Source organism: Sphingosinicella flava (assembly GCF_016025255.1).
Lineage (GTDB): Bacteria > Pseudomonadota > Alphaproteobacteria > Sphingomonadales > Sphingomonadaceae > Allosphingosinicella > Allosphingosinicella flava.
In genome coordinates this window covers 1,343,809-1,565,977 of the sequence record NZ_CP065592.1, presented here as the reverse complement: position 1 = coordinate 1,565,977, position 222,169 = coordinate 1,343,809, and the positions used below count along the sequence as shown (strand labels likewise).

At 63.7% G+C, this 222,169-nt stretch carries 217 protein-coding genes and 4 tRNA genes (1 of these 221 cut by a window edge); 110 read left to right on the top strand and 111 right to left on the bottom strand.

All coding sequences use genetic code 11. The features are described 5' to 3' along the window. Nucleotides 1-414: the 3' portion of a cation transporter gene (locus tag IC614_RS08090; protein ID WP_200970843.1), read on the top strand. 510 nt of this gene lie to the left of the window's left edge; only the last 414 of its 924 coding nucleotides appear in the window; its start codon lies beyond the left edge, outside the window; it ends in the stop codon at nucleotides 412-414. Here the strand turns inward: IC614_RS08090 and IC614_RS08085 are convergent. Beyond that, nucleotides 372-839: an MAPEG family protein gene (locus IC614_RS08085; protein WP_200970842.1), complete on the bottom strand. Its 468-nt coding sequence runs from the start codon at nucleotides 837-839 to the stop codon at nucleotides 372-374. The genes IC614_RS08090 and IC614_RS08085 overlap by 43 nt on opposite strands. A gap of 193 nt (nucleotides 840-1,032) precedes the next feature. On the opposite strand from IC614_RS08085, the gene rpmF reads away from it, so the two are divergent. The 6 genes from rpmF (at nucleotide 1,033) to IC614_RS08055 (ending at nucleotide 4,845) form a co-directional block, all read left to right on the top strand. Beyond that, entirely contained in the window at nucleotides 1,033-1,212 is a 180-nt protein-coding gene (gene rpmF, locus IC614_RS08080) for a 50S ribosomal protein L32 (RefSeq protein WP_106640257.1), read from the top strand. A 17-nt stretch (nucleotides 1,213-1,229) separates the two neighbouring features. Further along, nucleotides 1,230-2,279 (top strand): phosphate acyltransferase PlsX, encoded by a 1,050-nt coding sequence (plsX, locus tag IC614_RS08075; protein ID WP_200970841.1) that lies wholly within the window; start codon nucleotides 1,230-1,232, stop codon nucleotides 2,277-2,279. Continuing rightward, complete coding sequence (locus IC614_RS08070; RefSeq protein WP_200970840.1) at nucleotides 2,276-3,235, top strand: beta-ketoacyl-ACP synthase III; 960 nt, start codon at nucleotides 2,276-2,278, stop codon at nucleotides 3,233-3,235. The genes plsX and IC614_RS08070 overlap by 4 nt, the downstream gene beginning before the upstream one ends. 104 nt (nucleotides 3,236-3,339) lie before the next feature. Further along, on the top strand, nucleotides 3,340-3,645 hold the full coding sequence (locus tag IC614_RS08065) for an integration host factor subunit alpha (protein WP_200970839.1): 306 nt from the start codon (nucleotides 3,340-3,342) through the stop codon (nucleotides 3,643-3,645). A gap of 8 nt (nucleotides 3,646-3,653) precedes the next feature. Further along, nucleotides 3,654-4,037: a MerR family transcriptional regulator gene (locus IC614_RS08060; RefSeq protein WP_200970838.1), complete on the top strand. Its 384-nt coding sequence runs from the start codon at nucleotides 3,654-3,656 to the stop codon at nucleotides 4,035-4,037. Nucleotides 4,038-4,113: 76 nt separating this feature from the next. Then, on the top strand, nucleotides 4,114-4,845 hold the full coding sequence (locus tag IC614_RS08055) for an energy transducer TonB (RefSeq protein WP_200970837.1): 732 nt from the start codon (nucleotides 4,114-4,116) through the stop codon (nucleotides 4,843-4,845). A 16-nt stretch (nucleotides 4,846-4,861) separates the two neighbouring features. Here the strand turns inward: IC614_RS08055 and IC614_RS08050 are convergent, their stop codons facing one another. After that, on the bottom strand, nucleotides 4,862-5,401 hold the full coding sequence (locus tag IC614_RS08050; RefSeq protein WP_200970836.1) for a SixA phosphatase family protein: 540 nt from the start codon (nucleotides 5,399-5,401) through the stop codon (nucleotides 4,862-4,864). Beyond that, on the bottom strand, nucleotides 5,398-8,235 hold the full coding sequence (locus tag IC614_RS08045) for an ATP-dependent DNA helicase (protein ID WP_200970835.1): 2,838 nt from the start codon (nucleotides 8,233-8,235) through the stop codon (nucleotides 5,398-5,400). The genes IC614_RS08050 and IC614_RS08045 overlap by 4 nt, the downstream gene beginning before the upstream one ends. A gap of 37 nt (nucleotides 8,236-8,272) precedes the next feature. Between IC614_RS08045 and IC614_RS08040 the strand changes: the two genes are divergently transcribed. From IC614_RS08040 to IC614_RS08020, 5 genes are all read left to right on the top strand, one after another. Further along, the gene (locus IC614_RS08040; protein ID WP_200970834.1) at nucleotides 8,273-9,853 is read left to right on the top strand and encodes a lysine--tRNA ligase; all 1,581 of its coding nucleotides are present in this window, start codon (nucleotides 8,273-8,275) and stop codon (nucleotides 9,851-9,853) included. A gap of 424 nt (nucleotides 9,854-10,277) precedes the next feature. Further along, nucleotides 10,278-12,692, top strand: a complete 2,415-nt coding sequence (locus tag IC614_RS08035) for a glycosyl hydrolase family 18 protein (protein WP_226372768.1) — start codon at nucleotides 10,278-10,280, stop codon at nucleotides 12,690-12,692. Nucleotides 12,693-13,023: 331 nt separating this feature from the next. Further along, entirely contained in the window at nucleotides 13,024-14,532 is a 1,509-nt protein-coding gene (locus tag IC614_RS08030) for an aldehyde dehydrogenase family protein (RefSeq protein ID WP_318962242.1), read from the top strand. Between the two features lie 111 nt (nucleotides 14,533-14,643). After that, nucleotides 14,644-15,369 (top strand): hypothetical protein, encoded by a 726-nt coding sequence (locus IC614_RS08025; RefSeq protein ID WP_200970832.1) that lies wholly within the window; start codon nucleotides 14,644-14,646, stop codon nucleotides 15,367-15,369. Nucleotides 15,370-15,386: 17 nt separating this feature from the next. Further along, a complete protein-coding gene (locus tag IC614_RS08020) occupies nucleotides 15,387-16,832 on the top strand; it encodes a hypothetical protein (RefSeq protein WP_200970831.1) in 1,446 nt (481 codons plus the stop codon). Between the two features lie 16 nt (nucleotides 16,833-16,848). Here IC614_RS08020 and IC614_RS08015 read toward each other — a convergent pair whose 3' ends face one another. The 4 genes from IC614_RS08015 to IC614_RS08000 form a co-directional block, all read right to left on the bottom strand. Then, complete coding sequence (locus IC614_RS08015; RefSeq protein WP_226372605.1) at nucleotides 16,849-17,190, bottom strand: DUF1905 domain-containing protein; 342 nt, start codon at nucleotides 17,188-17,190, stop codon at nucleotides 16,849-16,851. After that, nucleotides 17,168-17,419, bottom strand: a complete 252-nt coding sequence (locus IC614_RS08010) for a hypothetical protein (RefSeq protein WP_200970830.1) — start codon at nucleotides 17,417-17,419, stop codon at nucleotides 17,168-17,170. Before IC614_RS08010 ends, IC614_RS08015 begins: the two co-directional genes overlap by 23 nt. Before the next feature lie 60 nt (nucleotides 17,420-17,479). Continuing rightward, a complete protein-coding gene (locus IC614_RS08005; RefSeq protein WP_200970829.1) occupies nucleotides 17,480-18,541 on the bottom strand; it encodes a hypothetical protein in 1,062 nt (353 codons plus the stop codon). Between the two features lie 508 nt (nucleotides 18,542-19,049). Next, complete coding sequence (locus tag IC614_RS08000) at nucleotides 19,050-19,562, bottom strand: MgtC/SapB family protein (protein WP_200970828.1); 513 nt, start codon at nucleotides 19,560-19,562, stop codon at nucleotides 19,050-19,052. 497 nt (nucleotides 19,563-20,059) lie between these two features. Here IC614_RS08000 and IC614_RS07995 point away from each other — a divergent pair, with 497 nt between their 5' ends. Next, a complete protein-coding gene (locus IC614_RS07995) occupies nucleotides 20,060-20,962 on the top strand; it encodes a peptidylprolyl isomerase (protein ID WP_226372604.1) in 903 nt (300 codons plus the stop codon). Nucleotides 20,963-21,098: 136 nt separating this feature from the next. On the opposite strand, the gene IC614_RS07990 is transcribed toward IC614_RS07995, so the two are convergent. Together IC614_RS07990 and IC614_RS07985 are read right to left on the bottom strand one after the other, a co-directional pair. Beyond that, nucleotides 21,099-21,368, bottom strand: coding sequence for a hypothetical protein (locus IC614_RS07990; RefSeq protein ID WP_200970827.1), 270 nt, complete (start codon nucleotides 21,366-21,368; stop codon nucleotides 21,099-21,101). A 241-nt stretch (nucleotides 21,369-21,609) separates the two neighbouring features. Then, complete coding sequence (locus IC614_RS07985; RefSeq protein ID WP_200970826.1) at nucleotides 21,610-22,191, bottom strand: hypothetical protein; 582 nt, start codon at nucleotides 22,189-22,191, stop codon at nucleotides 21,610-21,612. A gap of 527 nt (nucleotides 22,192-22,718) precedes the next feature. Between IC614_RS07985 and IC614_RS07980 the strand changes: the two genes are divergently transcribed. Then, nucleotides 22,719-23,246 (top strand): hypothetical protein, encoded by a 528-nt coding sequence (locus IC614_RS07980; RefSeq protein WP_200970825.1) that lies wholly within the window; start codon nucleotides 22,719-22,721, stop codon nucleotides 23,244-23,246. An 83-nt stretch (nucleotides 23,247-23,329) separates the two neighbouring features. On the opposite strand, the gene IC614_RS07975 is transcribed toward IC614_RS07980, so the two are convergent. After that, nucleotides 23,330-24,685 carry a chymotrypsin family serine protease gene (locus IC614_RS07975; protein ID WP_200970824.1) on the bottom strand — a complete coding sequence of 452 codons (1,356 nt, stop codon included), beginning with the start codon at nucleotides 24,683-24,685 and terminating at the stop codon, nucleotides 23,330-23,332. A gap of 65 nt (nucleotides 24,686-24,750) precedes the next feature. Then, nucleotides 24,751-25,005, bottom strand: a complete 255-nt coding sequence (locus IC614_RS07970) for a hypothetical protein (protein WP_200970823.1) — start codon at nucleotides 25,003-25,005, stop codon at nucleotides 24,751-24,753. 984 nt (nucleotides 25,006-25,989) lie between these two features. Between IC614_RS07970 and acnA the strand changes: the two genes are divergently transcribed. The 3 genes from acnA to IC614_RS07955 are packed head-to-tail and all read left to right on the top strand — an operon-like array spanning nucleotide 25,990 to nucleotide 29,569. Next, nucleotides 25,990-28,680, top strand: coding sequence for an aconitate hydratase AcnA (gene acnA / locus IC614_RS07965; protein WP_200970822.1), 2,691 nt, complete (start codon nucleotides 25,990-25,992; stop codon nucleotides 28,678-28,680). A 5-nt stretch (nucleotides 28,681-28,685) separates the two neighbouring features. Beyond that, nucleotides 28,686-28,949, top strand: coding sequence for a CBU_0592 family membrane protein (locus tag IC614_RS07960; RefSeq protein ID WP_200970821.1), 264 nt, complete (start codon nucleotides 28,686-28,688; stop codon nucleotides 28,947-28,949). Beyond that, on the top strand, nucleotides 28,904-29,569 hold the full coding sequence (locus IC614_RS07955; RefSeq protein WP_200970820.1) for a cyclase family protein: 666 nt from the start codon (nucleotides 28,904-28,906) through the stop codon (nucleotides 29,567-29,569). The genes IC614_RS07960 and IC614_RS07955 overlap by 46 nt, the downstream gene beginning before the upstream one ends. Here IC614_RS07955 and ygfZ read toward each other — a convergent pair. After that, nucleotides 29,562-30,272, bottom strand: coding sequence for a CAF17-like 4Fe-4S cluster assembly/insertion protein YgfZ (gene ygfZ / locus IC614_RS07950; protein WP_200970819.1), 711 nt, complete (start codon nucleotides 30,270-30,272; stop codon nucleotides 29,562-29,564). The two genes, IC614_RS07955 and ygfZ, sit on opposite strands and share 8 nt — an antisense overlap. A 439-nt stretch (nucleotides 30,273-30,711) precedes the next feature. Then, entirely contained in the window at nucleotides 30,712-31,506 is a 795-nt protein-coding gene (locus tag IC614_RS07945; RefSeq protein ID WP_200970818.1) for a DUF1134 domain-containing protein, read from the bottom strand. 60 nt (nucleotides 31,507-31,566) lie between these two features. Between IC614_RS07945 and IC614_RS07940 the strand changes: the two genes are divergently transcribed. The 5 genes from IC614_RS07940 to IC614_RS07925 all read left to right on the top strand — a co-directional run bounded on the left by IC614_RS07940 (nucleotide 31,567) and on the right by IC614_RS07925 (nucleotide 33,880). Beyond that, nucleotides 31,567-32,229 (top strand): helix-turn-helix domain-containing protein, encoded by a 663-nt coding sequence (locus IC614_RS07940; protein ID WP_200970817.1) that lies wholly within the window; start codon nucleotides 31,567-31,569, stop codon nucleotides 32,227-32,229. Nucleotides 32,230-32,284: 55 nt separating this feature from the next. Continuing rightward, entirely contained in the window at nucleotides 32,285-32,638 is a 354-nt protein-coding gene (locus IC614_RS07935) for a hypothetical protein (protein ID WP_200970816.1), read from the top strand. 48 nt (nucleotides 32,639-32,686) lie between these two features. After that, nucleotides 32,687-33,175: a hypothetical protein gene (locus tag IC614_RS12335; protein WP_226372603.1), complete on the top strand. Its 489-nt coding sequence runs from the start codon at nucleotides 32,687-32,689 to the stop codon at nucleotides 33,173-33,175. Further along, complete coding sequence (locus IC614_RS07930; protein ID WP_226372767.1) at nucleotides 33,115-33,699, top strand: JAB domain-containing protein; 585 nt, start codon at nucleotides 33,115-33,117, stop codon at nucleotides 33,697-33,699. Before IC614_RS12335 ends, IC614_RS07930 begins: the two co-directional genes overlap by 61 nt. A 91-nt stretch (nucleotides 33,700-33,790) precedes the next feature. Continuing rightward, nucleotides 33,791-33,880 (top strand) — tRNA-Ser (locus tag IC614_RS07925). An 870-nt stretch (nucleotides 33,881-34,750) separates the two neighbouring features. On the opposite strand, the gene IC614_RS07920 is transcribed toward IC614_RS07925, so the two are convergent. Next, entirely contained in the window at nucleotides 34,751-35,617 is an 867-nt protein-coding gene (locus tag IC614_RS07920; RefSeq protein ID WP_200970814.1) for a LysR substrate-binding domain-containing protein, read from the bottom strand. 246 nt (nucleotides 35,618-35,863) lie between these two features. Between IC614_RS07920 and IC614_RS07915 the strand changes: the two genes are divergently transcribed. The 6 genes from IC614_RS07915 (at nucleotide 35,864) to IC614_RS07890 (ending at nucleotide 42,845) form a co-directional block, all read left to right on the top strand. Beyond that, complete coding sequence (locus tag IC614_RS07915; RefSeq protein WP_200973153.1) at nucleotides 35,864-37,105, top strand: proton-conducting transporter transmembrane domain-containing protein; 1,242 nt, start codon at nucleotides 35,864-35,866, stop codon at nucleotides 37,103-37,105. Beyond that, nucleotides 37,102-39,654, top strand: a complete 2,553-nt coding sequence (locus IC614_RS07910; RefSeq protein ID WP_200970813.1) for a DUF2309 domain-containing protein — start codon at nucleotides 37,102-37,104, stop codon at nucleotides 39,652-39,654. Before IC614_RS07915 ends, IC614_RS07910 begins: the two co-directional genes overlap by 4 nt. A 32-nt stretch (nucleotides 39,655-39,686) precedes the next feature. Next, nucleotides 39,687-39,998 (top strand): P-II family nitrogen regulator, encoded by a 312-nt coding sequence (locus IC614_RS07905; protein ID WP_200970812.1) that lies wholly within the window; start codon nucleotides 39,687-39,689, stop codon nucleotides 39,996-39,998. Nucleotides 39,999-40,274: 276 nt separating this feature from the next. Further along, nucleotides 40,275-40,787, top strand: coding sequence for a hemerythrin domain-containing protein (locus IC614_RS07900; protein WP_200970811.1), 513 nt, complete (start codon nucleotides 40,275-40,277; stop codon nucleotides 40,785-40,787). 104 nt (nucleotides 40,788-40,891) lie between these two features. Beyond that, nucleotides 40,892-42,151 (top strand): serine--tRNA ligase, encoded by a 1,260-nt coding sequence (gene serS, locus IC614_RS07895; protein WP_200970810.1) that lies wholly within the window; start codon nucleotides 40,892-40,894, stop codon nucleotides 42,149-42,151. A gap of 16 nt (nucleotides 42,152-42,167) precedes the next feature. Beyond that, nucleotides 42,168-42,845, top strand: a complete 678-nt coding sequence (locus IC614_RS07890; RefSeq protein ID WP_200970809.1) for an alpha/beta fold hydrolase — start codon at nucleotides 42,168-42,170, stop codon at nucleotides 42,843-42,845. Here IC614_RS07890 and IC614_RS07885 read toward each other — a convergent pair. Together IC614_RS07885 and IC614_RS07880 are read right to left on the bottom strand one after the other, a co-directional pair. Next, entirely contained in the window at nucleotides 42,838-43,230 is a 393-nt protein-coding gene (locus IC614_RS07885) for an acyl-CoA thioesterase (protein ID WP_200970808.1), read from the bottom strand. The two genes, IC614_RS07890 and IC614_RS07885, sit on opposite strands and share 8 nt — an antisense overlap. Further along, nucleotides 43,227-45,290 carry a S9 family peptidase gene (locus tag IC614_RS07880; RefSeq protein WP_200973152.1) on the bottom strand — a complete coding sequence of 688 codons (2,064 nt, stop codon included), beginning with the start codon at nucleotides 45,288-45,290 and terminating at the stop codon, nucleotides 43,227-43,229. The genes IC614_RS07885 and IC614_RS07880 overlap by 4 nt, the downstream gene beginning before the upstream one ends. A 157-nt stretch (nucleotides 45,291-45,447) precedes the next feature. Here IC614_RS07880 and IC614_RS07875 point away from each other — a divergent pair, with 157 nt between their 5' ends. Then, nucleotides 45,448-47,241: an aminopeptidase P family protein gene (locus IC614_RS07875; protein ID WP_200970807.1), complete on the top strand. Its 1,794-nt coding sequence runs from the start codon at nucleotides 45,448-45,450 to the stop codon at nucleotides 47,239-47,241. A gap of 14 nt (nucleotides 47,242-47,255) precedes the next feature. On the opposite strand, the gene IC614_RS07870 is transcribed toward IC614_RS07875, so the two are convergent. Next, nucleotides 47,256-47,408, bottom strand: coding sequence for a hypothetical protein (locus IC614_RS07870; RefSeq protein WP_200970806.1), 153 nt, complete (start codon nucleotides 47,406-47,408; stop codon nucleotides 47,256-47,258). 91 nt (nucleotides 47,409-47,499) lie between these two features. Between IC614_RS07870 and IC614_RS07865 the strand changes: the two genes are divergently transcribed. From IC614_RS07865 to pepN, 5 genes are all read left to right on the top strand, one after another. Beyond that, a tRNA-Thr gene (locus IC614_RS07865) sits at nucleotides 47,500-47,574 on the top strand. Nucleotides 47,575-47,695: 121 nt separating this feature from the next. Then, on the top strand, nucleotides 47,696-48,457 hold the full coding sequence (locus tag IC614_RS07860) for an SMI1/KNR4 family protein (RefSeq protein WP_200970805.1): 762 nt from the start codon (nucleotides 47,696-47,698) through the stop codon (nucleotides 48,455-48,457). Nucleotides 48,458-48,503: 46 nt separating this feature from the next. After that, nucleotides 48,504-49,508, top strand: a complete 1,005-nt coding sequence (locus tag IC614_RS07855) for a threonine aldolase family protein (RefSeq protein WP_200970804.1) — start codon at nucleotides 48,504-48,506, stop codon at nucleotides 49,506-49,508. Beyond that, a complete protein-coding gene (locus IC614_RS07850; protein WP_200970803.1) occupies nucleotides 49,505-50,419 on the top strand; it encodes a DMT family transporter in 915 nt (304 codons plus the stop codon). Before IC614_RS07855 ends, IC614_RS07850 begins: the two co-directional genes overlap by 4 nt. Before the next feature lie 65 nt (nucleotides 50,420-50,484). Next, nucleotides 50,485-53,076: an aminopeptidase N gene (gene pepN / locus IC614_RS07845; RefSeq protein ID WP_200970802.1), complete on the top strand. Its 2,592-nt coding sequence runs from the start codon at nucleotides 50,485-50,487 to the stop codon at nucleotides 53,074-53,076. Here pepN and IC614_RS07840 read toward each other — a convergent pair whose 3' ends face one another. From IC614_RS07840 to IC614_RS07825, 4 genes are read right to left on the bottom strand one after another with little or no spacing between them, the layout of a single operon-like run. Further along, entirely contained in the window at nucleotides 53,077-53,667 is a 591-nt protein-coding gene (locus IC614_RS07840; protein ID WP_200970801.1) for an ABC-type transport auxiliary lipoprotein family protein, read from the bottom strand. A gap of 2 nt (nucleotides 53,668-53,669) precedes the next feature. After that, on the bottom strand, nucleotides 53,670-54,650 hold the full coding sequence (locus IC614_RS07835) for an MlaD family protein (RefSeq protein ID WP_200970800.1): 981 nt from the start codon (nucleotides 54,648-54,650) through the stop codon (nucleotides 53,670-53,672). Beyond that, a complete protein-coding gene (locus IC614_RS07830; protein WP_200970799.1) occupies nucleotides 54,650-55,447 on the bottom strand; it encodes an ABC transporter ATP-binding protein in 798 nt (265 codons plus the stop codon). The genes IC614_RS07835 and IC614_RS07830 overlap by 1 nt, the downstream gene beginning before the upstream one ends. After that, complete coding sequence (locus IC614_RS07825; protein ID WP_200970798.1) at nucleotides 55,444-56,553, bottom strand: ABC transporter permease; 1,110 nt, start codon at nucleotides 56,551-56,553, stop codon at nucleotides 55,444-55,446. The genes IC614_RS07830 and IC614_RS07825 overlap by 4 nt, the downstream gene beginning before the upstream one ends. A gap of 87 nt (nucleotides 56,554-56,640) precedes the next feature. On the opposite strand from IC614_RS07825, the gene IC614_RS07820 reads away from it, so the two are divergent. Continuing rightward, complete coding sequence (locus IC614_RS07820; protein WP_200970797.1) at nucleotides 56,641-57,330, top strand: HAD family hydrolase; 690 nt, start codon at nucleotides 56,641-56,643, stop codon at nucleotides 57,328-57,330. Between the two features lie 3 nt (nucleotides 57,331-57,333). Here the strand turns inward: IC614_RS07820 and IC614_RS07815 are convergent, their stop codons facing one another. The 3 genes from IC614_RS07815 to IC614_RS07805 form a co-directional block, all read right to left on the bottom strand. Continuing rightward, nucleotides 57,334-58,635: a cystathionine gamma-synthase family protein gene (locus tag IC614_RS07815; RefSeq protein WP_200970796.1), complete on the bottom strand. Its 1,302-nt coding sequence runs from the start codon at nucleotides 58,633-58,635 to the stop codon at nucleotides 57,334-57,336. 128 nt (nucleotides 58,636-58,763) lie between these two features. Next, nucleotides 58,764-60,167 carry an SLC13 family permease gene (locus IC614_RS07810; protein WP_200970795.1) on the bottom strand — a complete coding sequence of 468 codons (1,404 nt, stop codon included), beginning with the start codon at nucleotides 60,165-60,167 and terminating at the stop codon, nucleotides 58,764-58,766. Nucleotides 60,168-60,272: 105 nt separating this feature from the next. Next, nucleotides 60,273-61,835: a GNAT family N-acetyltransferase gene (locus IC614_RS07805; protein WP_200970794.1), complete on the bottom strand. Its 1,563-nt coding sequence runs from the start codon at nucleotides 61,833-61,835 to the stop codon at nucleotides 60,273-60,275. Nucleotides 61,836-61,969: 134 nt separating this feature from the next. On the opposite strand from IC614_RS07805, the gene IC614_RS07800 reads away from it, so the two are divergent. After that, a complete protein-coding gene (locus tag IC614_RS07800) occupies nucleotides 61,970-64,273 on the top strand; it encodes an AAA family ATPase (RefSeq protein ID WP_207791102.1) in 2,304 nt (767 codons plus the stop codon). A gap of 106 nt (nucleotides 64,274-64,379) precedes the next feature. Here the strand turns inward: IC614_RS07800 and uvrA are convergent, their stop codons facing one another. Continuing rightward, nucleotides 64,380-67,511, bottom strand: coding sequence for an excinuclease ABC subunit UvrA (gene uvrA, locus IC614_RS07795; protein WP_200970792.1), 3,132 nt, complete (start codon nucleotides 67,509-67,511; stop codon nucleotides 64,380-64,382). A 363-nt stretch (nucleotides 67,512-67,874) separates the two neighbouring features. On the opposite strand from uvrA, the gene IC614_RS07790 reads away from it, so the two are divergent. Together IC614_RS07790 and IC614_RS07785 are read left to right on the top strand one after the other, a co-directional pair. Continuing rightward, nucleotides 67,875-69,923, top strand: a complete 2,049-nt coding sequence (locus IC614_RS07790) for a PAS domain-containing sensor histidine kinase (protein ID WP_200970791.1) — start codon at nucleotides 67,875-67,877, stop codon at nucleotides 69,921-69,923. A gap of 120 nt (nucleotides 69,924-70,043) precedes the next feature. Next, nucleotides 70,044-70,598 carry a hypothetical protein gene (locus IC614_RS07785; protein ID WP_200970790.1) on the top strand — a complete coding sequence of 185 codons (555 nt, stop codon included), beginning with the start codon at nucleotides 70,044-70,046 and terminating at the stop codon, nucleotides 70,596-70,598. 93 nt (nucleotides 70,599-70,691) lie between these two features. Here IC614_RS07785 and IC614_RS07780 read toward each other — a convergent pair whose 3' ends face one another. From IC614_RS07780 to IC614_RS07770, 3 genes are all read right to left on the bottom strand, one after another. Further along, the gene (locus tag IC614_RS07780) at nucleotides 70,692-72,446 is read right to left on the bottom strand and encodes a DUF885 domain-containing protein (RefSeq protein ID WP_200970789.1); all 1,755 of its coding nucleotides are present in this window, start codon (nucleotides 72,444-72,446) and stop codon (nucleotides 70,692-70,694) included. A gap of 240 nt (nucleotides 72,447-72,686) precedes the next feature. Then, the gene (locus IC614_RS07775; protein WP_200970788.1) at nucleotides 72,687-73,673 is read right to left on the bottom strand and encodes a tetratricopeptide repeat protein; all 987 of its coding nucleotides are present in this window, start codon (nucleotides 73,671-73,673) and stop codon (nucleotides 72,687-72,689) included. Nucleotides 73,674-73,690: 17 nt separating this feature from the next. Further along, entirely contained in the window at nucleotides 73,691-73,978 is a 288-nt protein-coding gene (locus IC614_RS07770; RefSeq protein ID WP_200970787.1) for a hypothetical protein, read from the bottom strand. Nucleotides 73,979-74,081: 103 nt separating this feature from the next. Here IC614_RS07770 and IC614_RS07765 point away from each other — a divergent pair, with 103 nt between their 5' ends. The 3 genes from IC614_RS07765 (at nucleotide 74,082) to IC614_RS07755 (ending at nucleotide 77,741) form a co-directional block, all read left to right on the top strand. Continuing rightward, complete coding sequence (locus IC614_RS07765; RefSeq protein WP_200970786.1) at nucleotides 74,082-75,326, top strand: putative DNA modification/repair radical SAM protein; 1,245 nt, start codon at nucleotides 74,082-74,084, stop codon at nucleotides 75,324-75,326. A 60-nt stretch (nucleotides 75,327-75,386) separates the two neighbouring features. Then, nucleotides 75,387-76,217 (top strand): Cif family virulence factor, encoded by an 831-nt coding sequence (locus IC614_RS07760; RefSeq protein ID WP_200970785.1) that lies wholly within the window; start codon nucleotides 75,387-75,389, stop codon nucleotides 76,215-76,217. 72 nt (nucleotides 76,218-76,289) lie between these two features. Further along, nucleotides 76,290-77,741, top strand: coding sequence for a UdgX family uracil-DNA binding protein (locus IC614_RS07755; protein WP_200970784.1), 1,452 nt, complete (start codon nucleotides 76,290-76,292; stop codon nucleotides 77,739-77,741). Between the two features lie 133 nt (nucleotides 77,742-77,874). Here IC614_RS07755 and IC614_RS07750 read toward each other — a convergent pair whose 3' ends face one another. Together IC614_RS07750 and IC614_RS07745 are read right to left on the bottom strand one after the other, a co-directional pair. Then, nucleotides 77,875-78,867, bottom strand: a complete 993-nt coding sequence (locus IC614_RS07750; RefSeq protein WP_200970783.1) for an NADP-dependent oxidoreductase — start codon at nucleotides 78,865-78,867, stop codon at nucleotides 77,875-77,877. Between the two features lie 277 nt (nucleotides 78,868-79,144). Then, nucleotides 79,145-80,200 (bottom strand): DUF2171 domain-containing protein, encoded by a 1,056-nt coding sequence (locus tag IC614_RS07745; protein ID WP_226372601.1) that lies wholly within the window; start codon nucleotides 80,198-80,200, stop codon nucleotides 79,145-79,147. A 225-nt stretch (nucleotides 80,201-80,425) separates the two neighbouring features. Here IC614_RS07745 and IC614_RS07740 point away from each other — a divergent pair. Beyond that, nucleotides 80,426-80,501: transfer RNA gene (locus tag IC614_RS07740), tRNA-Ala, on the top strand. A gap of 12 nt (nucleotides 80,502-80,513) precedes the next feature. Here IC614_RS07740 and IC614_RS07735 read toward each other — a convergent pair. From IC614_RS07735 to IC614_RS07720, 4 genes are all read right to left on the bottom strand, one after another. Continuing rightward, nucleotides 80,514-81,893 (bottom strand): sensor histidine kinase, encoded by a 1,380-nt coding sequence (locus IC614_RS07735; RefSeq protein ID WP_200970782.1) that lies wholly within the window; start codon nucleotides 81,891-81,893, stop codon nucleotides 80,514-80,516. Further along, nucleotides 81,890-82,630: a response regulator gene (locus tag IC614_RS07730; RefSeq protein WP_200970781.1), complete on the bottom strand. Its 741-nt coding sequence runs from the start codon at nucleotides 82,628-82,630 to the stop codon at nucleotides 81,890-81,892. The genes IC614_RS07735 and IC614_RS07730 overlap by 4 nt, the downstream gene beginning before the upstream one ends. A 141-nt stretch (nucleotides 82,631-82,771) precedes the next feature. Then, nucleotides 82,772-83,290 carry an EF-hand domain-containing protein gene (locus tag IC614_RS07725; RefSeq protein WP_200970780.1) on the bottom strand — a complete coding sequence of 173 codons (519 nt, stop codon included), beginning with the start codon at nucleotides 83,288-83,290 and terminating at the stop codon, nucleotides 82,772-82,774. A 116-nt stretch (nucleotides 83,291-83,406) separates the two neighbouring features. Then, complete coding sequence (locus IC614_RS07720; RefSeq protein WP_200970779.1) at nucleotides 83,407-85,884, bottom strand: TonB-dependent receptor; 2,478 nt, start codon at nucleotides 85,882-85,884, stop codon at nucleotides 83,407-83,409. Between the two features lie 153 nt (nucleotides 85,885-86,037). Between IC614_RS07720 and IC614_RS07715 the strand changes: the two genes are divergently transcribed. Both IC614_RS07715 and IC614_RS07710 read left to right on the top strand, forming a co-directional pair. Beyond that, the gene (locus IC614_RS07715; protein ID WP_200970778.1) at nucleotides 86,038-86,799 is read left to right on the top strand and encodes an NUDIX hydrolase; all 762 of its coding nucleotides are present in this window, start codon (nucleotides 86,038-86,040) and stop codon (nucleotides 86,797-86,799) included. A gap of 17 nt (nucleotides 86,800-86,816) precedes the next feature. Next, on the top strand, nucleotides 86,817-87,536 hold the full coding sequence (locus IC614_RS07710; protein ID WP_200970777.1) for an extensin-like domain-containing protein: 720 nt from the start codon (nucleotides 86,817-86,819) through the stop codon (nucleotides 87,534-87,536). A gap of 169 nt (nucleotides 87,537-87,705) precedes the next feature. Here the strand turns inward: IC614_RS07710 and IC614_RS07705 are convergent, their stop codons facing one another. Together IC614_RS07705 and IC614_RS07700 are read right to left on the bottom strand one after the other, a co-directional pair. Continuing rightward, complete coding sequence (locus IC614_RS07705; RefSeq protein WP_200970776.1) at nucleotides 87,706-87,975, bottom strand: SWIB/MDM2 domain-containing protein; 270 nt, start codon at nucleotides 87,973-87,975, stop codon at nucleotides 87,706-87,708. Between the two features lie 98 nt (nucleotides 87,976-88,073). Then, nucleotides 88,074-88,889: an LD-carboxypeptidase gene (locus tag IC614_RS07700; protein ID WP_200970775.1), complete on the bottom strand. Its 816-nt coding sequence runs from the start codon at nucleotides 88,887-88,889 to the stop codon at nucleotides 88,074-88,076. A 49-nt stretch (nucleotides 88,890-88,938) separates the two neighbouring features. On the opposite strand from IC614_RS07700, the gene IC614_RS07695 reads away from it, so the two are divergent. The 3 genes from IC614_RS07695 to IC614_RS07685 all read left to right on the top strand — a co-directional run bounded on the left by IC614_RS07695 (nucleotide 88,939) and on the right by IC614_RS07685 (nucleotide 91,840). Next, on the top strand, nucleotides 88,939-90,336 hold the full coding sequence (locus IC614_RS07695) for a UDP-N-acetylmuramate--L-alanine ligase (protein ID WP_200970774.1): 1,398 nt from the start codon (nucleotides 88,939-88,941) through the stop codon (nucleotides 90,334-90,336). An 8-nt stretch (nucleotides 90,337-90,344) separates the two neighbouring features. Next, the gene (locus IC614_RS07690) at nucleotides 90,345-91,283 is read left to right on the top strand and encodes a methyltransferase (protein ID WP_200970773.1); all 939 of its coding nucleotides are present in this window, start codon (nucleotides 90,345-90,347) and stop codon (nucleotides 91,281-91,283) included. Between the two features lie 128 nt (nucleotides 91,284-91,411). After that, complete coding sequence (locus tag IC614_RS07685) at nucleotides 91,412-91,840, top strand: hypothetical protein (RefSeq protein ID WP_200970772.1); 429 nt, start codon at nucleotides 91,412-91,414, stop codon at nucleotides 91,838-91,840. A gap of 45 nt (nucleotides 91,841-91,885) precedes the next feature. Here IC614_RS07685 and IC614_RS07680 read toward each other — a convergent pair whose 3' ends face one another. From IC614_RS07680 to IC614_RS07670, 3 genes are read right to left on the bottom strand one after another with little or no spacing between them, the layout of a single operon-like run. After that, the gene (locus tag IC614_RS07680) at nucleotides 91,886-93,079 is read right to left on the bottom strand and encodes an 8-amino-7-oxononanoate synthase family protein (protein WP_200970771.1); all 1,194 of its coding nucleotides are present in this window, start codon (nucleotides 93,077-93,079) and stop codon (nucleotides 91,886-91,888) included. A 39-nt stretch (nucleotides 93,080-93,118) separates the two neighbouring features. Then, the gene (locus IC614_RS07675; RefSeq protein WP_200970770.1) at nucleotides 93,119-93,643 is read right to left on the bottom strand and encodes a MaoC family dehydratase; all 525 of its coding nucleotides are present in this window, start codon (nucleotides 93,641-93,643) and stop codon (nucleotides 93,119-93,121) included. After that, nucleotides 93,640-94,500, bottom strand: coding sequence for an HpcH/HpaI aldolase/citrate lyase family protein (locus tag IC614_RS07670; protein ID WP_207791101.1), 861 nt, complete (start codon nucleotides 94,498-94,500; stop codon nucleotides 93,640-93,642). The genes IC614_RS07675 and IC614_RS07670 overlap by 4 nt, the downstream gene beginning before the upstream one ends. 538 nt (nucleotides 94,501-95,038) lie before the next feature. Between IC614_RS07670 and IC614_RS07665 the strand changes: the two genes are divergently transcribed. After that, nucleotides 95,039-95,470: an ExbD/TolR family protein gene (locus tag IC614_RS07665; RefSeq protein ID WP_200970768.1), complete on the top strand. Its 432-nt coding sequence runs from the start codon at nucleotides 95,039-95,041 to the stop codon at nucleotides 95,468-95,470. A gap of 58 nt (nucleotides 95,471-95,528) precedes the next feature. On the opposite strand, the gene IC614_RS07660 is transcribed toward IC614_RS07665, so the two are convergent. From IC614_RS07660 to IC614_RS07635, 6 genes are all read right to left on the bottom strand, one after another. After that, nucleotides 95,529-96,026, bottom strand: a complete 498-nt coding sequence (locus IC614_RS07660; protein ID WP_200970767.1) for a hypothetical protein — start codon at nucleotides 96,024-96,026, stop codon at nucleotides 95,529-95,531. A 107-nt stretch (nucleotides 96,027-96,133) separates the two neighbouring features. Beyond that, nucleotides 96,134-96,328 (bottom strand): hypothetical protein, encoded by a 195-nt coding sequence (locus tag IC614_RS07655; protein ID WP_200970766.1) that lies wholly within the window; start codon nucleotides 96,326-96,328, stop codon nucleotides 96,134-96,136. Between the two features lie 32 nt (nucleotides 96,329-96,360). Next, the gene (locus IC614_RS07650) at nucleotides 96,361-96,594 is read right to left on the bottom strand and encodes a response regulator transcription factor (RefSeq protein WP_200970765.1); all 234 of its coding nucleotides are present in this window, start codon (nucleotides 96,592-96,594) and stop codon (nucleotides 96,361-96,363) included. After that, the gene (locus IC614_RS12275) at nucleotides 96,591-96,863 is read right to left on the bottom strand and encodes a hypothetical protein (protein ID WP_207791100.1); all 273 of its coding nucleotides are present in this window, start codon (nucleotides 96,861-96,863) and stop codon (nucleotides 96,591-96,593) included. Before IC614_RS12275 ends, IC614_RS07650 begins: the two co-directional genes overlap by 4 nt. Before the next feature lie 189 nt (nucleotides 96,864-97,052). After that, complete coding sequence (locus tag IC614_RS07640; protein ID WP_200970763.1) at nucleotides 97,053-97,445, bottom strand: hypothetical protein; 393 nt, start codon at nucleotides 97,443-97,445, stop codon at nucleotides 97,053-97,055. Nucleotides 97,446-97,601: 156 nt separating this feature from the next. Beyond that, on the bottom strand, nucleotides 97,602-98,093 hold the full coding sequence (locus tag IC614_RS07635) for a nuclear transport factor 2 family protein (RefSeq protein WP_200970762.1): 492 nt from the start codon (nucleotides 98,091-98,093) through the stop codon (nucleotides 97,602-97,604). 307 nt (nucleotides 98,094-98,400) lie between these two features. On the opposite strand from IC614_RS07635, the gene IC614_RS07630 reads away from it, so the two are divergent. After that, complete coding sequence (locus tag IC614_RS07630; RefSeq protein ID WP_200970761.1) at nucleotides 98,401-98,802, top strand: hypothetical protein; 402 nt, start codon at nucleotides 98,401-98,403, stop codon at nucleotides 98,800-98,802. A 121-nt stretch (nucleotides 98,803-98,923) separates the two neighbouring features. On the opposite strand, the gene IC614_RS07625 is transcribed toward IC614_RS07630, so the two are convergent. The 5 genes from IC614_RS07625 to IC614_RS07600 all read right to left on the bottom strand — a co-directional run bounded on the left by IC614_RS07625 (nucleotide 98,924) and on the right by IC614_RS07600 (nucleotide 102,629). Then, a complete protein-coding gene (locus tag IC614_RS07625) occupies nucleotides 98,924-99,142 on the bottom strand; it encodes a hypothetical protein (RefSeq protein WP_200970760.1) in 219 nt (72 codons plus the stop codon). Between the two features lie 8 nt (nucleotides 99,143-99,150). Continuing rightward, nucleotides 99,151-100,452, bottom strand: a complete 1,302-nt coding sequence (locus IC614_RS07620; RefSeq protein WP_200970759.1) for an AAA family ATPase — start codon at nucleotides 100,450-100,452, stop codon at nucleotides 99,151-99,153. 5 nt (nucleotides 100,453-100,457) lie between these two features. After that, the gene (locus IC614_RS07615; protein ID WP_200970758.1) at nucleotides 100,458-101,504 is read right to left on the bottom strand and encodes a ribonucleotide-diphosphate reductase subunit beta; all 1,047 of its coding nucleotides are present in this window, start codon (nucleotides 101,502-101,504) and stop codon (nucleotides 100,458-100,460) included. 5 nt (nucleotides 101,505-101,509) lie between these two features. After that, nucleotides 101,510-102,073 (bottom strand): endonuclease domain-containing protein, encoded by a 564-nt coding sequence (locus tag IC614_RS12435; protein ID WP_318963716.1) that lies wholly within the window; start codon nucleotides 102,071-102,073, stop codon nucleotides 101,510-101,512. Between the two features lie 289 nt (nucleotides 102,074-102,362). Further along, on the bottom strand, nucleotides 102,363-102,629 hold the full coding sequence (locus IC614_RS07600) for a hypothetical protein (protein ID WP_200970756.1): 267 nt from the start codon (nucleotides 102,627-102,629) through the stop codon (nucleotides 102,363-102,365). Nucleotides 102,630-102,816: 187 nt separating this feature from the next. Here IC614_RS07600 and IC614_RS07595 point away from each other — a divergent pair, with 187 nt between their 5' ends. Beyond that, the gene (locus tag IC614_RS07595) at nucleotides 102,817-103,068 is read left to right on the top strand and encodes a DUF2171 domain-containing protein (RefSeq protein ID WP_200970755.1); all 252 of its coding nucleotides are present in this window, start codon (nucleotides 102,817-102,819) and stop codon (nucleotides 103,066-103,068) included. Nucleotides 103,069-103,416: 348 nt separating this feature from the next. On the opposite strand, the gene IC614_RS07590 is transcribed toward IC614_RS07595, so the two are convergent. Beyond that, on the bottom strand, nucleotides 103,417-105,315 hold the full coding sequence (locus IC614_RS07590; RefSeq protein ID WP_200970754.1) for a ribonucleoside-diphosphate reductase subunit alpha: 1,899 nt from the start codon (nucleotides 105,313-105,315) through the stop codon (nucleotides 103,417-103,419). 448 nt (nucleotides 105,316-105,763) lie between these two features. Here IC614_RS07590 and IC614_RS07585 point away from each other — a divergent pair, with 448 nt between their 5' ends. After that, nucleotides 105,764-106,144, top strand: a complete 381-nt coding sequence (locus IC614_RS07585; RefSeq protein ID WP_200970753.1) for a hypothetical protein — start codon at nucleotides 105,764-105,766, stop codon at nucleotides 106,142-106,144. Between the two features lie 40 nt (nucleotides 106,145-106,184). Here IC614_RS07585 and IC614_RS07580 read toward each other — a convergent pair whose 3' ends face one another. Beyond that, nucleotides 106,185-106,883: a hypothetical protein gene (locus IC614_RS07580; protein ID WP_200970752.1), complete on the bottom strand. Its 699-nt coding sequence runs from the start codon at nucleotides 106,881-106,883 to the stop codon at nucleotides 106,185-106,187. A gap of 189 nt (nucleotides 106,884-107,072) precedes the next feature. Here IC614_RS07580 and IC614_RS07575 point away from each other — a divergent pair, with 189 nt between their 5' ends. Further along, a complete protein-coding gene (locus tag IC614_RS07575; protein WP_200970751.1) occupies nucleotides 107,073-108,590 on the top strand; it encodes a fumarate hydratase in 1,518 nt (505 codons plus the stop codon). Between the two features lie 164 nt (nucleotides 108,591-108,754). Here IC614_RS07575 and IC614_RS07570 read toward each other — a convergent pair whose 3' ends face one another. The 14 genes from IC614_RS07570 to IC614_RS07505 form a co-directional block, all read right to left on the bottom strand. Continuing rightward, nucleotides 108,755-110,065: an amidohydrolase family protein gene (locus tag IC614_RS07570; protein WP_200970750.1), complete on the bottom strand. Its 1,311-nt coding sequence runs from the start codon at nucleotides 110,063-110,065 to the stop codon at nucleotides 108,755-108,757. Between the two features lie 118 nt (nucleotides 110,066-110,183). Continuing rightward, nucleotides 110,184-112,478 carry a putative bifunctional diguanylate cyclase/phosphodiesterase gene (locus IC614_RS07565; protein WP_200970749.1) on the bottom strand — a complete coding sequence of 765 codons (2,295 nt, stop codon included), beginning with the start codon at nucleotides 112,476-112,478 and terminating at the stop codon, nucleotides 110,184-110,186. A 90-nt stretch (nucleotides 112,479-112,568) separates the two neighbouring features. Continuing rightward, nucleotides 112,569-114,464 (bottom strand): M1 family metallopeptidase, encoded by a 1,896-nt coding sequence (locus tag IC614_RS07560; protein WP_200973150.1) that lies wholly within the window; start codon nucleotides 114,462-114,464, stop codon nucleotides 112,569-112,571. 139 nt (nucleotides 114,465-114,603) lie between these two features. Continuing rightward, a complete protein-coding gene (locus IC614_RS07555; RefSeq protein WP_200970748.1) occupies nucleotides 114,604-114,744 on the bottom strand; it encodes a hypothetical protein in 141 nt (46 codons plus the stop codon). Then, nucleotides 114,741-114,935: a hypothetical protein gene (locus IC614_RS07550; RefSeq protein WP_200970747.1), complete on the bottom strand. Its 195-nt coding sequence runs from the start codon at nucleotides 114,933-114,935 to the stop codon at nucleotides 114,741-114,743. The genes IC614_RS07555 and IC614_RS07550 overlap by 4 nt, the downstream gene beginning before the upstream one ends. A 6-nt stretch (nucleotides 114,936-114,941) precedes the next feature. Continuing rightward, nucleotides 114,942-115,931, bottom strand: a complete 990-nt coding sequence (locus IC614_RS07545) for a YihY/virulence factor BrkB family protein (RefSeq protein WP_200970746.1) — start codon at nucleotides 115,929-115,931, stop codon at nucleotides 114,942-114,944. A 48-nt stretch (nucleotides 115,932-115,979) separates the two neighbouring features. Further along, nucleotides 115,980-116,576 carry a GNAT family N-acetyltransferase gene (locus IC614_RS07540; RefSeq protein ID WP_200970745.1) on the bottom strand — a complete coding sequence of 199 codons (597 nt, stop codon included), beginning with the start codon at nucleotides 116,574-116,576 and terminating at the stop codon, nucleotides 115,980-115,982. A gap of 207 nt (nucleotides 116,577-116,783) precedes the next feature. Further along, nucleotides 116,784-117,740 (bottom strand): restriction endonuclease subunit S, encoded by a 957-nt coding sequence (locus IC614_RS07535; RefSeq protein ID WP_200970744.1) that lies wholly within the window; start codon nucleotides 117,738-117,740, stop codon nucleotides 116,784-116,786. Next, a complete protein-coding gene (locus tag IC614_RS07530; protein ID WP_200970743.1) occupies nucleotides 117,737-119,653 on the bottom strand; it encodes an HsdM family class I SAM-dependent methyltransferase in 1,917 nt (638 codons plus the stop codon). The genes IC614_RS07535 and IC614_RS07530 overlap by 4 nt, the downstream gene beginning before the upstream one ends. After that, nucleotides 119,628-120,575 (bottom strand): IS1595 family transposase, encoded by a 948-nt coding sequence (locus IC614_RS07525; protein ID WP_200970742.1) that lies wholly within the window; start codon nucleotides 120,573-120,575, stop codon nucleotides 119,628-119,630. The genes IC614_RS07530 and IC614_RS07525 overlap by 26 nt, the downstream gene beginning before the upstream one ends. A gap of 95 nt (nucleotides 120,576-120,670) precedes the next feature. Further along, nucleotides 120,671-121,114, bottom strand: coding sequence for a hypothetical protein (locus tag IC614_RS07520; RefSeq protein ID WP_200970741.1), 444 nt, complete (start codon nucleotides 121,112-121,114; stop codon nucleotides 120,671-120,673). Next, the gene (locus IC614_RS07515) at nucleotides 121,111-121,614 is read right to left on the bottom strand and encodes a hypothetical protein (protein WP_200970740.1); all 504 of its coding nucleotides are present in this window, start codon (nucleotides 121,612-121,614) and stop codon (nucleotides 121,111-121,113) included. Before IC614_RS07515 ends, IC614_RS07520 begins: the two co-directional genes overlap by 4 nt. Before the next feature lie 120 nt (nucleotides 121,615-121,734). Beyond that, nucleotides 121,735-121,941, bottom strand: coding sequence for a hypervirulence associated TUDOR domain-containing protein (locus IC614_RS07510; RefSeq protein WP_200970739.1), 207 nt, complete (start codon nucleotides 121,939-121,941; stop codon nucleotides 121,735-121,737). 68 nt (nucleotides 121,942-122,009) lie between these two features. Further along, the gene (locus tag IC614_RS07505) at nucleotides 122,010-122,288 is read right to left on the bottom strand and encodes a hypothetical protein (RefSeq protein WP_200970738.1); all 279 of its coding nucleotides are present in this window, start codon (nucleotides 122,286-122,288) and stop codon (nucleotides 122,010-122,012) included. Between IC614_RS07505 and IC614_RS07500 the strand changes: the two genes are divergently transcribed. After that, complete coding sequence (locus IC614_RS07500) at nucleotides 122,287-122,523, top strand: hypothetical protein (RefSeq protein WP_200970737.1); 237 nt, start codon at nucleotides 122,287-122,289, stop codon at nucleotides 122,521-122,523. The two genes, IC614_RS07505 and IC614_RS07500, sit on opposite strands and share 2 nt — an antisense overlap. Nucleotides 122,524-122,545: 22 nt before the next feature. Here IC614_RS07500 and IC614_RS07495 read toward each other — a convergent pair whose 3' ends face one another. After that, complete coding sequence (locus tag IC614_RS07495; protein ID WP_200970736.1) at nucleotides 122,546-122,956, bottom strand: low affinity iron permease family protein; 411 nt, start codon at nucleotides 122,954-122,956, stop codon at nucleotides 122,546-122,548. A 152-nt stretch (nucleotides 122,957-123,108) separates the two neighbouring features. On the opposite strand from IC614_RS07495, the gene IC614_RS07490 reads away from it, so the two are divergent. Both IC614_RS07490 and IC614_RS07485 read left to right on the top strand, forming a co-directional pair. Continuing rightward, nucleotides 123,109-123,648, top strand: coding sequence for a hypothetical protein (locus tag IC614_RS07490; protein WP_200970735.1), 540 nt, complete (start codon nucleotides 123,109-123,111; stop codon nucleotides 123,646-123,648). 496 nt (nucleotides 123,649-124,144) lie between these two features. Continuing rightward, nucleotides 124,145-124,810, top strand: coding sequence for a hypothetical protein (locus IC614_RS07485; RefSeq protein WP_200970734.1), 666 nt, complete (start codon nucleotides 124,145-124,147; stop codon nucleotides 124,808-124,810). Between the two features lie 191 nt (nucleotides 124,811-125,001). Here the strand turns inward: IC614_RS07485 and IC614_RS07480 are convergent, their stop codons facing one another. The 3 genes from IC614_RS07480 to IC614_RS07470 form a co-directional block, all read right to left on the bottom strand. Further along, nucleotides 125,002-128,688 carry an RNA-directed DNA polymerase gene (locus IC614_RS07480; protein ID WP_200970733.1) on the bottom strand — a complete coding sequence of 1,229 codons (3,687 nt, stop codon included), beginning with the start codon at nucleotides 128,686-128,688 and terminating at the stop codon, nucleotides 125,002-125,004. Between the two features lie 233 nt (nucleotides 128,689-128,921). Continuing rightward, nucleotides 128,922-130,742 carry a translation elongation factor 4 gene (gene lepA, locus IC614_RS07475; RefSeq protein WP_200970732.1) on the bottom strand — a complete coding sequence of 607 codons (1,821 nt, stop codon included), beginning with the start codon at nucleotides 130,740-130,742 and terminating at the stop codon, nucleotides 128,922-128,924. Nucleotides 130,743-130,780: 38 nt separating this feature from the next. Further along, nucleotides 130,781-131,410: a D-Ala-D-Ala carboxypeptidase family metallohydrolase gene (locus IC614_RS07470; protein ID WP_200970731.1), complete on the bottom strand. Its 630-nt coding sequence runs from the start codon at nucleotides 131,408-131,410 to the stop codon at nucleotides 130,781-130,783. Between the two features lie 307 nt (nucleotides 131,411-131,717). On the opposite strand from IC614_RS07470, the gene IC614_RS07465 reads away from it, so the two are divergent. Both IC614_RS07465 and IC614_RS07460 read left to right on the top strand, forming a co-directional pair. Then, nucleotides 131,718-131,987, top strand: coding sequence for a hypothetical protein (locus IC614_RS07465; protein WP_200970730.1), 270 nt, complete (start codon nucleotides 131,718-131,720; stop codon nucleotides 131,985-131,987). 113 nt (nucleotides 131,988-132,100) lie between these two features. Further along, entirely contained in the window at nucleotides 132,101-132,262 is a 162-nt protein-coding gene (locus IC614_RS07460) for a hypothetical protein (RefSeq protein ID WP_200970729.1), read from the top strand. Between the two features lie 197 nt (nucleotides 132,263-132,459). Here the strand turns inward: IC614_RS07460 and IC614_RS07455 are convergent, their stop codons facing one another. The 3 genes from IC614_RS07455 to IC614_RS07445 all read right to left on the bottom strand — a co-directional run bounded on the left by IC614_RS07455 (nucleotide 132,460) and on the right by IC614_RS07445 (nucleotide 136,069). After that, nucleotides 132,460-133,980, bottom strand: a complete 1,521-nt coding sequence (locus IC614_RS07455) for a L,D-transpeptidase scaffold domain-containing protein (protein WP_226372600.1) — start codon at nucleotides 133,978-133,980, stop codon at nucleotides 132,460-132,462. A 119-nt stretch (nucleotides 133,981-134,099) separates the two neighbouring features. Further along, the gene (locus IC614_RS07450) at nucleotides 134,100-135,698 is read right to left on the bottom strand and encodes a M56 family metallopeptidase (protein ID WP_200970728.1); all 1,599 of its coding nucleotides are present in this window, start codon (nucleotides 135,696-135,698) and stop codon (nucleotides 134,100-134,102) included. Then, nucleotides 135,695-136,069, bottom strand: a complete 375-nt coding sequence (locus IC614_RS07445) for a BlaI/MecI/CopY family transcriptional regulator (RefSeq protein ID WP_200970727.1) — start codon at nucleotides 136,067-136,069, stop codon at nucleotides 135,695-135,697. Before IC614_RS07445 ends, IC614_RS07450 begins: the two co-directional genes overlap by 4 nt. Before the next feature lie 124 nt (nucleotides 136,070-136,193). Here IC614_RS07445 and IC614_RS07440 point away from each other — a divergent pair, with 124 nt between their 5' ends. Further along, nucleotides 136,194-137,084, top strand: a complete 891-nt coding sequence (locus IC614_RS07440; RefSeq protein WP_200970726.1) for a hypothetical protein — start codon at nucleotides 136,194-136,196, stop codon at nucleotides 137,082-137,084. Nucleotides 137,085-137,093: 9 nt separating this feature from the next. Here the strand turns inward: IC614_RS07440 and IC614_RS07435 are convergent, their stop codons facing one another. The 10 genes from IC614_RS07435 to IC614_RS07390 form a co-directional block, all read right to left on the bottom strand. Beyond that, entirely contained in the window at nucleotides 137,094-137,594 is a 501-nt protein-coding gene (locus IC614_RS07435; RefSeq protein WP_207791099.1) for a hypothetical protein, read from the bottom strand. A 3-nt stretch (nucleotides 137,595-137,597) separates the two neighbouring features. Further along, complete coding sequence (locus IC614_RS07430) at nucleotides 137,598-138,089, bottom strand: demethoxyubiquinone hydroxylase family protein (RefSeq protein WP_404829120.1); 492 nt, start codon at nucleotides 138,087-138,089, stop codon at nucleotides 137,598-137,600. A gap of 47 nt (nucleotides 138,090-138,136) precedes the next feature. After that, on the bottom strand, nucleotides 138,137-138,628 hold the full coding sequence (locus IC614_RS07425; RefSeq protein WP_200970724.1) for a disulfide bond formation protein B: 492 nt from the start codon (nucleotides 138,626-138,628) through the stop codon (nucleotides 138,137-138,139). Nucleotides 138,629-138,759: 131 nt separating this feature from the next. Further along, complete coding sequence (locus IC614_RS07420; protein ID WP_200970723.1) at nucleotides 138,760-140,106, bottom strand: S41 family peptidase; 1,347 nt, start codon at nucleotides 140,104-140,106, stop codon at nucleotides 138,760-138,762. 85 nt (nucleotides 140,107-140,191) lie between these two features. Next, nucleotides 140,192-141,367: a murein hydrolase activator EnvC family protein gene (locus IC614_RS07415; RefSeq protein ID WP_200970722.1), complete on the bottom strand. Its 1,176-nt coding sequence runs from the start codon at nucleotides 141,365-141,367 to the stop codon at nucleotides 140,192-140,194. Next, nucleotides 141,336-141,758: a 23S rRNA (pseudouridine(1915)-N(3))-methyltransferase RlmH gene (locus tag IC614_RS07410; protein WP_200970721.1), complete on the bottom strand. Its 423-nt coding sequence runs from the start codon at nucleotides 141,756-141,758 to the stop codon at nucleotides 141,336-141,338. Before IC614_RS07410 ends, IC614_RS07415 begins: the two co-directional genes overlap by 32 nt. Nucleotides 141,759-141,816: 58 nt before the next feature. Continuing rightward, nucleotides 141,817-142,215, bottom strand: coding sequence for a ribosome silencing factor (rsfS, locus tag IC614_RS07405; protein WP_226372599.1), 399 nt, complete (start codon nucleotides 142,213-142,215; stop codon nucleotides 141,817-141,819). A 9-nt stretch (nucleotides 142,216-142,224) separates the two neighbouring features. After that, on the bottom strand, nucleotides 142,225-142,866 hold the full coding sequence (locus IC614_RS07400; RefSeq protein WP_200970720.1) for a nicotinate-nucleotide adenylyltransferase: 642 nt from the start codon (nucleotides 142,864-142,866) through the stop codon (nucleotides 142,225-142,227). Beyond that, nucleotides 142,863-143,150 carry a type II toxin-antitoxin system RelE/ParE family toxin gene (locus tag IC614_RS07395; protein WP_200970719.1) on the bottom strand — a complete coding sequence of 96 codons (288 nt, stop codon included), beginning with the start codon at nucleotides 143,148-143,150 and terminating at the stop codon, nucleotides 142,863-142,865. The genes IC614_RS07400 and IC614_RS07395 overlap by 4 nt, the downstream gene beginning before the upstream one ends. Beyond that, nucleotides 143,150-143,398, bottom strand: a complete 249-nt coding sequence (locus IC614_RS07390) for a CopG family ribbon-helix-helix protein (protein WP_200970718.1) — start codon at nucleotides 143,396-143,398, stop codon at nucleotides 143,150-143,152. The genes IC614_RS07395 and IC614_RS07390 overlap by 1 nt, the downstream gene beginning before the upstream one ends. Before the next feature lie 101 nt (nucleotides 143,399-143,499). Between IC614_RS07390 and IC614_RS07385 the strand changes: the two genes are divergently transcribed. Further along, on the top strand, nucleotides 143,500-144,537 hold the full coding sequence (locus IC614_RS07385; RefSeq protein WP_200970717.1) for a DUF3667 domain-containing protein: 1,038 nt from the start codon (nucleotides 143,500-143,502) through the stop codon (nucleotides 144,535-144,537). A 183-nt stretch (nucleotides 144,538-144,720) separates the two neighbouring features. Here IC614_RS07385 and IC614_RS07380 read toward each other — a convergent pair whose 3' ends face one another. The 4 genes from IC614_RS07380 to miaB are packed head-to-tail and all read right to left on the bottom strand — an operon-like array spanning nucleotide 144,721 to nucleotide 148,502. Next, nucleotides 144,721-145,614 (bottom strand): hemolysin family protein, encoded by an 894-nt coding sequence (locus IC614_RS07380; protein ID WP_200970716.1) that lies wholly within the window; start codon nucleotides 145,612-145,614, stop codon nucleotides 144,721-144,723. Nucleotides 145,615-145,619: 5 nt separating this feature from the next. Next, nucleotides 145,620-146,135: an rRNA maturation RNase YbeY gene (ybeY, locus tag IC614_RS07375; RefSeq protein WP_200970715.1), complete on the bottom strand. Its 516-nt coding sequence runs from the start codon at nucleotides 146,133-146,135 to the stop codon at nucleotides 145,620-145,622. 40 nt (nucleotides 146,136-146,175) lie between these two features. After that, nucleotides 146,176-147,165 carry a PhoH family protein gene (locus IC614_RS07370; RefSeq protein ID WP_200970714.1) on the bottom strand — a complete coding sequence of 330 codons (990 nt, stop codon included), beginning with the start codon at nucleotides 147,163-147,165 and terminating at the stop codon, nucleotides 146,176-146,178. After that, entirely contained in the window at nucleotides 147,165-148,502 is a 1,338-nt protein-coding gene (miaB, locus tag IC614_RS07365) for a tRNA (N6-isopentenyl adenosine(37)-C2)-methylthiotransferase MiaB (protein WP_200973146.1), read from the bottom strand. Before miaB ends, IC614_RS07370 begins: the two co-directional genes overlap by 1 nt. 95 nt (nucleotides 148,503-148,597) lie before the next feature. Here miaB and IC614_RS07360 point away from each other — a divergent pair, with 95 nt between their 5' ends. Next, the gene (locus tag IC614_RS07360) at nucleotides 148,598-149,332 is read left to right on the top strand and encodes a DUF6058 family natural product biosynthesis protein (protein WP_200970713.1); all 735 of its coding nucleotides are present in this window, start codon (nucleotides 148,598-148,600) and stop codon (nucleotides 149,330-149,332) included. Beyond that, complete coding sequence (locus tag IC614_RS07355) at nucleotides 149,329-150,027, top strand: ArsR/SmtB family transcription factor (protein ID WP_226372598.1); 699 nt, start codon at nucleotides 149,329-149,331, stop codon at nucleotides 150,025-150,027. The genes IC614_RS07360 and IC614_RS07355 overlap by 4 nt, the downstream gene beginning before the upstream one ends. On the opposite strand, the gene IC614_RS07350 is transcribed toward IC614_RS07355, so the two are convergent. From IC614_RS07350 to IC614_RS07295, 12 genes are all read right to left on the bottom strand, one after another. Next, nucleotides 149,976-150,575, bottom strand: coding sequence for a lysophospholipid acyltransferase family protein (locus IC614_RS07350; RefSeq protein WP_226372597.1), 600 nt, complete (start codon nucleotides 150,573-150,575; stop codon nucleotides 149,976-149,978). The two genes, IC614_RS07355 and IC614_RS07350, sit on opposite strands and share 52 nt — an antisense overlap. A gap of 153 nt (nucleotides 150,576-150,728) precedes the next feature. After that, on the bottom strand, nucleotides 150,729-151,151 hold the full coding sequence (locus tag IC614_RS07345; protein WP_200970711.1) for a Fur family transcriptional regulator: 423 nt from the start codon (nucleotides 151,149-151,151) through the stop codon (nucleotides 150,729-150,731). 70 nt (nucleotides 151,152-151,221) lie between these two features. Next, nucleotides 151,222-151,638, bottom strand: coding sequence for a MucR family transcriptional regulator (locus tag IC614_RS07340; protein WP_200970710.1), 417 nt, complete (start codon nucleotides 151,636-151,638; stop codon nucleotides 151,222-151,224). A 110-nt stretch (nucleotides 151,639-151,748) separates the two neighbouring features. After that, nucleotides 151,749-152,225, bottom strand: coding sequence for a ribosomal protein S18-alanine N-acetyltransferase (rimI, locus tag IC614_RS07335; RefSeq protein ID WP_200970709.1), 477 nt, complete (start codon nucleotides 152,223-152,225; stop codon nucleotides 151,749-151,751). After that, complete coding sequence (tsaB, locus tag IC614_RS07330) at nucleotides 152,222-152,821, bottom strand: tRNA (adenosine(37)-N6)-threonylcarbamoyltransferase complex dimerization subunit type 1 TsaB (protein WP_200970708.1); 600 nt, start codon at nucleotides 152,819-152,821, stop codon at nucleotides 152,222-152,224. The genes rimI and tsaB overlap by 4 nt, the downstream gene beginning before the upstream one ends. Further along, nucleotides 152,821-153,390 carry a NifU family protein gene (locus IC614_RS07325; protein WP_200970707.1) on the bottom strand — a complete coding sequence of 190 codons (570 nt, stop codon included), beginning with the start codon at nucleotides 153,388-153,390 and terminating at the stop codon, nucleotides 152,821-152,823. Before IC614_RS07325 ends, tsaB begins: the two co-directional genes overlap by 1 nt. 85 nt (nucleotides 153,391-153,475) lie before the next feature. Continuing rightward, nucleotides 153,476-153,937, bottom strand: coding sequence for a hypothetical protein (locus tag IC614_RS07320; RefSeq protein ID WP_200970706.1), 462 nt, complete (start codon nucleotides 153,935-153,937; stop codon nucleotides 153,476-153,478). Nucleotides 153,938-154,042: 105 nt separating this feature from the next. Beyond that, nucleotides 154,043-155,344 (bottom strand): ATP-dependent protease ATPase subunit HslU, encoded by a 1,302-nt coding sequence (gene hslU, locus IC614_RS07315; protein WP_200970705.1) that lies wholly within the window; start codon nucleotides 155,342-155,344, stop codon nucleotides 154,043-154,045. 80 nt (nucleotides 155,345-155,424) lie between these two features. Next, nucleotides 155,425-155,973, bottom strand: a complete 549-nt coding sequence (gene hslV, locus IC614_RS07310; RefSeq protein ID WP_200970704.1) for an ATP-dependent protease subunit HslV — start codon at nucleotides 155,971-155,973, stop codon at nucleotides 155,425-155,427. A 172-nt stretch (nucleotides 155,974-156,145) separates the two neighbouring features. After that, nucleotides 156,146-156,550: a holin family protein gene (locus IC614_RS07305; RefSeq protein WP_200970703.1), complete on the bottom strand. Its 405-nt coding sequence runs from the start codon at nucleotides 156,548-156,550 to the stop codon at nucleotides 156,146-156,148. Nucleotides 156,551-156,605: 55 nt separating this feature from the next. Next, complete coding sequence (locus IC614_RS07300) at nucleotides 156,606-157,145, bottom strand: glycoside hydrolase family 108 protein (RefSeq protein ID WP_200970702.1); 540 nt, start codon at nucleotides 157,143-157,145, stop codon at nucleotides 156,606-156,608. Between the two features lie 181 nt (nucleotides 157,146-157,326). Next, nucleotides 157,327-157,403 (bottom strand) — tRNA-Pro (locus IC614_RS07295). Nucleotides 157,404-157,512: 109 nt separating this feature from the next. Between IC614_RS07295 and IC614_RS07290 the strand changes: the two genes are divergently transcribed. From IC614_RS07290 to ligA, 9 genes are all read left to right on the top strand, one after another. After that, complete coding sequence (locus tag IC614_RS07290; protein WP_200970701.1) at nucleotides 157,513-157,986, top strand: PaaI family thioesterase; 474 nt, start codon at nucleotides 157,513-157,515, stop codon at nucleotides 157,984-157,986. A gap of 188 nt (nucleotides 157,987-158,174) precedes the next feature. Beyond that, the gene (gene yajC / locus IC614_RS07285; protein ID WP_200970700.1) at nucleotides 158,175-158,507 is read left to right on the top strand and encodes a preprotein translocase subunit YajC; all 333 of its coding nucleotides are present in this window, start codon (nucleotides 158,175-158,177) and stop codon (nucleotides 158,505-158,507) included. Then, nucleotides 158,507-160,105, top strand: coding sequence for a protein translocase subunit SecD (secD, locus tag IC614_RS07280; RefSeq protein WP_200970699.1), 1,599 nt, complete (start codon nucleotides 158,507-158,509; stop codon nucleotides 160,103-160,105). Before yajC ends, secD begins: the two co-directional genes overlap by 1 nt. 12 nt (nucleotides 160,106-160,117) lie before the next feature. Beyond that, nucleotides 160,118-161,080 (top strand): protein translocase subunit SecF, encoded by a 963-nt coding sequence (secF, locus tag IC614_RS07275; protein WP_200970698.1) that lies wholly within the window; start codon nucleotides 160,118-160,120, stop codon nucleotides 161,078-161,080. 6 nt (nucleotides 161,081-161,086) lie between these two features. Continuing rightward, nucleotides 161,087-161,461: an Mth938-like domain-containing protein gene (locus tag IC614_RS07270; protein WP_200970697.1), complete on the top strand. Its 375-nt coding sequence runs from the start codon at nucleotides 161,087-161,089 to the stop codon at nucleotides 161,459-161,461. 177 nt (nucleotides 161,462-161,638) lie between these two features. Further along, nucleotides 161,639-162,430, top strand: a complete 792-nt coding sequence (locus tag IC614_RS07265; RefSeq protein ID WP_200970696.1) for an outer membrane protein assembly factor BamD — start codon at nucleotides 161,639-161,641, stop codon at nucleotides 162,428-162,430. A 142-nt stretch (nucleotides 162,431-162,572) separates the two neighbouring features. Then, nucleotides 162,573-164,234 carry a DNA repair protein RecN gene (gene recN, locus IC614_RS07260; RefSeq protein WP_200970695.1) on the top strand — a complete coding sequence of 554 codons (1,662 nt, stop codon included), beginning with the start codon at nucleotides 162,573-162,575 and terminating at the stop codon, nucleotides 164,232-164,234. Nucleotides 164,235-164,254: 20 nt separating this feature from the next. Beyond that, nucleotides 164,255-164,941, top strand: coding sequence for a dienelactone hydrolase family protein (locus IC614_RS07255; RefSeq protein ID WP_226372596.1), 687 nt, complete (start codon nucleotides 164,255-164,257; stop codon nucleotides 164,939-164,941). Then, the gene (gene ligA / locus IC614_RS07250; protein ID WP_318962133.1) at nucleotides 164,899-167,469 is read left to right on the top strand and encodes an NAD-dependent DNA ligase LigA; all 2,571 of its coding nucleotides are present in this window, start codon (nucleotides 164,899-164,901) and stop codon (nucleotides 167,467-167,469) included. The genes IC614_RS07255 and ligA overlap by 43 nt, the downstream gene beginning before the upstream one ends. A gap of 78 nt (nucleotides 167,470-167,547) precedes the next feature. Here the strand turns inward: ligA and IC614_RS07245 are convergent, their stop codons facing one another. From IC614_RS07245 to IC614_RS07235, 3 genes are all read right to left on the bottom strand, one after another. Then, the gene (locus IC614_RS07245; RefSeq protein ID WP_226372595.1) at nucleotides 167,548-168,468 is read right to left on the bottom strand and encodes a 50S ribosomal protein L11 methyltransferase; all 921 of its coding nucleotides are present in this window, start codon (nucleotides 168,466-168,468) and stop codon (nucleotides 167,548-167,550) included. A gap of 81 nt (nucleotides 168,469-168,549) precedes the next feature. Continuing rightward, complete coding sequence (locus tag IC614_RS07240) at nucleotides 168,550-169,248, bottom strand: SDR family NAD(P)-dependent oxidoreductase (RefSeq protein ID WP_200970692.1); 699 nt, start codon at nucleotides 169,246-169,248, stop codon at nucleotides 168,550-168,552. Nucleotides 169,249-169,365: 117 nt separating this feature from the next. Beyond that, nucleotides 169,366-170,664 carry a methyl-accepting chemotaxis protein gene (locus tag IC614_RS07235; protein WP_200970691.1) on the bottom strand — a complete coding sequence of 433 codons (1,299 nt, stop codon included), beginning with the start codon at nucleotides 170,662-170,664 and terminating at the stop codon, nucleotides 169,366-169,368. Between the two features lie 200 nt (nucleotides 170,665-170,864). Between IC614_RS07235 and sdhC the strand changes: the two genes are divergently transcribed. Genes sdhC through sdhA form a run of 3 tightly spaced genes read left to right on the top strand, consistent with a single transcriptional unit; the run spans nucleotide 170,865 to nucleotide 173,444 of the window. Then, a complete protein-coding gene (gene sdhC / locus IC614_RS07230; RefSeq protein WP_200970690.1) occupies nucleotides 170,865-171,269 on the top strand; it encodes a succinate dehydrogenase, cytochrome b556 subunit in 405 nt (134 codons plus the stop codon). Beyond that, a complete protein-coding gene (sdhD, locus tag IC614_RS07225) occupies nucleotides 171,269-171,655 on the top strand; it encodes a succinate dehydrogenase, hydrophobic membrane anchor protein (protein ID WP_200970689.1) in 387 nt (128 codons plus the stop codon). Before sdhC ends, sdhD begins: the two co-directional genes overlap by 1 nt. 1 nt (nucleotide 171,656) lies before the next feature. Further along, a complete protein-coding gene (gene sdhA, locus IC614_RS07220; protein ID WP_200970688.1) occupies nucleotides 171,657-173,444 on the top strand; it encodes a succinate dehydrogenase flavoprotein subunit in 1,788 nt (595 codons plus the stop codon). Here sdhA and IC614_RS07215 read toward each other — a convergent pair. Next, nucleotides 173,438-174,793 carry a lipopolysaccharide biosynthesis protein gene (locus IC614_RS07215; protein WP_200970687.1) on the bottom strand — a complete coding sequence of 452 codons (1,356 nt, stop codon included), beginning with the start codon at nucleotides 174,791-174,793 and terminating at the stop codon, nucleotides 173,438-173,440. The two genes, sdhA and IC614_RS07215, sit on opposite strands and share 7 nt — an antisense overlap. 80 nt (nucleotides 174,794-174,873) lie before the next feature. Here IC614_RS07215 and IC614_RS07210 point away from each other — a divergent pair, with 80 nt between their 5' ends. From IC614_RS07210 to IC614_RS07155, 12 genes are all read left to right on the top strand, one after another. Continuing rightward, complete coding sequence (locus IC614_RS07210) at nucleotides 174,874-176,001, top strand: hypothetical protein (RefSeq protein ID WP_200970686.1); 1,128 nt, start codon at nucleotides 174,874-174,876, stop codon at nucleotides 175,999-176,001. Continuing rightward, on the top strand, nucleotides 175,998-177,164 hold the full coding sequence (locus tag IC614_RS07205; protein WP_200970685.1) for a CDP-glycerol glycerophosphotransferase family protein: 1,167 nt from the start codon (nucleotides 175,998-176,000) through the stop codon (nucleotides 177,162-177,164). Before IC614_RS07210 ends, IC614_RS07205 begins: the two co-directional genes overlap by 4 nt. 53 nt (nucleotides 177,165-177,217) lie before the next feature. Then, the gene (locus IC614_RS07200; RefSeq protein WP_200970684.1) at nucleotides 177,218-178,003 is read left to right on the top strand and encodes a succinate dehydrogenase iron-sulfur subunit; all 786 of its coding nucleotides are present in this window, start codon (nucleotides 177,218-177,220) and stop codon (nucleotides 178,001-178,003) included. A 61-nt stretch (nucleotides 178,004-178,064) separates the two neighbouring features. After that, complete coding sequence (locus IC614_RS07195) at nucleotides 178,065-178,928, top strand: hypothetical protein (RefSeq protein ID WP_200970683.1); 864 nt, start codon at nucleotides 178,065-178,067, stop codon at nucleotides 178,926-178,928. Nucleotides 178,929-179,059: 131 nt separating this feature from the next. Beyond that, complete coding sequence (zapE, locus tag IC614_RS07190; protein ID WP_200970682.1) at nucleotides 179,060-180,169, top strand: cell division protein ZapE; 1,110 nt, start codon at nucleotides 179,060-179,062, stop codon at nucleotides 180,167-180,169. Between the two features lie 200 nt (nucleotides 180,170-180,369). Continuing rightward, complete coding sequence (gene mdh, locus IC614_RS07185; RefSeq protein WP_200970681.1) at nucleotides 180,370-181,332, top strand: malate dehydrogenase; 963 nt, start codon at nucleotides 180,370-180,372, stop codon at nucleotides 181,330-181,332. A 40-nt stretch (nucleotides 181,333-181,372) separates the two neighbouring features. Then, nucleotides 181,373-181,942, top strand: coding sequence for a hypothetical protein (locus IC614_RS07180; RefSeq protein WP_200970680.1), 570 nt, complete (start codon nucleotides 181,373-181,375; stop codon nucleotides 181,940-181,942). Further along, on the top strand, nucleotides 181,942-182,826 hold the full coding sequence (sucD, locus tag IC614_RS07175; RefSeq protein WP_200970679.1) for a succinate--CoA ligase subunit alpha: 885 nt from the start codon (nucleotides 181,942-181,944) through the stop codon (nucleotides 182,824-182,826). The genes IC614_RS07180 and sucD overlap by 1 nt, the downstream gene beginning before the upstream one ends. A gap of 47 nt (nucleotides 182,827-182,873) precedes the next feature. Further along, entirely contained in the window at nucleotides 182,874-185,681 is a 2,808-nt protein-coding gene (locus IC614_RS07170) for a 2-oxoglutarate dehydrogenase E1 component (RefSeq protein WP_200973143.1), read from the top strand. A 143-nt stretch (nucleotides 185,682-185,824) separates the two neighbouring features. Then, nucleotides 185,825-187,093, top strand: a complete 1,269-nt coding sequence (gene odhB / locus IC614_RS07165) for a 2-oxoglutarate dehydrogenase complex dihydrolipoyllysine-residue succinyltransferase (protein ID WP_200970678.1) — start codon at nucleotides 185,825-185,827, stop codon at nucleotides 187,091-187,093. Nucleotides 187,094-187,312: 219 nt separating this feature from the next. Next, nucleotides 187,313-188,707: a dihydrolipoyl dehydrogenase gene (gene lpdA / locus IC614_RS07160; RefSeq protein WP_200970677.1), complete on the top strand. Its 1,395-nt coding sequence runs from the start codon at nucleotides 187,313-187,315 to the stop codon at nucleotides 188,705-188,707. A gap of 171 nt (nucleotides 188,708-188,878) precedes the next feature. Further along, nucleotides 188,879-189,502, top strand: a complete 624-nt coding sequence (locus IC614_RS07155; RefSeq protein WP_200970676.1) for a trimeric intracellular cation channel family protein — start codon at nucleotides 188,879-188,881, stop codon at nucleotides 189,500-189,502. A gap of 12 nt (nucleotides 189,503-189,514) precedes the next feature. Here IC614_RS07155 and sppA read toward each other — a convergent pair whose 3' ends face one another. After that, the gene (gene sppA, locus IC614_RS07150; protein WP_404829118.1) at nucleotides 189,515-191,383 is read right to left on the bottom strand and encodes a signal peptide peptidase SppA; all 1,869 of its coding nucleotides are present in this window, start codon (nucleotides 191,381-191,383) and stop codon (nucleotides 189,515-189,517) included. A gap of 222 nt (nucleotides 191,384-191,605) precedes the next feature. On the opposite strand from sppA, the gene groES reads away from it, so the two are divergent. Together groES and groL are read left to right on the top strand one after the other, a co-directional pair. Further along, nucleotides 191,606-191,893, top strand: a complete 288-nt coding sequence (gene groES / locus IC614_RS07145) for a co-chaperone GroES (protein ID WP_200970675.1) — start codon at nucleotides 191,606-191,608, stop codon at nucleotides 191,891-191,893. Nucleotides 191,894-191,991: 98 nt separating this feature from the next. After that, nucleotides 191,992-193,635 carry a chaperonin GroEL gene (gene groL, locus IC614_RS07140; protein WP_200970674.1) on the top strand — a complete coding sequence of 548 codons (1,644 nt, stop codon included), beginning with the start codon at nucleotides 191,992-191,994 and terminating at the stop codon, nucleotides 193,633-193,635. 76 nt (nucleotides 193,636-193,711) lie between these two features. On the opposite strand, the gene IC614_RS07135 is transcribed toward groL, so the two are convergent. Next, complete coding sequence (locus IC614_RS07135) at nucleotides 193,712-193,930, bottom strand: hypothetical protein (protein WP_200970673.1); 219 nt, start codon at nucleotides 193,928-193,930, stop codon at nucleotides 193,712-193,714. Between the two features lie 128 nt (nucleotides 193,931-194,058). Next, on the bottom strand, nucleotides 194,059-194,307 hold the full coding sequence (locus IC614_RS07130; RefSeq protein ID WP_404829117.1) for a hypothetical protein: 249 nt from the start codon (nucleotides 194,305-194,307) through the stop codon (nucleotides 194,059-194,061). 196 nt (nucleotides 194,308-194,503) lie between these two features. Between IC614_RS07130 and IC614_RS07125 the strand changes: the two genes are divergently transcribed. From IC614_RS07125 to IC614_RS07105, 5 genes are all read left to right on the top strand, one after another. Further along, nucleotides 194,504-195,457, top strand: a complete 954-nt coding sequence (locus IC614_RS07125; protein ID WP_200970671.1) for an ArsR/SmtB family transcription factor — start codon at nucleotides 194,504-194,506, stop codon at nucleotides 195,455-195,457. Then, on the top strand, nucleotides 195,454-196,371 hold the full coding sequence (gene metF / locus IC614_RS07120; RefSeq protein ID WP_200970670.1) for a methylenetetrahydrofolate reductase: 918 nt from the start codon (nucleotides 195,454-195,456) through the stop codon (nucleotides 196,369-196,371). Before IC614_RS07125 ends, metF begins: the two co-directional genes overlap by 4 nt. 139 nt (nucleotides 196,372-196,510) lie before the next feature. After that, nucleotides 196,511-197,557: a homocysteine S-methyltransferase family protein gene (locus IC614_RS07115; protein ID WP_200970669.1), complete on the top strand. Its 1,047-nt coding sequence runs from the start codon at nucleotides 196,511-196,513 to the stop codon at nucleotides 197,555-197,557. Nucleotides 197,558-197,599: 42 nt separating this feature from the next. Then, nucleotides 197,600-200,200: a methionine synthase gene (metH, locus tag IC614_RS07110; RefSeq protein ID WP_200970668.1), complete on the top strand. Its 2,601-nt coding sequence runs from the start codon at nucleotides 197,600-197,602 to the stop codon at nucleotides 200,198-200,200. 125 nt (nucleotides 200,201-200,325) lie between these two features. Beyond that, nucleotides 200,326-202,371, top strand: a complete 2,046-nt coding sequence (locus IC614_RS07105; protein ID WP_200970667.1) for a protein-disulfide reductase DsbD family protein — start codon at nucleotides 200,326-200,328, stop codon at nucleotides 202,369-202,371. 82 nt (nucleotides 202,372-202,453) lie between these two features. Here the strand turns inward: IC614_RS07105 and IC614_RS07100 are convergent, their stop codons facing one another. Next, nucleotides 202,454-204,097: an amidohydrolase gene (locus IC614_RS07100; protein ID WP_200970666.1), complete on the bottom strand. Its 1,644-nt coding sequence runs from the start codon at nucleotides 204,095-204,097 to the stop codon at nucleotides 202,454-202,456. Next, nucleotides 204,094-204,963 carry an NAD(P)-dependent oxidoreductase gene (locus tag IC614_RS07095; RefSeq protein ID WP_200970665.1) on the bottom strand — a complete coding sequence of 290 codons (870 nt, stop codon included), beginning with the start codon at nucleotides 204,961-204,963 and terminating at the stop codon, nucleotides 204,094-204,096. The genes IC614_RS07100 and IC614_RS07095 overlap by 4 nt, the downstream gene beginning before the upstream one ends. Before the next feature lie 56 nt (nucleotides 204,964-205,019). Here IC614_RS07095 and IC614_RS07090 point away from each other — a divergent pair, with 56 nt between their 5' ends. Together IC614_RS07090 and IC614_RS07085 are read left to right on the top strand one after the other, a co-directional pair. Continuing rightward, nucleotides 205,020-206,249 carry a threonine ammonia-lyase gene (locus tag IC614_RS07090; protein ID WP_200970664.1) on the top strand — a complete coding sequence of 410 codons (1,230 nt, stop codon included), beginning with the start codon at nucleotides 205,020-205,022 and terminating at the stop codon, nucleotides 206,247-206,249. A 140-nt stretch (nucleotides 206,250-206,389) separates the two neighbouring features. Next, nucleotides 206,390-207,148: an arginyltransferase gene (locus tag IC614_RS07085; protein ID WP_200970663.1), complete on the top strand. Its 759-nt coding sequence runs from the start codon at nucleotides 206,390-206,392 to the stop codon at nucleotides 207,146-207,148. A gap of 58 nt (nucleotides 207,149-207,206) precedes the next feature. On the opposite strand, the gene IC614_RS07080 is transcribed toward IC614_RS07085, so the two are convergent. Then, nucleotides 207,207-207,977 (bottom strand): peptidase, encoded by a 771-nt coding sequence (locus tag IC614_RS07080; protein ID WP_200970662.1) that lies wholly within the window; start codon nucleotides 207,975-207,977, stop codon nucleotides 207,207-207,209. Between the two features lie 78 nt (nucleotides 207,978-208,055). Then, nucleotides 208,056-208,766: a response regulator transcription factor CtrA gene (gene ctrA / locus IC614_RS07075; RefSeq protein WP_200970661.1), complete on the bottom strand. Its 711-nt coding sequence runs from the start codon at nucleotides 208,764-208,766 to the stop codon at nucleotides 208,056-208,058. Nucleotides 208,767-208,935: 169 nt separating this feature from the next. On the opposite strand from ctrA, the gene IC614_RS07070 reads away from it, so the two are divergent. The 3 genes from IC614_RS07070 to IC614_RS07060 are packed head-to-tail and all read left to right on the top strand — an operon-like array spanning nucleotide 208,936 to nucleotide 210,483. Then, the gene (locus IC614_RS07070; protein ID WP_404829116.1) at nucleotides 208,936-209,592 is read left to right on the top strand and encodes an RluA family pseudouridine synthase; all 657 of its coding nucleotides are present in this window, start codon (nucleotides 208,936-208,938) and stop codon (nucleotides 209,590-209,592) included. Beyond that, nucleotides 209,579-209,992, top strand: coding sequence for an alternative ribosome rescue aminoacyl-tRNA hydrolase ArfB (arfB, locus tag IC614_RS07065; protein WP_200970659.1), 414 nt, complete (start codon nucleotides 209,579-209,581; stop codon nucleotides 209,990-209,992). The genes IC614_RS07070 and arfB overlap by 14 nt, the downstream gene beginning before the upstream one ends. 8 nt (nucleotides 209,993-210,000) lie before the next feature. After that, a complete protein-coding gene (locus IC614_RS07060; RefSeq protein ID WP_200970658.1) occupies nucleotides 210,001-210,483 on the top strand; it encodes a GAF domain-containing protein in 483 nt (160 codons plus the stop codon). 80 nt (nucleotides 210,484-210,563) lie between these two features. Here IC614_RS07060 and IC614_RS07055 read toward each other — a convergent pair whose 3' ends face one another. Further along, nucleotides 210,564-211,013: a universal stress protein gene (locus IC614_RS07055; RefSeq protein WP_200970657.1), complete on the bottom strand. Its 450-nt coding sequence runs from the start codon at nucleotides 211,011-211,013 to the stop codon at nucleotides 210,564-210,566. Nucleotides 211,014-211,143: 130 nt separating this feature from the next. Between IC614_RS07055 and IC614_RS07050 the strand changes: the two genes are divergently transcribed. The 13 genes from IC614_RS07050 to rpsJ all read left to right on the top strand — a co-directional run bounded on the left by IC614_RS07050 (nucleotide 211,144) and on the right by rpsJ (nucleotide 222,010). Continuing rightward, complete coding sequence (locus IC614_RS07050; protein WP_200970656.1) at nucleotides 211,144-212,463, top strand: pyruvate dehydrogenase complex dihydrolipoamide acetyltransferase; 1,320 nt, start codon at nucleotides 211,144-211,146, stop codon at nucleotides 212,461-212,463. A 2-nt stretch (nucleotides 212,464-212,465) separates the two neighbouring features. Next, nucleotides 212,466-212,867, top strand: a complete 402-nt coding sequence (locus IC614_RS07045) for a hypothetical protein (RefSeq protein ID WP_207791098.1) — start codon at nucleotides 212,466-212,468, stop codon at nucleotides 212,865-212,867. Next, entirely contained in the window at nucleotides 212,860-213,270 is a 411-nt protein-coding gene (locus IC614_RS07040; protein WP_200970654.1) for an acyl-CoA thioesterase, read from the top strand. The genes IC614_RS07045 and IC614_RS07040 overlap by 8 nt, the downstream gene beginning before the upstream one ends. Further along, nucleotides 213,267-213,653, top strand: a complete 387-nt coding sequence (locus IC614_RS07035) for a hypothetical protein (RefSeq protein WP_200970653.1) — start codon at nucleotides 213,267-213,269, stop codon at nucleotides 213,651-213,653. Before IC614_RS07040 ends, IC614_RS07035 begins: the two co-directional genes overlap by 4 nt. A 26-nt stretch (nucleotides 213,654-213,679) precedes the next feature. After that, complete coding sequence (gene lpdA / locus IC614_RS07030; RefSeq protein ID WP_200970652.1) at nucleotides 213,680-215,077, top strand: dihydrolipoyl dehydrogenase; 1,398 nt, start codon at nucleotides 213,680-213,682, stop codon at nucleotides 215,075-215,077. Nucleotides 215,078-215,181: 104 nt separating this feature from the next. Then, nucleotides 215,182-215,799: a DUF4142 domain-containing protein gene (locus IC614_RS07025; RefSeq protein WP_200970651.1), complete on the top strand. Its 618-nt coding sequence runs from the start codon at nucleotides 215,182-215,184 to the stop codon at nucleotides 215,797-215,799. Nucleotides 215,800-215,962: 163 nt separating this feature from the next. Continuing rightward, nucleotides 215,963-216,364, top strand: a complete 402-nt coding sequence (locus IC614_RS07020) for a cupin domain-containing protein (RefSeq protein ID WP_200970650.1) — start codon at nucleotides 215,963-215,965, stop codon at nucleotides 216,362-216,364. A 16-nt stretch (nucleotides 216,365-216,380) separates the two neighbouring features. Beyond that, the gene (locus IC614_RS07015; protein WP_200970649.1) at nucleotides 216,381-216,989 is read left to right on the top strand and encodes a hypothetical protein; all 609 of its coding nucleotides are present in this window, start codon (nucleotides 216,381-216,383) and stop codon (nucleotides 216,987-216,989) included. Nucleotides 216,990-217,227: 238 nt separating this feature from the next. Continuing rightward, nucleotides 217,228-217,599, top strand: coding sequence for a 30S ribosomal protein S12 (rpsL, locus tag IC614_RS07010; RefSeq protein ID WP_106639566.1), 372 nt, complete (start codon nucleotides 217,228-217,230; stop codon nucleotides 217,597-217,599). 12 nt (nucleotides 217,600-217,611) lie between these two features. Continuing rightward, entirely contained in the window at nucleotides 217,612-218,082 is a 471-nt protein-coding gene (rpsG, locus tag IC614_RS07005) for a 30S ribosomal protein S7 (protein WP_200970648.1), read from the top strand. Nucleotides 218,083-218,145: 63 nt separating this feature from the next. After that, complete coding sequence (fusA, locus tag IC614_RS07000) at nucleotides 218,146-220,239, top strand: elongation factor G (protein ID WP_200970647.1); 2,094 nt, start codon at nucleotides 218,146-218,148, stop codon at nucleotides 220,237-220,239. Between the two features lie 123 nt (nucleotides 220,240-220,362). Next, complete coding sequence (gene tuf / locus IC614_RS06995; protein ID WP_200970646.1) at nucleotides 220,363-221,553, top strand: elongation factor Tu; 1,191 nt, start codon at nucleotides 220,363-220,365, stop codon at nucleotides 221,551-221,553. Nucleotides 221,554-221,698: 145 nt separating this feature from the next. Continuing rightward, on the top strand, nucleotides 221,699-222,010 hold the full coding sequence (gene rpsJ / locus IC614_RS06990; RefSeq protein WP_028969184.1) for a 30S ribosomal protein S10: 312 nt from the start codon (nucleotides 221,699-221,701) through the stop codon (nucleotides 222,008-222,010). The last annotated feature ends 159 nt before the right edge of the window (nucleotides 222,011-222,169 follow it).

The window sequence follows — 222,169 nt, the reverse complement described above, 5'->3', positions numbered from 1 at the left end:
CAGAAGGCGGATTGGATGACGGGGGTCGCGGGCGTCGGCGGCGTGGTCGGCCTGGGGCTGGGCCTGTGGTGGGCGGACGCGGCGGCGGCGATGCTCATCGCGTTGAGCATCCTGCGCGACGGCGTGAACGCGCTCCGCATCGCCACCGCCGAACTCGCCGACGGCGCCCCGCGCGCGCTCGACAGCGATGAGCTGGCGGAAGATGCGCAGGCGCTGATCGGCTTGCTGAGGCGCCATTATCCGGATGCGGATATCCGCCTGCGCGAAACCGGCCGCTTCATCCATGCGCAAGTGGTCTGCGCGGCGGCGGACGCGCCGCTCGACCTGAAGGGCGCCTGGCCCGCCGAGCCGGAGCGCGGCTGGCGCCTCGCTCAGTTGAGCTTCGTGCCGCCCGCGCTCGACGGCAGGGCCTGATCGCCACTCGGCACCAGCCGCATTTCGCCGCCCACAGGCTGCGCATAAGCCAGGGTGATGGCGTAGATGGCGAGCGCGAGGAGCGGCAGCATGGTGAGGATCATGCCCCCGATGCGCAGCCGGTTGAGCGTGCCTTTGTCCATGCCGAAGGCGTGGAGGATGCGGCCGAGGATGAAGAGAATGGAGACGATCCAGAGCCAGGTCGCCGATCCCGCGCCCATTTCCACGAGGCCGAGGAGGATGAGGTAGAAAGGCGCATATTCGACGAAATTGGCCTGCGCGCGCATGCGGGCGGTGAGCGCCTGGGCGCCGCCGTCGCCGATCAGCACCTTGTGGTGCCGCCGCATCTGGCCGACGCGCCACGACAGCCAGAAATTGAGGAGGGCCGCGGCGCCCGCGATAGTGAGTGTGATCGGCAGGATCATGATGCTGGTTCCCCCATGGTACCGCCGTCTGCTCGCACGAAGAGGCGGCGCTTGCAACAGCGGGGAAAATCGGTATAGGCCGCAACGCTCAAGAGCGAGCAGAGGGCCGCCAGGCCGTGGCCCGAACAGGCCGTGACCATTGGCCTCCCGCTTCGCCCGCATCAACACGAATCAGAAACGAACAGGTGCCAGCATGGCCGTCCCTAAGAGAAAAACTTCGCCTTCGAAGCGCAACATGCGCCGCAGCCACGACGCGCTGCGCGTCGAAGCGTTCCAGGAATGCCCGAATTGCGGCGAGCTTTACCGTCCGCACAATCTGTGCACGGCCTGCGGCCATTATAACGGACGCGAAGTCCTTCCTGTCGAAGCCTAAGGGCAGGGATTAACCGCATGGGCAGTTCGCCGCGAATCGCCCTCGATGCGATGGGTGGCGATGTCGGGCCGGCGGTTCTGGTGGCGGGCGCGGCTCTCGCCTTTCAGCGCCGCGACGATCTGCGCTTCCTGCTGTTCGGCGATGAAGGCGCGATTCGCGCCGAGCTCGCCGCGCACCCTGAGCTCGCGTCGGTTTGCGAAGTCGTCCATTGCGACGATGTGATCGCCGGCACCGAGAAGCCGAGCCAGGCGATCCGCCGCGCCAAGACCACTTCCATGGGCCAGGCGGTCGCCGCCGTGAAGGACGGCCGTGCCGACGCCGCCGTGTCGGGGGGCAATACCGGCGCGCTGATGGCGATGGCGAAGCTCGCCTTGCGCACCCTCCCCGGCATCGACCGCCCGGCGCTCGCCGCCTTGCTCCCGACGCTTGGCGACAACGACATCGTCATGCTCGATCTCGGCGCCAATACGGAGGCCGACACCCGCAACCTCATCCAGTTCGCGGTGATGGGCGCGGCCTATGCCCGCGTCATCCTGGAGCTGGAACGGCCGCGCGTGCAGCTCCTCAACATCGGCACGGAAGAGCTGAAGGGCACGGATGAGCTGAAGGACGCCGCCACGGCTCTCCGCGCCGCCACCGCCCTTCCCATGCAATTCGACGGCTTCGTCGAAGGCGACAAGATCGCCCGGGGCGATGTCGACGTGGTCGTCACCGACGGCTTTTCCGGCAACATCGCCCTGAAGACCGCCGAAGGCACGGCCCGCTTCGTCACCGACCTCCTGAAGCGCGCCTTCACCAGCTCCGTCCGCTCGAAGATCGGCTTCCTCATCTCGCGCCCGGCGACCGAGCTCTTGAAGCATCATCTCGATCCGAACAATCACAACGGCGCGGTCTTCCTCGGTTTGAACGGCCTGGTCGTGAAGAGCCACGGCAATGCCACCGCCAAGGGCGTCGCCAATGCGATCCGCGTCGCGGCGCGCATGGTGCGCGAAGAGCTGACTCGCAAGATCATGGACGATCTGGACCGCTTTCCCTCCGATCATATTAGGGGGAGCGGCGCGAAATGAGGCGTTCGACGATTATCGGCACCGGTTCCGCCTTGCCCGCGCGCTGCGTCACCAATGCCGATCTTGCGCAGCGCGTCGACACCAGCCACGAATGGATCGTCGAGCGCACCGGCATCGAGCAGCGCCACATCGCCGCCGACGGCGAGACGACCGCGACCCTCGCCACCGAAGCGGCAAGGAAAGCGCTCGAAGCGGCGGGCGTGCCCGCGGACAAGATCGGCCTCATCGTGCTCGCCACCGCCACCCCCGACCAGACCTTTCCGGCCAGCGCCACGAAGGTCCAGACCGCGCTCGGCATCGACGACTGCATCGCCTTCGACGTCGCCGCCGTCTGCACCGGCTTTCTCTACGCCCTCTCCGTCGCCGACAATATGGTGAAGGGCGGCATGGCCGATTATGCGCTCGTCATCGGCGCGGAAACCTTCAGCCGCATCCTCGATTGGGAGGATCGCGCCACCTGCGTCCTCTTCGGCGACGGCGCGGGCGCTTTGGTCCTGAAGGCGGAAGAAACGCAGGATCGCGGCATCCTCGCCACCCGCCTCCATGCCGACGGCCGCCACAACGAGCTTCTCTATGTCGATGGCGGCGTGTCGACGACTGGCACGGTCGGCAAGCTCCGCATGAAGGGCAAGGAAGTGTTCCGCCACGCGGTCGTGAACCTCGCCGATGTCCTGAACGAAGTGCTCGCCGCCGCCGGGCACGCGCCGGACGAGGTCGACTGGGTCGTCCCGCATCAGGCCAACAAGCGCATTCTCGATGCGACCGCCAAGAAGCTCGGCCTCGCGCCTGAAAAAGTGGTGGTCACGGTCGACCGGCATGCCAACACGTCGGCCGCCTCGGTGCCGCTCGCGCTCGACACGGCGGTGCGGGACGGACGAATCAAAAAGGGCGACCTCATCGTGATGGAGGCGATGGGCGGCGGCTTTACCTGGGGTGCCGCGATCGCTCGTTACTGAAATGAAACGACAAAGTGCGGATTGACTGTTGCGTCGCTGCGCTTAATGTCCCGGCGGGGAATTTTTTGGGGGAAAGGTTTTTTGTCATGGCGGACGCAGGAATAATGAGGGAGCCAAAGGCCGGCACGCTGACGCGCGCGGATCTCGCCGACGTCGTTCATGACGAAATCGGCCTGTCGCGCGCCGAATCCGCGAATGTCGTCGAACGCATCCTGCACCATATGTGCGCGGCGCTCGCCGATGGCGAGAATGTGAAGATTTCCGGCTTCGGCAGCTTCATCCTGCGCGACAAGGGCGAACGCATCGGCCGCAATCCCAAGACGGGCGTCGAAGTGCCGATCGCGCCGCGCCGCGTCCTCACCTTCCGCGCCAGCCAGCTGATGCGGGAGCGTATCGTCAGCGGCGGCTAAGAGACGGAATGGCGGATTCCAAGAGCGAGGGCGCGTTCCGCACGATCAGCGAAGTCGCCGCCGAGCTTGGAGTCCCGCAGCATATCCTGCGTTATTGGGAAACGCGTTTCCCGCAATTGAAGCCGCTGCAGCGCGCGGGCAACCGCCGTTATTACCGGCCCGACGATGTCGCGCTCGCCCGCCGCATCCACCAGCTTCTGGACCAGGAAGGCTATACGATCCGCGGCGTCCAGCAGATGCTGGCGGGGAAGGGGGCGGGGCCCTCCGCCCAGCCTGTTCAATCCGCGCCCGCTCCATCCATAGCGGCCGCCCCATCCGCGCCGCCCGCCATGCCGGTCGAGGCGCTCGCCGCCCTCCGCGCGCTGCTTCAGGACGCGCTCGACGAAGGCTGACCGGCGCCCGGCTGGATCGCCCCGCGCGCTGAATCGTTCAGGATCCTATCATTCTCGACCGGCTAGGCTTTCCGCGATGATCGAGACCGCGACGCAGGACAGGGTCAAATCGGCGCTCGTCGCCGGCGCCGTCCACGCATTGCTCGCTTATGCCTTCATCGCCGGGCTCGACCGGCATGCCGCGCCCGCGCTCGATCCTCCGCTGAAGCTGTTCGACATCAGCTTGCCGGTTCCGCCGCCGGTCGTCGAAACGGTCCAGCCCGAAAGCCGCCGGATGCCGGAACCCGAAGGCCGCGCCGCCCCGCCCGGGTTGAAGGCTGAGGCGTCTCCCATCGTGGCGCCCAAGCCGCGGGTGCGGCTCGATCCACCGCCGCCCGTCGTCGCCGCGCCGGTGCCCGGCATCGGCGCCTCGGTCTCGCAGGGCGCCTCCGACGTCCCGGGCCCCGGCACCGGCGCGGGCGGGACCGGCACGGGCACCGGGAGCGGCGGGGCGGGAAGCGGCACGGGCGGCGGCGGCGCGGCGGCGCGGGCACGGCAGATTGCGGGCCGGATCGTCAATGCCGATTATCCGCGCGCGGCGAAGCGGGCCGGGGTGGAAGGCGAAGTGCTCGTCCGCTTCACCGTCGAGCCCGATGGCCGCGTCGGCCGCTGCTCCGTCGTTCGCTCCAGCGGCAGCGACGCCCTCGATTCCACCACCTGCCGCCTCATCCAGCAACGCTACCGCTTCGCGCCCGCGCGCGACGCGTCGGGCCGTCCGGTCAGCGACGAAAAAGGCTGGGTCCAGCGCTGGTGGCTGGAACGGGACTAAGGGGCGCCTAACACGGTCAATAACTGTCCTCGTCCGGCCCCAGCTCGGGATCCAGATCGCGCGGCCGGATGAAACGGGCGATGGTGCCTTCGCCTTCCGCCACATCGGCCCAATGCGCCACGTCGAACCGGATTTCGGCAATCGTCGCGGTCGGATATTTGACCGCCGCTTCCTCGCGCAGCGCACCCGGCCCGGCCAGCATCAGCGCCAGCCGCTCGAGGCCCGGATTGTGGCCGACGATCATCAGCCGCTCGACGCCGTCATCCGTCTCCCGCACGATATCCAGCAACGTCTCCGCCGCGGCGAGATAGAGGCGCTGGTCGTAATCGGGCGACAAGGCGCGGCCATAACCGGTTTCGATATCGGCCAGGGTCTCGACGACGCGCAGGGCGGGCGATGCGCGCACCGCGTCGAAGATCAATTTCTCGGCCCGCATCGCGCGGCCCACCGTCTGCGCCGCCCGCCGCCCGCGCCGGTTCAAGGGCCGGTCGAAATCCCGCGCTACCGGATCGTCCCAGGTGGACTTGGCGTGGCGCAGCAAAGTCAGGATTTTCATTCCGCCCTTTCGGATGCCGTAACGTCCGGATCGCTTTCTTGCACCAAAAAGGCGGCGCTGGAAAGGCGCGCCCGCACCCGCGCCACCGCCTCGTCGAACGTCACCCGGCTGATCGCGACGCCGGGCGGAAAGGCGGTCATCAGCCGCGACGGCGCCGCCGCCGACAGAAGGACGAACAGCCCCCTGTCCTCCGCCCGCCGGATCAGCCGTCCGAACGCCTGCGCCATGCGCGCCCGCACGACGCGGTCGTCATAGGCGCTGCCCCCGCCCGCCGCCCGCCGCGCCGCGTGGAGCACGGTCGGGCGCGGCCACGGCACGCCCTCCATCACCACGAGCCGCAGCGAATGGCCCGGCACGTCGACCCCGTCGCGCAAGGCGTCGGTGCCGATGAGGGACGCGCGCGGATCGTCGCGGAAGATGTCGACCAGGGTGCCGGTGTCCATCGGATCGACATGCTGGGCGTAGAGCGGCAGCCCGGCCCGCGCCAGCCGGTCCGCGATCCGCGCATGGACCGCCTTCAGCCGCTGGATGGCGGTGAACAGCCCCAGCGTCCCGCCCTCCGCCGCCTCGATCAGCCGCGCATAGGCCCCGGCAAGCTGCGGAATATCGCCGCGCTTCAGGTCGGTGACGATCAGCACTTCGCTGTTCGCGCCATAATCGAACGGGCTCGGCGCTTCGAAGTGGAGCGGCGGGCGATCGAGGTGCCAGGCCCCGGTCCGCGCCTCCGCCGCGCCCCAATCCTCGCTCCCGCGCAGGGTCGCGGACGTAACGATCACGCCATGCGCGGGCTTCAGCACCGTCTCGGCGAGCGGCCGCGTCGGGTCGAGCCAGCGCCGGTGCAGCCCGATATCATATTCGCGCCCCTCCGCCCGCTCGACGCCGAGCCAGTCGACGAAATCGGGATCGGCCGGACCGCCAAGCCGCGACACGAGCGCGATCCACGCGCTGAGCGTCCCTGTCCGCCACGACAGCCCCGCAATCGCCCCCTCGATCCGCGCCCGCGCCTGCGCGTCGAGCCAGTCCGGCGCGTCCTCCAGCACCGCCTCCAGCCGTTTGGCGAGCGCCATCAAGGGCCGCATCAAGGCCTCCAGAGCCTCGGCGGCCGGCTGCGCCGCCGCGACGATATCGCCGTCGAGCTCGGCCATTTCGGTCTCGAGCCCATAACCCGCATCCTGCGCCGAGGCCCGCGCATAGACGGTGCCGCGTACTGCGCTCAGCAGCTTTTCCAGCGGCCCGAACGGCACTCCTTCCGCGATCCGCCCGATCCAGCCGTCGCCCGGCAGCAAACCCGCCGCCTGCACCGCCGCGTCGAGCGCCAGCGCCCCCTGCTCGTCATAGGACGCAACGTCGCTCAGCCGCGCCGACAGCCCGCGCCGCCGCCCGCGCGACTTGCCCTCCGGCCCGATCAGCCAGCGCCGCATCTCGATCGCTTCCTGCCCGCTGAGCGCCACGCCGAACGTCGAATCCGCCGCGTCGAACAGATGATGGCCCTCGTCGAAGATCAGGCGGGTGGGCGGATTGCCGCTCTCCCGCCCGCGCGCCGCGTTGACCATGACGAGCGCATGGTTGGCGATGACGATATCCGCATCCTGGCTCGCCCGCGCCGCCCGCTCGATGAAGCATTTCCGGTAATGCGGGCAGCCGGCATAGACGCATTCGCCGCGCCGGTCGGTCAGCGCCGTCGATCCCGCCCGCCGGAAGAGGGTGGGGAGCCAGCCCGGCAGGTCGCCGCCCACCATGTCCCCGTCTTTGGTATAGGCCGCCCAGCGCGCCACGAGTTGCGCCAGGATCGCCGCCCGGCCCGCAAAGCCGCCTTGCAGCGCGTCTTCCAAGTTCAGCAGGCACAGATAATTTTCCCGCCCCTTGCGGACGACCACCTTCTTCTTGCGCTCAATCGCATCGGGGAAAAGCCGCAATCCTTCCTTGTCGAGCTGGCGCTGCAGCGCCTTGGTATAGGTCGACACCCACACCGCCCCGTCCGCTTTCTCCGCCCACAGCGAAGCGGGCGCGAGATAGCCCAGGGTCTTGCCGATCCCCGTCCCGGCCTCGGCGAGCAGCATGTTGGGAAGGCCGTCGGCCACGCGCGGCCCGAACGCTCCGGCGGCGGCGGCGGCATAATCCTTCTGCCCCTCCCGCGCTTCCGCGCCCTGCCCGGTCAGCCGCGCCAGCCGTTCCACCGCGTCCTCCGGCGCCACCCGCACCGGCCGGGGCTGTCCGCGGGCACCGCCTTCCTCCCATTCCGGGAGCTTGGAAAACAGCCACCGCTCATCCCGCTCCGGCCGCTTCAATCTTTGCGCCACCGCCGCCGCCCACGGCCAGCGCAGCCGGTAAAGCGATTGCGCCGAAGCCCAGGCGCCCTCGCGCTCGGGCCAGGCGGGGTCTTCGAGGGTGGAGAGGAGTGTTTCGGCCGCTTCGAGCAGAAATGCAGCGGCGTATGCACCGTCAAAATCCTCCCCAGCATGGGGAGGGGGACCAGCCGAAGGCTGGTGGAGGGGCTGCCCCGAACCCTTTGCCAGCCCCTCCGTCAGCGCTACCGCGCTGCCACCTCCCCGTACCGGGGAGGATCTCAAAACTCCCGCCAGCCCTTTCGGCGTGGGCACCACGAATCTTGCCGGATGCACGAACGCGAACAGCTCCAGCAAATCCAGCCCCGACAAATCGGGATAGCCCAGCCGCTGTCCCACCAACGGCGCGTTCAGCATCACCATCGGCGTTTCGGCGGCGCGCGCGATCGCTTCGCCGCGCCCGACGCCGCGCACCCTGCCCTCAGGATCGGCGATCCAGATGCCGCCATGGGTTGCGTAGAGCGCCGGATAAGGCAAAGAGGCCGTCATCCGCTCCATTTGGGACAGCCGGAACGAAAGGGCAACAGTGACGATTCCGCAAGAGATCCGCGAAGCCGCAAAGGTTTCAAAGGCTTGGCCTTATGAAGAGGCGCGGAAGCTCTTGAAACGCTATCCGGACGGTCCGGGCGAAAAGGGCATCGTCTTCGAAACCGGCTACGGCCCATCGGGCCTGCCGCACCTCGGCACGTTCCAGGAGGTCGCCCGCACCCTGATGGTGCGCCATGCCCTCCACGAAATCGTCGATTGGCCGACCCGCCTCATCGCTTTCTCCGACGACATGGACGGCATGCGCAAGGTGCCGCCCGGCGTGCCGCATCAGGATATGATGCACGACCATCTCGATCAGCCTTTGTCCCGCGTGCCCGACCCGTTTGGCTGCGGCCACGCAAGCTATGCCGATCACAACAACAATCTCTTGAAGGCTTTTCTCGACCGCTTCGGCTTCGACTATGAATTCAGGGCCTCGTCGGACTGCTACGGCTCAGGCGCCTTCGACGATGCGCTGCGCCAGGTGTTGCGCCAATATGACGCAATCATGGGCGTCATGCTCCCGACTTTGCGCGAAGAGCGCCGCCAGACCTATTCGCCGGTCCTCCCGATCAGCCAGGTCAATGGCAAGGTGTTGCAGGTTCCGGTCGAGGTCGTGGACGCCGAAACCGGCCTCATCCGCTACACCGATCCCGCGACCGGCGAAGCGGTCGAACAGTCGATCCTGAAGGGCGGCGCGAAGCTGCAGTGGAAGGTCGACTGGGCGATGCGCTGGTATGCGCTCGGCGTCGATTATGAAATGGCGGGCAAGGATTTGATCGACAGCGTTACCCAAAGCTCGAAGATCGTCCGTATCCTTGGGAGCCGCCCGCCCGAAGGCTTCAATTACGAGCTCTTCCTCGACGAAAATGGCGAAAAGATTTCGAAGACCAAGGGCAACGGCGTCACCATCGACCAGTGGCTGACCTATGCGCCGCCGGAAAGCCTCAGCTTCTACCTCTATCGCGAACCGAAGCGGGCGAAGCAGCTCAGCTTCGGCATCATTCCACGGGCGGTGGACGAATATCAGCAATTCCTCGCCGCCTATCCGGCGCAGGAAGCGGACAAGAAGCTCGGCAATCCCGTCCACCACGTTCATGCGGGCAATCCGCCGGCGGCGCGGATGCCGCTCACCTTCGCGCTTCTCCTCAATCTGGTCGGCGTCGCGTCGAGCGACGACAAGGATCTGCTCTGGGCCTTCGTCAGGCGCTACGCGCCCGACGCCTCGCCGGAAACCCATCCCGAACTCGATGCCCTGATCGGCTATGCGGGCGCCTATTTCCGCGATTTCGTGAAGGACAGCCTCCATCGCCGCGCGCCCGATGAAAAGGAGGCCGCCGCGCTCCGCGACCTCGACGCCCAGCTCGGCGGAATGGCGGAGGATACCGACGCCGACACGATCCAGAACATGGTCTTCGAAGTCGGCAAGGCCCACAGTTTCGAAAACCTGCGCGATTGGTTCAAGGCGCTCTACGAAACCTTGCTCGGCACCAGCCAGGGGCCGCGCATGGGCAGTTTCATCGCCCTTTACGGCGTCGGGAACAGCCGCAAACTGATCGCCGAGGCGCTGGCCCGCTAAGGCGTCTGCCATCGCTCGGTCCGATTCGGATCGAATTCGATGCCGCCGCCGCGCCCGCGCCGCGCAATCCGGCCGATCTGCCATCACAAATGGACTCGCCGTCACGTTCGTCTACGAAATCTTAGGCCTTCGTCTACTAGGCGTGGATTGCTCTCCGGGCTGGAGCAATGACGCATCCAGGTTTTACGAGAGCGGAATTTGTGGGGCAAATGGTGGCTTTACGTAAAAACCTTGACGCGGTGTCGTTGCTCACCGCGTTTGGCGGCGAAGATGACAGCTCCTGGGGAGGGAGCGCCGAAGCCGGGACCACGACCCCGCCTTCACCCATCTTCGCCGCCCCATCCTTTTCTGTCGGGAAATTGGGCCGGACTGAGCTCGGTGCCGGTTTGCCCGCATGTGGCGTGATTAAGGGGGTATCGGCGTGATGGTACGAAATCTGACTTTGGGTTTGACGGCTTTGATGCTGGTCTCTTGCGGCGGCGATAAGGGTTCGTCGCCACCGCCACCGCCACCGCCCACTGTTGCCGTCGCCATTACCCCGGCAACGGCAAATGTCCTCACAAACGGCACCGCCCAATTCCAGTGCACTGTGACAGGCAGCACGAATACTGCTTGTAATTGGTCCGCCACCGGCGGCACGGTCAGCGCTGCCGGTCTCTACACCGCGCCCGCGAATGGCGGAACCTACACGGTTACCGCTGCCGCCGCCGCAGATGCGACGAAAACGGCCACCGCGACCGTCACGGTGGCCGCGCCAGTTTCTGTTACAATCAATCCTGTTACGGCCAATGTGGAAACTGGAACGACCAGGCAATTCACTTGCACGGTCGCCGGCAGCGCCAACCCCAATTGCAACTGGTCGACGAGCGGCGGCACAATCAGCGCGACGGGGCTCTACACCGCGCCGTCGACTCCTGGAACCTACACGGTCACGGCCGCTGCGGCTGCCGATACAACAAAGACGGCTACAGCGGCAGTGACGGTAATCCAGGGAGTTTCAGTCGCGATTACGCCTGCGACGGTCAACTTGGATGCGGATAGAACTCAGCAATTCCAGTGCACCGTCACCGGCAGCCCGAACACGGCCTGCACATGGTCTGTGCAGGAAGGCGCTATTGGCGGTACTGTTTCCACTTCGGGTTATTACAATCCGCCGACCCCGACGGAAACGGGTGGCACCTATCATGTCGTTGCCACCTCGGTTGCCGATCCGACCAAGACGGCCGTCGCGACGGTCAATGTCGGGCCTCGCCCAACATTGTCGATCTCTGCGACTGGGCAACCTGATGGCGTCTGGATTCGTCTCCAGCCTTCCGCCACGCAGCAGTTCACCTGTACGTTGAGGGGCGTCAGCAACGCCACCTGCAGCCTTTCGGTGCCCGCAGGGCAGGGGACGATTACGCCTTCAGGCGGCACCACGGGCTTGTACACGGCTCCGGCCACGCCCGGCCAATATTCGGTCATTGCAACCGCGAGCCACGATCCGAGCTTCCGTGCCATCGCAACGGTGATCGTGGATCCGGCGGCGCCGCGTCAGCCTTGGGTCAACGGCTATTATGCTGGTTATTTCTGGGACCAGATGTACCAGCCGCAGGAAGTCGACATGACCGCGATGACGCATATCGTCCTGGCGCGCGTCGCTCCTGGAGGGGGCTCCATTCCTGAGCCAGGCAAGGGTCCGGGCGATATCGTCCTGGCCGGGGGCACCTTCCATGATTCGACCAATCCTGGTTCGCCGCAGGCCGGCGTTTCCGTGGAGGATTGGCTGATCGCTCGAGCTCATGCGGCCGGAACGAAGGCAATTCTAATGTTCGGTGGTGATGGCCTGGACGGCATTGGCTTTAATCTCAGCTCGGCCGACAATTTGCGCCCGCGGTTCGTCAAGAACATCGTCGATTATCTTGTCCTGCATCGATATGATGGCATCGACGTCGATTGGGAAAACCGGCTGGCGGACGGTTGCAGCGCGCAAGATTGCGGAACCGCCATCCCCGGTACCGAATCTGTCCGGCGCCTAAAGGCCCTTATTCATGAAATCCGCGCGGAGGCGAATGCTCGTCCTTTCTATCAGGGCACGCCGATCCTCATCACGTTCTCGGCTTACACTGTCAAAAAGGGCCAGCAGCCCGACCAATATCAGGTCGACGTGGCCAACATGGTCGATCAGTATAACATGATGAGTTACGGCGTCGGCTCGACTTGGGTCGGTGGTGGCTGGGGGTCATGGCTCAACAGCCCCATCTTCGGCGCTTATTGGCGCACCGACCCAGGCAATACGCCTAAGACGAATGATGCTCCCGTTGATCTCAACAGCAGTATCGTCGCCTATGAATTGGCTGGCGTTGTCAATGCGCGCCAAAAGATAGGCATAGGCATGGGTTTTTACGGCACAGCTTATGGCTTGGGTTTGGTCGATGGCAATGGAAACCCTGGACGTACGCCGCGCCTCAACACCGAAAATGTGCAATATTATAACCCCCCTGAGCAGGGGTTTGAATATAATATGATGAAGGAATTGGGTTACATCGATAACGGCCAGATGGTCTTCGATGAAGAAGCTCAAGCGATCTACCGCACCTATCCTGCCGCTGAATTCCCCCAAGGCTATATTCCGCCGCCTTCAACGGGGATCCACCATAATCGCAGGGGCATAGCTTATGTCACTTACGAGAACGGCCGGTCCATCCAAGCGAAAGGCAATTGGGTACGTGGCGGAGGTGCTGGCGGTGTGATCATTTGGATGATCAACTACGGTGATACCGGCAACAGCAACACGCTGATGGCGGACGTGAAATGCAGCTTCCTGCAGCGCGCCTGCCCGGGTCCGATGACGCCATGATTTTGTGAATTTCGGAGCCTCGCTCCGATACAAGTCACCCCACTGGACCGTTCCTTCTCCGGAAGGAACGGTCCTTTTTTTTATCCCGATGCGGCGTGATGCGATTGGGGAGGAGCGCTTCCCTTGGACTCCGCTCCTCCCGTTCAGTCACCCCACTGAACCGTTCCGATCGCTCGGGCATCCATCATTCTCATTCTCTAAGAATTTGTAAAGCCTTGGCATTCCTGTCCCGCCGTGACGGTGGCGAGGCGGTGCCCCCAAGGTCATTGACTGGCTCGCGGCGCGGGACGATAGCGCCAGGCAAGCGCTCGCCGCCAAAGAGGACAAGTCCATGAACGACATGACCAGCATCGCCGCCCAGCCCGCTTATTCCGAAGGCGCCGCGCGGCTGCTGCAGCGGGCGCCCGCTTTGTTCGTGAACGGCGAATGGGTCGCCTCCTCCCACGACAAGACCCTGGCCGTCGTCGATCCCTCGACGGGCAAGGAAATCGCCCGCATCGCCGATGCTTCGGACGCCGATGTCGACCGCGCCGTCGCCGCCGCCCGCGCCGCCTTCGACGACGGCCGCTGGACCGGCCTTCCGCCTTATGCCCGCGCGCGCCTGATCGAAAGGCTCGCGGACCTCCTCGAAGCGCATAATGACGAATTGGCCGAGCTCGAATCGATCGACAACGGCAAGCCCATGGCGCTCTCCGGCGGCTACGATCTCCCCCGCTGCGTCGCGACCCTGCGCTACATGGCGGGCTGGGCGACCAAGCTCGCGGGCCAGACGATCGAGCCCGCCATGCACCCGACCGGCACCTTCCACTCCTATGTCCGCCGCGAGCCGGTCGGCGTCTGCGCGCAGATCGTGCCGTGGAACTACCCCCTCATGATGGCGGTGCAGAAGATCGCCGTCGCCCTCGCCGCGGGCTGCACCATCGTGCTGAAGCCCGCCGAACAGACCTCGCTTACCGCCCTCCGCCTCGGCGATCTCGTCGCGCAAAGCGGCATTCCGGCGGGCGTCCTCAACATCGTCACCGGGCTTGGCGAAACGGCGGGCGACCGCCTCGTCCGCCATCCGCAAGTCGACAAGATCGCCTTCACCGGCTCGACGGAGGTTGGCAAGATCATCAACCGCGCCGCCACCGACACGCTGAAGCGCGTCACCCTGGAGCTTGGCGGCAAGTCCCCGGTCATCGTCCTCCCCGACGTCGACATCGCGTCGACCGCCGCCGGCGCCGCCCGCTCGATCTTCGCCAATGCGGGCCAGGTCTGCATCGCGGGCTCGCGCCTCTACGCCCATCGCGACGTGTTCGACCGCCTGCTCGAAGCCGTCGCCGACAATGCCAGGGACTGGAAGGTCGGCCCCAGCCTCGCCCCCGATACAAGGATGGGCCCGCTCGTCTCCCAGGAACAGCATGAGCGCGTCCTCTCCTATATCGACGCGGGCAGGAAGGCGGGCGCCTCCGTCCTCACCGGCGGCGAAGCGCTCGGTGGAGACGGCTATTTCGTCAGCCCCACTGTGCTGGTCGACGTGAAGCCCGACATGACCGTGGTGAAGGAGGAAATCTTCGGCCCCGTCCTCGTCGCCCAGCGCTTCGACGATCTCGACGAGGTCGCCAGGGCCGCGAACGACACGCCCTACGGCCTCGCCGCCAGCGTCTGGACGCGCGACATCTCCGCGATGCATCGCCTCACCGCGAAGATCAAAGCCGGGATGGTGTGGGGCAATTGCCCGTCCGGCGCCGACATCGCCTTGCCCTTCGGCGGCTACAAGCAATCGGGCTTCGGCCGCGAAAATGGCAGTCAGGGCATCGAGGCTTATCTGGAAACCAAGACCGTCTCGATCCTGCTCTGACCCATTCGTCGCCCGGATTTTCCCCTTTCGTCGAAAGGGGATGGCCCTGCGCGCGGCGATTTCTAAAGCTTCCTCCGATACCGGCCTATTCCGGCCGGCAAGGAGCTTGTCGTGCGCAACGCGTTTTTCTCCCCGGCGGTCGCCGCCGCCCTCCTGCTTTCCGCGCCCTCGGCCGCGCAGGATACCAGCCGTCTCGATAGCCAGGCGAAAGCCTATGGCGATCTCGCGGACCGGGTTGTCGACCATTGGGCCGGGCGCGAACCGGAAGGGGAGCCGTCCATCGACCTTCCCGAGCTTCGGGTCAGCGAGCAATATGCCAATTCGGTGAGCGAGGCGGAGCGCGCGTTGATGCAGCGCCGCCTGGAGGCCATCACCGCCTTCCTCCTCGCCCAGCCCTCGCTGCAGAATTCGGACATCCAAGTCACGCCGCGCTGGATGTCGCTCTACCGGCTTAACATGAACGACGGCGCCTATCTCACGATGGGCGTGACTTACGAATTTCAGCTTGCCGGGGACATCGCGACGGTGAGCGTCACGACCAGCCCGGTGAAGGGGATGCCGGGCGAATGGCGCACGGTCGGCCGGACGGCGGGCGGATGCCGCCGGGAACAGAAGGCGAAGGGCTCCGGCACAGGGGGCGAGGTCTACCGCATCGGCACGGTCGGCGGTGCGAAAGGAACGGCGATCAAGGCCGTCGAGATCGAAGGCGGCGGCGGTCTCAACATCAATCCGCGCCTTGATGTGGACAGCCAGGCGGAATCGATCGTCGGCCGCGTCGTCGCGGCGGTCCAGACGCTGGACTGCAACAAGTTGCTCGCCTTGGCGAACGGCCAATGAAGCGGGACAGGCGCCGGATGCTGAAGGCGGTCCTCGCCGCCGGGTTGTGCGCGGCGGCCCTGCCGGGCGCCACCATCGCGCAGGATGTCCCCGATGTGCCGAAGGATGCCGACATCCTCCGCCTGGACGAAAAAACGCTGGTCGACATGGCGGCGGCGCGGGAAAAGGTGACGGTGGCGCTCGACCGCCATTGGCGGGCGAAGGGCGCCGCCGGCAGACCCCGGCTTTTCCAGCCTTCGGCCATCCCGCTTCATCCCCGCATCGGCGGCACGTTCAGCGATGCCGAACGGCGGCTGATGCTCTACCGGACGCAGACCCTGCTGTCTTACGTCGCGGCGCTGCCGTCCTTCGCCGATCCCGCCATCCAGCTCCAGGCCGAACCCGAAATGTACCGGGTGGAAGGGGAGGATGTCGTCCTCAACGTCAAGGTGACGGCCTCGCGCGGCAAGGAGGTCGGCGTAATGCACCTCCGCCTCAACCCGAGCGACGTGCGGTCCGGCAGGCCGCTGCGCAACGCGGGCGTCTCGCCCGGCGGATGCCGGCGCGAACAGGCGCCCGACGGCGCCTTTGCGGGCGACGAGAGCCTCGCCATCGGCACCCGCAAGGCGGGCACGGGCCTGGCCGTGCGCGGTCTCGTGCTCGACATCAACAATGGCAATTGGGCCGCTCTCGCGGACAAGAAGAGCATCGAAGCCGCGGCCGAAAGCCTCAACGGCCGCCTGCTCGCCGCCGCTTACGGCGCCGATTGCAACAGGCTGATGGCACTCGCCAACGCCCGCGCCGTCCCGGCCGGGGCCGAACTCGTCGCCAAGGCCGATGACGCGAAGCTCGCCCGCGCCGCCGCCCTTCGTCAGGATATCGCCGCCAAGGCGATCGCCGGATGGGCGCAGGGCAGCCGTCAGGGCCGCCCCGTCCTGGACGTGCCCGATGAGATTCCGTTCGACAATCAGGTGAAGTCCATCGCCCCGGCGGCGGTGAAGGACGGCCTGTATCGCGCCGCGGTCCGCATCCTCACCCACCTCGCCGGCCTGCCGCCGCTGGCGAGCGGCGAGATTTCGCTGCGCGCCGTTCCCACGGTCGTCACGCGGGACGGCGTGCACATGTTCAGGATGGACATATGGGCGGCGAAGGGCGGCGAGGAAGGCTATTTCAGCATCAACCTCAACGCTACCTCGAATGGCGAGCCGGAAAAGATCGCCGGCAACACCGCCGGCGGCTGCCGCCGGGAACAGATTACCGAAGGCGACGATGCGGGCGAAGAATTGCTGATCGTCGGCGACACGCGCAGCCGGGGCGGCCCGCTGGTGCGCAACGTCTTCTTCTACACCCATCCCGACGCCTGGCCCGCTTTCTCGCGCCACGCCTCCCCCGGGGCGCTGGCGAAAAGCCTCGACGGGCGCATCGTCGCGGCGCTCTATTCGGTGGATTGCAACGGGCTGCTCGCCATCGCCAACGGCCGTTAGGCGCCGGCGGCCGGGGTCAGACCCGCAATTCCGCGACCACTGCGCTGCCGGCGGCGACCACCTCCCGCCGCCGGACATCGGCCTTGACGGGCAGCAGGAAGCCGCCGCTTTCCTTGTGCGGGAACAGGGACGTCCGCCAGGTCGTGCCGCCGATCGTCGCGGCCACCTTGATCGCGCCGAAGCGGTTGGCGCGGCCCAGCGCGGCATAACGGATTTCCGCCGCGACCGGCCCGTCGACGGTCAGGAAATGCCAGCCGCCGCCCTGCGCCTCGGCCGCCTGCCAGAGCCACAGGGTACCGGTGACCGTAAAGCTCTCCACTTCCATCGCCGGGGCGTCAGTCCTTTTCGCAGCGTCCATAATCCGGCTCGCGCTTTTCCTTGCGCGCGCGCCGGTCCTCCTTGCCGATACATTCCTCATGGAGGCGGATTTCCCGCCCGCGCTTCTCGTCGGCTTCCGACTGGCTGGTGGTCAGCACGTCCACCGTCTTCGACGCCGCTTTGACGGGCAGGGTGACGACATCCACCGCCGTCTTGGCGATGCAGCCGGTGAGGGCGAGGGGAGAAATGATCAGGAAAATGGGGCGCATGAATAACTCCAGGCGCACCTTCTTACCTTTTCTCCGCCATTTTGAATATCGCAAATCCGCTCACTTGGGTGTGAGCGGCGCAATGACATCGTCTTCCTCCTCCGCCTTCATCTGCTCGCGCATTTGCTTCAATTTTTCCAATTGGCCCTGGTCCACAGCTTCATTCACCTCCGCATCGGTCGGCTCGGGCGCAAGCGGCGATTTTACGGCCTTTCCGTTGACCGCTTCATTGAAGCCGGCTTCCAATTCTCCCGTCGGCGTCACGACCTGCCCGGGGAAGGTGTTTTTGCCGTTCAAAGGCGGCAGTTGCGCCCGCGTGTCTCGAATGCGCTTGCCTTCCGCGACCAGCCTTTCGCCTTCCACCGTCAGCTGCCCGTCCACGATGATGCTGCCCTTGGCGGGAAAGGCGCTCACACCTGCATGGTTGGGCTTTTCGGACGCAAGCTGGACAAGTTCCATCGCGTCCGCTTCCTCGGCTGCCGTCATTCTTTTCACCGGCACCAACGGGGCGAGAAGATCTTCGTTCGCTTCCTTCTCATATTGGCTGCCAACCTGCGCCATCTGACGGCCGAAATCGGTCAGGCTGCCATCTTCGTTGAAGGCTTTCCCCTCTGGCACCTTCGCGCCGCGCCATTTGTACGTATTCAGGCCAAGCTGGACGAGGCGTGCTTCTTCCTTGCGATCGGCTTCGGCTTTCGCCGCCGTTTTGGCAGGCTTGATGTCCTTCACCATGGCGCCGGGTTTCTTCTTGGCCGTTCGTGTGCCCGCCATGCCGCTGCCGCCCGTGCCGCCGCCAGTTCCCATCGCAGCCGCCAGCGCGTCGTTCATCGACGATTGCCCGAGCGTGCCCAATCCGCCGCCGCCCTGCAGCGCGGTCAGCGCCGCGCCGTTCGCCGCCATCTTGGCGAGCAGGCCGTTGACCGCGCCCGAATTGCCGGCTGCCAGCGCCTCTGTATATTGCTGCATCAACTGCTCGTTTTCCGCCATCAGCTGCTGGGCCTGCGCCATCATATCGTTGGTCGTGACCTGCGCTTCGGCGCTGTCCTCCGCTGCTGCCCCTCCCTCACCCGCGTCGGCTGCATTTCCGGCCTGTTCCGCGCTTTCGGCTTCTTCCTCTTCCATGCCGGCGCTTCCGCCTTCGCGCCGCACCGTGCCCGGGACACAGTCTTCTTTACCTTCTATACGTCTCAAACAGGCGTCAAAATTTTCGCTGGCTTCCTCTCGGTTCCGATCGCTTTCCTCCGCGGCATTCCGGCCTATTTGACCTGCGGTCATGGGTGGGGTCTGCGCCTGGGCCGCCAGGGCGGTCACGGACAGGCCAGTCAACAAAGCGAGGCGAAGCGAAAGCGAAAGGGTCATGGACGGTCCTCCTTTGCGGCAGGATCACGCCAAAGCCTTGGAAAGGCAATCTTCCGCCGACGAAGCGGCCCGGTTTGATCGACGAGAGGAAAGGCATTCCCCCGCAGAAATCAAACCCTCTCCTCTTCCCCTCCCGCCGTCATGCTGGACTTGATCCAGCATCCATGAACACGGACCTCTCCGGATAAGCAGTGCCCTTCGAACCCCCGATCAAGCCTAGGGTAAGCGGCGGGCGGGTGGCCGGCCATGGCGCATGGCCGCCGGCAACGGTCTAGGAGTGGCCGCCCACCGTCGCATCCATGTCCTTTGCCTCCTCCGGATGCGCTTCGGGATCCCATTCCTCGGTGAACGGCCCCGACACGATCAGCAGGATCAGGATGATCGCCGTCATCGTCGCGGCCAGCAAGAGTTCTCCGAAGCCGCAGATGAGGCCGATCGCGCCCGCCGCCCAGATGGCGGAGGCGGAGCCCGCGCCCTGGACGAAGCCGCCGCGCCGGAACATCGCGCCCGCGCCCAGGAAGCCGATGCCGGTGATGACGCCTTCGAACACCCGCGACGGATCGATCGACGCCTGGGGATCGGCGGTTCCGGCCATTATCTCAAGCGCGCCGATGGCAAGGCCGCAGGCGCCGACCGCGATGATCACGAACGGGCGGAAATCGATCGGCTTGCGCCGCAGGAAGCGCTCCAGGCCGATCAGGAAGGGCAGCAGGGTCGCCGCGCCCATGCGCAGGGCGAATTCGCTGAGGGTGAGCGATTGGAGGGCGAAGGAATTCTCTGTCATCGGCGTGTAACGCAGGAAATGCGGCGCTCGTTGCGTGGCTGAACCGTTTCAGCGCCCCCACATTTTGGGGGCGATCCTATATCCAAAGATATAGAATTTTTAACCAGCGGATGAATGCCTCCGCCTGCCGCGCCGCGCTAGAAAGATGAAGGATGCGAAGGTTCGTGGGGTCCAGTCGCATCCACCTTGGTCCCGCCGTGTAGCTCCCTTCGCGGCGGGACCATCCGGGTGACGCCCGGACGAAGGATATGTGCCGTGCTGTCGTGGGGGCAGGTGCGGCTTGCCGTTTTCGTCCTCCTTGAAAACGGTGAAGGCCCGGCCAATGACGGATCGGCCGGGCCTTCAGAACCGGAAAACCGGCTCGTGGGGCCTTCCCTTTGTCATATTTGCCCGCCCGGATCAACGGGGGTGCGCCATTCGTCCCAAATCGTGTCAGACTTGATTTAATCCGCCGCCGCGCCACCATGCCGCCTCGGCACGGCAACAGGAGGGACGGCATGCGCATGGTTTGGATTCTGGCGAGTTTCGCCACGGCCGCGAGCGCGGCCATGTCGCAGGACGCCGCGAAGCCGCTTCAGACTCCGGCCGAGGTGGTCGCCGCCGCGCCCGCGTCCGAATGGCGGGCGATCGATCCGCAAGACCTGCTCGTCATCGATTTTTCCGGCGGCGGCCGCACCGTGATCCAGCTCGCCCCCGCCTTCGCGCCGGTCCACGTCGCCAACATCAAGGCGCTGGCCCGCGCCGGCTATTGGGCGACGGGCGCCGCCATCTACCGCGTGCAGGACAATTACGTCACCCAATGGGGCCTCAATGAAACGGAGCGCGCCTTGCCGCCCGGCGTCGTGAAGCTCCCGCCGCACGAATATTGGCTGGATCGGCAGCCGGGCGGGGCCGCGCCGCTCGCCCTCAAAGGCGCCGATGCCTACACGCCCGCCGCCGGGTTCCTCGGCAATTGGCCCGTGGCCTATGATGCCAAGGCCCTCTCCATCCCCCATTGCTACGGATATGTCGGCGTCGCCCGCGATCTCGCGCCCGACACCGGCACCGGCGGGGAGCTGTACGCCGTGATCGGCCACGCCCCGCGCCAGCTTGATCGCAACATCGCCATCGTCGGCCGCGTGGTGGCGGGGATGGAGCATCTCTCCGCCCGCCCGCGCGGGCAGGGCGCGCTCGGCATTTACGAGAATCGCGCGTCGGACATTCCGATCGCGTCCGTCCGCCTCGCCGCCGACCTGCCCGCCGCCGATCGTCCGGCCTTCGAAATGCTGGATCAGGCGAGCCCGTCCTTCGCCCGCTATCTCCACCTCCGCGCCAACCGCAAGGACGCTTTTTACGAACGGCCCGCGGGCGGCGTCGACATCTGCAACGCGCCCATCCCGGTCAGGAAAAAGGCGCCCTGAAAACAGGACGCCTTCTTCCTACGCTTACTTCACGCAGGTACAGGGGGCTCTCTTTTAAGCCCCTGAAGGGGTGCGCCGGCTGCTCGCTCTCAGGGCGGGCGGGGGAAAAGGAGGGCCGGCGCCCGAACGCGTCGCCTCAGGCCGCGAAGGCGTGCGCCGCGGAGCCGTAGATCGGCCGGCGGCACGTCCGCACCGTCTGTCCGCCCGCGATCATCGGCGCGTTTTCCAGCGGCAGGGCCGTCGCGCAGAACGCGCATTCGGCCATCGCCCGGCCGATATACCAATGGGTGCGCCCGCAACCGGGGCAATAATTGGTGTCATGCTCGCGATAGACGATATGATAGCCGCGCTCGCCAGCCTTGGGGACGATGCAGCCGCCGCGCGCTTCCAGAATGTTCGTCGCCATTACAAAGGCTCCTTTTCACTCGAACTTGGCATCATAACGAGCGACCGGGGCCGCCGGTTGCATTGCATTGACATGAACGAAGCCGCGATTAAGGTGCCTCCCCCTTCGGCAAAACGGCCCGGAATGGCGGAAATCCGCGCCGGATGAACGGTTTTTCCGGCACGACGAAGCGTTTGCCCTAGGACAAAAAAAGTCCTCCACCCCCTCTTAAAGCGCGAAATTGTTGCAACCGTGCAATAGTTTACTGGCCCGCCGTCCCGCTGTCTGCCCCCGCATCGCCATCGCGCCCGCCCTCCGCCGCCTCCCGCGCCGCCGCCCGCCTTTTCTTCAGCACGGCGAGCTTGGCGAGGATTGCCTCGGTCAATTCTTCCGGGGAGGCCTTGAGCCCCTTCCTCACCTCCGCCTCGATCTTCGGCCGCAACCGCGCCGCGACCTCCTTTTCATCCGCCGCCCGCGCCGTCCGGCCATATTTGTTCGGGTTCGCGCCCTGGAGGAGCAGGCGGAGCATGCTGTCCGAAGGCTTGCGCACAGTCGACACCACTTCGCCGCTCCGCACCGTCACCACTTCGGCGCCCTCGACGGCCCGCTTCCACGCGACCGCCTCCAGCTCGGTCGACGCCATGGCGAGCGCCGTCTCCCATTTCTCCTCGAACCCCGCGATCCGCGTCCGCGCGCGATAGGCGGCGGTCGAGCTCACCCCCGCCACCCGGCACGCGTCGCGCACGCATCCGGTCTTGCCCAGCGCCTCCAGAAACCGCCGCTGCCGCTCCGGCGTGAACCCGTCATGCCGCACCCGCGGCCCATCCTTCTTGCTTGCCATCATGCCACCTCCTGAAAGAGGAGATAACCTATATGGCACGCTGTAGGAAAGCTATTTTACCACATGTCGACCCTTAAAGCCCTTCCTCTCGATGAGAGCGCCGGGCGATCAGCGCCCCGCGCTGTTCAGGCCATGCTGGGAGCATAGCCGACCCGGCGCTGGTTGGGTGGGGGTGAGGCTTCCGGAAAGGCGGCGCTCTATGTCGTAGATCACCCCCACCCGGCCTCCCCCATCAAGGCGGAGCGGAGTCAGTCGCCGCCGCCCCCGACATAGATCACCCACCTACCCACCCGTCATTCCAGCGAAAGCTGGAATCCAAATGATGTGGGGCCGTGGTGGAAAAGCCGGTCGAGATTCCAGCTTCCGCTGGAATGACGGGAAGGGGGAATATGGGGCCCAACTTACTAGAGCAAAGCACGGTCGCGCTCCGCCAGCTTGGCACAAGGTTGCACTGCAAAGTCGAACAACCAACTGGATGATATATTGAGGAAACCTCAAATCGAGGCCATGCATGTTATGAAGGGAAGTATATGACCAAATGGCTTCTCATAACCTTGTCCATCGGAATGGCATGTGCCGGCTGTGACAGCAGAGGCGATGGCGCTAAGTCCCAATCAGCCCCGCCTCAAGGCTGGAAGAAAGTCGCAGCTCTTCCTGGAAGTGGCCGTTTGCCCGCAGTAACCGCCGCTCTTCCATCCGGAATGTCCGAAACAGATGAAAGCGGCATCGAGAATCCGCTGAAGTCTTTCAAGGGAGCTGGCCTGTTCGTCAGGTTCGACTATGGAGTGCTGGCTCATCCGGGTTGTAAAACATCGTCCTGCCAAATTTATTCTGTGAAGATCGGCGGACGTGATGCTCAAGCCTCCTTATCGATCCAACCTGCGAATGAGGATGGTTTCACCACAGTTCACGATTACTTCGTGCCCATCGTTCAGGATTTACATAATTCCAGCACATCCATGGCCGGCTCTGGCCTGCATATTACCGTGAGATGCGCCGAAAAACCCCGCTGCGCGGACGCAGATCAAATCGTTCAGACGATAAGATTCGGTCAGTAAGGCGTAACCGCCCGATCATGTAAAATTTCTGAAACCCGCGCGCAGCTGAAAGCTAAAGGGAGTCGGACTTTTTGGCCTCACCTTCAATAACCGCCTGGGTAAACTGTTCCTGACGGATATATAAAGAGTTGAGCAGGCGCGAAGTCATCGATCCGATCCGCTGGCATGTATGTCATCGTGCAGAAGTTGGCGGGATCGCGTTTACATTCCACAGTTGCATTTGGGTGGTTGAGATCCAGGCCTCCGCTTACTAGGCCAAGCGCCCAAATTGTGCTGTTGGCATCAGGCGTGGTAAATACTGGTCCACCACTATCGCCAGCCCCCACCAGATACCATTGGGGGCTATAGTAGGTCTCTATGAAGCCGGTAACGTTGGCATCCGAGTAATAGTCATTGAGGATGACGCTGCACGTAAGGCCCGTCATCACACCATATTTGCAGATGCTGAGTCCTTCCCCCTGGGCGGACTGCGGTTTCACGCCTGCAAGCTTGAGGTACCCTCCACTGAAGTTGCTGACTGTATTGACAAGACCGGCTTGGTAGGCGCCGGTCCGAACACCTACCAGTGCATATTCCCGCTCATACGGTTCGACATTGTTCTTGGTCCATACCCAACCACCCGATGCGGCGACCCCCTGCATGTTGAGATGTCCAACATCGAGCGCTGAGTCCGATCCGCCACTCCGATAGCCCTCTACAGGTAATGTCAGGTGGCGGTTGCTCGTATAGGTCTGCTGTTGGGCATAGGGGTCTGTCAGGCAGTGCCCTGCGGTAATTGCAATCGTATCGCCATAACTGTCACGGCCGGTAAAACCGATAGAGCAAATTCCCTTTACCACTCCCGATTTCGACCGATAAAGTTCCCAACCCCCATAGGTTTGATCGGAGGCTAGCACTCCTGTCGGTCGCGTGTACGCCTTTTGTTTATGCGAACCGCCCTTAGAAAAGCGCAGGTTCCGTTGCGCCTGATCCGGCAGGGATGCCCTCGCTTTAGCAGCGTCAGAAGGGTTCGCTAACCCGACGTCGAGACCATCACCGTCGAGGTCGTAACTGACCGAAAAGCTGATTCCTTGTCTACGAAGCGCCGTTGCAGCTTCGTTGACGAGGGCGTTGCGCTCCGGTCGGTTTAAAGCAACTCTCTTGATCTTTACTACCGAGCGCAGAGAGGGATTGACAAGACTAAGGATGTCAGGGGGGGCAATGTCTTTGGAGACGTAAACCTTCACTTCATAGTTCGGCACGTGGGAAACCGCCAAGCCCGAAAAGCTTTCTGGAAAAGCTTCCGCTATGCGGGTTATGGCGTCCCAGACAGCTGACTCGAGCGCGGCTCGCCTATTGGCTTCTTGTATATCAAGGCCGAACGCATCCTTCAGCGTAGTAGCCCGCACTTGCATCGGATCGACCTTTGCTGTTGTTGTTTCAGAAGGTGATGGAGGCATGTCTTGACCTTGAGCCGATCCCGCTATGCAACATACGCCTGCCAGAAGCGCCTTTACTGAGCATTTCACTGAACGCCTCCACCTACATTTTTGACAAACCGCCTAATCATCACGCCTTCTTCTCCACAAATTTCTGGCGTAATTTGGTCCGATACTGCGCGCACCTCATCAATTTTCACTATCTGACCGACGGCAGTCACCGCCTCACCTTCGCCAACGGTCTGCTGCCCTAATCGAATAGAAACCTTTCCGGGTGACAAGTTGATATTGGGCGTTCCGTAAAGAATGAACGGGCGAAAGACGCCGTCGCTACCCCGCAACCCTAGGCAGCCTCGCCTCAAGGTCATAGTGCCATCGATAGTGGTGGCTGCAACTTTGATACCTGCACTGGGAGAAAGTCTCGTATAGGGATAATTGGATTCCGCACTGGAGCAAGCGCCGAGTGTCTGTGATAACGCAGCAAGCGCTAGAGTGCGTCGCTTAAACAATCTAACACCTCATCGAATTGCATATCTAAACAAGACACTGAGCCAAGTGTTCCAAATATATTATATATACCGATGAATTTGATAGTCTGCTGTAAATATGCAGAAATATAATCTTAGATCTATCTTGAACCGCATCAATTATGCGTGACTTGCTTAATGAAAAAAAGATCTTGAGGACATCGCATTTGAAATGGCCGGACAGTTGCGATTTGGCCTGCTTCGTTTGAATTTTGGAGGGAGCCCGCAACGCGAAGGCGTTGCCCAAGAGCGTATCTTTCCAAGCGACCGGCAGTTGATCGAGACCAAACATACTGACCGTCAAAGACCGTATCCGGCGCCCAGACCGTCAACAGCGGCGCTGGGGCGCCTTCTGCAAAGAAAAGAAGGCAGCCGTTTTCATAACGCAGCCTTCCTAATCTCTCGATCTGAATGATACCGTCTGCAGGCGCCGTGGGGAGTGCGATCGACCGTCGCTCATTTGCCGGATTAGGCGGAGTTGCCGTTGAGCATGCGCCCAATAAGGTAAAGTATATGAGGGCGTGTAGTGAGAGCCTCATCATGCTTATCTCCAGCCCCACAGGAAGTATAACTTCAATAAGGCAGACGACGTTCCTTATAGGTTGGAAAATATTGCTCCAGAATGGTTCATCGCCTCCGCTCGCCGTTGCGCGTTTGACATCCACGTTTCCACTTCTCGGGCATGTGGAAGAGCCTGCTCTTTCCCCATCGCCCCACGCTTGCTAAGGCGCCCCCAAATTCCAACAGGACTCCGCGTCTCAACCCGGCGCGAAGTACCACTTCGCGACGAGGATCATCATGACTCAGGTCGGCAACAACAGCTTGAACACCCGTTCCACCCTCGATGTCGGCGGCAAGTCCTACGCTTATTATTCGCTGAAGAAGGCGGGTGAGGCGCTGGGCGATGTGTCGCGGCTCCCCTTCTCCATGAAGGTGCTGCTCGAAAACCTGCTCCGCTTCGAAGACGGCAAGACCGTCACCCGCGACGACATTCAGGCGATCGTCGATTGGCAGCAGGATAAGGGCGCGAACCCGCGCGAGATCCAGTATCGCCCGGCCCGCGTGCTGATGCAGGATTTTACCGGCGTTCCGGCCGTGGTCGATCTTGCCGCCATGCGCGACGCGATGAAATCGCTCGGCGGCAATCCGGAAAAGATCAATCCGCAGGTGCCCGTCCACCTCGTCATCGATCACTCGGTAATGGTCGACGAATTCGGCACGCCCAAGGCGTTCGAGCGCAACGTGGAGCTCGAATATCAGCGCAACATGGAACGCTATGAGTTCCTGAAATGGGGCAGCCAGGCCTTCGACAATTTCAAGGTCGTGCCGCCGGGCACCGGCATCTGCCACCAGGTGAACCTGGAGCATATCGCGCGCACAATCTGGTCTTCGAAGGATGCGAGCGGCGAGGAAGTGGCCTATCCCGACACGCTCGTCGGCACGGATAGCCACACGACGATGGTGAACGGCCTTGGCGTGCTCGGCTGGGGCGTCGGCGGGATCGAGGCGGAGGCCGCGATGCTCGGCCAGCCGGTCTCCATGCTGATCCCGGAAGTCGTCGGCTTCCACCTGACCGGCGCCTTGAAGGAAGGCATCACCGCCACCGATCTCGTCCTCACCGTCACGCAGATGCTGCGCAAGAAGGGCGTCGTCGGCCGCTTCGTCGAATTTTACGGCCCGGGCGTGTCGGCGCTTTCGCTCGCCGACCGCGCGACCATCGCCAACATGGCGCCGGAATATGGCGCGACCTGCGGCTTCTTCGGCATCGACGATAAGACGCTCGACTATCTCCGCCTCACCGGCCGGTCCGCCGATCAGGTCGCCCTGGTCGAGGCTTATGCCCGCGAGCAGGGCCTCTGGCTGGAGGCCGGGGCCGCGGACCCGATCTTCACCGACACGCTCGCCCTCGACATGGGCAGCGTGGAGCCCTCGCTCGCCGGGCCGAAGCGCCCGCAGGACAAGGTCTTGCTCTCGAAGCTCGACGAGGAATTCCGCGTCAATCTCGAAAAGGAATATGGACAGCCCGCCGCCGAGCTGGCCGACGTCTATCCGGTCGAGGGCACGGACCACGGCATCCGCCACGGCGACGTGGTGATCGCGGCCATCACGTCGTGCACCAACACCTCCAACCCTTCCGTCCTCGTCGCCGCGGGCCTTGTCGCGCGCAAGGCGCGGGAGAAGGGCCTCACCTCCAAGCCGTGGGTCAAGACCTCGCTCGCGCCCGGCTCCCAGGTCGTCACCGATTATCTGGAGGCGAGCGGGCTGCAGGACGATCTCGACGCCATCGGCTTCGATCTCGTCGGCTATGGCTGCACCACCTGCATCGGCAATTCGGGTCCGCTGCCCGAACCGATCTCCAAGGCGATCCACGCGAGCGACGTGGTCGCGGCGTCGGTGTTGTCGGGCAACCGCAATTTCGAGGGCCGCGTGTCGCCGGACGTGCGCGCCAACTATCTCGCCTCGCCGCCGCTCGTCGTCGCCTACGCGCTGAAGGGCACGGTGACGGACGACATGGTCACCTCGCCGATCGGCCAGGGCTCGGACGGCCAGGACGTGTACCTCAAGGACATCTGGCCGACCAACGAGGAGGTCCGCTCGCTCATCGATCGCTATGTGAATTCGGACATGTTCTCGACCCGCTATGCGGATGTGTACAATGGCGACGTTCAGTGGCGCGCTATCCCGGTGACGGGTGGCGATACCTATGCATGGTCGCCAACGTCCACCTACATCCAGAACCCGCCTTATTTCGAAGGCATGACGATGACGCCCAAGGGGGTGGAGGATATCGTCGGCGCCCGTCCGCTCGCCATCTTCGGCGACTCCATCACCACCGATCACATCAGCCCCGCGGGCGCGATCAAGGCGGACAGCCCGGCCGGAAAATTCCTTGCAGATCATGAGGTTATCCGCGCCGACTTCAACAGCTACGGCGCCCGCCGCGGCAACCACGAAGTCATGATGCGCGGCACCTTCGCCAACATCCGCATCAAGAACCAGATGACCCCCGGCATCGAGGGCGGCGTCACCCGCTACGTCCCCACCGGCGAAGTCCTCCCCATCTACGACGCCGCCATGCGCTACAAGGCGGAGGGCACCCCGCTGGTCATCCTGGCGGGCAAAGAGTACGGCACCGGCTCCTCCCGCGATTGGGCGGCGAAGGGCACCAATCTCCTCGGCGTCCGCGCCGTCATCGCCGAAACCTACGAGCGCATCCACCGCTCCAATCTCGTCGGCATGGGCGTCCTTCCGCTCCAGTTCCTCGGCGGCGAGAACCGCGAGAGCCTCGGCCTCACTGGCGACGAAACCTTCACCGTCACCGCCGTCGCCGGCCTCCAGCCGCGCCAGGACGTCGACGTTCAGGTCACCCGCGCCGACGGCTCGGCCTTCACCTTCAAGGCGCGCTGCCGGATCGATACGGTGAACGAGCTTGAATATTATCGCGGCGGCGGCATCCTCCACTACGTGCTCCGGAACCTCGCGACCTGAGCGGGGTGGAAATCCTTGTCGAAGCGGCGGGATGGGCAGGCGCTCTGCTCATTCTCGCCGCCTATTTCCTGCTGTCCATCGGCAGGGTCATGGCCCGATCTGCCCTCTATCAGTCCTTGAACGTGATCGGCGCTGCTGGTTTCATCGTCAACGGCTGGTACCACGGCGCATTGCCCTCGGCGGTGCTCAACGTGGTCTGGATGGCGATTGGATTGGGGACTTTATGGCGCATGAAGACGGCGGGAGGCTCATCGACCTCAGCCATGTGATCGAAGCGGGCATGACGACTTACAAGGGGCTGCCCGGCCCGCATATTTGCGACTTTTGGGATCGCGAGGCGTCGCGTGCCTTTTACGACGACGGATCGACCTTCCAAATGGGCCGGATCGACATGGTGGCGAATACCGGCACCTATCTCGACGCCCCGTTCCATCGCTTCGCCGACGGCGCCGATCTCGCCGCGATCGCACTGGAGCAGATGTCCGCCCTCGATGGCATCGTCGTGCGATCCCAGAGCCTCGCCGTGGATGAAACGGCATTCGAAGGCCTCGACGTGCGCGGCAAGGCTGTGCTCGTCCACACCGGCTGGGACCGCCACTGGCGCACCGATGCCTATTTCGAAAATCACCCCTTTCTGACCGAAGGTGCGGCGCGCCTGCTGATGGATCGCGGCGCGAAGCTGGTCGGCATCGATAGTCACAATATCGACGACACGCGCATAAAGGCACGGCCGGTGCACACCATCCTGCTCGGCGCGGGCATTCTCATCTGTGAGCATATGACCAATTTGGGTGCGCTTCCGGACAGCGGCTTCCAACTGACCGCCGTACCGCCGAAAATCGTTGGCATGGGCACCTTCCCGGTCCGCGCCTTCGCGCAGCTCAGCTGAGGGCCGCTTTCAGCCAATCCGGCAGAATGGCGTTGCCAAGGTCGTCGACGCGGCGGTGCTCTACCGCCAGGCCTAGGTCGGGATAATGAGCGCGCGTCCGCTCTCCGGCCGCACCGGCTGGCACCACCACCAGCCGCCGATTGACCTTGGACCGGTAGTTCATTCGCGCCGTATTCTCCTGGCCGACATAACAGCCCTTGGTGAAGCTGACGCCGTTCAGCTCGGCCGCGTTGCATTCCAGCCAAAGCGTCTTGTCCTGCCCCAGTTCCGCCGCGCCTTCGGTGACGCCGAGCGACAGGCGATGGGCGAGCCAGCCTTCCGCCGCTTCGCCCGGCGGCGCGATCCAGCGATGCCCGAGTTCCGGCAGGCGGGGGTCGGCCGCGCCGTCGCCGGTCAGCGACCAATGGACGGCAAGCGCGTCGTCCCGCGCGATCGCGATGGGACGGCGCAGGCGGTAAAGGGTGAGGCGCTTCACCAGCGCATCGGCTTGATCCGCTTCGCAATCGATCAGCACGTCTTCATCCTCGGCCCAAAGAATGAAGTCGAACAACGCCTTGCCCTGCGGCGTCAGCAACCCCGCCCACAGCGGCGTATCTTCAGTAAGCAAGCTCACGTCATTGGTGACGAGGCCCTGCAGGAAGCCGCGCACATCCTCGCCGGTCAGGCGGATGACGGCGCGGTCGATGAGGGTGGTTGGGGGCATGACGGTGAGTTAGGAACGGGCGGGCATTTTGAACAGAGAAGAATTGGTTGCTCCCGCATCTGACTTTAACTGAAGAGAGAGCCTCTCCTCCAAACCGTCATTCCAGGGAAAGCTGGAATCTTGCGGCTTCCCGAACAACACGAGAGAGATTCCAGCTTTCGCTGGAATGATGCAGCTGATGGAAATCGGGCGAAACTATTTTCCTACAGCCTAGCCGCCATGTTACTGTCCGGCCTTGCTCTTTCTTTCCGTGAACCTCTCCAAACCTCGGCAACATCCAAACAGGGCTGGAAACTGACAAAACTGACAGGAATCGCGTGTCAGCTGATCCATCTCGTCAGCTTTGAGGGATCAGGAAATGAGCGCTTCATGATCTTGGACAGTCGGGAAGGCAGACGGTGCGAACCCGGAACTATCGCTTCATGCTTCCCTTTGCCCCTTACAGCGGGAACCACTTGCTCTTTTCGGAGAATTTCATGTAGCCGGCATTGACGCCGAGGCGGACGCCGACGCCCATGCGGATCGGGATCAGCACCTTGTCGCCATGGCGGAGATAGGAGGCGTTGAAGCCGCCGACCACGAACGCATTGCCTTCGACCGCCCCAAAACGCTTCATCATATCCGCCTTGTCGTTGACGTTGTACACGAGGACGAAGACCTTGTTCGCGTCCGCCCCGAAATCGAAACCGACCGACGGTCCGGTCCAGTAAATGGGGCTGTCGCCCTGCACCTGATGATGGAGGGTGCCCGAGCCGTAGCGCAGGCCGACGACCACCGCGCCGCCCGCTTCGCGGCCGGTGATATAGGCGGTCGGCTCGCCCTGCTTCTTGAGGATGTTTTCGATAAGGCCCGCCAGGCCTTCGGCGCCGCGTCCGAACACTCCTTCTGCCGCGTCGAAGACATTGCTGCGCGGGACGGCGGTGCTGACCGCCGCGCTGGCGCGGGTCGCGGCATCGCCCTGTACGGGCTGCTGAGCCTGATAAGCGGGCGCCGCGCTTTCCTGCGGCCCCCCGTCGACCGGCACATAGTCCCCGGCCGGGGGCGGAGCCTGATCGGTGCCCGTGGTAGAGGAAGAGGGATAAGAAGAGGGCGTCGCGGGTTGCGGGCTTTGGCCGTCCACGGCGGGCTCATATTCCCCGGCATCGTTGGGATCGATGGTCGTAATCTGGGCCAAAGCGGGACTGGACAAAATCAGTCCGGCGGCGGCGACCAGCTTCAAAACGGATGACTTCATCGCAAACCTCCCCCGAACGAATAGTAACCCCACGTTAACCGCGTTTTGCCTTTCGCCGCAATGAATGAGGCGGCGATCCGAGTCGTTCTTGCGCCGGATCGACGATTTCCTTTCCGGCGAGGCAGGCCCGATCCGCAACTTCCATCTAGCCCTGCGCCAAACTCGGCTTATCATCGCCGCGTGACTGAAAGCGGACTCAAGCGGCTGACGGATGGACAGAAAGCATGCCTGCGCATGGTCTATCGGCATATGTCGTCAAAGGATATCGCCCGCTCCCTTGGCATCTCTCCCCATACCGTCGATCAGCGCCTCAGGATTGCCATGCACACGCTCGGCGTTTGCAGCCGGATCGAAGCTGCGCGCCTGCTCGCGCATCATGAAAACGGGGCATATCAGCCGATAATATATCAAGCGCCGGACATTGCCTCGTCCCTCTCCGCAGCGGAACCCGAACCCCTCGCCCGAAGCGAGCCGGAAGGGCAAGCGGACGGGCGGCATTTCAGGCAGGCGCAAGCCTTTTATTCGGCTGATCCGATGCCTGAACGCCGCCTTCCTTTGCCTCTCCGCAAAAGGGGAGGACGGCATAATGGATTAGGAACCAAGGACACGCTGATCTGGGTCGTGGCGATCCCGATCCTCGCCATGGTGGCGGTCGGCATGCTTGCCACCGGGCTCAACGTTCTCGCGACGCTGGTCGGATTTCCGCTCGCGAATTTTCAATAACGACGAAGTCGTCATGACGCGACCGACCCTTGCGCCGGCGCGCAAGGGGATAATCATGTCAGACGAAAAACTTCAGGCGGCACAAAGCGTCGCCCTCCTGCTCCGGAAATTCGAAGAAATCATCGACGAAGCCGTCTGTTGCGGCGCCGAGCTTGCGGCGCAGATGCCGCGGGCCCGCCAGGAAGCCAATCTGCCTGCCTTGGCCGGCCAACCGGCGCTCGACAATGTCGGCGAGGCCGTCACCGCTCTCATCGCCGCCCGCCGGCACACCGTCGCCGCGCACAAATATCTTGATCGCACGCGCGAGCAAATGGGTTTGCCGCCAATCAGCTTTGGCGACGAAAGCCCGAAGGAGGAATTCCTGGGCCCGATGACCGGCGAGGTCCGGCGCCTGCGCGACGTCGCCTGATGACGCGCCCTCTTGACCCGGCCGTGCCCGTCATGGTCGGGTCCGGACATGCTTCCGCTCATCCTCTTCAACACCGCCCTCGTCGCCACCGTCGCTTTCGCGCTTTGGAAGGGCGGCGCGCCGGAACGGATCGCCGCGGTCGCGTTCCTCGCCGCCGCGGGGGCTACCTGGCTCGTGCAGAAGGGCGCGTCGAACATGTTCCACGCTGTCGAATTGGACATATTGATCATCGACATCGTGCTGCTCGCGCTGCTGCTCGCGCTCGCCTTTCGCGCTGATCGGATCTGGCCGATATGGATGGTCGGTTTTCATGGACTCACCGTTGGCGTTCACGCCGCCAAGGCCTACGATCCCGGCATCGTGCCCTGGATCTACGGGCTGGCGGTGGGGAAGCTCGCTTATCCTATGCTGCTGCTTTTGATCGCAGCGACGGTCCGGCACCGCCGCCGCCTGACGCTTTACGGGACCGATCCCTCCTGGAAGCGCTCCTCCGCATCACTTGGCCGCTCGAGGCCGCGCGACGCGCCGAACATCTGATCGCGACCTTCGGCTCGATCGAGGCGCTGCTCGACGCCCACCCCGACGAACAAATGCCGCATTGCGGGGACTGGCGCACCGTCAGCCTCCTCCAAGCGGTGCGCGCGGTCGCGCTCGAAACGCGCCGCGCTCGCTTAACCGCGGGTCCGGTGCTTTCCGATTCCCACGCGCTCATCGATTATCTCAGCATTGCGATGGCACGCGATCATGCCGAACATCTGCGCGTCCTGTGCCTGGACAGCGACAACTGCCTGCTCGCGGAGGAGATTGTCGGCATCGGGACCGTTCAGGAAGTGGCCCTTCATCCCCGCGAGATCATCCGGCCAGCCCTCCGGGTGAACGCCACCGCCCTCATCCTCGTTCACAACCATCCATCGGGCAGCGCGGAACCGAGCAAGGCCGACATCCTCGCGACGCAGCGGCTGGCGGCGGCGGCGGGCCTGCTTGGCATCGCGGTCCACGACCATGTCATCATCGCACGATCGAGTTGGCGCAGCTTTCGCGCGCTGGGCCTCATCAAATGACAGCCGTTTTCAGAAAGATCGGGCCGCCACGCCGACATCGGTTGATCGTTCGAAAGTGTCTGGCTATAGCCCCCTCCGTCGGCGCTTTTCCGGAGACGTGGGTGAGTGGCTGAAACCAACGCTTTGCTAAAGCGTCATACGGGAAACTGTATCGAGGGTTCGAATCCCTCCGTCTCCGCCATCAACCCCCACAACTAGTCTCTTGAGAGCTTTGGGTCCCTGCAAGCCTCCGCAAATGCGGGCGAAATCTCACCTCATTCGAATCTGCCTCCCGTTCTCAGCAAGAGTTCAGGCCTCATTGGCGCGGGCTTTCGCGGTCAGTCTCCGGCGTTTCGATGGTTGGGTGAGTTTCCCTGCTCTGGCTCGATAAACAGGGAATAATCTCGATTTCAGGGATACGGATGTGGTCCGTTGCTTCGAGCAACGCAAAAATCCCACGAGAGATCAAGCTTTTGCGGTGCCACAAAGAACAAATTCCCTGCTCATGAGAACAGGGAATTTTCTGAGCTGATCAGGGAATTGAATCAGACGATCAGGCTCGCAAAGAGCTAGAACAAGGACGCGGAGGGAAGAGGGAGCTCAGGCCGGTTCGGGCGAGGCGAAAATCTCGCGCTGCCGTTGCCAGCTGACTGGAAAATCGTCCTGCATAAGGCGGGCAAGCGTCAGCCACGTAGGCTGACGGCCATCGAAGATCATCCGCTGTAAGTCAGGTGCAAGGTAAGCGAGTCTGACAATCCGCCGGAGGTAGGGAGTCGCGGGAGCGACTTCCATCGTGGGCGGGAAGTCTGTGCTGGTCCCAACCATCCTATGGGCACTTCGAAGCGCCTTGATCATCGGCATATCGTGGCGAACTGGAATCTGCCCTGTCTGAATCTTGGCGAGGGAAGGCGCCGCACGTCCCAACCTCCGCCGGAAAGCGGTGTCGCTTGTAAGATATCGACCTCATGAACTTGTCCCCGCTTCCCAAATCAGAGACAAGTTAGCATTAGACTGACAGCACCCCCGTACCCGCTGAGAATTGATCCCGGCTGGCGTCGAATATAGGCATCGGTCAGGCCCCGCGTTCAAGCGCCGTGACGATATGTTGGGCGAGACGGTGCGCCGTTTGGGAAAGCCCCGGAGCCTCGATAAGCGCTATTTCTGTATCGTAAAGCGGGGGCAGCTCGGGATCGTCGATAATCGGCGTCAGGTAGGTTGGCACCATCTCCCTTGGCAGCACGGTGATACCGAGGCCTGCGTTCACCGCCGACTGACTTCCCGCAAGGCTGGTCGAGGTATAAGCGACGCGCCATTTGCGGCCCATCGCTTGCAGGGCATCCATGGCGCGTTTGCGGTAGACGCAGGGCTCGGGCGAAACCACCAAAGGCACCGTTTCCAACCCGGTAGCCGCGAGTTGATCGCGGGCCACCCAGACCAGAGGCTCGCGCCATACCCTGACGCCTTCCAGCGGCGCTGAGGGCTCCCGCTTCACCAGGACGAGGTCGAACCCGCCGTCATGGAACTTATCCAAAAGATTGAGCGTGAGATCGCAAGTGACTTCAAGCTCGACCAAGGGATGCGCCTTGGCGAAGGCGGCGAGAACGACCGGCAGGTGCGCCGTCGCAAAATCCTCCGGCACGCCGATCCGGACCCTGCCGGTCATGTCGGGCTCGAACATCTCGGCAATGGCAGCGTCGTTCAAGCGCAGAAGCTGCCGCGCCGGTCCAAGCAGCTTTTCCCCTTCCGACGTCAGTGCGAGCGAACGCGGCGTCCGAATGAACACGGCGCGCCCGATTTGATCCTCCAGCCGCTTGACCTGCAAGCTGATGGTCGACTGGGTTCGACCGAGACGATCGCCCGCCCGCGTGAAGCTGCCGGTTTCGGCGATAGTGACGAAGCAGCGGAGCAGGTCGAGATCGAGGCATCGGGTTCCAGGCATGCCCGGCTTAAAAGGGCGATCCATTTGCCTTGTCAATGATTGATATTTCAACAACTCGTTTTCGTAATAGTATCCCAAGCTTCATAGGCCCTCTCGAAAGGGGTTCTCATGCAGTTCTCAAAAGTAAAGCTATCCACCGCGCCAGGCGCGCCGATCGCTCTTCTTCTGTGGCTTGGCCTTGGCCTATCCGCGTTATGGGCAGGAGTGCAGCATGCGTCCGCTCCCCGGTTGGACCTGTCGTCCGCCATGGCGATTTTGACGCTTTTCGTGGCTGCAGTGGTCGCGACCTTTTCACTGCACTACATGCGAGCGGATCGGCGATCCGCTCGCTTCTTTGCGTTATTCGGCCTGCTGACCGCCAGCATATTGGTCTTTCTCTTCACCGGAAATCTAATTGTCATGGCCGTTGGCTGGTGCGCCAGCGGCCAGTTGCTCGCCGCTTTGGTCGGCCACCGTTCCGGCTGGAACGAAGCGCGGATGTCCGAGCGCCGCATGAGGATGACCTTCATGGCGGGCGATGCGGCCTTGCTCGCAGGGCTCGGCATTCTCGCCCTGTGGGCCGGTTCTCCAGATATTGAAGCGGTACTCGTTGCAGCATCGGCGATGCCTGCTTCGCTAACAGGTGCGGCGGCTATGCTGCTTGTCGCTGCTGCGGCCGTCCGTTGCGCGCTGCCCCCTTTCTCCGGCTGGCTGCTCTCCTCCATGGCTGCGCCGACACCGGTCTCGGCCCTCATGCATGCAGGCCTCGTCAACGCCGGGGGATTTCTGCTGATCCGCTTTGCTCCCATCCTGGAAGCCGCTCCCGCTGCCCGTGCGGTGGCCGTCGCTGCTGGGTTGGGCGCGGCACTCTACGGCGCGGGCATCATGATGGTACGGCCCGATGTGAAGCGCGCGCTGGCCGGTTCCACCATTTCCCAGATGGGTTTCATGATCATGAGCTGCGGGCTTGGCGCCTATGCGGCAGCGCTCTGGCACATCATTGCCCACGGCCTGTTCAAAGCCGCGCTCTTTCTCGGCTCAGGCTCGGGGGTCGGCATCAAGTCCGGCGGTGCGGTGACGCCCGTCTCCAACCGGTCGGCATTGCTGACCATGACGGGAACGCTTGCTGCTGCCGTCCTTCTGGTCGGGTCCGGCCAGGGCGGCGCAAGCCTGATGCCTTTACTCCTCGGCATTGCGACGGCGCTGGTGACGCTGATCGCCTTTCTCGGCGGCAGATCCGCTGCAAGAGGCAAGCTGCCGCTGATCGCGGGATTGGCGGTTCTCATCATTTTTCACACCCTGGGGCTGACGCTTTCCCGAGCCGCAGCCGGTTCCGATGCACCGCCCCTGATGCCCGATTGGGCCCTTCTGCTCCTTCTCGCCGTCTTTTTTGGAAGCTGGGCCTGGCAGCAGCGGCGCCTGTCCAACGGCACCGCTTTGCCCATCCCGCTCTACGTCCGCTTGATCAATGCCGGCACCCTGACTGCTGGCAAAGGAGAACCGAAATGAACATGATGGCTCCCCTCACTGCCGTTGCGCCAGTCCTGACCCGGACCGAAGCGGCGAGCCTGGTGGCCTTGGCGGCACGCACGGTCTCCCCGTTATGGCCGCTCGAAAGCGCCATCGCCGTCAATCCCCTGTCCGGTTTCGAAGAGCTTCCCTTCGAGGAAGCCGTCACGGTCGCAGCGCGGCATTTCGGCGCGCGCGAAAGCCTGCCGCTCGCTTCGTGGCGCACGCTCCTCAAGGCCGGAAAGGTCCAGGAACGCGCTCTGCGCGATGCCGCGATCCAGAAGCTCGGCGGGCTAAATCGCGCTTTCGAGCTGATCGGGCCCGACGTGTCGCGATTGGACTTGCTGATGGCCCGTCTTCTCCATCTGCCCGGCGGAGATGAAATGGGGGTGTCTGCTCACTTGGCGCCCGATGCGGCCTTCATCGCCAAGTGGTGCGCGGCCTTCTTCGATCTGGCTCAGGCGGCAAGCCCGATGCCTTATCGCGACCTTGGCTTGTATCGGGCGGTGCTCGCCATCGCCGGACAGGATCCCGAATTTGGGAAACTGGCCGGCGAAGCTGGCCGGCAGTTGCTGCTGAGCGTGCCGCGCGACCCACTCGAGGCCATTGCCGAGGGGCTAGCGGCGCTCGGCGTTGCGCAAGGCGAGGAACAGGGCCGGCTTGCGGCCTATGTCGCCCGCCTTCCCGGCTGGGCCGGACATATCAGGTGGCGCAACGAATATGCGGACTCCGATATTAGCGAGGTCGCACCGGCTGGAATGGCCGATCTGCTTGCGCTGTGGATGCTGCTGGAAAGGGCAGGGGCCGTCTCGCCTATTCCGGAAGCGCGGAAAGCCGAAGACGTTTCCAAGGCATTGGCGGCACATTTCAACCTCACGTCCGACATGCTGGCGAGCCTGACCCAGGCAGGACGCGCCCGGTTCGACGAGATTGCGGGCATGGACGGGGGCGCGCTTGGAAGCATTTTCCTGACGGCTGCCGAATGGACCTATCGCAATGCCTTGATGCCGCAGCTGCAGTCGGCTGCAAGGGCGCCCGTCTCAGCCGAAGCGCCCGAGGCTCAGCTGGTATTCTGCATCGATGTGCGTTCGGAACCGTTCCGCAAGGCGCTGGAGGACCAGGGCCGTTATGAAACCTTTGGTTATGCCGGTTTCTTTGGTCTGCCGATCGCCCTTCATCCTCTCGGCGAAACGCGGCGCAAACGGCTTCTCCCTGTGCTTCTGTCCCCCCAACACGATGTGGCGGAAGGTGCCGTTCCAGGCCGCGAAAGGGACGCAGCAACGCTCGCGATGAAGAGCGAGCAGGCGAAGCAGACCGTTGGTTTGTTCGACACGGTGAAGCAAGGCACGGCAACGGCCTTCGCGACGGCGGAGGCCACCGGACCGGTGGCCGGCCTGCTAATGGCCGCCCGTACGATCGCACCGAATTTGGCCAAGCGCATCGCGGTGGCGCTGATGCCACCTAGGGCTGATGTCCTGGCTCCCACTCTCAGCCAATCCGGCTCCGATTTGCACTCGCCCTTCACGTTGGAGGACAAGATCGGCTACGCGCTCGCCTTGTTCAAACTCACGGGCCTTTCGCAAAAGACGGCACGGCTGGTGGCCCTGGTTGGCCATGGCGGCAGCGCGGTGAACAACCCCTATTCAGCCGCGCTCGATTGCGGCGCCTGCGGCGGTCATGCCGGGGGGCACAATGCTCGCATTCTGGCGGCCATTCTCAATGACCCAGAAGTGCGCTCCGGCATGGCCCGAAAAGGCGTGACGCTTCCGGAAAGCACCGTCTTTATCGCCGCCGAGCATAATACGACGACGGACGAAATTACCCTGTTCGATCAGGCGGACGTGCCGGACAGCCATGAAGGCGATTTGACGGCGCTGATGGACAGCCTTGCGAAGGCAGGCGCCGTCAACCGGGAGCGGCGCGCGCGCCTGCTCGACCGGTCTGCCGCCGAACTGCTCACCGGCGCTGTCCATTGGGGCGAGATCAGGCCGGAATGGGGCCTGTCCGGCAATGCGGCCTTCATCGTCGCCCCCCGTTCCCTCACCAGCCACATCGACCTTGGCGGTCGCGCCTTCCTGCACAGTTACGATTGGGAAGCCGACGGCGAAGGCACGGCACTTGCCACGATCCTCACCGCGCCGATGGTGGTGGCGCAGTGGATCAACTGCCAATATTTCTTCTCGACCGTCGACAATGAACGCTACGGATCGGGCGACAAGGTGACGCAGAATGTCGTCGGGGGCATTGGCGTCGTGCAAGGCAATGGCGGCGACCTCAGGATAGGGCTGCCCAGGCAATCCCTGTTCACCGACGATGGCGTGCCGTTCCATGTGCCCCAGCGATTGCTGACGATCGTCCTCGCCCCCTTTGATCGCGTCGAAGCCGTGGTCGCATCGAACGACATCCTCGCCCGCCTGTTCGGCAACGGATGGGTCACTTTGGTGGTCATCGATCCACATACCGGCAAGGCATTGCGGTGGCGCCGGGACAGCGAACTTGCCGGGATCAGCTTCTCAAAATCCGCCGACAATTTGGAGATCAACTCATGAACAACCCTACTCACATCCTCAAACTGCATCGCTTGAAGAAGATCGAGGTCGTCGTTCATGCAGGCGACCATCCTCTTGTCGAAGATCTGTTTAAAACCGCCTGTGTTGGAGGCTGGACCATGATCCGCGATGTCGCGGGCATGGGCCATGGCGGCTTCCATCAAGGCAAGACCATCTTCAACGATCAGAGCGGGCTCGTCATGTTCGTCGGTGTCGCCGATGACCAGGCGATCGCCGAGGTAGCGCAAGGCCTGGCTCGCTTGTTCGAGAAGCGGCCCGGCGTGACATTCCTCTCGGACGTAGAGGTGATGCGCTCCGATTATTTTGCGGCGGCGCACGGCTGATGCCAGCGGCGGCTTTCGACCTGGCCGGCAAAGCCGCCGTTATCGTCACCATGCATGTGGCGCCGACCTTGGCCTATGGCATGGATGAGATTGATTGCCGGAAAACTTAGGGCCAATCGGTAATCCCTATCGAACAGGCCCTTGTAACGAGGCGATTTCTAAACATCCGTCCCCGCATTTTCCCGAATCCCTATAAGAAATTCCGCGCATCCCGGGTGCTTACGGAACGATGCTGTTCGCTCCCCCGTTCTTGGGATGAAACGGTGGAGATGCCCGATGCCCAGCGACAAGAAGCCCGATGCCATTGCCCTTCTCAAAGAGGATCATCGGACGGTGGAGGCCCTGTTCAAGAAGTTTGAGGCTGCTTCGGGCGCCGCGGCCAAGCGGAAGATCGCGGCGCAAATCTGCCTGGAGCTGACGGTGCATGCTCAGATTGAGGAAGAGATTTTCTACCCGGCCTGTGAAGGCAAGGTGGAGGAGGATCTGATCAAGGAGGCCTATGTCGAACACGATGCCGCCAAGGTATTGATCGCCGAAATCGAGGCCGGCGGACCGGAAGATGATTTCCATGACGCGAAGGTCAAGGTGCTTTCCGAGATGATCGAACATCATGTCGAGGAAGAGGAGAAACGCCTGGAAGGCATGTTTTCCCAAGCGCGCAAAGCGAAACTCGATATGGACGCCCTTGGGGATACCTTGCGCGCACGCAAGGAAGAACTGACAGGCAGCTACAAGGCGTCGGGCTTGCCGATGCCCGAAACAGCCACTTTCGGCGAAGTGCGCCTATAATCGATGCGAGTACAGGATTAGCGACTTCGTGCTGGCCGCCCTTTCTTCGTCAGAGGGGTGCAACTGACTTGTCCAACGCGGCTTTGCTGCTTTAAGCGCGGATCATGCTCAGCCTTGCTTTCATCCGGGAGAATCGCGGCGTCGTCGATAAGGCGATTGCCGACAAGAATGTCGCCGTCGATCTGGACGCGCTGCTGGCGTTGGACGCTGAAGTGCGGGAGGCGAAGACGAAGGTCGACCGTTTGCGGGCCGAGCGCAATGCGATCAGCGACAGCTTCAAGTCGGCCGATCCGGCGGAGCGTCCGGCGCTCGGCGCCAAGGCCAAGGCGATCGGCGCGGAAATCGCGGAGATCGAAGGCGGCCTTTCTGAAAAAAGCGACGCGCTAAACGCCCTGCTGCTGCGTCTGCCGGGCATTCCGTGGGAGGGGGCGCCGGTCGGTCCGGACGAAAATTCCAACATCGTCGTTCGTCAGGAAGGCCGGGTGCCGCAGTTCGACTTCGAGCCGCGCGACCATGTCGCGCTGATCGAGATGAACGATTGGGCCGATCTCGGCCGCATCACCCAGGTTTCGGGATCTCGTCAATATTGCTTGAAGGGGCGGCTCGCGCTGCTCGAGCAGGCCCTGATGTTCTGGGCGCAACAGCGGCTGTCGGCCGAGGGTTTCACGATGATGACGGTGCCTGCGCTCGCGCGCCCGTCCGCATTCGTCGCGACGGGGCACTTCCCGGGGCATGAGGAAGAAGCCTACGAAATTCCGAAGGACGAGCTTTACCTCGCGGGGACGGGCGAGATTGCGCTCACCAGCCTTCACAGCGGCGAGATACTCGAAGCGCAGCAGCTGCCCATTCTCTATGCCGGTTACTCGCCCTGCTTCCGCCGCGAGGCGGGGAGCGCGGGCCGCGACGTGCGGGGCCTTCTGCGCGTCCACCAATTCTACAAGCTCGAGCAATATGTGATCTGCGAGGACGATCCGGAGGTGTCCGCCGGGTGGCACGCGAAGTTGCTCGCCAACGCCGAAATGCTGCTCAACGATCTTGAGATTCCCTATCAGGTGATCGAGGCGTCGACCGGCGACATGGGTCTCGGCAAATATCGCATGAACGATATCGAAAGCTGGGTGCCTTCTTTAAATAAGTATCGCGAGACGCACAGCTGCTCGACCCTGCACGACTGGCAAGCGCGCCGCGCGAATCTGCGCTGGCGGGACGGTGAGCGGAAGGTGCGCTTCGTGCACACACTCAACAATACGGCGCTTGCTTCCCCCCGCATCCTCGTGCCGCTGCTCGAAAATCATCAGACCGCCGATGGCCGGGTCCGCCTGCCCAAGGCGCTGCAGCCGCTGATGGGCGGCGAGTTCCTTTAGTTTCCGTTCTATAGACATGACCGACGACAAGGCCCCACCCAAGCGATTGCTGCTGAGAGAAGGCCTCAGCCTGATCAGCCGCTTCTGGCGCGGCTTCGGTCATGTCGGGGAGAGGGGGCCGGCGGACGGGCAGCCCGTCTTTATCATTCCCGGCTTTCTTGCCAACGACCGGACTACATTGGGTTTGCAACGCGCGTTCGCGAAGGCCGGTTACCGCGTCACCGGTTGGGGCATGGGCATGAATCGCGGCGCGCGCAACGATACGCTGGATATTCTCGTCGAACGGTTGGAGATTTTCGCCAAGGGACGGCCGGTTATTGTGATCGGCTGGAGCCTCGGCGGCATCTACGCCCGGGAGGTGGCAAAGAGGCGGCCCGACCTTATCGCCAAGGTCGTCACCTTGGGGTCGCCTTTTTCCGGCTCATTGCGCGCCAATAATGCATGGCGGATCTACGAACTGGTGGCAGGGCATCCGGTCGATGCACCACCGATCGATGCGGACATACCCGCGAAGCCGCCGGTGCCGACTCTCGCCCTCTGGTCACGCAGAGACGGCGTCGTCGCGCCGGCCTGTTCGCGGGGGCTTCCCCATGAAAGCGACCAGCAGGTCGAGATCGACTGCACGCATATGGGGTTTGGCGTGGACGGCAAGGCCTATCCCAAGATCGTCGAGGCGGTGCGAGACTTCACTTGAGGAACGGCGCCGCCACGTCCGGCGGCACGCGGATCGGGCGGCCGCTCGCCTTGTCGATGATCGCCCAGGTCGTTTTGGCGCGGACGCGCGGTTTTCCGTCCTCGCCGACAAATTCCACGTGCCGGTCGAAGCGCGCGCCCTTAGGCGCCTCACCAACCCAGGTGTGGCCCGTCACCGTTTCCCCGGGCAACACAGCGCGCAGATAATCGATCTCGTGCCGTGTCACGACCCAGACATAGGCGTCGACATGATCGGGATCGGCGACGGCGGTCCAATGCGCAGTCGCCATGTCCTGGATCCAGCGCACCCACACCGCATTGTTGACATGACCGAGCTCGTCGATGTCGTCCTGGGTCGCGGTGATCTTGCGCTCGAATGGCGTCATTCGGCTCCGCCCATCTGGGTCAGGACGAAGGCATAGGATTCGGCCACCTCGTGCAGGCGCTCCCAGCGTCCCGACTTGCCGCCATGGCCCGCGCCCATGTTGATCTTCATGAGCAAGACGTTGTCGTCGGTTTTGAGCTCGCGGAGTTTCGCCGTCCACTTGGCCGGTTCCCAATAGGTGACGCGCGGATCGTTGAGGCCCCCTGTGACCAGCATCGGCGGATAATTCTGCGCCTTCACCTGATCGTAGGGCGAATAGGAGCGGATATAGTCGAACGCCGCCTTGTCGGTGATCGGATTGCCCCATTCCGGCCATTCGCCCGGCGTCAGCGGCAGGCTTTCGTCCTGCATGGTGTTGAGGACGTCGACGAAGGGCACGTCGGCCACCACCGCGCCCCACAGGCCCGGATCGGTATTGGCGACAACGCCCATCAGCTCGCCGCCCGCCGATCCGCCGTTGATGGCGATATTGCCCGGTTTTGTGAACTTCGCGGCGATCAGCCCCTTCGCCACGTCGACGAAATCGTTGAACGTGTTGGTGCGCTTGGTGAGCTTGCCGTCCAGGAACCATTGATAGCCAAGGTCGTCGCCGCCCCGGATGTGGGCGATGGCATAGGCATAGCCGCGGTCGAGCAGGCTGAGGCGCTGCGTCCCGAAGCTCGGCGGCACCGCATAGCCATAGGCGCCGTAAGCATAGAGAAAGACCTTCCCCTCGCCATTCTTTTCGAAGCCCTTCTTGTAGACGATCGACACGGGAACCTTGGCACCGTCGCGCGCGGTGATCGTCAGGCGTTCCGTCGCATATTGGGTGGGATCGTAACCCGAGGGCACTTCCTGCACCTTCAGCGTTTCGAGCCGCTTGGTCTTCGGATTGAAATCGTAGACGGTCGCCGGCGTCACCATCGACGAATAGGACAAGCGATAGGCGTCTGGCGCATATTCGGGATTGCCCGAGAAAGAGGCGGTGTAGCTCGCCTCTGGGAAGGGCACGTGGAATTCCTTCCCGTCATATTGGCGCAGGCGCAGCTGGTCGAGGCCGTCCACGCGTTCGGTAATGGCGAGGTGATCGCGGAAGGAGGCGATGCCGCGCAGATAGACGCGGTCCGAGCCGGGGATCACCGTCTTCCATTCGCCGGGTTTCATCGTCGAGGCTTCGGCGATGCGGAAATTCACATGATCGTCATTGGTGAGGATCCACAGCTTTCCGTGCGCGGCGTCCACCGAATATTGGCGATTCTCCTTGCGCGGGGCGATGAGGACCGGCGGCGCTTCCGGTGCTGAAGCGGGCACGAAGCGGACTTCGCTCGTCGTGTTGTCGCCTGTCGCGATGAAGATCAGCCCTTCATCCTGCGATTTGGAAACTCCGACGGAGAAACCCTTATTCTCCGTTTCCTCATAAAGCGTTTTGTCTTCGGCCACCGGGCGGCCGAGCCAATGAAGACGCGCACGGTAGCTGCGCCAATTCTCATTCACTTCGGTGAAGACCACGCCCTTGCTGTCGGCGGTCCAGACCGGAGAACCGATCCCGACCTCCGATACAGTCTCGATATCCTTGCCGGTCGCGAGATCCCGAATCTTGAGCTTGAAGCGTTCGGACCCGTTATCGTCGACCAGGGTGGCGGCGAGCCTTCCATCCGGGCTCACCTGCATCGCGCCGAGGCGGAAATAGTCTTTCCCGGCTGCCTCCGCGACCTCGTCAAAGATCACTTGGTCGGCACCGCCGGAGACCGGCTTGCGATACCATGTGCGATATTGCGCGCCGGGCTTGAAAGCCCACCAGTAGAGCCAGTCGCCGTCCTTCAGCGGCACGGAGGAATCGTCTTCCTTCACGCGTCCCTTCATTTCCTGAAACAGGGTTTCGACGAGTGCCGCATGGGGCTTCATGTGCGCGTCGAAATAGGCGTTTTCGGCTTTCAGATAGGCGAGCACATCGGCATCATCGACCTTGGGATAGCCCTGGTCCTTCAGCCAGAAATAAGGATCCTCGATCGTATAGCCGTGGCGTTCGTAGGAATAAGCGCGTTTTTCGGCCCTGGGCGGTGTGGTGCTGGCTTCGGTCATCGTTTCTTTCGTGTCTTGAGCGATCGCCGCGGCAGACGCAGCGAGGAGAAGGAGAGAAAGCGCGAAACGCATGGATGTTGCCCCCTTGATACGGACCCGGTGGCGAAACGTGCCGGATCGGCCTATCTGAAGCGCAGTTTCAATCGGAAAGCCGCCCATGTCCAGCTATGAAGATCGCTTGAAGGCCCTCCGCGCCCAACTCGATGCCGACCGTCTCGACGGCTTCGTCGTGCCGCTGACCGACGAGCATATGAGCGAATATGTCGGAAGCTATGCCCAGCGCCTGGCCTGGCTGACCGGCTTCAAGGGCTCTGCGGGCGCGGCGGTCGTGCTGCCGCAGGAAGCGGCGATCTTCACGGACGGGCGCTATACCTTGCAGGTGCGCGATCAGGTGGACGGCAAATATTGGAGCTACCAATCGGTGCCGGAAACCAGCATCGCCGATTGGCTGAAGGCACATGCCCAAAATGGCGCGCGGATCGGCTACGATCCCTGGCTCCACACCAGCGACTGGGTGAAGAAGGCGCGGGCGGCGCTGGCGGACAAGGGCGCCCAACTGGTCGCGGTGCCGCGCAATCCCATCGATGCCGTCTGGGCCGACCGGCCTGAGCCGTCCAAGGCGCGGCTGATCGTCCATCCGGATGCGCTGGCGGGCAAATCCTCGGCGGCGAAGCGGCAGGACATGGCGGATTGGCTGAAAGGCGAAGGCGCCGATGCCGCCATTCTTTCAGCCCTCGATTCGATCGCCTGGACGTTCAACATAAGAGGGGTCGACGTCAGCCACACGCCCGTCGCTCTGTCCTTCGCCGTCGTGCATGACGATGGCACCGCCGATCTCTTCGTCGCGGGCGAGAAGGTGGGCGACGATGTGCGCCAGCATCTCGGCAACGGCGTGCGGCTGCATGAGCGGAGCAATTTCGAATCCTATCTCGGCACGCTCGGCGGCAAAGCCGTCGTCGCGGACCCCGAACGTGCGGTCGCGGCCATCTTCGAAGCGCTGGAGGGCGCGGGCGCCAAGGTGATGCGCCAGCGCGATCCCGCCGTCCTGCCCAAAGCAATTAAGAATGCGGCGGAAATATCCGGGCACAAAGCCGCCCAAGCGCGCGACGGCGCGGCGCTCGTCCGCTTTCTCCACTGGCTGTCACTCGAAGCGCCGAAAGGCGGCCTCAACGAGCTCACTGCGTCTGACAAGCTGGAGGATTTCCGGCGTCAGGGCGGCGACCTGCGCGACCTCAGCTTCGACACGATTTCAGGCGCGGGGCCGAACGGCGCCATCGTCCATTACAAGGCGAGCGAAGAGACGAACCGGAAGATCGAGGTGAACTCGCTCTATCTCGTCGATTCGGGCGGCCAGTATCCGGACGGCACGACCGACGTCACCCGCACCGTCGCGGTCGGCACGCCCAGCCAAGAAATGCGCGATCGCTATACCCGCGTGCTGAAAGGGCATATCGCGCTCGCCACCGCGGTCTTCCCGGCCGGCACGCGCGGGGTGCAGCTCGATACGCTGGCGCGGCAATATCTTTGGGCCGCAGGTCTCGATTACGCGCACGGCACCGGCCATGGCGTCGGCTCCTATCTCTCCGTTCACGAAGGGCCGCAGCGCATCACCCAGGCGGGCAGCAGCCAGGCGGGATCGGACGAACCGCTGCGCGCGGGCATGATGCTTTCGAACGAGCCCGGTTATTACAAGACGGGCGAATATGGCATCCGGATCGAAAATCTGGTGCTGGTCGTCCCCGCCGATGTTCCGGGCGCGGAAAAGAGCATGCTGACCTTCGAAACGCTCACCTTCGCGCCGCTCGATCCGGCGCTGATCGACGTTGCGCTGCTGAGTGAGGCCGAACGGGACTGGGTGAATGCCTATCACCGGAAGGTGCTGGACATCGTCGCTCCGCAACTGGACGGCGAACCGCTGGCCTGGCTCCGCGCCCAATGCGCGGCGCTGTGATGCGGCGGCGCGGCTTAACCCTCGCGGCCGCCGTCGCCATAGTCCTCGGCGTCGCGGTGGCCCTTGGCTGGATTTGAGGTGCCTCGCGCCTGCGCCTTGCGGCGGCGGAGGTTCTGGCGGAGCGCCTCGGCGAGACGGCGGGCCTTTTCGGGATCGTCCTTGCTCATGAGGGTTGGCTAGCCGCATGCCGCCCTTCGCCGCAAGCCGCCTTGACATATCGGGACACCCCCCGCATAGCGCCGCCTCGCCGATGGCGATGCTGCCGTAGCTCAGTGGTAGAGCGCATCCTTGGTAAGGCTGAGGTCGTGAGTTCAATCCTCACCGGCAGCACCATCGGACCCTTCCCGACTGATGAATGATTCCGGCAAGAGACCGCCGCAATATCCTATTAACTTCGTCTTCGTAACGAGGTTGAGGGGGATAAACGTGCCCCCAACAAAAAGGGGCAGTAATCATGACGGAATCCAATTATTTTTCCAAATGGCTGGGTTCTTTGAAGAAGATGAATTCTCTTCAGCCCGATCAGAAGGCGCTAATCGATTTTGCAGAAGGTTTTGCCGGAGCGCCGCTGGAAGGCGATATGCTGACGCCCGCGCAAATAGCCGGGATGTTCGGCGGTCATGCTATGGATTCGGGCGCTTCGGATGAGGTGCATGGCGAAGGCGCTGCGGCCGTCACGGAGCCCCAATGGCGTTCCCTGCTTCAGCGAATGTCCGATGCTGCGATCGCCGACGAGGATATCAGGGAAAGATTATCCCTCACTCAGATCAAAAAACGCTGGCTAGGAGAAGAGCCCGCCCCAGAAAGCGCGATCGCCGAAGCGGAGTCGCGGCTGGGCCTGCGCTTCCCGCCCTCTTTGCGGGCTTTTTACAAAGTATCGAATGGGTGGCGGAGTCCGGCTTGGTCGATTTCGTCAATCCTTCCAGTAGAAGAAATCGTCCCTTTCAAGCAGGAGCATGTGGAAGAAATCGCCGTGTGGTCCGAAGGCGGCGATCGCCACAGTCGCCAAATCGCGACAACCATCCAGCTTAGCCCTTACTATAAGTCGACTGAAGAAGACGATGCTGTTTTGTTGCTCAATCCGCTTGCAATGTCCTCGGACGATGAAATGGAGGTATGGTTTCATGCCAGTTGGGTGCCAGGCGCGGCATTCTACCGATCCTTCTGGCATCTCATGACATCCCTGCTCAAGCAATTAGAAGAAGGGGGGGCTTGAGCCGATCCCTCGTTGACCTTTGCGGCGACCCATTTATGGCGCGGCCATGCGCTTTTTTTCCGACAATGCCGCCTCCGCCTGCCCGGAAGTGATGGAGGCGCTTCACGCCGCCAATCATCATGACACCGCCTATGACGGGGATGCGTTGAGCCAGGCGCTCGACGCCGCTTTCTCCGATCTGTTCGAGACGAAGGTGAAAGCCTTGTGGGTATCGACGGGCACGGCCGCCAATTCGCTGGCGCTCGCCGCGCTCTGTCCGCCTTATGGCGGCATTCTCTGCCACCGCGACGCGCATATCCAGAATGACGAATGCGGCGCGCCCGAATTCTACACCAATGGCGCGAAGCTCATCCTGGGCGAAGGCGCTGGCGCGAAATTGTCGCCGGAGACGGTGGAGAGCATGCTGGAGCGGATGCCGGACGGCGTCCACTGGGTGCAGCCGCATGCCCTGTCGATCACCAACGCGACCGAATATGGCCTTGCCTACACGCCGGACGAGGTGGCGGCGCTGGGTGCGATCGCGAAGGCGAAGAAATTGGGCTTCCACATGGATGGCGCGCGTTTTGCCAATGCGGTCGCGACGCTTGATTGCACGCCCGCCGCGGTGACGTGGAAGGCGGGGGTCGATGTCCTCTCCTTCGGCTTTGTGAAGAATGGCGGCATGTCGGCCGAGGCGCTCATTTTCTTCGGCCATGAGGCGGAGGCGCGGGCGACGCTTTATCGCCGCAAGCGGGCCGGGCATTTGCTGTCCAAGGGCCGCTACATGGCCGCGCAGATCCTGGCGATGCTGAAGGACGATGTATGGCTTCGCAATGCCCGCGCGTCCAATTCGGGCGCCCAGCGCGTTGCCGGGGCGGCGGGCAAGAGGCTCGTGCATCCGGTCGAGGCGAACGAGCTGTTCCTGAAGGTTAGCCAAGAAGAAGCGGCGGGCCTGCGCGCGAAAGGTTTCGATTTCTACAATTGGGCGCCGGGCGAAATACGGCTGGTCGTGAGTTGGGACCAAAGGGAAGAGGATATCGACGCGCTCGCCGCCGCGATCGAGGCCTTGTGAGCGCCGGGGGCGGCAGCTTCCGCGACCCGAGGGTTTTCGCCCCCTTCATCGTCATCACCTTCATCTGGGGGTCGACCTGGCTGGTCATCCGCGACCAGTTGGGCGTCGTTCCCGCCATCTGGTCCGTCACCTACCGCTTCGTCATCGCCGCCGCGGCCATGTTCGCTTATGCGCGGCTCACCGGCGCCTCGCTGCGGATCGGACCGGAGGGGCACAAGCTCGCCCTCATGTTCGGAATTCCGCAATTCTTCCTCAATTTCAATTTCGTCTATGCGGCCGAGCATCATGTGACGTCGGGCCTCGTCGCGGTCGTCTTCGCGCTCTTGATGGTGCCTAATACGACGCTGGGCTGGCTGTTCCTGAAACATCGCATCACGCGAGGGTTCCTGATCGGATCGGCCATCGCGGTCGCGGGCATCGCCCTGCTTTTCGTGCAGGAAATGCGGACCAGCGCTGTCGCACCTTCCGAGATTTGGCTCGGCATCGGCCTCACCATCTGCGGCGTTCTCTCGGCCTCCGTTTCGAACGTGCTCCAGGCTTCGGAGCGGCTGCGCATGCGGCCGATGGCGAGCATGATCGCCTGGGGCATGTTCTACGGCGTCATCGCCGATGCCGCCCTTGCCCTCGCCACCCAAGGGCCTCCGGTCGTCGACTATCGCTTTTCCTATATTGCTGGCGTTCTTTATCTCGGCCTGTTCGCATCGGCTTTGGCCTTCCCCCTTTACTTCGGGATCATCCGGGCTGTGGGGCCCGCAAAAGCCGCCTATAACAGCCTGATCGTGCCGATCATCGCCATGGCGCTATCCACGATGTTCGAAGGCTATGTCTGGACCCCCCTCGCGCTGGCGGGCGGCGTCCTTGCGCTCTCCGGCTTGTTCATCGCCCTTCGCGAGCGCAATACTTCCGGCTGAGCCAGCCTTAAGGCTGTTTGCGCCCGATCATTGCGGGGGAACGGGGCAGGGCCTACATCGCCTGGATGCTCGACGTTCAGACCACCCAAGCCGCCGCGCCCGCCCCTACTCGCCGCGAGGATTATCGCCCGCCCGAATGGCTGGTGCCCTCGATCGACCTCGATTTCGATCTCGGCGCCGAGCGCACCCTCGTCCGTTCCCGGCTGACGGTCGAACGGAATGGAGCCGAAGGCGCCCCGCTTCGCCTCGACGGCGAGAATCTGACGCTGCTCGATGTGCGGGTGAATGGCGCCCCGGCCGATTATGCGCTGGATGGCGATATGCTGATCGTCGAGGGCGTCAACAGCGGCGACAGCGTCGAGACGACCGTCGCAATCCAGCCTGCCGCCAACACCCAGCTCATGGGCCTTTATGCCTCGGGCGGCATTCTTTGCACGCAATGCGAGGCGGAAGGATTCCGGCGCATCACCTTCTTCCCCGACCGGCCCGATGTCCTGAGCCGCTACACGGTGCGGATGAGCGCGGACAAGGCGCTTTACCCGGTGCTGCTCGCCAATGGCGACCCGGTCGGGTCGGGCGATCTGGAAGGCGGACGCCATTATGCGGAATGGAACGATCCTTACCCCAAGCCCTGCTATCTCTTCGCCCTGGTCGCGGGCGACCTACAGGCCAATCGCGACCGCTTCGTGACGCAGAGCGGGCGCACCGTCGATCTCGGCATTTGGGTGCGGCCCGAAGACCTGCCCAAGACTCATCATGCGATGGCCGCGCTGAAGGCGTCGATGGCCTGGGACGAGAAAGTCTATGGCCGCGAATATGATCTCGATGTGTTCAACATCGTCGCGGTCAGCGATTTCAACTTCGGCGCGATGGAGAATAAGGGCCTCAACATCTTCAATTCGCGTTACATCCTCGCCGATCCCGACACGGCGACGGATGCCGATTACGATGCCGTCGCGGGCGTCGTGGCGCACGAATATTTCCACAATTGGTCGGGCAACCGCGTCACCTGCCGCGACTGGTTTCAGCTGTCGTTGAAGGAAGGCTTCACCGTCTTTCGCGACCAGCAGTTCTCGGCCGATCAGGGCAGCGCGGCGGTGAAGCGGATCGAGGATGTCCGGGCCCTTCGCGCCATCCAGTTTCCCGAGGATGCCGGGCCGCTCGCCCACCCGATCCGCCCCGAATCCTATATCGAGATTTCGAATTTCTACACGGCGACCATCTACGATAAGGGCGCCGAGATCATCCGCATGATGCACACCATGCTGGGCGGCGAAGGCTTCCGGCGCGGCACCGACCTCTATTTCGAACGGCACGATGGGGAGGCGGCGACATGCGAGGATTTCGTGAAGGCGATGGAAGATGCCAACGGCGTCGATCTCTCGCGCTTCCGCCTTTGGTATGCGCAAGCCGGAACGCCGCGCATCACCGCCAGCTTGCGCCATGACGATGCCGCAGGACGCGCGCATCTCACCTTGGAGCAGGCCGTGCCGCCGACACCCGGTCAGGACAGCAAGCAGCCGATGCCGGTACCGCTCAAGGTCGCCTTGTTCGGCGACCTGACGGGCGAGAAATATGCCGACCGGCTGATCGTGTTGGAAGGCGTCGCGCAGGAAGTGATATTCGACGGCATCGGCGAACGCCCCATCCTGTCGATCAATCGCGATTTTTCCGCGCCGGTCATCGTCGAGGCGGACCGCAGCGCGGGCGATCTCGCATTCCTGTCGGCCAATGACGACAATCCTTTCGCCCGTTACGAAGCGATGCAGCAGTTGATGCTGGACACGCTGCTCGGCGCGATCCGGAACGGCGCGGCGGACTCAGGGCCGGTGACAGAGGCGGTGCGGCGCACCTTGTCCGATCCCAATCTCGACCCAGCCTTCATCGCCGAAGCGGTGCTGATGCCCAGCGAGGCCTTTATCGGCGATCAGATGGAGATGGTGGATCCCAATGCGATCCATATAGCGCGCGAAGCGCTCCGCGCCGATCTCGGCGCCGATCTCGAACGGCTGTGGCGCGATCTTTATGCCGCCACCACGGCCAATCGTTTCGAATATTCGCCTGCGGCCAAAGGCGCGCGGCGGCTGCGCACAGTCGCTTTATCCTATCTGATGGCGGGCGGAGCGGAGGATGCGGCCGCGTTGGCGCGGCAACAGTTCGACGCGGCCGACAACATGACCGATCGGCAGGGGGCGCTCGGCGTCCTCGTCAACAGCGATGCGCCGGAGCGGGAAGCCGCGCTGGCGGCCTTTTACGACCGCTATCGCGGCAATGCGCTGGTCATCGACAAATGGTTCAGCGTGCAGGCGCTTTCGACCCGCCCGGATACCGGGGCGGTCGTGAAGGCGCTGGCCGATCACCCGGACTTCACGCTTTCCAATCCCAACCGCCTGCGCGCCCTGATCGGCGGCTTCGCGGCGAACCAGTGCGCCTTGCACGTGGCGGACGGCAGCGGTTACCGCTTCCTGGCCGACATGATCCTGGCGGTCGACAAGCTCAACCCCCAAACGGCGGCGCGGCTCGTCCCGCCGCTGGGACGCTGGCGGCGGTTCGACGCTGACCGGGCGGACAAGATGAAGGCCGAACTCAGCCGCATTCTCGCCGCGGATGATCTTTCGAAAGACGTGTTCGAGCAGGTGTCGAAGAGCCTGGGCTGATCAGCCGCCGTTGAGCCAAGCCGCGACTTCACCCGCCACCTGGTTCGCAACCTGGTTGAGCGCGGGGCCGGCGGCCTCCACGTCGATTTCGGCAATTGGCGCGCGTGCTTCGAAACGGCGGGTACGGACGGTGCTGCCGGGGCCGGCAAGGGCGGCGTCATAAACGATCACCGCTTCGGTGCGATCCGCATCGATGCCGAAAGACTGAAGCTGGCCGGTCAGCACGATCCCGGGCTCGAACGTCGTTTGGCGCGCGTCGATGACCACCCGGCCGCTCGCCGCAATGGTTTCGGTCAGCAGGCGGCCGAACAGGGCATTGGGCTGCTCCACCCATTGCGCGTCCTTCAAATAGGCAAGCTCCGTCGCGCCGGTGCGCACGGGCACCCGGGTGACGCGCAATTCCTGCGGCACCGTGGGCAGGGATACGATGACGGTTTCGGACTGGGCCGCCGTTCGCGTCGTTCCTTCCGCCCGAACCTGCGCGGCGGTGAGAGTCAGCAGGGATTCAGGCGGCTTCGGCCCGAAGCTGATGCATCCCGAAAGGGATGCGAGCAAGGCGAGAGGCAGTGCGGAGCGGAACGGGAGGGTCATTCTCATCTCTTATAATCCGGCAATTTGGGTTCGCCCAGGATCGAAGCCGCGCCTTGCTGGTCGATCCGCGTGGTGATCGAGCGCAGCGCATCGCTGGTTTCGCGCAGGTCGCGGACCAGCTGGCCGATCTCCGGCAAGGTTTGCTTCGAGAAATTTTGCACGCCGGGGCGGGCGTCGTTGATCGTCGCCTCAAGCGTCCCAAGGCTCCGGTCGGCGGCCCGGATCGTGCTGCGCAGGTCGTTGATGAGCGGGCGGCCTTCCTCGTTGAGCAATTGATCGGCCGATCCGGCGACCCGGCCCCAGGCCTCGGCCGCTTCGCCCGCCTGGCGGATGGCGATGCGCGCTTCGGCGAGCGTCGCGGCGATTTCCGGCGAACGGTCGGCCAGCGCGCCGCTGATCGTCTCGACATTGTCGAGAATGGCGGAGAGCGACTGCTGATTGTCCTCATCCAGCAATTCGGTGACGCGCTCCGTCAGCGTCGACACGCGTTCCAGCAATTGGGGCGCGCTGTTGAGGAGGGCGCCGAGGCCCCCCGGCTTGGTCGGGATGACCGGCACGCCGAAGGGACATTGGGAGGCCGTGTTGCGCTCAGGGCAAGTGAGCGGAGGCGGCGTCCGGCTCGGTGTACCCCCTCCCTCCGGCGGTTCGAGCTGGATTTCGGACACGCCGGTGAAGCCGACGCCCTGGATGGTCGCGGTCGTGCCCCTGACGATCGGCGTATCGTTCTGAACCGAGATGCGGACCCGCACGAATTGCGGCGTCTTGGGCATCAGGCTGATCATCCGCACCTGACCGACGGGCACGCCGGAAAAGGTGACGCTGCTCCCCTTGTTCAGGCCGCTGACGCCCTGCTGGAAGAAGATGTCATATTCCTTCTCCGTGTCGCTGCCCGCATTGGCGATCCAGATGAGGAAGATGACGACGGCGACGACCAGCGCCATAACGACGCCGCCGACCAGAACGTGGTTGGATCTATTCTCCATCAGGCTTCAGCCCCTGCTTCCTCGGTCGCTCGGGCTGCGCGTCCGCGGGGCCCGTTGAAATATTCCTGAATCCATGCGTGGTCCAAAGCAAGTAATTCCGGAATCGTTCCAATCGCGACGACTTTCTGGTCCGCCAGCACCGCGACGCGGTCGCAAATGGCGTAGAGCGTGTCGAGATCGTGGGTGATGAGAAAGACGGTGAGGCCGAGATTCTTCTGCAGCTCCCGGACGATCGCGTCGAACGCCGCCGCGCCGATCGGATCGAGGCCGGCGGTCGGTTCATCGAGGAAAAGCAGCTCAGGGTCGAGCGCCAGGGCGCGGGCGATGCCGGCGCGCTTCTTCATGCCGCCCGACAGCTCGGACGGATATTTCATCGCCGCTTCGGGCGGCAGGCCGCTCATCGCGATCTTGTAAGTCGCGATCTCGTCGAGAAGCTGCGCGTCGATGCGGGGATAGAATTCGCGGATCGGCACTTGCACATTCTCGGCGACGGTGAGGGTCGAGAACAAGGCCGCGCCCTGGAACAGGACGCCCCAGCGGCGGCGAATGTTCTTCGCCTCTGTCTCGTCCTTGCCGATCATCGATTGGCCGAAGACGCTGATGTCGCCCTCGATCGGGGTTTGAAGGCCGATGATCGAGCGCATCAGGACCGACTTGCCGGTGCCCGATCCCCCGACCACGCCCAATATCTCGCCCCGGCGGACGTCGAGGTCGAGCCTGTCATGGACGATTTGGTCGCCAAAGCCGTTCTTGAGCCCGCGCACGCGGATGACGATGTCGTCGTCCTTCTCGCTCATACCCAGCCGACCTCCGAGAAGAAGACGGCGAAGAAGGCATCGAGCACGATGACGAGGAAGATCGCCTGTACGACGGCGGCCGTGGTGCGCAGGCCCACTTCCTCGTTATTGCCTTCGACCTGCATGCCCTGGAAACAGCCCGATATGCCGATGATCGCGCCGAAGACCGGCGCCTTGATGAGCGAGATCCAGACGTCGGTGATCGGCGTCACCTCGCGGATGCGCTGGATGAAGGTCGCTGGCGGAATGTCGAGCGACACCCAGCAGAGAAGGCCGCCGCCGACGATCGCGACGATGGAGGAATAGAAGCCCAAGAGCGGCATCAGCAGCACCGTCGCCATGACGCGCGGCAGAACGAGCGCCTCCATCGGCGAAACGCCGATGGTGCGCATCGCATCCACTTCCTCGGCGAGCTTCATCGATCCGATCTGCGCGGCGAAGGCGCTGCCCGACCGGCCGGCGACCATGATCGCCGTCATCAGCACGCCGAGCTCGCGGAAGGTGAGGCGGCCGACGAGGTTGATGGTGAAGACTTCCGCTCCGAATTGACGGAGCTGCACCGCGCCTTGCTGAGCGATGACGATGCCGATCAGGAAGCTCATGAGGCCGATGATGCCGAGCGCATGGACGCCGACCACTTCGAAACGCTGCACCGTCGCGTTGAAGCGGAAACGGCGCGGACGCTTGATGACCGTCCAGGTGGTGACGAGGAGGGCGCCGAAGAAACCGAGGAGGCCGAGAAGCGTCTTGCCCGCCATAGACGTCGCCGTACCCATCTGATCGAGGATCTGGACGACGGGCGGACGGCGATCGGGCCGGATCTTCGCGGGCTGGTCGGCGGCGGCGACATTTTCAAGGAGGAAGGACGTGCTTTCGTCGGCCCCACGCACATGGGCGTCGTGATCGCGCACCAGCCGGTGGACGAGCCAGGCGCCGACCGTGTCCATCCGCTCGACGCCGCTCACGTCGACGATCATGCCTTGCCCCTCAACCTCCTTCAGCCGGTCGGGCAGGCGGCCGAGGCGCGCGAGCGTGAGCGGACCGGCGAAGCGCAGCACCTTGCGGCCGTTCTCCTCCGTCTCGTCAAGCTGGGCGATATCGTTCATCGGGCGGGACACTGCGCCAATAACCGGAAACGGGCAAGGTCGTTCCGGGGGTGGACAAATCCCGGCTTTCCGTGCTCCTGCGGCCACATGAAGAGCGCGCTCGCCATTTACGACATGGACCGGACGATCACACGGCGAGCGACCTACACGCCGTTCCTGATCCATGCCGCGCGGCAGCTGGCGCCTTGGCGGCTGGTCCTCATGCCGTTCGTGATCCTGTCGATGCTGGCCTATGTCGCGAAATTGATCGACCGGGGACGGCTGAAGGAAATCAACTACACCTTGCTCATCGGCCGCAGCATCGCGCCCGAGCGGCTGGAGCCGGTGATCCAGAGCTTCGCCGACAAGCAGGTCGCGACCAACATCCTGCCCGGCGCGCGGGCGAGCATCGCGGCGGACCGCGCGGCGGGGCGGCGGGTGGTGATGGCGACGGCGTCCTACCGCCTCTACGCCGCCGCCATCGCCGAACGTCTCGGTATCCACGACGTTATCGCGACGGAAACGGGGCTGGATGCCGCAGGGCGGATCGTCGCGAAGATCGAAGGGCGAAACTGCTACGGCGACGAAAAGCTCGCGATGATCCAGGCGTGGCTGGAACGGGAAGGGCTGACCCGCGAGGCCGTCCATATCCGCTTCTATTCCGACCACGTCTCCGACGCGCCGGTCCACCATTGGTCCGACGAACCGGTCGCAACCAACGCGCACGACCGGCTTGTTCGGCTGGCGGAAGCGGAGGGCTGGGAAGTGCTCGACTGGAGCAAGCGTCCCCAGCCCTGATCGTCAGATCGCCGCCAAAGCCTGATCGAAGTCCGCGATCAGATCCTCCGCATCCTCGACACCGATGGAAATGCGGACGAGGTTGTCGGTGATCGCCATCGCTTTCTTGCGCTCGTCCGGAACGGAAAGGTGGGTCATCGCCGCGGGGGCGCTGGCCAGGGTTTCGGTGCCGCCGAGCGACACGGCGAGCTTGGCGATCTTCAGCGCGTCTAGGAAGGCGAAGGCTTCGCGCTCGCCGCCCTTCAGATAGAGCGAGAAGGTCGAGCCCGCGCCGGTGCAGTGGCGACGGTAGATATCCGCCTGGCGGCCATCGGTCAGAAAGCCGAGATAGCCGACGCTTTCGACCTTCGGATGGTCCTTCAGGAAGGCGCAGACCTTGGCGGCATTCTCGCCGGCGCGGCTCATGCGGAGTTCCAGCGTTTCGAGGCTGCGGAGCAGCATCCAGGCGGTGTTGGGATCGGTGATCGTGCCGATCGTGTTGCGCATCATGCGAATGGGCGTGATGAGCGCCTGCGATCCGACGACGCCGCCCGCGACGAGATCGCTGTGCCCGCCCGCATATTTGGTGAGCGAATAGACGCTAAGGTCCGCGCCGTGATCCAGGGGGCGCGACCAGAGCGGCCCAAGGAAAGTGTTGTCGATGGCGATGGGCGGTTTTTCATCGCCGCTGAACAGAGCGTCGCGCACGGCGCGCACGGCCTGTACGTCGACCAGTTGATTGGTCGGGTTGGCCGGGCTTTCGAGATAGATGAGCGAGACGCGGCCCAATTCTTTTGCCTTGGCGACGACAGCCTCGATTTCTTCCTTGGTCGCGCCCGCCGGGAAATCGAGCCACTGCACGCCGAACTTGCCGAGGATGCGGCCGATCAGCGTCTCGGTCGCCGCATAGAGCGGTCCGGAGTGGACGATGACGTCGCCCGGCTTCACGAAGGTCATGAGCAAGGTGGCGATGGCCGACATGCCCGAGGAGAAAGTGAGCGCGTCCTCCGCATCTTCCCAAACGGCGAGGCGGTCTTCCAAGATTTCCTGGTTGGGGCCATTGAAGCGCGAATAGACGAGGCCTTCGGCGCCGCCGGGGCGCTTGCCGGTGACGCCTTCGAAGTGGCGCTTGCCCGCCGCCGCATTTTCGAAAACGAAGGTGGAGGTGAGGAAGATGGGCGGCTTCAGCGCGCCTTCCGAGAGGGCCGGATCGAAGCCGTGGCCCATCATCAACGTCGCGGGCTTCAGTTTGCGGCCGCCGATCTCGATGACGTCCGGCTTCGGGCGGCGGCGCGGGGTGGCGGTGATGTCGGATTCGTCTGTCATGTCTGTCTCCTGTTGCACTTCTGCGTGGAGACCGAACCCCTCCTTGGAAAAGGAGGCAGGCTCACCGGCCGCGCTCGACGAGGAGCGTTCCCGGGGGGTGAGGTCTGTTGCCCGCGCTCCTCCTAGCCTTAGCCGGCCAAGGCGGCAATGGCCCAGACGCTGCCGACCATGATCGGGACACCGGCAAGGTCGAGCAGCAGCCCGGTCTGCAACATGCGCGGCAGGGCGATGTGACCGGTGCCCCAGGCGATCGCATTGGGGCCGGTGCCCGAAGGCAGCATGAAGCCCCAGCTCGCGGCGAAGGCGGCGGGGAGGGCGAGGAGGACGGGATCGACCCCCGTCGCCGCGATCACGCCCGCCACCACCGGCATGATCCCGCTCGCCGCCGCGACGTTGGACGCGAATTCGGTGACGAGGATGACGAAGGCGGTGAGGACGACGGCGATGAGGAGCGGGTGGACGGCGGCGAGCGGCTTCATCGCTTCCCCCATCCACCCGGCGAGGCCGGATTGCTCGATGCCGGTGGCGAGCGCGAGGCCGCCGCCGAACATCATGATGACGCCCCAAGGCGCGCGGTTCGCCTCGTCCCAGGTGAGGATCGGCCGGCCCGTGCCGTCCGGGATGACGAAGAGCAGGAGCGCGCCCGCCACCGCGATGGCGCCGTCCGTCAATGTTCCGGCCGGGAGATGGCCGGTGAGGAAGGGCAGCGCGAACCAGCCCGCGAGGACGAGGGCGACGAGCGGCACCAGCCTCTTTTCCGCCACCGACCAGGCGCCGACATTGCCGATCCCCTCGCGCGCCGCCGTCGTATCGAAGCCGTGCGCGTCGACGCGCTGCACCCGCATCAGGATGAACCAGCAGAGCGGCACCGACACCAGAACGACCGGCAGTCCGTAGAGCGACCAGGTGAGGAAATCGACGGTGAAGCCGGTGCTCCGCTCGATGATCCCGGCGGCGATGGCGTTGGTGGGGGAGCCGACCAGGGTGCCGAAGCCGCCGAACGTCGCGGCGAACGCGATGCCCATGACCAGCGCGCCGGGAAAGCCATCGGTCGCGCCCTTCTCAACATCGGCTGCCTGCAGCACCGCCATGCCGATCGGGATCATGATGAGGGTGGTCGCGGTGTTGGAGACGATCAGGCTGATGAGCGCCGTCGCGGTCATGAAGGCGAGGAGCAGGCCGCCCGGCGTCCGGCCGCCGCGCGCGACGATGGCGAGGGCGAGGCGGCAATGGAGCCGGGTGCGTTCGATGGCGAGTGCGATCATCGCCCCGCCGAGCACCAGGAACAGGATCGGCGAATAATAAGCGCCGGCAATGTCGTTGGCGCTCATCACCCCGAAGAGGGGGAAGAGGAGGAAGGGCAGGAGCGCCGTCGCGGTGAGCGGCAGGGCCTGCGTCATCCACCATGCCGCCATCAGCACGACGAGCGCGACGGTGCGCCAGGCGGTGAGGGGCATCCCCTCCGGCGCGGGCAGCAGCAACAGCAGCGCAAACGCGGCAAGCCCCCCGAACAGGCCGAGACGTGCGGTCATTCCTGGCATCCCCCTCTTTTTGGGGAATGATGACAGATGGCGGCGGAGAGCGCCACTGCCTACCGCGGGCGAGTCCCGCGCGGGCGGAAATGACGGCGAGGCCCGTCAGGTCAGCCGTTTCTCCATGCTGTCATTGTGGATGGGGACGCCGCCGATGGCGAAGTGGTTGCGGCGGAGGAGGGTGAAGCCCCGGCGCTCGAAGAGAGGGCGGGCGAGTTCGCTGGCTTCGACGAAGATGCGGGCGCTGCCCTGGGCGCGCGCCACCTCTTCCAGCGCGGCGAGGAGGGCCGATCCGACGCCGCGGCCCTCGCCTTCCGGCGCGGTGTAGAGGAAGTCCAAATGCCCGTCCGGCTCCATGTCGCCATAGCCGAGGAGGGTGCCGTCCGGCCCTTCCGCCACCAGCACCGTCCGGCCGTCCGCGCAGCGCGCCGCCATGCGGTCGGGGCAGGGGGGGGCGGCCCAGGCGTCCACCTGCTCCGGCGCATAAGCGCGCGGGCCGAAATGGCGGACCGAGCGGGCGTAGAGGGTGGCGAGCGCCGAGGCGTCGGCGGGGGCGTAGGGGCGGATGTGCATCGCTTCCCCCGTCGCGCCCGCGCAGGCGGGAGTCCAGACGCTTTGTGAGTCTTGCGCGACGCGCGGCTGGATTCCCGCCTGCGCGGGAATGACGGAGGAGGGGGGACTGACGGAGCAGGCGGGAATGACGGAGGTGGGGGAAATAGCGGAGGAGGGGCGTTTGTCCTCCACTTCGTCTTCCGGCAGATCCTCCTCCTCTTCGCCCGCGAAGCCGAAGAAGATGTCGCGCTGGCGGGCGGCCTGCGCTTCCTCATCCTCCGCCATCTCCGCTTCCTCCTCCGCCTCGCGCGCGTCCATCACCGCCGCTTCGGCCGGGGTCAGGGTGCGGGCGTAATCGCCGTCGTCATAGCTGCCGTCCTCATCCCCGTCGAAATCGGGCGGCGGCGGATAATCGGTCCACCAGACGCCGTCATCCTTCTGCCAGACGATGTGATGATCGATTTCCTCCGGCTCTTCGAGGGGAAGTTGATGAACTTGATGCTCCCGCGCTTTTCTCGCGGCCTTCTTTTCGGCGTCCGGATCGAGGAGGGCGCGGGCGTCGTCCGGCTTGTCCGCGCCAAGCGCGTCGAGATAGTCGGCCCAGCGCGCGGCGAGGGCGTGCTGGCCCGCCCCAAGCCGCTCGGCGCGGTCGGCGCGGGCGTCGAGGCGGTTCAGCATCGCGATGGAGAGGCGGTTGTCGTAGCGGTAACGCTCCGCCACCACCTCACCATTCCGGTAGACCTGCTCGATCACGCCGTTCATGCAGCGCGCCATGATCTCGTCGGCGAGATGCTGGCGGGCGAGGAGAAGGGCGGTGTCCCAACCCGCGCCGAACAAGGGATCGCGGTTGCGGAGATTGTAAGCGGACTGCGCGCTCATCCCCACGATGCGGCACGCCTTCGATACCGTGCCGCATTCGGCGAGCGTTTCCTGGAACAGCCGCTTGCGCTCCGGCGTCCAGCCGTCGCGCCTGAGCCCGCGTGTTTCGGTTTCCGCGCTTTCGAGCCCGGAAGCGATAAGCGGCTCCAGCGGCACTTCGGGAATGTGATCGGAACCCTCGACAATGGTGAGGGCGGTGAAGCGGGGCTCGTCCCCGGTGCGGTCATGGTTCATCATGACCGTACCATTTATCTCATTTGGTTATGTGTAGGAAAATGGTTTTTGGCACTTATGCTACTCCTTCTGGATTAACTTGCGCTTTAACGGCGCCGTTTTCCTGATAGCATTCCTAAAAATGGAAGGGGATAAAAGTGCTTCAGCATATTAGGTTGGTTCAGGGGATCGGACAATTCGATCATGTAGCCGCAGCTAACATCGAGTTGACGCCTCTATCCCTAGTGTATGCTGAAAATGCCCGAGGCAAGACGACGCTTGTTAGCATTTTCCGGTCATTGCAAACGGGCGACCCGTTGCCGATCCGGGAGCGCCGGCGGCTCGGCGGCACTCGCGCTGCACAGGTTGCCCTGGCCTTTAGCGACGAAGCCAACGCCATGGTTTTTCAGGATGGCCAATGGAGTGCGGCAAAAGCGAATATCGCAGTGTTCGATGAGCAATTCATCAATGACAATGTCTATTCAGGACTTGTCGTGCAGTCGCCACAGCGGGAGGGGCTCCACGGACTAATCGTCGGAGCACGAGGGGTGGCTCTGCTACGTAGCCTCCAGACTGAAGTGGATGCCATAGAGAAGCACAATGTGCAGCTACGTACACTGGCAGCTACAATACCGCAAAAGGCGCTTCGCGGCCTCACTATTGATCAGTTTTGTGAGTTGCCCCGCCTAGAGGACATTGACGCACGTATTGAGGAAGCTGGGAAGGCGGTTTCTGCAGCTCAACAGCAAGAAGCCATAACGAAGATGCGGGCGCTTGAGGAGCTTCCCGCAATTGAGCTACCGCCGGAGGCGATCGAAACACTCCTGCGAGAGCAGTTGCCAGATGTTGCTGCTGAAGCTGAGCGACGTGTAAGTGCTCACCTCCAGCGGCTTGGCTTAGGCGGTGAAGCGTGGGTAGCCCAAGGCCAGCGAATTCAGCATGAACATAGGGCGGAGCTGGGTGAAGATTGTCCCTATTGTGCTCAGTCACTCGCTCCGTCGGCTTTAGCCCAAGCCTACTCTCAGCACTTTAGTGCGACGTACAACGAACTGAAGGCGAAAATTCAAAGAACCATCCAGCGGCTTGACCAGATATATGGCGCGACAGCGCTGGACCGCATCCGAGCCCAATTTAGCGAAAATTCGTCCAAAAGCCTTTTTTGGTCCGAATTCATCGATGCTCCTCAACTCGAAGCTGATGTCGAGGCATTTCTCGCTGCAGCTATCCGCGCTCGTGATTCCCTGCTGCAGCAGTTGAAGCAGAAAGCAGAAGCTCCCTTGGAGGCTTTTAGCCTCTCAACGGGGACGCAGGAAGCGCTGCACGCTTTGACCGTCCAGTGCCGCACCATAGATGAGTACAACTCCCGTGTCAGGGAGATCAACGAAAAGGCAGCAGCTGTACGTGAAGCTGTCTCTGTCACAAGTCTTCAGACCCTGAGGGACGACCTAGCTCGCTTGGAAGCGGGGAAAGACCGCTTCGATCCAAGTATAGACGCTAAATGCTCTGCTTATCTAAGCGAAAAGGCAGCGAAAAAGAGCACAGAGTCCCGACGTTCAGCTCGAAAGAGAGCATTGGACGCCCACCTTCAAAACGTGTTTCCGGCGTTCCAGGAAGCCATCAATCTCTACCTCCGCCGTTTAAACGCAGGATTTCGCATTGATGGGGTCAAATCTCTGAACACGCGGCGAGGTCCCTCGTGCGTTTACAGCGTTGTTATCGACAACAGCCCCAACCACCCTGTCTCGGTGAACTCGGACGCAATTGGCGAGCCATCGTTTAAGACCGTTCTCAGTACAAGCGACCGGAACACATTAGCCCTGGCAGTTTTTCTGGCGAGCATTTCTCAGGACGAGGAAAGACCGCAGAAGGTGGTCGTCATTGACGACCCTATAAATAGCTTGGACGAACACAGGGCTTTTGCGACTGTAAGTGAGATTAGGCGTCTTGCTGCAGAAGTGGAGCAAGTCATAGTTCTCTCACACAGTCGGCCGCTGGTCTGCCATTTATGGGAAAGTCCGGGTCAAATCGGGCGTATTGCGATCGAAGTCGCTCGCTCCGGAGCCGGATCAACGCTAAGGATCTGGGATGTCTCAACTCATGGGGTGACAGAGCACGACAAGAGACACGCCAAACTCCGCACTTATTTAGACAACCAAGTCGATAATCCGCGCGAAGTGGCCGAGGCAATCAGGCCCACCTTAGAAGCCTTCTTGCGCGTAGCGTATCCAGAACACTTCCCGCCTGGAACATTACTCGGACGCTTCCGGCTCATTGCTAGCCAACATGTAGGAGGCGCTACGCAGATACTGTGCCAAAACGATGTGGACGAACTTGCTACTCTTACTGATTATGCAAATCGCTTCCACCATGACACCAATCCAGCTTGGCAAACGGCTGATATCAATGATGCTGAATTGCTTGCCTTTGTTCGGCGGGTAGTTGCATTCACTAAAAGAGCATAGCTAACTTGGTAGCCTCGTCTTCGGAGTTCAGTACGACGGTTGAAGGCTCGGCTTCGCCTCGCACCCACCCCCGGCCCCTCCCTTGAAAGGGAGGGGGGAATTTGGGTTATTCGGCGGCTTCTTGTTGGCGGGTGGGGGTGCGGCGCTTTTTCTTGGCCGGTGCGGGTGCGGGTTCCGCGCGGGGGGCGTCGAGGAGGGGCTTGAGGTAGGCGCCGGTGTAGGAGCGGGGTTCCTTCACCACGTCTTCCGGAATGCCCTCCGCGACGATCTCGCCGCCTTTGTCGCCGCCTTCGGGGCCGAGGTCGAGGACCCAGTCGGCGGTCTTGATGACTTCGAGGTTATGTTCGATCACGACCACCGTGTTGCCCTGCTCGACGAGGGCGTGGAGGACTTCGAGGAGTTTGCGGACGTCTTCGAAATGGAGGCCGGTGGTGGGCTCGTCCAATATGTAGAGCGTCTGGCCGGTGGCGCGGCGGCTGAGTTCCTTGGCGAGCTTCACGCGCTGCGCCTCGCCGCCCGACAGGGTCGTCGCCTGCTGGCCGACCTTGACGTAGCCGAGGCCGACCTCCGCCAGCATCGCCATCTTGTCGCGGATCGGGGGCACGGCCTTGAAGAATTCCACCGCATCCTCGACCGTCATGTCGAGCACGTCGGCGATGCTCTTGCCCTTGAACTTCACCTCCAGCGTCTCGCGATTGTAGCGCTGGCCGTGGCAGACGTCGCAGGTGACGTAGACGTCGGGGAGGAAGTGCATTTCGATCTTGATGAGGCCGTCGCCGGTGCACGCCTCGCAGCGGCCGCCCTTCACGTTGAAGGAGAAGCGGCCGGGCTTGTAGCCGCGCGCCTGCGCCTCGGGGAGGCCGGCGAACCAATCGCGGATGTTGGTGAAGGCGCCGGTATAGGTGGCCGGATTGGAGCGCGGGGTGCGGCCGATCGGCGACTGATCGATGTCGATCACCTTGTCGAGATATTGCAAGCCCGAGAGCTTGTCGTGCTTGCCCGCCTGGACACGGGCGCCGTTCAGATGGCGGGCGGCCCCGGCGTAGAGCGTGTCGATGGTGAAGGACGACTTGCCCGAGCCCGAGACGCCGGTGATGCAGGTGAAGGTGCCGAGGGGGATGCTGGCCGTCACGTCCTTCAGATTGTTCGCCTTGGCGCCGTGGACTGTGAGCTTCTTGCCATTGCCCTTCCGTCTGGTTGCCGGAACGGCGACTGCGCGCCGTCCCGTCAGGTAGTCGGCAGTGAGGCTGTTCTCGTTGGCCAGCACCTCATCCAGTGAGCCCGCCGCCACCACTTGTCCACCGTGCACTCCGGCGCCGGGGCCCATGTCGATGACATAGTCGGCGGTCTTGATCGCATCCTCGTCATGCTCGACGACGAGCACGGTGTTGCCGAGGTCGCGGAGGCGTTTGAGGGTCACGAGCAGGCGGTCATTGTCGCGCTGGTGCAGGCCGATCGAGGGCTCGTCGAGGACGTAGAGGACGCCCGACAGGCCCGAGCCGATCTGGGAGGCCAAGCGGATGCGCTGGCTCTCGCCGCCCGACAGGGTGCCGGACGTGCGGTCGAGGTTCAGATAGTCGAGGCCGACATTGTTGAGGAAGCCGAGGCGCTCGTTGATTTCCTTGAGGATGGCGCGGGCGATTTCGCGCTGCTGCGGGTTCAGTTTCTCCTCGAGGGTGGCGAACCATTCGAGCGCGCGGACGACGCTGCGGCGGGTGGAGACGGAGATGTCCTCGCCGGCGATCTTCACGGACAGCGCCTCGGGGCGGAGGCGGGCGCCGTCGCACACCTCGCAGGGGGCGGAGCTTTGATATTTGGCGAGCTCCTCGCGCATCCAGGCGCTTTCGGTCTGCATCATGCGGCGATTGAGGTTGCCGATGACGCCTTCGAAGGGCTTCACCACGTCGTAGGATTTGCGGCCGTCGACGAAGGTGAGGGTGACGGGCTTGCCCTTCGTGCCGTGGAGGATGGTGTCGCGCACCTCCTCCGGCAGATCCTGCCACGGCGTTTCGAGGCTGAAGCCATATTCGCGGGCGAGGGAGCCCAAGACCTGCATGTAATAAGGGCTGGGCGGGTTGGATTTGGCCCAGGGGACGACGGCGCCCTTCTTGATCGAGAGCGCTTCGTTCGGAACGACCAGTTCGGGGTCGAACAGCAATTTTTCGCCGAGGCCGTCGCAGGCCGGGCAGGCGCCCTGCGGCGCGTTGAAGGAGAACAGGCGCGGCTCGATCTCGGCGATGGTGAAGCCGGAGACCGGGCAGGCGAATTTCTCGGAGAAGGTGATGCGGCCGGCGGGCGCGTGGGTGGCGAGGACGTTGCGGTCCGAGGCCTGGGTGAGGGCCGCGGCGACGCCGGTGCGGGCGGTGCTTCCGTCAGCATTGGCATCCTCGATGGGGCCGCTATTAGGCCCCTCCCCTCGATGGGGAGGGGTTGGGGAGGGGTGATTTTCGAGACCGGCATCAGTGCGGGCGGATAGATCACCCCCACCCAACCCTCCCCCATCGAGGGGGAGGGCTTTCGCGTCGGCGGGGTCAAGGTAGACGAGGCCGTCAGCCAGTTTGAGGGCCGTCTCCAGCGAATCCGCGAGGCGGGTTTCGATGCCTTCGCGCACCACCAGACGGTCGACGACGACTTCGATGTCGTGCTTGTACTTCTTGTCGAGGGCGGGGGCGTCTTCGATGTCGTAGAATTGGCCGTCGATGCGGACGCGGGTGAAGCCCGCTTTCTGCCATTCGGCCATTTCCTTCCTGTACTCGCCCTTGCGGCCGCGCACGACGGGGGCCAGCAAATAGAGGCGCATGCCTTGGGGGAGGGCCATGACGCGGTCGACCATCTGGCTGACTGTCTGCGCGCTGATGGGGAGGCCGGTGGCGGGGCTGTAGGGCACGCCGACCCGCGCCCAGAGGAGGCGCATGTAGTCGTAGATTTCGGTGACGGTGGCGACGGTGGAGCGCGGGTTGCGGCTCGTCGTCTTCTGCTCGATCGAGATTGCGGGCGACAGGCCCTCGATATGATCGACGTCGGGCTTCTGCATCAGCTCCAGGAACTGGCGGGCATAAGCGGAGAGCGATTCCACATAGCGGCGCTGCCCCTCGGCATAGATGGTGTCGAAGGCGAGACTCGATTTGCCCGAGCCCGACAGGCCGGTGATGACCGTCAGCGTCTCGCGCGGAATATCGACGTCCACGCCCTTCAGATTGTGCTCGCGCGCGCCGCGCACCGAAAGATGAGTCAGCATGAGATTGGCTGTTCCAGATTTGTTCTAATGATGCAAGGGCGCGGCATGCATGGGCAACGCTGCCGACGCGAAATGGGTGCGGGACAAGCGGATCGCAAGGCAACCCCCGTTATCGCCCTGCAAAGTTAAGTTAAGATTTGTTCCCTTAATCTTGAGCAAGATCAGTGACGGAGTGGCCAATCTGCGCTACATGAGCATGAATAGCCGCATACCCACAATCCAGGGGCTATTCCGCAAAGGGGTGAATGAAATCGACATGAGCAGGCGCTGCGCCCTTCCCTGGAGCGGTTGTTGAAAGCCGAAACGTTCGACCTGCAGGCCGCGTCGGTCCTGGCTGCGTTCCGCTCTCCGTTGGAAAGCGGGATGCAAAGGCTATTGGACGCCCTGCCCGTGGGCCTGGTCTATGCCGCGGCGTCCGGCCGCATTCTCGGCGGAAACCGGAAGGCCGAGGAGATTTTCGGCCATCCCATCCTGCCCACCGAAGCGATCGAGGAACATGGCAATTGGGTGGCCTATCATGCCGATGGCCGCCGGGTGGAAGCGGAAGATTATCCGCTCGTCCGCGTTCTCAAGGGCGCGCTGGAGGCCGAGCTCGACGTGCATTACGAGCGGAAGGACGGCGGCAGGAACTGGATCCGGCTGACCGCCAGCCAGATTCGCGACGATCACGGACATATCGTCGGCGGCCTGGTTGTCGTGCGCGATATCGATGCGGAACGAAAGGCCATGGAGGAGGCCCGGACCGCCAACGAACGGTTGCGGGTTGCGCAACGGGCGGGCGGCATCGGCACGTACGAGATCCTTCCCGAGCAAGGCCGCATCCTGGTTTCCGAGGAATTTTGCAAGGTCTGGGGCCTCGACCCCACGGACGAGATCACGGTGGCGCAGGCCGAAAACATGCTCCATCCCGACGATCTCGCCTCTGTCCGCCAGGACGGCGATTATGGCGTCGGCCGCGCCGCCTATCGCGTCATCCATCCGCTGACCGGGGAGAAGCGGTGGATCGTACGGCGGGGCGAGGCGGTGACCGTCGAGGACGGCAAGGTCCGTCATTTCGGCGTGACGTACGACATCACCGAAACCAAGCGGACCGAAGAAGCCTTGCGCGATCGGGAGGAGCGGCTGCGCGCGGCGCTCGAGGGATCGGGCGCCGGAACCTTTCGCTGGGATTTGCGGACCGGCGCCCTCGAATTCGACGCCACGCTCAACCGCCTGTTCGGGTTTCCGGAGGAGGAAGGACCGACGACGATCGAGGAATGCGCGGCCCGCATCCACCTTGACGATCGCGACGCCTTCATCGCCGCGTGCGAGACCAGCATCGCCACCGGCGCCGATTTCGACATGGAATATCGCGTCGTCCGGCCGGACGGCAAGGAACGCTGGCTGCACGACCGGGCCAAGGTCTATTTCGGCGACGACGGCAAGGCCGCCTACATGACCGGCGCCTGCATCGACCTTACCGACCGCATCGTCATCGCGCGGCGGCTCAACACCGTTCTTGAAAGCATTTCCGATTGCTTCATCGCCGTCGATGCGAAGTGGACGATCAGCCTGCTCAACAAAGCGTCCGAGGAGTATTTCGGCTTCAAGCGGGAGGAAGCCCTGGGGCGGAACATCTGGGAGGTCATGCCCTATATCCACGGCACCGAGCTTGAACAGGCGCTCCACCGCGTGATGGAGACGCGCAAGCCGGAAAGGCTTGAAATGGCGTCCAATCACCGGCCCGGCACCAGCATCGAGCTTCGCTTCTCGCCCAAGCAGGGCGGCGGCGTCGCCTGCACCTTCAGCGACGTGACCGAGCGCAAGAAGGCGGAGCGGCACAAGGAAATCCTGCTCGGCGAGCTCAATCATCGGGTCAAGAACACCATGACCCTGGTGCAGGCGACGGCACGCCAGACCTTCAAGCGCGGCGAGGTGCCGGAAGCCGTGCAGCGCACGTTCGAAGGCCGCCTGTCCGCCCTTGCCGCCGCCCATGACGTGCTGACCCGGCAAAGCTGGGAAAGCGCGATGCTGGGCGAGATCGTGACGGCCGCGCTGGCGCCTTTCGGCGCGCTGGAGGAGGGGCGGGTCACGGTGGAAGGGCCGGCGGTGCAGCTCCCGCCCCAGGCGACGGTGATCTTTGCCATGGCCCTGCACGAACTGGCGACCAATGCCGCCAAATATGGCGCCCTGTCGAACGACGAGGGGCGAATTTCCATCACATGGGCGAGGGAAGAAGGCGATGGGAACGCGCGCCTCACGTTCACGTGGAAGGAAAACGGCGGCCCCAAGGTTTCGCTGCCGGAAGGGCGCGGTTTCGGATCGCGCCTGATCGAAAGCGTCTTGGCGGCCGAACTGGGGGGCACGGTGAGGCTGCACTTCGCGGCCGATGGCCTGTGCTGCCTGATCGACGCGCCTTTGTCGGACGGGTGATCCGGACGGCGGCCCGCACCCCTCAAGCCGCTTTTCACCAAATGCTCACCTGCCGCTCATGCCGCTCATCGTGGTCGGGATTAAGCCATCGCCTTCACAAATGTTGAAGGAGGCATGGCAATGGCGGAAACGAGAATGCAGGGAAGAAAGGGGTTTTCCTGGCGGCCGATCGGATGGGGCGGCGCAGCCTTCCTGTTGACGCTGCCGCTGGTCGCGGGGGCGCCCTGGACCCTGTCCGATTATGTCATCATGGGATTGATGCTGGGCGTGGCGGGACTGGTCATCGAGCTGGCGGTGCGCACGTCGGGCAATCGGGCCTATCGCGGCGGCGCGACGCTGGCGGTCGCCGCATCCTTCCTGCTCGTCTGGGTGAACGGCGCGGTCGGATTGCTCGGCAGCGAGAACAATCCCGCCAACCTCCTTTTCTTCGGCGTCATCGCCATCGCGGCCGCGGGATCGGCGATGGCGGGCTTCCGCGCCGCGGGCATGGCCCGCGCGATGTTCGCGGCGGCGGCGGCGCAGGCGGCGATCGGGGTGGCGGCGCTGATCTGGCCGCTCGGATCGCCCGGCTACCAGGGCATTTACGAAGCAGTGATGGGGACGATCCTGTTCTCGGCCTTCTGGCTCGGTTCCGCCGGGCTGTTCCGGCGGGCGGCAGGGCAGGGGCAGCCTTGATCCGTTCCCCGGCGCAGGCCGGGGTCCAGTGGCGCGGGCGGGATAAGGTGTGCCGCTGGGCTCCGGCTTTCGCCGGAGCACAAAGGGGCGTTTTTAAAGAGCCGGGCCGCTATAGGTGGCGATCCAGCGGTCGATTTCCGCTTCGAGGACGCTCAAGGGCACCGATCCGTTGGCGAGCACCGCGTCGTGGAAGCGGCGGATGTCGAATTGCGCGCCGAGGATGCGCTCGGCCTTGTCGCGCAATTCCTTGATCTTCAATTCGCCGATCTTGTAGCCCAAGGCCTGGCCCGGCCAGCTGATGTAGCGATTGACCTCGGCATCGATATTGGCGTCGGTCAACGCGGTATTCTCCTTCATGAAGGCGACGGCCCTCGCCTTGTCCCAGCCCTTGGCGTGAATGCCGGTGTCGACGACGAGCCGCGCGGCGCGCCAGGCCTGGTAGGAGAGCTGGCCCATCTTCTTCGCCGGCGTGTCGTAAATGCCCATCATTTCGCCGAGGCTCTCCGAATAGAGGCCCCAGCCTTCGGTGAAGGCGGTGAACTGGGTGAAATTCTGGCGGAAGGGCGCGAGCTCCATTTCCTGCTGCAGCGCGATCTGATTGTGATGGCCCGGGACGCTTTCATGCGCGGTGAGGGCGGGCAATTCCCAAAACGGACGCTGGTCGAGTTTCGACGTGTTGACGTAGAAGGTGCCCGACAGGCCGCTGGCGGGAGAACCCTGGCCGTAATAAGCCGTCGTCGTCCCTTCCGCGATCTCGGCCGGGATGGGCTTCACGCCGTAGGGCAGGCGCGGCAGGCGGCCGAACAGGCCGGGCATCTTGCCGTCGATCCGTTTCGCCTCCGCCGCCGCTTTTTCCAGCAATTCTTCGGGCGTTTTGGCATAATAGACCGGATTGGTGCGCAGATCCTGGATGAAGGCCTCGCGGCTGGCGAAACCCGCCGCCTTTGCCACTGCCTCCATCTCCGCCCGGATGCGGGCGGATTCCTTGAGGCCGATATCGTGGATCTGATCCGGCGTCAGGTCGGTCGTCGTCTCGGCCCGCACGCGGAAGGCGTAATAAGCCGCGCCGCCCTTTTGCGCCGACACGCTGTCGGCCTTCGCGCAATAAGGGAGGTAGCGGGTGCGGTAGAAGGCGAGGTGCTTGGCATAAGCCGGGTTGATGACCTCCGCGATCGCCTTGCGGCCCCGCGCCTGGAGCGCCGCCCAGTCCGCGTCCGATATGGCGGTGGGCTTGGGCGCCAGGAAGGGCGCGTAGAAGCGCGACTTGGTCGGGTCTTCCGCGATGACGCCGGAAATGCCGCGCTCGTAATTGCCGAGGACGGAGCAGGGGAGGGTGTAGCCGCCCTTCACCGCTTCCTCCGTCACCGCCAGCGCGGCGTCGTTCTGCCTCGGATAGAGGTTGAGGCGGGCGAGGTAGCTTTCATAATCGGCGCGGGTGCGGAACGGCAGGTCTTCGGCGAGGCTCGCGAAGCCCTGATGCCAGCCATAATAGGTCGTGAAGAGCATGACGCGCTGAGGATAGGTGTTCCCCTCCACGGTTTCCGACAGCATCCGCTTCAGGATCGCGTGATTGGTGCGGTCCGGGTCGGTCAGCCCATCGGCGGGGATGGCGTCGAGGCGGGCGAGGAAAGCCTTCGCCTCCGCCGCCCGCCGGTCCTGCGCGGCGAGGCTGAGGTCGCCGATCCTGTCGTCATAATCGCGAACGCCGAGCGTCGTCGCATAAGTCGGCGATTCCCGGAGGAGCCAGGCATAATGATCCTCCAGCAGCTTCGCGAAATCGTCGGCCGGTGCGGCGGCGGCGGGGGTGGCCGAGGCGAGCGCGGCGGCGAGGACGAGGGTGAGGCGCATACTGGTTTCCTGCAAAAAGGATCGGGCTGAATAGGGCAGGCGGATCAAGGCCGTGCTAAGAGGTAAATGCGGCGGAAGCAAAGTGATATGAATTTGAAGGAAGAGGTCAGAGCGACGCAGTTACTGGCAGGCCGGACCGTTGCACGGATATCGCGCTTGCGCGTCAACGAAGTCGCGGTGGAGTTCACGGACGGAACGCGCCTGTCGTCGACGCGCCATCCGAAGCGGTCGAGCTGTCGATCAACCATTGTCCTTCGCCCCTGGAAGACGGCGATCGTTGATCGCGGCGATCCATTCGTCCGCCCGCGGATCGTCCCAAACCTTTTTCCACTTGCGCAAAAAGCGGTCGCCCTCTTCCCAATATCCATGCGCGCAGACTTCCCGCAGTAGGATGAGGGAGGGCCCGTAAGCCGAAAGGCGGTGGTCGGGCACGACATCGCCCGACGCGATCAAGTGGTCGGTCGCGGCCCCCCAATCGCCGTTCCGGCCCGCCAGCATTCCCGATATCGTGTGGAAATGATGCTTGAAATAGGCATGGTCCGCGATTGCGGCCGATACCTTCCGCGCTGTGTCGCGGGACGGGTAAGCGTCGGTAAGGCGCTTCCAAAGATCGCGGCCCCGCTCCGGCCAGTCGAGCATGTCGCCGTGAGCGGCCCGCGCGTCGGCGATCAGCTTCCCGAGCGCGGCGGCTGCTTCCTCCGCCTTGTCATAATTTCCCGCTTCCAGCGCCTCCACTGCGATCCAGACCCATAAATAGGTGGATTGGGGGTTGAGCGTTCTTGCCCGGTCGAATGCCGCGAGGCGGTCGCGAGGCTCCCGGCTGCAGCGCCCGAGATCGGTCCAGAGTTCGGCATTGCCGGGGCAATGGCTGAGGGCGCTCCGGATCAATGAGGCGGCTGCTTCGGGATCCGCCCCTGCCATGTGGTGGGCGGCGCGTCTCGCCAGGTCAGGATCCGCCGGCGCCTCCGCCACCAGCTCCAGCCAACGCGCCTTCATGCGCCGATGGGCTTCGGGCGCGCGGGCGGGGTCGATGCCGCTGAGCGGGGTGAGGAAAAGAAGGTGGCGGGGATCGCGGTCGAGGAACCACGCAATATGGTCAAGCCTTTCCGGATTGTCGTGATCCGCGGCCGTACACAATTCCTCCAGGCGCCGCTCGCGATAGGCGTCCTCCGTTTCCTCTCCGTCCAAGTCGCGTTCCCCTCCAGATTTGGCATTGGCGCTGGACATGGCGCGCCGTCCCCCTGTCAACCTGCCGGCACATCCTTCCATGCCATGACGGCCTTGAATTCGTCGAAACATGGCACGCAAACCCACTCGTAATCGGCGCCGCGCACATAATCCGCCGTGGTGGCGTAGCCCTCATGACAGGCCGCCTCATCCGACTGGCCCGGCTCGGCAATGGTCGCCCAACACGCCGCGCAATGATCATGCTCCCATCCGGGACGGTACGCCTTGTAGGATTTGCGGATGAAGCTCTGGCCTTGCAGGAAAGGCTGCTCCTTCAAATGCACCAATCGCCAGTCATCCGCCATATAAGCGTCATAAACGCCGCCCTCCGCCTCCGCAACCGACGGTGAGGGGGAGCAAGCGCCGCTTAATCTGGACAGAAAGAAAAGTAGAACATATATCGAACATATGGCGCAGCTCGATACACGGCAGAAACTCGCGATCCTGGCCGATGCGGCGAAATATGATGCGAGTTGCGCGTCGTCGGGGACGAAGAAACGGGACAGCAGCGGCGGCAAGGGGATCGGGTCGACGGAAGGGATGGGCATCTGCCATGCCTATGCGCCGGACGGGCGGTGCATTTCGCTGCTCAAGATCTTGCTGACCAACAGCTGCATCTTCGACTGTCATTATTGCATCAACCGCAAGAGCTCCAACGTGCGGCGGGCGCGGTTCACGGCGCGGGAGGTGGTCGACCTCACCCTCGCTTTCTACAAGCGCAATTATATCGAGGGGCTGTTCCTGTCCTCCGGCATCATCGGATCGTCCAACTACACGATGGAGCAGATCGTGGAGGTGGCGCGATCCTTGCGCGAGGATCACGATTTTCGCGGTTACATCCATTTGAAGACGATCCCGGACGCCGATCCGGAATTGATCCATAAGGCCGGGCTCTATGCCGACCGGGTGTCGATCAACGTCGAGCTGCCGACCGAAAAGGGCCTCAAGCGGCTCGCACCGGAAAAGGACGGCGCGCGGATCGAGGGCGCGATGACCGGGATGAAGGCGGCGATCGCGGACGGCAAGGACGCCAAGGCGCGGTACAAATCCGCGCCGAGCTTCGCGCCCGCCGGTCAATCGACGCAGATGATCGTCGGCGCGGACGATGCGGACGACGGCGCGATCATCCGGAAAGCGAGCCGCCTTTACGGGCGGTTCAACCTGCGGCGGGTCTATTATTCCGCGTTCAGCCCGATCCCGGATGCGAGCGCGGTGCTGCCGCTTCAGCGGCCGCCGCTGATGCGCGAGCACCGGCTGTATCAGTCGGACTGGCTGATGCGCTTTTACGGGTTCCAGCCGGGGGAGGTGATGGCGGCGACGGACGCGGCGGGCATGCTGCCGCTCGACATCGATCCGAAGCTCGCCTGGGCGCTCAAATTCCGGGAGCATTTTCCGGTCGACGTCAATCGCGCGCCGCGCGAAATGCTGCTGCGCGTGCCGGGGCTGGGGGTGAAGGCGGTGGACCGCATCGTCGCGTCGCGGCGCTGGCGCAGGCTGACGCTCGACGATGTCGGGCGCCTCACGATATCGGTGGCCAAGATAAGGCCGTTCATCGTTGCGGAAGGGTGGCGCCCCACGGCGCTGATCGACCGCGCCGATCTGGCGCAGCGCGTGAAGCCGAAGAAAGAGCAGCTGGAATTGTTTGCGGCGTAATTTGGGGCTAAAAGCCGCGTCGGGGCGAGATGCGCCGGGGAGAGTGTGACGATGGGGAATATGCGTTTATGGACCTTGGGCGCGGTTGCCGCGCTCGCGCTGGGGGCGCCCGCCACGGCGGACCCGGTGACGGCGGACCCGGTGGTTGCCGCCGAGCGCGCGTTCGCCGCGCGGCATCAAGAAGTGCCGATGAAGCAGGCGTTTCAGGAATTTTCCGCCGCCGACGGCGTCGCGGTGACGCGGGATGGCGTGAAGAACGTCAAGGATTTCATCGCCACTTGGCCGGACGCCAACAATCCCGGCTTCATCCAATGGTGGCCGACGCTGGCCGGCATCGCCCAATCCGGCGATCTGGGCTTTACCACCGGACCCGCATCCTTCGGCGGCAAGCGTTACAGCGATTATTTCACGGTCTGGAAGAAGCAGCCGGACGGCAGCTGGAAGTGGGTCATCGACCAGGGGACCGGGCCGCGTCCGGCCGCGGTGGCGCCGACGCAAAATGTCGCGGCCGTGCCGGTATCGACCCTGCCCCCGATGGAAGCGGGCGCCGCGTGGAGCGACCTTCAGAAGACGGACGGCAATCTCGGCCGGGCGTTCGCCGTCCATCCCGGCACCGCCACTTATTATGCCCCCGAAATCCGGCTGCTCGGCTACAGGCCGGAGCCGGTCGATGGCATTCAGGCGGCGCTTCCCGTTCTCGCGGGCCGGGCGCGCGACCTCAAAACCAGCATGGAAGGCGGCGGCGTGTCCGCGGCGGGCGACCTTGGCTATACCTACGGCATTGCGAGCTGGTCGGAAAATGGCGCGGCGAAGACCGGGCCCTATCTCCGCGTCTGGCAGCGGCGTCCGCAAGGCTGGATGGTCCTGGTCGAAAACGTCAATCCCTTCTGATCCCGGCGATTCCGGTTTCGGGGCGCCGCCGCCCTTCAGGGAACGGCGGCGCGCTTTGCGGCTTCAACCTTCATGCGCGCCGTAACGCTCGCCCATGAGGAGGATTTCGACGGCTGGCGGGATGCCGCCCGCAGCCTCGCCCTCGCCCGGGTGCCGCCGTCCGAAGTGACGTGGAGCGTCGGCGACGCGCCGCCCGACCTGTTCGGCGAGGAAGCGGTGATGCCCGCAGTGGAAGGCCCGGCCTTTTCGGTGCCCCGGCCGTTCGTCGACCTGGCGCGGACCGTCATCTGCCATTCCGAGCCGGAGCGTTTCTCCCTGCTCTACGCGATGCTGCTGCGGCTGCGCGCGCGGCCGGGCGTGCTGGGGGACAAGGCCGATCCGCTGCTGCGGCGGCTGGAGGAGATGGCGAAATCGGTGCGGCGGGACATGCACAAGATGCACGCCTTCGTCCGCTTCCGCGAAGTGGACGAGCCGGACGGGGGCACCCGCTATGTCGCCTGGTTCGAGCCCGATCATCATATCGTGCGGTCAAATGCGGGCTTCTTCGTGCGGCGCTTCACCACGATGCGCTGGTCGATCCTGACGCCCGAATTGTCGATTCATTGGGACGGCGAGACGCTGACGCAAAGCCCCGGCGCGACGAGGGCCGACGCGCCGTCCGGCGATCCGGTCGAGGAGACGTGGAAGACCTATTACGCGTCCATCTTCAATCCGGCGCGGGTGAAGGTCAAAGCCATGACCAAGGAGATGCCGAAGAAATATTGGAAAAACATGCCGGAGACGGCGTTGGTCGGGGACTTGATCGCAGGCGCGCAGGCGCGGGAGGCGGAGATGGTCGCACGGTCGCGGAGCAAGGTCGCGGCGGAGGTGCGGGAGGCAGGGCACGATGCCGCCGAAGCGGCGGAGCGGCGGCTGCAGCCGGGCGGCAACGCGCTGGCGGCGTGGGAGGCCTTGTTCGAGGAGGCGCGGGGCTGCACGCGCTGCCACCTCTACAAGCATGCGACGCAGACGGTGTTCGGCGAGGGGCCGGTCGACGCGCCGCTCATGTTCGTCGGCGAGCAGCCGGGCGATCAGGAGGATCTGGCCGGGCGGGCCTTCGTCGGCCCGGCGGGCCAGCTGTTCGACAAGGCGCTGAAGGAAGCGGGGATCAACCGCGCCAAGGCCTACATCACCAACGCGGTCAAGCATTTCAAGTTCGAGCCGCGCGGCACCCGCCGCATCCACCAGACGCCCAAGGCGGACGAGATCAAGGCGTGTCATTATTGGTACGACCGGGAGCGCGCGCTGATCCGCCCGCAAGTGACGGTCGCGCTCGGCGCCACCGCCGCCCGGCAAGTGTTCGGGCGTGCCGTCACCATCTCCAGCTTGCGCGGGGAGGCGCATAAGCTGGCGGAAGGCGGGGAGGCGTGGGTGACGGTGCATCCCAGCTTCCTGCTGCGCGTGCGCGACAATCGGGAGGCGGAATATCAGCGGTTCGTGGAGGATTTGGCGCGGATCGGGGAGCGGGTGAAGGCGCTTTCCTAGCCCTGCGTCACCCCGGACCTGATCCGGCATCCATGACGCAGTGCTCCGGCGCAGGCCGGAGCCCAGTGGCGCAGAACGGCGAAACTGGCCCCGGCCTTCGCCTGGGAACGATTCCATCAATTTGAATCAAATTCTAAAGCTTCACCAGCATCTTGCCCATATTGCCGCCGCTGAACAGGTCGAGAAAGGCTTGCGGCGTGGCTTCGATGCCTTCGCGGATCGTCTCGCGCGATTTGACCTGGCCGGTCGCGATCCAGCCGCCCATATCGCGGTAGAAATCCCCGATTTCGTTCAGATAGTCGGTCCAGATGAAGCCTTGCACGCGGATGCGGGCGGCGATGACGCGCATGATGTAGCGGAAGGCCTGCGGCTCCGCGTCGTTATAGCTGCCGATCATGCCGCAGATGGCGAAGCGGGCATTCTGGCGGGCGCAGGCGAAGGCGGCGTCCAAGTGATCGCCGCCGACATTGTCGAAATAGACGTCGATGCCTTTCGGCGCCGCGTCCATCAGCGCCTTGACGACCGGCCCGGCCTTGTAATCGATCACCGCGTCGGCGCCGAGTTCCTTCACGAACGCGCATTTGTCCGCGCCGCCCGCCGATCCGATCACCGTCATGCCCTTGGCCTTGGCGATCTGCACCACCGCCGATCCCACCGCGCCCGCAGCCGCCGAGACGAAGACGGTGTCGCCTTCCTTGGCTTCCGCCACGCGGAGGAGGCCGAAATAAGCGGTGCCGCCGGTGAGGCCGAGATTGCCGAGCCATTGTTCTTCGGACACGCCCAAATCGGGCAGCTTGGTGAAGAGCTGGGCCGGGCCGACCGCCTGCTCGCGCCAGCCGAGCATGTGCTGGACCTTGTCGCCGATCTTGAGATCGGGCGCGTTGGATTCGACGACGGTGCCGACCGCGCCGCCTTGCAGCGGCTCGCCGAGCGCGAAGGGCGGGACGTAGCTTTTCACGTCGTTCATGCGGCCGCGCATGTAGGGATCGACGGAGAGCCAGCGGTTTTCGACGCGGACCATGCCCTCGCCGAGCGGCGGGAGGTCGAGGGATTTCAGCTCGAAATCGGCCATTGCGGGCATGCCGGAGGGGCGCGAGACGAGGTGCCAGGCGAGGGTGCCGGTCATTGGGGGCTCCTGTTGGTTTGCGGGGAGCTTAGATTTTTCCAAGTGAAGCGCTAGCCTTAAAAGCCCCTCCCCTCGATGGGGAGGGGTTGGGGAGGGGTGATCTACGACGTAGAGCGCGGCTCTTCCGGAAGCATCACCCCCACCCAACCCTCCCCCATCAAGGGGGAGGGCTTAGAAAAAAGGGGAGGGCTTAGAAAAGCCCGACCGGTGCGTGCGCGCCGGCCGGGCCATTGGCCGCCCCGGGCTCGTGAACCGGGGCGGTGCTTGATGGATGGAACTAGTAAGTGCCCGAAAAGCTCCGGTTGAGGGCATGGGGGCCTTCGCTGCCCGAATCCTCGCGTTCGAAGAGGGCGCGGCTGCGTTCTTCGTCCTGCCAGGCGCGCTTGGCTTCGTCGGCGCTTTTCGACACCGTCACCTTGTCCTCGACACTCTCGATCCAGCTGCACGGGATCGAATGGTGATGGCCGCCCGCATCCTTGTCGCCCTTCGTCAGGATGATGCGGTCGCCGCGCACCTTGTCGACGGTGCCGATATGCTGGCCGTCATTGCCGACGACTTCCATATGCTCGGTCACCTTGCTCAGCGACTGGCGCTGGCCCTGGCGCTTGGACCGCCAATTGCCGAATTCCTGTTCGAACCGCGACTGATGCTCGCGCCGATAGTCTTCATAGTCGCGGTCGAGCTCGCTGATCTGGCGGTTGCGCCATTCCGAATAATGGGGGTCGTGAAGATCCTGCCCGCGCATGGCATATTCGCGGGCCGAGCTGCGATAGCCGGTGCTCGACGCGCCGTAATAGCCGCCGCCCGCGCCATAGGGAGCGGACATCGGATGGGCGCCATGGGTGCCGGTGCTGCCGGCGTCGACGCGGTCGAAGCGCCGTCCGCCAAATTCGCTGCCGCCATAGCCCGATCCGCCCCAGGTGTCGGCGGCGCCGGAGGAACCGGCCGAGCCCGAGGAGCCGTAGCCCCGGCCATAGCCGCCCGGGCCGTCCTCAAAGCTGCTGTAGCCGCCGCCGCTGGACCGCTCGCCGCCATAGCCGCCGGAGCGTTCATTGCCCCAGCCGCCGCTGCGCTCACCGCGCCAGCCCCGGTCTTCCCGATTGTCGCGGCTCCAGCCGCCTTGACCCTGCTCGCGATCCCGGCGCTGGCGGTCCATGTCGCGGCCGCGATCGCCTTCGTCATCGCCGAACCAGGAGCGGACCTGCTCGCCCGCACGCTCGAAGAAACCGCGATCGCCGCCACCGCCCTGATGGTCGCGGCCGCGCTCGCGCCAGCGGTCGTCGCGGTCCTGCCAGCGATTGCCGGACCGGTCGTCGTCACGATAATTTGCCATCGGCTTGTCTCCTCTTCCACAGATGAACGGGCGCCCGAAGGCGCGGCGGGATCGCCCCGCGAAACATGGATTGAGAAACGAAGGGAAAATGCCGCCGTTCCGGGGGTGAAGCCGGTCCGTTGCGCCATGGCGGCGAAACGATTTCATGCCGATCCTAGGGTGGGAAAGGCCGATTGCATCCGGCCCCCACGCCCGCTAAAGGAAGCGCCTTCGCCGATGAGGCGCGGGGCCGTAGCTCAGATGGGAGAGCGCTGCAATCGCACTGCAGAGGTCAGGGGTTCGATTCCCCTCGGCTCCACCAAATCCCGATCGATCAGGTAACAGGCAGCGCGATGGTCGCGGTGAGCCCTCCCGTGCCGCGGTTGGCGAGGCGGAGGGTGCCGCCATGGGCTTCGGCCGCCGCGCGGGCGATGGCGAGGCCGAGGCCGGTGCCGCCGGTCTCGCGGCTGCGCGAGGCTTCGACCCGGTAGAAAGGTTCGAGGACGCGGCCGATTTCTTCCGGCGGAAGGCCGGGGCCGGTGTCGGAGACGGCGATCTCGATCGTCTCGGGGGTTTCCCGGAGCGCGACCTCGGCGCTGCCGCCATATTTGACCGCATTGTCGATAAGGTTGCGGACGGCGCGGCGGAGGAGGGTGGGGCGGACCGCGGCGACCCTCCGGGGCGCGGGCTCGAAGCGGACGGGACGACCAAGCTCGGCCTGCTCCTCGACGAGGGTATCGAGGAGGGCGGCGAGATCCACTTGCCGCGCTTCCTCGCGCGCGCGGCCGGAGCGGGCGAGGACGAGAATGTCCTCCAGCATCTCGGTCATCTCCGCGATGGTCGCGGCCACCCGCGCGCGCTCCTCCTCCGGCTCCATGCTTTCGGCGCGGATGCGGAGCGAGGCGAGCGGGGTGCGGAGATCGTGGCCGATGGCGCCGAGCATGCGGTCCTTCTCGTCCAATAGGCCGGTGACGCGCGCGCTCATCGCGTTGAAGGCGTGGATGGCGTGGCGCAGATCGGCGGGGCCGCGCGGCGCGACGTGGACGGGATCGCCCTTGCCCTCGAACCGTTCGGCGGCGCTGGTGAGCTCGCGCAAGGGGCGGGCGAGGCGGCGGGCGATGAGCAGGGTGGCGCCGAGGACGAACAGGTAGAGGAGGAGGGTGGAGGCGATGAGGCGGAGGCTCAGCCACGGGTCGCGGCGCGGGGTCATCAGGCGGCCGTTCAGCCAGCGCCCGTCCGCGAGGCGGGCCGACAGGATCAGCAATTGGCCGTCCGCAACCTGGCGGTGGATGCTCTGCATCTCGCGCTCGGCCCTCTCCCGATCCCGCCCGGCCATTCCAATGAAGGTGATCGAGAGCGGGGCCTGCATCGCGCGCACGTCCCGCGCGCCGATTCCGGCGGCGGCGAGCGCCTGACGAAGGCGGCTTTCCGTGCCGGCCCGGCGCTCCGCCCCCGCGGGAACCAGCGGCTTGGCGGTGACCGAAAAACGGGCGAAATGATGCGGGCCCCGCATTCCCGTGCGCCGCGCGACCGCATCGGGATCGGCGGCGGCGGACACGAAGCGGGTGATGGCGGGCGTTTCGCTCTGGGCGAGGCTGAGCTTCTCCCGCTCGTTCAAGAGCAGGGCGAAATTGACGAGCTGGGCGAGAAGGAGGGCGATGCCGATCAGCACCGCCATCTGGCCGGCGAGGCTCTTGGGAAGGAAGCGGCTCACAGGCGGCGCACCTCGGCGGCGAGCGTGTAGCCGCCGCCCCAGACGGTCTTGATGAGGGCGGGTTCCTTCGGGTCGGGCTCGACCTTGCGGCGGAGGCGGCTCACCTGATTGTCGATCGAGCGGTCGAAGGCGTCGGCCTCGCGCCCTTGCGTCATGTCGAGCAACTGGTCGCGGTTGAGCACCTGGCGGGGATGGGTGACGAGGGCGAGGAGGAGGTTATATTCGCCGGTCGAGAGCGGGACGGCGACATTGTCCTTGTCGACCAGCATGCGCTCACCCGCGCGCAACACCCAGGGGCCAAAGGCGTAGCTTTGCGTTTCCGGCGCCTCCTGACGGACGCCGGCCGTGTTGGCGCGGCGCAGGATCGTCTTGATGCGGGCGACCAGTTCGCGCGGGTTGAACGGCTTCACGACATAATCGTCGGCGCCCATTTCGAGGCCGACGATCTTGTCGGTATCCTCGGCCCTAGCGGTGAGGAGGATGACGGGCAATTGGCTCGTCGCGCGGATGAAGCGGCTGAGGCTCAAGCCATCCTCGCCCGGCATCATGATGTCGAGGATGATGAGATCGATGCCGCCCGCCGCGAGGATCGTGCGGGCCGCGGCCGCAGTGTCGGCCCCCGTGACGCGGAAGCCGTTCTTCTCGAGATATTCGGACAGCGGCTCGCGGATCGAGCGTTCGTCGTCGACGATCAGGAGGTGCGGCGGCTTGTCGGTCAAGGCTGCGTTCGTCCCCATCTTTGTGTTCCGGCGAAAGCCGGAACCCAGTCCTTCCGCCGGTGTCGCTGGGTTCCGGCTTTCGCCGGAACCCATGTGACGCAAATCGACCGGAAATGCGAGTGTGGGCCGGTCTCCAAGCCCGCTCCTTTATCAGCCAGCTTATTGCTTCTGCTGGCGCTCGGCGTGGCGGGCGGCCATTGCCTGCTGCCGTTCGGCCTGGGTCACGACGCCGTTCCTGTCGGCATCCTGGCGGTCGAACCACCCGAGCGCCTTGGCCTTCATGTCGGCGACGCTGACCGTCCGGGTCGCCATCGCGCCGCGCATGCCCATGCCGTGGCGCATGCCGTGCCCGCCGAAATGGCCGCGCTTGCCGTGACGGCCTTCGCGCGCCTCGCCGCGCTTTTCGCGGGCGGCCTGGAATTCGGCCTTGCTGAGCTGGCCGTTCTTGTCGGTGTCGAGCCGTTCGAAACGCCCATCGATCCGCTGCCGGCGCAGCGCCTGGCGCTCGCCGGGCGTGATCTGGCCGTCGCGATCGGCGTCGAGCTTCGCGGCGCGGGCGTCGATCGCCACCGCCACGTCGGCACGCTTCACATCGCCGCCATGGGGCGCGGGCTGGGCGACGGCGAGGCCGCCGGTGAGGAGGGCGGCGGTGGCCGCAGAGAGGATGATCTTCTTCATGGCTGATCCTTCTGTTTCCCGGCGGCTACCCGCCTTGTCGTCCTTATGCCTTTCAAATGTCGCGATTTTATCCCGGAACAGGCGAAAGAGTGTCGCAAAGTGTCGCAAAGCCCCTTTTAAAAGAAGAGCTTGCGCAGCCTCACGCGCACCGTGCGGCCGAGCGGATCGAGCAGGTCCGGCTGATAATTGACCGGCGTCGCCCCGGTGCGGTCGCGCACCCGCAGGCGGGAGTCGAAGAGATTGTCGACGTCCAGCGACACGCGCGCGCCGTGCAGGAACGGCCACTTGCTCGACAAGGCGCTCTGCATGCCGAGATCGGCGAAGAAGCGCAGGCCGACGGTGGTCGAATCGGAGAAGAACAGGTCTTCGGCCGCGCCCGGCGCCGTGCGATCGGCGAGAACGCGGGTTCCCGCCTGCCAGTCGAGGTTGAGCCGGGCGCCGAGCCCGTTCTTGAACACGCCCGCGCGGGCCTCGATCGCGTGGCGGGGCTGGCCGCCCCGGCTGCCGGTCGCCGATCCATCCAAAAGGTCGAGAACGGGCACGCCGTCGCGGATCTCGATTTCATCCTTGAACCGCCAGGTGTGATAGACGGACAATTGCAGGCGGCTTTCCGGGGCGCCGCCCATTGCGGAATGATTGAAGCCGCCCATCCCGCCGCCCATCGGGCCACGGCCGCCGCCCGGCATTCCGCCCATCATTCTGTCGCCGCCAGGCCCGCCGCGCGGGGGCTCGCCGCCGCCGGAACCCGCCGGGCCGCCTTGGCCGGGGCGCGCTCCCGGCCCGCCATGGCGAGGCGCCTCCGCCCCCGCTTTTTTCTTGAGCGGCCGGGTGAAGTTGAACCCCCAGCGCAGTTCCTGCTTGTCCGAACGGGCGAAATTGACCGGGCGGCTGTCGATCTGGAGCAGGCGCCCGTTGGCGTCCCGGGTGAAGCGATCGGGAAAAGCGGCCTCGATCTCCGGCGTCGCGGTCGGGAAGGAGGCGATGGGGTTGCGAATGCGCGTGTCGATGAAATCGGCCGACAGGCTGAGGTCGGTTTCCTTGAGCGGCCTGATGTTGAGGCCCAATTTCATCACCCGGCGGCTGTCGGCGAGGAGGGCGGGATTGCCGCCGTCGAGACGGGAAATATCGACCGTCTCCCCGGTCGTGAAATCGAATACCCGGACATTGGGGGTGAGCACGGACGGGTCGCCAAGCTGCTGGATGGACGGCGCGCCATCCTCCTGCGTCACCGACGCGATCAGGCGCAGGTTCTCGACCGGCGACCAGTTGATGCCGCCGCCGATCGTCCAGAGCGCGCCGAAATCGGACAGGTTGTCGTGGGCCAGGTTCACATTGGCCGACAGATTGCCAAGGCCCGCCAGCATGTCGTCGCGGCGGCTGGCGATGGGCAGGTCGATATTCGCCTGAAGATTCGCCTGGGTCCGGGACAGGTCCGTATCCTGAAACGTGCCGCCGCGCTGCGCCTGGCTCGACAATTGCCGGGTTTGCGCACCCCCTTTCAACGTCGTCGACACCTCGCCCGCCGGCAGGCGGAAGAGCGTGCCGCTGGCGACGAGATCGAGTTCGGCCACTTCGGTATTGGACGTCGCGCGGTCGCGCAGGCTCGCGCTGCGATCGGTCAGCGTCGTGCTTTCGATATGATCGTAATTGCCCTTGGCCGACCAGGACCAGCCCGGAAATTGACCGTTGAGCACGAAGCCGCCATGTCCGGTCCAGCCCTCTGACGTTCTCATCAGCGCGCCGGACCCGGTCTCGGGCAGGCCGAGGAGGCTTTCGCTGCCCGTGCGTTCGATGCTGCCGTTGAGCGTCGCGCCGATCGTGCCGAGCGGGCGGGCCACCGTGGCGCCGAGCGACATCGCTTCGTCCGCCGGAAGGAGGGTGCGGTACCGCGCGGCATCGGCGGGTTCGTCGTCGCGCACGATCACATCGCGCTCGCTTTCGAGCAGCTTCGACTTGCGGTCATATTCGGCATCGACGATGAGGCGCGTTTCGCCGCGCACGCGCAGCAGGTTGACGTCGAGCTCGGTTTCGCTGCGTCCCCCCGCGGTCGGAAAACCGCCCCCCACTTGCGTCGTGATGCCGCGAAAACGCTCGCGCAGGACGAGGTTCACGACGCGCTGGTCGGCGCGGAAGCCGTATTTGAGAGCCACCTCCTCGGGCAGGATGTCGACCCGCTCGATCGCTTCGGGCGGGAGGTTGTGAATTTCCATGAAGCTGGATGGGCGCTGGCCGTTGAGAAGCACGATCGGGCGCCCGCCGCCCCGGCCCCGCCCGCTGGAGACTTGCGGCGCGATCGAGTCGAGAAGTTGCGTGATGGTTCCCGCGCCATAGGCCCGGATATCACTCGAATTGAGGGAGATTTCGGGCGGGATGTCGCCGATCACCGATCCGCGCAGACGGGTTCCGGTGACGATGATGCTCGTTCCATCGCCATTGGCTTGCACCGCTTTATCGGCAGCGGAGGGAGCGGAAGGGGTCGCATTGGCATTGGCGGGTGCCGGCGCCGCCCCGTGCTGGTGGTGATGCTGCTGAGCTGCCGTCTGCGCCAGGGCCGGAGGCGCGCCCAGTGCGGCGGTGAGAGCGATAAGGGACACGGCACAATGTTTCACGGGCACGATGCTTTCCAATGATGAACTGCGGCCCCGCTAGACAGAAAATGTAACAGGAATATCCCAGCCGGTACCCAAGCGGGAAATGGCGGCGGCCTTCCCTTCCGCCCGCCGCCGCTTCCGCTTAAGGGTGCCGGGATGACCGACCTGCCCGATCCGATCCCGGCCGCGACCCTGATCCTGATGAAGGAAGTGGCAGAGGGGCCGCCGCATGTCCTGTTCATGGAGCGGGCGGCGACCATGGCTTTCGCGGCGGGGGCTTTGGTTTTCCCCGGCGGCCGGGTGGAAGGGGACGACCATCTGCTCGCGCAGCGGTTCGGCGAAGGGCGGGACCATGCCGCCGCGCGGATCGCTGCCTTGCGCGAAACCCTGGAGGAAACCGGGGTGGCGGTGGGGCTGCGCGGCCCGGCGGGCACGCCGGATAAGAATGCGGAAGTGCGCGAGGCGCTGCAAGGCGGGGCCTTGCTGTCGCAGGCGATGGAGCGGTTCGGCTTGGCGCTCGATCTCGACGCCTTGACGCCATTCGCGCGCTGGTGCCCGAATTTCAAGGAGACGCGGCGCTTCGACACGCTCTTCTTCCTCGCCCAGGCGCCGGAGGGCGCCGAGGCGGCGAGCGCCGACCGCAACGAGGCGGTGCGGGCCTTCTGGGCCCCTGCGCAAAAGGTGCTCGACGATGCCGACGGGGGCCGGGCGCATATCATCTTTCCGACCCGGCGCAATCTGGAGCGGCTCGCGCGCTTCGCCTCGCTTGTGGAGGCGCGCGCCGATGCCAGGCGCCATGCGGTGCAAAAGGTGACGCCGTGGATCGAGGAGCGGGACGGGCGGCCGTTCCTCTGCATTCCGGACGATATCGGCTATCCGGTCACCGCCGAACCGCTGGAGACGGCGCGGCGGGGATAGCCGCGCGCCCCTCCGCCATGCGCGCCGTCCGCTTCATCCGAACCCTGCTGGTCCTGACGGTCATCGCTTATGGCGGCGTGCTTCTCTACGGCTACATGCGGGCGCATCCGCAGGATCTGCCCTGGATCCCGCTCGACCTGACCCAGCCGGTCGGTGCCTTTACCGGGCGCAAGCTGGCGGGCATCGATGCGAAGGGTTGCCGGGCTCTGCTCGATCAGGCCGGCGTGCGGTTCGCGGCGCAGCCGCCGCGCGGCAGCGGCCAGTGCGTTTTTCGGGGCGGCGTCGCGCTCCGTAGCGGGCGGGCGCTGGAAATCGACTATGCGCCGCGCGGCCTTGCCACCAGCTGCCCGGTCGCCGCGGCGCTGGCTTTGTGGGAATGGCATGTCGTCCAGCCCGCGGCGCTCAAGCATTTCGGAAAGAAGGTCGCGCGGATCGATCATCTGGGAAGCTATAATTGCCGCCGCATCTACGGCCAAAGCGAGGGCGCGTGGAGCGAGCACGCCACCGCCAATGCGGTCGATGTCGCGGGCTTCAGGCTGGAAGGGGGGCAGCGCATTTCGGTGCTGAACGATTGGGACGGCACGCCCGCCGAACGGGCCTTCCTGCGCGACGTGCGCAGCGGCGCTTGCGACCTTTTCGCGACGGTCCTCTCGCCCGATTACAATGCGGCGCATCGCGATCACCTGCATCTCGACCAGGCGGCGCGCGGCGAGATGGGCTGGCGCGGCTGCCGGTAGGGCCGGAATCTCCCTTCGCGTCATACCCGCGAAGGCGGGAATCCAGAGGAACTCCGCCCGTCCCCTGATCGCCTGGGCTCCCGCCTTCGCGGGAGTGACGGAAGGAAGATAAGAAAAGGCCCGGAAACTTGCGCTTCCGGGCCCTTATCTATCTGGTTTCGCCTGAACCTTATTTCAGGTGGTTCGACAGGTGCTTGTTCATTTCGAACATGGTCACCTTGTCCTTGCCGCCGAAGATCGGCTTCAGCTTGGCGTCGGCCAGAATCTCGCGCTTGTTGGCCGGATTCTGGAGGTTGTTCTTCTTGATATAGTCCCACATCTTGGAGACGACGCCAGCGCGGGTCAGATCGCTGCCCGTGCCGGTGATCGCGGCCAGATCGGCCGACGGCGTAACCGGACGCTGAAGAGCGTTGTTACCCGAATTATTCCCTTTTGCCATGTAAGCCCTCCTAATGAACGCCCCTTGGTAGAGCGCAAACACGGCTTCTTTGCAATGGGGATCGTGAGGGTTTCGCGCCAAATTGATGCCAACCGGCATCAGGCGGTGCCGAATGGCACCACCTTGTTGTCCGCGTCGTGACCGATATCGGCACGGCCGAGGAAGGGTATGCCCGCACGCGCGCACCAATGGCGGACGACCTCTTCCTCGCTTTCGCCGAAATCCGGATCGTTGTCCGGAACCTCGCTGCACCGGCCGAGGCGAATGCCCGCGACGGCGCGAATGCCGGGATTGGCGGTGATGTGGAACATCGAACGGTCGGTGCGATAGGTATATTCGGACACGTCCTCCAGCATCAGCAGGTGACCGGATAGGTCGGGCTGGAGCGGCGTGCCGAGCAATTGGCTGAGCACGGTGATGTTGAAGGCCGCGCGGGGCGTGCCGGGCACGGCGTGCGGCTCGATCCCCTCCCGGTCCCCGGCGAGCCAGCCGAGCGCGCGGCGGATCGCGGCCTCCCCGCCCGCGCGGCGAATGTCGCCGGGCATCGGCCCGTGGGCGACGCGTTCGAAACCGGCGGCGTAAAGCCCGGCGAGGAGATAGCCCGCGTCGCTATAGCCGAGATAGGCCTTGGTCCGCGCGGGCGCCTCCAGCCGCGCCAGCACATCCTCCGCGATCCGGCAGGCGCCGTAGCCGCCGCGCGCGACCCAGAGCGCGTCGTAAGCGGGATCGTTGGCGACTTCGACGAAGGCGTCGGCGCGCGCCGCGTCCGGGCCCGCGAAATGATTGTGGACCAGGAAACATTGCGGATGGAAATGAAGGGTGAGGCCGGGCTGGCATTCCGCCGCGATCGCGATCACCCTGTCCGCCACCTCCCGAGTCACCGGCGTGCCGGGCGCCACGATTCCGATCCGCATCCTCGTCTCCGCATTTGTATTCGTGCCGGGCCTTCAATAGGGCTGTGGCATGACTCGCGCCAATTCCTATTTCTTCTGCGGCATCGGGGGCAGCGGGATGCTGCCGCTCGCCACCATCCTGCGCGCGCAGGGCCATGCGGTGGCGGGATCGGACCGCTCGCTCGACCAGGGGCGGCTGGGCGGCAAGTTCGCCTTCCTCGAAGCGCAAGGCATCGGCCTCTATCCCCAGGACGGGAGCGGCGTCACGAGCGCGGACCAGATCCTCGTCACCTCCGCCGCCATCGAGGAGACAGTGCCGGACGTCGCCGCCGCCCGCGCGGTCGGCGCGCGGCGGATGACGCGGCCGCAGCTTCTGGCGCAATTGTTCAACGCGGCGGAAACCGGCATCGCGGTCGGCGGCACGAGCGGCAAATCGACCGTCACCGGCATGATCGGCTGGATCCTCCATGCGTTGGGCCGCGATCCGACCGTGATGAACGGCGCGGTGATGAAAAATTTCGCGCAGGGCGACACGCCGTTCGCGAGCGCGCTGACCGGATCGGGCGATGTGTTCGTCAGCGAGGTGGACGAAAGCGACGGGTCGATCGCGCTCTACCGCCCGGCCGTGGCGGTGCTGAACAACATCACGCTCGACCACAAATCGATGGACGAATTGCGCGGCCTGTTCCTCGATTTCGTGCTGAAGGCTGATCGCGCTGTCCTCAATCGCGACGACCCGGAAACCGCGATGATCGCGGCCTCCATCCCCGACGGGCGGGTCAAGACCTACAGCCTGTCCGAAGCCGGGGCAGACCTCCACGCCGCCAATATCCGGGAAGGGCGTTTCGCCATCTCCTTCGACGCGACGCTGACCGATACGCGCGAGACGGTGCATGTCGCGCTGCAGGTGCCGGGGCGGCACAATGCGTCGAACGCCTTGGCCGCGATGCTCGCCGTCCACGCCGCTGGGGTGCCGCTGGCCGAAGCGGCGCACGCGCTGGCGGGCTTTCAAGGGCTGAAGCGCCGCTTCGAGCAAGTGGGCGAGAAGAACGGAATCGGGGTGATCGACGATTTCGGGCACAATCCCGACAAGATCGCCGCGACGCTCGCGACCCTCCACGCTTTTCCGGGCAGGCTGCTCCTCTTCTTCCAGCCGCATGGTTATGGGCCGCTGAAGGTGATGGGCGACGCGCTGATCGACACGTTCGCGAGCCGCATGACGGCCGAGGACCGGCTGATCCTCACCGATCCCGTCTATTTCGGCGGGACCGTCGACCGTAGCGTCGGCAGCGCGGACATCGTGGCCGGGATCGCCGCGCGCGGCGCCCGCGCCGAGCATGTGCCGGACCGCGAGGCGGCGGGCGACCGCATCGCCGCGCTGGCCCGGCCCGGCGACCGCATAGTTGTGATGGGCGCGCGGGACGACACCCTCTCCGCTTTCGCGGCGGGCTTGCTCGACAGGCTGTAGATCCGGGGATGCGCGCGCTCGATTGCGGTCAACTGGCACTGCTCCGGCTGCTGGAAGGGTTGCGGGCCGGCGGTTACCGGTTCGTTACCGTCACGCCGGACAGCCACAGGCGCATCCTCGCCCGGGAGCCGGGACGGCTGGCGCGCGACCTTCGCGACATTTTCGGGTGGAACCTGCCTTTCCGCCCCGCGAGCCTGGATCAGGCTCTTCTGGGCCATCTTCGCGAGGCGAACGCCCTGGACGAGGCGGGCGAGGGCCTTCTCAAAAGCCGCGTGCGCGTCTCGAGCCTCGACGAACTCCTCTTTCTCCATTCCGCTTATCCGACCGAGGCGGAGGATTCGGTCTTTTTCGGTCCGGACAGCTACCGGTTCGCGGCCTTTCTTCAGGCGGAATTGAAGGGCAGGGCCGCACCGCGCCGGATCGTCGACATCGGCGCCGGATCGGGCGTCGGCGGCATCGTCGCGGCGCGCGCGCTGGGCCTGGCCGCGCCGGTCCTGACCGATATCAACCCGGCCGCGCTTCGCCTCGCCGCCGTCAATGCCTGCTTCGCGGAAGTGGACGTCGTGAGCGTCGAAGGAAGCGGCCTCGACGGGGTCGGCATGCCTTTTGACCTCGCCATCGCCAATCCGCCCTTCATCGCCGACGGCCAGAGCCGCGCCTATCGCGACGGCGGCGACATGCACGGCGCGGGGCTGTCCCTCGATTGGACCGTGGAAGCGGCGCGGCGGGTTGAGCGAGGCGGGCATGTCCTTCTCTATACCGGCAGCGCGATCGTCTCCGGGCGCGACAGGCTGCGGGACGCGCTCGAAGAGGCGCTTCCGCCGCTTCAATGCACGCTGCGTTACCGCGAGATCGACCCCGACATATTCGGGGAGGAATTGAGCCTCCCCGCTTATGCCGGAGTGGATCGGATCGCGGCGGTCGGGGCGGTGATCGAAAAAGCGTGACCGGCAGTGTTCGTCGGCGCAATACCGGCATTTCGTCGACCGCGGGATGCGGCCTGGCGCATATTCCGTTACTCTGTCATCCCACTGAAAAAATCGGGAAAGCAAGGGCCTTGGCCGTGGGGGTGAAAGTGAAAAAGCGTTTCAGGATAGCGTCTCTCGCGGTCATGGCGGCGATGCTGGGCGCCTGCGCGTCGAGCCCCAAGTCGATCGACGCTGCTTATGTCTCGCCCGGCACCTACAAGGATTATGCCTGCGATGACATTCTGGTCGAGCGCGCCGCGATCGAGCAGCGCGCCGACGCGCTGTACGGATCGCTGAAGAAACGCGCCACCGCCGACAAGGCGAAGATGGCAGCGGGCGCCGTACTGTTCCTCCCCGCCTTGCTGTTCCTCAAAGGGGACGGGATGAAGGCCCAGGAATTCGCCGAGCTGAAGGGCCGCTACAAGGCATTGTCCTTCGAATCCGAACGCAAGCAATGCGGCCTCGACTTCCTCGACATCGACAAGCGCCGCCCCAGCCTCAAGGAAGCGCGCAAGGCGGCCGCCGACGATATCTGAAGGGAACAGGGATCACCGCCCGAATAAGGCGGTGATCCTTTATTCTTACGCCGCGACGAACTCGCTGATCGCGCTGCAGAGATTTTCGAGGTCGCTTTCGTCAAGATCGGCGCGGCCCATGACGCGCAGGCCCGCCTTGCCCTGCGCGACGATCGGGAAGAAGACCGCCGAGGTGTAGAAGCCGCGTTCGAACACCTTGGCCGATACCTCGATGGCGCGCGACGGTTCTCCTAAGGGAATGACCCGGACGGGGAGGCCGTTGCCGGCATTTTCGGTCGGGATGATCGTGTCGAAATAGCGCATGATCGATCCGAGCCGGGCTTGCAGCGTGTCAAGTTCGTCGGTGAGGTGGATCTCGGCCGAAGCGCGGATGGCGCCGAGGCCCGCCGCATTCACCATCTGCGACCAGCCGAGCGGCCCGCCGAAATATTCGAGCAATTTCCGGTGCTCCGGATCGCCGAGCAGGATGACGCCGCCGGTCGCGCCGAACGCCTTGCCGAGCGAGGCGACGATGATCGTCCGCTTCGAGAGTGTGTCCATCTGCGAACGGGCGAGGCCGACGCCGCGCTTGCCGACCGCCGAAATGGAATGGCTGTCGTCGAGATAGAGGAACAGGCCGTATTTTTCCTGAAGCGCCAGCAATTCCTTGACCGGCGCGGCGCCGCCCATCGAATAGGCGCCGTCCGCGACATAGGCGACAACCGGGTGCGTCTTGCACATCTCCTCGATGAAACCGACGTCGTTATGGGCGCCGGTGACGACCTGCGTCTCGTCGCCGCACGCCGCCTTCAGCGCGTTCATCGAGAAGTGGCAATTCTTGTCGAAGATCATGAATGGCTTCACGCCGTCCGTCATGTGACCCGACGCGAGGATCGGCAGCACGCCCGCCGACGCCGCCGCGCAGGAAATGGCGAGCACCGCTTCGGCCCCGAACACTTCGGACATCAGGGCTTCGACCTCGTCGGCCATGGCGGGCGCGACGCGGGTGCGGGAGATGGAGGTGCTCATCATTCCTTCCTCCCGGATCGCGCGGATCGCGCCTTCGATCAGCTTAGGGTGGCGATTGAGGCCGAGATAGGAGCAGGAGACCATGTTGATGAACTGGTGCCCGCCCGGCGTCTCCAGCCGGTTGCCGATCGAGCGCGCGGTCTTGACGTGGGCGAGGCCGTGCTGCGCGGCCTCCGTCCAGCTCGCCATGCCAACGTCGATCATCTTCTTGATATTGCCGAAATGTCCCATGATTTCCCCCTGTGATTATGATGTCGTTGATGGAGCCTGTCAGGCAGCGGCGCGTGCTTCCGCGCCGCGCAGCGGCACCAGGAAGCTGCGTTCCCAGACCAGCACCTCGGTGCCGTCCGCCTTCAGTCCCCTCGTCTCCATGGTGACGATGCCCTGGCCGGGGCGCGAGCCGGACTCGCGCTTCTCCAGCACCTTGGATTCCGCGTAGAGCGTGTCGCCGACGAAGACCGGCGCGACCAGCCTGACGTTGCGCCAGCCGAGATTGGCGATGGCGCGTGCACTGGTCGAGGCGAGGCTCAGCCCGCCGACGATGGAGAAGGTGACGAGGCTGGAGACGAGCGGCTGGCCGAATTCGGTCTCCGCCGCATAGGCATGGTCGATGTGCAGCGGATGCTGGTTCATGTTGATCAGCGACTGCCAGATATTGTCGACCTCGGTCACCGTCCGGCCCGGGCGATGCTCGTACACGTCGCCGATGGTGAAATCCTCATAATGAAGGCCGTGGGATTCGCGGTAGCGCTGCGGCCCGATCGCTTCGAGGCGGCTGAGGCATTTGTCGGTCACAGCGTGCCTCCTTCCTCGCACGGCGGGGCGGCTGCGGACGGCCCCGCGGCCAGGATGCGCGAGGCATGCTTGGCGAAGGGCGGACCGACCATCGCGCTGCCGATCCGCGCGATGCCGCCATGATCGCCCCTCCTCAGCGCATCCAGCACCATCGCGGCGCGCTCCATCTCCGCTTCCGTCGGCGTGAAGATGGCGTTGATGAGCGGGATCTGGCCCGGATGAATGGCGATCTTGCCCGAATAGCCGAGCGACTTGGCGTCGTTCAGCTCATGCTTCAGCAGGTCCGGATCGTCGATGCGGAAGCAAGGCGAGTCGATCGCCGTTATGCCGAGCCGCCGCGCGGTGAAGGCGATCTCGCTCTTCGCATAAGTGAGGTTTGCGCCGTCAAGCGCGATGCCGAGGTCGGTCGCGAAATCCGCCGATCCGAAGACGAGGCCCGCCAGGCCTTCCGGCTTTTGATTGAGGTGCCGCAAGTCCCACAGGCTGGCGACGGATTCGACGATGGCGAAGATCGGAATGGCCTGCTGCACTTCGGCGAGCAGGGCGTGAAGGAATTCCACGTCGCCCGGCAAGCGCGCCTTGGGGAGAAGGATGGAATCGATCGATCCGGCCCGTTCGAGGAGGGCGAGGACGTCCTTCAACCCCTCCTCGGTCCGCACGCCGTTGATCCGCACCGCGACCTTTACCGGCTGCGGCTCGCCGAGCAGACGGACCAGTTCCCGCCGCGCTTCTTCCTTCTGATGGATGGGGACCGAATCCTCGAGATCGTACAAAACGGCATCGGCGCCCCGGTCCGACGCTTTTTCCGACAGACCGGCCTTCAGCGCGGACGCGCATAACCAGCTTTTCACCCTCATATCACCCCCTAATTTTCGGTGCGCGATCCCATTTCCGCGATCCTGGCGGGTTGACCCGCTTCTTTGGCCGGTGTGGACGTTTCTGCCGTCAAAAGCCGTACCGGCGACAATCGCGGCGCGCATGGCCGGGCGGGCGGCCAAAGGCCGCTTTCCGCGCATCATTTCATGACTTTGTTGGAACGCCCGCGGCGCTATGGCATCGGCATCCGGCTCACCCCCTATCGACGCCCATGGGCGTTTGCGTTCGACGCAATGCGCGGTGCGTGAATATTTTCCTGCCACCGCTTCGGTCCATTATGGACCAGACTTCCGGGGCAGAGGCAATAGCCTAACGCACCCGAAACGATCGTCCAGTGCAACTGTCCCTGCTTTGGACAGGTCTCTCCTGCATCCGCCTGAGTTGTGGACGCCGCCACCGTCGGCGCGACGGGCTCGTGCACCCATGCCCGCATTGTGCCCCAAGGCAATGGCTATCAGGAAATAGTTTTGAAGCGATGTGGTATGTGTTACGTTGTCACATACCATAGAGGAGAGCGCCATGCGGAATTATCGCCCCGTCCCCGTCTTCAACGCCGGTCACGCCGCGCCGATCAAGGATCTCAACACCACGCCTTTGATCGACGTGATGCTGGTGCTGCTCATCATGTTCATCGTCACCATCCCGATCGGCACGCACAAGGTGGCGGTGGACTTGCCGCAGGGTCCGCCGCCGCCAGTCGCGGCCGATCCCGTCATTCACTGGCTGTCGTTGATGGCGGACGGCGGCCTGACCTGGGACGGCGCGGCGATCCCGGAAAGCGCCCTTCCGGCCCGCCTCGCCGCAGCGAAGGCCGATGCCGCCGCGCAGCTCCACCTCCGCGCCGACGGCGCCGCGCGCTATGAGGATTACGACCGCGTGCTTGCCGCGATCAAAAGCGCGGGGATCGAACGGCTGGGGCTGGTGGGGAATGAAGCATTTGCCGGCTTCTAACGGATCGGGGCGCCGCCGCATGGTGCGGGGCGCCCCTTCTTTCATCCGATGCCGGCTTTTAGCGGCGGCTGGCGGAAGCGTTGGCGTTGACCCCCGCCGACGCGTCCAGTTGCGTGCGGCTGAGGTTGGTGACCAGCCTGTTCACCCGCCCCGTCGCATTGCGGTAGAGCGAGGCGAGGGGGACGCGATAGCTGCGATTGCCCTGAACGACGACCGCGGTGTCGCCGCTGACCGACTGGACCGTGCCGATGCGGCGGCCGCGGGAATCGCGCACCTCAAGCCCCGTGCGCACATCGGCGCGGCTGGCGACCGTCAGGTTGCGGGTGAGCGCATTGGTGGTGCGATTGAGCGTGCCGTTCACCGTTCCGTCGACGCGGTTGACGGTGTTGCCGAGCGTGCCCTGCACCCCGTTCACGGCGGCGCCGGAATTGACGCCTGCATTGGCGCCGACCCCGGCATTGGCGCCCACGGAGCCGCCAAGGCCGCCCAGCTGGGCGGCGGCGGGCGTCGCGGCGAGCGCGGCGGAAAGAAGAAAGAGACTGATAGACTTACGCATGGAAACTCCCGATGCTGTTGCACATCGGGGGTTTAAAACCGCCCGGAACGCCCCTTGTTGCATGAACCGGAAACTACATTCCGTTCATCGGGGGTTTAGCCGCCCGCTCAGGCCAGTTCGGAGCGGCGCGCCTCTCCGCACAAGGCGCGCAGCTGGCGGTTGATCGCGGCGCCCGCAAGGTGCGCCTCGACCTGATCGTGCCGCTCCTGCTTCAGGCGGGCGCGGATATCGGCGACGGACGCGCATTCGCCCGAGCGGGCCAGCGCGAACGCCCGTTCGAGCGTCGTGGGGGAGGATGTCATGGAGCCTATATAGGGACGCGGCGCCCGAAAACCTAATCCGCCGGCCCATCGAGCGCGCCGCATTGAAAGGCGAGCAGGATCATGTGCGAGCTGTTCTTCGCGCCCAGCTTGATCTTCAAATTGGCGATGTGGGACTCGACCGTGCGGGGCGCCGCGCCGATCAGGAGCGCGACCTGCTTGGACGACCAGCCCTTCGAAACATGGCCGAGCACCTCGCGCTCCCGGTTGGTCATATAGGGCATGGGGAAAGCGGGAAAGGCCGTCATGCGCCGGTCCCATCGACGGCCGCGCGGCCTTCGATCCTGTCCATATCCATGGCGAGACCGGTCCAGATCGCGGCGGAACGTTCGTATTTTTCGCGCCCGGGGCCGGACGGAAGCGCCTCCGCCTTGTCGAGACTGAGCGTGGCCATGGCCCGGCATTCGCACGCCGTCTCCCGCCTCTCCCCGCCACGGCTGGCGGATGGCCGGATACGCCCCTGGTGCCCGGCACCGGCGATCGCATGGGGAACGAGCGAAGGGTATGAGGGGTGCATCGGCGGTCTCCATGCGCTCGAAAGCCGCCGGTGAGGATCACCTGCAAAATGCCGCCAAGTCATTGCGATTATGGCCGAACGAGCCGGGTATGAGTTCGTTGCATAAGACTTTGAGTTCGCGGTCGCGTCTCCCGATTGCGGCCTTGCGGCCGAAAGGGGGGAAATGAACGCCCCCCCCCGCGCGAAACTCTAGACCGCGACCCGGGCCAGACGCTGGGCGATATAAGCCGCGAGGGGCGGCAGGAGGATGCCCGCCGCCCACATCCAGGCCGGGTGCGGGATCATCAGCATGGTGGCGACCCCGCTCACCGCGACGAGAATTGCGACGATCCAGCCCGCGAGCGCGCGCCCCGCGATCCGGCACGCAACCCAGGCGCCGGCCAACGCGCCGACGAACCAGCCAGCCACCACCGCGACCTTCGCCCCCGTCGGGATCTTGTCCATCATGCCCGCCAGCTGCGCCGGATCGGAGACATCGATTCCGGCCGGCAAGGGAAAGAGGCTGTGGCTGACAGCTTCCAGCCCGAAAATGCAAAGAAATGCGATGATTACGCCCGCAACAACCGCGCCGGCAATCTTCATGCCCCCCTCCCTTCGTAATGGAAGATGCTTGAGCATAGCAGAACGGCGTCCGTTGGACAAAAACAGACCGGCGACGGTGATTTCGGCTCTTCCTTGGCTCGGCCGTTCCCCTGAAAATGGGAAGCGTTAACTCCGGCGCGTCTCCACGTGCGGCGCCTATTCGGCCTTGCGGTGGGCGTAGCTCAGCACGCGGGAGAGGCGCCAGCCGTCGGGCGAAAGCACCCAGAGCTGGGTGAAGCGGGCGCGGCCGGCGAGGCGTTCGGGCCCGTCCCCCTGCCGTTCGTAGAAGAGATGCTCGCCATCCTCGATCGCGCCATATCCCGGCACCGGATCGACATGGAGGCTGGCGCGCACCAATTCCCGCCGCGATCGCCATGCGTCCGGCGCCTTCCGCGCCTCGCACTGCTTTTCATAGTTGGCGACGAGGGCCGCGCCGGACCGGGCGACGACCCCGCCCCGGTCATGATAGAATTCGAGATCGCCGGCGACCATCGTGGCGAGCCGCGCCGGATCGCACCCGCTAAAGAACAAAGCGAAGAATTCATCGTCCCGCGCCGCGATCGCCTGGGTCAGCGCCGCGCCTTCGGGGATTTGCACGGGCGCCGGTTGCGCATCCGCCAGCGCTGCGGCGAGAAGAATGGCGAACATGGGCGCTCTCCTTGTGTATTATGTGTATAATACAGGAAATGCCCGCGAGCGCAAAGGGGGATGACACGTTCCGGCGGGGCCGGATCGCCCCGCCCTTTACCCAATCGCCGCTTTACATCCGCCGGGCGGGAGATTATCGGCGCGCTCCCGAAACGAATGAGGTCGACGATGTTTAGAATTCATCTCGCGCCTCCGCCCTCACTGAAAGGGGCGGACGCCCCACGCTGACCGCCGGCGCCTAAGCGCGGCCGTCACTTCCCATTTCTGAAAAGCGATCCGCCGGGCGCGTCCCGGCGCGAGGGTCATCATGTATATCCGTTTCATCACGCCGTGGTGGCAGGTCCGCCGCGGGGTCCATTATGGCCTGTTCGGGCCAGCCTATGACTGCGCGCGGGACATGGATGTGCCCGAAGTGCTGCGCGCGGCCTTGTGGGAAGAGATCGGCTGGTTCAACGCCAACCTGCCGGTGCCGCGCCGGGGCTGCTTCCTCGTCAAGTCGCGGAAGCGCTGGCGGTCGGACGGCATCTGCTGGTTCGTGGACGATGCCCGCGAGATGATTGCGCACGCCTTCGTAATGGCGTGGCTGCTCCGCGAATGCGGCGTGCCGGTCACGAAGGTCGCGACCCACCGCCCCGGCCAGATCCTCTATCGCGACGATTACCAGATCGTCGCGAAGCCGGAGGCGGCGACCCCGACCACCTGGCATTGACAGCAGGGCGGCGCAGCCCGCCGCCCTGCTCTTTCACCTGGTGTCATTGGACGCCAGCCACTCTCTACTAAGTGGCAAGAACTCAGGCTGGTACTTTCGTCAGTCCTCGATCAACGTTGACTTAAACTCCTCGAACCTCGCGGCGAATTATGCTCTTGAGGCAATCAACGTAGTTTTCCAGGATCCATTTCTTATCTGCGCCATGAATGAGAGGTATCCCATCCTTGATAGTCACAGATACTCCACCCTCGTGGGTGGCCACAGAAGCTAGCAGGTAAAGCGCCACCATCTCATCCGAAACTTCGCTAGGTTTGACGCTATTCACGCTCACATCTGCCATATCACCTCCTATGCCTTAGCCAGAGAACCAATCTGTGAAGCGCCCGCTAAAGGTCCGGGCAGGTCTACATCCAGATCGACGCCAGCCTCTACCGCTCTAAGTCTCACGTAGCTTCTGACTACATTTTCACGAAACTCGTACCATCCATTCTCATTCGTTCTTAATATTTCCCCGTGAGATTCTTTAGTTAGCTTAAGAATTCTCTTATAAAATTGGTCCTTGGTCAGCATGCTTTCTGGGGTGTTTGCGTGGATTATATTCCTATAATATTTATCGTAAATCTCGTCCCATTTCTTCGGGAAAACCGTTACAGCGCTGACTGCCCATAGTATTTCGTGATAATCTTCATTGGCATATTTCTTTGTTGCCGTGTCATAGCAATCTCGCAACATCGGTTCCGCATCTTCAACTGCCTGTTGAACAGACTTTTCGAAAATTTCGGGGGTCGCGACGTCAGCTTGCGGCTGTTCCGCGTACATGTTCCACAACAAACAATCGCCGATTAGATGCATAAAATAAGGATAGCCGTCAGCGATCCGGCCCGCGCGAATCTTAAGCTCTCTATCTATAGTAATACCGAAAGTGATTTCGGCCTGATCGAAAATCTGCCAGAGAGCGTCATGCGGGAGAGGGCCCAATTCGACTGGAGCCATATACCTGCCAGCAGAAAAGTGCTGGCCAATTAAACTTTCGATATCCCTCGATATGCCACAAAAAATGAATTTGATTGGAAGATCCTGATCCGAAATTTGCTTTATGAATTCCGCAAATGACTTCTTCTGAGCAGGATCTTCTATCCTATCAAACTCATCTATAATTACTATAGGCTTATTTGAGTGCTTCAGTGCAATATACTTCAATATAGCAATTGCTCTGTTGATGTTAGTTATGGGTGGAATAGAGCCACTCTCTATCTGCTGGGCAAGTTCAATGTTCATGCCCTTGACCCCGATATTGATACCCCGAGTACTTGTGACCTTATTTATTAAATTTTCGGTGGGCAGACAGGCTATAGCTACGTCTTCCATAATCTGTCGGAAAGTACTGGTGGCCTCGCAGCTTACAATCGCAGGATCGTTATCTGAGCTTTGATGTATGATAGCCGCGGTCTTCGCGAGTGACGTTTTCCCAACACCCCGCTCTCCATAAATGAACACCTGCTTGCCATCGCTAGCGAATGCGCGAGAGATTTGGTCCAATTGTTTGGATCGACCAAATAGATGTTCAGGGCTGGTGATTGCCTTCGAGGGAAAAAATACAGCTCGTTTAGCTTCTACGAATGCTTCTTGTCCGAGAAGACGTAGCGACATCTGTCTTACTCCGCAGCCGCCTGTCCGAACATGTCGACGCCCGCATCGCCTTCCTCGGCCACATCGTTGGCCTTGGCGGCTTTCCGGCGGTCGAAATTGTCCCACACCTCGGTCCAATTGCCCTTGGTCGCGGCCTTGGAATATTCGGTGGCGCGGGTTTCGAAGAAGTTGGCGTGCTCGACGCCATTGAGGAGCGGCGCGAGCCAGGGGAGCGGGTGCTCCTCGATCATGTAGATGGGCTTGAGGCCCAATTGCCCCAGGCGCCAATCGGCGATGTAGCGGACGTAGCGCTTGATGTCCTTTGGCGTCATGCCAGGGACGGGGCCCATTTCGAAGACGAGATCGATGAACGCATCCTCGATCCGCACCGTCTTCTGGCACATGTCCATGATGTCGTCCTTCACCTGCGGGGTGAAGCAATTCCGTTCCTTCACGAAGGTGTGGAACAGGCGGATGATGCCTTCGCAGTGGAGCGTCTCGTCGCGGACCGACCAGCTGACGATCTGGCCCATGCCCTTCATCTTGTTGAAGCGCGGGAAGTTCATCAGCATCGCGAAGGAAGCGAAGAGCTGCAACCCCTCGGTGAAGCCGCCGAACATGGCGAGCGTCTTGGCGATATCCTCGTCCGTGTCGACGCCGAAGGTCGAGAGGTAATCGTGCTTGTCCTTCATCTCCTTATACTGGAGGAAGGCCGAATATTCGGTTTCCGGCATGCCGATCGTGTCGAGCAGGTGGCTGTAGGCCGCGATGTGCACCGTCTCCATGTTGGAGAAGGCGGTCAGCATCATCTTCACTTCCGTGGGCTTGAACACGCGGCCGTATTTTTCGTGGTAGCAATCCTGCACTTCCACGTCGGCCTGGGTGAAGAAGCGGAAGATCTGGGTGAGCAGGTTGCGCTCATGATCGGTCAATTTCTGCGCCCAATCGCGGCAATCCTCGCCGAGCGGCACTTCCTCGGGCAGCCAGTGGAGCTGCTGCTGACGCTTCCAATATTCGAACGCCCAGGGATATTCGAACGGCTTATACTGTTTCGAGGCTTGAAGAAGGGACATGGGCGTTACTCCTTGAACCCCTCTCCCTGCGGGAGAGGGAGGGGCCCGCGCACAGCGCGGGAGGGTGAGGGTGAATATGGGGACGAAGAGGTAATATTTCCTCCCTCCCCCTTGTGGGGAGGGACGGGGTGGGGGTGCGGACCGGAGGTCCGCGCGCGACTTTGTCGCGCACCCCTCATCCGGCCCTGCGGGCCACCTTCTCCCACAGGGGGAGAAGGGAGGTGATTGGCGATTGTTTCGAGGACTCCCGGCAAATTTACCAGGACTTCATTATTCCAGAAGCGAAGGACGGAATAACCTTCCGCCATCAGGAAAGCAGTGCGAGCGGTATCATAGCCCGCCGCTTCAGCATGCTGGCCGCCATCCACCTCGACGATGAGCTTCGCGCCGTGCGAGGCAAAGTCGGCGAAATAGGGCCCAACCGGCACCTGGCGGCGAAAGCGCACGTGCGAAAATGCGTGACGTAGCCCACTCCAAAGCGCCCGCTCTGCATCGGTCGCGTCGCGGCGAAGCCCACGGGCGCGCGCCACAGTTTCGGTAGGCAGATGGGGCGAAAGACGAAGCGCCATCATCCCCTCACCCTCCGCGTCTTATACACGACCTTGCTCTTCCGCGCGCCGACGCCGAAGACGACGATGCCGAGGAAATAGCCGAAATCGTACCAGCCGCCATTGTTCGGCACCGCATAGACCGCGACGTCCTGGAAGAAGAGCGAGACGATCCAGGCGACCGGGAAGATGAAGCCGTGCCAGAGGCCAAGGAGGAAGCCCGGCGCGTCGGCGGCGACCGCCTCGCTTGTCTGGCGCGCGGCGCAGGCGGAAAGGGCGAGGCCCGCAAAGGCTGCGGTCGCGGCGGCCCTTACGGCCCCTGCGTGCCGGTCAAGAGGCCGTAGACGGTCGTGAAGAAGAAGAGGATCGCGCCGAACGCCATCACCATCACGCCCGAGATGATGAGGGCGTAATGGGCGGGGTCCGCGTCCGCGCCCTTCGCGCGCGGCCGGGGCGGCGGGGTGCCGCGCCACTTCGCCCAGGCGCCGCGCACCAGCCGCTGCCGGAACGCCAGATGAAAGCCGAGGACGAACAGGATCAGGGCGAGCAGGTCCACGATGATGACATGCGTCCACATGGCCTTCCAGCCTTCCCTTTTCCGTCACTCCGGACTTGATCCGGAGTCTATGAACACCGTCTTTTCCGGAAAGGTCCGTGTTCATGGATGCCGGATCAAGTCCGGCATGACGCAGAGAAGCGAGAATGGCTTGGCACCCTTCCGCGTTCGGCGCGTTCCCCCTCTCGCAACCAGCAGGAGAATCTTCATGGTCGATGTCAGCCAGATCAGGGAACATGCGCAAGTGGTCGGCGCGGACGGAGTGACGGTCGGCACCGTCGACAAGGTTGAGGGCGATCGCATCAAGCTCACCAAGGACAGCGCCGGGCAGGGTTCCCACGAGGGGCACCATCATTTCATCGCGACCGGCCTCGTCGCAGCCGTCGAGGGCGACACGGTGCGCCTGTCCGCCAATGCCGACGTCGCGGTGAATATCTTCGAGGAGGAGGGGGGCGACTGACGCCGCGCCGCCCATAGCCGCATCCGCCCGCGCGGCGCGGATGTCGGAAGCGGCATTGGCGGTTTTCGTCCTCATCTCTCGTCCTTCATTCCTATCCGGGGAAGCGGCGCGCGGTCCCGTGTCCAGGCCGCTAGGCGCCGCTTCCCCGTAGGCGCCCGTGTCCCGCAAGGAGGCCGGACACGGGCAGGTTCCCCCCGCTCGGGGAACCAATCATCCTTTAGCCTCTCTCCCCTCGCGGGAGAGAGGTTGGAGAGAGGGGGCTTTCAACGGCTTGATGCCACTGAGGAGGTTTTGTCGCTGCGCGACCCCTCTCCCTAGCCCTCTCCCGCAAGGGGAGAGGGGATTTCATCACTGACACGCCAGGCACTCGTCATAATCGGTGGTCGCCGCGAGCTGGATTTCCTTCAGCTCCGGCGTGTTGTCCGCCTCGACGCCGCCCGCGAAGCCGGCGCGCTGCACCGACTTGGAACGGAGATAGTAAAGCGACTTGATGCCGAGTTCCCAGGCGCGGAAGTGGAGCATCAAGAGATCCCATTTGTCGACATCGGCCGGGATGAACAGGTTCAGCGACTGGGCCTGGTCGATATAGGGCGTGCGGTCGGCGGCGAGCTCGATCAGCCAGCGCTGGTCGATCTCGAAGCTGGTCTTGAACGTGTCCTTTTCCTCCTGGGTGAGGAAGTCGAGATGCTGGACGCTGCCGCCCTGCTCGAGGATCGAATTCCACACGGCGTCCGAATTCTTCGCTTTCTCGATCAGCAATTTCTCCAGGTGCGGGTTGCGGATCGAGAAGCTGCCCGACAGCGTCTTGTGGGTGTAGACGTTGCCCGGGATCGGCTCGATGCAGGCGGAGGTGCCGCCGCAGATGATGCTGATCGACGCGGTCGGCGCGATCGCCATCTTGCAGGAAAAGCGCTCCATCACGCCCATGTCGGCGGCGTCGGGGCAGGGGCCGCGCTCCTTGGCGAGCATCATCGAGGCTTCCTGGGCCTGGGCCGCGATATGCTTGAAGATGCGCATGTTCCACGATTTCGCCATCGCGCCTTCGAACGGCAGGCCGCGCGCCTGGAGGAAGGAATGGAAACCCATCACGCCGAGGCCCACCGAGCGTTCGCGGCTGGCGCTGTATTTGGCACGCGCCATCTCGTCCGGCGCGCGGTCGATATAATCCTGCAGCACATTGTCGAGGAAGCGCATGACGTCCTCGATGAACATCTTGTCGCCGTTCCACTCGTCCCAGGTTTCGAGATTGAGCGAAGAGAGGCAGCACACCGCCGTGCGGTCCTGGCCAAGATGGTCGCGGCCCGTCGGCAGCGTGATTTCCGAGCAGAGGTTCGATGTCGAGACCTTGAGGCCCAAGTCGCGATGATGCTTCGGCATCGCCTTGTTCACATGGTCGGCGAAGACGATATAGGGCTCGCCGGTCGCGAGGCGGGTTTCGACGAGCTTCTGGAAGAGCGCCCGGGCGTCGACACGCCCACGCACCGATCCGTCCTTCGGGCTCTTCAACTCCCACTCCGCGCCGTCGCGCACCGCTTCCATGAAGGCGTCGGTGACGAGCACGCCATGGTGGAGGTTCAAGGCCTTGCGGTTGAAGTCGCCGGAGGGTTTGCGGATCTCAAGGAACTCCTCGATCTCCGGATGGCTGATGTCGAGATAGACGGCGGCCGAACCGCGGCGCAGCGACCCCTGGCTGATCGCCAGCGTCAGGCTGTCCATCACCCGGACGAAGGGGATGATGCCGCTGGTCTTGCCGTTGAGGCCGACCGGCTCGCCGATGCCGCGGACATTGCCCCAATAAGTGCCGATGCCGCCGCCTCTGCTGGCGAGCCAGACATTCTCGTTCCAGATTTCGGTGATCGCCTGCAGGCTGTCGTCGACGCTGTTCAGATAGCAGGAAATAGGCAGGCCGCGCCCGGTGCCGCCGTTCGAAAGGACCGGCGTCGCGGGCATGAACCACAATTTCGAGATATAGTCGTAAAGCCGCTGGGCGTGATCCTGATCGTCGGCATAGGCGCAAGCGACGCGCGCGAAGAGATCCTGATAATTTTCACCGGGAAGGAGATAGCGGTCGCGGAGCGTGTCCTTGCCGAATTCGGTGAGGAGCGCGTCGCGGCTCTCGTCGGTCACGACATCGAAGGCGCGCGCGGCGACCGATTTGGAATCGACCTTGGCCTTCTCCTTTTTCGGCGCCTCAACGGTCACGGCCACGTCGCCCGACTCCACTTCGCTGCTGCCTAGAAGGTCCATCGTTTCATCCCCTTGTTTCGTTCCGTTATGGACTCGGACTTGGATCCAAGCCTTAGCGCCTTTTGGAGGGGGCCGGGGGCGCTATTTCCGCTTGTCCCCGATATCCACAGGGCACGAAGCGGCCTTTCGCGCCAATATGATGGCGCGCTGCCCCTTTCACAATGTCTAGCGTGCCCCCTATGGCGACGCCACAACCTATAGTGCCTGATCCGGATTGAGACGCAAGAAATAAATCGGTTTTAACCATATCATTTCGTCGCATTGGCGGATTTGCGCGGCTTCTTTCGGGAACGGGACGAAATCGTCCGCCACGCCCCGAACCAGGGCGCGGCGCGGCCCTTCCGGGAACGGGTTCGAGAGACGGCTCGCGGCCCGCTTCTCATCCTTCGCGGAACCCGCGCGGCAGCGGACTCGTTTGCTCAGGCAAGCAGTATCTGGAGTGAAAACAATGTCCCGTATCCCCAATAAGGCGATGAAGCACGCCACCAGCAACGAGGAGTCTCACATGAGCCAGCAGGAGGGCCGCATGGACCAGGAGGGAGGCCAGATGGGCCAGGAAGAGGGCGGCTCGTGGCGCCGGTCCTTCGCGCAAATGTCGCAGCAAATGTCGGATGGCGCGACCCGCGTCGCGGACAAGGCGCGCGAACGTCCAGTCGCCGCGCTCGCGGTCGGCGGCGCGGTGCTCGGCGCGGTCGCCGCGGCGGCCGTTCCCCTGTTCCGCTGGAGCCGCGACGGCGAGACGGCCGGGCGGTCCGGAAAATCCGCCAAGGCCGCTTCGGCCAGGAAATCGAGCGACGGCGCCAAGGCGCGCGGCAAGAAAAAGCAATGATCGATGGGAAGGGCGCACACCGCGCCCTTCCTGCCTCATCCTAAGAAATCGAGATCCACGTCGCGACGGCCGCTGCGGCCAGGCGTCCATCCGCCCGGTGGATGGCGGTGCCCGCGCGATGCTTGCGCCCGTCATGGGCGATGGCCCAGCCGGTGACGATCAAGGGTTCGCCGGTCTCCGGCGCATCCCGGACGACCGCGCCGATCCGGCCGAGCACGGCGCGGCCCGCCAGTGCCTCTACCGCGAAATAACCCGGGCAATCGAGCGCCGCCCACAGGAAGGGAATGGCGACGCGCCCCGCGCCGTCGCCAAGGTCCGCGGCGGGCGTCCAGGCGGCCGCCACCCGCTCACCCCCGTCCCGTATGCGGCCCGCAAAGAGCCGCAGCCCATCGCCGCAAGCCCGGTCCGGGCCGCAGACGAAGCAGCCGGGAAAGATATGCCGGTCAAAACCGGTAAAGCCCGCTTCCGCCGCTTCGGCTTCGGCCAGGCCCGGCGGCGGCGGGACGTCGACATGGACGGCCATGCGGGTGGCGACGGCCACCGGAACGGACTCGTGCAGCAAAGCGGCATCGTCGCCCGCTATGTCGATGCGCAGATCGGTATCGAGCGGCGGCGGGCTGCGCAGGGTGACGACGCCGCCGCTGCCGCCGAGCGCGGCGGCGAGGCGGCCCGCGACATAGCCGCCATTGCCGCTGTCAGGCGGTCCCCGGAAGCGGCGGTCGATGCGGATGATGGACATGATCCCCTGCCTCCCACGGATCGGCGCGGCGCACAATGCGCATGCGCCCTTCGCTTGCCGGAACGGCCCGGCGGCGCGTCGTTACGTTTCACTATCGCCGCCTGGATCGAACCCGTGCAATAATACTCTCCCGCTTCCGCTCGTCGGGCGCTAGAAGCGCGGCGATTGCCAGCAGCAGGATTTGTCACCTTGACCACCATCATCTGGGAAGCGGACCTCATCGAGAGCGTTGCCGATGCGCTTCAGTACATTTCTTATTATCACCCGATGGATTATATCCGGGCGCTGGGCGCGGCTTATGAGGCGGAGGAATCGCCCGCCGCGAAGGACGCCATCGCGCAGATCCTGACCAACAGCCGCATGTGCGCGGAAGGGCACCGGCCGATCTGCCAGGATACCGGCATCGTCACCGTCTTCGTGAAATGGGGGCAGGATTGCCGGCTCGACAGCGCCCTCAGCCTGCAACAGGTGGTGGATGAGGGCGTGCGCCGCGCCTATCGCAACCCGGAAAACCCGCTCCGCGCCTCGATCCTCGCCGACCCCGCGTTCGGGCGGGTGAATACGAAGGACAATACGCCGTCCGTCCTGCACGTGGAGATGGTGCCGGGGAACAGGGTGGACGTTACCGTCGCGGCGAAGGGCGGCGGCTCTGAAAACAAGTCCAAGTTCAAGATGCTGAACCCGTCCGACTCCATCGTCGACTGGGTGCTGGAAATGGTGCCGCAGATGGGCGCGGGCTGGTGCCCGCCCGGAATGCTCGGCATCGGCATTGGCGGCACGGCGGAGAAAGCGATGCTGCTCGCCAAGGAAAGCCTGATGGGCGCGATCGACATGGCGCAGTTGAAGGCGCGCGGGCCCCAGAACAGACTTGAGGAATTGCGGATCGAATTGTTCGACAAGGTGAATGCGCTCGGCATCGGCGCGCAGGGGCTGGGCGGCCTCGCGACGATCCTCGACGTGAAGATCCTCGACTGGCCGACGCACGCCGCTTCGAAGCCGATCGCGATGATCCCGAACTGCGCGGCGACCCGTCATGCGCATTTCGTGCTGGATGGTTCCGGCCCGGCCTATCTCGAAACGCCGAAGCTGGAGGACTGGCCCGACGTCAACTGGACGCCGTCCAAGGAAGCCAAGCGCGTCAATCTCGACGCACTGACGCCGGAGGTGGTGCAGAGCTGGAAGCATGGCGACCGCCTGCTCCTCAGCGGCAAGATGCTCACCGGCCGCGACGCCGCGCACAAGCGCATCAAGGACATGCTCGACCGCGGCGAGGAGCTGCCGGTCGAATTCAAGGGCCGCGTCATTTATTATGTCGGGCCGGTCGACCCGGTCGGCGAGGAAGTGGTCGGCCCGGCCGGCCCCACCACCGCGACCCGCATGGACAAGTTCACGCGCATGATGCTGGAACAGGGCCTGCTCGCCATGGTCGGCAAGGCCGAGCGCGGCCCCATGGCCATCGACGCCATCCGCGACCACAAGTCCGCCTACCTGATGGCCGTCGGCGGCGCCGCCTATCTCGTCGCCCGCGCGATCAAGGGATCGAAGGTCGTCGGCTTCGAGGATTTGGGCATGGAGGCGATCTACGAATTCGAGGTCGCGGACATGCCGGTGACGGTCGCGGTGGATAGCGAGGGGCAGAGCGTCCACCATCTCGCCCCGCTGGTGTGGCGGGAAAAGATCGCGAAGAAGGCGCTGGAGCGGGCGTAAAGATCGAGGCTTCTACGGGACCAGATTCCGGCCTTCGCCGGAATGACGGGGCAGGGGTTTGTCTTACGTCATCCCGGCGAAGGCCGGGGTCTCGGGACGAAGAAGGGGTAAGGGCCCGAACACGCGAATGGACGGAGCGCTTTTCACCTCTGCTGCGCTGCCCGTCAATCGGCCGCTGTGCCGCCATCAAGGGCCAGCACCGCGCCCCCCTTCACCCGCAGGCCGATGCGGTGCAGGTTCTTGGGATCGGCGAGAGGATCGCCGTCGAGCGCCAGGAAGTTGGCTTCGTAACCCTCTTCCAGCTTGCCGATCTTGCGATCCGGAAAGATCGTTTGCGGAGTGACGACAGACCACATGCGCAGCAAGTCGAGATTGTCCGCCAGGCCATAGGTATAGAAATAGGCCGCTTCGCCCGCCGCGGTGGGAATTCCGGTTTCGCCGCCCATGCCGTCGCTGCCGATCGCGATGCGCACGCCATGCTGGCGGAGCAGCGCGATATTCTTCCGGTGCAGGGCGGCCACGCTCGTGCGTGCTTCTTCCGGCCATTCCGCGCCGTGCATCCGCTGCAGCACGCTGGCCGTGCCGATGACGGTCACGCCGCGCGCGCCGGCCTGCGCCGCCACCTCCGGCGTGATGGTATAGGCCGCCGCATTTTCGCGCGCGCCGCGCGGCCCGAAATGGGGAAGATGGGCGGTTTCATCCACGCCCGCTTCGACGGCCGCCGCGAAATCGTCCGCAGTTTCGACGTGCGCCATCACTCTTAGCCCGGCATCATGGGCGCGGCGGATGATCGATTTCAGCATCGCGGGGGATATGCCGGCCTTGGTGCCGGCTTCGCTGCCGAGGCGCAGGCGGGTTCCGCCATTCAGGAACACCTTGATGAAATCGGGCTTTCCGGCCAGAATTTTCGGCCAGCTGGCGGCCAGATCGTCCTCATCGTCGATGATGTGATAGGCGCGCCCGGGCATGTCCGCGCGTCCAAGGCCCTGCAGAAGCCCCCTGTCGGCCAAATTGTCGTGCAGGGGTGCCGGATGCGCGCCGCTCCCGGTCAGGCCGCCATTGGCGAAGACCACGTCGATACTGTCCTTGCGGTTGATCATGCTCCGCATCTTCGGGGTCAGGAAATCCGGTATCGCATTGGGGTTCTTGGCGTAGAAGATGCCTTCCCGCAGGAAGGCCGCGATCTTGGCATCCAGTTGATCTTCATCGCCGATAATATGGGTATGGGCATCGCCATAAGCGGGGACGACATATTTGCCCTGAAGGTCCACCGTTCTTCCGACCTTGGGGGGTTTCCGCGTGGTCAGCAGGCCCGCTTGCGTGCTGTACATGGTGCGCTTGACGAATTGGGTGCCATCGAACCACCGCCCGTTCTTCCACATCGCCGGCGCTTCGGCGGGGGCCGCCAGTGCGGCGGAGCAGGCGAAAAGCTGCGCGATGAGCAGCCCAATGGCGCGAAAAGCCGGAAAATTCATGTTCATTCTCCCCAATGCCTGGCTTCATGGAAACCACCAAGAAACAACGGGCACCCCGGCTACTGGTCAGCATATCCAGTCCGCAAAGTCTAGCATCCCCGCCGCAATGGTTTTGGGGTCAGGCGCTCATCCGCGCATTGCCGCCGCCGCGCACCAATTCGGTCGCCTTGTCGAAATCCATCGGGCGGCCGAACAGATAGCCCTGGATCTGGTGGCAGCCCATGTCGCGCATGCGCTCGAAATCGGCCATCGTTTCGACCCCTTCGGCGGTGATCGTCATCCGGAAGCTGTTGGCGAGGGTGACGATCGACTGGATGATCGCCACCGTTTCCTTGTTCTTCGCCGCCTCCCGGACGAAGGAGCCGTCGATCTTCAGCTTGTGGAACACGGTCTTGTTCAAATAGCCGAGTGAGGAATAGCCGGTGCCGAAATCGTCGAGCGCGATGCCGACGCCCAATTGGCGGAGGCGGCGCAGCACGTCGAGAGCGCCGTGCGTGTCGCCGAGGAAGACGCTCTCGGTCACTTCCAGCTCAAGCCGGTTGGGCTTGATCCGGTGGCGGGTGAGGCTCTCGCTCACCGCGTTGGGAAGGGCGGGCAGGACGAGCTGGCGCGGCGAGAGGTTCACCGCGACGCTGATATGGTCGGGCCAGTGGGCGGCGGCGCGGCACGCTTCCTCGATCACCCAGTCGCCGAGATGGGTGATGATGCCGGTTTCCTCGGCCAATGGAATGAAGTCGAGCGGGGAGATGAGGCCGCGCACCGGATGGTGCCAGCGAATGAGCGCCTCGAAGCCGACGAGGCGCTGGTCGGACGCCCGGACCAGGGGCTGGTAGGTGAGGCGGAACTGGTTGCCGGGGAGGGCATGGCGCAGGTCTTCCTCCAGCCGCAGCCGTTGTTCGGCTTCCTTCTGCATGCTCGCGTCGAAGGCGCAGCACATGCCGCGGCCGCGCGCCTTGGCCTGGTACAGCGCCATGTCGGCTTTCTGGATGAGGTCGTCGACGCTCTGCCCGTCGACCGGGCCGAAGGCGCAGCCGATCGACAGGCCGATGCGGATTTTCGCGCTGTCGGCCTGATAGGGTTCGGACACGGCGGCGATCAGCCGCGCGCCGAGCGCGTCGACGCGGGCGCGGCTCTGCGCGTCGGGCACGACGACCGCGAATTCGTCGCCGCCGATGCGGCCGACCTCGCCCATGCCGCCCACTTCGCGGACGAGGCGCTGGGCGACGGATTTCAGCACCGTGTCGCCCGTCATGTGGCCGAACGTGTCGTTGACCGGCTTGAAGCCGTCGAGGTCGAGGAACAGGACCGCGCAGGGAATGCCGGAGCCTTGCGCCGCCGCCAGCGCATCGCCGAGCAGCTCGCGGACGCGGCTGCGATTGGGGAGGCCCGACAGGACGTCCATGTTGGCGAGATTGGTCAGCCGCTCCTTGGTCCGCCGCGCCTCGGTCACGTCGGCGCCGACGCCGCGAAAGCCCTGGAAGAGGCCGTCGCCGTCGACGATCGGGTCGCCGGTCAGGGAAATCCAGCGATCGCCCTGATTGGTGCGGATTTCCATTTCGAGCGCGGAAAAAGCCGTGCGCGCGAGAAGGGCCTGGCCCAGCGCGCCGCCGCCGCCGAGCACCGCGGGAAGCGGCTGGCCGATCACTTGCGCGGGCGCCCGGCCGAGCAAATTCGTGATCCGGCGGGAGAGATAGAGGATGCGATTGCCGCTATCGACCTGCCACAGCCAGCCCGCGCCGCGCTGCTCATATTCGCGGAGAAGGAGGCCGACCGTCTCGCATTCGTCGGCGATGCGCTGGGCATCCTTGCCCTGCTGCCGCACCCAATGCTGGACCAGCAGGACGCCGAGCCCCGCCACCGCGACATTCCCGGTCAGCGCCATCATGAGGATGAGATCGCCGCCGCTCGCGCTCCACAGCCCCCAGGATTGCGACGCGAACAGGACGGCGATCCACGACAGGGCAAAGGCCGGCTCCGCCGAGGCGAGGGTTCCGGCCATGATCGCGGCGGCGACCGTCAGGCCGAGCGGCAAGGCGGGCGCCCCGCTCGCCAGCGCCCAGGCCGGAAGCGACGACCATAGGAGGCCCAATCCCGCCCCTTCCGCGGCGGTCGCGGGCATTGGCCGGCGTTCTTGATGGTGACGGTCGCGCCGCGCGCGTTGCAGCGAAAGCCAGTGCGCGGCGCCGGTCAGCAGCAGCCACGGCGCGGCGAAGGCGAAACCGATCGCCCCGCCCGCCACCCATCCGGCGAGCGAAGCGAGGGCGACGGCGCAAAAGGCGAAGACCAAGGACGCGTCGGCGAAGACGCGCTTGCGCTGGTGGCGAAGGTCGATGAGGCGCGAGAGCGGCCGATCCCCGGCGAGCACCGCCAGGAAGTCCGCCTCGTTCATGCGGGCCAGTTCAGCCTGCTTCATCCCCCTCCCCGCGCATCATTGCCGGCCCTGCATAAAGGGAGAGGTTTGATGTTTGGTTAACGCCTTTTTATGCACCTAAGCCCTTGAAGGTCACGACCCCTTCAGCGTCTCGTCCACCGTGCCGGACGTTACGGAATGGTAGCCCGGGCGCGCCTTGGCGTAGATGCGGCGGGCGATCGGCAGGCCCCATTCGCCCTGCCGCGCGAGTGCGGCGAAGAGCGGCGCGACGAATTTGCGGCGGCCCATGGACGTCAGGAAGTTTTCCAGCACTGGCACCACCGGGTCGTAGCGGTTGGCGATGGCGAGCTGCAGCCAGGCGAACAGAATCTCGCTATTGCCGCTCTCCGACAAAGTAAGCGCGTCGTTCAGCTCTTCGAGCTTGCCGCTGCCCAGATCGCGTGGGAGGGCATCGAGAAAGCGAAGCCGTTCCTGCGTATTCCAGTTGCTGAAAGTCTTCGGCGGCTGACCGCTTGCCATATAGGCTTTCACCGCCGCATCGACGGCGGCAAAGGCCGCGGTCGGCGGGGCGATGACATTGGCGGGAATGCCCGGCTGATAGACCCACTCGTCCAGCATCAGCTTCCCTTCCAGCGCCGCATCCCCGCGCACCAGATTGGCGCGGATGTCCTGCAGGAACAGGGACGCCGTGATCGGCTGGAAGGCATGGCGGTCGAAATAGGAACGAAGCCAAGCGTCGAAGCGCTGGCGCCCGACCGTGTTCTCGATGGTGCGGAGGAAGGCGGCGCCCTTTTCATAAGCGATGTCGCTCATCCCGTCGTCCGGATCGCGGCCGGTGAGGTCGAGGTGGAGGCGGGTATTGGGCGAGGCGGGGCCGCCCGCGCCCTGGATCGTGTCCTGCAGCGAATCCCAGCCGAGCGCGATATTCTGGTCGGCGCGCTGCTTGCCGTAAAGCGCCTCCATGATCCGGCTTTCGAAATAAGTGGTGAAACCCTCGTTCAGCCAGAAATCCGCCCATTGCGCATTGGTGACGAGATTGCCCGACCAGCTGTGCGCCAATTCGTGCGCGATCAGCGAGACGAGCGACCGGTCGCCCGCGATCATCGTCGGCGTCAGGAAGGTGAGCGTCGGATTTTCCATGCCGCCGAATGGGAAAGCGGGGGGAAGAACGATCATGTCGTAGCGGCCCCAGCGATAGGGCCCGTAAAGGCTTTCGGCCGCCTCGACCATCTTCTCGGTATCGACGAGTTCGTCCGCCGCCGCCTTCAACGTCGCGGGTTCGGCATAGACGCCGGTGCGCGGCCCAAGCGGCTGGAAGGCGATGTCGCCCGCCGCGATGGCGATCAGATAGGGCGCGACCGCCTTGTCCATGCGGAAGCGATAGGCCTTGCCGCCGCCCGCCACGGCCTCGCCCCTGGGCGTCAGGCGCTCGCCGCTCATCACCGCGACCATATTTTCGGGCACGACGATGCGCGCCTCCCAGGTCTGGCGGATGCCGGGGCTGTCCTGCGTCGGGATCCAGGTGCGGTTGAGGATCGCCTGGCCCTGGCTGAACAGGAAGGGCAGCTTCTTGCCCGCGGTCTGCTCCGGTGCCAGCCATTGCAGGGCGGCGGCATCGGGCGCGCTTTTATACGTGATGACGATGCGGTTCGCGCCGTTCAGCTGTACGGTCAGCGGGGCGCCGATATTGGGGTCGTTCGCCCCCACTGCCCATTGCAAAGGCCGTCCGGCGCGGTCGGTGACCGACGCGATCTCCAGCCCCTTGCTGTCGAGGACGATTTCCGTCGCGCCCGGCGATGCGGCGACATCTAGGGCCGCCGTCCCCGCCATCCGTTTCGCCGCGAAATCGGCGCGGAGGTCGAGCGCGACATGGGTGACGCGCGCCACTTCGGGGCGGGCATAAGAGTGAATGTCGCGCGCGTCCGGCGCGCTCAGCACCGCGGCCGTCCCCGCATTCGGCGCCGTTTTTCCGGCGGGCGTGCAGGCGGCGAGGATGAAGGACGCGGCTCCGGCGAGCAGCAGCGGCATGAGGCGGATGGACAAGGGGGCATCTCCTAACGGGCGGCTTGGTTTCCAGCTATGGCTAGACCAAAGCCCGCATGCCGCCAAGCGCCTGAACGGCATCTTATCCCCGTTCCTGTGCCCACGGTCTGCCGGCTTGCCGGCGTCATGCCTTCGGGCCGAACAGGCGCAGCAGCCGGTCGGTGACGTACCGGCCCTCCTCGATCAGCAGGCGGGGGCGGGTGCGGTCGACGCGGCGCTTCACGATGTCCTTGGCGACGGTCGCCAGAATGTGGGCGATGATCATGCGCGCGCCGGCGCGCCCCAGGCGATCGCCTGGGGCGGCGGCTGGTCGCCAATTTCCGAGAAGGCGGAAAGGGTGCGGATCGCCCCGTGCCGCCGGTAAGGCGCCGTCGCTTCGGCCGCGGCCTTGTCCGCGCGCTTGATCGCGCGGATGGCCTTGTCGCCCGGATGCGTCTTCTTCTTTTTCTTGGTCATGGCGGCTTAACGGCTCTTCTTGCCGTTGGTGCCGGTCGCGGCGCCGACCGTGTCGGCCATTTCGGCATCGCGCGCGCCCATCGGCCTGTCCGGCCCGGTGGTCGTATCCTTCCGCGTCTGATGCTCCATCTCGGCATTGAGCTCGGCGCCGAGCAGCAGGACATAAGCGGACAAATAGAGCCACATCAAAAGCACGACGACCGCGCCAAGCGCGCCATAGGTCGCGTTGTAATTGCCGAAATTGGCCGTGTAGATGCCGAAACCCAGGGTCATCAGCAGCCAGCCGGCGGTCGCGACGATGGAGCCTGGCGTGAGCCAGCGCCACTTCGCCGCCTCGCGATCGGGCGCGTAACGGTACAGCGCCGCCACCGCGCCGCTCGCCACCGCCGCTGCGGCAATCCAGAATCCGATGCGGATCAGGGTCGGCAGCAGGGGCGGCGCGCCGGGCAGCAGGCGGTCCACCGCCGCCAGCGCGCCGATGGCGGCGACGGCGACGAGGCCGGTCACCACCGCCCCTATGGTGATCGCCAGGGCGGCCAAGGTCTTGCGGATGAACCCGCGCGTTTCGTCCTCGTCATAAGCGATGTTGAGCGCGGTGATCATCGCCGCCGCGCCCTTCATCGCGCCGTAAAGGGCAAGGCCGAGCGCGAAGAGGAGGCCCAGCCCGGTTTTGCTCGCGGCCTGGCTGGTGACGCTCACCAATTGTTCGCCGATAATGGCGGCGGCGTCGCGCGGCAAAACCTGGAACAGGCCCCGGACATGCCCCATCATCGTCGCGGGCGCCGCGAACAGGCCATAGCTCAGCACGAATGCGGCGAGCAGCGGCACCATGGCGAGAAAGGCGTAAAAGGCGACGCCTGCGGAAACCAGGCTCATATTGTCCTGCCCGGATTCCTTCCAGGCCCGGACCACGATATCCTTCCATCCGCGTGCGGGGATTTGGGTGGGCTTGTCGGCCTCGCGTCCGCGCCCCGACTCATCGTGTTGATCTGTCATGCCGCGCCAACTGCCGAGCGCGCGATTGGTTGAGCGGCTTGGAAAAATTTAGCCGGTAAAAGTGGAGAGCCGCCGTTCCAATCCCGCTTTCACCTCCGGCCATTCCTCGGCGATGATCGAATAGATGACGCTGTCGCGATGGTGGCCGTTCCAGGTGATGAACTGGCGGCGGATCACGCCTTCCTTCTTCGCGCCCAGTTTCTCGATCGCCGCCTGGCTGCGGGCGTTGCGCGCGTCGGTGCGGAGCTGGACGCGGAGCGCGCCATTGCCGAACGCGTGGGCGAGGAGGAGATATTTGGCCTCCGGATTGACGATGCCGCCGCGTGCGTCGGGGCGGTAATAGGTGCCGCCGATTTCCACCGTGCCGTGGCGGGGCGCGATGTCGTAGAAACTGGTGGTGCCGACGATCGCGCCGTCGGACAGGCGCTTCAAGGCAAAGGCGATGCGATGGGGGTCCGCCGATGGGCCGCACATCGTCGCGAAATAATCGCCGAAAGCCTCGCCCTGGCCGTTCGTCAGGAGGATCGACCAGGCGTCGGGATCGCCCTCCACCATCGCCCGCATCGCATCGCGGTGGCTTTCCGAAACCGGCTCAAGCCGGATATGGGCGCCTTCCAGCGGCGCCTTTTTCAGATGCATTCGCATCACCTGCCCCCTTTTATTTAGGAAATTATATACGCAACTAGACGCGGACCCTACTTGGCCCTCGGCTTTCCCTTGGGCTTCTTGGGTTAATGGCCTTGTCCGCCGCCTTGAAAATGGCCTTCGCGATGTCCTCTGGGGGTGCGGGGATTTGTTTGATCTTGTTGGTGATCGGACGCCCACGTGGGTTTACGGTTTTCTCGGTCATAGCTAGATGCTCTTACTGTAGGGGAGAGACTTGATATAGGCCTCCATGAAGGCCCAGTCGGGATCGCCCTTCGCAGTGATGGGGAGTCGGATTAGTGACGCCCTCATCCGCGCTAGCCCCCACTTTCGACCATAGCTGAAGCGATATTTTTCCATGCGGATCAGGGGCGTCAGAAACATCGCAGTGTATTTGTTGAGGTCAAATTTCGGGACGAAGACATGCACGTCTTCCGTCGTGGCGAAGGGCGACGGCTGGTAGAAAGCCTCCGCCACACTTCCGTTTCGATTGACGGTGATTACGTTCCCAGCGTGTTGCGGGCCCTGAGGCGTGTAGCCAGTCAGACCGTTGTTTCTGTCGGTGGACGTTATGAAGGGCGTGGAGCCGCTCTCCGTCAGGGTGGATTTTCTTGGTCCCTTGCCGCGCTCAATGTCGAACAGAGCGCTGTAGGTGAACTCAGCCCATTTCCGGTCGGTGAGTTTCGGAGCGGTCGCCGGGTCTAACGCCTCTCTCATCCCAGCGAATTTGTCCAAGCTGGCCTTATTCACCCACCCCGGGATTTCGTCTGCAGAAGGCACCAGCAATTTCGAGAGTGTCTTGTTGGCCTGCCGCCCGTAGTTGAACCGATAGCGGTTCGCCTTGATGCACATGCAATAGAATATGATTTCCTGCTTCGTAAGCGGGGTCTTGGGCCGCAGGACCGCAACGTCTCGGCCGCAATAGAATTCTGCCTCTTGCACATAGGTTGTGAGGACACCGTTGCCGCCGAGGGCACACGTGATGTCGCCAGCCGGCGCTGGCTCAAGATCCGGAACAGGTGCGACAAAGGCAGAAATGCCATTGTTGCCCATTTGTCTGGAAACGAACGCAACGCCTTCGCTAGCGCTCGCTGGCTCTAGGGCGTTCAGCTCCAGCGAATGACCGTATCGGACATCGAAAATGTCGGAGACGAGGCAGGTCATTCCGACTCTCCAAGCGCATCGACGGAGAGCTTATGGATTGCATAATCTCTGACTGCCCGCTCGAAATCCGATGGAGTGAGCTTGGTGTAGTCGGTCTCCATATAGGCTTCCGCGCACCATTCGTCCGACCCGGCAACGGCCCGCACGACACTCAGGCCCGGCTTGCTTTCACGGTTCAAATAGGCGCTCAGCCAGGTGACTTTGATCGTATCCCAATCGCCCCGATTGACCCGGCCCATGTGCTTCGTCTTCCGGAAGCCATCGTCCTTGAAGTAGCCGAAGAACGTCTTGAAGCCGGACGGGTGAGGCTTATGGGCCTCAAACGTCATGATGCAGGTAATCACACCCACTGGGTGGAACAGGTCATCTGGCATTGAAAACACGCCGGTCAGCGAATGATTGGCGAGCAACCGGTCGCGCACGATTACCGTACGGGGTGCAGTAGAGGTCGCGCAACTCATCTGCACGATAGCCGCGCACCGGCCACCAGGTTGAAGGCAATTGAGCGCGTTCTCGATGAACTCCAACTGGCCACCCTCACCGACGTCGTAAGGCGGGTTCAGGAAGGCCACGGTGGGCTCGAAGGTTCGGACCTCCTCGACAATCTCGTCCGCGAAAGAATCGCCTTGATAGATATGTGACTTGCCGTCGCCGCTCATCATCATGTTGGAGCAAGCGAACGTGAACATGTCCGTCCGGCTCTCGATACCGATCAACTGGTTTTCCTTGATCTCCCGCTTCTTCTTTTGATCGGCCCCGGCCTTCTGCAGCATGTGCTTCATGGCGGAGATCAAAAATCCGCCGCTGCCGCAGCAGGAATCGAACACTACATCGTTCACATTCAGGTTTACCACATCGCAGAAAAACTCGGTGATGTGCTGCGGAGTCAGAACCAAGCCGGTCTTTTTATCTGTGCCGGCATAGCGGATAAATTCGCGATAGAACCGGCCCAAAACGTCATAGCCCTTGTCACCTAAGGTGATGAGGGGAAGCACGGTTTTCTGGAGCCGCTCAGTGATGTCCCGAAGGACATAATTGTCCTGCTGCTCCGACGCCTTCTTCTTCTTGATGCGGGGGGACTTGGCGATGGAGTGGTTCCTGATCTTCTCGTATTCGCCAATCATCGAGGCGACGCGTTCAGCGTCAATGTCGTGATCTTTCAGCACGTCCCGGATGCTGGAAACGATGAACTCCGCCAATCGCTCGGGCGTAGGTGCCGGTATTTTCGTCTTCGGGTGAACCTTATGGGCCTTGGCTTTGTAGCCCGCCTTGAACGCATCGTTCTGCAAGGCAAGCAAGATCGCGCTCACCAAGGTGCAGCGCTCATATTCCACTATCGAATAGTCATTCAGCTCCTTGTTAAGCTCAATAGCCGTCTTGGTGATTTCGGCCGATTCAATATTCTGGGCCTGAGTCTCACCCTTGAAGAGTGTGATAAAGGAAAAGATGTCCAGAAGCTCTGGAACGCCCTCCTTCGCCTCAATCTCCTTGACCTCGGCCTCACCCATTTTCTGGTAGAAGCTGGAAATCTTGAGCTTGCCCTTCTTATCGCCGCTGACAGCGATCGAGGCCACATTGTACTCTTTGGACAGGAAGGCTGAATAGTGCAGCGCGCCATCGACAGCGAAGGCGGTAGGATTGTCGCCGGTGTCGCTCGCATGGAACTTGGTGTCAGCCTTGCACTCGACAACGATGATGTCGTCCGGGAGCGCCGGGAAGCTGATGATGAACTCGGGCGAGCCACCCTTGCCGGTCATCTTCTTGGAGGCGTTCGCCAGACACTTTCTCGCCTTCGCGACCGTAGCCTTTTGCTCGTCCAGCTTGATGGCGCTGAACAATGGATCATTCTTGAACCAGTCGCGAACAAAATCCTCTGTGACCCTTTCATTACCCATGGTCGGCAACCAGATCATTGTAGCGCAGGCGCTTGCCGTCCAGACCCTTCGCCAGCATCGTCATCTGGGCGAGGGTGTCAAGGTCGCGGAAGTTGTGGCGGCCCGCAAATTCGACGACGTAGCGCGACAGGTGCTTCGCGCTCATCTTGTGATAGGTGCCCTTGTAGCCGCGCTTCAGCATCGCCCAGAAGCTCTCAATGCCGTTGGTGTGGGCCATGCCGTTGACGTACTCGCCGACACCATGCCGGACGGAACGGTGGGTGAATGACGCGAAGAAGTGCCGATAGCCGCTGTGCTCATCAGTAAAGACGGTCGCGCCCGGCTCAACATTCTCCCGAACGAAGCCGTCTAGAGAGGCGGTCTTAGTCTTCGCGATCACGCTGGCGCGGACCTTTCCGTTGCGCTCCTTGGCGCCGATCACTGCCGCTTTCTCCACCGCACCCCTACCGCCTTTCAGGCGCTCGTCCCCGTGCTTATTCCGCTCTTTGCCGCCGATGTAGGTTTCGTCAACCTCCACTTTACCGGCCAGGTTGCCGCCGCCATCAATCCAACCCTGCCGAACTTTCTGGGCCAGCAGCCAAGCGGTCTTCTGGGTGAGGCCGAGGTCGCGGTAGAACTGCATGCTCGACACGCCCTTCAGGCTCCTGGACATCAGGTACATGGCGATGACCCACTTTTGCAGCGCAACCTTGCTCGACTGCATCACGGTACCGGTCTTAACGCTGAAATACTGTCGGCACTCGCCGCAGTGGTAGGGCATCGGGCGCTCATTCAGGACGGTCGAAGTCTTTAGCGAACCGCAGTGCGGGCAATGACGCTCACCGTTCGGCCAGCGATTATTCTCAAGCCACTTGCGGCTCGTCGCCTCATCTGGAAACATTTGGAAAAGTTTAATAACGGTGACAGCGCGGTCACTTCTTCCGGGGGCCTTCCTCGTCATTCCGTCCCTCCCTGTCTAATCATCTGCCATAAATCGGCAGGCAGGACAAGCGGAATTGTCTAGTTTCGTATATAATTCCTTTATTTATCCCCTTCTTATTGCTTGGCGGGCGTAGCGGCGCAGCGGGCTTGGTGCAATTCGTGGAGATGCAGCATGCGGTCGAGGCCGGCCATGCGCGGCGCTTCCAGCGCGTCGAGCTCGGCCTGCTTCTTGGGCGCTTCCTTCCGCTGCCGCTCGGCATTGGCCGCCTGAACCTGCGCGGCGGCGCCGCCGACGATGGAGGCCGCCGGGCCGGGGATCACGCTTGCGACAGCGCCAAGCGCCTGGCCCGCGATCGTCTGCCCCACCATGTCGGGCGCGCCGGATGCCGCCATCTCCTGCGCGCGGGCGACATTGGCGGTGACGCCGCCGGTCAGCGCCATCAGCTGGTCGGCGATCTGGGTGCAAGTGAGTGCATCGTCCCTCGCAAGCGCGCCGGGCGCGTCCTGCGCCGGTGCCGCCGTGCCGATCAGCGCCAGCGAGAGGAGGAGCACCCTCATTGCGGCGTCCCTTGCGCCGGACTTTGCGCCGGGGTGCAACGCTGGCCCTGAAGCGTTTCGACCTGGCGCAGCCGGGCATAGGCCGCCTGCATGCGGGCCATCCGGGTCGAGGCTGACGCCATGGCGCCATTGGCCTGGGCGGTTCCGGCTTGCGCGATCCCCTGTGCGACGACGCCGCCCATCGGCACGACCTGGCCCAGCGCCTGCGCAGCGACCGCGCCTTGCCCGATGCGCTTTTGGGTCGTGGCCTGGGCATTGGCGGCGGCCACGGTCTGCTGGCCCATCCGCGCCATGTCGTCCTTCAGCGCCACGGCTTCGGCGGCGAGCGCCTCGCACGTCAGCGTGTCGTCGCCCTGCCGGGCGGCGGGCGGGGGCGGCGCCATCAGCGCGGCGAGCGGATCGGGAATGGCCGTCTCGGCCGGCGCGCCTTGCGAGAGGGCAGGGGCGGCAAGTGCGGCGGAAAGCCCCGCCATGGCGATATGAACGGATCGGACGGCCATAAAATCTCCCCAACGGCACCCTGCCGCAAAGATCCCGTCATCCGGCGTGCCGGCGCAGGACTTCGAAGCGGACCTTGCATCGGCTATCACATGGCCAGCATGAAGGGGAGATGAAGGATTTCACTCCTTCTTCAGCGCCTTCGCTTTATGCGCGGCGCGTTTTCCGTCATCGGTTTCGACAATATATTGCGGATTGTCCTTCGACGCGGCGACTTTGTGCCCCTTGATCTGTCCAGGGCTCGTCTGCTTCTTCACCACCTTGCCATGCGCCGTGCCGCCATGGCTTTTCCATGACACCTTGTCGCCCGCGCTCAGATTGTCGGCCATCGCCATCTCCTCTCATGCGTCAACGAACCGGCGGGAAGGGGAGTTGCATCGGTCCCGTTGATCGCGCCTTAATCCATTGATGCTGGATGATATTGGGACGGAAATTTAAGGGAATTTGAGTCACGGCCGGGCGTGCAAGCGGCACCGAAGGGCAGGCGCGGCAGGCGCAATATGATGCGATCAACCAGGAAGCGCTCGACAAGCCCTATGTGAAGGGCGCGGCGACGCAGGCGCTGGAAGTCGCGGGTGTGCTGGGCGCCATGATCCCGGTCGCGGGCGGCGCCGCATCGATGGCGGCGGCGCAGGCCCAGATGGCCACCACCAAGGCCGATGCCGAGACCAATCATGGCGAGATCGACCGGCGCGCTGGAAGCCGCGACGAAGATGAAGAAAACGGACGTGTCGACGCCGCTCGACGCCACGCTCACCTGCCGTCAATTGGCCACGCTCACCTGCCGTCAATTGGAGGCCGAAATCGCGCTCCGCGACCAGCAGATCGTGGGCATTGCGATGCGGATGAACAAGGTCGTCGCCAATCAGCTGTCCGCGGCGAAGTGCGCCGCGCCCGCATCCCCGAGATAAATCGCCGGAATAGGCGCCGCCCTCACCGCCGTTCGAGCAGGGTCTCCACGCTGTCGTCGGCGGTTCCCGCCTTGTCCGACGCGTCGCCATTCTCGCGTTCCAGCGCGGCGCGGATCGCCTCGATCTGGGCGTCGGTCAGATGCTCGATCCCGATGAAGGCGCCGCGCGCCTTGTCGACCGATCGGATCAGCTCATCCAGCTTCGCCTGCATCGCTGCCGCGTCCCGGTTCTGGCTGTTCTGGATCAGGAACACCATCAGGAAGGTGACGATCGTCGTGCCGGTGTTGATGACGAGCTGCCAGGTGTCCGACCATCCGAATACCGGCCCGGACGCGCCCCAGACGAGGATGATCGTCACCGCCAGGATGAAGGCGGCGGGCTGCCCCGCCCATTGCGAAATGCGTCCCGCCGCCGCGGTGAAGAATTTGTCCATGCCGTCAAAACGCGTGCGGAACGATTAAGCTCCTGCCTTTCCAAAGCGACGACCCGTTCGCCTTTCCGCCGAGCCGAGCAACCTTGCGGGCCCGCCTTTGTTCTACCCGCATCGGACGCCCCTCGCGTCCCTGGCGATCCTTAGGAGATTCTATGCACAGCACCCCCGTAACCGCCGTCTTCGACAGCCATGCCGAGGCGGAACGCGCCGTGTCCGAACTGCGCGCCCTCGGCGTCGACGACAGCGACTTTTCGATCATCGCCCATCATGGCGGCACGACGACGACGCGCTCCGGCGACGGCGAAGTGACCGACGAGCATCACCGCAACGTCCTGCGCGGCATCCTCGGCGGCGGCGCCTTGGGCGCGGGCCTCGGCATCGCGGCGCTCGCCATTCCGGGCGTCGGCCCGCTCGCGGCCGCGGGCGCCATCGCCGCCTCCGCCGTTCCCGAAGCCGCCGCGATCGGCGCGCTCGCCGGGGCCGCCGCGGGCACCTTGAACGAAGTGCTGACCAAGCACGGCGTCGGCAAGGAAGACGCGGATTATTACAGCGATCGCATCAAGGATGGCGGCGTCTTCGTCTCGGTCGACACCAGCGCCAACCGCATCGACCCGGCCCGCGCCCGCGACATCCTCTACCGCCATGGCGGCCACAGCGCGTCGCAAGCGAAGATGACAAGCGAGGCTTACTAAGCCGTAGCGGCCGAGCCTAAGGGGCGCCGACGGCAAAGCCGGCGCCGTCCCTTAGGCGAAGAGCCGCGTAGCGATCGGCCGACGGGCGTCCAAAGGACGACCCGTTCGACGTCACGGGATTCACTCCCGTGACGCCCCGCCCACCCAACATTTTCCTACACGAACCTTTTAGGTTACAGGACAGCGTCATGACGAACCATGACGCCACCCCGCCGCCTTCATCCTCACCCTCCAATGCGACCGTTGCGGCGCGCACGGCGCCCCCGGCGAAGACCCGTTCGCCCGCTTCCCCGCCCTCCAATTCATCCCCGTCCCGCGCAAGACGGAGCGGGTCGACGGCTGGAACGCGGACCGCCAGCGCGCCTTCATCGCCGCCCTCGCCGCCACCGGCTCCCCCCGCCGCGCCGCCGCCGCGGTCGGCAGCGCGGCATGGGGCGCGGAGCAGCTGCGCAAGGCGCCGGGCGGGGAAAGCTTCGCCGCCGCCTGGGAAGCCGCCATGGCCATCGCGAAGGACAGGGGCACCAGGCGCGTCGCCGAAGGCATCGGCCTCGCGGAGCGCCAGGCCGCCTGGGCCCCGCCGCAGCCGTGGAGCCGCGCCGCCTCCCGCCGCGCCCTCTCCGCGCCCCCCGCCCCGCCCGCGCAATCCGCCGCCGGGTCCGCGGCCGACACGAAGGCCTGGCTCACCGGCATCGCCCGCAAATATATGCTGAAGGTGAAGGCGGAGCGGGAGGCGAGGCTGAACGGACAGATCGCCGCCGCCGATTTCTACCTGCGCCAACTCACCTTCATCGAAGTGATGCTCGATCTCCTCGGCACGGACGGGTTCGACGTGATGCGGGCATTCCGCAAGGACGGCTACGGCCTGATCGACATCGCCGAAACGCCCTTCTCCCGGGTGATGGACCTCGCCCGGCGCACCCAGTGGCAGGACATGGGCGAGCCGGTCGGCCCCCTCCACCCGCCGCGCGACCTGCTGGCGCAGCATGACGGCTTCAGCACCGAACCCACCGGCGCCATCATCGGCAGCGACACGCTCAGCTACAAGGAGCAGGAAGCGTTGCGGGAAGAAGAGCGCAGGCAAGCCGCCGAAGAACAATTGAAATGGGAAGCCGAAGCGCGCCGCGACTATGAGCGCCGTCGTGACAGCGACGCCGCATCATAGGCGAAGAGCCGCGCAAGGCCGGCCGACGGGCGTCCGAAGCAGAGCAAAGGGCGACCCGTTCGACGTCACGGGATTCACTCCCGTGACGGTTTGCTTGTCCTAGAGCGCGAAGCACCGAGGGCAAGGCGACCGGCGCGTAGCGCCGCTTCGCCTTGGTCGAGAAATGCGCAGCGGTCACTGCAACTGGGAAATTAATACCCGGCCGGAGGATATTTCCACTTTTCCGCTCCTTCGAACCCAAGCTGACGACGAGCTTTCATGTCTGCGATGTCATCGACCTCAAAAAAAGAGATGCTGGCTTGCGGCTGGCCGTGGGTGTGGAAAATTTGTCTCTGATATGCTTCGCCTTTCGGGAGGTGAGCGTTGCTGCCACCGAATGCACCGTTGTTGGCAATAACTACCAACTGATACATGTGATAATGGAGCGCTTGTGCCATTTGGTCGAAGGTTCCGACATCACGGTTTAGTGCGGGGATGGCGAAAATATCTGACCTGCCTCGCAAATCCGATACGAGATCCAGATCGGTACCATCGTAGCATATGGAGCCGGTCAGCCACAGCGGATCGGCGTTAGGATCAGAGGTCCATTCATACCCGATAAGCCACTGGCAGGGTCGAAATCCATCAATCATTGGTGTTGGAGTGTTGAATGGCGTTTCCATTGGTGAAAGAAACTTCTTTCCCTGTCGCCGAATAATAGTTTGGAGGCCCTGCCCCTGAACTATCCGGGGGATGATCCAAATAGCAGAATTCACCAATAGTCCGCCCGGAATAACAGGCTCATAGGTCAGGCCTGCGAGGATTGCAGTTTTGAAAGCTCGAGCGAAGGGAACAAGATGCGTAGCAATGTCTCGCGGATGCACTGAGAGCTCAGGGAGTATGAGCCAGTCCAAGCGCTTGTTCTGGTTTTTGTGTGTATCTCGGAGGTCGAGCATCTTTTCCACTGCTGCCAATGCAGTCGACAAATGATTTCGATGTTTGCGTCTGATAGTAGGGTCGGCAAGCTCAAGACCGAAGGTCTTGAAGTCACCGTCCTGGGGTGTCACCGATTGGACAACGCAGCCTCGAAGCGGTCGTTTATCAGAGCAGATCCCTGGAATCGGTGCAGCGACGGGTAGCATCAGAATCCCGGTCGCTTTTCCGACCATTCTCAGCGCTTTGTCGAGTTCTCGTTCGACCAATGCCTCTGTTGCGTCAACTGCCAGCGTATCCGCATTTGGGCTGCTCGTGTGGCAACCCGGCCAAATAAGAAGCGAAAATAAAAAGTCTTGGGTGAACTGGGAGATTGGGAGCCAATCGTCTCCGAATGCTTCATGACCATTATAAAAGCCATAAAGCCGCTGAAACCAGTGGCCACGCGTTGGTCGATAGATAGGCTCAGCCTCTTTCCACGACAATGGTCTAACTGCGACCGTGAAATCAACGCGCGCGGTCAGGATATATCTAAGGAGATAACCGAGTTGGAACCGCCACTCCTGGCCAACTGGGGCCCAATCGGGTGGAGTATAAATTGACCGGTAGGTTGGAGTTGTGGCAACTGATTGAAAGCTCAGCTCTCGGCTGACGTGGTAGGCACCCTTCTTCTCCAACGCCACCTGCACGGTAGCCGGAGTGACGATTGGCGGGACTCGTTTGGCTTTGACCTCACGAATAAATGCTAGGGCAAAGCTGAGAACACCGATCTCATTACGCAGAGGATTTTGGGGATCGCTCGCAACGATATCCTTGAGTGGTCGTCGATCTTGAGCTGTTGACCACTCTGCTACACCCAAATCTTCTGCGATCCCGGTGGTGGAAGCGATTGAGATGTTAACCGCCCGATAGACATCCCGTGCAAACTCGATGTCCCGCGCCGCGATTTCCGAAAAGCGTTCTTCGGTGATCGAGAGTCGTGTCAGCTCTACCGCCTCTTCTCGTGAGAGAAACGACCGCCTCGCTACTATCGCGAGAATTGCATATTCGGCGTCGGCGAAGGTGGCATGCTCCCCGACGAGAAATCTAATCATTCGACGATAGCGATCTTCTCCGGTCCGCTGTCGTGGTAATTTTGCGCGTTCCCTAGCATGAACGGCGAGGAAGAGCTGGGCTTGTTGCTTGAGGAACCAAGGTACCGCCTTAGCCTTGCTCATGCTGACTTTAAGAGCTGTCTCGGTTAGAAGATGGCGATAGCCTTCTAAATTCACGCCTTTTGGAAAGGCTTCATCATCTTCGACAAATCCGGTCTCCGTCGCGCCCGCTCGTAAAATCTCTGCTAAGCAGTAATAGGCAATTTCTCGGGGAAGGTTTTGTCGTAATGTGCCGTCTATATAGGGTTCAAGCAGTCGCAATACCTCTCTCAAGATTTGCGGTGATGGCCACAGGTCCAGAGCTACACGCAAAAGTCGAACGTTGGCCGGGTCTGCAACCCATCGATCAATTAATGTGAGAGCGAAGGCTCGAGCTTCCTCATCCAATTCCTCCTGCGTCAGACGCTGTCGTCGGAAAGTTTCTTCGCCAATGTCGTTCAAATCTGTGACGCTGCGGTTTTCAAGTAGGGGCCGAAGGGATCGGTATGTCAGTCGAAAGCGAGCCGCAGCGAAACGGCCTATCGTTTCGTCGCGGACGTCTGAAAACGCCCGTAGCGACACAGGGCGGCCCTCGTCGCTGGCGGAGTTTAGAGTGACCTGCGAGCGGACGAGCGCTTCAATCGCTTGAATTACTTCCTCGCCTCCCGCAGCGTCAAAACCTCCCGAGATCGCAGCTTGAATTCTTTCCATCTTTCGAGACTGGCGGATGAGTTGCTGGTCTTCTCCGCCGAATTCCGCAGTCTTGGTCTTTTCGTGGGCCAGAACCAATCCTGGAGCTTCTTTTTCAAGAAGGCTCCCGAGCCAAAAGTAGAGGCGTGCTTGGATTTCAGCGACATCGATGCCGGGCGCCACGGTAACAGTTAAACGAAGGTCATCCACGTAACGACAGGCATCTTCCAGCCAAATGCCGGGCACGACCTCGTTTCCGAAATGGCTTCGCAATTTTGCGTCGAAATCAATCAACACGACATTTGAGAAAAAACCGGCCGATACCAACCCCTGCGGCAGTGCTATCTCAGAATAGGCATCTAGACCTGTAGCTCGAGCATATCGCTCCGCTTTCGGCTGCGATGCTTCGGCCCATCGCCAAGAAAAGAATTGAGAGACAAGATCGCGAAATCGAGGATCGTCATCTTCTTTCAAGAAATTTCGTATCTTTTCTTGCAGAAGACACGGGCGAACTCGATCGTAGAACTGCTTCAAATCAGTTTGCAAAACGAAAGTGCGGCGCTCAACCTTCAAGCCATCTGCAACCACTTCTGATCGCATGAGAAATGAGCGATAATCCTGAAAATAAGCACGATACAGTTTGGATGATCCCCACCTATGAACAAGACTTTGCCTTTCTCGATCAAAGTCACAGAATAAGCGATTTCCATAAGATAGGATCGAGGCTCGCTGCTCTGGATTGTGAAGATTAGAAATCGGATTCCCCTGCCGCGTTTCGACCCTCTCGCTTAAACAAAGGAGAATTGCCGTTGAGACTACTTGGTCGGCAAGGGAGACGTGGGCTAGCGGCCGAACCCTAACGTCGCGTCTATTCAGCGGTTTCCATTCGCCTTCTTTGTTAATCGCCCAAGCGTGACTCTTTGGTGCTGGCACAATACGAATTTCGCGCGCCTGATAGCTTCCGGCTTTCAACCGCTGGGAAAGTCGACCGATAAACCTCGGAAGATCTGCGGCCGTGCGATCTAGCTCTAGGGTATCGGCAAACCAATTGTGGTAGCGGATATAGGCAGCCGTTTTTTTCCAAGCCTGAACAAGGACGTATTCTTGCGAAACAAGGTCAAGGTCCGGCGCTAGATAGTGCATTCAGGTTCCCCCCGTTTGCATTTTAACGACGACCTACAGCACTTGGTCAACTTCTTATGAATACAGCTCGATGTAATGAATCAGATAGGGGCACAAGTCCGTCGCGGCAAAGCCGCGCCGTCGTCGGACGGGTTCGGCTGGACGGGGGCCAGCCGCCCCGCCGTCCGGTCGCACGCCGTCTCAGGCGTTAGCTTGCGCGTCGCCTCGCGTCGGCGGCGCTAAGCCAGTGCGGCCTAGCTTTCGTCACCCATCCGCAGCGCCGCGATAAACGCCTCCTGCGGGATCGACACCGACCCATATTCCCGCATCCTTTTCTTCCCTTCCTTCTGCTTTTCCAGCAGCTTCCGCTTGCGCGTGGCGTCGCCGCCATAGCATTTGGCGGTGACGTCCTTGCGCAGCGCCGCGATGGTCTCGCGGGCGATCACCTTGCCGCCGATCGCGGCCTGGATCGGGATTTTGAACAGGTGGCGGGGGATCAGATCCTTCAGCCGCTCGCACATGTGGCGGCCGCGCGCTTCGGCCTGGCTCCTGTGGACGATCATCGACAAAGCGTCGACGGCTTCCGCATTCACCAGGATGTTCATCTTGACGAGGTCGCCCTCGCGGTGGCCGATCTGGTGATAGTCGAAGCTCGCATAGCCGCGGCTGATGCTCTTCAGGCGGTCGTAGAAATCGAACACCACTTCGTTCAAGGGCAGTTCGTAGGTGAGCTGGGCGCGGCCGGCGACATAGGTCAGATTCTTCTGGATACCGCGGCGGTCCTGGCACAATTTCAGGATGGGCCCCAGATATTCGTCGGGGACGTAGATGGTCGCTTCGATCCACGGTTCCTCGATGCTTTCGATCCGGTTGGGATCGGGCATGTCGGCCGGGTTGTGGAGCTCGATCGTCTTCGCGGCCTCGTCCTTGGTGTGGCGAAGGTGCAGGCGGTAGACGACGCTCGGCGCGGTGGTGATGAGATCGAGGTCATATTCGCGGGTCAGCCGCTCCTGGATGATCTCGAGGTGGAGGAGGCCGAGGAAGCCGCAGCGGAAGCCGAAGCCCAATGCCGCCGAGCTTTCCATTTCGAAGGAGAAGCTGGCGTCGTTGAGGCGGAGCTTGGAGATGCTTTCGCGGAGCTTTTCGAAATCGGCGGCGTCGACCGGGAACAGGCCGCAGAAGACGACGGGCTGGACTTCCTTGAAGCCCGCGAGCGCTTCCGCGGCGGGGCGCTTCACGTCGGTGATCGTGTCGCCGACGCGGGTCTGGGCGATTTCCTTGATCTGCGCGGTGATGAAGCCGACTTCGCCCGGGCCAAGCTCGGGCAGGGTTTCGATCTTCGGGCGGAAGGCGCCGACGCGGTCGACCAGGTGCTGGGTGCCGGCCTGCATGAACTTGATGCTTTGGCCCTTCTTGATCACCCCGTCGATGACGCGGATCAGGATGACGACGCCCAGATAGGGGTCGTACCAGCTGTCGACGAGCATGGCTTTGAGGGGCGCGTCGCGGTCGCCCTTGGGGGGCGGGATTTTGTGGACGATGGCTTCCAATATTTCGTCGATGCCGATGCCGCTCTTCGCGGACGCGAGCACCGCGTCGTCGGCGGGGAGGCCGATAATGTCCTCGATCTCCGCCTTCACCTTGTCCGGCTCCGCGGCGGGGAGGTCGATCTTGTTGATGACCGGCACGATTTCATGGTCGTGCTCGATCGATTGGTAGACGTTGGCGAGCGTCTGCGCCTCCACCCCCTGCGCCGCGTCGACGACGAGCAGCGCGCCTTCGCAAGCGGCGAGGCTGCGGGAGACTTCATAGGCGAAGTCCACGTGGCCGGGCGTGTCCATGAGGTTCAGGATATAGGCTTGTCCGTCCTTCGCGGTGTAATCCAGGCGCACCGTCTGCGCCTTGATCGTGATGCCGCGCTCCTTCTCAATGTCCATATTATCGAGCACCTGGCTCGACATCTCCCGCTCGCTCAGCCCCCCCGTCCGCTGAATCAACCGGTCGGCCAGCGTCGACTTCCCATGGTCGATATGCGCGATAATGGAAAAATTGCGGATCTTGGATAGCTCAGTCATGTTGGGCGCGCGATAGCATCGCCGCGCGGTTCCGCCAATCAGCTATAATTGCCGGTCGCGCAGGGACTGGTCGCGCCCTTGCCGTCCGCGCCCCACATGCGGAAGCCTTTCGAGTCCACATGGAAGCGCATGCCGCTGTAGAAGCCGAGGCCGATATCGTAATCGCGACCGCGAAAGCCGTGGATCGAGCAGATGCTTTTGATCATGCCGGCGCGGCCGATCGGTTCGAGAGGGGTGAGGTCGAGGGCATAGAAGTGACGATGGGCGCTCTGCTTCGCGCCGCCCGAACATTGGTTCAAAGTTTCATTGCGGAATCCGGAGAGGGCCTCGACCGGGCCGACGACGGGCTGAACATGGCTTTTCACGAAAGAAAGCGTCTTGGCGAGATGCTGCCATTCGGTGAAGGGGGCGACTTCGAAGCGGGGGCCGTTGCATTCCCGCCACATGCTCGCCGTGCGGACGAGCTGCCACGTTGGCAGGACTTCATCCAAATCCTTGGCTTCAAGGAAGGTCTTGAACGAAATGACCTGCGCGCGCGCCGCCGGATCGCGGGCGAGCCATGCGAGATAATCGGCATGACTCTGCCCCTCCGCCACCGTTTGGGACAAGGCGGGGGACGAAAGGACAAAGGAAATCAAGGACAGGGCTGCAATGACGGTCGCGCGCATCGCGGCAACATAAGACGGCAAGGGCGGATGTGAAGTCGAATGGGGATAAGGGGATTGGTATGAGAGACGAAACGTTCCAGCTTTTCCGCCGCTGCGCAGAGCCAAAACGATAAGACAAGACAGGGAGGCGCTCCGTCAAGGATGAAGCCTGTGCCTGGATCGCGCCATTGCGGGAGCGGAACCAAAATTATGGTCGAGCATTGTGGCCTGTTGGAAGGGAGATTGCGCGAATAGGCGCGTGGTGGCGGACGTCCTGTAAATTGGGCGTCCTTTTCCTTTCAGTGGATAAACAAAGGGGCAGAATGCCATGAAGATGATTTCGAAAGCTCTTACCGGTGCGGCCTTCCTGGCCCTCGCAGCTTGCGGCGGCAAAGGCGACGACGCCGCGGCCGACAACGCATCGGATATGTATGAAAACCAGGCCGCCGTCGTCCAGGATATGGCCGACAACACGACCAACGAAGTCCGCCAGGACCAGCTTGAAGATCGTGCCGACGCGCTCGAGGAAAAGGCCGATGACGTCGCGGACAAGATCGACGATTCGGACATCAATGCCGAAGCAGTGAACGCGCAATAATCTGCTGGGCCGGGTGGCCTGACCGCCCGGCCCTGACATGTGTCGGCAAAGCGGTCAGCGATCGAGCCAGTATGGTTTACCTGCCGTTAACCTTGTTTGGTTAGCATGATCGCATGCTGAAAGCGGTGCTGGTCTTTATCCTCATCTGTATCGTCGGCGACAATATGGCGTTCGACGGCTATTACCGCTTCATGCTGGTCATGGAGGCGAAGCAGCTTTTCCATCATTTCACGGCGCTGGAATGGACGGGACTCTTCATTCCCTCGGGCCGTTAATTATCGTTCTTGATACGGGCCGGCGGCAGTATCTGCGTTCATCTGGAGCGACAGGCAATCTCCGCAAGCTGGAACCAGCGACGATGTGCGCCGGGCACAGCCGCGATATGAGAAGCTGATCAGCTTTCTTGAAATCCGAGAAGCTGGAACCTGCCCGCCGCTTGCGGACAGGTTCCCTTTACCACGCCTCTTTGCGGTCAGGGTCCGACATCGATGCTGTGCACGCGATTGGCTGCGCGCGTGCGTTTTTCCATGCCCAGTTTTTCGGCCAGCATGTCATCCCAACCATAAGCATCAGGGCTGAAGCGCACCTGTCCGTTCTCCACATAAGCGGTATGGTAGAGCAAGCGTACCGGAATGCGTTGCGGAAGGTCGATCGCCGTCTCCTTGCCGGTTCCCAGCCCCTTGTCGAAATCCTGCAGTTTTCCCTGTTGCTCCGCGATCAGGCGAGCGAAGCCGATCGCGTCCTGGACGCGGATGCAGCCGTGGCTCCGGTGCCGCTCATCCTCATTGAACAAGGCTTTGGCGGGCGTGTCGTGAAGATAGATGGCCTGATCATTGTCCATGTCGAACTTGACCTGCCCGAGCGCGGATGTCGGGCCCGCGGCTTGAACAAGCTGGCCGCCTTCGAAGCTGAACTTGTTGCGCCGCAGATAATCCTGGCTCTTGCCCGCCAGTTCGTCCTCCTGAATCGATTCCGGCACGCGCCACGGCGGATTGGCGATCAGCCGTACGATCGGCGAGCCCAAGCGGGGCGTTTCCCAGCCGGGCTGGCCGACGACGACGCGTCGGCGGTCCACTTCCTGGCCATCGCGCAAATAGGACAGAAAGGTGGCCGCCGTATTGACGTCGATGCGGGTCGCGGGCGCTTCCCGGGCGAGCCAACGGCGGCGTTCCAGGTTGATGGCGAGGGTGCGGGCCCGCTCCGTCGCCCCGCCATTCAAAACGGCGAGGGTGGACGCGCCGAGTACGCCATCGGCCTTCAATCCATAAGCGGCCTGCATCCGCCCCACGGCTTGGGCAAGCGCCGGCGTATATCGATTGCCCTCCACGTCCTCGTTCAGGAAGCCGCTGGAGCGGAGGGCGGCCGCGATGGCGGGAACGCGCGGGTCGCTGCCCCCGGCCTTCAAGGCAGCACCCTCCGGAATGGGTTGGCGCTTTTCCTGCACGGCCCGTTTTACATAGCCCAGATAGGCGTCCGACAGAGCTTTATATTCGGCATCCTGGGGAGCGAGGCTTGCCAGCCATTGCGCGACCTGGCCATTCGTGATCGCTCCATTGAGGCCCTTCGCCACATCGACCTTTGGCCGCTCGAGCGTGTAGACGTCAGCGATCGATTTCGGGTCCACAACGCCATGCGCGAGCGCGTCGGCATAATGGAGCGCGGCCTTGGTGAGCGCCGCCTCCCGCGCGGCGGCGCCGCCCGCAGCGGCCTTTTCATCCAAAAAGCTGGCTGCGGCGAGGCCATGGCGGGGCGCTTCGCCCACCGCTTTGGTGAGGGCTGCGCCCTGTTCCTCGTTCCATGCGGCCTGCCACTGGCGCGCTTCATAAAAAGCGCGGACGTCGGGGTCCGACACGGCGGCGCGAAGCTCTTCCGGCCTGACCGCCTGCGGCGCGGTTTGCGCGGCGGCACCGCCGGAACTGGTGGTGCCGCTGTCGCAAGCGGCTGTCGCGGCGAGCGCGGCAGCGAGGGAAAACCCCAACATCGTCTTATGCATGGATACTCCAGACTACAAATACGCACGTGTCTGGAGAACGCGCTTCCGGTGAGAAACGATCCGTGCAGGACAATGTCGGCGCGCGCCTCAATGGCGAAGCGGAGTGCCCCGCTGCCCGGTCAGGCGCCTTCGCGCATCTTCTGCGCGCCTTCCCGCATTTTTCGCGCGCCCTTGCGCATGCCCTGCGCGCCATTCTTCATCTTCGGAATGGCATTGAGCAGATCCTGATGCGTCACCGTCTTGCCCTCGGCGGCGGCCTTGGCGATCTGCTGCTCGCGATAGCGGGCATCGCGAAGGCGGTCGGCTTCGCGTTCCATGTCGCGGGCGCCGTTTTCCATGTCGCGCGCTGCTTTTTCCATGTCGCGAGAACTCATGGCCATGCTGTGCCTGACTTCCTTTTGCACGGCGGCGGCGATGGCCCTGCCGTCGACCGCATGGGCGGCGGCACCCCGCGCATGCGCCATGGAGCCGCGCATTTCACGCGCGATGGTCTCGTCGAGCCCGGCAAGCTCTTTATCGAGATCGCGCAGGTCGCGGTCCCTGGCAATCTGCGCCTGTTCACGGGCATGGCGCGCCTCGGCACGCGCCCGCGCGATATCGTCCCTGATTTCACCGGCCGAAGGGACAGGGTCCACCGGCCGCGGCGCCGCGGCTGGAGCAGGGGCGGCGACCGGCGCTGAGCCCAATGTTGCAACGGCGGGAGCGGGCGCCAACGGCGCCTCCGGTGGCGCAGGGGGAGTTGGAGCAACCAGCTCCAACGCCGCCAGCGGAGCGGCCAGGGCCGCGCAGCCGATCATCGCGGCCAGCGTCCATTTGGAGCCGGAACGGATGGCGCGGCCGCGGCCGTCGAGGACGGCATAGATACGGCGCGAGAGGCCGCTGCGCGATGGACGGATGCTGTTCGCCGGAACCATGCCGCCGCGGCTGTGCATGATGCAGCTCATCAGCGTCTGAGCATAGTGGGCGGGCTCGACCTCGGCGACAGCCTGAGCGTCGGCGGCTTCCTCCGACTGCTGCACCATTTCGCGCTCAAGATACCAAATGAGCGGGTTGAACCAGAAGAAGGCGACTGCGAGGCGGGAGAGCATCAAGGCCACCCAGTCCGCACGGACGACATGCGCCATTTCGTGGGCGAGGACGGCATAAGCGTCGTCCGGCCGTTCATAGGTTTCGTTATCGATGAGGATTACTGGCTGTGCCCAGCCCCAGGAAAGCGGCGCAGGGACGCTGCTGGAGAGGAGAAGGCGGGTGCCCCTTTTGTCTCCGGCACTGGCGCGGGCGCGTTCGAGCGCCTCGCGCCAGACGGGCGAGTCGACCTCACGCGCGGCCCAGGTCCAGCGTTGCAGGGTGACGTAGCCGCTCGCGAGGCGCAGGCCGAGGAGGAGCAGACCGGCGAGATAGGCGAGGCCGATCAGAAAACCGGGATTATCCGGAAGAGAAGAAGGTGCCGGCGCCGTTGCGGGAAGCGCCGAAAGGTCCGCAGCATCGCTTTGCGCGATGACCGGCGCCATTTCGGCGGTGGCGATGGGATTTTCCATCTGCAGCGCCGGACCTGCCAGGGAAATCAGCGGCAGGAGAAGGATAAGGCCGACGGCCAAGCGCAGGATCGCCGCGCGGTCTCCCGGCGAACGGGATTTGAGCACCAAGCCGGCGACAAGGGCGATGCCCGCGATGAGGGCCGATTTCCAGCCCATTTCGATGAGGAAGTCGAAGCTCATTTCTGGCGCTCCTTGGCTGCGTCGATCGCCTTTTGCAGGGCGTCGAGTTCGTCATTGTCCATATGCTTTGTGAGGCCCAGCAAGGCTGTCGCGGCACCGGCGGCGGACCCGTCGAAGAAATTCTTCACGAGCTGCTTTAGCGCCGACTCGCGGACCTTGGCCGCTTGGGGTACGCTTTTATAGACATAGGCATTGTCCTGCGTGCGGTGAGTGATCGCGCCCTTGGCTTCGAGCCGCGTCAGCATCGTGCGCACCGCGCTGTGGCTCGGCGGATCGGCCATGGCTTGGCGGATTTCGACGGCCGTGGCTTCACCAAGGCGCAGAAGGGTTTCGAAAATCTCACGTTCACGGCGGGGCAGCGACTCAATCATGCTTCACTCCTGTTACGAATGTAACATGCTACATTTGTAGTGATCGCGCAAGCCTGATTGCATGCTTCCGGGTTCAGCGGAAATGCGGTAACGCATCGACACTTCTTTTTCATGGAGAATGACTGTGCGTTTTCGGCAGAGTCCGTTTATGGTCGGCGCGCTTGCCGCCAGCATCTTTGCCCAGCCAGTGATCGCTCGGGAAACGGAAGACGTTCCTGCTCAGGACGCGCTCCAAACCGGCCGTTTCGCGGATGGATCAAAATTCCTGTTTGATCACATGGTATCCTACTGGAATGACGGAGTAGAAGAATCGGCACCAACTGAACTAACCGATGATACAGCCCTAGGGTTTATCGACGAGATGAAGGTTGTCCTGCAGAAGAAGACGATCCCGAAGAAGGAAGCCGCTCTCTTCGAACGCAAGCTCCGGCTGATTGCTCAGGAAGTGTTGAGCCAGCCTTCTCTGCGCAATATTCGCGGCGCCAGTCTGCATCCGTCCATATGGATCGACCAGAACCGCCACGGCATCATGCAGGGAACATTTTCCGTCTACGCGGTACCCATTCGGCTGAACCTTTCACAAACGAAGAATGTGAATGGACGCTATTGGACACCCGGAACCGAAGGGCCGATGCTGGAGATCAGCCTCAACAGTAATTTGGTCTATATGACGCAGTCCGTCAGGGAAAAGGGTATCTATAATAACAACCCCATTGCCGAGATCCACGAAACGCCATTCCCGTATGTGGCCAATTCAGACCGGAGGCCGATTGCCACCTTATGCTGTGACCACAGTGGGGAATCTTATCAGGAATGGGATAATGACGGATTTTACAATTGGACGCTTCCCGCCACGAAAGTGCAATTCCTGTTCGGCAAAGTAGCGCATGCCGCTTATCATCAGGGATTGAGGGACGGAACGCATCCACCCACAAGTCACCTCGGCCGCCTATTCGCGGCCTTGTACATGGTGAACTGGCCGGATGTTGTCCGTCGCATCGAGGAAGTGCGATAATCCCGCCGCTCAACGCGGGCGGGCGTTTTCCTCCTCGCGGGCCTTGATGTCGGCTTCGACTTGGGCGGCTTCCGTGTCAATGCGGCCGAGGCGCTCCTGGCGGGCTTCTTCAATCAGGCGGTTCCAGTCGATCTCGTCGCGATTCTCGCGTTCCAGGCGCGCTTGGTTGAGAAGCTGGCCGAAACAGCCCGTCCAGCCGCCGGGGCCCGTGGGCGAGCAGCTGCCGGTGCCGCTGCGGCCGACATAAGAGAGTTCTTCCACCCGGTTCGTCCAGGCGTTATTGCGCGCGTCGTCGCCCTCGCGAAGATTTTCGGGGATGCGGTAGCGATCCTCTTCCGGGCGCTTGGCGCAGACGATGATCTCATTCTCGGTACTCGCAGGACAAGCGTCGTTGCCGTAGATGATGAGCTGGTTGACGCGAACATCCTGCGGCCCCTGGGTCTGTGCCGGAGCGGGCGCGGCAGAAAGGGCGATCAAGGCGCCGGCGGCGGCGAGGCTAAACTTCAGCATGGATCAGATCCTTTTCGAAAGGGCGATGGCGGCGCGGCATCCCGCGCGAATGACAGCGGACAGGACGGGATAGCCAAAGGCATTTTCGGCGCCCGCCGCGATGGCGGTGTCGCGATGCTCCAGCTCTTCGGCCTGGAATTCGCGGATCGTGCCGGAAAGCTCGGGCTCCTCGTCGCCGAGCGATGCCAGTTGCTCGGCATAATGCTTGTCGATTTCGGTCTCGACGGCGGCGGTGCAGGCCATGGCGGCTTCCGGACCGATCAGGGCGGTGGCGGCACCCAGTGCGAAGCCCGCGACATTCCATAAGGGCTGGAGCAGGGTCGGACGCACGCCGCGATCCGCCAGCATGGCGTCGAAATGCTTGAGGTGAAGTTCCTCCTGCAATGCCATGCCGGCGATGAGGCGCGCGGCGGGATGGCGATCGCCGAGGACGGCGAGCTGGCCCGCATAGATGCGGGTCGCGCCATATTCGCCCGCTTGGTCGACGCGAAGCATGGACGGAACGTCCGGGCGCCGCCCACCGGGCCGCCAGCCAGGAGCCGTCATGCGAAGGTCTTGGGTCGTTTGAGGCTGAGCCATAGGATCACCAAAGCCGCTCCAATGGAAATAAGGGCGTTCCAGCCGGCGAGCGACAGGCCGAGGAACGACCATTGGACTTCATCGCAACGAACGAGCGGCGTCGCCATAATATCCGCCAGAAGGTCGGCATTGGATGCGCCCGCCTGGCCGCCCGCGCTGCAGGTCGTCAGCCCTTCGAAAATGCCCCATTCGACACCGGCATGATAGACGCCGATGCCGCCGCTTACCAGGATGGCGAGCGCGGCGAGCCAGACGAAGCTGCGGCCCTTGTCCGGCCCCCTGCGGAGCAGGAAAGCGGTGAGGGCGAGCGGGATCGCCGCGAAATGCGGATAACGCTGCCACCAGCACATCTCGCATGGATAAAGGCCGCCGATCAGCTGCGATCCATAGGCCCCCGCAAGGAGAGCGGATGGAACCAGCAAAGCCAGCCAGCGCGCTTTTTGAAGTGATGTCATGCCATCCCCACCCGCTTATCATCGTCATTCCAGCAAAGCTGGATTTTCGTCGTTCCGACAATCCTCAAGATTCCGGCTTTCGCCGGAATGACGGAAGCGGGAGACGCGGGCAAGAGGCGCCTGCAGTTCCGTTACCGCGCGCCCGCCTTCTTCGCAGCGGGAGCCGCCGCCTGCTGGAAGGAGCCCAGACGGGAAATGGTGCTCAGCGCGTAATGGAGCTGGAAATCCTCGATCCCCTTCTTCTCCAATTCCTCGGCGGTCGCGGAGAAACGAGGGTCCGGCTTGCCGTCGTCCTGGATCACGTCGTCCTCCACCTTAAGCTCGTTGATGAGGTGGCGGCGCAGATCGGCTTCGCGAATGCGCGGACGATTCTTGTAATCGGGATCGGACAGTTGCGGCACGGGAAGATCGGGCGTGATGCCGCCTTCCTGCACCGAACGGCCCTTGGGCGTATAATAACGCGCGGTGGTAAGGCGGAGGCCGGTGGTGCGGCTCAAGGGCAGCAGGGTTTGGACCGAGCCCTTGCCGAAGCTGCGTTCGCCCATGATGATCGCCCGCTTGTGATCCTGCAGCGCGCCCGCGACGATTTCGGAGGCCGAAGCACTGCCCGCGTCGATCAGGACGATGACAGGGCGGCCCTTGGCGAGGTCGCCGGGCTTGGCATAATAATGCTCCGTGTCCGACGCCTTGCGGCCGCGCGAGGAGACCACCTCGCCGCTCTCCAGAAACACGTCCGATAGGCCAACCGCTTCGTCGACCAGGCCACCCGGGTTGGAGCGCAGATCGAGAATATAGCCGAGCGGCGCGTGGCCGAGCTTCTTTTCGATGTCGGCCATCGCCTGGACGGTGAGCGGCGTCGTCGTGCGATTGAAGGCGTTGACGTTGATGATGCCCACATTGTCCTTCACGTCCCACTTGACCGCCTTCAATTCGATCATCGCGCGCGTCATCTTCAATTCCATCGGCTTTTCACGGCCGGGACGGAAGACGGTCACGGTGATGTCGGTGCCCGGTGGGCCGCGCATCTGATCGACCGCTTCGTCGAGCGTGCCGCCATAGATGAGCTTGCCGTTCAAATGGGTCAGGAAGTCGCCGGGCTTAATCCCGGCCTTGTCGGCAGGCGTATCTTCGGTTGCGGCGACGACCTTCACCGCGCCGTCCTCCATCCCCACGGTGAGGCCGAGCCCGCCATATTCGCCGTCGGTCGAGGTGATGAGCCGGTCGAAGTCGCGTTCGTCGAGATAGCCGGAATGCGGATCGAGGCTGCTGAGCATGCCGTCGATGGCACCGCGGATCAGGGTCTTGTCGTCCACCTCCTCGACATAGGCGCCGCGCACCTCGTTGAAGACGCGCATGAACGCTTCAAGCTCCTGATAGGTGCTGGCGTCGACATCGGGTGCGGCAAGGCTGGCGGTCGCGACAGGGACGAGCGCCACCGCCGTGAGGAGGCCGAGCGAGCGGATGAGGTTCTTGGCCATGGGACTCCCGGGCGATGATGTTTTCATGAACGCAATGCTACGCTCTTTTTAGCGATCCGAAAAGCAACCGCCGATGAACGAGCGGTCAGCCGAGCGCGGCGAGCGGCGCGATGGGGAAGGGGCGGCCGTCGCGGCGCAGCTCGACGGTCACGGGACGCCGCCCCGTCCGTCCGATCGGCTGGCCGGTCGCGACCCGGTCGCCGGCGCGGACGCTCAACGTGGCAAGGCCGGTGACGAGGCTGGTCCAGCCGCCGCCATGGTCGACGATGACGATTTCGCCATAGCTGCGAAAGCTGCCCGCATAGACCACGCGTCCACCTGCCGGAGCGACGGCATCCCGGTCCGCCGTGACGGCGAAGGTCAAGCCCCGGTTATGAATGCCAGCGGCCGATACCTCCCCCATCCCGGACAGGAGTTTGCCCGCGGCGGGAAGGGCGTAGGGGGAGCGGGTCGGCCGCCGAGGCGGTTGACCGCCAGCGCCGGTCGGTGGGCCGGGAAGGATCGCGAGGCTGGCGGCGGCGCGCTCCTCAAGGCGTTGCCTTTCCCTTTCAGATCTCAGCTCGAAGACCTCACCGCTCAAGGCCAGCGCGCGGTTCGACCGGCCGAACGCCTGATCCGAAAGCGCCGCGCTACGGGCAAGGGCCTGGGCTTCGATGGCGGCGAGCGCGCTTCGCTGGTTGGTGAGTGCGAGGCGATGCGCGGCGCGATCGGCGCGTGTCCTGGCGGCCGCCCGCTTCAGCGTGGCGATCCGGTCAAGGTCCGCCAGCAAGGCCGCGGATTTTGCGCGCAGAGCGGGACGGACGGCGTCGAGGACGGCGCGCATGCGCGCGGCCTTCTTGAGAGATCCCGGCTCCGCAAACGCCAAAGCGGCCGGACGGCGCGCCATGGCGGCAAGGGCGGCGGTCAGTTCGGCGACAGGCTGCTGCCTTTCGGCAAGGCGCGCGGCGGCGGCACGGCGGGCATCCTCGATGGCCGCAAGCCGGGCATCCGCGGCGGTAATTCCCGCTTCAGCCGCTTCGATCCGCGCGACGAGAAGGTCCGACTCCAGCCGGGCCTTGGCCGCAGTGTCGCGGGCCTGCGCCGCGCTTTGTTCCAGCCGCCGGGCATCGGCAGCGGCGGCAGCGGCTTCCCGCTGCGCTTCGTCCGCCGTCAACGGCGCCTGCATGGCGTCTGCGGCGGCCAGCGGCATGAGGAGAGCGGCGAGAAGGATCAGGCGGGCGTCCACCCTTTTATCCTTCGCGATGATAAGGGTGGTTTGCAAGGATGCTCGTCGCGCGCCAGAGCTGTTCGGCGAGCATGACGCGGGCAAGAAGGTGGGGCCAGGTCGCCTTGCCGAAGGCGATGAGGAGGTCGGCCTGTGCGCGGTCATCGTCGTTGAAGCCATCGGCGCCGCCGATCAGGAAGCGGGCTTCGCGCCGCCCGCCGTCGCGCCATTTTTCGAGATAGCCGGCAAAAACCATGGAGCCCAGCTGCTCGCCCTTCTCGTCAAGGAGAATGGTGACGCTGTTGTCAGGGGGCGGCGGAACCTTGCCGCCGGTTTCAGGAAGCTCGGTGACCTTCGTAGGCCAGGCCAAGCGCTTCAGGTAGCGGTCGACAAGTTCGCTTTCCGGACTGCGCCCAATGCGGCCGCGCGCGATGATGTGAAGGAGCATCAAAGCCTTGCCCGCGTGAATAGCCCTCCCCCATCAAGGGGGAGAAGCACATTAGATATCACGCCCCGGCGGGAGCCGAGGCTTGCGCGCCGTTTTCCTCAAACGCCCACATACGCTCCAGATTATAGAAGGTGCGCACTTCCGGGCGGAAGAGGTGGACGATGACGTCATCGGCGTCGATCAGCACCCAATCGGCAATCGGCAGGCCCTCGATGCGGACATTGCGGCCCAGCTCGCGCTTGATCCTCTCCTGCAGCTTCTGCGCCATGGACGCGACCTGGCGCGTCGAACGGCCGCTCGCGACGACCATATAGTCGGCGATGCTGGATTTTCCGGAGAGGGGAATGCTGACCACTTCGACGGCTTGATCGTCGTCGAGGGAGCCGAGGACCAGCTCATGCAGCTTTTCCACCTGGTCTTTGCCGCCGATGGACGGGGCGGGGGATGGGTCGGGCAAAATGCCTCCTTATCTCAATCGCCTGCGCGTCACGCCGTCGCGCAGGGCCGTGGTTTGGAACGTTCCGGGGAACTTTTGGTGCCAGCCGGGGCGCGCGGCGCGCAGGGCCGTGGCGGAGGTCGGGTCGAGCGGCAGATCGAGCAGCACGAGAGCCGGCAGTCTCCACTTCGTCCAGTGCCGAGCCTGGCCTGCGGGCCGGACGAAGCGCCGCAACCAACCCATTGCGCGTGCCGCCTGGGCGTCATCCTTATATCCGGGCCGGGCGAGAACCGCAATCGGGACCATCCTGGCGATTTTCCGCCAATCCTTCCACTTGTGGAACTGGGCCAGATTGTCCGCGCCCATCAGCCAGACGAAATGCCGGTCGGGAAAGCGGCGGCGGAGCGCCTTCAGCGTATCCGCCGTGTAGCGCGTACCAAGCTGCCGTTCGATGGCGGTAACGCGGATCGGGAGGCCGCGCGCGGCCGTTCGCGCGGAAGCAAAGCGAGCGGAGAGCGGCGCCATGCCTTCCCCGGTCTTCAGCGGATTGCCGGGGGAAACCAGCCACCAGATTTCGTCGAGGCCAAGCGCGTCCAGCGCCTGGCGGCTGATCTTGCGATGCCCGCGATGGGCGGGATTGAAGGAGCCGCCGAGGAGGCCGGTGAGGGTCATTCCGGATCGGCCCAATTCTCTTGATCATGGCGGACGCGGAGGATCTGGATGCTCTGCTCGTCAAGCCGGTAGATCAGCACGTAACGGCTGCTCTTGACCCGCCACTTGCGTGCGGGGCCCACATCGATGAGTGATCCTGCGAACGGCAGGCCGGCAAGAAAGTCGCCAGCCTCTCTTATGCGATCGAGAATGGCATCGGCCTGGTCTTCTGAATAAGCTGACCAATAATCGTCGATCGCCTCAAGGTCACGCTCCGATGCTGCCGACCATTGGATCCGCCGCATCAAGCGCGAGACTTCCGCCGGGCTTTCAGCCTTTCAAAAATTTCTTCATGCGGAATCAGCTCGCCCCGGTCGGCGGAATCAATGCCTTCCTGGACGAAGGCGAGGAATTCCGCCTCACTCTCGGCCATCTTCTGGATGGCGCGGGCGGCGAACCAGGCGCGGCTGCGGCCGTGGGCCTTGGACACTTTGTCGACGAGGGCGAGAGTGTCGGCATCGACACGGGCGGAGATGACAGCGCTGTTGCTCATGCCTGGGATGTAATCTTTGTATACAAACGAAACAAGCTGCTTTCTCGTCTCGACCCTCTCTCCTGGTTCCGGCATGATGGACGGAAACGGATGGGGTGACAATGGGCGGTGAAGGCATCGAAGCAATCGGCGATCTCGCGACGGGCGGCATGGTCGCGCGGGCGGTAGAGCCCAAGGCGGGCGAAGCGGCGCATGGCTATGGCGGCCAATGCCTCAATTGCGGGACGGCACTTGCGGGGGACTATTGCCATGCCTGCGGGCAGGCGGGCCATGTCCACCGTTCGCTCATGGCCTGGTGGCACGATCTCGCTCACGGCATTCTGCATCTGGATGGGAAGGTGTGGCGGACCTTGCCTCTGCTCGCCTGGCGGCCCGGCGATCTCACGCGGCGGTATGTCGAGGGTGAGCGGGCGAAGTTCGTGTCCCCGATGGCATTATTCCTTTTTTCCGCTTTCCTGATGTTCGTCACGTTCAGCACGATCGGCGGGCCGTTCGAGACCAACTTCGCCCCGCCGGACAAGGCGGAGATCCAAGCCGAACGCGTCAAAGCGGATGCCCGGCTGGCGGAATTGGAAAAGCAGCGCGATGCCGCTGCGGCAAAGGGGGAGGATACGCGCGGGATCCGGGAGGAAATCGCCGATACGCAGCGGGAGACGTCCGCATTGAAGATCGCGACCGGCGACACCGGTACCTTGCGAGTTGAAGGGGCGGACTGGATCCGCCACGCCATCGAAAAGGCCCGCGCCAATCCGGATCTCCTTCTCTACAAGCTGCAGAACAATGCGTATAAATTTTCCTGGGCGCTCATCCCGCTGTCGGTGCCGTTTGTAGCGCTGCTCTTTCTCTTCCGGGGACGGCGGCACCGCATGTACGACCATACGGTCTTCGTCACTTATTCCATCGCCTTCATGACGCTGGGGACGGTCACTCTTTCGTTCCTGCGCGTCATCGGTTTGCTGGAAGGCTGGATCGGGTTCCTCATCCTGATCATCCCGCCGCTTCACATGTACCGGCAGCTTAAAGGCGCCTACGCCCTTTCCCGCTTCGGCGCCCTGTGGCGGACGGCGATGCTGCTCCTCTTCGCGTTCTTGGCCTTTATACTGTTCTTGGCCGGGATCGGCCTCATGGGCGCGATGTAAGGGATCAGGCGCGCTTCACCAGCGACAGCGCGCCACCGACCGTGATGAGGGCGGCGCCCGACAGGCGCTCGCGCCAGACGGCGAGCGGCCCGGAAGCCATGACGCGCCCGCCCCGCGCGGCGACGTCCTCCCTTACGCCTCTCCGGCCTTGCGGGAGTGGCGGCACCTGGCAAGGCGAAGATTTCACTCGACGGCGGCAATCTCCTCGGGCGCGTGGAGGCGAAGGCGGTTGACGCGGCGAGTGTCGCTGGCGGTGATTTCCAGCTTCCAACCGCTCGGATGCTCGACGATCTCACCCGCCTGGGGGACATGGCCCGCAAGGACGAAGGCGAGGCCGCCAAGGGTGTCGACATCCTCCTCGACCACCGCAAGGCGGGCATCGACATGTTCGGCGACCTCCTCGAGCTCGGTGCGCGCATCGGCGTCCCAGATACCGTCCTCCAGCGGAACCAGCATGCCTTCGGGCGTCTCGTCATGCTCGTCCTCGATCTCGCCGACGATTTCCTCGACGACATCCTCGATGGTGACGAGGCCTTCGGTGCCGCCGAATTCGTCGACGACGATCGCAAGGTGGACCCGCTCGCCCCGCATGCGGGCGAGAAGGTCGAGAACCCCCATCGACTCCGGCACGAAGAGCGGGGTGCGGATAAGGGCGGCGATGTCGTCTGGAGGCGTGGCGCCGTCGACCTTCAGCGCGAACACATCCTTCACATGAACCATGCCGATAACGTGATCGAGGCTGTCCTTGTAGACCGGAAGACGGCTGTGGCCCGCATCGGCGAAGGCCGCGACCAGGGCGTCGAACGTAGCGGTGGACGGCACGGCGATGATATCGCCGCGCGGCACGGCAATGTCGGATACCGTGCTCTCGCCGAAGTGGAGGAGGTTGAGGAGCATCTGCCGCTCCACCGGCGTCAGGTCGCCGACGACGGGCTTTTCGCCCTCGTGACTCTGGATCGCTTCCTCGATCTGGTCGCGGAGCGTCGCCTCGCCATCATCGCCGAACAGGAAGTGCCGCAGCCCTCCCCAAAAAGTGCGCCCGTTTTCCCGGGCGATGCTACTGGAATCCTCGTCCATTTCTTTTAAGATTGCACCTCTTCAACAGAATAGGGATCGGCGATGCCGATGGCGGAGAGCGCGGCCTTTTCGGTCGTCTCCATCGCCTCGGCTTCTCCATCCTCCAAATGGTCGTAGCCGAGCAAGTGGAGCGTCCCGTGGACGATCAGATGGGCCGCATGGGTCTCCACTGCAACCTCCTTGTCCGCCGCTTCCGAAACGCAGACGCCGTGGGCGAGCACGATATCGCCCAAAAGCACCTCCCCGCCGTCGGCGGTGGCGAGCGAGTCGAGGAGTTCGGCCTCGAACATCGGGAAGGACAGGACGTTGGTGGGCTTGTCCTTGCCGCGATAGGCGGCATTCAGCACGCGCACTTCTTCATCGGTCGCGAACTTGACCGAGATTTCAATGGAGAGCGCGCTGTCGATCAGTTGGGGGCGGTCGCTGTGCCGGATCGCGGTTTCGACCGATCGTAAAGCAAGAGCAGGCCAGTCGGTGCGACTGTCCCATTCCTCCCCGGCATCGGACTCGACAAGAATCATAAAACCTCCCCTGCAAGGGGGAGGATTTGGGGAACCGGCCTCACGTCAGCGGCCCCTCATAAGCTTCGACGATCCGGCCGACGAGCGGGTGGCGGACGACGTCGCCCGCGCCGAAGCGGATTGTGGCGATCTTGGGAATGCCTTCCAATTTCTCCACGGCGTCGGCAAGGCCGGACATGCCCGGATTGGGCAAATCCACCTGCAGCGGATCGCCGCAGACGACCATGCGGCTCCTCATGCCGAAGCGGGTCAGGAACATCTTCATCTGCTGGGGCGTGGTATTCTGCGCCTCGTCGAGAATGATGAAGGCGTCTCCCAACGTCCGCCCGCGCATGAAGGCGATCGGCGCGATCTCGATCTCGCCCGACGCGATGCGGCGCTCCACCTGTTCGGCGGGGAGCATGTCGTAAAGCGCATCGTAGAGCGGACGGAGGTAGGGATCGACCTTTTCTTTCATGTCGCCGGGGAGGAAGCCCAGGCGCTCGCCCGCTTCGACGGCGGGACGGGAGAGGATGAGGCGGTCGACAGAGCCGCCGATCAATTGCTGCACGGCCTGCGCGACGGCGAGATAGGTCTTGCCGGTGCCTGCCGGCCCAAGCGCGAAGATCAGGTCGTCGCGGCCCAGCGCTTCCATATAGGTGGCTTGTGTGTGGGAGCGCGGGACGATCGTCTTCTTGCGCGTCCGGATCATTACCTTGGGCGGCTCCGACACGTCGGAGACGATGCCCTCCAGCACCGGCTGGCCGGACATGGCGATGACGGCGCTCACGGCCTCGGCATCGATGTCCTGGCCTTCGTTCAGCCGATTGTAGAGCCCCTGCAGCACGTCGCGGGCGCGGGCGGCGGCTTCGGGTTCGCCCTCCACCTGCACGCGGTTGCCGCGCGCGGCGATGTAGACGCCGAGGCGATCCTCGATGGCGACGAGATTGCGGTCGAACTCGCCGAACAGAGGGCCGAGCAGGTGCGGCTCGGCGAACTCGATCTCAAGGCGCGCGCGGGGCGTGGCGGGATCGAGTTTCTTCTGCGGCATCAGGCGGCTTTCTCCATTAATTCGGCGCCCGCAAGGCTGTTCGGCCCGGCGGACAGGATTTCGACATCCACGATATCGCCGATCTTCGCGACAGTTTCGAGATGGACGGATTGAAGCCAGGGCGATTTGCCGATCAGCTGGCCGGGCTTCTTGCCCTGCCGTTCAAGCAGCGCCTGCGTACGTTTTCCCACGGTTCCCTGATTGAAGGCAATCTGATGCGTGTTGATCAGGGCCTGCAGCCGCTGAAGCCTCTCGTCCATCACCTCTGCGGCCACCTGATTCTCCATGTCCGCCGCCGGGGTTCCGGGGCGCGGGGAATATTTGAACGAGTAAGCCTGCGCATAGTTCACGGCCGAAACGAGATTCAGCGTATCCTGAAACTCCGCCTCGGTCTCACCGGGGAAGCCGACGATGAAATCGCCGGACAATGCGATGTCGGGCCGCACCTTCCGGACGCGGTCCAGGATGGCGAGGTAGCTTGCCGTGGTGTGGCTGCGGTTCATTGCCTTCAGCACCCGGTCGTTTCCCGCCTGAACGGGCAAGTGCAGATAAGGCATCAGCTTCTCGACATCCCCATGAGCCTGGATCAGGCCCTCGGTCATGTCGTTCGGGTGGCTGGTCGTGTAGCGGATACGCGCGAGGCCGGGGAGCTTGTCGAGCGCGCGGATCAGGCCGTCGAGGCCTTGCAGGCGGCCTTTGTCGTCTTCTCCGGTCCAGGCATTCACATTCTGGCCGAGCAACGTGATCTCACGCGCGCCCCCGTCGACCAACGCTTTCGCCTCGTCGACGATGGCCGCCCAATCGCGCGAAACCTCTGCGCCGCGCGTATAGGGGACGACGCAATAGGTGCAGAATTTGTCGCAGCCCTCCTGCACCGTCAGGAAGGCGCTCGGCGCCTGTTTCCGGCGGGCAGGCAGCGCGCCGAATTTCGACTCGATCGGCATGTCCGTGTCGAGCGCGCGCTTGCCGGTTTTGGCCTCGTTCAAAAGATCGGGCAGCCGGTGATAGGCTTGCGGGCCGACGACGATGTCGACGCTCGGCGCGCGGCGCGGGATTTCGGCGCCCTCGGCTTGCGCCACGCAACCGGCCACCGCGATCATCGGGCGCGATCCATCCTCCCGCTTCAGCCGGCCGATGTCGGAATAGACCTTTTCCGCCGCCTTCTCGCGAATGTGGCAGGTATTGAGCACGACGAGATCCGCCTCCGCCCCGTCGGTGGCCGTCATGCCCTGCGCCTCGAGCAGCTCGGCCATGCGGGCGCCGTCATAAACGTTCATCTGGCAGCCGAAGCTCTTGACGTGAAAAGTCTTGGGATCGCGGTTCATCGCTCCGCCTATAAGGGATTGGGCGCCCGGGCGGAAGCATCGAGCATTCGCCCGATCATTCGGTCTCTCCCGAACCATCGGGCAAGTGATGATGCTACAAGGACACGATGAAAAACTCTGCCGCTTATGTCCGTCGCTGGTTTGTTGAAAAATCGCAATTCGCCGTTCTCGTCGGCCCCGTGTCTGAAATATTGGACGACTTGCTGGCCGAGAAGGCCTTTCCCGGCGTGATTTACAGCCAATCAACTCAAGGAGACTGGTGGAGCGCACTTGGCGCGGCGCTGGGTCATTGTCCGGCTGCTCCTCCCCTGGGCGGCACCGACTGGTATTCCCCGGCTGCAACCTGGTGGTGCCGCAGGGCGGCGCTCTCGATGCGGGCGGGCTGCTCGGCTGCCGAGGCGGCGGCGCTGAACAAGGAAAAATTCATTACCGACTTCATCGCCGAGCTGAACCGGGAGCCGCATGCCCCCCGCGCTTTTCCCGCCTGCTTCCCAAATGATGAGCTGGACAGGAGAGCGGCGCGTCAAGCCGGCGAAAAGGAATGGGGCGATTGGATCGATGGCCCCTATGCCGTATGCCTGCGCCGTTTCTCGGCCGAAAGCTGCGTCCGCAAGGAATCCTGGGCAAAGCGGCTACGCGACCATTTTGACGGGCAGGGAGAAGCTTTGGACGATCTTGCCATGTTCGACCTCGTCGAAGCCCTGGAAAGCCTGATGCTGCCTTTCGCGCCTTCAGAACGGCCATCCGGTACTCCCGGGGAAGTGGTGGACCGGGCGCTCGACTTGCTTCGCCTCGGTCGCGAATTGCCCTATGCCGGTGTTGTCGGCTTCAAAGGAGAATGATGAAGCAAGGGCCTCAAATCGCACCTGTGGCGGCACTGATCGGAGATCCGGCGCGCGCCAACATTTTGGCCGCCCTCATGGACGGCAGGGCCTTGGCGGCGGGCGAGCTGGCCGAAACTGCGGGCGTCACGCGTCAGACCGCCAGCGAACATTTGAGTAAGCTTCTTGCCGGCGGGTTGCTCGCGGTCGAAAGGCAGGGGCGGCATCGCTATTATCGTCTGTCGGGATCGGACATCGCCGATCTGATCGAAAGCCTTTTCTCGGCCGCGCAGCGGACCGGCGCCGTGCGCGTCCGCACCGGCCCGCGTGAGCCGCTGCTTCGCCAAGCCCGCATCTGCTACGATCACCTCGCGGGTGCGGCAGGCGTCAGGATGGCGCATTCTCTGACTAGCCGGGACTTTGTTTCGCTGGGATTGGACGGCGTGACTGAAAAGGGACGCGCTTTCCTGAACGGTCTCGGCATGGATGTGACAGCGCTGGGGAAAGCCCGTCGTCCCCTGTGCCGGCCTTGCCTCGACTGGAGCGAAAGGCGCCATCACCTTGGCGGCGCCTTAGGCGCCGCCATCCTTCACATGATGCGGCAAAAGAAATGGCTCGTTCGTGGAGAAGGGCGAATCCTGGAATTTACCTCAATCGGCGAGCGTCAGTTTTCAGACGTCTTTCCGGCCGGGCCATTGGGGAACAGCGCGGCCTGAACCTCGGCCTGGCTCTGTTCCGCCAAGGCTTTCCGGTTCGGCACATCATGCGGATCGATAGGCGTTAGGAAATGGACAATTACCGGGATCGTGCCTGGCCGGGAAAGAATGCGGCGGGCATTGGCGACAGCAGGTTCTTTCCCGACCCAGGCAATTTTCTGCGCCAGGACGCCATAATCAAGTGCGACAGGCTGCACTTTGAGATCAGGTAGGGCTGGAAAGACGGCGGAGAGCAAGCTGGCGCGGAAAGGCAATATTTCATGCCCGCCTTCCGTGGTGCCTTCCGGAAAAAGCGCGACCGGTTGACCGGTGGCGAGGGCCGCGCGGAGCTGGTCGGCCTGGCCTTTGACCCCGTTCCGGTCACTTCGCGCCACGTAGATCGTATTGTGGAGGCTCGCCAGCCAGCCGATGACCGGCCATTTCCTGACCTCATCTTTGGAGACGAAGGCGGCGCCGCTCGCGCTCGCGACGACGAGGATGTCGAGCCAGCTCAAATGATTGGCGAGGAACAGCACGTCGCGGCGGAGCGGCGTGCCCTCCACAGTCACGCGAGCTCCCGCGCACCGCGCCGTCCAGCCTAGAAATAGGCGAGGCCACGGCGATAGGTGGCCTGCCAGCTTCCAGAGATGATGCAAGGGCAGGCAGACGATCAGCCCAAGAACGATGGCTGCGATCCGGAAGATCATGCGCATAAGGCGCGATCAGTCCTTCCGGTCGGTCTTGACGCCATAAAGCTCCATGCGGTGATCGACGAGGCGGAAGCCCAGTTTCTCCGCGATCTTGCGCTGGAGCGCTTCCAATTCGTCGTCCACGAATTCGATCACTTCGCCGGTCTCGACATTGATGAGATGATCGTGATGCGCTTCGGCCGCCGCTTCGTAGCGGGCGCGTCCGTCGCCGAAATCGTGGCGCTCGAGGATGCCCGCTTCCTCGAACAAGCGGACGGTGCGGTAGACGGTGGCGATGGAGATGCCGCTGTCGATGGCGGAGGCGCGGGCGTGCAACGCCTCGACATCGGGATGATCTTCGGATTCCGAAAGAACGCGCGCGATGATCCGGCGCTGCTCCGTGATACGGAGGCCTTTTTCGGCGCACAGCGCCTCGACGTCGATTCTGCGGCTCATGACGGCGATGTAGACTGTTTGCCGGGGAGGTCAAAGCGGCGGGACCACAACCTCCCGCCGCTTGAAACCCTTATTTCTTGGTCCGGCGCGAGGTGCCGAGGCCGATCTTCTTGGCGAGCGAGCGCCGCTGCTCGGCATAGTTCGGCGCGACCATCGGATAGTCGGCAGGAAGACCCCATTTCTGACGATATTCGTCAGGCGTCATATTATAGTGGGTCATCAGGTGCCGCTTCAGCATTTTCAGCTTCTTGCCGTCTTCCAGGCAGACGATGTAATCGGGCTTCACCGATGCACGGACGGAAACCGCCGGCGCCTGCTTCACTTCCGGTTCCGCGGCCTGACCGCCAAGCCCTGCCAGCGCGGCATGGACATTTTGGATCAGCTGAGGAAGATCGCTGACCGACACGCTGTTGTTGCTGACGTGAGCGGAGACGATGTCCGCGGTCAGCGTAATAAGCGTCTCCTGCGCGTTTTCGAGTTCATTCATTGGATAGTGTTCCCCTGTTGCTATTCTGGTGCGGGTGGGGGCCGCCAAGTGTCCAATGGAACCTTTGATTCGGAATGGCAAGTCGAGAGCGCAAACGAAGGCGGAATCGATCAAATATTGGACGATCTCGACAAGGTAAGCGCATGAAAAAGGGCGCCGTCGGTTCCGCAATAATAGTTTCTGCGCGTGCCAACCCGATGAAAACCCGCGGCTTCGTAGAGACGCACCGCAGCATTGCCGTCCCGAACCTCAAGATGAAGATGCTCCGCATTCCTTGCGCGCGAGTCGGCGATGAAATGATCGACCAGCTTTTTACCGACCCCGATTCCCTGAAAGTCGCGGCGGACGGCAAGAAGCAGCAATTCCGCCTCTCGCAGGACGATGCGGCCCAAGCTGAAACCCGCCACCGTGTCGCCAATCCGCGCAAGGGACAGCCAGACCCCCGCCATGGGCAGAATGCCGGCGCATTGCGGGGCGGTCCATGCTTCGCCGAAGCTTGGATCGAAACTATCGGACATCACGGCCATGACGGCGTCGAGATCGGCGATGCCGCCGGCTTCGATGCGGACGGGATCAGGCCGCGTCATGCCATGGGCCTGGCATCCGGCCCTCGCCCATAGAGAGGACGTGGAGGCAGAATGCGAAGATCGAGGGGCAGCAACTTGGCGTCGGACGCGCGGGGATAAGCCTCGATCGGTTCGCCGGAACAGCGCGTGGCAATGAGGAGCGCGGCGCCGCTCCCGGCGACCGGGCCGTCAGGCGCATGCGTGGCCGCAGCTTCGGGAAGCAGCGACTGGAGCGGGCCCAGGGCACGGAGCGGTTCGCGAACATAGGTCTGGACGAAAAGCTGCCCGTGTCCGCCGTTCAGCGCAACCGTCAATTCCGGGAAAGCCTGCCCCGCCGCGATAAGGGCGAGCGAGGAATAGCCCTGGACCGGAATGCCCCAGCCGATCGCCAGCCCGTGCGCGGCGGCGAGGCCGACCCGGATGCCGGTGAAGCTGCCCGGGCCGCAATCGACCAGAATTGCTTCAGGGCGGCTGCCGCCGATCACTTCGGCGATCATCGGGATCAGCCGTTCGGCATGGCCGCGGCCCACGATTTCGTGCCGTTCCGCGACGACGGCGTCGCCATCAAGAAGCGCGACCGAGCAGGCCTCCGTCGCGCTGTCGATCACCAGCAGCATCAGACGGCTTCGACCGTTTCGACCTCCGGCACATAGTGCTTGAGGAGGCTTTCGATGCCTTGCTTCAGGGTCATGGTGGAGGAAGGGCAGCCCGCGCAGGCGCCCTGCATGGCGAGATAGACCCGTCCCTTGTCATAGCCGCGATAGACGATGTCGCCGCCGTCGCGCGCCACTGCCGGGCGGATGCGGGTGTCGATCAGGTCGCGGATCTGGGCGACGATGTCGGCATCCTCGGGATTGTCAGGGATATCCGAGGCGGGGACAGCGATGTCCGCCGCGCTGCCGGGGCGGAAAAGCGGCGCCTCGCTGGAAAAATGGTCGAGCAGGACGGTGAGGATTTCCGGCTTCAGCCGCGCCCATTCGACTCCCGGTGCGGCGGTAACGGAGATGAAATCGCGGCCGAAGAAGACGCCGTCGACTTCGCCGGTCGAAAAAATCGCTTCGGCAAGCGGCGATGCCTCCGCCTCTTCCGGCGTGGTGAAATCGCGGGTGCCGGCGCCCATGACCTCGCGGCCGGGCAGGAACATCAGGGTCGCCGGGTTGGGCGTGGTTTCGGTCTGGATCAGCATGGCCCCCATTTGGGCGCGGGGAGGCGGCGGATCAAGGAAAAGCCGCGCCGGACGATCCGGCGCGGCTTCCTGGTGGCAGATGGGCTCAATTGCCCGCGGATGCCGAAGCAGCGGCCTGGGCGTCGAGTTCCGCCTGGGTGAGGGAAATGACGAGACCGACATTGTTCTTGGCAAAGCTCTTGAGTGGCAGCAGCACGCGGCTCTTCCCGGTAGCGACGACAGCGCCTTCGGCATTCACCGACTCGATCTTGCCGACGGTGCCGCCTTTTGGATCGAGGACGGCCTTGCCCGCCGTCACGTCGGTCGCGGTGGCCGCGACGACCGGGCCTGCTTCCACGGTGGCGTTGGCCGAGACTTCCGGCATCACCTTGTCGGCGGTCTGCTGAACGGTATCGGCCGCGCTGTTCACCGTGTCCGTCACCCCGCCTGTCAAACCTTGCGTGCTTGCATTCACACCGGCGCCGAGACCGACGCTCGCGACCTGTGCGCTAGCCGCAGCAGGGAAGGCGAAGGCGGCGGCAACGAAAAGCAACTTCTTGTCGAACATCAAACAATCTCCTTGCGAGAATCGGGAGATAGATGGTTAAGAGATCTTTCTGTACGCCGTTATCGACGAACCGTGCTGGACGCGGAACGAACGGTTCGCGGCGGGTTACAAGACATATTTGCTGAGGTCGGTGTCGCGCGCGATCGCCGACAATTGGCTTTCGACATAAGCGGCATCGATCACCACGGTCGTTCCCTGCCGGTCCTCGGCATGGAAGCTGATATCCTCCAGCAATTTTTCCATCACCGTCTGCAAGCGGCGGGCGCCGATATTTTCGACCTGCCCGTTCACCTCCGCCGCGATTCGGGCGAGTGCGCGGATGCCGTCGTCGGTGAAGCTGATTTCCACCCCTTCCGTGCCGATGAGGGCGCGATATTGCTCGGTCAGGCTGGCGCGCGTGTCGTGCAGGATCGCCACGAAATCCTCTTCCGTCAGCGCCTTCAATTCGACGCGGATGGGGAGGCGGCCCTGCAGTTCGGGCAGCAGATCGGACGGCTTGGCGACATGGAAGGCGCCGGACGCGATGAAGAGGATGTGGTCGGTCTTCATCGGGCCGTATTTGGTCGACACGGTCGTGCCTTCGATCAGTGGCAGCAGGTCGCGCTGCACGCCTTCCCGGCTGACGGAGCCGCCGCGCACGTCCGAAACCGCGATCTTGTCGATTTCGTCCAAGAAGACGATGCCGTTCGCTTCGGCGTCGGCGAGCGCCACGCGGTTCACGTCGTCGGTGTCGAGACGCTTGTCGGCTTCCTCTTCGACAAGCTTTACCCAAGCGTCCGGCACCTTGAGGCGGCGGCGCTTCTTGGCTTGCTGGCCGAACGCCTTGCCCATCATGTCGGAGAGATTGATCATGCCGACCTGCCCGCCCATGCCGGGGATCTCGAACGGCGTACCGGGGGCTTCGGACACGTCGATCTCGACTTCGCTGTCCTTCAGATGGCCTTCGTCGAAGCGGCGGCGGAAGCTCTCGCGCGTCGCTTCGCTCGCGCCCTTGCCGGTCAGCGCGTCGAGCAGGCGGTCCATGGCGGCGGCCTCGGCAGCGTCCTTGACCGCGGCTCGGCGACGGTCGCGTTCCAGGCGTACGGCTTCCTCGACAAGATCGCGGGCGATCTGCTCGACATCACGGCCGACATAGCCGACCTCGGTGAATTTGGTCGCTTCCACCTTCACGAACGGCGCGTCGGCGAGCTTGGCGAGACGGCGGCTGATCTCCGTCTTGCCGCAGCCGGTCGGCCCGATCATCAGGATGTTCTTGGGCGTCACTTCGTTGCGAAGTTCGTCCGACAGGCGCTGGCGGCGCCAGCGGTTGCGGAGCGCGACGGCCACCGCGCGTTTCGCCTCGGTCTGGCCGATGATATGTTCGTCGAGGGCGGCGACAACCGCCTTGGGAGTCAGAGTGTCGTTCATTTTCTTTTCCGAGCCGTCATTCCAGCGGAAGCTGGAGGTGTTTAAAGGAAGGGAGATTCCAGCTTTCGCTGGAATGACGGTTAGAGTTGGATCGTTTCCAGGGTCAGGTTTTCGTTGGTGTAGACGCAGACATCGGCGGCGATCTTCATGGCCTTGCGGGCAATGACCTCGGCATCTTCTTCATAATCAAAGAGCGCGGTAGCGGCGGACAAAGCATAATTGCCGCCCGATCCGATCGCCGCGACTCCGCTCGCCGGTTCCAGAACGTCGCCATTGCCGGTGAGGATGAGGGTCACTTGCCTGTCGGCAACGATCATCATCGCTTCAAGGTTGCGGAGGAATTTGTCGGTCCGCCAATCCTTGGCAAGCTCGACCGCCGCGCGCATCAGCTGGCCGTGATGTTGTTCGAGCTTGCGCTCCAGCCGCTCGAACAGCGTGAAGGCATCGGCCGTGGCGCCCGCGAAGCCGCCGATGACGGAACCGTCGCCCAGCCGGCGCACCTTGCGCGCATTGGGCTTGATCACGGTCTGGCCGAGCGACACTTGCCCATCGCCCGCGACGATCACCTTGCCGTTCTTGCGCACGCCAAGGATCGTCGTTCCGTGCCAGCCGATCTTGTCTTCGCTCATGCCTGTCCCCGCATTGAATAGGAGCTGCGATATGGGAGGCGGGGAGGGAGGGTGCAACCGCGCGCCTGCCCCATCTTAAACGTCATTCCAGCGCAAGCTGGAATCTCCTTCTTGGTCAGGGCGTCCTTTTCAGGAAGTGAGATCCTGGCTTCCGCCGGGATGACGGTGGCGGCTATTTCCGCGCCTTCCCCCATTCGCGGGCGGCGGTGTAGCCGAGGTAGCCGGTGCCGAAGAGGGCGTAGAGTTCTTCCGGGATGCCGCGCAGATAGGCGGTCATGCCGCGCACGATGGCCTCGCCCATTCCGGGGTTGGCGGCGGAGATCAGGCCCATCGGGATCGCCCAGAGGATGAGGGCGTACATCATGTAGAGGAAGCTCGGCCGGGCACGGCTCGTCCAGGGATCGGCCGAATGGGCTTCCGCGACGATGGCGGTAAGCTGGGTCTTCACCGCCTCCATTTCCTGACTGCCCTCCAGCTTGATGAGTTCCAGCTTGGCGCGGTCGCGCGCTTCGGGGTCGGGAATGATCTTGTCGATCAGTTTGGCGAGGGGACTGATGATGCCTTCGATGAGGGACATTGTTTTCTCCTGCAAAGGTAATGAAGCTGATGAAATTGATGGTGTGGCGCTGTTTTCAGCCGAGGCGGTTGGCGAGCCAGCCGTAGAGAAAGGCTTCATTGGCCGGACGGCTTTCGGCGAGGCTCAGATAGCGTTCGCCCTGAAGCGCCTCGACGGCCTTCAGCAATACGTCTTCCCCGGCCCTTCCGCGCGTGGCGAGGAAGGCCTCCAAGGCCGCGACGGTGCGGTCGCCGATCCGGCGATCGACCGGAATGTCGGGAAAGTCGCTCGCGCCGCGATTGAGGGCGTTCAAGGCGCGCTGGAGGAAGCCCGCCGCGATGGGCGGGCCCATGTTGACGCCGGTATCGAACAATTCGGCGGCCAGCCTGGGCGCGTGGATGGCGATGCGGTCGAAGCCGGGGCGCAGCCAATAGAGGCGGCGGTAGATGGCGACGGCCTCTTCGCGCGGAAAAGCCTTCATGTCGCCGCGATAGCCGTGACTGCGGGCGACCGCCTCGGTCACGCCCCAGCGTGTCGGTCCGCCCTTATCGGCGGGATGATGGGAATAACCGCCTTCGCGGGCGATGACTTCGTCAATGAGGGGGATGGGATCCATTTTCATGCTCCTTGGTGAAGAGGAGCGAAGTTAGATAACCATAAAGGTTCGTGTAGGAAAATGAATTTGTGTCCTGCCCGTCGTCCCAGCGGAAGCCGGAGGCTCGGCAGGAAAGTGCATTCTTCGTCACGAGATTCCAGCTTTCGCCGGAATGACGGGTGTAGGAATGGGGAGAGAAGGATGGTCGGAGCGACAGGATTCGAACCTGCGACCCCCACACCCCCAGTGTGATGCGCTACCAGGCTGCGCTACGCTCCGACCGGAAAAGCGCCTCTAGGTCTACTTGGCCGCGAAGGCAAGGCATGTCGATCATATTGACAGCGGGATGGCGCAGGATAGCTGCTATCCGAAATCTAGGAGGAAGCCGATGGGTGCAACGCGGTACGGCGTCGCCACGCCGGAAGAAGCGGCGGGGATGAGCGGGCTTGAAATGATCGAGGCGCTGGCAGCCGGAAAGCTGCCCGCGCCGCCCATCGCGCAGCCGATGCGGATGGCGGTGACGGAAGTGGAGAAAGGACGCGTGGTCTTCACCGGCACGCCGGACGAAACGCTGCTCAACCCTTTGGGCGGTGTGCATGGCGGCTTCGCGCTGACCCTGATCGACAGTGCCACCGGCTGTGCGGTCCATACGATGCTGGATGCGGGCGTCGGCTATGCGACGGTCGAGACCAAGGCCAATTTCACCCGGCCCATCCGCGCGGACTGCGGCACGGTCTTCTGCGAAGGCCGGGTGGTGTCCATGGGACGGCAGATCGCGACGGCGGAAGCCTATCTGCGGGACGGCGAAGGCCGGGTGCTGGCGCACGGAACGTCGACATTGATCATATTGAGCGGGCGATGATCCCATTCGTGCTCCTGCGAAAGCAGGAGCCCAGTTGAGAGACCGGTGCTGCTGAGCTCCTGCTTCCGCAGGAGCCCATTAGAGCGAATGCGCGCCCTTGCTTGCGCGCGGGGGCGTCACCATGATAGGCGCGCAACCTTTCACGGCACCCAGGGGGGCGCCGGCCCTAATCAGGGACTAAAGATAAGATGCTCGTGACACCCGCTTATGCAGCCACCACCGGCGCGGCGCCTTCGGGCGCGGGATTCATCGTCCAGGTTTTGCCGCTCGTCCTGATCTTCGTCGTCTTCTACTTCCTGCTCATCCGGCCGCAGCAGAAGCGCATGCAGCAGCATCGCTCGATGGTCGAAGGCGTGAAGAAGGGCGACGTGGCAGTGACCAGCGGCGGCCTGATCGGCAAGGTGACGAAGGTCGACGAGGCCGAGATCGAGCTTGAGATCGCGTCCGGCGTCAAGGTCCGCGTCGTCAAGAGCATGCTTTCGGACATCCGCCCGGCGGGCGGCAAGCCGGCGAACGACTGATGCTCGACATTTCCCGCTGGAAAGTGTGGGGGATCACCCTCATCTGCCTGATCGGCATCGCCTTCGCGATCCCCAGCCTGCTTCCCGAGCGCGTCGCCAATCAGATTCCGGGCTGGCTGCCCAATGCCCGCATCAACCTGGGTCTCGACCTGGCGGGCGGGAGCCACATCCTTCTTGAAGCGGATACCAGCGATGTGGCGAACCAGCGCATCGCGACGATGGAAGAAACGATCCGCACCGAAATGCGCCGGGCAAACCCGCGCATCGAGATCGGCGACATTTCGACCGCCGGCGGACGGCTCGCCTTCATGGTCCGCAATCCCGCCCAGGTCGACGCGGCGATGGAACTGGTCCGTTCGCTGACCCAGCCCGCGGGCCTTACCGGCCAGCGCGACTGGTCGGTCAACGTCGTCGACACCAGCCGCATCGTCATGCAGCCGACCGAGGCGGGGATCGAAACCGCGCTCGACCAGGCGATGGATACGGCGCGCGAGGTCGTCTACAATCGCGTCGATCCGGACGGCACCAAGGAAGTGACCGTCATCCGCCAGGGCGAGGACCGCATTCTCGTCCAGGTGCCGGGCCTCCAGGATCCGGAAGGGTTGAAGGCGCTGCTCGGCAAGACCGCGCGGCTCGATTTCAAGCTCGTCGACCTGAACGCCGATCCTGCGCAAGTCGCGCAAGGCCGCGCGCCCGTCGGCAGCCAGGTTCTCCCCTATCCGGACGGTCCGGGCGGCGCGATCGCGGTGCAGCGCCGCGCGATGGTAACAGGCGACCAGCTCGTCGACGCGCAGCAGGCTTATGATCCGACCACCAACGAGCCGGTCGTGACGATCCGCTTCGACGGGGCGGGCGGCCGCCGCTTCGCCAAGGTGACGCAGGAGAATGTCGGTAAGCCCTTCGCCATCATCCTCGACGACGTCGTTCTTTCCGCGCCGAACATCAACGAGCCGATCCTGGGCGGCACCGCGCAGATCAGCGGCAATTTCACGGTGGAAAGCGCCAACCAGCTCGCCATCTCCCTGCGATCGGGCAAGCTCCCGGTCGAATTGAAGGTGATCGAGGAGCGGACGGTCGGTCCCGACCTTGGCGCCGATTCGATCAAGTCCGGGGCGATCGCGTCGATCATCGCGACGGCGGCGGTCATCGCCTTCATGTTGATGACCTATGGCCGGTTCGGCTTCTACGCGACGCTGGCGCTGATCCTCAACGCGCTGATGATCCTCGGCATCATGGCGATCTTCAACGCGACGCTGACGCTTCCAGGTATTGCGGGCTTCGTGCTCACCATCGGCGCGGCGGTCGACGCCAACGTGCTGATCAACGAGCGCATCCGCGAGGAGCTGAAGCGAGGGCGGCGGGTACTCGACGCGCTCGACACCGGCTATAAGGAAGCGTCCACCGCCATTTTCGACGCCAACATCACCAACGTGATCGCGGCGGTGCTGATGTTCTATTTCGGCACCGGCCCGATCCGCGGCTTCGCGGTCGTGCTGATGATCGGCATCGTCACGTCCGTCTTCACCGCGGTCAACTTCACGCGGATGCTCGTGGCGCTCTGGGCGCGCCGTGCGCGGCCCAAAGAACTTCATATTTAAGGAACCGGACCCATGCGCCTTTTGAAGCTGGTCCCCGACAATACCAATGTCGATTTCATGCGCTGGCGGAACGTCGCGCTGATCCTGTCCATCCTCGTGACGCTCGCCTCCATCGCGCTCGTCGCGACGCGCGGCCTCAATCTCGGCGTCGATTTCGTCGGCGGCCAGATGGTGCGCGTGTCGTTCAGCGAGCCGGTCCAGATCGATACGCTGCGCGAGCGCATCGGCGCGCTCAACCTGGGCGAGGCGACGATCCAGGAATTTGGCGGGCCACAGACCGTGTCGATCCGCATGCCGCTGCCCGAAGGCGGCGAGGCGGCGGCCAACGTCGCGGCGGAGCGGGTGAAGGACGCGGTGTCCGCCGCGTACCCGAGCGCCAAGTTCGACGCGGTCGAAACCGTGTCCGGCAAGGTTTCGGGCGAATTGTTCCGCTCGGGCGGCCTCGCCATCGCGCTCGCCATGCTCGGCATCGCCATCTACATCTGGTTCCGCTTCGAATGGCAATTCGGGGTCGGGGCGCTCACCACCCTGTTCCACGACGTGGTGATGACGCTCGGCTTTTTCTCGCTGACCCAGCTCGAATTCAACCTGAATGTCGTCGCGGCGATCCTGACCATCGTCGGCTATTCATTGAACGACACGGTCGTCATCTATGACCGCATCCGCGAGAATCTGCGCAAATACCGGAAGATGGAGATCGTGCCGCTCCTCAACGTCTCCCTGAACGAGACGCTGTCGCGCACGATCGTCACCAGTCTGTCGATCATGCTGGCGCTCGCCATGCTGCTGATCTTCGGGCCGGACGTGATTTTCGGCCTCACCATCGCGATCTTCGTCGGCATCTTCGTCGGCACCTATTCGTCCATCTACATCTCCGCGCCGATGCTGGTGTGGCTGAAGGTGGGGCCGGACAGCTTCCTCGCCAAATCGGCGCCGGCGGCTGAACGGACGGCGCCGCGCAACGAAGGCTATTGAGGGGCCATGCCGCGCTTCACCCAGGATGACGCGGCATCGGGCCCCCTCGTCACGGGCTTTGCGGACGGGCAGTTCATCGTCAGCGGCGGGATCGTCCGGTCGGTTCTGATGACGCCCGACTGGGCGGAGGAATGGATGCCCCCGCCCCTCGACATGCTGGACGCCAGCCATGTGTCGCCGCTCCTCGCCCTGCAGCCGCCGCCGGAATTCCTGATCCTCGGCACCGGCCCGGCCATGGCCTTCCCGCCCCGGGCCTTCGTCAAGGCGTTGGAAGCGCAGGGGATCGGCGTCGAAGCGATGGACAGCAAGGCCGCCGCCCGCACCTGGGGCATGCTGCGCGGCGAGGGACGCTGGATCGCCGCGGCGCTGATGCCGTTATGAACTGTCCTTGTGCTCCTGCGGAAGCAGGAGCCCAGCGGCACTGGCGGAACGGCTGGGTTCCTGCTTTCGCAGAACGCGAGAGAAGCGGTTAAAGCCCCGTTCAGCCGCTGGGCGGTGAAATGCCAGGCTATCGCCTTCCCGCTTGGCCTCCGCCACAGCCTCAGCTAAGAGCCCCTCATGCTCCTCAAGATTTCCCGTCCGCTGACCCTGCTCCTCGTTTCGGCCGCTTTCGTGCCGCTGGCCGGTTGCGCCTCCAATCGCGCACAGGGCGGGGCGGCCGACACGCAATATGTCGCCCGCGACGTCAACACGCTCTACAATGCCGGCAAGGACAAGCTGGACCGCGGCCAGTACAAGCTCGCCGCCGCCCTCTTCGACGAGGTGGAGCGCCAGCATCCTTATTCGATCTGGGCGCGCCGCGCGCAGCTGATGAGCGCCTTTTCCTATTATGCCGCCAAGGATCACCAGAAATCGATCGATGCGGCGCGCCGCTTCCTGTCGATCCATCCGGGCAACAAGGATGCGCCCTACGCTTATTATCTGATCGCGCTCAATCATTACGAGCAGATCGAGGATGTGACCCGCGACCAGAGCATCACGCGCCAGGCCTTGGATGCGCTGAACGAACTCGCCCGCCGCTATCCGAACACCGAATATGCCGCCGACGCGCGCCTCAAGATCGACCTCGTCAACGATCATTTGGCGGGCAAGGAAATGGAGATCGGCCGCTTCTACCAGAATCGCCACCAGTGGCTGGCGTCCGTCATCCGCTTCCGCACCGTGATCGACGACTATCAGACGACGACCCATACGCCGGAAGCCTTGATGCGCCTCACCGAATCCTATCTCGCGCTCGGCATCCCCGAGGAAGCGAAGAAGGCGGCGGCGGTGCTGGCGGCCAATTATCCGGGCACCAAATGGTATGAGCGCGCTTATGCCCTCATCCAGGAGCATGCTCCGGCGGCGTGAGGCGGACGCTTGAGTGTTCCTGCGAAAGCAGGAACCCAGTGGCACCGGCCTTTCTAGGCTCCCGCTTTCGCAGGAGCACATCCTGCTCAGCAATAACATCAAGAGCGTTGAGGGTATCGGCGTTCCGACTATACATCTCCCCATGCTGACCGGCCTTTCCATTCGCGACGTGGTGCTGATCGAGACGCTGGATCTCGAATTCGGCCCCGGGCTCGGCGTGCTGACGGGCGAAACAGGGGCGGGGAAGTCGATCCTGCTCGATTCGCTGGGGCTGGCGCTGGGCGCGCGGGCGGACAGCGGGTTGGTGCGTGCCGGACAGGCGCAGGCGGTGGTGAGCGTCAGCTTCGACGTGGGGCGCGATCATCCGGCGCACATTTTGCTGGGCGATGGCGGAATTTCGGTGGAGCCGGGCGAGCCGATCACCATCCGCCGCATCCTCAAGGCCGATGGCGGCAGCCGGGCATTGGTCAACGATCAGGCGGTGTCGGTGGCATTGCTCCGCGAGCTTGGCGGGATGCTCGTCGAAATTCACGGCCAGCACGACGATCGCGGACTCTTGAATGCGCGCGGGCACCGGACGCTGCTCGACATCTATGGCGGCATCGACACGAGCGCGGCGGAAGCCGCCTATCGCGGCTGGCGCGCGGCGGAGGAGAAGCTGACGGCGGCGCGGGCCGACCTCGACCATGCCGAGCGCGATCGTGAATATCTGGAGCATGCCGTCGCCGAGCTGAGGGCATTGGCGCCGCAGCCCGGCGAGGAAGAGGAGTTGGCGGGCCTTCGCGCCAATATGCAGAAGGGGGCGCGGCTCGCCGAGGATATCGCGGCGGCGGCGGCTTTGCTTGAAGGATCGGAGGGCGGCCTTGCCCAACTGCGCCAGGCGGCACGGCGGCTGGACCGCATCGCGAGCGAGCATGACAAATTGGCCGAGGCGCTCGCCGCCATCGACCGGGCGGTGATCGAGGCTTCGGAAGCCGAGGACCGCTTAAGCGAAGCGGCCGAGGCGATGGCCTATGATCCGGCGCGGCTGGAAGAGGCCGAGGCGCGGCTGTTCGACCTGCGCGCCATGGCCCGCAAGCATCGCGTGGACTGCGACGCGCTTCCCGCGCTGGCCGAGGAGATGGCGGCGAAATTGGGCGCGATCCATGCGGGCGGCGAGGGGCTCGCGGCGCTCGAGCGCCAGGTGGCGGAGCATCGCGCGGCGTTCGACGCGGCGGCGGCTGAATTGACCCGGCTGCGGACGCAAGCGGCGGCGCGGCTCGACATGGCGGTGGCGGCGGAGCTTCAGCCCTTGAAGCTCGATGCGGCGAAGTTCCGCACGGTGATCGAGCCGCTGGCCGAGGGGCAATGGAGCGCCAAGGGCAAGGACAGGGTGGAATTCGAAATCGCCACCAATCCGGGCGCGCCCTTTGCGCCGCTCGCCAAGATCGCGTCGGGCGGCGAATTGTCGCGCTTCATCCTGGCCCTCAAAGTGGCGCTCGCCGAGCGTGGCGGCGTCGCGACGATGATCTTCGACGAGATCGACCGGGGCGTCGGCGGCGCGGTGGCGAGCGCGATCGGCGAACGGCTCCATCGCTTGGCGCAGGGGGCGCAGGTGCTGGTCGTGACGCACAGCCCGCAGGTCGCGGCGCGCGGCGGCCAGCATTATTTCATCGAAAAGAGCCATGACGGCACGGTGACCCGCACCGGCGTTCAGGCGTTGGATGCGGCGCGGCGGCGGGAGGAAATTGCGCGGATGCTGTCCGGCGCCGAAGTGACGGACGAAGCGCGGGCGCAAGCGAGCAGGCTTTTGGAGGCGGCGTGATGGAAATGAAGCCTTTTCAAATGACTCACCAGGGCGTGACGCATGAGGGGCTGATCGCGCTCCCGCCGGGTGGCGGGGCAGTGCCGACGATCCTCATCTTCCCCACCTTTTCGGGCGTCGATCAATTGGCGTCGGAAGCGGCCGAGCGCCTGACCGGCTGGGGTTATGGCGCGATCGTCTGCGACGTCTATGGCGAGGGCCGGACCGGCGAAACGCGCGAAGAATGCACAGCCTTGATGCGCCCATTCGTCGAGGACCGGGCGATGTTGCGCGCCATTCTCCTCGCCTGGGCGGACGCGGCGCGCGGGGCGGACGGCGTCGATGGCGGGCGCCTTGCCGCCATCGGCTTTTGCTTCGGCGGCCTCTGTGCGCTCGATCTGGCGCGGGCGGGCGCGGATGTGCGAGCGGTGGGCAGCTTCCATGGGCTCTTCACGCCGACGGGACTTCCCTCGCCGGGCATCAAGGCGAAGATCGCCGTCTATCACGGCTGGGACGACCCGATGGCGACGCCGGATCAATTCGTCGCGCTTGGCCGGGAGCTGTCGGAAGCGGGCGCGGACTGGCAGGCCCATGCTTATGGCGGGACGATGCACGGTTTCACCAGCCCGAGAGCCGCCGCGCCGGAACTTGGCGTGCTGTATAATGAAGTGGCGGCGGAGCGGGCATGGGCTTCCCTGCGGTTGTTTCTGGCAGAGACTCTGGCGTGAGCGATCTGTTTGAGGAAGCGAACGCCACTGCTGAGCTGGAGCGGCTGGCACGGGAGATCGCACGGCATAACCGGCTTTATCACAGCGACGACCAGCCGGAGATTTCGGACGCCGAGTTCGACGCGTTGGTCCGGCGCAATGCGGAGCTCGAGGCGAAATTTCCGCATCTCGTGCGCTCCGATAGCCCCTCGCGGCAAGTGGGTGCGGCACCGGGCGGACATCTCGCCAAGGTGGCGCATGCGACGTCGATGCTCAGCCTCGACAATGCCTTTTCAGACGAGGACGTCATCGATTTCGCGGGGCGGGTGCGGCGGTTCCTCAACTTGCCCGACGATGCCGAGTTGGCCTTGACCGCCGAGCCGAAGATCGACGGCCTGTCCTGTTCGCTGCGCTATGAAAAAGGCGTGCTGACCCTCGCCGCGACTCGGGGCGACGGCACGACGGGCGAGGACGTGACGCCCAATGCGCGAACCATTGCGGATATTCCCGAGCGGCTGGCGGGCGCCGCGCCGGATGTGTTCGAGATACGCGGCGAGGTCTATATGGCGAAGGCTGACTTCGCCGCGCTGAACAAGCGGCAGGAGGCGGAAGGCGGCAAGATCTTCGCCAATCCGCGCAATGCGGCGGCCGGGTCGCTGCGGCAGAAGGATGCCGCGGTCACCGCCGCGCGACCGTTGCGGTTCCTGGCGCATGGCTGGGGAGAGGTTTCCGACCTTCCGGGCGAAACGCAGTGCGACATCATGCGCGCCATTGCCGCCTGGGGCGTTCCGGTGTCGGAGGATTTCCGGCGTTTTACGGACATGGGCGCGCTCATTGCCCATTATCGCGCGATCGAGGCGAAGCGGGCGGACCTGCCGTTCGACATCGACGGCGTGGTCTACAAGGTCGACCGGATCGATTGGCAGAAGAGGCTGGGGCAGGTGGCGCGCGCGCCGCGTTGGGCGATCGCGCACAAATTCCCGGCCGAGCGGGCGCAGACGACGCTCAACGCCATCGACATTCAGGTCGGGCGGACGGGCAAGCTGACGCCGGTGGCGCGGCTGGAGCCAGTGACGGTGGGCGGTGTGACCGTCACCAACGCGACGCTCCACAATGCCGACGAAATCGGGCGGTTGGGCGTGCGCCCCGGCGACCGGATCGTCGTGCAGCGCGCGGGCGACGTCATTCCGCAGATCGTGGAGAATCTGACTCGTGATCATCCACGAGATGTATGGCGTTTTCCAACTGTATGTCCGGAATGTGGTTCTCCAGTCGTTCGGGATTATAATCCTAGCACTTTAACTTATAGCGTTGATCGCCGTTGTACTGGGGCTTTGTCATGCCCTCCTCAAGTCGAACGCACAATTGAGCACTTCTGCGGAAAATCTGGCTTAGATATCGAAGGTCTAGGGTCGGAAACAGTTAAAACTCTTGTTTCGGCGAAACTCATCGAAAGGCCGAGCGATATTTTTGAGCCGCATCATTGGCGAGATGCTCTCTTAGCCTTGCCGGGGTTTGGCTCACGCAAGGTAGCCGCTCTTGAAGCTGCAATTCAAAAGAGCCGCGTTATTACTCTTCCTCGTTTCCTTCAATCTCTAGGATTCCGCCTCATTGGGTCCGAAAAAGCTAAGCTAATCTCCTCTGTACTTGATACGATTGAAAAAATTATCGAATATTGTCGCCATGTTAGATCAGAGGAAATTCATAATTGGGAATATGAAAGAGAAAAAATCTTTTTGTATGACGTGAGTGTAGAGGAGCTGAGGGCTTCAGTGGGTTCCGCTTACGCTCAAGCACGGCAGAAAATTATTCGCTTTACAGAAGCTCCAGGCGTTGGGCCGGTCATGGCCGACGAAATGATCGCCCATTTGATTGAGGTCGCTTCTAATCAGAAAAATCTATTCCAGTTTTCAAGCCGCTTAACGACGGCTTACCTCAGCTTCAGAAAACACTTTCCCGGAAAACGATCTAGTATTTATGAGAATGCGGACGACTGGCTGCGCGGCAAGGTGGTAGAGACTTGCATCGCGACAGCTCGGCAGATTTTGCCTCTCGTTCGGACGTCCCAATTGAGGAATTCATCATCCCGAATAGTGGAATCTCTATTTCCTTTTGCAAACAATTCTCGGGGCCTGATCCAGGCGCTTGAACGCGATCGTTGGGCGTATCGGCTACTTACGGATGTAGAAGGGATAGGCTGGGCCACGGCGCAGTCGCTTGTTGAAAATGTTACCTCGTCCACAAATGAGAGCGAGATAGAACGCCTAGTCGCATCAATGATGATTGAGAGGTACCTCCCTCATTACATCGAATCGGTAGTTAACGGAAAAACCATTGTATTTACTGGCAGCCTTGAATCGCTGTCTCGGGGCGAAGCTAAAGCGCAAGCGGAACACCTTGGGGCCAAGGTGGCTGGGACTGTTTCAACCAAGACCGACCTGGTCGTCGCAGGCCCGGGCGCCGGGTCGAAGCTCAAGAAGGCCGAAGAACTGGGGATCAAGGTGATCAGCGAGGCGGAGTGGGCCGCGATCGTGGCGGGAGCATCCTGACTTTTCGGGCTCCTGCGCAAGCAGGAGCCCAAATGAAAGGTTCGGCGCCCCTGGGTTCCTGCTTTCGCAGGAACACGATCACTGCCAGCCGAGCGCCTTCCTTTTCCGCATCGTCAGGATCGTCCAGTCGCCGCGCACGATGTCGAAGCTGCCCATCAGGCCTTGGCGGCGATAAGCGGACGTCACCGCTTCCGCCTGGGTGTTGAGGAGTCCGGCGAGGATCAGGCGGCCGCCGGGCGCGAGCGCCGCAGCAACGGAGGGGGCGAGGTCGATGAGCGGCCCGGCGAGGATGTTGGCGACGATGAGGTCATAAGGTGCGCGGGCGGCGAGGCGGGGGTGCTCCATGCCGGCGGCCACGATCAGCTCGACTTCACCCTTGCCGGTGCCCGTCGGGATCCCGTTGATCGCGGCATTTTCCGCGGACACGTCGATGGAGACGGGATCGATGTCGGACGCGGCGACCTTCGCGTCCGGCCAGAGCTTCAGTGCGGCGAAGGCGAGGAGGCCGGTGCCGGTGCCGAGATCGAGGATGTTGTCGAAGCTGATCGCCCCCTCCTTCAGGCGGTCCATGGCCAGCAGGCAGCCGGTCGTGGTTTCGTGCTGGCCGGTCCCGAAGGCACGACCGGCGTCGATCTCCAGCGCGATGGCATCGGCGGGAATGGCATCCCGGTGCGCGGGGGTATGGACGAAGAAGCGGCCCGCGCGAATGGGCTCAAGGCCCTGCTGGCTCATCGTCACCCAATCCTCGTCGGCAAGCTGCTCGATGCTGGGCTCGATACGCTCCGCGCTGGGCGCGAGGGTGCGGAACAGGGCGATGTCGTCCGGCGTGGGCGCGGTTTCGAAATAGCCGTCGAGGCGCCATTCGTCGGGCTTCGTCTCGTCGGGCTCGCTCGACATCAGGACGGGCGGGTTCTCGAAAGCCGCGAAAGGGCTTTCCTCCCGCTCCACCGCTTCCGCCTCCGCCTTGGTGCAGGGGAGGGTAATCTTCCAGCTGCTCACTCTTGTGCTCCCGCGAAAGCGGGAGCCCAGCGGCACGGCCTCGCGAAACTGAGCTCCTGCTTTCGCAGGAGCACAAAGGGCTTAGCGCACATAGCTCGCTCCATTCACATCGATGACCGCGCCGGTCGCGGACGGCGGCGCGTCGAGGGCGAGCCAGCGGACGGTTTCGGCAACTTCCTCCGGCCCCGCGACGCGGCCGAGGGGGATATCGGCAAGGAGCTTCGCGCCGCCCCGGCTTTCCAAATAATCCTCCGCCATGCCCGTCATCGTGAAGCCCGGGCAGACGGCGAAGGCGAGAATATTCTCGCCCGCATAGCCGCGCGCGATCGACTTGGTCATGCCGATCATGCCCGCCTTCGAAGCGGCATAATGCCAATGCTGCGGGCTGTCGCCGCGATAGGCGGCGCGGCTGGCGACGTTGACGATGCGGCCGCCGCCACGGTCGCGGAAATGAAGGACGGCGAGGCGGCACAGCTCGGCCGAGGCGGTGAGATTGATGCGCATCGTGCGCTCCCACTGGGCAAGCCAGGCGTCATGCCCATCCTCGATTGGCGAGGCTTCGAAAACGCCCGCATTGTTGATGAGGACATCGATATGGCCGAGGCGGGAGAGGGCCTCGCCCCACAGCGCCTCCGCGGCACCGGGCCGGGAGAGGTCGGCGGCGATCTGATTGTCGCCGCCTTTGCTCGAATGGCCGACGGCTTTGCTGCCCGCAAGTGCGGAGAGGATGGCGGCGCCGATGCCCCGGCTGGTGCCGGTGACGAGGATGTTCTTGCTCATGAACGGCGGAATAAGGCTGGATTGGCAGGAGGGAAAGCCGGATCGTGCTCCTGCGAAAGCAGGAGTCCAGCGGCACTCAAGGAAGAACTGGGCTCCTGCTTTCGCAGGAGCACAAGGTCAGGCCGCGAAGCTGTTGATGAATTCGGCGGTCTTGGCGCGGAATTCGCCAAGCTGGTCGTGAACGCGGATGAAGCCGTTTTCGACCTCGTCGATCTCGCTGGCAACGCCCTCGGTATCGGTGCGGATCGCGGCGATCGTCGACGACATGGAATCGGCCGCCAATGCGGTTTCGTCGACGGCGGCGGTGATCATCGTCACCGTCTGCGCCTGAACTTCCATCGCCTCGCGGATGCGCTGGGCCGAAACCTGGACCTCTTCGACCGTTTGCTTGATCGAATCGTTGGCGCCCAGGGTCTGCCGGGTGGCCTGCTGGATGGCGGCGATCTTGCCGTGAATGTCGTCGGTGGCGCGCGCCGTCTGGTCGGCGAGCGATTTCACTTCCTGCGCGACGACGGCGAAACCGCGGCCCGCATCGCCCGCGCGCGCCGCTTCGATCGTCGCGTTGAGGGCGAGGAGATTGGTCTGGCCCGCAATGTCGCGGATCAGGCCGAGGATCGATTCGATCGCCTCGACATGGGCGGACAGGGCCTGGCTTACCTTGACCGCTTCGGCCGCTTGATCTCCGGCGCGGGTAGCGACGCCGGCTGCGACCTCCACCTCGCTGCGGGCATCCTCAATGGCGCGGATGAGGCCGGCGGCGGTTTGCGCGGCTTCGCGCATCGCGACAGCGGACTGTTCGGCGGCGGCGGCGACTTCGCTGGTCTTGCCGAGCATGCCGCGCGTGGCGGTGGCCGTCGAAGCGGTCCGCTCGCGCAGGCTGGCCGTTTCATCGGTCGCGCCGCTCATCATCGTGCTGACGCTTTTCTTGAAATGCTCGCTCTGCCGGCCCCGGGCCTCGGCGGCTTCATTGGCCTCGAGGAGGGCGATCTGGCTAAGAATGATCTCATTTTCATAGAGGGACAGGCGAATCATGACGTCGATCGCCTGCCTGCAATTCTCGTCGTCGCCCGCGAAATGCCGGCGAAGGGCTTCGCACGTGCGGGATATGATCTGGGCGCGGCGCTGCATGATCACGGGCAGCGCCTGTTTCTTGACGAACAGGTTGATGCCGTAATTGGCGACTTCCTGGATCCAATCCTCGTTGATGTCCTTGGTGAAGCGGCGTTCGATGACGTTGGCGGCATCGTCTCCGGCCTCGGCCCGGGCGGCTTCGGCAATGACGTCCCCCGCCTTGGCCCACAAGGATTTCAGATCGCGTTCCAGCCCGCCATTTTCGTTATAGGCGGCGAGGCGCACGGCCATCTGCTGCGGGGAAAGCTTCTGAACCGGTGTTGAAGCGGGAGAATAAGCGTTCATTCACGTCCACCATTTGTCGCGATTTCAGCCGGCCTTAAAGCGAAATGGTAAACAAAGTTTTGGCTTTTCCTTTTCTCGGCGCGCGGACGCCGGTCAGCACTGACGATGAGCGGGGAGGGACCGGGATGCGAGACCAGCTTGCAACATCGGGCTTTTGTCCTAAAAGCGCCCCGATTGACCCGAACGGAGCCGAAGCGACCATGAGCCGCAATTCGACAAGACCGCTGTCGCCGCATCTCACCATCTGGAAATGGGGACCGCACATGCTGGTCTCGATCCTCCACCGCGTGACCGGATCCGGGCTTTCCATCGTCGGCGGCCTCGCGCTGGCCTGGTGGCTGGCGGCGGCGGCTTCGGGCGAAGAGGCTTATGGGAAATTCACTGCGTTTTTGACCGAAGGCTGGGGCCTGTGGTTGGGCCTGATCGTGGGCATCGGGCTTACCTGGGCCTTGTTCCAGCATACTTTCTCCGGCCTCCGCCATCTCGTCATGGACATCGGCGCGGGCTTCGAGCTCAAGGCCAACAAATTCTGGGCGCAGATGACGATCGTCGGCTCCGTGCTCGCGACCGCCTTGCTGTGGTTCTATATCCTGGAGGTGAAGTGATGCGCAGCAAGACCGCACTTGGGCATGTGCGCGGCCTCGGCTCCGCGAAGACCGGCGCCCATCATTGGTGGCTGGAGCGGCTGACGTCGATCTCCACCCTCGTCCTCTTCGTCTGGTTCTTCGTGTCGATCCTGCGCCTGCCGGACCTTGGCTATGAAAGCGTGACGACATGGCTGCGGTCGCCGCTCAACGCGGTGCCGATGCTGCTCTTCATCCTGTCGACCTTCTGGCACATCAAATTGGGCATGCAGGTCGTCTGGGAAGATTATATCCATGAATCGACCAAGGTGTTCGCCATCACCCTCACCAATTTCCTGGTGATCGGCGTCGGCGCGCTCGCCTTCTTCTCCGTTCTCAAGATCGCCTTTGGCGCAGAGGCTCAATAAAATGGCTGACGCTTACAAGATCATCGACCATGTTTATGACGTCGTCGTGGTGGGCGCGGGCGGCTCCGGCCTGCGCGCGACGATGGGCGCCGCCGAAAAGGGGCTGAAGACGGCTTGCGTCACCAAGGTCTTCCCGACCCGCAGCCATACCGTCGCCGCGCAAGGCGGCATCGCGGCCAGCCTCGGCAATATGGGTCCGGATCACTGGACCTGGCACATGTATGATACGGTGAAGGGCTCCGACTGGCTCGGCGACCAGGACGCAATCGAATATCTGTGCCGGGAGGCGCCCGCCGCCGTCTATGAGCTCGAACATTATGGCGTGCCGTTCAGCCGCACCAACGAAGGCAAGATCTACCAGCGCGCATTCGGCGGCATGACGCAGAATATGGGCGAAGGCCCGGCCGCCCAGCGCACCTGCGCCGCCGCCGACCGCACCGGCCACGCCATGCTCCACGCGCTCTACCAGCAATCGCTGAAATATGACGCGGACTTCTTCATCGAATATTTCGCCATCGACCTCATCATGGAAGATGGCGAATGCCGCGGCCTCATTGCTTTGTGCATGGAGGACGGCTCCATCCATCGCTTCACCGCGCAGGCCGTGGTGCTCGCGACAGGCGGCTATGGCCGCTGCTATTTCTCCGCAACATCGGCCCATACCTGCACCGGCGACGGCGGCGGTATGGTGCTGCGCGCCGGGCTCCCGTTGCAGGACATGGAGTTCGTCCAGTTCCACCCGACCGGCATTTACGGCGCGGGCGTGCTGATCACCGAGGGCGCGCGCGGCGAGGGCGGATACCTCACCAACTCCGAAGGCGAGCGCTTCATGGAGCGTTATGCGCCGTCCGCGAAGGATCTGGCGTCGCGCGACGTCGTCTCGCGCTCGATGGCGATGGAGATCCGCGAAGGGCGCGGCGTCGGCAAGGAGAAGGACCATATCTACCTTCACCTCGACCATATCGACGCCAAGATCCTGGCCGAACGCCTTCCCGGCATTACCGAGACCGGCAAGATTTTCGCGGGCGTGGACCTCACCCGCCAGCCTCTCCCCGTCGTGCCGACTGTCCACTATAATATGGGCGGCATCCCGACCAATTATCATGGCGAGGTGGTGACGCTGAAGGACGGCAATCCGGACGCGGTCGTGCCCGGCCTGTTCGCGGTCGGCGAGGCGGCTTGCGTGTCGGTGCACGGCGCCAACCGCCTCGGCTCCAACTCGCTGATCGACCTAGTCGTCTTCGGCCGCGCGACGGGCATTCGCCTTGGCGAAATCCTGACGCCCAACGTCAAGGGCCGCCCGCTGCCCAAGGGATCGGAAGAAATGGCCCTCTCCCGCATCGATGCGCGGCGCCATGCCAAGGGCGGCAGCCCGACGGCGGACATTCGCGCGCAGATGCAGAAGACGATGCAGGCCGATTGCGCCGTCTTCCGCACCGAAAAGACGCTGGCGGAGGGCATGGAGAAGATCGACGCCGTCTATAAGCGGATGGACGACGTGCAGGTCACCGACCGCAGCCTCATCTGGAACACCGACCTCATCGAGACGCTGGAGCTCGACAACATGCTCCCGCAGGCCGTCGTCACGATGCATAGCGCCGCCAACCGCAAGGAAAGCCGCGGCGCGCACATGCACGAGGATTATCCCAATCGCGACGACGCGAACTGGATGAAGCACACGATTTCTTGGTTCGACGGGGGCAAGGTCGGCATCGACTACCGCCCGGTCCACGATTACACGCTGACCGACGAGATCGGTTACATCAAGCCGAAGGCGCGGGTTTATTGATCGGCGGAAGGTGCGGGCTCAAGGTTCCGCGCCTTTTTCGCATCGTCCTTGTGCACGACCCTCCATGCGGCGGCGCCGAACAGCAATAAGCTGATCCCAGCCGAAACGAGCGTCGCGATGCCCGCGCCAGTTGCGCCAAGATGGGGAAGGAGCAGGGCGAGCAGGCCCGCCAATACCGCCGTCGACACGAAGCGGAGCTGGAGGGCAAGGCCGGCCCGGCCTGTCGCCATCAAGGCCGGTTCGAAGCTGGTGCCCCCAAGGCCCAGTGCCGCTGCCGTGCCGAGCAGCATCAACAGCGGATAAGCATCGGCAAATTGGGGGCCGGCGATGAGCGTCAGGGCCGGCTTTCCGATCAGCAGCATCAGGACGATGATGACCGCCGCACCGATCGCGGCCAGCCGCACCGAGCTGCGGAAGAGCTTGGCGATATTCTGGCCCATATTGTTGAAATGAACCCGGGTGAGCTCGGCATAAACGGAACGGGACAGCATTTCCGACACGCGGGCGAGCGCTTCGCCGAGCTGATGGGCGAGGCGGTAATGGCCCGCCGCCGCCGCGCCCGCGAAGAAGCCGACGAGCAGGACGGTGACCTGCTTGGCCGCTCCGCCAAGCGTCGTGTTTGCATTGGTGATGAGGACAAATTTGAGGATACCGGGATTGTCGCGTCCGACCCGCCCGATCTTTGGCCAGTAAGCGGGGCTCATCGTTCCTTTCGAAACCTTCGCGGCGAACCACCAATAGACGGCGGCGGTGGCGATTTCGGACGCGGCCCAGGCGATCAGAAACCCTTTGATCGAGGCGCCCGCCGCGACCGCGATTCCCGCGCCGATCAGGCGGACGATGGGCGTCACCGTATCGGCCGTCGCGCCCATGCCGAAGCGGTCGTGCAGGCGCAGCACGCCGATCGCGGTCGACCGGACGCTGAGCAGGATAACGAAGGCGAACAGCAGGGCCTCCGTCCGCACCGCCGCATCCCAGCCGAAATGATTGCCGAGGAAGCCGATGCTGGCGATCGCGATCAGGCAGCCCGCAAGCGCGCCGCCGAAATCGAGCGCCAGGGCCAACGCGAGCACGCCGCCGAGGCTGTCCCTCCGCCCGGCCTGAAGGTGGGGCATGCCGAAGCGCACCACCCCCTGCCAGGTCTGGAAGCCGACGAAGGACGCGATGGCCTGTGCGATGCCGAGGATGAGGACGAACTGGCCGAAGCCTGCCGCGCCCAGCGTGCGGGTGGCGAGCCCAAGATAGACGAGACTGAGCGCGGCGCCCACGCCTTTACCGGCAAGCAGCCAGCCCGCATTTTCCAGCACGCGCGCGATCGTGCCGTTCCGGGACGCCCCCCCGGCGCGCATCCGCCTCACCCGTTCACGCCAGAAGTCGACGATCAAATCCCGATTCCCACTTTGCCCGGCTCCCGGTAGAGAGAGCGCCCATGAAGATCGCCTTCCTCTACATCGCCGAAGCCTATCAATGCTACCATGGCGCTGCCGTGGCGCTGGAATTGGCGTCGCGGCCGGGGGTTGAGGTCGATCTTTTCTACAACGATCCCGAAACGCCGCGCCATCACGAACGCATCCGCAAGGCTTATAATGGGCCGAAGCTGAAGATCGAGCGGCTGAAACGCTCGCCGCTCACGAAGTTTCTTCAGGGCCTTAAGATTTTCGGCATGTGGAAGAAGCTCGTCCTGCGCGCCAACTGGCGGATGCTGAACGGCTATGATGTCGTCATCACTGTGGAAAATACCGTAGCACCTTTAAAGAGCATGGGCATGACGCGGCCCAAGATGGTGTACATGCCGCATGGCTATGGCGACCGGGCGGTGGGTTTTCTACCTCGGGTGGCAGTATTCGACCTTGTTTTGCCAGCGGGGCAGAAGACGGCCGATCGGATGATGGATGCAGGGGTGCTGAAGCCTGAAAATTATGTCTGTACCGGTTATGTAAAGATGGAAACGGCGGCGCGGCTGTCACGGGCCGAAGGCAGGTTGTTCCGGAATGATCGTCCGATCGTGCTTTATAATCCCCATAAGGCCCCTGGCATGGAATCCTGGAGCCGCTTCATCGAACCTTTGCTGAAGGCCTTTGCGGAGCAGGATGAGTTCAACCTGATCGTCGCTCCCCATGTGAAGATGTTCCGCCGCCGTTCTGCTCGCCTGCGCCGCCAATGGGAGGCGCGCAGCACCGATACCATCCTTATCGATCTGGGCTCGGACCGTTCGCTTGATAACAGCTATACCGATGTCGCCGATATATATGTCGGAGACATTAGCAGCCAAGTTTATGAATTTCTCGCCAAGCCCCGGCCCTGTCTGTTCCTCAATGCGCATGGCATCGACTGGAAGGAGGATCCCAACTTCCGTTTCTGGCATTTGGGCGATGTCATTGACGATCCGGCGCAACTGATGCCCGCTATCGGTGCCGCCAGGGAACGGCATGCCCTTTATCGCGACACGCAGGAGGCACTTTCCGCCTATACCCTTGGTGACCGCAGTCCCGGAGCCGTGAGACGCGCGGCCGATGCGATCCTCGATCGCTTCGGGCATGAGGCGGAACCTGCATGAAGATCGCCTTCCTCTACAATCACGACGCCATCCACCAGATCGCGCATACCGCGCCGATCGTGGCGGCGCTCAGGGCGATGGCGCCGGAGGTTTCGGTCTCGATCCTGACTTCGACGCGGGCGCAGGAGGCGCGGGTGCGGCTGCTGCTCTCGAGCGAGGTCATGGCGTCGGTGACGATGACGAGGCTGAAGCCCGGGCTCCTCCAGGCCTCGTTCGGCTGGATCGCCAATGCCGTTGCCCCGTACAGACGGCTCGCGGTGCTCAGGAACAATCTCGATCTCCTTGCCGGTTTCGATGCGCTGGTGGTGCCCGAAACGACGAGCGCCTTCCTGAAGACCCGCTTCGGCGTTACCGGGCCTAAGCTCATCTACCTGCCGCACGGCGCGGGGGACCGATCCGTCGGATTTCGAGAGGTGACGAAAGCCTTCGATCTTGTTCTCTTGTCGGGCCGGAAGGTGCGGGACCGGATGCTGGCGGCGGGCCTCATCCGCGAGGACGGGCATGCGATTGTCGGCTATCCGAAATTCGACACGGTGGACCTTAGCGCCCGGCCGCGCCTGTTCGGCGACGACAAGCCGGTCGTGCTTTACAATCCGCATTTCGATCCGAAATTGTCGTCTTGGTACGATCTGGGGCGCTCAGTGCTGGACTGGTTCGCCGAGCAGGATCGCTACAACCTGATCTTCGCGCCGCACGTCATGCTGTTCCGGCGGCAGCTGCATGGGTCGGTCGAGCATGCGCGGCTGCGGTTCACGGGCGGGCTTTCCGAAATCTATCGCCGTTATCCCAACATCATCATCGACACGGAAAGCCAGCGCAGCGTCGACATGACCTACACGCTCAGCGCCGACATCTATCTCGGCGACGTTTCGAGCCAGATTTACGAATGGATCGCCCGCCCGCGTCCGGCCATCTTCCTGAACGCCCATGGGGCGGAGTGGCAGGGGAATGCGAATTATGCGCATTGGCGGTTGGGGCAGGTGATCGACAGGGTTGAGGCGCTGCCTGAAGCCCTTGCCCGCGTCGCGGAACGGCCGGACGACCATGCCGCGATCCAGCGTGCGGCATTCCAGGAAACATTCTCGTTGACGGGGGAGCGTTCGGCCGATCGCGCGGCGCGGGCGATCCTGGATTTTCTAAGCCGGAACGGCGGAGCGGCTTAGGGGCTTTTCCCCCAGCCGCTCTTTGGCTATCGAGGCGCCGCAAAGGATGGACCATGGCTGAATTCACGCTCCCGAAGAACAGCAAGATCAAGGGCAAGGGCAAGACGCACGAAGCGCCGGCCGATGCGGGCCGGATCAAGACGTTCAAGGTCTATCGCTACGATCCGGACAGCGGCGAAAATCCGCGCTACGACACGTTCGAGGTCGATCTCGACAGCTGCGGGCCGATGGTGCTCGACGCGCTCATCAAGATGAAGAGCGAGCAGGATCCGAGCCTCACCTTCCGCCGCTCCTGCCGCGAGGGGATTTGCGGTTCCTGTTCGATGAACATCGACGGGCGCAACGGCCTCGCCTGCACCACCGCCATCGAGGACATCAAGGGCGACGTCCGCATCACGCCGCTGCCGCACATGGACGTGGTAAAGGATCTGGTGCCGGACTTCACCCATTTCTATGCGCAATATGCGTCCATCGAGCCGTGGCTGAAGACGAAGACGCCGACACCGTCGGGCAAGGAGCGCCTCCAGTCGCCGGAAGATCGCGCGAAGCTGGACGGCCTGTACGAATGCATTCTGTGCGCTTGCTGTTCGACGTCCTGCCCGAGCTATTGGTGGAATTCCGACCGGTTCCTCGGCCCGGCCATCCTGCTCCAGGCCTATCGCTGGCTCGCCGACAGCCGCGATGAATATACCGGCGAGCGCCTCGACGAGCTGGAGGATCCGTTCCGCCTCTATCGCTGCCACACGATCATGAACTGCGCGAACGTATGCCCGAAGGGCCTCAATCCCGCCAAGGCGATCGCCGAGACCAAGAAGCTGCTGGTCGAACGGGCGCTCTGATCTTAACCCGGTCTTAGGACTAGCCGGCTAGCCCGCCTCCTCTGATAGAGGGGGAGAAGAGATGGGCTATCTGGAGCGGTATCGCGCCGGCGATCACGAGGCCGTTTGGAACGAATTGCGGCACATCGGCATCGGCACGGACGATGCCCTGGCGCAAGAGGCCGAGGCGGTGGCCGACCTCCTCATGTCGCGCGCACGCGCCAATCTTGAGCGCATCGCCGCGGGCCTGAAAGAGCTCGGCTATGCATTCGAACCTCCCGCCCCGAGCAGCCAGATCGATCCCGCGATCATGCAATCTGCGAAGGACGCCCAGGCGCAGACGGCCGCAATGCTCGCCAATCTGGACAAGATGGGGCTGCCCGCCGACAGCATGGCCATGATGGGCGACATGGCGCAATATCTTCAAGCCATGGTCGAGCGCGCATCTCAGCCCCTGCCGGCCTTTCCCGGCATTCCCGGGCCGGGCTTCAAAGGCGTTCAGCGCCCGCTCGGCGACAACGGCATCTCGGTTCGTCACGTCAAACAATTCGAACGCAAGGTTCATAAGCTTCCCCTTGCCCTTGGCGCGTTCTGGAAGACGATCGGCCATGCCGATTTCGAAGGAGCGCTGCCCGGCCACGACACGGCATCCTGGCAGCCTTTCTTCGTGCTCCCCTGCCTCGGCCTCGTCGAAGAGTATGAGGAATATGTCGAGGATAATGGCAGCGGTGACGATTTCACGGTGGAGCTGGTCGCCAATCCAGAGGATGACGATTATCCGCTGGGCGTCTCTCTCACCCCCGGAGCCGACGCGAAGTTCGAAAACGGCGAATGGTTCGTCGATCATTTGCGCCGCGCGACGCGCTCGGCCAGTTTCCTGGCCTTGGCGCGGGCCGACATGCCGCCCGGCATCGCGGCCATAGCCGATGCCTGGGAGCCATTTTAAACGAGCGGTCTCCGGCTTTTCTTCCCGCCCTTATTCTGCAATGGCGCCGCCATGCAGATGCCGATCCGTACTAAAGCCAGCCCCGCCCGGACGGGCTGGCGCACAGGGAAGGTGCGCTGGAAGCCGCACCCATGAGCGGGGTTCTCCAGCGTTATGAGGCGCTGCTCGCCGCCGGGGAGCTGCGCGCCGATGCCGATCAGCGTCAGGCGGCCGTGCTTCTCGACCGGCTTGTGTGTGCGGTGAACGCCCCGGCCCGAGTTGGCTTCGTCTCCCGCCTGCTGGGGCGGGAGGCGCCGGCGCCACGCGGGCTCTACCTCTGGGGCGGGGTCGGCCGCGGCAAATCCATGCTGATGGACCTCGCCTTCGCGGCGGTCACCATTCCCGCCAAGCGCCGCGTCCATTTCCACGAATTCATGCTGGAGGTGCACGAACGGCTGCGGATCGAACGGCTGCGCGAGGGCGGCGATCCCATTCCGCCCGTCGCCGCCGCCATCGCCGCCGAGGCGCGGCTGCTGGCGTTCGACGAAATGGTCATCAACAACAGCGCGGATGCGATGATCCTGTCGCGGCTCTTCGCGCAGCTGCTGGAGCGGGGAGTGACGGTCATCACCACATCGAACCGCCCGCCGCGCGATCTCTACAAGCACGGCCTCAACCGCGAATTGTTCCTGCCCTTCATCGACCTGATCGAGCGGGAACTGGACGTGGCGGCGTTGAATGGGCCCACCGACTACCGGTTGGAGCGGCTGGGCGGCTTTCCGACCTGGTATGTGCCGAACGGAGTCGAAGCGACGGTGGCCCTGTCCCGCGCCTTCTTCCGCCTGACCGATTATCCGCCCGAGGATGCGGCGCACGTGCCCTCGGAGGATATCCCCGTGCAGGGCGGGCGGACGCTGCGCGTGCCCAAGGCGCTGAAGGGCGTCGCCGTCTTCTCCTTCAAGCGGCTGTGCGGGGAAGCGCGGGGGGCGCCCGATTATCTCGCCGTCGCGCGCCGCTATCATAGCGTGATCATCGTCGGAATTCCGAAACTGGGGCCGGAGAACAGGAACGAGGCGGCGCGCTTCGTGACTTTAGTCGACGCGCTTTACGAGAATAAGGTGAAATTGCTCGCCGCCGCCGATGCCGCCCCGCCCGATCTTTACACGAAGGGCGACGGTGCCTTCGAATTTGAGCGCACCGTGTCTCGCCTCATGGAAATGCAATCGGCCGACTATCTCGCACAGGGGCACGGCGAGGCCTGAAATATGTTCCTGCGGAAGCAGGAATCCAGACGCGCTGCATGTGCCGCCGGGCTTCTGCTTTCGCAGGAGCACAAACCTCCCAAAAATCCGCCGCCAAACGGTTGCCCCAAGCGCGCGAGGGGTCTAAGCGGGCGCCCATATCTTCGCGGCTGCGCATCGCAGCCCGATCCCGCTTGTGAAACGGAAAGGCTGGGAGTCGCATGGCTCGGAAGAAAATCGCGCTTATCGGTTCGGGTATGATCGGCGGCACGCTCGCGCACCTCGCGGCGATGCGGGAGATGGGCGACATTGTCCTCTTCGACATCGCTGAAGGCACGCCGCAAGGCAAGGCGCTGGACATCGCGCAATCGGGTCCGGTCGACGGCTTCGACGCCAAGCTCGAAGGCGCGAACGATTATTCCGCCATTGCGGGCGCCGACGTCTGCATCGTCACCGCCGGCGTTCCGCGCCGTCCGGGCATGAGCCGCGATGATTTGCTCGGCATCAATTTGAAGGTCATGAAGGCGGTCGGTGAGGGCATCAAGCAATATGCCCCCAACGCCTTCGTCATCTGCATTACCAATCCATTGGACGCGATGGTGTGGGCGCTGCGCGAATTTTCCGGTCTGCCGCACAATATGGTCGTCGGCATGGCGGGCGTGCTCGATTCGGCGCGCTTCCGCCACTTCCTCGCCGAGGAGTTCAACGTGTCGGTCGAAGACGTCACCGCCTTCGTGCTTGGCGGCCACGGCGACACGATGGTCCCGGTCATCGAATATTCGACCGTCGCCGGCATCCCGGTGCCGGACCTCATCAAGATGGGCTGGTCCACCCAGGAAAAGATCGACGCCATCGTCGCCCGCACCCGTTCGGGCGGCGGCGAGATCGTGGGTCTCCTCAAGACCGGTTCGGCCTTCTACGCCCCGGCGGCGAGCGCGATCGCGATGGCCGAGAGCTTTTTGAAGGACAAGAAGCGCGTCCTTCCGGCCGCCGCAAACCTCACCGGACAATATGGCATTAGCGACCTCTATGTCGGCGTGCCGGTGGTGATCGGCGCGGGCGGCGTGGAGAAGATTGTCGAGATCGAACTGAATGACAGCGCCAAGCAGAATTTCCAGGTGTCGGTCGACGCCGTCAAGGAACTGCTCGAAGCCTGCAAGGGTATCGAGGAGAGCTTGGCGTGATGGGTTCGCGGAAACATCCTAACACAGATATGGCCCGGTAATGTCGGTCACGGCCGTCCTTGCTTTAATCGCCGCCGCGCCTTCGGCTTATCCCGCCGACGCCGTACTGACGGCGTTCGAGGAGGCGTGCGCGAATGTCGTCGATCTCGATCTGGCGCGCCGGGAACTCGGCAAGACGGAATGGCAGGAATTCACGCCCGAAGTCGGCACGCCCGTCGAAAAACTGATCTCCCTCGGCAAGGAGATGCTGGGCGATTCCATCAAGATGCGGCCCACTCATGCCTTTCGCCGGACCGTCGCGGGCGAAAGCCTTCACCTCATCCTGTCCGGGGTGGAGATGGAAGGCATCTGGCTGAACGGCTGCAGGCTGTATGACTTTGAGGAAGAGCGCCGGATCGATCCCGCGCTCGTCACCGCAGGGCTGCACCGCGATCCCGCCGAAACCATCGAGCGGGCGGGCGTGCTGGCCAAGACGGTTTGGGAACCGGGCTATAAAGCAGAGCATGAAGCGATGGAATTGTACCACATTCCCAAGGAAAGTCCCGCCAAACAAGCGCTGGGCGTATCCGGGATCAGTCTTGTTGCCAAAGCGCAGGGAACACTCGAATAATGTCCATTCTCGTCAATAAGAATACCAAGGTCATCACGCAGGGTTTCACCGGCGCGCAGGGGACGTTCCATTCGGAACAGGCTATTGCTTACGGCACGCAGGTTGTCGGCGGCGTGACGCCGGGCAAGGGCGGTCAGACGCATATCGGCCTTCCTGTCTTCAACACCGTCGATGAAGCGGTGAAGGCGACTGGCGCCGACGCGTCCGTCATCTACGTGCCGCCGCCCTTCGCGGCCGACTCGATCCTCGAGGCGATCGACGCGGAAGTGCCGCTGATCGTCTGCATCACCGAAGGCATTCCGGTGCTCGACATGGTGAAGGTGAAGCGGGCGCTTTCCGGTTCCAAGTCGCGCCTCATCGGGCCGAACTGCCCGGGCGTGTTGACGCCGAACGAGTGCAAGATCGGCATCATGCCGGGTAACATCTTTTCCAAGGGCTCGGTCGGCGTCGTGTCGCGTTCGGGCACGCTCACCTACGAAGCGGTGTTCCAGACGACGAACGAAGGCCTTGGCCAGACCACGGCTGTCGGCATCGGCGGCGATCCGGTCAACGGCACCAACTTCATCGACGTGCTCGAGCTGTTCCTCGCCGACGACGAGACCAAGTCGATCATCATGATCGGCGAAATCGGCGGATCGGCCGAAGAGGAAGCCGCGCAATTCCTGAAGGACGAAGCCAAGCGCGGCCGCAAGAAGCCGATGGTCGGCTTCATCGCCGGCCGCACGGCGCCTCCGGGCCGCCGCATGGGCCATGCCGGCGCGATCGTGTCGGGCGGCCAGGGCGGCGCGGACGACAAGATCGCGGCGATGGAAGCGGCTGGAATTCGCGTCTCCCCGAGCCCATCTGAGCTTGGCAAGACATTGGTCGAAGTCCTCAAGGGCTAACCCGCAGGTAAGAACAGCGCGCTATAGAGGGCGCGATGGGAAAGACGATGAGCGTGGACATGTTCGGTGACAGCGAACGGGAGCAAGGCCCCAGTTGGGCGCGTGACAACTGGCCGCTGACGCAGCTTGACGAGGTCAATCAGGGCCTCGACCCGACGCTGATGGCGCTAGACAAGGTTGCCGCCAAGGCGAAGGACAAGGCCGTGTCGGCCGGAAAGTCCGATGCCGAAGTCAAGCAGGCCGCAGACGACAGCATTCGCGCGATGATGCTGATCCGCACCTATCGCGTGCGGGGGCATCTTGCCGCCAACCTCGATCCCTTGGGCCTGTCTCACCGCGATCTTCCCGCCGATCTGACGCCGGAATTTCACGGCTTTACGGGCGAAGCGCTCGACCGGCCCGTCTATCTCTGCGGCACGCTCGGCTTCGAATATGCCACCGTGCGGGAGATCGTCGACGTGCTGCGCCGCAATTATTGCGGCAATGTCGGCCTCGAATATATGCACATCAACGACCTGGAGGAGCGGCGCTTCCTTCAGGACCGGATGGAAGGCCGCGACGCAGAGATCCATTTCACGCCCGAGGGCAAGCAGGCCATCCTCGCCAAGGTTATCCAGGGCGAGCAGTGGGAACGCTTCCTCGCCAAGAAATATGTGGGCACGAAGCGCTTCGGCCTCGACGGCGGGGAATCGATGATCCCAGCGCTGGAAAGCGTCATCAAATATGGCGGCCAATATGGCGTGCGCGAGATCGTGTTCGGCATGGCCCATCGCGGCCGCCTGAACGTCCTCGCCAATGTCATGGGCAAGCCCTATCGCGCCATCTTCAATGAATTTGCGGGCGGTGCGACCAACCCGGCCGATGTCGGCGGATCGGGCGACGTGAAGTACCACCTTGGCACCTCGTCGGACCGCGAGTTCGACGGGATCAAGGTGCATATGTCGCTGGTCCCGAACCCCAGCCATCTCGAGGCGGTCGACCCGGTCGTTCTGGGCAAGGTGCGCGCGATCCAGACGATGATCGACGACAAGGAAGGCGACACCGTCCTTCCGGTGCTGCTCCACGGCGACGCGGCCTTTGCCGGGCAGGGGATCGTCGCGGAATGCTTCGGCTTCTCCGGCCTGCCGGGCTATGCGACCGGCGGCACGATCCATTTCGTGATCAACAACCAGGTCGGCTTTACGACGAGCCCGCAATTCGCGCGGTCCTCGCCTTATCCGTCGGACATCGCGAAGAGCGTCCAGGCGCCGATCCTGCACGTGAACGGCGACGATCCCGAAGCCGTCACCTTCGCCTGCAAGCTAGCCATCGAATATCGCCAGCAGTTCAATCGCGACATCGTGATCGACATGTGGTGCTACCGCCGCTTCGGCCATAATGAAGGCGACGAACCGAGCTTCACGCAGCCGGTCATGTATGCGGCGATCCGCCAGCACCCGCCGATTTCCGAAATCTACGCCCGCCGGCTGATCGCGGAAGGCGTGATCGACCAGGCGTGGGTGGATAGGCAGGTGGAGCAGTTCACGAATTTGCTCGAAGGCGAGTTCGAAGCGGCGAAATCCTATCTGCCGAACAAGGCGGACTGGTTCGAAGGCCGCTGGGCGGGCTTCAACAAGCCCGGCACGCCGGAGACGGAACGCCGCAACGTTTCGACGGCGATCGACACGGATACGCTTCAGGAGCTTGGGCGGACGCTGACCACGGTTCCGGAAGGGGTGAGCGTCCACAAGACCCTCACCCGCATCCTCGATGCCAAGCGCGAGATGTTCGCGTCCGGCCAGGGGTTCGACTGGGCGACCGGTGAGGCCTTGGCTTTCGGCTCGCTCATGAAGGAAGCCTATAATATCCGCCTGTCCGGCCAGGACAGCGGACGCGGCACCTTCAGCCATCGCCACGCCGTGTGGGTCGATCAGCAGACCGGCGCCAAATATATTCCGCTGACGAGGATCGAAGGCGGCCGGTTCGAGGTGCGCGACAGCCCGCTCTCCGAATTCGGGGTGCTCGGTTTCGAATATGGCTATGCGCTCACCGACCCGAAGACCCTCGTCCTCTGGGAAGCGCAGTTCGGCGATTTCGCCAACGGCGCGCAGGTTATGATCGACCAGTTCCTGTCGGCGGGTGAAGCCAAATGGCTGCGCGCCAACGGCCTCGTGATGCTCCTGCCGCACGGTTATGAAGGCCAGGGACCGGAGCATAGCTCGGCGCGTCCGGAGCGCTATCTGCAGCTCTGCGCCGAGGACAATATGCAGGTCGCGAACTGCACGACCCCGGCCAATTACTTCCACATCCTGCGCCGTCAGATGCTGCGTGGTTTCAGGAAGCCGCTGGTCATCATGACGCCCAAATCGCTGCTGCGGCACAAGGCGGCGGTGTCGAGCGCGGCGGACTTTACCGGCGAGAGCCACTTCATGCGGATCCTCTCCGATCCTTCGGCGCCTGCGGACCAGGATGTGAAGCGGCTGGTCCTGTGTTCGGGCAAGGTCGCCTATGACCTGATCGACGCGCGCGACAAGGCGGGCGACAGGAACACGGCGATCATCCGCATCGAACAGCTCTATCCTTTCCCGTCCGAGCCGCTCATTGCGCGCCTGCGGCGCATGACGAACCTCGAAGAGGTGGTGTGGGCGCAGGAAGAGCCGAAGAATAACGGCTATTGGAATTTCGTCCGCGATTATGTCGAGCAATGCCTGGTGGACGCAGGGGCAAAGCCGCAGCGTCCGGCCTATGCCGGCCGCGCCGCCGCCGCATCGCCCGCGACGGGCCTTGCCAAGCGTCACGCGGCGGAGCAGGCGGCATTGATCGCGGAAGCGCTCGGCCATGGCGGCGACGCGCCCGAACAACGCAAGGCGGGGTAATTGGCACCCGGCGCAAACATAGGCACCGCTTGCCCTGAGCCGGTCGACGGGCTGTCCTTCCTTCTTCATGCCAGGGGAAGTAAGGGCAGGGCTTCGACAAGCTCGGCCCGAACGGGTTTTGGCACTGAAAAGAGGCAATGAGAATGGCGACCGACGTAACCGTCCCCACTCTGGGCGAATCGATCACCGAAGCCACCTTGGGCCAATGGCTGAAGAAGCCCGGCGATCCCGTGAAGGCCGACGAGCCGATCGCCAGCCTGGAGACCGACAAGGTCGCGGTCGAAGTGCCTTCGCCGGTGGCCGGCACGATGGGTGAGCCCGTGGTTGCCGAAGGGGATACCGTGCAGGTCGGCGCGCTGATCGCCCGGATCGAGGCTGGTTCGGGTGCTGCCTCCGCGCAGCCGCAAGCCGCGGCGAAGGCGCCGGAAGTCGCCGCGACGCCGGTGAACCCGCAAGGTGCCGGAGAAAATATCGAGCTTCGCGACGCTGCCGAGGCGTCGCAGGACAGCAGCCTCACCCTGTCTCCCGCCGTGCGCCGCCTGGTGCTCGAGCATGGCCTCGACCCGTCGAGGATCAAGGGCACAGGCAAGGACGGGCGCTTGACGAAGGACGACGTGTTGGCTGCCGCGCAGAACGCACCGAGTGCTCCTGCGAAAGCAGGAGCCCAGACTTCGGCGCAGGACTGGGTTCCTGCTTCCGCAGGAACACAAGAGCGCAAGGAAGAGCGCGTCCGCATGACGCGCCTGCGCCAGACCATCGCCAAGCGGCTGAAGGAAGCGCAGAATACCGCCGCGCTTCTCACCACCTTCAACGACCTCGACATGAGCGCGGTCATGGAGGCGCGGGCCAAATATAAGGACCTGTTCGAAAAGAAGCACCAGATCCGCCTCGGCTTCATGGGCTTCTTCGTGAAGGCGGCGGCCTTGGCTGCCCGCGACGTGCCTTCCGTCAACGCCTATATCGAGGGCGACGAGATCGTCTATCACGACTATCTCGACGTGTCGGTCGCGGTGTCGGCGCCGAACGGCCTCGTCGTTCCGGTGATCCGCAACGCCGACAAGATGAGTTTTGCCGAGATCGAAAAGACGATCGCCGATTTTGGGCGTCGCGCCAAAGACGGCACGCTCAGCATGGACGATATGAAGGGCGGCACCTTCACCATCTCCAATGGCGGCGTGTTCGGCTCGCTCCTGTCGACCCCGATCATCAACCCGCCGCAATCGGCGGTTCTCGGCATGCACCGGATCGAGGAACGGCCGGTCGTGCGGAACGGCGAGATCGTGGTTCGTCCGATGATGTATCTGGCATTGAGCTACGACCACCGCCTGGTTGACGGCCGCGAGGCGGTGACCTTCCTCGTCCGCATGAAGGAAGCGCTGGAAGATCCGACGCGGTTGCTGATCGATCTTTGATGCGCCGCCGGGTTATACCGCTGAGATATATATACTTGGCATCATTGCTGGGTTTTGGAGGTTTGGTTTTCTTTATTCGGAATGCCCAATCTGTTTCCGACGTGATGATACCTATGATTTTCTATGTGGCGCTTATGTTTGTCCTGGGCATAGAAGGCCGACAATCTTGGCGCGCGTACGAACAGTCTAGAGCAAAGCAACGCTCGCATGAGGTAGAAAATGGCTGACTATGATTTCGACGTTCTGGTGATCGGCGCGGGGCCGGGCGGTTATGTCGCGGCGATCCGGGCGGCGCAGCTGGGCCTCAAGACGGCGTGCGCGGAAAGCCGGGCGACGCTGGGCGGCACCTGCCTCAATGTCGGCTGTATTCCTTCGAAGGCCTTGCTCCATGCGTCGGAATTGTTCGCGGAAGCCAATTCGGGCGCGCTCGCCAAATATGGCGTGAAGGCGGAGAAGGTCAGCCTCGACCTCGATGCCATGCACAAGCAGCGCACGGATGCCGTGACGGGCCTTACTGGCGGCATCGAATTTCTGTTCAAGAAGAACAAGGTCGAATGGCTGAAGGGTCTCGCCACCTTCACCGGTAAGGACACCGTGGAGGTCGCGGGCCGCACCGTTCGTGCCAAGAATATCGTGATCGCGACCGGTTCGTCGGTCATGTCACTGCCGGGTGTCGAAATCGACCATGAAGTGGTCGTCGATTCCACCAGTGCGCTCGAACTGCCGAAGGTGCCGGAGCATCTCGTCGTCATCGGCGGCGGGGTGATCGGACTGGAGCTGGGATCGGTGTGGAAGCGGCTCGGCGCCAAGGTGACCGTAGTCGAATATGTCGACCAGATCCTGCCGGGCATGGACGCCGAAGTCCGCAAGGAGGCGGCGAAGATTTTCAAGAAGCAGGGCTTCGAATTGCGGACGTCGACCAAGGTCACTGGCGTCACGGTGAATGGCGGCAAGGCGACCGTCACCATGGAACCTGCAGCCGGCGGCGCGGCCGAGACGATCGAGGCGGATGTCGTGCTGGTCTCCATCGGCCGCCGCCCCAATACGGACGGCCTTGGCCTCGATAAAGCGGGTTTGACCGTCAACAATCGCGGACAGATCGAGACGGATCACGATTTCGCGACAGGGGTGCCCGGCATTTGGGCGATCGGCGACGTGATCCCCGGCCCGATGCTGGCCCACAAGGCTGAGGATGAAGGCATTGCGGTGGCGGAGAATATCGCGGGCCTCACCGGCATTGTGAACCATGATGTGATCCCGTCGGTCGTCTACACTCACCCGGAGATCGCCGGCGTCGGCCTTACCGAGGAGCAGGCGAAGGAAAAGGGCGAGGTGAAGGTCGGCAAGTTCCCGATGATGGCGAACAGCCGCGCCAAGGCGATCAACGACACAGACGGTTTCGTGAAGATCGTCGCCGACGCCAAGACCGACCGCGTGCTCGGCGTCCACATCGTCTCATCGCTCGCAGGCACGATGATCGCCCAGGCCGCGCAGGCGATGGAATTCGGCGCGACGAGCGAGGACATCGCCTATACTTGCCATGCGCATCCGACCCATTCGGAAGCGCTGAAGGAAGCAGCGATGGCGGTGACCGGCAAGCCCATCCATATTTGATTGCACTCCCACTTAGGAAGTGCCTCTTATTCCCTCCCCTTGATGGGTGAGGTTGGGTGGGGGTGATCTACGACGTAGGGCGGTGTACTTCAGGAAGCATCACCCCCACCCAACCCTCCCCCATCAAGGGGGAGGGCTTTATAGTGCGGGTTCGACCATGGGAGTAACGCCATGCCCATTGCCGCCGAACAGCTTGGCCTCGTGCTGCAATGGCTCGACCTTGCGGGCATCCTTGTCTTCGCCTTGTCCGGCGCGCTCGCGGCGGGGGCGAAGAGGCAGACGCTCGTCACGTTTCTTTTCTTCGCGGTGATCACCGGGACCGGCGGCGGAACCGTGCGCGACCTGCTGATCGGGGCGCCGGTCTTTTGGGTCCACAGCAACGTCATATTGTTCATCTGCTTCGCCGCGGCCTTGATCGTGTGGGCGACGCCCGCGCGATTGTGGCGGGGCAAGACGCTGGACTGGCTCGATGCGGTGGGGCTCGCGGCCTATGCGACCTTCGGCGCGGCCAAGGGGCTTGCGTGGGGCGTAGCGCCGCTCCCGGCCATGGCGATGGGCGTTCTCACCGCATGCGTCGGCGGGATCATCCGCGACCTCTTGGCGGGCGAGCCGTCGATCCTGATGCGGCCCGAGCTCTATGTGACCGCCGCGGCATTGTCGGCCGCCCTGATGGTGGCGCTGACCTTAGCCGGCTTGCCCGGGTTCATCGCCGGTCCGCTGGCCGCGCTCGCAGGCTTTTTGCTCCGGGGCCTTGCCATCTGGCGGGGGTGGTCGCTCCCCGCTTACAAGGCCTGATGCGCAGGGTTCTTAGCTGATCCACTTCGCGACGAGCGCCCATAATCCCTCTTTGCCGGAACTGTGCGTGGGCACGGCGGGTATCGGGCAATCGAGGCAGCGCGCCTGGATGGCGGGCCCGCTCATCATCTCCCGCGCATCAGACAGCGCCCGGGCCATCAGCCATTCGGGCCGCAGCGCAAGACGAGAAAAGGCGTCGCGCGCGCCCTCCGGCGTTTCCGACGAGAGATCGGCCATCAGCGTTTCGAGGAAAGTTTTCTCATGTTCGAGATAGACGGTTTCCGCTGCGCCCGGATCGAGCTTCGCGCGGCGCGCGGCGTCGGCTATGGCGTCGTCGATGGAGCCGAACTGGTCGACGAGACCGATCTGGCGTGCCGTGCCACCGTCCCAAACCCTGCCTTGGGCGATCCGGTCGACGCGCTCCACCGGCAGCTTCCGGGTGTTGGCGACGAGGGCGAGGAAGCGGCGATAGGTGTTTTCCACGCCCATCTGGAGCAGGCGGTCGACGGTGTCGGACGGCCCCTTGAAGACGTTGGGTTCCCCCGACAGCGGAGTCGTCCCCACGCCATCGGCATTCACGCCGATCTTTTGCGCCAGGCCTTCGAAGCTGGGGATGATGCCGAAGACACCGATCGAGCCGGTGATCGTGCCCGGTTCCGCGAAGATGCGGTCGCCGGTCGTGGCGACCCAATAACCGCCGCTCGCGGCGACCGAACCCATCGAGACGACGACGGGAAGGCCCTTTTTCTTCGCTTCCAGCACCGCCAGCCTGATTTCTTCGGAGGCAAGGACCGAGCCGCCGGGCGAATCGACGCGCACCACAAGCGCGCTTAGATTTTGTTCGCTTAGCCCCTTCCGGATGATGTCGGCGATGGTGGTGCCCCCGGCAGTGCCCGGTCCCGCTTCGCCGTCGACGATGGTTCCGGCGACGGTGACGACGCCGATCTTGCCGGTCGTGGCCGCAGGGTTGGCGGCGATCCAATCGTCATAGGCGATTGCCTTATACCCGCCCGCCAGATTCTCTTCGTCGGCCCCGGCGAGCTGCGCCATGCGCGCGCCGAAGGCGGAGCGGTCGCCAATCTTGTCGACGAGGCCCGCGCGGAGCGCGGCCTGGGCCATGTCGCCTCTTGTCGCGGCAAGGGCTTCGGCCGGTTGCATGGCATAGGCCGCGACGTTCGCCGCCTTCGGCCGCGCCTTGGCGACATCATCCAGCCACTGCTCCCACAGCGCGTCGGCGAGCGCCTGGCTCGCCTGCCGTGATTCGGGCGACATATCGGTGCGCGAATAAGGCTCCACGGCCGCCTTGTAAGTGCCGACGCGATAGATGTTCGCGGTGACACCCAATTTGTCCATCAAGCCTTTATAATAAAGGTTCTGGCCGCCCGGGCCGGCGATCAGCACCGCGCCCAGGGGATTGAGCCACACTTCGCTCGCATGCGCGGCGAGGAGATAGCTGTCGTCGCCATATCCGGTGGCATAGGCGACCACCGGCTTGCCCGCCTTCTTCACCTTTTCCATCGCGTCGGCGACGTCGCCGATCGCCACCTGTCCGCCGCCGGTGAAGACATCGAGGTCGACGGCCACGGCCTTCACTCGGCTGTCATCCGCCGCCAGGGTCAGCGCCCGCACCACATCGCGGCGGCTATATTCGCGGGCGAGCGAGGAGCCGCCCATCGCGAGCGCCAGCGGATCGGCCTCCGCCGGCTGTTCGACGATGCTCCCGGACAGGTCGAGGAGCAGGGCGCCGTCATCGACACTGCCGGCATTGGGAATGGCGGTGAGGAGGGCATAGAGCATGCCGAAGAACAGGAGCATCAGGAGGAGGACGAAGGCATCCTTGATCCCGACGAGCAGCTTCCAGGCACCACGCACGAAGGACAAAGGGTGTCTCCTTAGAATATGGGATTAGGAGGTAGAGATTGGAGCGGTGAGTGTAAATCCTCAGGCCCTCCGCTCGAAGGAAGATGATTCTGTTCATCCACGTGAAATTTTTTGCCGCGCGGGTTCTTGACCCGTCGGCCAGCTCCACACATATGCGCCATCGTTAGCACTCGCGGGAGGTGAGTGCTAAGACACATTCATTCAACCATTGGGGTAACGCACATGAACTTTCGTCCGTTGCACGACCGCGTCCTCGTCCGCCGCGTCGAGGCCGAGGAAAAGACTGCCGGGGGGATTATCATTCCCGACACGGCCAAGGAAAAGCCGCAGGAAGGCGAAGTCGTCGCCGCCGGCACCGGTGCTCGTTCCGAAGACGGCAAGGTGACCCCGCTCGACGTCAAGGCGGGCGACCGCATCCTGTTCGGCAAGTGGTCGGGTACCGAAGTGAAGGTGAATGGCGAGGATCTCCTTATCATGAAGGAATCCGACATCCTCGGCATCATCGGCTGAATTAGCGGATGTGCTCCTGCGAAAGCAGGAGCCCAGTTTCTTTGATTGGCTAGGCTCCTGCTTTCGCAGGAGCACAACGAAGTAAGAAGGAAAGAAAAATGGCAGCGAAAGACGTCAAGTTTTCGCGTGACGCCCGCGAGCGCATCCTGCGCGGCGTCGACATCCTCGCCGATGCGGTGAAGGTCACGCTTGGTCCGAAGGGCCGCAACGTCGTTATCGACAAGTCGTTCGGCGCCCCGCGCATCACCAAGGACGGCGTTTCGGTCGCCAAGGAAATCGAACTGAAGGACAAGTTCGAAAATATGGGCGCCCAGATGCTCCGCGAAGTCGCGTCGAAGACGAACGACCTCGCCGGCGACGGCACCACCACCGCCACCGTTCTCGCCCAGTCGATCGTTCGCGAAGGCATGAAGTCGGTCGCGGCCGGCATGAACCCGATGGACCTGAAGCGCGGCATCGACCTCGCCGTCACCAAGGTCGTCGAAAACCTCAAGGGCCGTTCGAAGAACATCGCTTCGTCGAATGAAATCGCTCAGGTCGGCATCATCTCCGCCAACGGCGACACCGTCGTCGGCGAAAAGATCGCCGAAGCGATGGAAAAGGTCGGCAAGGAAGGCGTGATCACCGTCGAGGAAGCCAAGGGCCTCGAGTTCGAGCTCGACGTCGTCGAAGGCATGCAGTTCGACCGCGGCTATTTGTCCCCCTACTTCATCACCAATCCGGAAAAGATGCAGGTCGAGCTTTCCGACCCGTACATCCTGATCCACGAGAAGAAGCTGTCCAACCTCCAGGCAATGCTTCCGATCCTCGAGGCCGTGGTGCAGTCGGGCCGTCCGCTCCTCATCATTGCCGAGGACATCGAGGGCGAGGCGCTCGCGACGCTCGTCGTCAACAAGCTGCGCGGCGGCCTCAAGGTCGCGGCTGTCAAGGCTCCGGGCTTCGGCGATCGCCGCAAGGCGATGCTCGAGGATATCGCGATCCTGACGGGCGGCGAGATGATCTCCGAAGATCTCGGCATCAAGCTTGAAAACGTCACGGTCGGCATGCTCGGCCAGGCGAAGCGCGTCACCATCGACAAGGACAACACGACCATCGTCGACGGTGCGGGTCAGGCCGACAACATCAAGGGCCGCGTCGAAGCGATCCGTCAGCAGATCGAGAACACCACCAGCGATTACGACCGCGAGAAGCTCCAGGAGCGTCTCGCCAAGCTCGCCGGCGGCGTTGCCGTGATCAAGGTCGGCGGTGCTTCGGAAGTCGAGGTGAAGGAGCGCAAGGACCGCGTCGATGACGCGCTGCACGCGACCCGCGCGGCTGTCGAGGAAGGTATCGTTCCCGGCGGCGGCACGGCGCTTCTCTACGCGACCAAGGCGCTTCAGGGCCTTCAGGGCGTCAACGACGACCAGACCCGCGGCATCGACATCGTCCGCCGCGCGCTCCAGGCGCCGCTCCGTCAGATCGCCGAGAATGCCGGCCATGACGGCGCGGTGGTCGCGGGCAAGCTGATCGACGGCAACGACGATACGCTCGGCTTCAACGCGCAGACCGAAACCTATGAAAATCTGGTGCAGTCCGGCGTGATCGACCCGACCAAGGTCGTTCGCACTGCGCTCCAGGATGCGGCTTCGGTCGCGGGGCTCCTCATCACCACCGAAGCGGCGGTGTCGGAGCTTCCGGAAGACAAGCCCGCAGCCGGCGGCATGCCGGGCGGCATGGGCGGAATGGGCGGCATGGACTTCTAAGTCCAAACCTCATTCTCAAAATGAAGGCCGGGGAGCGATCCCCGGCCTTTTTGTATGTGCACGGATAGCGGATTCGTTACTGACCGTTGGTATCGGTAACCGGTGCGTCGCCCGTTTCGACCAAGTTGCCCTCCACCTTCGCCGTAGCTGCGGCCTCGAGGACATCCGGCGCCTCGTCCAGCATGGCGGCGGCCTCATTCAGCCTCTGCGATTCCTCGGCGGTCGGCAGGTTTTCGTCTCCGCGTCCACAGGCGGCGAGAAGAAGAAGGGCGGTGAAGGCTATGGTAGGACGCATAGGTTCCCCTGTTGCTAAGGCGCGAAGATTAGCGCATCGAACATGCGCCGCAACGTCCTTCAGGCATATAAAAAGGGCCGGACACCCGAGGTGTCCGGCCCTTCTTCGAATGCTAGAAAGCGCGAGGCTTACTGAGCGTTCGTGGTCGTGGCTTCAGCAGCGTTCTCGACGGCTTCAGCAGCGTTGTCGACCGACTCACCAGCGTTGGTGAGGGCGGTGTCGGCAGCGTTCAGAGCGTCGGTCGCGGCAGCGTTGACGTCGGTCACCGCTTCGTTGACGGTCATCGCGTCAGCGGCGTTGGTGTCGTTGGTGGTTTCGGCGTTGTTGCAAGCGGCAAGCGCGGCAACCGCGACGAGCGAAAGAGCGATCTTCTTCACGAGCATTCCCCTATTCGAATTGGGTAACTGTTCTGCTGGGCGAGGTGCCATCGGTTTTGAACCCTAGGCGTCCAGCAGCTGCCCCCATTATGACAAGCCGGAGGGCATGTCCATAGCTTTGTCTACCGACAAGGTTGTAAAAGATCGGGCCAGCCTGCCTTGACCAGCATATAAAGATATCTTTATATCCGCAAATATGGCTGATACCCCAGAGATATTCCGTGCATTGGGCGATCCGACGCGGCTTCGCATCCTCGCCTTGCTGCGCGCCATGGAATTGTCGGTCGGCGAAGTCGCGCAGGTCTTGGGGCAAAGCCAGCCGCGCGTTTCGCGCCATGTGAAGATCCTGATCGATTCGGGGCTGGTCGAGCGGCGCAAGGAAGGAAGCTGGGTCTTCCTGAGCCTTGGCGAGCGCGCCCGGCTCGATCCCCTGTTCGGCACGCTCGATGCCTGGACCGCGATCGACGGTGCCGATCCGTGGGCGATCGCCGATGCCGCCCGGCTCGCGGCGGTCCGCGCCGACCGAACCGCCGCGGCCGAACGCTATTTCGCCGTCCATGCCGCGAACTGGGACGAAATCCGCTCGCTCCATATTCCCGAAAGCGAAGTGGAAGCCGCCATCGGCCGTGCGCTTGGCGGCGGCACGATCGGCCGCCTGATCGACATCGGCACCGGCACGGGCCGAATGCTGGAGCTGTTCGCGCCCGGCGCCGACAGCGCGGTTGGCATCGACCGGTCACCCGAAATGCTGCGGCTCGCGCGGGCGAAGCTCGGCAATGCGGGCCTATCCGCCGACCTGAGGCAAGGCGACATGTATGCCCTGCCGCTGCCATCCGAATCGGCGGACACGATCATCATCCACCAGGTGCTCCATTATGCGCAGCAGCCCGCGGCGGCGGTTGCAGAGGCAGCGCGCCTCTTGTCGGCGGGCGGGCGCCTGGTCGTCGTCGATTTCGCGCCGCATGAGCGCGAGGAACTGCGGACAAGCGACGCGCACACCCGCTTGGGATTCGCGGACGCGACGATGCTGAAATATATGGATGCGGCGGGGCTCGATGGCCGGGTCGTCGAGCATCTGGAAGGCGGCGCGCTGACCGTGACCGTTTGGATCGGCGAGCGGTCGCGCCGTCGCCTGAAGGCCGTCGCATGAGCCCGGCCGCGCCCGCTTTCGCCCATAACGGCAAGCCCCTGTTCGAGGATGTCCAGGGCGACATCCAGGTGTCGTTCGAATTCTTCCCGCCCAAGACGGAGAAGATGGAAGAGACGCTGTGGGAGTCGGTGAAGACCCTGGAGCCTTTGGGGCCGCGCTTCGTCTCCGTTACTTATGGCGCGGGGGGATCGACCCGGGCGCGGACCCACGCGACGGTGGAACGGATCGCCAAGGAAACGAGGCTCGCCGCAGCCGCGCACCTCACCTGCGTCGAGGCGAGCCGGGCGGAGATCGAGGAAATCGCCCGCGATTATTGGGCGGCTGGCGTCCGCCATATCGTCGCCCTGCGCGGCGATGCGCCGGAAGCGGGCAAGGCGTTCCAGCCGCACCCTGACGGTTATGCCAATGCCGCCGATCTGGTCGCGGGCCTGAAAGCCATTGCGCCGTTCGAGATTTCGGTCGCGGCCTATCCCGAATGCCATCCGGATTCCGCGGACAAGAGCGCCGACCTCGACAATCTCAAGCGCAAGATCGACGCGGGCGCGGACCGGGCCATCACGCAATTCTTCTTCTCGCCCGAATGCTTCTTCCGCTTCCGCGACGATGCCGCGGCGGCGGGCATCGCCGCGGAGATCGTGCCGGGCATCCTGCCGGTGTCGAACGTCGCCCAGACGCGCAAGTTCGCGGGCATGTGCGGAGCGAGCATCCCGATCTGGATGGACCGGTTGTTCGAAGGGCTCGACAATTTGCCCGCCGCGCGCCAGCTCGTCGCCGCCACGGTGGCGGCGGAATTGTGCGGCCAGCTTTACGCGGGCGGCGTCCGGCATTTCCATTTCTACACCCTCAACCGGGCCGAGCTGTCCTACGCCATCTGCCACCTGCTCGGCCTGCGTCCGGCGGAGTTTGCAGCATGAGTGCAACTTTCCAGATCCTCCCCGGTACGGGGAGGTGGCAGGCGCAGCCTGACGGAGGGGCTGGCGAGATGGATGGGGCGGTGCGACCCCTCCACCATGCCTCGCATGGTCCCCCTCCCCGTGCCGGGGAGGATTTGCAATGAGCGCGCGGGAACGGCTGATCGCGGCGGCGCGGGAGCGCATCCTGCTGACCGACGGCGCCTTCGGGACGCAAATCCAAAGCTACGGCCTGGACGAAGCCGCCTATCGCGGCAGCCTGGATTTGCCCCGCGACCAGAAGGGCAATAACGACATCCTCGCGATTACCCGGCCAGGGGTGGTGGACGAGATCACCCGCGCCTATCTCACCGCCGGATCGGACATCGTGTCGACCAACACGTTCAGTGCCAACCGGATCAGCCAGGCCGATTATGCCGCCGAACATCTGGCGCGCGAGATCAACGTGCAATCCGCGCGCATCGCACGGACGGCGGCGGACGAAGCGGAGACGGCGGACGGGCGTCCGCGCTTCGTCGCGGGCGCGATCGGGCCGACCAACAAGACCCTCTCGCTTTCGCCGGACGTGAACGATCCCGGATATCGCGAGGTCGATTTCGACGAGATGAAGCAGGTCTATCGCGAACAGGCCGAGGGTCTGATCGAGGGCGGCGCCGACTTCATCCTGATCGAAACCATTTTCGACACGCTGAATGCCAAGGCGGGGATCGTGGCCGCGCAGGAGGCGTCGGAAGCCATGGGCAAGGATGTGCCGCTGATGATCTCCATGACCATCACCGACCTGTCCGGCCGCAACCTGTCGGGCCACACGGTCGAGGCCTTTTGGAATGCGGTGCGGCATGCCCGGCCCGTGACGATCGGGCTCAATTGCTCGTTCGGCGCGCAGCAGCTTCGTCCGCACGTGCAGACGCTGGCGCGAACCGCCGATGCCCTGCTGATGGCTTATCCCAATGCGGGGCTTCCCAACGAGCTCGGCGAGTATGACGAGCTGCCCGACATCACGGCCTCGCTTGTCGGCGAATGGGCCGAGCAGGGCCTCGTCAACATCCTCGGCGGCTGCTGTGGGTCGACTCCAGCCCATATCGCGGCCATCGCCAAGGTGGTGAAAGGCCTGCCGCCGCGCACTTTGCCGGATCCTCCCGTGGTGACTCGACTGGCTGGCTTGGAAGCGATGAATCTGGCCGCTTGACCTTCCATACCCGCGCGACACGAACGGATTATTGTTTTCCAGATGACCCAGCTTAGCTCCACCTTCGTCAATATCGGCGAGCGCACGAACGTCACCGGATCGGCCAAGTTCAAGAAATTGATCATGGCGGGCGATTATGCCGCTGCCGTGGAAGTGGCGCGCCAGCAGGTTGAGAATGGCGCGCAGGTGATCGACATCAATATGGACGAAGGCTTGCTCGACGCCGAAGCGGCGATGACGACCTTCCTGAAGCTGATCGCCGCCGAGCCGGACATCGCCCGCGTGCCGTTCATGATCGACAGCTCCAAATGGAGCGTGATCGAGGCGGGCCTCAAATGCGTGTCGGGCAAGCCGATCGTCAATTCGATCAGCCTGAAGGAAGGGGAGGAAGAGTTCCTCGCCCATGCCCGCAAGGTCATGGCCTATGGCGCCGCCGTGGTCGTCATGGCCTTTGACGAAACAGGCCAGGCCGATACGAAGCATCGCAAGGTCGAGATTTGCGAACGGGCCTACAATTTGCTCGTCGCCAACGATTTTCCGCCCGAGGACATCATCTTCGATCCCAACATCTTCGCCGTCGCGACGGGGATCGAGGAGCATCGCACCTATGCGGTCGATTTCATCGAGGCGTGCAAGGAAATCCGCAAGCGCTGCCCCCACGCCCATATTTCGGGCGGCCTGTCGAACCTCAGCTTCTCGTTCCGGGGCAACGAGCCGGTGCGCCGCGCGATGCACTCGGTCTTCCTCTACCACGCCATTCCGGCCGGCCTCGACATGGCCATCGTCAATGCCGGGCAGCTGGACGTCTATGACACGATCGATCCGGAGCTTCGCGAGGCGTGCGAGGATGTGATCCTCGACCGGCGTGACGATGCGACCGAGCGGCTGGTGACGCTTGCCGAGAAGTATCTCGGCTCCGATCCCGCCAAGGAAAAGGAAGCCGCCGAATGGCGCGGCTGGCCGGTCGAAAAGCGGTTGGAACATGCGCTCGTCAAGGGCATCGACGCCTTCGTCGTCGAGGATGCCGAGGAAGCGCGCCAGCAGGCCGCCCGGCCGATCGAAGTGATCGAAGGGCCGTTGATGGACGGCATGAACGTCGTTGGCGACCTGTTCGGATCGGGCAAGATGTTCCTGCCCCAGGTCGTCAAATCAGCCCGCGTCATGAAGAAGGCGGTCGCCCATCTCATCCCCTTCATCGAGGAGGAAAAGGAGCGGACCGGCGCCGCGCAGGGCAAGGGCAAGGTCGTGATGGCGACCGTCAAAGGCGACGTGCACGATATCGGCAAGAACATCGTCGGCGTTGTCCTGCAGTGCAACGGCTTCGAGATCGTCGACCTTGGCGTCATGGTGCCATGGCAGGACATCCTGAAGGCCGCCGACGATCACAATGCCGACATGATCGGCCTCAGCGGCCTCATCACCCCTTCGCTGGACGAAATGGTGACCGTCGCGACCGAGATGCAGCGCCAGGGCATGACCCGGCCGCTCCTGATCGGCGGCGCGACGACCAGCAAGGTGCATACGGCGTTGAAGATCGATCCGGCTTATGACGGCCCGGTGATCCATGTCCTCGACGCCAGCCGCGCCGTGGGCGTCGCTTCGACCCTCGTGTCCGACACGCAGCGCCATCCTTTCGTCGAGAAGACCGCCGCCGATTACCTTCAAGTCCGCGAAACGCGCGCCAATAAGGGCCAGAACGAGCTCGCGACCTTGGGCGAGGCACGCGCCAACGGCTTTCCCTACGATCCTTCCGGCAAGGCGCCGCCGCCCAAGCGGCCCGGCGTCCAGCATTTCCGGGACTGGCCGATCCGCGAGCTGCGTTCGGTGATCGACTGGACGCCCTTCTTCCGCGCCTGGGAGCTGGCGGGCACCTATCCCGCGATCCTCGACGACGCGGTGGTGGGCGAGAGCGCCCGCGCGCTGTTCGAGGACGCGCAGGCAATGCTCGATAGGATCATCGCCGAACATTGGCTTCACGCCAATGCCACGGTGGGATTGTGGCGCTGCCGCCGGGAAGGGGACGACGTCTACGTCCTTGCTAGCAACGAGGAAACGAAGCTCCCCTTCCTTCGCCAGCAGGTGAAGAAGCGGGAGGGCCGCGCCAATATGTGTCTCGCCGACTTCATCGATCCCGATGACGAGGACTGGATCGGCGGCTTCACTGTCGGCATTCACGGCATCGAGCCGCATCTGGAGCGGTTCAAGGCGCAGAATGACGATTATTCGGACATTCTCCTGAAAGCGCTTGCCGACCGGCTTGCCGAAGCCTTGGCGGAATTGCTGCACGCGCAGGTGCGGAACAGCATCTGGGGCTATGCGGACGAACATTTCACCAACGAGCAGCTGATCCGCGAAACCTATACCGGCATTCGCCCCGCGCCCGGCTATCCGGCCTGTCCCGATCACAGCCTGAAGCCGGTGCTGTTCGACATGTTGGGCGGCGATCCGGCGGGCGGCGTGACGCTGACCGAAAGTTTCGCGATGCTGCCGACCTCCGCCGTGTCGGGCTTCTATTTCGGGCACAAGGACAGCCAATATTTCGGCGTTGCCCGCATCGGTCCGGATCAGCTGGAAGATTATGCCGCGCGGCGCGGCGTGTCGCTAGAGCAGGCGGAACGCTGGCTCCGGCCGAACCTGGATTGAACCCGTTCGGATCACGGAGCCGGATGGCCGCCTGTTCCGGCAGGGCCGTCATTCATTCGCCGGGGGCTAGATCAGCAGGCCTTGCGCCATGCTATAGGAGCCGCGGGAATCGACAGGGAGCTTTGATGGCCGCGATCTTATACAGGCTGGTATTGGCCCTGTTGCTTGGCTTCGGGCACGCAGGCGCTGCGCATGCGGGCGGCAACAATATCCAGGTCTCGCTTCTTCCGGGCGCGGCCCGGGCGCCGCAAGGCGGCACCCTCCCCATCGCCTTTGTGATGCGGCCGAAACCCGGCTGGCACGGTTATTGGCAAAATCCCGGCGATGCGGGCACCGAGGCGAAGGTTGAATGGGTCTTGCCGGACGGCGTGAGCGCCGGACCGCTGCGTTATCCAGTGCCCGGCCGCCTCGTCGTGTCCGGCATCATGAATTACGTCTTCGAGAAGGATTATGCCCTGCTCGCGGACGTGAAAATCGCGGGCAATATCGCCCCGGGGACGCGGCTGCCCTTGAAGGCGAAGCTGGATTACCTGGCCTGCACGGACAAGATTTGCGTTCCGGAAAGCGCCGAGGTGTCGGCCCAGGTCGTGGTGGGCCCGGCGGGGGGGACAACCGTGCTTGACGCCCGCTTCGATGCGTTCGAAGCGGCGATGCCGAAGCCATTACGCGCCAATGGGCAATTCGTTGTCGAAAATGGACGCGTCCGCATCGGAGTGCCCCTGCCCGCCGCCGCGCAGGTGGTGGATCCTTATTTCTTTCCGCTCGATCCCGGCAGTCTCGACCATGGCGCGGTCCAGACAACAAGCCGGAACGATGACCTGCTCATCGTGGAGACCAAGGCGGGGCCCGGCGCGGCGAAACTGGGGAAGATCGGCGGGCTTCTCAAAACCGGCGCGGGGCAGGGGCTACTGCTGACCGCCACTCCAGGCCCCGTGCCGCCGGTTGGAGAACCGATCGGCCTCACCGGCAAGGGAGGGGCGAGCGGGATCGGCACGATCCTCGCGGCCTTGGGCGGCGCGATCCTCGGCGGGCTCATCCTCAACATCATGCCCTGCGTATTTCCGATTCTCAGCCTCAAGGCATTGAGCCTCGCCCGGTCCGGCGAGGACGAGGCGCGGGCGCGGCATGAAGCGCTGGCTTATGCGGCGGGAGCGGTATTGGTCTGTCTTGCGCTCGGCGGCCTGATCCTCGCCTTGCGGGCGAGCGGCGTGGCGGCTGGCTGGGCCTTTCAATTGCAGGATCCGCGAGTCATCCTGGTTCTGCTGCTGCTCGTCACCGCGATCGCGCTCAACCTCGCAGGCTTGTTCGATCTGCCCTCGATCGTCGCGGGGGATCGGCTGACGCGCAAGACGGGGAATGCCGGGGCTTTCTGGACCGGCGCCCTCGCGGCCTTCGTCTCAACGCCGTGCACCGGTCCGTTCATGGGCGCGGCGATCGGCGCTGCCCTGGTTCTGCCTGCCGCCGCCGCGCTGGCGGTGTTCGGCGGACTCGGCTTCGGGCTGGCCTTGCCCTTCCTGCTACTCGGTTTCGTGCCCGCGCTCCGGCGGCGGCTGCCAAAACCGGGGCCATGGATGGCGGGCTTCCGCCGTTTCCTGTCCCTGCCGATGTTCGCCACCGCCTTCGGCCTTATCTGGATCTTGGGACAGCAGACCGGCACCGACGGCATGACGACCGGCATCGGCGTCGCACTCGTCCTTGGCCTCTCTCTTTGGTGGTCGGCGAACCGGCGGCGGCGCGGCTATGCGCTCGTCGCCCTGCTGCCCGCTGCGATCGCCGCCACCGCCGCCATCCTCTACCTGCCAATCGCGCCCCCCGCGCAGGCCCAGGCAAGGAGGTTGCTCAATGCCGAGCCGTTCGACGAAGCACGCCTTGCCGCGTTGCGGACGGAGGGCCGGCCGGTTTTCCTCTATTTCACCGCCGACTGGTGCATCACCTGCAAGGCGAATGAAAAGACCGCGCTGAACCGCGACGAAGTGGCCAATGCCTTCGCGGCGAAGAACGTCGTGGTGATGGTTGGCGACTGGACGCGCGGCGATCCGAAGATCGGGCGTTTCCTGGAACGGCATGGCCGGTCCGGCGTGCCGCTCTACCTCTATTACGCGCCTGGCAAGCCCCCGGAAATCCTGCCGCAGATACTGACGGTAGGGCGGTTGACCGGCTTGGGTTCCTGATTGTGTTCCTGCGAAGGCAGGAACCCAGCGGCGCGGAATATTTCACCTGGGCTCCTGCTTTCGCAGGAGCACGAGGACCAGGTTACTTTCGTTCCCACACCTTCTTGCCGGCGACCCAGGTTTCGAGAACCTGGGTGTCGCGGATCTGGGCGGGGGTGATCGTGCCGAACAGGTCGCGGTCGATGAAGATGAAGTCGGCCATGCGGCCTTTCTCCAGCGTGCCGAGCCGATCCTCCGCGAAACTCGCATAGGCCGCGCCGCGGGTGAAGGCGTCGAAGGCCTCGACCATGCTCACCTTTTGCTGGGGCAGCCAACCGCCGGGCGGGTTGCCGCTCGGATCCTCGCGGCTGACGGCGGCGGCGAGGCCCATGAAGGGATTGGGATGCTCGACCGGGAAGTCGGAGCCGAAGGCGAGTGGCACCTTGTTGTCCAGCATCGAGCGCCAGGCATAGGCACCGCCCAAACGGTCGAGACCCATGCGCGCTTCGGCCATGCGCCAGTCCGAGGTTTCGTGCACCGGCTGCATCGACGCGATGATGCCGTGGCGGGCGAAGCGGGCGAGGTCGGCGGGGTCGACGATCTGGGCATGCTCGATCCGCCAGCGCCGGTCGCCGGTATAGGTTTCCGACAATTCCTCGATCGCCGACAACAGCTGGGCGTTGGCGCCGTCGCCGATGGCGTGGACGGCGACCTGGAAGCCGTCCATCGCGGCGCGGCTCATCAAATTCTTGAGCTCCGCATCGCTGTGAAAAGCCAGGCCGCGCTGGCCCGGCATGTCGTGATAATCCTGCTTCAGATAAGCGCCGCGCGATCCGAGCGCGCCGTCGCTATAGAGCTTCATGCCCGCCATGCGCAGCTTGTTGCCGTAGAGCCAAGGCGTGGGCCCGGTCCCCGCGATTTCGAGCAGCGGTTCGACGCCCGCGCTGTAGGCGAGGACGCGCACGTCGAGCGCGCCCCGGTCGCCCGCGCGGCGGATGGTCAGCCAGTCGGCGGTCTGCGTGCCCATGTCGGCGACGGTGGTCAGCCCCTGGGACAGCATGATCTCTTGCGCCTTCAGCAGCGCCTGGTCGAGATTGCGGGGAAGGGGCGCTGGGATGATGCGCTGAACGAGCGGCATCGCCGCGTCGACGAAGATTCCGGACGGCTGCTTGCCCGTCATTTCGATACGGCCGCCCCCGGGCGCCTTGGTGCTCGCGTCGATCCCCGCTTCCTTCATGGCGAGGCTGTTTGCCCATCCGGCGTGGCCGTCGACGCGTTCCAGCCAGACCGGACGGTTGGCGACCACCGCGTCGAGTTCAGCGGCGGTCGGGAAGCGGCCGAGGCCCCAGCTTTCCTGGTTCCAGCCGCGCCCGATGATCCAGCGCGGGCTTGGGTTGGCGGCGGCATAAGCGGCGATCTTCGCCTGCGCCTCGGCCAGGGAGCGAGTGCCGCTAAGGTCGAGTTGCAGCGCCATCTGGCCAAGGCCGATGAAATGACCGTGCGCGTCGATCAGGCCGGGGACGAGCGTGCGGCCCTTGCCGTCGGTGAGGAAATCGGTGCGCGGTCTCTTGTCCTTCTTGTCGAGCAATTTCTCGACCTTGCCGTCATCGCCCACGACGAGACCGGTAAAGCGGACGAGTTCGCCCTTCTGGTTGAGCGTATAACCGTTCACATTGTCGATCAGCACGTCGGCCGTCGCCGCCTGCGCGCAAAGCAGGGCCGCGAGCCCCCCCAACAGTTTCTTCATGATTTCCGGAGCCTTTTGATCAGCGAGGATGTGTCGAACCGCCCGCCGCCCATGGCCTGAACGTCCGCATAGAATTGATCGATAAGGGCCGTGACGGGAAGCGTCGCGCCGTTCGCGCGCCCTTCCTCCAACGTCAGTCCCAAATCCTTGCGCATCCAATCGACCGCGAAGCCGAAGTCGAACCTGTCCTCGCTCATCGTCTGCCAGCGATTGACCATCTGCCAGCTTTGTGCCGATCCGCCGGAAATCGCTTCGAACACCTTAGCGGTATCGAGCGCCGCCTGCTCGGCGAAGTGAAGCGCCTCGGCCGCGCCCTGCACCGCGCCCGCAATGGCGATCTGGTTCGCCATCTTGGCGAGCTGTCCGTGGCCGTCCGGCCCGACATGGACGATGCGGGCGCCATAAGCGCGCATGACCGGTTCGGCCGACGCGAAGGCGATGTCGGTGCCGCCGCACATGATCGCGAGCTGGCCGTTCTCGGCGCCCGCCTGGCCGCCCGAAACCGGCGCGTCGAGACAGAGAATGTCCCGGCCCCGGCCTTCGTCGGCGATGCGGCGCGCGATGCGGGCGGACACGGTGGTGTGATCGATAAAGAGCGTGCCCGGCCGCATGTTGCGGAACGCGCCGTCCGGGCCGAGCGTCACTTCGTCCAGATCCTTGTCGGCGCCGACGCAGGAAATCACGACATCGGCATTGCCCGCCGCGGCAGCCGGGGTCGGCGCGTGACTGCCGCCATGCGCCTCGACCCATGCCCGCGCCTTTTCGGCGGTGCGATTGTAGACGGTGACCTGGTGCCCCGCCGCCGCGAGGTGCCGCGCCATCGGGGCGCCCATCACGCCCAAGCCCAAATATGCGATCCGTGCCATGGCCACCCCGCATAAGGGCAGTTTGCGCGGCGCGCCAGATGGGATAAGCGCGGGCCATGGCCAGCCTCGTTTCCCGTCAGGACTTTCCCGTCAGCCTCGCCGATATCGAGGCGGCGGCGAAGCGGATCGAAGGCGCGGTCGTGCGTACGCCGACCTTGCTGTCGAAGACGCTGTCCGACCTGACCGGTGCGACGGTCTATGTAAAATTCGAAAACCTCCAATTCACCGCCGCCTACAAGGAGCGCGGCGCGCTCAACAAATTGCTGACGATGGGGGAGACGCGGGGCGTGATCGCGGCGTCGGCCGGGAACCACGCCCAGGGGCTTGCCTATCACGCGAAACGCCTTGGCATTCCGGCCACCATCGTGATGCCGAAGCCGACGCCTACGGTGAAGGTGATGCAGACCGAAAGCCATGGCGCCGAGATCGTCCTCCACGGCGAATTGTTCGACGAGGCTTATGCCCATGCCCGGACACTGGCCGAGGAACGCTGCCTCACCTTCGTCCATCCCTTCGACGATCCGGCGATCATCGCGGGACAGGGGACGGTGGCGCTCGAAATGCTCGCCGACGCGCCGGATATCGACGCGCTGGTCGTGCCGGTTGGCGGCGGCGGCCTCATCTCCGGCATGGCGATCGCGGCGAAGGCGCTGAAGCCCGGCATCGACGTGATCGGCGCGCAGGCGGAGCTCTACCCGTCCATGTATTGCGCGATGACAGGCAAGGACATGCCCTCTGCGGGCGACACGATCGCGGAAGGGATCGCGGTCAAGAAGCCCGGCGCGATTACCTCGGCCATCATCCGTGAGGCGGTGGACGAGATGCTGCTGGTGCCCGAACGCGATATCGAGACGGCGGTGAGCCTTCTCGTCCAGATCGAGAAAACGGTGGCCGAAGGCGCGGGCGCGACCAGCTTCGCCGCCTTGCTCACCCATCCGGAGCGATTGAAGGGGCGGACCGTGGGCATCGTCCTGTCGGGCGGCAATATCGATCCGCGCCTGCTCGCGACCGTGCTGCTCCGCGACCTTGCCCGCTCGGGCCGCCTCGCGCGGCTGCGCATCGAGCTTCAGGATCGTCCCGGCGCGCTCTTCTCCGTCATCCGCCTGTTCGAGCAGCACCAGATCAATATCGTCGAAGTCTATCACCAGCGTATCTTCACGCCCTTGCCCGCGAAGGACACGTTCATCGATATCGAATGCGAGGCACGCGACGCGGCCCAGATGGAGAAGCTGATGGCGGGGCTGCGTGAGGCGGGTTTCCACGTTCACGCCGTTAAAATTCAGTAAGTTATCCGCACTCGTCGCGAAGCGCGATCTGTGCCGTCCTGGCACTGGCGGAACAGTCTAGGCGCCCGCCTCTTTTAAAGGGAGCCTGCGCGGCGCATAATGCGTTATCCCTGCAGGATCGAACCAAGGCTGGAGTCGCGGTGAGCGCACCGTTTCGTTTTCCCCGATTCTTTGTCACGACGCCCGCGCCGTGTCCCTATCTGCCGGGCAAGACCGAACGGAAGGTTTTTACCGAGCTTAGCGGGCCGAATGCGGCTGAGCTCAACGATGCGCTGGGCCGCATCGGCTTCCGGCGCAGCCAGGGCGTCGCCTACCGGCCGAGCTGCATCGATTGCGCGGCCTGCGTGTCGGTGCGCGTCGTGGCCAGCGAATTTCAGCCGAACGCCACCCAGCGCAAGCTCATCCGCCGCCATTCCGACCTGGAGGTCACCGCGTGCAAGCCGTGGACGACGGAGGAGCAATATGAACTCCTGTGCCGTTATTTGAAGGCACGGCATCCGGTTGGCGGCATGGTCGGCATGGACGAAAGCGATTTCGCCGACATGGTCGAGCAAAGCCCGGTCAAGACCTTCCTCGTCGAATATCGCGAACCGAGCGCCGACGGGCGCCCGGGCAAGCTGGTCGGCGCCTGTTTGACCGACCAGCAGGGCGACGGGCTCTCGATGATCTACAGCTTCTTCGAAACCGACGATCCCGCCCGGCAAGGCCTTGGCACCTATATCATTCTCGACCATCTGCTTCGCGCGGGCCGTGCGAAGCTGCCCTACGTCTATCTCGGCTATTGGGTCGCCGAGGCGCGGCGCATGGCGTATAAGGCGCGCTTCAAGCCGATCGAGCGCCTCGGCGCCGACGGCTGGCGCCGTTTCGAGCCCGATCAGGGCGAACTGCCGCTGAATTAAGCCAAGGCTGCTTCATCCCGGTTCTGCCCTCTTGCTTTCGTCACGTTCGTTCCGCGCGTCACGCTGAAGAGTCTGGCGCGTCGAAACCCTCCATGAAGGGCGGATTGGGTATGGCAAGGGCCGCCTTGGCGAGCGCCTGGGCCCAGTCCATCGACAGGGTATTGAAATACTCGTCGTCGGCCTGGATGCGGCGAGTGAGAAGAGGGGCGCGGGTGTCCGCAGGCAGGACGACGAGGTCGATCGGCCTTGCGACGCCGAGGTTGGAGCGCATCGTCGAATCGAAGGACAGGAAAGCGATCTTCACCGCCAGCGGCAACGGCGTCGACCAATTGACGCCGCGGTCGAGGATGGGGCGGCCATATTTGGTTTCCCCAATCTGGAAGAATGGCGATTCCGGCTGGCACTCGATGAAATTGCCGGCCGAATAGATAAGGAACAGGCGCGGCTGTTCCGTGCCGACACGCCCGCCGAGCAGCAGCGAGACATTGCTGTTGACATCCTGCCGGGAGAGTGCGGGCTCCATGATGGCGCGCACCGTTTGCACCGCTTCACCCACCAGTTGCGCCGCGCGAAACATGGACGGCACGGAATCGAGATGACGGATGCCGTCGCTGCCGTCATGGCCCGGCAATCCTTCGTCCAGCAAGCCGACGACCGATTGGGTGACTGACAAGCTGCCGGATGTCGCGGCGAAGATGTAGCGGTCGCCGCCATTGGCGAGGGTGTGGAGCTTCTTGTAGCAGGAGAAATTGTCGACGCCGGCATTGGTCCGCGTGTCGGCCATCAGCACGAGGCCGCCGTCGAGCAGCATTCCAATGCAATAGGTCATCCGCGCACGTCTCCTGACAGGGGAGAATGCCGATTGGGCCTATAGCGTTCCCGGCCGCCGCCCGGGGACGCAAGGGACTTAGGCGAGTTCGGCGACCGGAGCCGCGGCGATTTCCTCCGGATCGCGCAGCACGTAGCCGCGGCCCCAGACGGTCTCGATATAATTCTCGCCTGCGCAGGCCGAGGAGAGTTTCTTGCGGAGCTTGCAGATGAAGACGTCGATGATCTTCAGCTCCGGCTCGTCCATCCCGCCGTAAAGGTGATTGAGGAACATCTCTTTCGTCAAGGTCGTGCCCTTGCGGAGCGAAAGAAGCTCCAGCATCGCATATTCCTTGCCGGTCAAATGCACGCGGCTGCCGTCCACTTCGACCGTCTTGGCGTCGAGGTTCACGGCGAGCTTGCCGGTTTTGATCACCGACTGGCTGTGGCCCTTGGAACGGCGGACGATGGCGTGAATCCGGGCGATAAGCTCGTCGCGGTGGAAAGGCTTGGTGACGTAATCGTCGGCGCCGAAGCCCAAAGCGCGGACCTTGCTGTCCATCTCGCCGATGCCGGAGAGGATGAGGACGGGCGTGCCGACCTTCGCCGCACGGAGCTTCTTCAGCACGTCGTAACCATGCATATCCGGCAAATTGAGGTCGAGGCAGATGATGTCGTAATCGTAGAGCTTGCCGAGGTCCAAGCCCTCTTCGCCAAGGTCTGTCGTATAGACGTTGAAGCCTTCGTTATTGAGCATCAGTTCGATGCTTTTCGCCATGGTCGGTTCGTCTTCGATCAGCAGGACGCGCATAAGTTCAGCCCCAATTCTGTACCGTCACGGCACACATCGTGCGCCTGGTAACTTTCGTTAACAAGCCGATAAATGAAGTTAAAAGGTTAATTTGGTATGAAAGTTAACGGCGTCGTCATCATGTCGGCATGCGTTGCGCAGACGCCACGGTCATGGCAGGGGCTTGCCGATGTGGGCCGACAAGATCCTTTATATCGACGCCGAGGCGATCGTGCTGGACAAGCCGGCGGGTCTGGCCGTGACGCCCGGCAAGGCGGGTGGCGAGAGCCTCGAAAATTATCTCGACGCCCTGCGCTTCGGCTTCCAGCGCTTCCCCCATCCTGTCCATCGCCTCGACAAGGATACCAGCGGCTGCCTCCTTCTCTCCCGCAACCCCAAGGCGCATAAGCGGTTCGCCCAAGCCTTCGAGGCCAGGCGGGTGGAAAAGCGTTATGTCGCGATAGTGGATGGCGTGCCGCCCGGGACGGAAGGACGGATCGATCTTCCTCTCGCCAAAATCTCTTCGGCAGAGGCAGGCTGGCGCATGGTTTCTCGGGCACAGGGGCAGCCCGCCGTCACCCATTGGCGCCTTCTCACGGTGAAGGAGGGCCGTGCGCTCGTCCTGTTCAAGCCGGAAACCGGCCGCACCCATCAGCTCAGGGTGCATGCGGCCGAGGGCCTCGGCTACGCCATTTCGGGCGATCCCATATATGGCACGGGGAGGGGGCCGATGCTGCTTCATGCCCTCTCGCTCAAGGTCGAACGGGAAGGGAAGCCCGCCATCGAGGCGACGGCGCCGCTGCCGCCGACCTTCATCCAGGCCGGGTTCGGCGATGACGACCTCTGATCCCATCCCGATCCCGGATGAGGCGCTCAGCGAGACTTTTATCGCCGCGAGCGGTCCCGGCGGACAGAATGTCAACAAGGTGGCGACCGCCGTTCAATTGCGCTGCGACGTCTACAAGCTCGGCCTCCATCCCGCCGTTTATCAACGCCTGAAGGAATTGGCCGGGAGCAAGATGACGAGCGGCGGCGAGATCGTCATCACCGCCCGTACCTGGCGCACGCAGGAGGCGAACCGGGAAGAAGCCCGCGCCCGGCTGGCGGAACTCATCGCCAAGGCCCATATCCGCCAGCCCAAGCGGGTGAAGACGAAACCCACGCGGGCCGCCAAGGCGAAACGGGTGGACGAAAAGAAGAAGCGCAGCGGCGTGAAGCAGGGCCGGGGCAAGATCCGGTTCGACTAGGAGTAAAGATGTTCAATTTCGAAATCGCGGCCACGGACAAGGCGGAGCTTTACCGCCAGATCGGCGATGCCGCTGACGCGTTGACCTTAGGCGAGCCGGACGCCATCGCCAACATGGCCAATATTGCGGCTCTGCTGTGGGAGGCCATGCCGGATCTGAACTGGGCGGGCTTCTATCGCAATGTGGGGGGCGAACTCGTCCTCGGCCCCTTCCAAGGCAGGACGGCCTGCATCCGCATACCGTTTGGGAAGGGCGTATGCGGCACGGTCGCGGAAAGCCGCGAGACGCAGGTGGTGGCCGATGTCCATGCCTTTCCCGGCCATATCGCCTGCGACAGCGCATCGGCTTCGGAATTGGTCGTGCCGATCGTCCATGACGGGCGGCTGATCGGTGTGCTCGATCTCGACAGTCCCAGCCCGGCGCGCTTCGACCCGGAAGATGCGCGGGGTTGCGAGGCTCTGATCGCGCGGATCGCGGATCGGTTGATCTAGTCCATTGTGTTCCTGCGAAAGCAGGTCCAGCCGGTCCATCAGCGCCACTGGGTTCCGGCCTCCGCCGGAACACAATGTGGTTAGCTGATCCGGTCCAGCGCCTCTTCGCTGAGGCCGCCCGGCACGATCATCAGCGGGCAGGGGAGGCTCGCCGCGACATTGGAGAAATGCGCGACCAGCGGACCGGGCCCCCCGTTCGACGATGTCGCGAGGACAAGGGCGGCGACCTCCCGTTCCGCCAGCAATTCGCCGATCACCTTCACTGGATCGCCCTGACGGGTGATGACGGAGGGCTGGATCCCCGCTTCGTCCAGGATCGCGCCCGAAGCCTCCAGCACCATCGCTTCGGCGCGGAGCCGCGCCTCCTCTTCCATCGCCGCCTGCACGCCGCCCCATTGCACGAATTCGGGCGGGTCGATGAGGGCGAGGATTTCCACCGCGCTTCCGGTCCTTGCGGCGCGGCGGGCGGCGAAGCGCAAGGCCACGCGGGATTCCGCGCTATCGTCGATCACCACCAGATATGTGCGCAATGCGCCTCTCCCTTTTCCCCGGAAAGCTGCGCTATATTGGCGGTTGACGCAAGCGTTGCCCTTGACCCAAAGCCCCGACTTGCTGTTTGGACGGCGCTTGAGAAGCGCCCAAGAGGAAAGCACCGGCCTTATGCCCATCGAACTGAAGATGCCCGCTCTGTCCCCGACCATGGAGGAAGGCACGCTTGCCAAATGGCTGGTGAAGGAAGGGGACATCGTAAAGTCCGGCGATCTCCTTGCCGAGATCGAGACGGACAAGGCGACGATGGAATTCGAGGCGGTCGATGAAGGGACGATCGCCAAGCTGCTGGTTGCCGAAGGCACGGACGGCGTGAAGGTCGGCACCGTGATCGCGATGATCGCGGAAGAGGGCGAAGACGCAGGTGCTGCCGCTTCCGCTCCCGCCGCCAAGCAGCCGGTCGCGACGGATGCAGGCGAAACGGGCGCCGGTCAGCCTGCCAAGGCCCCGACTCCAGAACCGCAGGAAAAGGGCTATGGCGCCTCTCCCAAGGACGACGCGCCGCTTGTCAAGGCCCAGCCGCAGCCGGGCGCGGGCGGCGACCGCGTAAAGGCCAGCCCGCTCGCCCGCCGCATTGCCGAGCAGAAGGGCATCGATCTATCCGGCATCACCGGTTCCGGCCCGAACGGCCGGATCGTGAAGGCCGATATCGAAAATGCGGGCGGCCTTGCCCCGCGTCCAGCCGCGCCGGCCCAGGCACCCACCGCTCAGCCGCAGGCCGCGATGCCGGTTGCGGGCGACATTCCTGGCGAGGCGATCAAGCTCTCCAACATGCGCAAGACGATCGCGCGCCGCCTGACGGAATCGAAGCAGACGGTGCCGCATTTCTACCTCACCGTGGATTGCAACCTCGACGCACTGCTGAAGCTGCGCGGCGAGCTCAACAAGGGCCTGGAAGGGCGCGGCATCAAGCTGTCGGTCAACGATCTCCTGATCAAGGCGCTAGGCGTCGCGCTCACCGAAGTGCCGAACGCCAATGTCGCTTTCGCGGGCGACAACCTCATCAAGTATAGCCGCGCCGACATCTCGATGGCGGTGGCGATCGAGGGCGGGCTCATCACCCCGGTCATCACCGATGTCGCGAACAAGCCGCTGTCCAGAATCGCGCAGGAAGCCAAGGATCTCGCCTTGCGCGCCCGCGACGGCAAGCTCCAGCCCCACGAATATCAGGGCGGCACCGCCTCCATCTCCAACCTCGGCATGTACGGAATCAAGCAGTTCGATGCCGTCATCAACCCGCCCCAAGCCATGATCATGGCCGTCGGCGCGGGCGAGAAACGGCCGTACGTGGTGAATGATGCATTGTCCGTTGCCACGGTGATGACCGCCACCGGCAGCTTCGACCATCGTGCGATTGATGGTGCGGTAGGTGCCGAGCTGATGGCCGCTTTCAAGCGCCTTGTGGAAGCGCCCTTGGGGATGCTGGCTTGAATATGGCGCGCCAAATAGGAAAGGGTATTTCCTATTGGCTATTAGCCTTGGTGCTAGGATGTCTGCTCGCCAGCGTGTTGGTCGGGCTGAAAGGCGTGATCATGCACCAAGATCCAATTTACCCACTGATATTTGCAGGCTGGGCGGTAACTATCTTGATGTTCGGTACCTTGCCAGCACTTGTGATAGGAGTTCCGGCAATAATTTTCCTAAGAAAATGTGGCATTGATCGGTTGCCTGCTATCTTCGCTCTGTTACTTGGCGGTGCCGTAATAGGTGGATTGCTGATGGCCGTGACCTTCGAAGGGTTTGAGTTTCTTGCCGCCACTTCGGGCGGCTGTATTGGATTTATGTTAGGCCTGCTGTTCTTCCCCAAATCAAAATTAAAAGCCGGCAATGTCTAATCATCATGATGAAATCATGCCGCAAGGCGCGCCCGCTATCCGCGTTACCGCCATGCCCGCCGACGCAAATCCATATGGCGACATTTTCGGCGGCTGGCTTATGTCGCAGATGGACCTTGCCGCGGGCTCTGTGGCTTCGCTGCACAGCGGAGGCCGTGCGGTGACGATCGCGGTCGAGGGCATGGCCTTCCACCGCCCGGTTTTCGTTGGCGACGAAGTGTCTGTCTTTGCGCGCCTGATCGCGGTCGGCCGCACATCCATGAAGATCGACGTCGAGGCCTGGCGCCGCGGCCGCCACAGCGACGATGCCTATAAGGTAACGCAAGCGACCTTCACCTTCGTTGCCGTGGGCGAGGATCGTCAGCCACGGCGGGTTGCACCCTTGGTGGAGGCGGACGCTTGAGCACCAAACGTAAAGCAATCTTGCTGACTGTTGGTTGGTGCATTCTGATTTCAAGCGTGGGCGCCTACTTCGCGTACACCATGCCTACGACGCCAGGCGACGATGGCATGAATTATAGCGAGCGCCAGGATTTCGCATGGGCAGTGCTTGGTTTAGGCTTTGCGCTATCGTTAATTACGTGTGGCATGGCTATGGCCGCCATGTTCCTGGCGTCGCGCTATATCCGTAAAGCTGCCTGGCTCATTCCTCTTGGTCTTGCATGCAGCATAGTCGCGCTATTCCCATTCCTGGGTTTGGAAAATTCGCTCGTTCTGGGAATTGTGGCGACCTCTATTCCAAGCCTGATATTCGTCACCATCATTAGAAGACAGCTGGGCCTCTAATGGCGGCTTCATCAAAGAAGGCAAATATGTCTGAAACCTACGACCTTATCGTTCTCGGCTCCGGTCCCGGCGGCTATGTGGCCGCGATCCGGGCGAGCCAATTGGGGCTCAAGACCGCGATCGTCGAGCGGGAGTTGCTTGGCGGCATCTGCCTCAACTGGGGCTGCATCCCGACCAAGGCGCTGCTGCGTTCGGCGGAGATCTTCCATTACATGCAGCATGCCAAGGATTACGGCCTTGCCGCCGAGAAGATCAGCGCGGATCTGGAAGCGGTGGTGAAGCGCTCGCGCGGGGTGGCGAGCCAGCTCAACAAGGGCGTCACCGGCCTCATGAAAAAGAACAAGGTCGCGGTGCACATGGGCACCGGCAAGCTGACCGGGAAGGGCAAGCTGACCGTCACCGGTGAGGACGGCAAGACCACCGAGCTCCAAGCCAAGAACATCATCGTCGCGACCGGCGCCCGTGCCCGCGACCTGCCCTTTGCCAAAGCGGACGGCAACCGCGTCTGGACCTATCGCCACGCGATGACGCCGAAGGAGATGCCGACCAAGCTGCTGGTCATCGGATCGGGCGCGATCGGGATCGAATTCGCGAGCTTCTACAACGACATGGGCGCCGAGGTGACGGTCGTCGAAATGCTCGACCGCATCGTGCCGGTCGAGGACAAGGATATCAGCGCCCATCTCGAAAAGGCTCTGAAGAAGCAGGGCATGACGATCATGACCAGCGCGGGCGTCGAGAAGCTCGACGTGGGCGCGAATGGCGTGAAGGCCGCGATCAAGGGCAAGGACGGCAGAATCGTCGAGGGCGATTACAGCCACGTCATTGTCGCCATCGGCATCGTGCCGAACACCGAAAATATCGGCCTTGAAACGCTTGGCGTGAAGGCGGAGCGCGGGCACATCGTGACGGACGGCGCCTGCCGGACCAATGTCGAGGGCCTCTACGCCATCGGCGATGTGACCGCGCCGCCCTGGCTCGCGCACAAGGCCAGCCATGAAGGCGTGATCGCGGCCGAGGCGATTGCCGGCAAGCATCCGCACGCCATGGACCCGAAGAATATTCCGGGCTGCACCTATTGCCACCCGCAGATCGCCAGCGTCGGGCTCACCGAGGAGAAGGCGCGCGAGGCCGGTTACGAAGTGAAAGTCGGCAACTTCCCCTTCATCGGCAATGGCAAGGCGATCGCGCTCGGCGAGCCGGACGGCTTCATCAAGACCGTGTTCGACGCCAAGACCGGCGAATTGCTCGGTGCCCATATGATCGGCGCGGAAGTGACCGAGCTGATCCAGGGTTATACGATCGGCAAGACCGGAGAGCTCACCGAGGCGGAGCTGATGAACACCGTTTTCCCGCACCCGACCCTGTCGGAAATGATGCACGAAAGCGTGCTCGCCGCTTACGGACGCGTGCTGCACATCTGACGAGGCCGAACCGGTTTGGTGGCGGGATTTTCTCCAGCCTCCGGCCGGAACGGCGCGGCCTTTCCCTCGTTGTCGCCGGGCTACGCGATAATGGGAGAGAAGTCATGAAAATCAGGATTTTGGCCGCGACCGCCGCCTTGTGCGCGCTCGCCGCCTGTGGCGACAATGAAACGCCCGCCGCCAACGACATGGCGATGAACGACGCCATGATGGCGAACGACATGGCGATGAACGACATGGCCATGGACAATATGATGATGAACGGCAGCGCGGCCGCGGTCCCCGCCAACGGGCAGGACTATGCGGCCATGGCGGCGGCAAGCGACATGTTCGAGATTGAAAGCTCCAGGCTCGCGCAGGAAAAGGCGCAGAATGCGGACGTCAAATCCTTTGCCGCGATGCTGGTGACGGACCATCAGAAGTCGACCGCCGATCTCAAGACCGCGGCCGGACAGGCGCAGCCCGCCATCACCGTCACGCCGCAGATGAATGCCGAGCAGACCGCCAATCTCGAGGCCCTCCGCGGGGCCAGCGGCGCGGAATTCGATCGCCTCTACCTGCAGCAGCAGGTGCCCGCGCACGAAAAGGCGCTCGCCATGCTCCAGGGCTATGCGGCGAGCGGCGACGTGCCGTCCCTGAAGCAGCATGCCTCGGCGACCACCGGCCCCGTCGAAAAGCATCTCGCCCGCGCCCGCGAGCTGATGGGCAGCATGGGCCAATAAGCGGACCATCGGCGTGCAAACCAATCGGAGGGGCGGAGGTAACTCCGCCCCTTTGTCACATCACTATCCCTCATGCTTCTTGACCCACGCCGTCCCTCCACCAAATTGGCAAGGGAACGGATGGGCATCCCTGCGGTTTTGAACGGGAAAAGGAGATCAGGCGATGAAGGGTTATTGCGACGATATCGAGAAGGTCACGCTGGACAATGAGGACTTCCGCCGCGTCCTCTATACCGGCCAGCATCTCCAGCTCGTTCTCATGACCCTGCAGCCCGGCGAGGAAATCGGCGAGGAAGTCCATGAGGATCGCGACCAATTCTTCCGGATCGAGGAAGGATCGGGCGAGGTCCGCATTGACGGTGTCGCGAATAAGGTCGAGGACGATTTCGCCGTCATCGTTCCGGCCGGCGCGCGGCACAATGTCGTGAATACGGGGGACGAGCCGCTAAAGCTCTACACCCTCTACGGCCCGCCCGAGCATCGCGACGGCACCGTCCACAAGGACAAGGATCAGGCCAAGCGGGATCACGACAACGATCACTGGGATGGCGAGACGACGGAATAACCTCTACTGAGGAGTGATGGAAGAAGATCGGATAATTTTTTGGTTATCTTTTGCTATCGTCTTTTCAGTAGAAACTGCCATATTTCTTGCACAAATACGCTTCTCACGAGAGATTAAGAAATCTTCCAAGATCAATACAGCGATATACTACACCGATCAATTTGACAGTAAACCTAATCGGAGAAGAAATTGGCTCGGCTGGCCCATTCTTGTTAACATTGCCTACTGGGTTGAATTTCTGAGCTTTCTTGAAAGTTTATATATTATAGCGGCAGGGGCATTAATTTCATTTATTCTTGTTAACCGTATTAGAAATCGTTATAAAAGAATTTTGGAACAGCCTGCTATATCCATTAATTCTCAAGGCTTGATTTTGAGCGATTATGGTTCAGTTAAAAGCATTAACTGGAGCAATATAGAATATATCCATGCTGATCCACTGCGACTTGATGGATATATTGCTCCAAATGAGCTTGTCAGCTTCAGCTTGCGTACAAAAGAGGGTGACACATGGATTTTCTACAAGGATGATCTTTATGGGGATGCCTTGTCCTTCTTTGTTGAAGTTGTGAGAATAGCGCACGAACAAATGGCGCCGGCCTCCTCGATGCTGAAACAGGCATGACGATCAGCGGGGGCTCAATTTCTGCCACTCTCCCGCCCGTTGACGCCTTAAGGACTCATGCGTATAGGCCGCCTCGCCCAGGGTAGTGGTTCGCTGTTTCCGGATTCGGAACTGCGCCGCAAGCTACGGGCAGAGCTTGAACATTGCCGCATGTTCGCAAAAGGCCAGGGGGTCATGAGGACCGCCGGGGCTTTTGCGTTTTTTGCATGCGGTAAAGTAACGTAAGGTGAAGGGCTTCATGCCAACGATCAATCAGCTGATCCGCAAGGGTCGCGAGCCGCAGAAGGCGCGCTCGAAAGTTCCCGCGATGGAAGCGAACCCGCAAAAGCGCGGCGTTTGCACCCGCGTCTATACGACGACCCCGAAGAAGCCGAACTCGGCGCTTCGCAAGGTGGCCAAGGTTCGCCTGACCAACCAGCGCGAAGTCATCAGCTACATTCCCGGCGAAGGCCACAACCTTCAGGAGCACAGCGTTGTGCTGATCCGCGGCGGCCGTGTGCGCGACCTTCCGGGCGTGCGCTACCACGTGCTTCGCGGCGTGCTCGACACGCAGGGTGTGAAGGACCGCAAGCAGAGCCGTTCGAAATACGGCGCCAAGCGTCCTAAGTAAGGGAATAGAGATATGTCTCGTCGTCGTCGCCCAGAGAAGCGCGAAATCCTGCCCGATCCGAAGTTCGGAGACGTGGTCCTTTCCAAATTCATGAACAGCGTCATGCTGGACGGCAAGAAGGCCGTCGCCGAAAGCATCGTTTATGGCGCGCTCGACACCGTCGAAGCGAAGGCCAAGAAGGATCCGATCGGCGTGTTCCATGACGCGCTCAACAATGTGAAGCCGGGCATCGAGGTCCGCAGCCGCCGCGTCGGCGGTGCGACCTACCAGGTGCCGGTCGAAGTCCGCACGGAACGCGCCCAGGCGCTTGCCATCCGCTGGCTCATTTCGGCCGCCCGCTCGCGCTCGGAGAACACGATGTCGGCCCGCCTTTCGGGCGAGCTGCTCGACGCTTCGAACAATCGCGGCAACGCGGTGAAGAAGCGCGAAGACACGCACCGCATGGCGGAAGCCAACCGGGCGTTCTCGCACTACCGCTGGTAATTTCAGTCCCTATATCGTGGGGGAGAGGCAAGGGCCTCTTCCCCCACATTGGAGTTTAAGATCATGGCCCGCAGCCATCCGCTCGACCGCTATCGCAACATCGGCATTATGGCGCATATCGACGCCGGCAAGACCACGACCACCGAGCGTATCCTTTATTACACCGGCAAGTCCTACAAGATCGGCGAAGTGCATGAAGGCACCGCGACGATGGACTGGATGGAGCAGGAGCAGGAGCGCGGGATCACGATCACGTCCGCCGCGACGACGTGCAAGTGGCGCGCCGAAGAAGGCAAGGGCGAAGAGCATCTGATCAACATCATCGACACGCCGGGCCACGTCGACTTCACCATCGAAGTCGAACGTTCGCTGCGCGTGCTCGACGGCGCGGTCGCGTGCTTCGACGGCGTTGCCGGCGTCGAGCCGCAGTCCGAAACCGTGTGGCGCCAGGCGGAAAAGTACAAGGTTCCGCGCATGTGCTTCGTCAACAAGCTCGACCGCACCGGCGCGAGCTTCGAGCGCTGCGTCGACATGATCAAGGATCGCCTGGGCGCCCGCCCGGCCGTTCTCTATCTCCCGATCGGCATCGAAGGCGGCTTCAAGGGCCTCGTCGACCTGGTCGAGAATCGCGCGATCATCTGGCTCGAAGAGTCGCTCGGCGCGAAGTTCGAATATCAGGCGATCCCCGACGATCTCGCCGATGCCGCCGCGACGGCTCGCCAGGAGCTGATCGAGATGGCCGTCGAGCAGGACGACGACATCATGGAAGCCTATCTTGGCGGTGAAGAGCCCGATACGGCGACGCTCAAGAAGCTGATCCGCAAGGGCACGCTCAACTTCTCGTTCGTGCCGATCGTCTGCGGCTCGGCCTTCAAGAACAAGGGTGTTCAGCCCCTGCTCGACGCCGTCGTCGATTATCTGCCGAGCCCGCTCGACATTCCCGACGTCCAGGGCGTGAAGCTCGACGGCGAAACCCCGGCTTCGCGTCCGGCCGACGACAAGGCGCCGCTATCGCTGCTCGCCTTCAAGATCATGAACGATCCGTTCGTCGGCTCCTTGACCTTCGCCCGCATCTATTCGGGCACCCTCACCAAGGGTCAGTATCTGAACTCGGTGAAGGACAAGAAGGAAAAGATCGGCCGTATGCTCCTCATGCACGCCAACTCGCGTGAGGACATCGAAGAGGCGCGCGCCGGCGACATCGTCGCGATCGCGGGCCTCAAGGAAACGACGACCGGCGACACGCTTTGCGATCCGGCCAACCCGATCATCCTCGAGCGGATGGAATTCCCCGAGCCGGTGATCGAGCTGTCGGTGGAGCCGAAGACCAAGGCCGACCAGGAAAAGATGGGCATCGCGCTCAATCGCCTCGCTGCCGAGGATCCCTCCTTCCGCGTGTCGACCGACCACGAATCGGGCCAGACGATCATCAAGGGGATGGGCGAGCTCCACCTCGAAATCCTCGTCGACCGCATGAAGCGTGAGTTCAAGGTCGAGGCCAATGTCGGCGCGCCGCAGGTGGCGTATCGCGAATATCTCGCGAAGAAGGTCGACGTCGACTACACCCACAAGAAGCAGTCGGGCGGCTCGGGCCAGTTCGGCCGCGTCAAGGTCACCGTCGTTCCCGGCGAGCGCGGTTCGGGCTTCCAGTTCTTCGACGAGATCAAGGGCGGCAACATTCCGCGCGAATATATCCCGTCGGTCGAAAAGGGCTTCAAGGAAACCGCCGAGACCGGTTCGCTGATCGGCTTCCCGATCATCGACTTCGAAGTTCACCTGACGGACGGCGCCTATCACGACGTCGACTCGTCGGCCCTGGCCTTCGAAATCTGCGCCCGCGGTGCGATGCGCGAAGTGGCCCAAAAGGCCGGCATCAAGCTCCTCGAGCCGATGATGAAGGTCGAAGTCGTGACGCCGGAAGATTATCTGGGCGACGTGATCGGCGACTTGAACAGCCGCCGCGGCCAGATCCAGGGCACCGACAGCCGGGGCAATGCCCAGGTCGTCGAGGCGATGGTCCCGCTTGCGAATATGTTCGGCTACGTGAACGAGCTGCGTTCCTTCACGCAGGGCCGCGCGCAATATTCGATGCAATTCTCGCATTATGAGGAAGTGCCGCAGAACGTCGCGGACGAGGTCAAGGCAAAGCTGGCATAAGCCGGAAAGAGCCGTTATGGGGCGCGCATCCGAAGCCTGGCTTAGGGTGTGCAATCGATAGATTCGGCAAGCGGCCCGCCCGGGCGATGCGGTCGATTGGATTTGAACAGAAGGTAGGACACAATGGCGAAAGCTAAGTTTGAGCGGACGAAACCGCACTGCAACATCGGCACCATCGGTCACGTCGACCATGGCAAGACGTCGCTCACCGCGGCGATCACCAAGATTCTCGCCGAAACCGGCGGCGCGACCTTCGTCGATTATGCGAACATCGACAAGGCTCCGGAAGAGCGCGAGCGCGGCATCACCATTTCGACCGCGCACGTCGAATATGAAACCGAAGCCCGCCACTATGCGCACGTCGACTGCCCGGGTCACGCCGACTATGTGAAGAACATGATCACCGGCGCCGCCCAGATGGACGGCGGCATCCTGGTCGTGTCGGCCGCCGACGGCCCCATGCCGCAGACCCGTGAGCACATCCTGCTCGCCCGTCAGGTCGGCGTTCCGGCGCTCGTCGTGTTCATGAACAAGGTCGACCAGGTCGACGATCCCGAGCTGCTCGAGCTCGTCGAGCTCGAAATCCGCGAGCTGCTCTCGTCCTACGACTTCCCGGGCGACGACATTCCGATCGTCAAGGGTTCGGCGCTCGCCGCTCTTGAAGATTCGAACGATGAAATCGGCCGCAAGGCGATCCTCGAGCTGATGCAGGCCGTCGACAGCTACATCCCGCAGCCGGAGCGTCCGCTCGACAAGGCGTTCCTGATGCCGATCGAAGACGTGTTCTCGATCTCGGGTCGCGGCACCGTCGTCACCGGCCGTGTCGAAACCGGCATCGTGAAGGTTGGCGAAGAAGTCGAAATCGTCGGCATCAAGGACACCAAGAAGACGACCGTCACCGGCGTCGAAATGTTCCGCAAGCTGCTCGATCAGGGTCAGGCCGGCGATAATATCGGTGCCCTCATCCGCGGCGTCGGCCGTGAGGAAGTGGAGCGCGGTCAGGTTCTGGCGAAGCCGGGCTCGATCACGCCGCACACCGAATTCACCGCCGAAGTCTACGTCCTGTCGAAGGACGAAGGCGGCCGTCACACGCCGTTCTTCGCGAACTATCGTCCGCAATTCTACTTCCGCACGACCGACGTGACGGGCGAAGTGGTTCTGCCGGAAGGCACCGAGATGGTCATGCCGGGCGACAACGTCCAGCTCGGCGTGAAGCTCATCGCTCCGATCGCCATGGACCAGGGTCTGCGCTTCGCCATTCGCGAAGGCGGCCGCACGGTCGGCGCCGGGGTTGTGGCGAACATCACTAAGTAATATAGGAGCGGGCCGCTCGATTCTCCCCGGAGGTCAGGCGGCCCGCTTTTATGCGAGTTTTTAGCGGCGCCGGCGGCCGAGAGGCTTCCGGCTCCGGTTTTTTGATTGCCCCTGTCGGGGTTGGCTCTTTCGCATCGGTAGGACCATGGAAACGCAGAATATCCGCATTCGCCTCAAGGCGTTCGATCATCGTGTGCTCGATCAGGCAACCGGCGACATCGCCGATACCGCCCGTCGCACTGGCGCCCTTATTCGCGGTCCCATTCCCCTCCCGACGCGCATCGAGAAGTTCACCGTCAACCGTTCGCCGCACGTGGACAAGAAGTCCCGCGAACAGTTTGAGGTGCGTACCTACAAGCGCCTGCTCGACATCGTGCAGCCAACGCCGCAGACGGTCGACGCTCTTATGAAGCTCGATCTCGCAGCAGGTGTTGATGTTGAGATCAAGTTGGCCTGAGGCCAATTTGCCTTTAGCCCCGGCGCAAGCCGGGGTCTCGGCGGGAAGGGCTGAGCCTTATTTTCGCTGAGATGCCAGCTTTCGCTGGCATGACGGGAAATTCCCTACTATGGGGATGCCACAGATTCGGCCCCGCTCGGACCGGGGCCCCTGCAAAGC

What these genes read in the sequence shown, in the direction of transcription:
- IC614_RS08085 (WP_200970842.1), bottom strand. Translation starts at nt 839, where the DNA reads ATGATCCTGCCGATCACACTCACTATCGCGGGCGCCGCGGCCCTCCTC.
- rpmF (WP_106640257.1), top strand. Translation starts at nt 1,033, where the DNA reads ATGGCCGTCCCTAAGAGAAAAACTTCGCCTTCGAAGCGCAACATGCGC.
- plsX (WP_200970841.1), top strand. Translation starts at nt 1,230, where the DNA reads ATGGGCAGTTCGCCGCGAATCGCCCTCGATGCGATGGGTGGCGATGTC.
- IC614_RS08070 (WP_200970840.1), top strand. Translation starts at nt 2,276, where the DNA reads ATGAGGCGTTCGACGATTATCGGCACCGGTTCCGCCTTGCCCGCGCGC.
- IC614_RS08065 (WP_200970839.1), top strand. Translation starts at nt 3,340, where the DNA reads ATGAGGGAGCCAAAGGCCGGCACGCTGACGCGCGCGGATCTCGCCGAC.
- IC614_RS08060 (WP_200970838.1), top strand. Translation starts at nt 3,654, where the DNA reads ATGGCGGATTCCAAGAGCGAGGGCGCGTTCCGCACGATCAGCGAAGTC.
- IC614_RS08055 (WP_200970837.1), top strand. Translation starts at nt 4,114, where the DNA reads ATGATCGAGACCGCGACGCAGGACAGGGTCAAATCGGCGCTCGTCGCC.
- IC614_RS08050 (WP_200970836.1), bottom strand. Translation starts at nt 5,401, where the DNA reads ATGAAAATCCTGACTTTGCTGCGCCACGCCAAGTCCACCTGGGACGAT.
- IC614_RS08045 (WP_200970835.1), bottom strand. Translation starts at nt 8,235, where the DNA reads ATGACGGCCTCTTTGCCTTATCCGGCGCTCTACGCAACCCATGGCGGC.
- IC614_RS08035 (WP_226372768.1), top strand. Translation starts at nt 10,278, where the DNA reads ATGGTACGAAATCTGACTTTGGGTTTGACGGCTTTGATGCTGGTCTCT.
- IC614_RS08030 (WP_318962242.1), top strand. Translation starts at nt 13,024, where the DNA reads ATGAACGACATGACCAGCATCGCCGCCCAGCCCGCTTATTCCGAAGGC.
- IC614_RS08020 (WP_200970831.1), top strand. Translation starts at nt 15,387, where the DNA reads ATGCTGAAGGCGGTCCTCGCCGCCGGGTTGTGCGCGGCGGCCCTGCCG.
- IC614_RS08015 (WP_226372605.1), bottom strand. Translation starts at nt 17,190, where the DNA reads ATGGACGCTGCGAAAAGGACTGACGCCCCGGCGATGGAAGTGGAGAGC.
- IC614_RS08010 (WP_200970830.1), bottom strand. Translation starts at nt 17,419, where the DNA reads ATGCGCCCCATTTTCCTGATCATTTCTCCCCTCGCCCTCACCGGCTGC.
- IC614_RS08005 (WP_200970829.1), bottom strand. Translation starts at nt 18,541, where the DNA reads ATGGAAGAGGAAGAAGCCGAAAGCGCGGAACAGGCCGGAAATGCAGCC.
- IC614_RS08000 (WP_200970828.1), bottom strand. Translation starts at nt 19,562, where the DNA reads ATGACAGAGAATTCCTTCGCCCTCCAATCGCTCACCCTCAGCGAATTC.
- IC614_RS07995 (WP_226372604.1), top strand. Translation starts at nt 20,060, where the DNA reads ATGCGCATGGTTTGGATTCTGGCGAGTTTCGCCACGGCCGCGAGCGCG.
- IC614_RS07990 (WP_200970827.1), bottom strand. Translation starts at nt 21,368, where the DNA reads ATGGCGACGAACATTCTGGAAGCGCGCGGCGGCTGCATCGTCCCCAAG.
- IC614_RS07985 (WP_200970826.1), bottom strand. Translation starts at nt 22,191, where the DNA reads ATGATGGCAAGCAAGAAGGATGGGCCGCGGGTGCGGCATGACGGGTTC.
- IC614_RS07980 (WP_200970825.1), top strand. Translation starts at nt 22,719, where the DNA reads ATGACCAAATGGCTTCTCATAACCTTGTCCATCGGAATGGCATGTGCC.
- IC614_RS07975 (WP_200970824.1), bottom strand. Translation starts at nt 24,685, where the DNA reads ATGCCTCCATCACCTTCTGAAACAACAACAGCAAAGGTCGATCCGATG.
- acnA (WP_200970822.1), top strand. Translation starts at nt 25,990, where the DNA reads ATGACTCAGGTCGGCAACAACAGCTTGAACACCCGTTCCACCCTCGAT.
- IC614_RS07955 (WP_200970820.1), top strand. Translation starts at nt 28,904, where the DNA reads ATGGCGCATGAAGACGGCGGGAGGCTCATCGACCTCAGCCATGTGATC.
- ygfZ (WP_200970819.1), bottom strand. Translation starts at nt 30,272, where the DNA reads ATGCCCCCAACCACCCTCATCGACCGCGCCGTCATCCGCCTGACCGGC.
- IC614_RS07945 (WP_200970818.1), bottom strand. Translation starts at nt 31,506, where the DNA reads ATGAAGTCATCCGTTTTGAAGCTGGTCGCCGCCGCCGGACTGATTTTG.
- IC614_RS07940 (WP_200970817.1), top strand. Translation starts at nt 31,567, where the DNA reads ATGAATGAGGCGGCGATCCGAGTCGTTCTTGCGCCGGATCGACGATTT.
- IC614_RS07935 (WP_200970816.1), top strand. Translation starts at nt 32,285, where the DNA reads ATGTCAGACGAAAAACTTCAGGCGGCACAAAGCGTCGCCCTCCTGCTC.
- IC614_RS12335 (WP_226372603.1), top strand. Translation starts at nt 32,687, where the DNA reads ATGCTTCCGCTCATCCTCTTCAACACCGCCCTCGTCGCCACCGTCGCT.
- IC614_RS07920 (WP_200970814.1), bottom strand. Translation starts at nt 35,617, where the DNA reads ATGCCTGGAACCCGATGCCTCGATCTCGACCTGCTCCGCTGCTTCGTC.
- IC614_RS07915 (WP_200973153.1), top strand. Translation starts at nt 35,864, where the DNA reads ATGGCGATTTTGACGCTTTTCGTGGCTGCAGTGGTCGCGACCTTTTCA.
- IC614_RS07910 (WP_200970813.1), top strand. Translation starts at nt 37,102, where the DNA reads ATGAACATGATGGCTCCCCTCACTGCCGTTGCGCCAGTCCTGACCCGG.
- IC614_RS07900 (WP_200970811.1), top strand. Translation starts at nt 40,275, where the DNA reads ATGCCCAGCGACAAGAAGCCCGATGCCATTGCCCTTCTCAAAGAGGAT.
- serS (WP_200970810.1), top strand. Translation starts at nt 40,892, where the DNA reads ATGCTCAGCCTTGCTTTCATCCGGGAGAATCGCGGCGTCGTCGATAAG.
- IC614_RS07890 (WP_200970809.1), top strand. Translation starts at nt 42,168, where the DNA reads ATGACCGACGACAAGGCCCCACCCAAGCGATTGCTGCTGAGAGAAGGC.
- IC614_RS07885 (WP_200970808.1), bottom strand. Translation starts at nt 43,230, where the DNA reads ATGACGCCATTCGAGCGCAAGATCACCGCGACCCAGGACGACATCGAC.
- IC614_RS07880 (WP_200973152.1), bottom strand. Translation starts at nt 45,290, where the DNA reads ATGACCGAAGCCAGCACCACACCGCCCAGGGCCGAAAAACGCGCTTAT.
- IC614_RS07875 (WP_200970807.1), top strand. Translation starts at nt 45,448, where the DNA reads ATGTCCAGCTATGAAGATCGCTTGAAGGCCCTCCGCGCCCAACTCGAT.
- IC614_RS07870 (WP_200970806.1), bottom strand. Translation starts at nt 47,408, where the DNA reads ATGAGCAAGGACGATCCCGAAAAGGCCCGCCGTCTCGCCGAGGCGCTC.
- IC614_RS07860 (WP_200970805.1), top strand. Translation starts at nt 47,696, where the DNA reads ATGACGGAATCCAATTATTTTTCCAAATGGCTGGGTTCTTTGAAGAAG.
- IC614_RS07855 (WP_200970804.1), top strand. Translation starts at nt 48,504, where the DNA reads ATGCGCTTTTTTTCCGACAATGCCGCCTCCGCCTGCCCGGAAGTGATG.
- pepN (WP_200970802.1), top strand. Translation starts at nt 50,485, where the DNA reads ATGCTCGACGTTCAGACCACCCAAGCCGCCGCGCCCGCCCCTACTCGC.
- IC614_RS07840 (WP_200970801.1), bottom strand. Translation starts at nt 53,667, where the DNA reads ATGACCCTCCCGTTCCGCTCCGCACTGCCTCTCGCCTTGCTCGCATCC.
- IC614_RS07835 (WP_200970800.1), bottom strand. Translation starts at nt 54,650, where the DNA reads ATGGAGAATAGATCCAACCACGTTCTGGTCGGCGGCGTCGTTATGGCG.
- IC614_RS07830 (WP_200970799.1), bottom strand. Translation starts at nt 55,447, where the DNA reads ATGAGCGAGAAGGACGACGACATCGTCATCCGCGTGCGCGGGCTCAAG.
- IC614_RS07825 (WP_200970798.1), bottom strand. Translation starts at nt 56,553, where the DNA reads ATGAACGATATCGCCCAGCTTGACGAGACGGAGGAGAACGGCCGCAAG.
- IC614_RS07820 (WP_200970797.1), top strand. Translation starts at nt 56,641, where the DNA reads ATGAAGAGCGCGCTCGCCATTTACGACATGGACCGGACGATCACACGG.
- IC614_RS07815 (WP_200970796.1), bottom strand. Translation starts at nt 58,635, where the DNA reads ATGACAGACGAATCCGACATCACCGCCACCCCGCGCCGCCGCCCGAAG.
- IC614_RS07810 (WP_200970795.1), bottom strand. Translation starts at nt 60,167, where the DNA reads ATGACCGCACGTCTCGGCCTGTTCGGGGGGCTTGCCGCGTTTGCGCTG.
- IC614_RS07805 (WP_200970794.1), bottom strand. Translation starts at nt 61,835, where the DNA reads ATGATGAACCATGACCGCACCGGGGACGAGCCCCGCTTCACCGCCCTC.
- uvrA (WP_200970792.1), bottom strand. Translation starts at nt 67,511, where the DNA reads ATGCTGACTCATCTTTCGGTGCGCGGCGCGCGCGAGCACAATCTGAAG.
- IC614_RS07790 (WP_200970791.1), top strand. Translation starts at nt 67,875, where the DNA reads ATGCAAAGGCTATTGGACGCCCTGCCCGTGGGCCTGGTCTATGCCGCG.
- IC614_RS07785 (WP_200970790.1), top strand. Translation starts at nt 70,044, where the DNA reads ATGGCGGAAACGAGAATGCAGGGAAGAAAGGGGTTTTCCTGGCGGCCG.
- IC614_RS07780 (WP_200970789.1), bottom strand. Translation starts at nt 72,446, where the DNA reads ATGCGCCTCACCCTCGTCCTCGCCGCCGCGCTCGCCTCGGCCACCCCC.
- IC614_RS07775 (WP_200970788.1), bottom strand. Translation starts at nt 73,673, where the DNA reads ATGTCCAGCGCCAATGCCAAATCTGGAGGGGAACGCGACTTGGACGGA.
- IC614_RS07770 (WP_200970787.1), bottom strand. Translation starts at nt 73,978, where the DNA reads ATGGCGGATGACTGGCGATTGGTGCATTTGAAGGAGCAGCCTTTCCTG.
- IC614_RS07765 (WP_200970786.1), top strand. Translation starts at nt 74,082, where the DNA reads ATGGCGCAGCTCGATACACGGCAGAAACTCGCGATCCTGGCCGATGCG.
- IC614_RS07760 (WP_200970785.1), top strand. Translation starts at nt 75,387, where the DNA reads ATGCGTTTATGGACCTTGGGCGCGGTTGCCGCGCTCGCGCTGGGGGCG.
- IC614_RS07755 (WP_200970784.1), top strand. Translation starts at nt 76,290, where the DNA reads ATGCGCGCCGTAACGCTCGCCCATGAGGAGGATTTCGACGGCTGGCGG.
- IC614_RS07750 (WP_200970783.1), bottom strand. Translation starts at nt 78,867, where the DNA reads ATGACCGGCACCCTCGCCTGGCACCTCGTCTCGCGCCCCTCCGGCATG.
- IC614_RS07745 (WP_226372601.1), bottom strand. Translation starts at nt 80,200, where the DNA reads ATGGCAAATTATCGTGACGACGACCGGTCCGGCAATCGCTGGCAGGAC.
- IC614_RS07730 (WP_200970781.1), bottom strand. Translation starts at nt 82,630, where the DNA reads ATGGGGACGAACGCAGCCTTGACCGACAAGCCGCCGCACCTCCTGATC.
- IC614_RS07725 (WP_200970780.1), bottom strand. Translation starts at nt 83,290, where the DNA reads ATGAAGAAGATCATCCTCTCTGCGGCCACCGCCGCCCTCCTCACCGGC.
- IC614_RS07715 (WP_200970778.1), top strand. Translation starts at nt 86,038, where the DNA reads ATGACCGACCTGCCCGATCCGATCCCGGCCGCGACCCTGATCCTGATG.
- IC614_RS07710 (WP_200970777.1), top strand. Translation starts at nt 86,817, where the DNA reads ATGCGCGCCGTCCGCTTCATCCGAACCCTGCTGGTCCTGACGGTCATC.
- IC614_RS07705 (WP_200970776.1), bottom strand. Translation starts at nt 87,975, where the DNA reads ATGGCAAAAGGGAATAATTCGGGTAACAACGCTCTTCAGCGTCCGGTT.
- IC614_RS07700 (WP_200970775.1), bottom strand. Translation starts at nt 88,889, where the DNA reads ATGCGGATCGGAATCGTGGCGCCCGGCACGCCGGTGACTCGGGAGGTG.
- IC614_RS07695 (WP_200970774.1), top strand. Translation starts at nt 88,939, where the DNA reads ATGACTCGCGCCAATTCCTATTTCTTCTGCGGCATCGGGGGCAGCGGG.
- IC614_RS07690 (WP_200970773.1), top strand. Translation starts at nt 90,345, where the DNA reads ATGCGCGCGCTCGATTGCGGTCAACTGGCACTGCTCCGGCTGCTGGAA.
- IC614_RS07680 (WP_200970771.1), bottom strand. Translation starts at nt 93,079, where the DNA reads ATGGGACATTTCGGCAATATCAAGAAGATGATCGACGTTGGCATGGCG.
- IC614_RS07670 (WP_207791101.1), bottom strand. Translation starts at nt 94,500, where the DNA reads ATGAGGGTGAAAAGCTGGTTATGCGCGTCCGCGCTGAAGGCCGGTCTG.
- IC614_RS07665 (WP_200970768.1), top strand. Translation starts at nt 95,039, where the DNA reads ATGCGGAATTATCGCCCCGTCCCCGTCTTCAACGCCGGTCACGCCGCG.
- IC614_RS07660 (WP_200970767.1), bottom strand. Translation starts at nt 96,026, where the DNA reads ATGCGTAAGTCTATCAGTCTCTTTCTTCTTTCCGCCGCGCTCGCCGCG.
- IC614_RS07655 (WP_200970766.1), bottom strand. Translation starts at nt 96,328, where the DNA reads ATGACATCCTCCCCCACGACGCTCGAACGGGCGTTCGCGCTGGCCCGC.
- IC614_RS07650 (WP_200970765.1), bottom strand. Translation starts at nt 96,594, where the DNA reads ATGACGGCCTTTCCCGCTTTCCCCATGCCCTATATGACCAACCGGGAG.
- IC614_RS12275 (WP_207791100.1), bottom strand. Translation starts at nt 96,863, where the DNA reads ATGCACCCCTCATACCCTTCGCTCGTTCCCCATGCGATCGCCGGTGCC.
- IC614_RS07640 (WP_200970763.1), bottom strand. Translation starts at nt 97,445, where the DNA reads ATGAAGATTGCCGGCGCGGTTGTTGCGGGCGTAATCATCGCATTTCTT.
- IC614_RS07635 (WP_200970762.1), bottom strand. Translation starts at nt 98,093, where the DNA reads ATGTTCGCCATTCTTCTCGCCGCAGCGCTGGCGGATGCGCAACCGGCG.
- IC614_RS07630 (WP_200970761.1), top strand. Translation starts at nt 98,401, where the DNA reads ATGTATATCCGTTTCATCACGCCGTGGTGGCAGGTCCGCCGCGGGGTC.
- IC614_RS07625 (WP_200970760.1), bottom strand. Translation starts at nt 99,142, where the DNA reads ATGGCAGATGTGAGCGTGAATAGCGTCAAACCTAGCGAAGTTTCGGAT.
- IC614_RS07620 (WP_200970759.1), bottom strand. Translation starts at nt 100,452, where the DNA reads ATGTCGCTACGTCTTCTCGGACAAGAAGCATTCGTAGAAGCTAAACGA.
- IC614_RS07615 (WP_200970758.1), bottom strand. Translation starts at nt 101,504, where the DNA reads ATGTCCCTTCTTCAAGCCTCGAAACAGTATAAGCCGTTCGAATATCCC.
- IC614_RS12435 (WP_318963716.1), bottom strand. Translation starts at nt 102,073, where the DNA reads ATGGCGCTTCGTCTTTCGCCCCATCTGCCTACCGAAACTGTGGCGCGC.
- IC614_RS07600 (WP_200970756.1), bottom strand. Translation starts at nt 102,629, where the DNA reads ATGTGGACGCATGTCATCATCGTGGACCTGCTCGCCCTGATCCTGTTC.
- IC614_RS07595 (WP_200970755.1), top strand. Translation starts at nt 102,817, where the DNA reads ATGGTCGATGTCAGCCAGATCAGGGAACATGCGCAAGTGGTCGGCGCG.
- IC614_RS07590 (WP_200970754.1), bottom strand. Translation starts at nt 105,315, where the DNA reads ATGGACCTTCTAGGCAGCAGCGAAGTGGAGTCGGGCGACGTGGCCGTG.
- IC614_RS07585 (WP_200970753.1), top strand. Translation starts at nt 105,764, where the DNA reads ATGTCCCGTATCCCCAATAAGGCGATGAAGCACGCCACCAGCAACGAG.
- IC614_RS07580 (WP_200970752.1), bottom strand. Translation starts at nt 106,883, where the DNA reads ATGTCCATCATCCGCATCGACCGCCGCTTCCGGGGACCGCCTGACAGC.
- IC614_RS07570 (WP_200970750.1), bottom strand. Translation starts at nt 110,065, where the DNA reads ATGAATTTTCCGGCTTTTCGCGCCATTGGGCTGCTCATCGCGCAGCTT.
- IC614_RS07565 (WP_200970749.1), bottom strand. Translation starts at nt 112,478, where the DNA reads ATGAAGCAGGCTGAACTGGCCCGCATGAACGAGGCGGACTTCCTGGCG.
- IC614_RS07560 (WP_200973150.1), bottom strand. Translation starts at nt 114,464, where the DNA reads ATGCCGCTGCTGCTCGCCGGAGCCGCGTCCTTCATCCTCGCCGCCTGC.
- IC614_RS07555 (WP_200970748.1), bottom strand. Translation starts at nt 114,744, where the DNA reads ATGATCATCGCCCACATTCTGGCGACCGTCGCCAAGGACATCGTGAAG.
- IC614_RS07550 (WP_200970747.1), bottom strand. Translation starts at nt 114,935, where the DNA reads ATGACCAAGAAAAAGAAGAAGACGCATCCGGGCGACAAGGCCATCCGC.
- IC614_RS07545 (WP_200970746.1), bottom strand. Translation starts at nt 115,931, where the DNA reads ATGACAGATCAACACGATGAGTCGGGGCGCGGACGCGAGGCCGACAAG.
- IC614_RS07540 (WP_200970745.1), bottom strand. Translation starts at nt 116,576, where the DNA reads ATGCGAATGCATCTGAAAAAGGCGCCGCTGGAAGGCGCCCATATCCGG.
- IC614_RS07535 (WP_200970744.1), bottom strand. Translation starts at nt 117,740, where the DNA reads ATGACCTGCCTCGTCTCCGACATTTTCGATGTCCGATACGGTCATTCG.
- IC614_RS07530 (WP_200970743.1), bottom strand. Translation starts at nt 119,653, where the DNA reads ATGATCTGGTTGCCGACCATGGGTAATGAAAGGGTCACAGAGGATTTT.
- IC614_RS07525 (WP_200970742.1), bottom strand. Translation starts at nt 120,575, where the DNA reads ATGACGAGGAAGGCCCCCGGAAGAAGTGACCGCGCTGTCACCGTTATT.
- IC614_RS07520 (WP_200970741.1), bottom strand. Translation starts at nt 121,114, where the DNA reads ATGAGGGTGCTCCTCCTCTCGCTGGCGCTGATCGGCACGGCGGCACCG.
- IC614_RS07515 (WP_200970740.1), bottom strand. Translation starts at nt 121,614, where the DNA reads ATGGCCGTCCGATCCGTTCATATCGCCATGGCGGGGCTTTCCGCCGCA.
- IC614_RS07510 (WP_200970739.1), bottom strand. Translation starts at nt 121,941, where the DNA reads ATGGCCGACAATCTGAGCGCGGGCGACAAGGTGTCATGGAAAAGCCAT.
- IC614_RS07500 (WP_200970737.1), top strand. Translation starts at nt 122,287, where the DNA reads ATGGCGAGATCGACCGGCGCGCTGGAAGCCGCGACGAAGATGAAGAAA.
- IC614_RS07505 (WP_200970738.1), bottom strand. Translation starts at nt 122,288, where the DNA reads ATGATTGGTCTCGGCATCGGCCTTGGTGGTGGCCATCTGGGCCTGCGC.
- IC614_RS07495 (WP_200970736.1), bottom strand. Translation starts at nt 122,956, where the DNA reads ATGGACAAATTCTTCACCGCGGCGGCGGGACGCATTTCGCAATGGGCG.
- IC614_RS07490 (WP_200970735.1), top strand. Translation starts at nt 123,109, where the DNA reads ATGCACAGCACCCCCGTAACCGCCGTCTTCGACAGCCATGCCGAGGCG.
- IC614_RS07485 (WP_200970734.1), top strand. Translation starts at nt 124,145, where the DNA reads ATGGCCATCGCGAAGGACAGGGGCACCAGGCGCGTCGCCGAAGGCATC.
- IC614_RS07480 (WP_200970733.1), bottom strand. Translation starts at nt 128,688, where the DNA reads ATGCACTATCTAGCGCCGGACCTTGACCTTGTTTCGCAAGAATACGTC.
- lepA (WP_200970732.1), bottom strand. Translation starts at nt 130,742, where the DNA reads ATGACTGAGCTATCCAAGATCCGCAATTTTTCCATTATCGCGCATATC.
- IC614_RS07470 (WP_200970731.1), bottom strand. Translation starts at nt 131,410, where the DNA reads ATGCGCGCGACCGTCATTGCAGCCCTGTCCTTGATTTCCTTTGTCCTT.
- IC614_RS07465 (WP_200970730.1), top strand. Translation starts at nt 131,718, where the DNA reads ATGAAGATGATTTCGAAAGCTCTTACCGGTGCGGCCTTCCTGGCCCTC.
- IC614_RS07460 (WP_200970729.1), top strand. Translation starts at nt 132,101, where the DNA reads ATGCTGAAAGCGGTGCTGGTCTTTATCCTCATCTGTATCGTCGGCGAC.
- IC614_RS07455 (WP_226372600.1), bottom strand. Translation starts at nt 133,980, where the DNA reads ATGCATAAGACGATGTTGGGGTTTTCCCTCGCTGCCGCGCTCGCCGCG.
- IC614_RS07450 (WP_200970728.1), bottom strand. Translation starts at nt 135,698, where the DNA reads ATGAGCTTCGACTTCCTCATCGAAATGGGCTGGAAATCGGCCCTCATC.
- IC614_RS07445 (WP_200970727.1), bottom strand. Translation starts at nt 136,069, where the DNA reads ATGATTGAGTCGCTGCCCCGCCGTGAACGTGAGATTTTCGAAACCCTT.
- IC614_RS07435 (WP_207791099.1), bottom strand. Translation starts at nt 137,594, where the DNA reads ATGCTGAAGTTTAGCCTCGCCGCCGCCGGCGCCTTGATCGCCCTTTCT.
- IC614_RS07430 (WP_404829120.1), bottom strand. Translation starts at nt 138,089, where the DNA reads ATGCTTCGCGTCGACCAAGCGGGCGAATATGGCGCGACCCGCATCTAT.
- IC614_RS07425 (WP_200970724.1), bottom strand. Translation starts at nt 138,628, where the DNA reads ATGACATCACTTCAAAAAGCGCGCTGGCTGGCTTTGCTGGTTCCATCC.
- IC614_RS07420 (WP_200970723.1), bottom strand. Translation starts at nt 140,106, where the DNA reads ATGGCCAAGAACCTCATCCGCTCGCTCGGCCTCCTCACGGCGGTGGCG.
- IC614_RS07410 (WP_200970721.1), bottom strand. Translation starts at nt 141,758, where the DNA reads ATGCTCCTTCACATCATCGCGCGCGGCCGCATTGGGCGCAGTCCGGAA.
- IC614_RS07400 (WP_200970720.1), bottom strand. Translation starts at nt 142,866, where the DNA reads ATGACCCTCACCGGCCTCCTCGGCGGCTCCTTCAATCCCGCCCATCGC.
- IC614_RS07395 (WP_200970719.1), bottom strand. Translation starts at nt 143,150, where the DNA reads ATGCGGCGGATCCAATGGTCGGCAGCATCGGAGCGTGACCTTGAGGCG.
- IC614_RS07390 (WP_200970718.1), bottom strand. Translation starts at nt 143,398, where the DNA reads ATGAGCAACAGCGCTGTCATCTCCGCCCGTGTCGATGCCGACACTCTC.
- IC614_RS07385 (WP_200970717.1), top strand. Translation starts at nt 143,500, where the DNA reads ATGGGCGGTGAAGGCATCGAAGCAATCGGCGATCTCGCGACGGGCGGC.
- IC614_RS07380 (WP_200970716.1), bottom strand. Translation starts at nt 145,614, where the DNA reads ATGGACGAGGATTCCAGTAGCATCGCCCGGGAAAACGGGCGCACTTTT.
- ybeY (WP_200970715.1), bottom strand. Translation starts at nt 146,135, where the DNA reads ATGATTCTTGTCGAGTCCGATGCCGGGGAGGAATGGGACAGTCGCACC.
- IC614_RS07370 (WP_200970714.1), bottom strand. Translation starts at nt 147,165, where the DNA reads ATGCCGCAGAAGAAACTCGATCCCGCCACGCCCCGCGCGCGCCTTGAG.
- IC614_RS07360 (WP_200970713.1), top strand. Translation starts at nt 148,598, where the DNA reads ATGAAAAACTCTGCCGCTTATGTCCGTCGCTGGTTTGTTGAAAAATCG.
- IC614_RS07355 (WP_226372598.1), top strand. Translation starts at nt 149,329, where the DNA reads ATGATGAAGCAAGGGCCTCAAATCGCACCTGTGGCGGCACTGATCGGA.
- IC614_RS07345 (WP_200970711.1), bottom strand. Translation starts at nt 151,151, where the DNA reads ATGAGCCGCAGAATCGACGTCGAGGCGCTGTGCGCCGAAAAAGGCCTC.
- IC614_RS07340 (WP_200970710.1), bottom strand. Translation starts at nt 151,638, where the DNA reads ATGAATGAACTCGAAAACGCGCAGGAGACGCTTATTACGCTGACCGCG.
- rimI (WP_200970709.1), bottom strand. Translation starts at nt 152,225, where the DNA reads ATGACGCGGCCTGATCCCGTCCGCATCGAAGCCGGCGGCATCGCCGAT.
- tsaB (WP_200970708.1), bottom strand. Translation starts at nt 152,821, where the DNA reads ATGCTGCTGGTGATCGACAGCGCGACGGAGGCCTGCTCGGTCGCGCTT.
- IC614_RS07325 (WP_200970707.1), bottom strand. Translation starts at nt 153,390, where the DNA reads ATGCTGATCCAGACCGAAACCACGCCCAACCCGGCGACCCTGATGTTC.
- IC614_RS07320 (WP_200970706.1), bottom strand. Translation starts at nt 153,937, where the DNA reads ATGTTCGACAAGAAGTTGCTTTTCGTTGCCGCCGCCTTCGCCTTCCCT.
- hslU (WP_200970705.1), bottom strand. Translation starts at nt 155,344, where the DNA reads ATGAACGACACTCTGACTCCCAAGGCGGTTGTCGCCGCCCTCGACGAA.
- hslV (WP_200970704.1), bottom strand. Translation starts at nt 155,973, where the DNA reads ATGAGCGAAGACAAGATCGGCTGGCACGGAACGACGATCCTTGGCGTG.
- IC614_RS07305 (WP_200970703.1), bottom strand. Translation starts at nt 156,550, where the DNA reads ATGTCCCTCATCGAAGGCATCATCAGTCCCCTCGCCAAACTGATCGAC.
- IC614_RS07300 (WP_200970702.1), bottom strand. Translation starts at nt 157,145, where the DNA reads ATGGATCCCATCCCCCTCATTGACGAAGTCATCGCCCGCGAAGGCGGT.
- IC614_RS07290 (WP_200970701.1), top strand. Translation starts at nt 157,513, where the DNA reads ATGGGTGCAACGCGGTACGGCGTCGCCACGCCGGAAGAAGCGGCGGGG.
- yajC (WP_200970700.1), top strand. Translation starts at nt 158,175, where the DNA reads ATGCTCGTGACACCCGCTTATGCAGCCACCACCGGCGCGGCGCCTTCG.
- secD (WP_200970699.1), top strand. Translation starts at nt 158,507, where the DNA reads ATGCTCGACATTTCCCGCTGGAAAGTGTGGGGGATCACCCTCATCTGC.
- secF (WP_200970698.1), top strand. Translation starts at nt 160,118, where the DNA reads ATGCGCCTTTTGAAGCTGGTCCCCGACAATACCAATGTCGATTTCATG.
- IC614_RS07270 (WP_200970697.1), top strand. Translation starts at nt 161,087, where the DNA reads ATGCCGCGCTTCACCCAGGATGACGCGGCATCGGGCCCCCTCGTCACG.
- IC614_RS07265 (WP_200970696.1), top strand. Translation starts at nt 161,639, where the DNA reads ATGCTCCTCAAGATTTCCCGTCCGCTGACCCTGCTCCTCGTTTCGGCC.
- recN (WP_200970695.1), top strand. Translation starts at nt 162,573, where the DNA reads ATGCTGACCGGCCTTTCCATTCGCGACGTGGTGCTGATCGAGACGCTG.
- IC614_RS07255 (WP_226372596.1), top strand. Translation starts at nt 164,255, where the DNA reads ATGACTCACCAGGGCGTGACGCATGAGGGGCTGATCGCGCTCCCGCCG.
- ligA (WP_318962133.1), top strand. Translation starts at nt 164,899, where the DNA reads ATGGGCTTCCCTGCGGTTGTTTCTGGCAGAGACTCTGGCGTGAGCGAT.
- IC614_RS07240 (WP_200970692.1), bottom strand. Translation starts at nt 169,248, where the DNA reads ATGAGCAAGAACATCCTCGTCACCGGCACCAGCCGGGGCATCGGCGCC.
- IC614_RS07235 (WP_200970691.1), bottom strand. Translation starts at nt 170,664, where the DNA reads ATGAACGCTTATTCTCCCGCTTCAACACCGGTTCAGAAGCTTTCCCCG.
- sdhC (WP_200970690.1), top strand. Translation starts at nt 170,865, where the DNA reads ATGAGCCGCAATTCGACAAGACCGCTGTCGCCGCATCTCACCATCTGG.
- sdhD (WP_200970689.1), top strand. Translation starts at nt 171,269, where the DNA reads ATGCGCAGCAAGACCGCACTTGGGCATGTGCGCGGCCTCGGCTCCGCG.
- sdhA (WP_200970688.1), top strand. Translation starts at nt 171,657, where the DNA reads ATGGCTGACGCTTACAAGATCATCGACCATGTTTATGACGTCGTCGTG.
- IC614_RS07215 (WP_200970687.1), bottom strand. Translation starts at nt 174,793, where the DNA reads ATGCGCGCCGGGGGGGCGTCCCGGAACGGCACGATCGCGCGCGTGCTG.
- IC614_RS07210 (WP_200970686.1), top strand. Translation starts at nt 174,874, where the DNA reads ATGAAGATCGCCTTCCTCTACATCGCCGAAGCCTATCAATGCTACCAT.
- IC614_RS07205 (WP_200970685.1), top strand. Translation starts at nt 175,998, where the DNA reads ATGAAGATCGCCTTCCTCTACAATCACGACGCCATCCACCAGATCGCG.
- IC614_RS07200 (WP_200970684.1), top strand. Translation starts at nt 177,218, where the DNA reads ATGGCTGAATTCACGCTCCCGAAGAACAGCAAGATCAAGGGCAAGGGC.
- IC614_RS07195 (WP_200970683.1), top strand. Translation starts at nt 178,065, where the DNA reads ATGGGCTATCTGGAGCGGTATCGCGCCGGCGATCACGAGGCCGTTTGG.
- zapE (WP_200970682.1), top strand. Translation starts at nt 179,060, where the DNA reads ATGAGCGGGGTTCTCCAGCGTTATGAGGCGCTGCTCGCCGCCGGGGAG.
- mdh (WP_200970681.1), top strand. Translation starts at nt 180,370, where the DNA reads ATGGCTCGGAAGAAAATCGCGCTTATCGGTTCGGGTATGATCGGCGGC.
- IC614_RS07180 (WP_200970680.1), top strand. Translation starts at nt 181,373, where the DNA reads ATGTCGGTCACGGCCGTCCTTGCTTTAATCGCCGCCGCGCCTTCGGCT.
- sucD (WP_200970679.1), top strand. Translation starts at nt 181,942, where the DNA reads ATGTCCATTCTCGTCAATAAGAATACCAAGGTCATCACGCAGGGTTTC.
- IC614_RS07170 (WP_200973143.1), top strand. Translation starts at nt 182,874, where the DNA reads ATGAGCGTGGACATGTTCGGTGACAGCGAACGGGAGCAAGGCCCCAGT.
- odhB (WP_200970678.1), top strand. Translation starts at nt 185,825, where the DNA reads ATGGCGACCGACGTAACCGTCCCCACTCTGGGCGAATCGATCACCGAA.
- lpdA (WP_200970677.1), top strand. Translation starts at nt 187,313, where the DNA reads ATGGCTGACTATGATTTCGACGTTCTGGTGATCGGCGCGGGGCCGGGC.
- IC614_RS07155 (WP_200970676.1), top strand. Translation starts at nt 188,879, where the DNA reads ATGCCCATTGCCGCCGAACAGCTTGGCCTCGTGCTGCAATGGCTCGAC.
- groES (WP_200970675.1), top strand. Translation starts at nt 191,606, where the DNA reads ATGAACTTTCGTCCGTTGCACGACCGCGTCCTCGTCCGCCGCGTCGAG.
- groL (WP_200970674.1), top strand. Translation starts at nt 191,992, where the DNA reads ATGGCAGCGAAAGACGTCAAGTTTTCGCGTGACGCCCGCGAGCGCATC.
- IC614_RS07135 (WP_200970673.1), bottom strand. Translation starts at nt 193,930, where the DNA reads ATGCGTCCTACCATAGCCTTCACCGCCCTTCTTCTTCTCGCCGCCTGT.
- IC614_RS07125 (WP_200970671.1), top strand. Translation starts at nt 194,504, where the DNA reads ATGGCTGATACCCCAGAGATATTCCGTGCATTGGGCGATCCGACGCGG.
- metF (WP_200970670.1), top strand. Translation starts at nt 195,454, where the DNA reads ATGAGCCCGGCCGCGCCCGCTTTCGCCCATAACGGCAAGCCCCTGTTC.
- IC614_RS07115 (WP_200970669.1), top strand. Translation starts at nt 196,511, where the DNA reads ATGAGCGCGCGGGAACGGCTGATCGCGGCGGCGCGGGAGCGCATCCTG.
- metH (WP_200970668.1), top strand. Translation starts at nt 197,600, where the DNA reads ATGACCCAGCTTAGCTCCACCTTCGTCAATATCGGCGAGCGCACGAAC.
- IC614_RS07105 (WP_200970667.1), top strand. Translation starts at nt 200,326, where the DNA reads ATGGCCGCGATCTTATACAGGCTGGTATTGGCCCTGTTGCTTGGCTTC.
- IC614_RS07100 (WP_200970666.1), bottom strand. Translation starts at nt 204,097, where the DNA reads ATGAAGAAACTGTTGGGGGGGCTCGCGGCCCTGCTTTGCGCGCAGGCG.
- IC614_RS07095 (WP_200970665.1), bottom strand. Translation starts at nt 204,963, where the DNA reads ATGGCACGGATCGCATATTTGGGCTTGGGCGTGATGGGCGCCCCGATG.
- IC614_RS07090 (WP_200970664.1), top strand. Translation starts at nt 205,020, where the DNA reads ATGGCCAGCCTCGTTTCCCGTCAGGACTTTCCCGTCAGCCTCGCCGAT.
- IC614_RS07080 (WP_200970662.1), bottom strand. Translation starts at nt 207,977, where the DNA reads ATGACCTATTGCATTGGAATGCTGCTCGACGGCGGCCTCGTGCTGATG.
- ctrA (WP_200970661.1), bottom strand. Translation starts at nt 208,766, where the DNA reads ATGCGCGTCCTGCTGATCGAAGACGAACCGACCATGGCGAAAAGCATC.
- IC614_RS07070 (WP_404829116.1), top strand. Translation starts at nt 208,936, where the DNA reads ATGTGGGCCGACAAGATCCTTTATATCGACGCCGAGGCGATCGTGCTG.
- arfB (WP_200970659.1), top strand. Translation starts at nt 209,579, where the DNA reads ATGACGACCTCTGATCCCATCCCGATCCCGGATGAGGCGCTCAGCGAG.
- IC614_RS07060 (WP_200970658.1), top strand. Translation starts at nt 210,001, where the DNA reads ATGTTCAATTTCGAAATCGCGGCCACGGACAAGGCGGAGCTTTACCGC.
- IC614_RS07050 (WP_200970656.1), top strand. Translation starts at nt 211,144, where the DNA reads ATGCCCATCGAACTGAAGATGCCCGCTCTGTCCCCGACCATGGAGGAA.
- IC614_RS07045 (WP_207791098.1), top strand. Translation starts at nt 212,466, where the DNA reads ATGGCGCGCCAAATAGGAAAGGGTATTTCCTATTGGCTATTAGCCTTG.
- IC614_RS07040 (WP_200970654.1), top strand. Translation starts at nt 212,860, where the DNA reads ATGTCTAATCATCATGATGAAATCATGCCGCAAGGCGCGCCCGCTATC.
- lpdA (WP_200970652.1), top strand. Translation starts at nt 213,680, where the DNA reads ATGTCTGAAACCTACGACCTTATCGTTCTCGGCTCCGGTCCCGGCGGC.
- IC614_RS07025 (WP_200970651.1), top strand. Translation starts at nt 215,182, where the DNA reads ATGAAAATCAGGATTTTGGCCGCGACCGCCGCCTTGTGCGCGCTCGCC.
- IC614_RS07020 (WP_200970650.1), top strand. Translation starts at nt 215,963, where the DNA reads ATGAAGGGTTATTGCGACGATATCGAGAAGGTCACGCTGGACAATGAG.
- IC614_RS07015 (WP_200970649.1), top strand. Translation starts at nt 216,381, where the DNA reads ATGGAAGAAGATCGGATAATTTTTTGGTTATCTTTTGCTATCGTCTTT.
- rpsL (WP_106639566.1), top strand. Translation starts at nt 217,228, where the DNA reads ATGCCAACGATCAATCAGCTGATCCGCAAGGGTCGCGAGCCGCAGAAG.
- rpsG (WP_200970648.1), top strand. Translation starts at nt 217,612, where the DNA reads ATGTCTCGTCGTCGTCGCCCAGAGAAGCGCGAAATCCTGCCCGATCCG.
- fusA (WP_200970647.1), top strand. Translation starts at nt 218,146, where the DNA reads ATGGCCCGCAGCCATCCGCTCGACCGCTATCGCAACATCGGCATTATG.
- tuf (WP_200970646.1), top strand. Translation starts at nt 220,363, where the DNA reads ATGGCGAAAGCTAAGTTTGAGCGGACGAAACCGCACTGCAACATCGGC.
- rpsJ (WP_028969184.1), top strand. Translation starts at nt 221,699, where the DNA reads ATGGAAACGCAGAATATCCGCATTCGCCTCAAGGCGTTCGATCATCGT.